222 protein-coding genes, 3 tRNA genes, 2 pseudogenes and 1 riboswitch (2 of these 228 only partly in view) are annotated in these 225,409 nt (G+C 61.3%); of the genes and pseudogenes, 143 read left to right on the top strand and 84 right to left on the bottom strand.

Translation table 11 applies throughout. The features are described from left to right. The 5 genes from pstC to phoB all read left to right on the top strand — a co-directional run. Positions 1-426, top strand: partial view of a phosphate ABC transporter permease subunit PstC gene (gene pstC, locus HJB84_RS13550; protein ID WP_207582778.1) — the 3' portion only. It extends 1,056 nt beyond the left edge of the window; the window shows 426 of its 1,482 coding nt (coding positions 1,057-1,482); its start codon lies off the left edge, out of view; the stop codon is at positions 424-426. Beyond that, positions 423-1,742: a phosphate ABC transporter permease PstA gene (gene pstA, locus HJB84_RS13545; protein WP_207582779.1), complete on the top strand. Its 1,320-nt coding sequence runs from the start codon at positions 423-425 to the stop codon at positions 1,740-1,742. The genes pstC and pstA overlap by 4 nt, the downstream gene beginning before the upstream one ends. Positions 1,743-1,757: 15 nt before the next feature. After that, positions 1,758-2,573: a phosphate ABC transporter ATP-binding protein PstB gene (gene pstB / locus HJB84_RS13540; RefSeq protein ID WP_007633576.1), complete on the top strand. Its 816-nt coding sequence runs from the start codon at positions 1,758-1,760 to the stop codon at positions 2,571-2,573. Between the two features lie 44 nt (positions 2,574-2,617). After that, entirely contained in the window at positions 2,618-3,331 is a 714-nt protein-coding gene (gene phoU, locus HJB84_RS13535) for a phosphate signaling complex protein PhoU (RefSeq protein ID WP_164006409.1), read from the top strand. 132 nt (positions 3,332-3,463) lie between these two features. Next, positions 3,464-4,147 carry a phosphate regulon transcriptional regulator PhoB gene (gene phoB / locus HJB84_RS13530; protein ID WP_007633570.1) on the top strand — a complete coding sequence of 228 codons (684 nt, stop codon included), beginning with the start codon at positions 3,464-3,466 and terminating at the stop codon, positions 4,145-4,147. A 173-nt stretch (positions 4,148-4,320) separates the two neighbouring features. Here phoB and HJB84_RS13525 read toward each other — a convergent pair whose 3' ends face one another. Then, positions 4,321-4,854, bottom strand: a complete 534-nt coding sequence (locus HJB84_RS13525) for a GcrA family cell cycle regulator (protein WP_221116139.1) — start codon at positions 4,852-4,854, stop codon at positions 4,321-4,323. A 423-nt stretch (positions 4,855-5,277) separates the two neighbouring features. Between HJB84_RS13525 and HJB84_RS13520 the strand changes: the two genes are divergently transcribed. The 3 genes from HJB84_RS13520 (at position 5,278) to HJB84_RS13510 (ending at position 8,510) form a co-directional block, all read left to right on the top strand. Next, a complete protein-coding gene (locus HJB84_RS13520; protein WP_207582781.1) occupies positions 5,278-6,477 on the top strand; it encodes an aspartate aminotransferase family protein in 1,200 nt (399 codons plus the stop codon). 37 nt (positions 6,478-6,514) lie between these two features. Beyond that, entirely contained in the window at positions 6,515-7,429 is a 915-nt protein-coding gene (gene argF, locus HJB84_RS13515) for an ornithine carbamoyltransferase (RefSeq protein WP_007633567.1), read from the top strand. Positions 7,430-7,517: 88 nt separating this feature from the next. After that, the gene (locus HJB84_RS13510; RefSeq protein WP_207582783.1) at positions 7,518-8,510 is read left to right on the top strand and encodes an Hsp33 family molecular chaperone; all 993 of its coding nucleotides are present in this window, start codon (positions 7,518-7,520) and stop codon (positions 8,508-8,510) included. 145 nt (positions 8,511-8,655) lie between these two features. Here HJB84_RS13510 and apaG read toward each other — a convergent pair whose 3' ends face one another. Both apaG and HJB84_RS13500 read right to left on the bottom strand, forming a co-directional pair. Beyond that, positions 8,656-9,048 (bottom strand): Co2+/Mg2+ efflux protein ApaG, encoded by a 393-nt coding sequence (gene apaG / locus HJB84_RS13505; RefSeq protein ID WP_007633565.1) that lies wholly within the window; start codon positions 9,046-9,048, stop codon positions 8,656-8,658. A gap of 265 nt (positions 9,049-9,313) precedes the next feature. Beyond that, on the bottom strand, positions 9,314-10,498 hold the full coding sequence (locus HJB84_RS13500; protein WP_221116138.1) for an O-succinylhomoserine sulfhydrylase: 1,185 nt from the start codon (positions 10,496-10,498) through the stop codon (positions 9,314-9,316). 43 nt (positions 10,499-10,541) lie between these two features. Next, a riboswitch (SAM riboswitch) is annotated at positions 10,542-10,620 on the bottom strand. A gap of 73 nt (positions 10,621-10,693) precedes the next feature. On the opposite strand from HJB84_RS13500, the gene HJB84_RS13495 reads away from it, so the two are divergent. Both HJB84_RS13495 and HJB84_RS13490 read left to right on the top strand, forming a co-directional pair. Further along, positions 10,694-11,788, top strand: coding sequence for a 2'-deoxycytidine 5'-triphosphate deaminase (locus HJB84_RS13495; protein ID WP_207582785.1), 1,095 nt, complete (start codon positions 10,694-10,696; stop codon positions 11,786-11,788). 58 nt (positions 11,789-11,846) lie between these two features. Further along, positions 11,847-11,920: transfer RNA gene (locus HJB84_RS13490), tRNA-Gly, on the top strand. A 28-nt stretch (positions 11,921-11,948) separates the two neighbouring features. Here the strand turns inward: HJB84_RS13490 and HJB84_RS13485 are convergent. Both HJB84_RS13485 and HJB84_RS13480 read right to left on the bottom strand, forming a co-directional pair. Further along, on the bottom strand, positions 11,949-12,227 hold the full coding sequence (locus HJB84_RS13485; RefSeq protein WP_221116137.1) for a hypothetical protein: 279 nt from the start codon (positions 12,225-12,227) through the stop codon (positions 11,949-11,951). A 58-nt stretch (positions 12,228-12,285) separates the two neighbouring features. Next, complete coding sequence (locus tag HJB84_RS13480) at positions 12,286-12,588, bottom strand: hypothetical protein (RefSeq protein ID WP_221116136.1); 303 nt, start codon at positions 12,586-12,588, stop codon at positions 12,286-12,288. On the opposite strand from HJB84_RS13480, the gene HJB84_RS13475 reads away from it, so the two are divergent. Continuing rightward, entirely contained in the window at positions 12,587-12,967 is a 381-nt protein-coding gene (locus HJB84_RS13475; RefSeq protein WP_221116135.1) for a VOC family protein, read from the top strand. The genes HJB84_RS13480 and HJB84_RS13475 overlap by 2 nt on opposite strands. A gap of 199 nt (positions 12,968-13,166) precedes the next feature. Here the strand turns inward: HJB84_RS13475 and HJB84_RS13470 are convergent, their stop codons facing one another. After that, positions 13,167-15,161 carry a methyl-accepting chemotaxis protein gene (locus tag HJB84_RS13470; RefSeq protein WP_221116134.1) on the bottom strand — a complete coding sequence of 665 codons (1,995 nt, stop codon included), beginning with the start codon at positions 15,159-15,161 and terminating at the stop codon, positions 13,167-13,169. Between the two features lie 539 nt (positions 15,162-15,700). Between HJB84_RS13470 and HJB84_RS13465 the strand changes: the two genes are divergently transcribed. Continuing rightward, positions 15,701-16,576 carry a transporter substrate-binding domain-containing protein gene (locus tag HJB84_RS13465; protein WP_221116133.1) on the top strand — a complete coding sequence of 292 codons (876 nt, stop codon included), beginning with the start codon at positions 15,701-15,703 and terminating at the stop codon, positions 16,574-16,576. A 26-nt stretch (positions 16,577-16,602) separates the two neighbouring features. Here HJB84_RS13465 and HJB84_RS13460 read toward each other — a convergent pair whose 3' ends face one another. The 5 genes from HJB84_RS13460 to HJB84_RS13440 form a co-directional block, all read right to left on the bottom strand. After that, positions 16,603-17,016 (bottom strand): tellurite resistance TerB family protein, encoded by a 414-nt coding sequence (locus HJB84_RS13460; protein ID WP_207582819.1) that lies wholly within the window; start codon positions 17,014-17,016, stop codon positions 16,603-16,605. Positions 17,017-17,097: 81 nt separating this feature from the next. Then, positions 17,098-17,805, bottom strand: a complete 708-nt coding sequence (locus HJB84_RS13455; protein ID WP_207582820.1) for a thermonuclease family protein — start codon at positions 17,803-17,805, stop codon at positions 17,098-17,100. Positions 17,806-17,816: 11 nt separating this feature from the next. Further along, a complete protein-coding gene (locus HJB84_RS13450; protein ID WP_207582821.1) occupies positions 17,817-18,506 on the bottom strand; it encodes a helix-turn-helix transcriptional regulator in 690 nt (229 codons plus the stop codon). 115 nt (positions 18,507-18,621) lie between these two features. Beyond that, positions 18,622-19,269, bottom strand: a complete 648-nt coding sequence (locus HJB84_RS13445) for a response regulator transcription factor (protein ID WP_207582822.1) — start codon at positions 19,267-19,269, stop codon at positions 18,622-18,624. A gap of 91 nt (positions 19,270-19,360) precedes the next feature. Continuing rightward, entirely contained in the window at positions 19,361-19,759 is a 399-nt protein-coding gene (locus HJB84_RS13440) for a hypothetical protein (RefSeq protein WP_207582823.1), read from the bottom strand. 118 nt (positions 19,760-19,877) lie between these two features. On the opposite strand from HJB84_RS13440, the gene HJB84_RS13435 reads away from it, so the two are divergent. After that, the gene (locus tag HJB84_RS13435) at positions 19,878-20,231 is read left to right on the top strand and encodes a DUF952 domain-containing protein (protein WP_221116132.1); all 354 of its coding nucleotides are present in this window, start codon (positions 19,878-19,880) and stop codon (positions 20,229-20,231) included. Then, the gene (locus HJB84_RS13430; RefSeq protein ID WP_207582825.1) at positions 20,228-21,316 is read left to right on the top strand and encodes a quinone-dependent dihydroorotate dehydrogenase; all 1,089 of its coding nucleotides are present in this window, start codon (positions 20,228-20,230) and stop codon (positions 21,314-21,316) included. Before HJB84_RS13435 ends, HJB84_RS13430 begins: the two co-directional genes overlap by 4 nt. On the opposite strand, the gene HJB84_RS13425 is transcribed toward HJB84_RS13430, so the two are convergent. Genes HJB84_RS13425 through HJB84_RS13415 form a run of 3 tightly spaced genes read right to left on the bottom strand, consistent with a single transcriptional unit; the run spans position 21,292 to position 23,432 of the window. Further along, a complete protein-coding gene (locus HJB84_RS13425) occupies positions 21,292-22,638 on the bottom strand; it encodes an MATE family efflux transporter (protein ID WP_221116131.1) in 1,347 nt (448 codons plus the stop codon). The genes HJB84_RS13430 and HJB84_RS13425 overlap by 25 nt on opposite strands. Positions 22,639-22,666: 28 nt before the next feature. After that, positions 22,667-23,164 carry a CAP domain-containing protein gene (locus tag HJB84_RS13420; protein ID WP_207582827.1) on the bottom strand — a complete coding sequence of 166 codons (498 nt, stop codon included), beginning with the start codon at positions 23,162-23,164 and terminating at the stop codon, positions 22,667-22,669. 1 nt (position 23,165) lies between these two features. After that, positions 23,166-23,432, bottom strand: a complete 267-nt coding sequence (locus tag HJB84_RS13415; RefSeq protein WP_221116130.1) for a DUF6460 domain-containing protein — start codon at positions 23,430-23,432, stop codon at positions 23,166-23,168. A 299-nt stretch (positions 23,433-23,731) separates the two neighbouring features. On the opposite strand from HJB84_RS13415, the gene HJB84_RS13410 reads away from it, so the two are divergent. Next, positions 23,732-24,664: a class I SAM-dependent methyltransferase gene (locus HJB84_RS13410; protein ID WP_207582828.1), complete on the top strand. Its 933-nt coding sequence runs from the start codon at positions 23,732-23,734 to the stop codon at positions 24,662-24,664. Positions 24,665-24,725: 61 nt separating this feature from the next. Here HJB84_RS13410 and HJB84_RS13405 read toward each other — a convergent pair whose 3' ends face one another. Continuing rightward, on the bottom strand, positions 24,726-24,875 hold the full coding sequence (locus tag HJB84_RS13405; RefSeq protein WP_207582829.1) for a hypothetical protein: 150 nt from the start codon (positions 24,873-24,875) through the stop codon (positions 24,726-24,728). On the opposite strand from HJB84_RS13405, the gene HJB84_RS13400 reads away from it, so the two are divergent. Together HJB84_RS13400 and HJB84_RS13395 are read left to right on the top strand one after the other, a co-directional pair. Next, on the top strand, positions 24,874-25,512 hold the full coding sequence (locus HJB84_RS13400) for a YitT family protein (RefSeq protein WP_207582830.1): 639 nt from the start codon (positions 24,874-24,876) through the stop codon (positions 25,510-25,512). The genes HJB84_RS13405 and HJB84_RS13400 overlap by 2 nt on opposite strands. 98 nt (positions 25,513-25,610) lie before the next feature. Next, positions 25,611-25,778 (top strand): hypothetical protein, encoded by a 168-nt coding sequence (locus HJB84_RS13395; RefSeq protein WP_207584407.1) that lies wholly within the window; start codon positions 25,611-25,613, stop codon positions 25,776-25,778. Positions 25,779-25,845: 67 nt separating this feature from the next. On the opposite strand, the gene HJB84_RS13390 is transcribed toward HJB84_RS13395, so the two are convergent. After that, on the bottom strand, positions 25,846-26,307 hold the full coding sequence (locus HJB84_RS13390; protein ID WP_207582831.1) for a carboxymuconolactone decarboxylase family protein: 462 nt from the start codon (positions 26,305-26,307) through the stop codon (positions 25,846-25,848). A 21-nt stretch (positions 26,308-26,328) separates the two neighbouring features. Then, entirely contained in the window at positions 26,329-26,829 is a 501-nt protein-coding gene (locus tag HJB84_RS13385) for an Rrf2 family transcriptional regulator (protein WP_207582832.1), read from the bottom strand. A 120-nt stretch (positions 26,830-26,949) separates the two neighbouring features. Here HJB84_RS13385 and HJB84_RS13380 point away from each other — a divergent pair, with 120 nt between their 5' ends. Genes HJB84_RS13380 through pdeM form a run of 3 tightly spaced genes read left to right on the top strand, consistent with a single transcriptional unit; the run spans position 26,950 to position 30,906 of the window. Continuing rightward, positions 26,950-27,582, top strand: coding sequence for a YitT family protein (locus tag HJB84_RS13380; protein WP_207582833.1), 633 nt, complete (start codon positions 26,950-26,952; stop codon positions 27,580-27,582). Positions 27,583-27,629: 47 nt separating this feature from the next. Next, entirely contained in the window at positions 27,630-30,155 is a 2,526-nt protein-coding gene (locus HJB84_RS13375; RefSeq protein ID WP_221116129.1) for a ligase-associated DNA damage response DEXH box helicase, read from the top strand. Positions 30,156-30,177: 22 nt separating this feature from the next. Beyond that, positions 30,178-30,906, top strand: coding sequence for a ligase-associated DNA damage response endonuclease PdeM (gene pdeM / locus HJB84_RS13370; RefSeq protein ID WP_207582835.1), 729 nt, complete (start codon positions 30,178-30,180; stop codon positions 30,904-30,906). A 44-nt stretch (positions 30,907-30,950) separates the two neighbouring features. Here the strand turns inward: pdeM and HJB84_RS13365 are convergent, their stop codons facing one another. From HJB84_RS13365 to HJB84_RS13325, 9 genes are all read right to left on the bottom strand, one after another. Next, positions 30,951-31,532, bottom strand: a complete 582-nt coding sequence (locus HJB84_RS13365) for a transglycosylase SLT domain-containing protein (protein WP_207582836.1) — start codon at positions 31,530-31,532, stop codon at positions 30,951-30,953. A 28-nt stretch (positions 31,533-31,560) separates the two neighbouring features. Then, on the bottom strand, positions 31,561-32,547 hold the full coding sequence (locus HJB84_RS13360; RefSeq protein ID WP_221116128.1) for an alpha/beta fold hydrolase: 987 nt from the start codon (positions 32,545-32,547) through the stop codon (positions 31,561-31,563). A 107-nt stretch (positions 32,548-32,654) separates the two neighbouring features. After that, positions 32,655-33,212, bottom strand: a complete 558-nt coding sequence (locus HJB84_RS13355) for a dihydrofolate reductase family protein (protein ID WP_207582838.1) — start codon at positions 33,210-33,212, stop codon at positions 32,655-32,657. Positions 33,213-33,406: 194 nt separating this feature from the next. Beyond that, on the bottom strand, positions 33,407-34,207 hold the full coding sequence (locus HJB84_RS13350; protein ID WP_207582839.1) for a TIGR02186 family protein: 801 nt from the start codon (positions 34,205-34,207) through the stop codon (positions 33,407-33,409). Beyond that, positions 34,207-35,130, bottom strand: a complete 924-nt coding sequence (locus tag HJB84_RS13345; protein ID WP_221116127.1) for a sulfite exporter TauE/SafE family protein — start codon at positions 35,128-35,130, stop codon at positions 34,207-34,209. Before HJB84_RS13345 ends, HJB84_RS13350 begins: the two co-directional genes overlap by 1 nt. A 335-nt stretch (positions 35,131-35,465) precedes the next feature. Continuing rightward, the gene (locus HJB84_RS13340; RefSeq protein WP_221116126.1) at positions 35,466-39,275 is read right to left on the bottom strand and encodes a peptidoglycan-binding protein; all 3,810 of its coding nucleotides are present in this window, start codon (positions 39,273-39,275) and stop codon (positions 35,466-35,468) included. A 330-nt stretch (positions 39,276-39,605) separates the two neighbouring features. After that, the gene (locus tag HJB84_RS13335; protein ID WP_207582842.1) at positions 39,606-39,971 is read right to left on the bottom strand and encodes a VOC family protein; all 366 of its coding nucleotides are present in this window, start codon (positions 39,969-39,971) and stop codon (positions 39,606-39,608) included. Between the two features lie 187 nt (positions 39,972-40,158). Beyond that, positions 40,159-40,860, bottom strand: a complete 702-nt coding sequence (locus HJB84_RS13330) for an SDR family NAD(P)-dependent oxidoreductase (RefSeq protein ID WP_207582843.1) — start codon at positions 40,858-40,860, stop codon at positions 40,159-40,161. 54 nt (positions 40,861-40,914) lie between these two features. Next, entirely contained in the window at positions 40,915-41,622 is a 708-nt protein-coding gene (locus HJB84_RS13325) for a DNA-3-methyladenine glycosylase I (protein ID WP_207582844.1), read from the bottom strand. 260 nt (positions 41,623-41,882) lie between these two features. Here HJB84_RS13325 and HJB84_RS13320 point away from each other — a divergent pair, with 260 nt between their 5' ends. The 5 genes from HJB84_RS13320 (at position 41,883) to HJB84_RS13300 (ending at position 48,374) form a co-directional block, all read left to right on the top strand. Then, positions 41,883-43,679 (top strand): acyl-CoA dehydrogenase C-terminal domain-containing protein, encoded by a 1,797-nt coding sequence (locus HJB84_RS13320; RefSeq protein WP_221116125.1) that lies wholly within the window; start codon positions 41,883-41,885, stop codon positions 43,677-43,679. 199 nt (positions 43,680-43,878) lie between these two features. Next, positions 43,879-45,087, top strand: a complete 1,209-nt coding sequence (locus tag HJB84_RS13315) for an acetyl-CoA C-acetyltransferase (RefSeq protein WP_221116147.1) — start codon at positions 43,879-43,881, stop codon at positions 45,085-45,087. Positions 45,088-45,089: 2 nt separating this feature from the next. Continuing rightward, positions 45,090-45,473, top strand: a complete 384-nt coding sequence (locus tag HJB84_RS13310; protein ID WP_207582846.1) for a cupin domain-containing protein — start codon at positions 45,090-45,092, stop codon at positions 45,471-45,473. 16 nt (positions 45,474-45,489) lie between these two features. Next, a complete protein-coding gene (locus HJB84_RS13305; RefSeq protein WP_221116124.1) occupies positions 45,490-47,703 on the top strand; it encodes a 3-hydroxyacyl-CoA dehydrogenase NAD-binding domain-containing protein in 2,214 nt (737 codons plus the stop codon). A 461-nt stretch (positions 47,704-48,164) separates the two neighbouring features. After that, positions 48,165-48,374 carry a cold-shock protein gene (locus HJB84_RS13300; protein ID WP_003545273.1) on the top strand — a complete coding sequence of 70 codons (210 nt, stop codon included), beginning with the start codon at positions 48,165-48,167 and terminating at the stop codon, positions 48,372-48,374. Between the two features lie 156 nt (positions 48,375-48,530). Here the strand turns inward: HJB84_RS13300 and HJB84_RS13295 are convergent, their stop codons facing one another. Beyond that, positions 48,531-49,031, bottom strand: a complete 501-nt coding sequence (locus HJB84_RS13295; RefSeq protein WP_207582848.1) for a MarR family winged helix-turn-helix transcriptional regulator — start codon at positions 49,029-49,031, stop codon at positions 48,531-48,533. Positions 49,032-49,089: 58 nt separating this feature from the next. Here HJB84_RS13295 and HJB84_RS13290 point away from each other — a divergent pair, with 58 nt between their 5' ends. The 3 genes from HJB84_RS13290 to HJB84_RS13280 all read left to right on the top strand — a co-directional run bounded on the left by HJB84_RS13290 (position 49,090) and on the right by HJB84_RS13280 (position 52,701). After that, positions 49,090-49,494 (top strand): GFA family protein, encoded by a 405-nt coding sequence (locus tag HJB84_RS13290; protein ID WP_221116123.1) that lies wholly within the window; start codon positions 49,090-49,092, stop codon positions 49,492-49,494. Positions 49,495-49,615: 121 nt separating this feature from the next. Next, on the top strand, positions 49,616-50,080 hold the full coding sequence (locus tag HJB84_RS13285) for a nuclear transport factor 2 family protein (protein WP_207582850.1): 465 nt from the start codon (positions 49,616-49,618) through the stop codon (positions 50,078-50,080). A 263-nt stretch (positions 50,081-50,343) separates the two neighbouring features. Continuing rightward, on the top strand, positions 50,344-52,701 hold the full coding sequence (locus HJB84_RS13280) for a methyl-accepting chemotaxis protein (RefSeq protein ID WP_221116122.1): 2,358 nt from the start codon (positions 50,344-50,346) through the stop codon (positions 52,699-52,701). A 60-nt stretch (positions 52,702-52,761) separates the two neighbouring features. Here HJB84_RS13280 and HJB84_RS13275 read toward each other — a convergent pair whose 3' ends face one another. Then, positions 52,762-53,955, bottom strand: coding sequence for an MFS transporter (locus HJB84_RS13275; RefSeq protein WP_207582852.1), 1,194 nt, complete (start codon positions 53,953-53,955; stop codon positions 52,762-52,764). A gap of 190 nt (positions 53,956-54,145) precedes the next feature. On the opposite strand from HJB84_RS13275, the gene HJB84_RS13270 reads away from it, so the two are divergent. Continuing rightward, complete coding sequence (locus HJB84_RS13270) at positions 54,146-54,703, top strand: TetR/AcrR family transcriptional regulator (protein ID WP_207582853.1); 558 nt, start codon at positions 54,146-54,148, stop codon at positions 54,701-54,703. A gap of 3 nt (positions 54,704-54,706) precedes the next feature. Here the strand turns inward: HJB84_RS13270 and HJB84_RS13265 are convergent, their stop codons facing one another. After that, positions 54,707-58,210: a hybrid sensor histidine kinase/response regulator gene (locus HJB84_RS13265; protein WP_207582854.1), complete on the bottom strand. Its 3,504-nt coding sequence runs from the start codon at positions 58,208-58,210 to the stop codon at positions 54,707-54,709. A 222-nt stretch (positions 58,211-58,432) separates the two neighbouring features. Here HJB84_RS13265 and mscL point away from each other — a divergent pair, with 222 nt between their 5' ends. The 5 genes from mscL to HJB84_RS13240 all read left to right on the top strand — a co-directional run bounded on the left by mscL (position 58,433) and on the right by HJB84_RS13240 (position 64,762). Next, positions 58,433-58,870, top strand: coding sequence for a large conductance mechanosensitive channel protein MscL (gene mscL, locus HJB84_RS13260; RefSeq protein WP_207582855.1), 438 nt, complete (start codon positions 58,433-58,435; stop codon positions 58,868-58,870). 329 nt (positions 58,871-59,199) lie between these two features. Beyond that, positions 59,200-60,366: a pyridoxal phosphate-dependent aminotransferase gene (locus HJB84_RS13255; protein ID WP_207582856.1), complete on the top strand. Its 1,167-nt coding sequence runs from the start codon at positions 59,200-59,202 to the stop codon at positions 60,364-60,366. 195 nt (positions 60,367-60,561) lie between these two features. Next, positions 60,562-61,596, top strand: coding sequence for a UDP-glucose 4-epimerase GalE (galE, locus tag HJB84_RS13250; protein ID WP_207582857.1), 1,035 nt, complete (start codon positions 60,562-60,564; stop codon positions 61,594-61,596). A gap of 21 nt (positions 61,597-61,617) precedes the next feature. After that, entirely contained in the window at positions 61,618-63,579 is a 1,962-nt protein-coding gene (locus HJB84_RS13245) for a bifunctional diguanylate cyclase/phosphodiesterase (protein ID WP_207582858.1), read from the top strand. 130 nt (positions 63,580-63,709) lie between these two features. Next, positions 63,710-64,762 (top strand): enoyl-CoA hydratase/isomerase family protein, encoded by a 1,053-nt coding sequence (locus HJB84_RS13240; RefSeq protein ID WP_207582859.1) that lies wholly within the window; start codon positions 63,710-63,712, stop codon positions 64,760-64,762. A 12-nt stretch (positions 64,763-64,774) separates the two neighbouring features. Here the strand turns inward: HJB84_RS13240 and HJB84_RS13235 are convergent, their stop codons facing one another. Together HJB84_RS13235 and HJB84_RS13230 are read right to left on the bottom strand one after the other, a co-directional pair. Then, complete coding sequence (locus HJB84_RS13235; RefSeq protein ID WP_207582860.1) at positions 64,775-66,835, bottom strand: ATP-dependent helicase; 2,061 nt, start codon at positions 66,833-66,835, stop codon at positions 64,775-64,777. A 103-nt stretch (positions 66,836-66,938) separates the two neighbouring features. Further along, positions 66,939-67,205: a hypothetical protein gene (locus HJB84_RS13230; RefSeq protein ID WP_221116121.1), complete on the bottom strand. Its 267-nt coding sequence runs from the start codon at positions 67,203-67,205 to the stop codon at positions 66,939-66,941. Positions 67,206-67,382: 177 nt separating this feature from the next. On the opposite strand from HJB84_RS13230, the gene HJB84_RS13225 reads away from it, so the two are divergent. Next, positions 67,383-67,643, top strand: coding sequence for a BON domain-containing protein (locus HJB84_RS13225; RefSeq protein ID WP_221116120.1), 261 nt, complete (start codon positions 67,383-67,385; stop codon positions 67,641-67,643). A 172-nt stretch (positions 67,644-67,815) separates the two neighbouring features. Continuing rightward, positions 67,816-68,079 carry a hypothetical protein gene (locus HJB84_RS13220; RefSeq protein ID WP_221116119.1) on the top strand — a complete coding sequence of 88 codons (264 nt, stop codon included), beginning with the start codon at positions 67,816-67,818 and terminating at the stop codon, positions 68,077-68,079. Between the two features lie 253 nt (positions 68,080-68,332). Here HJB84_RS13220 and HJB84_RS13215 read toward each other — a convergent pair whose 3' ends face one another. Next, positions 68,333-68,575, bottom strand: coding sequence for a DUF982 domain-containing protein (locus tag HJB84_RS13215; RefSeq protein WP_003545294.1), 243 nt, complete (start codon positions 68,573-68,575; stop codon positions 68,333-68,335). 306 nt (positions 68,576-68,881) lie between these two features. Here HJB84_RS13215 and HJB84_RS13210 point away from each other — a divergent pair, with 306 nt between their 5' ends. Beyond that, positions 68,882-69,298, top strand: a complete 417-nt coding sequence (locus tag HJB84_RS13210; RefSeq protein ID WP_221116118.1) for a hypothetical protein — start codon at positions 68,882-68,884, stop codon at positions 69,296-69,298. Between the two features lie 45 nt (positions 69,299-69,343). Here HJB84_RS13210 and HJB84_RS13205 read toward each other — a convergent pair. Next, positions 69,344-69,418: transfer RNA gene (locus tag HJB84_RS13205), tRNA-Thr, on the bottom strand. Positions 69,419-69,574: 156 nt separating this feature from the next. Here HJB84_RS13205 and HJB84_RS13200 point away from each other — a divergent pair. From HJB84_RS13200 to HJB84_RS13155, 10 genes are all read left to right on the top strand, one after another. Continuing rightward, positions 69,575-69,769, top strand: a complete 195-nt coding sequence (locus HJB84_RS13200; protein ID WP_207582865.1) for a hypothetical protein — start codon at positions 69,575-69,577, stop codon at positions 69,767-69,769. Between the two features lie 106 nt (positions 69,770-69,875). Further along, positions 69,876-71,168, top strand: coding sequence for a UDP-N-acetylglucosamine 1-carboxyvinyltransferase (gene murA / locus HJB84_RS13195; RefSeq protein WP_207582866.1), 1,293 nt, complete (start codon positions 69,876-69,878; stop codon positions 71,166-71,168). A gap of 94 nt (positions 71,169-71,262) precedes the next feature. Beyond that, entirely contained in the window at positions 71,263-71,694 is a 432-nt protein-coding gene (locus tag HJB84_RS13190; RefSeq protein WP_207582867.1) for a DUF2948 family protein, read from the top strand. Positions 71,695-71,752: 58 nt separating this feature from the next. Beyond that, positions 71,753-73,051, top strand: coding sequence for a histidinol dehydrogenase (gene hisD / locus HJB84_RS13185; protein ID WP_207582868.1), 1,299 nt, complete (start codon positions 71,753-71,755; stop codon positions 73,049-73,051). 4 nt (positions 73,052-73,055) lie between these two features. Further along, positions 73,056-73,529, top strand: a complete 474-nt coding sequence (locus HJB84_RS13180; RefSeq protein ID WP_221116117.1) for a UPF0262 family protein — start codon at positions 73,056-73,058, stop codon at positions 73,527-73,529. Continuing rightward, positions 73,526-74,011 carry a low molecular weight phosphatase family protein gene (locus tag HJB84_RS13175; RefSeq protein WP_221116116.1) on the top strand — a complete coding sequence of 162 codons (486 nt, stop codon included), beginning with the start codon at positions 73,526-73,528 and terminating at the stop codon, positions 74,009-74,011. Before HJB84_RS13180 ends, HJB84_RS13175 begins: the two co-directional genes overlap by 4 nt. 123 nt (positions 74,012-74,134) lie before the next feature. Continuing rightward, on the top strand, positions 74,135-74,353 hold the full coding sequence (gene infA / locus HJB84_RS13170) for a translation initiation factor IF-1 (RefSeq protein WP_003545338.1): 219 nt from the start codon (positions 74,135-74,137) through the stop codon (positions 74,351-74,353). A gap of 55 nt (positions 74,354-74,408) precedes the next feature. Continuing rightward, positions 74,409-75,029 carry a Maf-like protein gene (locus tag HJB84_RS13165; protein WP_007633452.1) on the top strand — a complete coding sequence of 207 codons (621 nt, stop codon included), beginning with the start codon at positions 74,409-74,411 and terminating at the stop codon, positions 75,027-75,029. Between the two features lie 37 nt (positions 75,030-75,066). After that, the gene (gene yacG, locus HJB84_RS13160) at positions 75,067-75,279 is read left to right on the top strand and encodes a DNA gyrase inhibitor YacG (RefSeq protein WP_049732883.1); all 213 of its coding nucleotides are present in this window, start codon (positions 75,067-75,069) and stop codon (positions 75,277-75,279) included. 239 nt (positions 75,280-75,518) lie between these two features. Continuing rightward, positions 75,519-75,594 (top strand) — tRNA-Phe (locus HJB84_RS13155). An 82-nt stretch (positions 75,595-75,676) separates the two neighbouring features. Here the strand turns inward: HJB84_RS13155 and HJB84_RS13150 are convergent. The 4 genes from HJB84_RS13150 to HJB84_RS13135 form a co-directional block, all read right to left on the bottom strand. Continuing rightward, positions 75,677-75,955, bottom strand: a complete 279-nt coding sequence (locus HJB84_RS13150) for a transposase (RefSeq protein WP_207582871.1) — start codon at positions 75,953-75,955, stop codon at positions 75,677-75,679. 7 nt (positions 75,956-75,962) lie between these two features. Continuing rightward, a complete protein-coding gene (locus HJB84_RS13145) occupies positions 75,963-77,408 on the bottom strand; it encodes an HlyD family type I secretion periplasmic adaptor subunit (RefSeq protein WP_221116115.1) in 1,446 nt (481 codons plus the stop codon). A 14-nt stretch (positions 77,409-77,422) separates the two neighbouring features. Next, positions 77,423-79,150: a type I secretion system permease/ATPase gene (locus tag HJB84_RS13140; RefSeq protein WP_207584250.1), complete on the bottom strand. Its 1,728-nt coding sequence runs from the start codon at positions 79,148-79,150 to the stop codon at positions 77,423-77,425. A 104-nt stretch (positions 79,151-79,254) separates the two neighbouring features. Further along, on the bottom strand, positions 79,255-79,830 hold the full coding sequence (locus HJB84_RS13135; protein WP_207582873.1) for a PE-PGRS family protein: 576 nt from the start codon (positions 79,828-79,830) through the stop codon (positions 79,255-79,257). 605 nt (positions 79,831-80,435) lie between these two features. Here HJB84_RS13135 and HJB84_RS13130 point away from each other — a divergent pair. The 3 genes from HJB84_RS13130 to HJB84_RS13120 all read left to right on the top strand — a co-directional run bounded on the left by HJB84_RS13130 (position 80,436) and on the right by HJB84_RS13120 (position 83,404). Further along, on the top strand, positions 80,436-81,524 hold the full coding sequence (locus tag HJB84_RS13130) for a hypothetical protein (protein ID WP_221116114.1): 1,089 nt from the start codon (positions 80,436-80,438) through the stop codon (positions 81,522-81,524). Between the two features lie 796 nt (positions 81,525-82,320). Further along, on the top strand, positions 82,321-83,028 hold the full coding sequence (locus HJB84_RS13125; RefSeq protein ID WP_221116146.1) for a response regulator transcription factor: 708 nt from the start codon (positions 82,321-82,323) through the stop codon (positions 83,026-83,028). A gap of 175 nt (positions 83,029-83,203) precedes the next feature. Next, on the top strand, positions 83,204-83,404 hold the full coding sequence (locus HJB84_RS13120; RefSeq protein ID WP_207582875.1) for a hypothetical protein: 201 nt from the start codon (positions 83,204-83,206) through the stop codon (positions 83,402-83,404). A gap of 31 nt (positions 83,405-83,435) precedes the next feature. Here HJB84_RS13120 and HJB84_RS13115 read toward each other — a convergent pair whose 3' ends face one another. The 6 genes from HJB84_RS13115 to HJB84_RS13090 all read right to left on the bottom strand — a co-directional run bounded on the left by HJB84_RS13115 (position 83,436) and on the right by HJB84_RS13090 (position 88,746). After that, positions 83,436-84,161: an SDR family oxidoreductase gene (locus tag HJB84_RS13115; protein WP_221116113.1), complete on the bottom strand. Its 726-nt coding sequence runs from the start codon at positions 84,159-84,161 to the stop codon at positions 83,436-83,438. 11 nt (positions 84,162-84,172) lie between these two features. Further along, positions 84,173-85,234, bottom strand: a complete 1,062-nt coding sequence (locus tag HJB84_RS13110; RefSeq protein ID WP_207582877.1) for an ABC transporter ATP-binding protein — start codon at positions 85,232-85,234, stop codon at positions 84,173-84,175. A 55-nt stretch (positions 85,235-85,289) separates the two neighbouring features. Then, positions 85,290-85,496 carry a DUF2160 family membrane protein gene (locus HJB84_RS13105; RefSeq protein ID WP_221116112.1) on the bottom strand — a complete coding sequence of 69 codons (207 nt, stop codon included), beginning with the start codon at positions 85,494-85,496 and terminating at the stop codon, positions 85,290-85,292. A gap of 4 nt (positions 85,497-85,500) precedes the next feature. Continuing rightward, positions 85,501-86,337 carry a carbohydrate ABC transporter permease gene (locus HJB84_RS13100; RefSeq protein WP_207582879.1) on the bottom strand — a complete coding sequence of 279 codons (837 nt, stop codon included), beginning with the start codon at positions 86,335-86,337 and terminating at the stop codon, positions 85,501-85,503. A 4-nt stretch (positions 86,338-86,341) separates the two neighbouring features. Continuing rightward, positions 86,342-87,217: a carbohydrate ABC transporter permease gene (locus HJB84_RS13095; protein ID WP_007633420.1), complete on the bottom strand. Its 876-nt coding sequence runs from the start codon at positions 87,215-87,217 to the stop codon at positions 86,342-86,344. Positions 87,218-87,312: 95 nt separating this feature from the next. Further along, the gene (locus tag HJB84_RS13090) at positions 87,313-88,746 is read right to left on the bottom strand and encodes an extracellular solute-binding protein (protein WP_207582880.1); all 1,434 of its coding nucleotides are present in this window, start codon (positions 88,744-88,746) and stop codon (positions 87,313-87,315) included. A gap of 296 nt (positions 88,747-89,042) precedes the next feature. Here HJB84_RS13090 and HJB84_RS13085 point away from each other — a divergent pair, with 296 nt between their 5' ends. From HJB84_RS13085 to HJB84_RS13030, 12 genes are all read left to right on the top strand, one after another. Next, the gene (locus HJB84_RS13085; RefSeq protein WP_221116111.1) at positions 89,043-89,927 is read left to right on the top strand and encodes a sugar phosphate isomerase/epimerase; all 885 of its coding nucleotides are present in this window, start codon (positions 89,043-89,045) and stop codon (positions 89,925-89,927) included. Between the two features lie 62 nt (positions 89,928-89,989). Next, positions 89,990-91,204 (top strand): ROK family transcriptional regulator, encoded by a 1,215-nt coding sequence (locus HJB84_RS13080; RefSeq protein WP_207582882.1) that lies wholly within the window; start codon positions 89,990-89,992, stop codon positions 91,202-91,204. A gap of 30 nt (positions 91,205-91,234) precedes the next feature. Then, on the top strand, positions 91,235-92,212 hold the full coding sequence (locus HJB84_RS13075) for a sugar kinase (protein ID WP_207582883.1): 978 nt from the start codon (positions 91,235-91,237) through the stop codon (positions 92,210-92,212). Then, positions 92,212-93,489 carry a D-tagatose-bisphosphate aldolase, class II, non-catalytic subunit gene (locus tag HJB84_RS13070; protein ID WP_221116110.1) on the top strand — a complete coding sequence of 426 codons (1,278 nt, stop codon included), beginning with the start codon at positions 92,212-92,214 and terminating at the stop codon, positions 93,487-93,489. The genes HJB84_RS13075 and HJB84_RS13070 overlap by 1 nt, the downstream gene beginning before the upstream one ends. 29 nt (positions 93,490-93,518) lie before the next feature. Further along, positions 93,519-94,244, top strand: a complete 726-nt coding sequence (locus HJB84_RS13065) for an SDR family oxidoreductase (RefSeq protein ID WP_221116109.1) — start codon at positions 93,519-93,521, stop codon at positions 94,242-94,244. Positions 94,245-94,255: 11 nt separating this feature from the next. Continuing rightward, a complete protein-coding gene (locus HJB84_RS13060; RefSeq protein WP_221116108.1) occupies positions 94,256-95,029 on the top strand; it encodes an SDR family NAD(P)-dependent oxidoreductase in 774 nt (257 codons plus the stop codon). 157 nt (positions 95,030-95,186) lie between these two features. Beyond that, positions 95,187-96,011 carry a class I fructose-bisphosphate aldolase gene (locus HJB84_RS13055; RefSeq protein ID WP_221116107.1) on the top strand — a complete coding sequence of 275 codons (825 nt, stop codon included), beginning with the start codon at positions 95,187-95,189 and terminating at the stop codon, positions 96,009-96,011. 20 nt (positions 96,012-96,031) lie between these two features. Beyond that, positions 96,032-97,186 carry a Gfo/Idh/MocA family protein gene (locus HJB84_RS13050; RefSeq protein WP_207582888.1) on the top strand — a complete coding sequence of 385 codons (1,155 nt, stop codon included), beginning with the start codon at positions 96,032-96,034 and terminating at the stop codon, positions 97,184-97,186. Then, a complete protein-coding gene (locus HJB84_RS13045) occupies positions 97,186-97,857 on the top strand; it encodes a D-lyxose/D-mannose family sugar isomerase (RefSeq protein ID WP_207582889.1) in 672 nt (223 codons plus the stop codon). Before HJB84_RS13050 ends, HJB84_RS13045 begins: the two co-directional genes overlap by 1 nt. Then, positions 97,857-98,909, top strand: coding sequence for a carbohydrate kinase family protein (locus HJB84_RS13040; RefSeq protein ID WP_221116106.1), 1,053 nt, complete (start codon positions 97,857-97,859; stop codon positions 98,907-98,909). The genes HJB84_RS13045 and HJB84_RS13040 overlap by 1 nt, the downstream gene beginning before the upstream one ends. A gap of 137 nt (positions 98,910-99,046) precedes the next feature. Next, positions 99,047-99,835, top strand: a complete 789-nt coding sequence (locus tag HJB84_RS13035; protein WP_207584252.1) for an L-iditol 2-dehydrogenase — start codon at positions 99,047-99,049, stop codon at positions 99,833-99,835. Positions 99,836-99,891: 56 nt separating this feature from the next. After that, entirely contained in the window at positions 99,892-100,902 is a 1,011-nt protein-coding gene (locus HJB84_RS13030) for a zinc-dependent alcohol dehydrogenase family protein (RefSeq protein ID WP_221116105.1), read from the top strand. On the opposite strand, the gene HJB84_RS13025 is transcribed toward HJB84_RS13030, so the two are convergent. Further along, positions 100,899-101,933, bottom strand: a complete 1,035-nt coding sequence (locus HJB84_RS13025) for a LacI family DNA-binding transcriptional regulator (protein ID WP_221116104.1) — start codon at positions 101,931-101,933, stop codon at positions 100,899-100,901. The genes HJB84_RS13030 and HJB84_RS13025 overlap by 4 nt on opposite strands. A gap of 180 nt (positions 101,934-102,113) precedes the next feature. Between HJB84_RS13025 and HJB84_RS13020 the strand changes: the two are divergent. Both HJB84_RS13020 and HJB84_RS13015 read left to right on the top strand, forming a co-directional pair. Continuing rightward, a pseudogene (locus HJB84_RS13020) lies at positions 102,114-102,227 on the top strand (lipase); the annotation flags it as partial. A 121-nt stretch (positions 102,228-102,348) separates the two neighbouring features. After that, positions 102,349-103,494 (top strand): right-handed parallel beta-helix repeat-containing protein, encoded by a 1,146-nt coding sequence (locus tag HJB84_RS13015; protein ID WP_207582893.1) that lies wholly within the window; start codon positions 102,349-102,351, stop codon positions 103,492-103,494. 96 nt (positions 103,495-103,590) lie between these two features. Here the strand turns inward: HJB84_RS13015 and HJB84_RS13010 are convergent, their stop codons facing one another. The 4 genes and pseudogenes from HJB84_RS13010 to HJB84_RS12995 form a co-directional block, all read right to left on the bottom strand. Next, a complete protein-coding gene (locus HJB84_RS13010; RefSeq protein WP_221116103.1) occupies positions 103,591-104,925 on the bottom strand; it encodes an O-antigen ligase in 1,335 nt (444 codons plus the stop codon). A 379-nt stretch (positions 104,926-105,304) separates the two neighbouring features. Next, positions 105,305-105,539: pseudogene (locus HJB84_RS13005) on the bottom strand (Ku protein); the annotation flags it as partial. Positions 105,540-105,556: 17 nt separating this feature from the next. Continuing rightward, positions 105,557-105,790 carry a DUF2188 domain-containing protein gene (locus HJB84_RS13000; protein WP_207582895.1) on the bottom strand — a complete coding sequence of 78 codons (234 nt, stop codon included), beginning with the start codon at positions 105,788-105,790 and terminating at the stop codon, positions 105,557-105,559. 72 nt (positions 105,791-105,862) lie between these two features. Next, the gene (locus HJB84_RS12995) at positions 105,863-106,123 is read right to left on the bottom strand and encodes a hypothetical protein (RefSeq protein ID WP_207582896.1); all 261 of its coding nucleotides are present in this window, start codon (positions 106,121-106,123) and stop codon (positions 105,863-105,865) included. Positions 106,124-106,269: 146 nt separating this feature from the next. Here HJB84_RS12995 and HJB84_RS12990 point away from each other — a divergent pair, with 146 nt between their 5' ends. From HJB84_RS12990 to HJB84_RS12980, 3 genes are all read left to right on the top strand, one after another. Continuing rightward, a complete protein-coding gene (locus HJB84_RS12990; protein WP_221116102.1) occupies positions 106,270-106,698 on the top strand; it encodes an OsmC family protein in 429 nt (142 codons plus the stop codon). 99 nt (positions 106,699-106,797) lie between these two features. Continuing rightward, positions 106,798-108,234 carry an FAD/NAD(P)-binding protein gene (locus HJB84_RS12985; RefSeq protein ID WP_221116101.1) on the top strand — a complete coding sequence of 479 codons (1,437 nt, stop codon included), beginning with the start codon at positions 106,798-106,800 and terminating at the stop codon, positions 108,232-108,234. A 113-nt stretch (positions 108,235-108,347) separates the two neighbouring features. After that, positions 108,348-109,253 (top strand): DMT family transporter, encoded by a 906-nt coding sequence (locus HJB84_RS12980; RefSeq protein WP_221116100.1) that lies wholly within the window; start codon positions 108,348-108,350, stop codon positions 109,251-109,253. A gap of 19 nt (positions 109,254-109,272) precedes the next feature. On the opposite strand, the gene HJB84_RS12975 is transcribed toward HJB84_RS12980, so the two are convergent. From HJB84_RS12975 to HJB84_RS12960, 4 genes are read right to left on the bottom strand one after another with little or no spacing between them, the layout of a single operon-like run. Then, positions 109,273-110,892 carry a VOC family protein gene (locus HJB84_RS12975; protein WP_221116099.1) on the bottom strand — a complete coding sequence of 540 codons (1,620 nt, stop codon included), beginning with the start codon at positions 110,890-110,892 and terminating at the stop codon, positions 109,273-109,275. Positions 110,893-110,913: 21 nt separating this feature from the next. Continuing rightward, complete coding sequence (locus tag HJB84_RS12970) at positions 110,914-112,509, bottom strand: response regulator (protein WP_221116098.1); 1,596 nt, start codon at positions 112,507-112,509, stop codon at positions 110,914-110,916. A 4-nt stretch (positions 112,510-112,513) separates the two neighbouring features. Further along, complete coding sequence (locus HJB84_RS12965; protein ID WP_007633372.1) at positions 112,514-112,939, bottom strand: response regulator; 426 nt, start codon at positions 112,937-112,939, stop codon at positions 112,514-112,516. Continuing rightward, a complete protein-coding gene (locus HJB84_RS12960) occupies positions 112,926-115,067 on the bottom strand; it encodes a PAS domain-containing sensor histidine kinase (RefSeq protein ID WP_207582902.1) in 2,142 nt (713 codons plus the stop codon). Before HJB84_RS12960 ends, HJB84_RS12965 begins: the two co-directional genes overlap by 14 nt. Before the next feature lie 194 nt (positions 115,068-115,261). Between HJB84_RS12960 and HJB84_RS12955 the strand changes: the two genes are divergently transcribed. The 3 genes from HJB84_RS12955 to HJB84_RS12945 all read left to right on the top strand — a co-directional run bounded on the left by HJB84_RS12955 (position 115,262) and on the right by HJB84_RS12945 (position 117,291). Then, positions 115,262-115,639 (top strand): response regulator, encoded by a 378-nt coding sequence (locus tag HJB84_RS12955; protein ID WP_221116097.1) that lies wholly within the window; start codon positions 115,262-115,264, stop codon positions 115,637-115,639. Between the two features lie 479 nt (positions 115,640-116,118). Continuing rightward, positions 116,119-116,823 (top strand): LuxR C-terminal-related transcriptional regulator, encoded by a 705-nt coding sequence (locus HJB84_RS12950; protein ID WP_207582904.1) that lies wholly within the window; start codon positions 116,119-116,121, stop codon positions 116,821-116,823. A 30-nt stretch (positions 116,824-116,853) separates the two neighbouring features. Then, positions 116,854-117,291: a response regulator gene (locus HJB84_RS12945; RefSeq protein WP_207582905.1), complete on the top strand. Its 438-nt coding sequence runs from the start codon at positions 116,854-116,856 to the stop codon at positions 117,289-117,291. A gap of 3 nt (positions 117,292-117,294) precedes the next feature. Here HJB84_RS12945 and HJB84_RS12940 read toward each other — a convergent pair whose 3' ends face one another. From HJB84_RS12940 to ybaL, 4 genes are all read right to left on the bottom strand, one after another. After that, on the bottom strand, positions 117,295-118,011 hold the full coding sequence (locus tag HJB84_RS12940) for an ATP-binding protein (protein ID WP_207582906.1): 717 nt from the start codon (positions 118,009-118,011) through the stop codon (positions 117,295-117,297). A gap of 180 nt (positions 118,012-118,191) precedes the next feature. Beyond that, positions 118,192-120,738: a protein translocase subunit SecD gene (secD, locus tag HJB84_RS12935; RefSeq protein WP_207582907.1), complete on the bottom strand. Its 2,547-nt coding sequence runs from the start codon at positions 120,736-120,738 to the stop codon at positions 118,192-118,194. An 84-nt stretch (positions 120,739-120,822) separates the two neighbouring features. Beyond that, the gene (locus HJB84_RS12930) at positions 120,823-121,203 is read right to left on the bottom strand and encodes a hypothetical protein (protein ID WP_207582908.1); all 381 of its coding nucleotides are present in this window, start codon (positions 121,201-121,203) and stop codon (positions 120,823-120,825) included. A gap of 52 nt (positions 121,204-121,255) precedes the next feature. Then, positions 121,256-123,073 carry a YbaL family putative K(+) efflux transporter gene (ybaL, locus tag HJB84_RS12925; RefSeq protein WP_221116096.1) on the bottom strand — a complete coding sequence of 606 codons (1,818 nt, stop codon included), beginning with the start codon at positions 123,071-123,073 and terminating at the stop codon, positions 121,256-121,258. Between the two features lie 79 nt (positions 123,074-123,152). Between ybaL and HJB84_RS12920 the strand changes: the two genes are divergently transcribed. Continuing rightward, on the top strand, positions 123,153-123,407 hold the full coding sequence (locus HJB84_RS12920) for a helix-turn-helix transcriptional regulator (protein ID WP_207582910.1): 255 nt from the start codon (positions 123,153-123,155) through the stop codon (positions 123,405-123,407). A 24-nt stretch (positions 123,408-123,431) separates the two neighbouring features. Here HJB84_RS12920 and HJB84_RS12915 read toward each other — a convergent pair whose 3' ends face one another. Then, entirely contained in the window at positions 123,432-124,853 is a 1,422-nt protein-coding gene (locus HJB84_RS12915; RefSeq protein WP_221116095.1) for a glycosyltransferase family 39 protein, read from the bottom strand. Between the two features lie 625 nt (positions 124,854-125,478). On the opposite strand from HJB84_RS12915, the gene HJB84_RS12910 reads away from it, so the two are divergent. From HJB84_RS12910 to visR, 13 genes are all read left to right on the top strand, one after another. Further along, entirely contained in the window at positions 125,479-127,107 is a 1,629-nt protein-coding gene (locus tag HJB84_RS12910; protein ID WP_221116094.1) for a globin-coupled sensor protein, read from the top strand. A gap of 63 nt (positions 127,108-127,170) precedes the next feature. Next, positions 127,171-127,467 carry an STAS domain-containing protein gene (locus tag HJB84_RS12905; RefSeq protein ID WP_207582913.1) on the top strand — a complete coding sequence of 99 codons (297 nt, stop codon included), beginning with the start codon at positions 127,171-127,173 and terminating at the stop codon, positions 127,465-127,467. Next, positions 127,464-127,829: a chemotaxis response regulator CheY1 gene (gene cheY1, locus HJB84_RS12900; protein ID WP_017958972.1), complete on the top strand. Its 366-nt coding sequence runs from the start codon at positions 127,464-127,466 to the stop codon at positions 127,827-127,829. The genes HJB84_RS12905 and cheY1 overlap by 4 nt, the downstream gene beginning before the upstream one ends. Positions 127,830-127,846: 17 nt before the next feature. After that, positions 127,847-130,156, top strand: a complete 2,310-nt coding sequence (locus HJB84_RS12895; protein ID WP_207582914.1) for a chemotaxis protein CheA — start codon at positions 127,847-127,849, stop codon at positions 130,154-130,156. Between the two features lie 4 nt (positions 130,157-130,160). After that, positions 130,161-130,628 (top strand): chemotaxis protein CheW, encoded by a 468-nt coding sequence (locus tag HJB84_RS12890; protein ID WP_207582915.1) that lies wholly within the window; start codon positions 130,161-130,163, stop codon positions 130,626-130,628. Further along, the gene (gene cheR / locus HJB84_RS12885; RefSeq protein WP_207582916.1) at positions 130,625-131,533 is read left to right on the top strand and encodes a protein-glutamate O-methyltransferase CheR; all 909 of its coding nucleotides are present in this window, start codon (positions 130,625-130,627) and stop codon (positions 131,531-131,533) included. The genes HJB84_RS12890 and cheR overlap by 4 nt, the downstream gene beginning before the upstream one ends. Further along, positions 131,530-132,573, top strand: coding sequence for a protein-glutamate O-methylesterase CheB (cheB, locus tag HJB84_RS12880; protein WP_164006523.1), 1,044 nt, complete (start codon positions 131,530-131,532; stop codon positions 132,571-132,573). Before cheR ends, cheB begins: the two co-directional genes overlap by 4 nt. Position 132,574: 1 nt before the next feature. Further along, complete coding sequence (locus HJB84_RS12875; protein ID WP_003556488.1) at positions 132,575-132,964, top strand: response regulator; 390 nt, start codon at positions 132,575-132,577, stop codon at positions 132,962-132,964. After that, entirely contained in the window at positions 132,961-133,515 is a 555-nt protein-coding gene (cheD, locus tag HJB84_RS12870) for a chemoreceptor glutamine deamidase CheD (RefSeq protein WP_207582917.1), read from the top strand. The genes HJB84_RS12875 and cheD overlap by 4 nt, the downstream gene beginning before the upstream one ends. 16 nt (positions 133,516-133,531) lie before the next feature. Further along, positions 133,532-133,921 (top strand): hypothetical protein, encoded by a 390-nt coding sequence (locus HJB84_RS12865; RefSeq protein WP_003584234.1) that lies wholly within the window; start codon positions 133,532-133,534, stop codon positions 133,919-133,921. A 211-nt stretch (positions 133,922-134,132) separates the two neighbouring features. Next, on the top strand, positions 134,133-135,824 hold the full coding sequence (gene fliF, locus HJB84_RS12860) for a flagellar basal-body MS-ring/collar protein FliF (RefSeq protein ID WP_207582918.1): 1,692 nt from the start codon (positions 134,133-134,135) through the stop codon (positions 135,822-135,824). A gap of 476 nt (positions 135,825-136,300) precedes the next feature. Next, positions 136,301-137,047 carry a transcriptional regulator VisN gene (gene visN / locus HJB84_RS12855; protein ID WP_207582919.1) on the top strand — a complete coding sequence of 249 codons (747 nt, stop codon included), beginning with the start codon at positions 136,301-136,303 and terminating at the stop codon, positions 137,045-137,047. Positions 137,048-137,055: 8 nt separating this feature from the next. After that, positions 137,056-137,802, top strand: a complete 747-nt coding sequence (visR, locus tag HJB84_RS12850) for a transcriptional regulator VisR (protein ID WP_207582920.1) — start codon at positions 137,056-137,058, stop codon at positions 137,800-137,802. 198 nt (positions 137,803-138,000) lie between these two features. Here visR and HJB84_RS12845 read toward each other — a convergent pair whose 3' ends face one another. The 6 genes from HJB84_RS12845 to motA form a co-directional block, all read right to left on the bottom strand. After that, the gene (locus tag HJB84_RS12845) at positions 138,001-138,444 is read right to left on the bottom strand and encodes a hypothetical protein (protein WP_207582921.1); all 444 of its coding nucleotides are present in this window, start codon (positions 138,442-138,444) and stop codon (positions 138,001-138,003) included. Positions 138,445-138,449: 5 nt separating this feature from the next. Further along, positions 138,450-139,529, bottom strand: a complete 1,080-nt coding sequence (gene flhB / locus HJB84_RS12840) for a flagellar biosynthesis protein FlhB (RefSeq protein WP_207582922.1) — start codon at positions 139,527-139,529, stop codon at positions 138,450-138,452. Between the two features lie 337 nt (positions 139,530-139,866). After that, entirely contained in the window at positions 139,867-140,907 is a 1,041-nt protein-coding gene (fliG, locus tag HJB84_RS12835) for a flagellar motor switch protein FliG (RefSeq protein WP_207582923.1), read from the bottom strand. Positions 140,908-140,935: 28 nt separating this feature from the next. Further along, positions 140,936-141,523, bottom strand: coding sequence for a flagellar motor switch protein FliN (fliN, locus tag HJB84_RS12830; RefSeq protein ID WP_207582924.1), 588 nt, complete (start codon positions 141,521-141,523; stop codon positions 140,936-140,938). A 65-nt stretch (positions 141,524-141,588) separates the two neighbouring features. Continuing rightward, entirely contained in the window at positions 141,589-142,539 is a 951-nt protein-coding gene (locus tag HJB84_RS12825) for a FliM/FliN family flagellar motor switch protein (protein WP_207582925.1), read from the bottom strand. Continuing rightward, positions 142,540-143,412 carry a flagellar motor stator protein MotA gene (motA, locus tag HJB84_RS12820; RefSeq protein ID WP_207582926.1) on the bottom strand — a complete coding sequence of 291 codons (873 nt, stop codon included), beginning with the start codon at positions 143,410-143,412 and terminating at the stop codon, positions 142,540-142,542. A gap of 253 nt (positions 143,413-143,665) precedes the next feature. On the opposite strand from motA, the gene flgF reads away from it, so the two are divergent. The 13 genes from flgF (at position 143,666) to fliP (ending at position 152,601) form a co-directional block, all read left to right on the top strand. Next, positions 143,666-144,400, top strand: a complete 735-nt coding sequence (gene flgF / locus HJB84_RS12815; RefSeq protein ID WP_207582927.1) for a flagellar basal-body rod protein FlgF — start codon at positions 143,666-143,668, stop codon at positions 144,398-144,400. Between the two features lie 2 nt (positions 144,401-144,402). After that, on the top strand, positions 144,403-145,800 hold the full coding sequence (gene fliI, locus HJB84_RS12810) for a flagellar protein export ATPase FliI (RefSeq protein WP_207582928.1): 1,398 nt from the start codon (positions 144,403-144,405) through the stop codon (positions 145,798-145,800). Positions 145,801-145,802: 2 nt separating this feature from the next. Further along, positions 145,803-146,345: a flagellar protein gene (locus HJB84_RS12805; RefSeq protein WP_221116093.1), complete on the top strand. Its 543-nt coding sequence runs from the start codon at positions 145,803-145,805 to the stop codon at positions 146,343-146,345. A gap of 166 nt (positions 146,346-146,511) precedes the next feature. Further along, positions 146,512-146,904, top strand: coding sequence for a flagellar basal body rod protein FlgB (gene flgB / locus HJB84_RS12800; RefSeq protein WP_207582930.1), 393 nt, complete (start codon positions 146,512-146,514; stop codon positions 146,902-146,904). A 6-nt stretch (positions 146,905-146,910) separates the two neighbouring features. Beyond that, the gene (gene flgC / locus HJB84_RS12795; RefSeq protein WP_007633309.1) at positions 146,911-147,327 is read left to right on the top strand and encodes a flagellar basal body rod protein FlgC; all 417 of its coding nucleotides are present in this window, start codon (positions 146,911-146,913) and stop codon (positions 147,325-147,327) included. A gap of 2 nt (positions 147,328-147,329) precedes the next feature. After that, positions 147,330-147,671 carry a flagellar hook-basal body complex protein FliE gene (locus HJB84_RS12790; protein ID WP_207582931.1) on the top strand — a complete coding sequence of 114 codons (342 nt, stop codon included), beginning with the start codon at positions 147,330-147,332 and terminating at the stop codon, positions 147,669-147,671. 19 nt (positions 147,672-147,690) lie between these two features. Continuing rightward, positions 147,691-148,479, top strand: coding sequence for a flagellar basal-body rod protein FlgG (gene flgG / locus HJB84_RS12785; protein ID WP_164006538.1), 789 nt, complete (start codon positions 147,691-147,693; stop codon positions 148,477-148,479). 16 nt (positions 148,480-148,495) lie between these two features. Next, complete coding sequence (flgA, locus tag HJB84_RS12780) at positions 148,496-148,978, top strand: flagellar basal body P-ring formation chaperone FlgA (protein WP_207582932.1); 483 nt, start codon at positions 148,496-148,498, stop codon at positions 148,976-148,978. Further along, positions 148,975-150,096: a flagellar basal body P-ring protein FlgI gene (locus HJB84_RS12775; RefSeq protein WP_207582933.1), complete on the top strand. Its 1,122-nt coding sequence runs from the start codon at positions 148,975-148,977 to the stop codon at positions 150,094-150,096. Before flgA ends, HJB84_RS12775 begins: the two co-directional genes overlap by 4 nt. Further along, positions 150,093-150,635, top strand: coding sequence for a MotE family protein (locus HJB84_RS12770; RefSeq protein WP_207582934.1), 543 nt, complete (start codon positions 150,093-150,095; stop codon positions 150,633-150,635). Before HJB84_RS12775 ends, HJB84_RS12770 begins: the two co-directional genes overlap by 4 nt. Continuing rightward, on the top strand, positions 150,632-151,348 hold the full coding sequence (gene flgH, locus HJB84_RS12765; RefSeq protein WP_007633287.1) for a flagellar basal body L-ring protein FlgH: 717 nt from the start codon (positions 150,632-150,634) through the stop codon (positions 151,346-151,348). Before HJB84_RS12770 ends, flgH begins: the two co-directional genes overlap by 4 nt. Positions 151,349-151,360: 12 nt before the next feature. After that, positions 151,361-151,867 carry a flagellar basal body-associated protein FliL gene (fliL, locus tag HJB84_RS12760; protein ID WP_207582935.1) on the top strand — a complete coding sequence of 169 codons (507 nt, stop codon included), beginning with the start codon at positions 151,361-151,363 and terminating at the stop codon, positions 151,865-151,867. Continuing rightward, positions 151,864-152,601 carry a flagellar type III secretion system pore protein FliP gene (gene fliP, locus HJB84_RS12755; RefSeq protein WP_207582936.1) on the top strand — a complete coding sequence of 246 codons (738 nt, stop codon included), beginning with the start codon at positions 151,864-151,866 and terminating at the stop codon, positions 152,599-152,601. The genes fliL and fliP overlap by 4 nt, the downstream gene beginning before the upstream one ends. A 79-nt stretch (positions 152,602-152,680) precedes the next feature. Here fliP and HJB84_RS12750 read toward each other — a convergent pair whose 3' ends face one another. Then, positions 152,681-154,651 (bottom strand): glycosyl transferase, encoded by a 1,971-nt coding sequence (locus tag HJB84_RS12750; RefSeq protein ID WP_221116092.1) that lies wholly within the window; start codon positions 154,649-154,651, stop codon positions 152,681-152,683. 378 nt (positions 154,652-155,029) lie between these two features. On the opposite strand from HJB84_RS12750, the gene HJB84_RS12745 reads away from it, so the two are divergent. The 26 genes from HJB84_RS12745 to folD all read left to right on the top strand — a co-directional run bounded on the left by HJB84_RS12745 (position 155,030) and on the right by folD (position 180,645). Further along, positions 155,030-155,935, top strand: coding sequence for a flagellin (locus tag HJB84_RS12745; RefSeq protein WP_221116091.1), 906 nt, complete (start codon positions 155,030-155,032; stop codon positions 155,933-155,935). 283 nt (positions 155,936-156,218) lie between these two features. Then, on the top strand, positions 156,219-157,127 hold the full coding sequence (locus HJB84_RS12740) for a flagellin (protein ID WP_207582939.1): 909 nt from the start codon (positions 156,219-156,221) through the stop codon (positions 157,125-157,127). Between the two features lie 246 nt (positions 157,128-157,373). Continuing rightward, positions 157,374-158,285: a flagellin gene (locus HJB84_RS12735; RefSeq protein ID WP_207582940.1), complete on the top strand. Its 912-nt coding sequence runs from the start codon at positions 157,374-157,376 to the stop codon at positions 158,283-158,285. A gap of 300 nt (positions 158,286-158,585) precedes the next feature. After that, complete coding sequence (locus tag HJB84_RS12730; RefSeq protein WP_221116090.1) at positions 158,586-159,548, top strand: flagellin; 963 nt, start codon at positions 158,586-158,588, stop codon at positions 159,546-159,548. Positions 159,549-159,749: 201 nt separating this feature from the next. Beyond that, positions 159,750-160,379, top strand: coding sequence for a hypothetical protein (locus HJB84_RS12725; RefSeq protein WP_221116089.1), 630 nt, complete (start codon positions 159,750-159,752; stop codon positions 160,377-160,379). Beyond that, positions 160,376-161,713, top strand: coding sequence for a MotB family protein (locus HJB84_RS12720; RefSeq protein ID WP_207582943.1), 1,338 nt, complete (start codon positions 160,376-160,378; stop codon positions 161,711-161,713). The genes HJB84_RS12725 and HJB84_RS12720 overlap by 4 nt, the downstream gene beginning before the upstream one ends. Before the next feature lie 4 nt (positions 161,714-161,717). After that, positions 161,718-163,013 (top strand): chemotaxis protein MotC, encoded by a 1,296-nt coding sequence (gene motC, locus HJB84_RS12715; RefSeq protein WP_221116088.1) that lies wholly within the window; start codon positions 161,718-161,720, stop codon positions 163,011-163,013. Further along, positions 163,010-164,458 (top strand): flagellar hook-length control protein FliK, encoded by a 1,449-nt coding sequence (locus tag HJB84_RS12710; RefSeq protein ID WP_221116087.1) that lies wholly within the window; start codon positions 163,010-163,012, stop codon positions 164,456-164,458. Before motC ends, HJB84_RS12710 begins: the two co-directional genes overlap by 4 nt. Beyond that, the gene (locus HJB84_RS12705; protein WP_207582946.1) at positions 164,406-164,963 is read left to right on the top strand and encodes a lytic transglycosylase domain-containing protein; all 558 of its coding nucleotides are present in this window, start codon (positions 164,406-164,408) and stop codon (positions 164,961-164,963) included. The genes HJB84_RS12710 and HJB84_RS12705 overlap by 53 nt, the downstream gene beginning before the upstream one ends. A 280-nt stretch (positions 164,964-165,243) precedes the next feature. Then, on the top strand, positions 165,244-165,915 hold the full coding sequence (gene rem / locus HJB84_RS12700; RefSeq protein ID WP_007633267.1) for a transcriptional activator Rem: 672 nt from the start codon (positions 165,244-165,246) through the stop codon (positions 165,913-165,915). A 126-nt stretch (positions 165,916-166,041) separates the two neighbouring features. Next, positions 166,042-167,343: a flagellar hook protein FlgE gene (locus tag HJB84_RS12695; RefSeq protein ID WP_207582947.1), complete on the top strand. Its 1,302-nt coding sequence runs from the start codon at positions 166,042-166,044 to the stop codon at positions 167,341-167,343. 19 nt (positions 167,344-167,362) lie between these two features. Then, positions 167,363-168,850, top strand: a complete 1,488-nt coding sequence (flgK, locus tag HJB84_RS12690; RefSeq protein WP_207582948.1) for a flagellar hook-associated protein FlgK — start codon at positions 167,363-167,365, stop codon at positions 168,848-168,850. A 3-nt stretch (positions 168,851-168,853) separates the two neighbouring features. Further along, the gene (locus HJB84_RS12685) at positions 168,854-169,906 is read left to right on the top strand and encodes a flagellar hook-associated family protein (RefSeq protein ID WP_207582949.1); all 1,053 of its coding nucleotides are present in this window, start codon (positions 168,854-168,856) and stop codon (positions 169,904-169,906) included. A gap of 36 nt (positions 169,907-169,942) precedes the next feature. Next, entirely contained in the window at positions 169,943-170,290 is a 348-nt protein-coding gene (flaF, locus tag HJB84_RS12680; protein ID WP_164006557.1) for a flagellar biosynthesis regulator FlaF, read from the top strand. Next, positions 170,287-170,736 (top strand): flagellar biosynthesis repressor FlbT, encoded by a 450-nt coding sequence (gene flbT, locus HJB84_RS12675; protein ID WP_007633262.1) that lies wholly within the window; start codon positions 170,287-170,289, stop codon positions 170,734-170,736. The genes flaF and flbT overlap by 4 nt, the downstream gene beginning before the upstream one ends. Further along, positions 170,727-171,179 (top strand): flagellar hook assembly protein FlgD, encoded by a 453-nt coding sequence (gene flgD, locus HJB84_RS12670; RefSeq protein WP_207582950.1) that lies wholly within the window; start codon positions 170,727-170,729, stop codon positions 171,177-171,179. The genes flbT and flgD overlap by 10 nt, the downstream gene beginning before the upstream one ends. Positions 171,180-171,268: 89 nt before the next feature. Beyond that, positions 171,269-171,535: a flagellar biosynthesis protein FliQ gene (gene fliQ / locus HJB84_RS12665; RefSeq protein ID WP_009992823.1), complete on the top strand. Its 267-nt coding sequence runs from the start codon at positions 171,269-171,271 to the stop codon at positions 171,533-171,535. A gap of 88 nt (positions 171,536-171,623) precedes the next feature. Next, the gene (gene flhA / locus HJB84_RS12660; protein WP_207582951.1) at positions 171,624-173,711 is read left to right on the top strand and encodes a flagellar biosynthesis protein FlhA; all 2,088 of its coding nucleotides are present in this window, start codon (positions 171,624-171,626) and stop codon (positions 173,709-173,711) included. Then, positions 173,708-174,460, top strand: a complete 753-nt coding sequence (gene fliR, locus HJB84_RS12655; RefSeq protein WP_221116086.1) for a flagellar biosynthetic protein FliR — start codon at positions 173,708-173,710, stop codon at positions 174,458-174,460. The genes flhA and fliR overlap by 4 nt, the downstream gene beginning before the upstream one ends. A 7-nt stretch (positions 174,461-174,467) precedes the next feature. Continuing rightward, entirely contained in the window at positions 174,468-174,881 is a 414-nt protein-coding gene (locus HJB84_RS12650; protein ID WP_207582953.1) for a hypothetical protein, read from the top strand. Positions 174,882-174,912: 31 nt separating this feature from the next. Next, a complete protein-coding gene (locus tag HJB84_RS12645) occupies positions 174,913-175,476 on the top strand; it encodes a rod-binding protein (protein ID WP_207582954.1) in 564 nt (187 codons plus the stop codon). A gap of 123 nt (positions 175,477-175,599) precedes the next feature. After that, positions 175,600-175,965: a hypothetical protein gene (locus tag HJB84_RS12640; RefSeq protein ID WP_207582955.1), complete on the top strand. Its 366-nt coding sequence runs from the start codon at positions 175,600-175,602 to the stop codon at positions 175,963-175,965. Further along, complete coding sequence (locus tag HJB84_RS12635; protein WP_221116085.1) at positions 175,965-176,504, top strand: hypothetical protein; 540 nt, start codon at positions 175,965-175,967, stop codon at positions 176,502-176,504. Before HJB84_RS12640 ends, HJB84_RS12635 begins: the two co-directional genes overlap by 1 nt. Before the next feature lie 290 nt (positions 176,505-176,794). Further along, positions 176,795-177,634, top strand: coding sequence for a WecB/TagA/CpsF family glycosyltransferase (locus HJB84_RS12630; protein WP_221116084.1), 840 nt, complete (start codon positions 176,795-176,797; stop codon positions 177,632-177,634). Between the two features lie 191 nt (positions 177,635-177,825). Beyond that, on the top strand, positions 177,826-179,625 hold the full coding sequence (locus HJB84_RS12625) for a succinoglycan biosynthesis protein exop (RefSeq protein ID WP_221116083.1): 1,800 nt from the start codon (positions 177,826-177,828) through the stop codon (positions 179,623-179,625). A 120-nt stretch (positions 179,626-179,745) separates the two neighbouring features. After that, the gene (gene folD / locus HJB84_RS12620) at positions 179,746-180,645 is read left to right on the top strand and encodes a bifunctional methylenetetrahydrofolate dehydrogenase/methenyltetrahydrofolate cyclohydrolase FolD (protein ID WP_221116082.1); all 900 of its coding nucleotides are present in this window, start codon (positions 179,746-179,748) and stop codon (positions 180,643-180,645) included. On the opposite strand, the gene HJB84_RS12615 is transcribed toward folD, so the two are convergent. Then, positions 180,646-181,674 carry a LacI family DNA-binding transcriptional regulator gene (locus HJB84_RS12615; RefSeq protein ID WP_207582960.1) on the bottom strand — a complete coding sequence of 343 codons (1,029 nt, stop codon included), beginning with the start codon at positions 181,672-181,674 and terminating at the stop codon, positions 180,646-180,648. A gap of 298 nt (positions 181,675-181,972) precedes the next feature. Between HJB84_RS12615 and HJB84_RS12610 the strand changes: the two genes are divergently transcribed. The 6 genes from HJB84_RS12610 to HJB84_RS12585 all read left to right on the top strand — a co-directional run bounded on the left by HJB84_RS12610 (position 181,973) and on the right by HJB84_RS12585 (position 189,025). Then, positions 181,973-183,334 carry an ABC transporter substrate-binding protein gene (locus tag HJB84_RS12610; RefSeq protein ID WP_207582961.1) on the top strand — a complete coding sequence of 454 codons (1,362 nt, stop codon included), beginning with the start codon at positions 181,973-181,975 and terminating at the stop codon, positions 183,332-183,334. 187 nt (positions 183,335-183,521) lie between these two features. Further along, complete coding sequence (locus HJB84_RS12605; protein ID WP_207582962.1) at positions 183,522-184,535, top strand: carbohydrate ABC transporter permease; 1,014 nt, start codon at positions 183,522-183,524, stop codon at positions 184,533-184,535. 1 nt (position 184,536) lies between these two features. Beyond that, a complete protein-coding gene (locus HJB84_RS12600; protein WP_207582963.1) occupies positions 184,537-185,700 on the top strand; it encodes a carbohydrate ABC transporter permease in 1,164 nt (387 codons plus the stop codon). 34 nt (positions 185,701-185,734) lie between these two features. Continuing rightward, positions 185,735-187,387: an alpha-glucosidase gene (locus tag HJB84_RS12595; protein ID WP_207582964.1), complete on the top strand. Its 1,653-nt coding sequence runs from the start codon at positions 185,735-185,737 to the stop codon at positions 187,385-187,387. A 19-nt stretch (positions 187,388-187,406) separates the two neighbouring features. Next, positions 187,407-188,495, top strand: a complete 1,089-nt coding sequence (locus HJB84_RS12590; protein ID WP_207582965.1) for an ABC transporter ATP-binding protein — start codon at positions 187,407-187,409, stop codon at positions 188,493-188,495. Positions 188,496-188,671: 176 nt separating this feature from the next. Next, the gene (locus HJB84_RS12585) at positions 188,672-189,025 is read left to right on the top strand and encodes a hypothetical protein (protein WP_221116081.1); all 354 of its coding nucleotides are present in this window, start codon (positions 188,672-188,674) and stop codon (positions 189,023-189,025) included. Positions 189,026-189,191: 166 nt separating this feature from the next. On the opposite strand, the gene HJB84_RS12580 is transcribed toward HJB84_RS12585, so the two are convergent. The 6 genes from HJB84_RS12580 to HJB84_RS12555 form a co-directional block, all read right to left on the bottom strand. Further along, positions 189,192-190,187, bottom strand: a complete 996-nt coding sequence (locus HJB84_RS12580; protein ID WP_221116080.1) for an amidohydrolase family protein — start codon at positions 190,185-190,187, stop codon at positions 189,192-189,194. 2 nt (positions 190,188-190,189) lie between these two features. Beyond that, positions 190,190-190,651: a lipocalin-like domain-containing protein gene (locus HJB84_RS12575; protein ID WP_221116079.1), complete on the bottom strand. Its 462-nt coding sequence runs from the start codon at positions 190,649-190,651 to the stop codon at positions 190,190-190,192. A 152-nt stretch (positions 190,652-190,803) separates the two neighbouring features. After that, positions 190,804-191,493 (bottom strand): type 1 glutamine amidotransferase domain-containing protein, encoded by a 690-nt coding sequence (locus HJB84_RS12570; RefSeq protein ID WP_221116078.1) that lies wholly within the window; start codon positions 191,491-191,493, stop codon positions 190,804-190,806. 11 nt (positions 191,494-191,504) lie between these two features. Continuing rightward, the gene (locus tag HJB84_RS12565) at positions 191,505-192,554 is read right to left on the bottom strand and encodes an NAD(P)-dependent alcohol dehydrogenase (protein ID WP_221116077.1); all 1,050 of its coding nucleotides are present in this window, start codon (positions 192,552-192,554) and stop codon (positions 191,505-191,507) included. A 116-nt stretch (positions 192,555-192,670) separates the two neighbouring features. Next, the gene (locus HJB84_RS12560) at positions 192,671-192,970 is read right to left on the bottom strand and encodes a superoxide dismutase (RefSeq protein ID WP_221116076.1); all 300 of its coding nucleotides are present in this window, start codon (positions 192,968-192,970) and stop codon (positions 192,671-192,673) included. Between the two features lie 36 nt (positions 192,971-193,006). Then, entirely contained in the window at positions 193,007-193,576 is a 570-nt protein-coding gene (locus HJB84_RS12555; protein ID WP_221116075.1) for a flavodoxin family protein, read from the bottom strand. A gap of 220 nt (positions 193,577-193,796) precedes the next feature. On the opposite strand from HJB84_RS12555, the gene HJB84_RS12550 reads away from it, so the two are divergent. Further along, on the top strand, positions 193,797-194,702 hold the full coding sequence (locus tag HJB84_RS12550) for a LysR family transcriptional regulator (protein WP_221116074.1): 906 nt from the start codon (positions 193,797-193,799) through the stop codon (positions 194,700-194,702). A gap of 478 nt (positions 194,703-195,180) precedes the next feature. Next, positions 195,181-196,083 carry an NADP-dependent oxidoreductase gene (locus tag HJB84_RS12545; protein WP_221116073.1) on the top strand — a complete coding sequence of 301 codons (903 nt, stop codon included), beginning with the start codon at positions 195,181-195,183 and terminating at the stop codon, positions 196,081-196,083. 102 nt (positions 196,084-196,185) lie between these two features. Here HJB84_RS12545 and HJB84_RS12540 read toward each other — a convergent pair whose 3' ends face one another. The 4 genes from HJB84_RS12540 to HJB84_RS12525 form a co-directional block, all read right to left on the bottom strand. After that, a complete protein-coding gene (locus tag HJB84_RS12540; protein ID WP_221116072.1) occupies positions 196,186-196,608 on the bottom strand; it encodes a helix-turn-helix domain-containing protein in 423 nt (140 codons plus the stop codon). A gap of 86 nt (positions 196,609-196,694) precedes the next feature. Then, a complete protein-coding gene (locus HJB84_RS12535) occupies positions 196,695-197,678 on the bottom strand; it encodes an aldo/keto reductase (RefSeq protein ID WP_221116071.1) in 984 nt (327 codons plus the stop codon). 91 nt (positions 197,679-197,769) lie between these two features. After that, positions 197,770-198,489: a carboxymuconolactone decarboxylase family protein gene (locus HJB84_RS12530; protein ID WP_207582974.1), complete on the bottom strand. Its 720-nt coding sequence runs from the start codon at positions 198,487-198,489 to the stop codon at positions 197,770-197,772. A gap of 104 nt (positions 198,490-198,593) precedes the next feature. Beyond that, entirely contained in the window at positions 198,594-198,968 is a 375-nt protein-coding gene (locus HJB84_RS12525) for a DUF2255 family protein (protein ID WP_207582975.1), read from the bottom strand. 117 nt (positions 198,969-199,085) lie between these two features. Here HJB84_RS12525 and HJB84_RS12520 point away from each other — a divergent pair, with 117 nt between their 5' ends. Then, on the top strand, positions 199,086-199,979 hold the full coding sequence (locus tag HJB84_RS12520; protein WP_207582976.1) for a LysR family transcriptional regulator: 894 nt from the start codon (positions 199,086-199,088) through the stop codon (positions 199,977-199,979). 22 nt (positions 199,980-200,001) lie between these two features. Here HJB84_RS12520 and edd read toward each other — a convergent pair whose 3' ends face one another. From edd to HJB84_RS12495, 5 genes are all read right to left on the bottom strand, one after another. Next, complete coding sequence (gene edd / locus HJB84_RS12515) at positions 200,002-201,825, bottom strand: phosphogluconate dehydratase (protein WP_221116070.1); 1,824 nt, start codon at positions 201,823-201,825, stop codon at positions 200,002-200,004. 77 nt (positions 201,826-201,902) lie between these two features. Continuing rightward, positions 201,903-202,601: a 6-phosphogluconolactonase gene (gene pgl / locus HJB84_RS12510; RefSeq protein WP_221116069.1), complete on the bottom strand. Its 699-nt coding sequence runs from the start codon at positions 202,599-202,601 to the stop codon at positions 201,903-201,905. 10 nt (positions 202,602-202,611) lie between these two features. Further along, the gene (zwf, locus tag HJB84_RS12505) at positions 202,612-204,087 is read right to left on the bottom strand and encodes a glucose-6-phosphate dehydrogenase (protein WP_007633233.1); all 1,476 of its coding nucleotides are present in this window, start codon (positions 204,085-204,087) and stop codon (positions 202,612-202,614) included. Between the two features lie 134 nt (positions 204,088-204,221). Next, on the bottom strand, positions 204,222-205,520 hold the full coding sequence (locus HJB84_RS12500) for an FAD-binding oxidoreductase (RefSeq protein WP_221116068.1): 1,299 nt from the start codon (positions 205,518-205,520) through the stop codon (positions 204,222-204,224). Positions 205,521-205,529: 9 nt separating this feature from the next. Beyond that, the gene (locus tag HJB84_RS12495; protein WP_207582980.1) at positions 205,530-206,966 is read right to left on the bottom strand and encodes a glutamine synthetase family protein; all 1,437 of its coding nucleotides are present in this window, start codon (positions 206,964-206,966) and stop codon (positions 205,530-205,532) included. Between the two features lie 107 nt (positions 206,967-207,073). Here HJB84_RS12495 and HJB84_RS12490 point away from each other — a divergent pair, with 107 nt between their 5' ends. The 4 genes from HJB84_RS12490 to HJB84_RS12475 all read left to right on the top strand — a co-directional run bounded on the left by HJB84_RS12490 (position 207,074) and on the right by HJB84_RS12475 (position 213,393). Continuing rightward, a complete protein-coding gene (locus HJB84_RS12490) occupies positions 207,074-208,273 on the top strand; it encodes an NAD(P)/FAD-dependent oxidoreductase (protein ID WP_221116067.1) in 1,200 nt (399 codons plus the stop codon). A gap of 144 nt (positions 208,274-208,417) precedes the next feature. Further along, the gene (locus HJB84_RS12485; protein ID WP_209887692.1) at positions 208,418-208,561 is read left to right on the top strand and encodes a hypothetical protein; all 144 of its coding nucleotides are present in this window, start codon (positions 208,418-208,420) and stop codon (positions 208,559-208,561) included. 312 nt (positions 208,562-208,873) lie between these two features. Continuing rightward, positions 208,874-211,405 carry a HAMP domain-containing methyl-accepting chemotaxis protein gene (locus tag HJB84_RS12480; RefSeq protein ID WP_207582983.1) on the top strand — a complete coding sequence of 844 codons (2,532 nt, stop codon included), beginning with the start codon at positions 208,874-208,876 and terminating at the stop codon, positions 211,403-211,405. A gap of 146 nt (positions 211,406-211,551) precedes the next feature. Continuing rightward, complete coding sequence (locus HJB84_RS12475; protein WP_207582984.1) at positions 211,552-213,393, top strand: methyl-accepting chemotaxis protein; 1,842 nt, start codon at positions 211,552-211,554, stop codon at positions 213,391-213,393. Here the strand turns inward: HJB84_RS12475 and HJB84_RS12470 are convergent. Further along, positions 213,366-213,623, bottom strand: a complete 258-nt coding sequence (locus tag HJB84_RS12470) for a hypothetical protein (RefSeq protein ID WP_207582985.1) — start codon at positions 213,621-213,623, stop codon at positions 213,366-213,368. The two genes, HJB84_RS12475 and HJB84_RS12470, sit on opposite strands and share 28 nt — an antisense overlap. An 89-nt stretch (positions 213,624-213,712) precedes the next feature. Here HJB84_RS12470 and HJB84_RS12465 point away from each other — a divergent pair, with 89 nt between their 5' ends. After that, a complete protein-coding gene (locus tag HJB84_RS12465; RefSeq protein WP_207582986.1) occupies positions 213,713-214,582 on the top strand; it encodes a LysR family transcriptional regulator in 870 nt (289 codons plus the stop codon). Positions 214,583-214,630: 48 nt separating this feature from the next. On the opposite strand, the gene HJB84_RS12460 is transcribed toward HJB84_RS12465, so the two are convergent. Both HJB84_RS12460 and aceA read right to left on the bottom strand, forming a co-directional pair. After that, positions 214,631-214,867 (bottom strand): hypothetical protein, encoded by a 237-nt coding sequence (locus tag HJB84_RS12460; RefSeq protein WP_003570242.1) that lies wholly within the window; start codon positions 214,865-214,867, stop codon positions 214,631-214,633. A gap of 21 nt (positions 214,868-214,888) precedes the next feature. Beyond that, complete coding sequence (gene aceA, locus HJB84_RS12455) at positions 214,889-216,178, bottom strand: isocitrate lyase (protein ID WP_207582987.1); 1,290 nt, start codon at positions 216,176-216,178, stop codon at positions 214,889-214,891. Positions 216,179-216,368: 190 nt separating this feature from the next. Here aceA and HJB84_RS12450 point away from each other — a divergent pair, with 190 nt between their 5' ends. From HJB84_RS12450 to HJB84_RS12430, 5 genes are all read left to right on the top strand, one after another. Further along, positions 216,369-217,778 carry a short-chain fatty acyl-CoA regulator family protein gene (locus HJB84_RS12450; RefSeq protein ID WP_221116066.1) on the top strand — a complete coding sequence of 470 codons (1,410 nt, stop codon included), beginning with the start codon at positions 216,369-216,371 and terminating at the stop codon, positions 217,776-217,778. 126 nt (positions 217,779-217,904) lie between these two features. Beyond that, a complete protein-coding gene (locus HJB84_RS12445; RefSeq protein WP_207582989.1) occupies positions 217,905-219,002 on the top strand; it encodes a polyamine ABC transporter substrate-binding protein in 1,098 nt (365 codons plus the stop codon). A 112-nt stretch (positions 219,003-219,114) separates the two neighbouring features. Continuing rightward, on the top strand, positions 219,115-220,257 hold the full coding sequence (locus HJB84_RS12440) for an ABC transporter ATP-binding protein (RefSeq protein WP_207582990.1): 1,143 nt from the start codon (positions 219,115-219,117) through the stop codon (positions 220,255-220,257). Positions 220,258-220,261: 4 nt separating this feature from the next. Then, the gene (locus HJB84_RS12435; RefSeq protein WP_207582991.1) at positions 220,262-221,173 is read left to right on the top strand and encodes an ABC transporter permease; all 912 of its coding nucleotides are present in this window, start codon (positions 220,262-220,264) and stop codon (positions 221,171-221,173) included. A 3-nt stretch (positions 221,174-221,176) separates the two neighbouring features. Beyond that, positions 221,177-221,995 carry an ABC transporter permease gene (locus HJB84_RS12430; protein WP_207582992.1) on the top strand — a complete coding sequence of 273 codons (819 nt, stop codon included), beginning with the start codon at positions 221,177-221,179 and terminating at the stop codon, positions 221,993-221,995. Positions 221,996-222,013: 18 nt separating this feature from the next. Here the strand turns inward: HJB84_RS12430 and HJB84_RS12425 are convergent, their stop codons facing one another. Further along, complete coding sequence (locus tag HJB84_RS12425; RefSeq protein ID WP_221116065.1) at positions 222,014-223,906, bottom strand: AsmA-like C-terminal region-containing protein; 1,893 nt, start codon at positions 223,904-223,906, stop codon at positions 222,014-222,016. A gap of 239 nt (positions 223,907-224,145) precedes the next feature. On the opposite strand from HJB84_RS12425, the gene HJB84_RS12420 reads away from it, so the two are divergent. Then, on the top strand, positions 224,146-225,409 hold the 5' portion of the coding sequence (locus HJB84_RS12420; RefSeq protein ID WP_221116064.1) for an acetoacetate--CoA ligase. Its footprint extends 689 nt past the window's final position; only the first 1,264 of its 1,953 coding nucleotides appear in the window; it begins with the start codon at positions 224,146-224,148; its stop codon lies beyond the right edge, outside the window.

The following is a 225,409-nucleotide window of genomic DNA, read 5'->3' as shown; positions in this document are numbered from 1 at the left end:
GGCATCATGCTGATCCCCTACGTCTCCTCGCTGTCGGACGATATCATCACCGCCGTGCCGCGGACGCTGCGTGACGGTTCGCTCGGTCTTGGCGCCACACGCTCCGAAACCATCAAGAAAGTGGTCTTGCCCGCAGCCCTTCCCGGCATCGTCGGCGCCTTGCTGATGACCGCCTCGCGCGCCATCGGTGAAACTATGATCGTCGTGCTGGCCGCCGGTGTCGCCGCCCGCATCCAGATCAACCCCTTCGAGCCGATGACGACGGTGACCGTCAAGATCGTCAATCAGCTCACCGGCGACCTCGAGTTCACCTCGCCGCAGACGCTGGTTGCCTTCGCCCTTGGCATCACGCTGTTCTGCATCACGCTTTGCCTCAATATCTACGCGCTCTACATCGTGCGCAAATACCGGGAGCAGTACGAATGACGGATATTGTTTCTCCCGCCGGGATAACCGTTTCCAAGGCGCCCACGCGCCGCGATATCGGCATCAAGCGCCGCTACGCCGCCGAACGCCGGTTCCAGGCCTATGGCATCGCCGCCATCTCCTTCGGCCTCATCTTCCTGTTCATCCTGCTGTGGACGGTGATCGGCAAAGGCTACACCGCCTTTCAGCAGACGGCGATCACCCTGCCGATCGAATTTTCCGAGAAGACGATCGACCCCAGCAATAAGCGTGCGACCGATGCTTCGGTGCTGATCGCCGCCAACTACCCGGTTCTCCTGCGCGACGCGATCGTCAAGCAGCTGAACGTCAATGCCGCAAGCCGTCCCGACGTGCGCGATGCATCCGCCATGCTCTCCAAGGGTGCGCCGGTCCAACTGCGCGACATGGTCGTCGCCGACCCGTCGATCATCGGCAAGACGGTCAATGTCACCGTGCTTGCCGACGCCAATGTCGACAGCGCCAACAAGGGCCAGATCGACCTGTCGGTCGATGAGAAGAACCGCAAGGTCAACGACAAGCAGGTTGGCTGGATGAACGAGCTGAAGGCGAGCGGCGCTCTCCACAAGCAGTTCAACACCGGCCTCTTCGTCAACGGCAATTCCAGCCGTCCGGAGGCCGCAGGCCTTGGCGTCGCCCTCATCGGCTCGCTCTACCTGATGCTGATCGTGCTGGTGCTCGCTCTGCCGATCGGCGTTGCCGCCTCGATCTATCTCGAGGAGTTTGCGCCGAAGAACAAGCTGACCGATCTGATCGAGGTCAACATCAACAACCTCGCCGCCGTGCCCTCGATCGTCTACGGTCTGCTCGGCCTTTCCGTCTTCATCAACTTCGTCGGCCTGCCGCGTTCGGCTTCGCTGGTTGGCGGCCTGGTGCTGACGTTGATGACCCTGCCGACGATCATCATTGCGACGCGCGCCGCACTGCGCGCCGTGCCGCCGTCGATCCGCGCTGCAGCCCTCGGCCTCGGCGCCTCGAAGATGCAGATGGTGTTCCACCATGTTCTGCCGCTCGCCATGCCCGGCATCCTCACCGGCACGATCATCGGCCTGGCGCATGCGCTCGGCGAAACCGCGCCGCTGCTGCTGATCGGCATGGTCGCCTTCGTCGCCAACGCGCCGACGACGCCGCTCGATCCCTCGACGGCTCTGCCCGTGCAGGTCTATATGTGGGCCAACGAGGCCGAACGTGCCTTCGTCGAGCGGACTTCGGGTGCCATCATCGTCCTGCTCCTGTTCCTGATCGTCATGAACATGGGCGCCATCCTCTTGCGTCGTCGCTTCGAGCGCCGCTGGTAAACGGAGTTACACATCATGAACATGTTGACGGAAGCTGCAGTTGAAAAAGCGCTGGATCAGAAGATGAGCAACGTCCCTTATAAGATGATCGGCAAGGATGTCTCGGTTTACTATGGCGAGAAGCGCGCGCTTTTCGATGTGAACCTGAACATCCGCGAAAACACCGTAACCGCGCTGATCGGCCCGTCCGGCTGCGGCAAGTCGACCTTCCTGCGGAGCCTAAACCGCATGAACGACACGATCGACGGCTGCCGGGTCACCGGCAAGATCACGCTTGATACCGACGATATCTATGATCCCGATATCGACGTCGTCGAACTTCGCGCCCGCGTCGGCATGGTCTTCCAGAAGCCGAACCCGTTCCCGAAGACGATCTATGAAAACGTCTCCTACGGCCCGCGCATCCATGGCCTTGCCAAGTCGAAGGCCGATCTCGACCAGATCGTCGAGACCAGCCTGCAGCGTGCCGGCCTCTGGAACGAGGTCAAGGACCGCGTGCATGAATCCGGCACCGGCCTGTCCGGCGGTCAGCAGCAGCGCCTCTGCATTGCCCGCGCCGTCGCCGTCAGCCCTGAAGTCATCCTGATGGACGAGCCCTGCTCGGCGCTCGACCCGATCGCCACCGCCAAGGTCGAGGAACTGATCCACGAACTGCGCGAGAACTACACGATCGTCATCGTCACCCACTCCATGCAGCAGGCCGCGCGCGTCTCGCAGCGCACCGCCATGTTCCACCTCGGCAATCTCGTCGAGGAGAACGACACCGACAAGATGTTCACCAATCCCGACGATCCGCGCACCCAGGACTACATCATGGGTCGCTTCGGTTGATTTTGGCGACACCAAGCCTTCCCGTTATTCGAGGATAAAGCCCCATGGCATCGACACATATTTTTTCTGCCTATGATGATGATCTGAAGTTCCTGTCCAGGCGGATTTCCGAAATGGGCGGCCTGGCCGAGCAGATGGTCAGCGAGGCCGTCCGGGCGCTCGTCAACGGCGATACCGCGCTGGCGCAGAAGGTCATCTCCGACGATGTGATCCTCGATCACGCCGAGCGAGAAATCGGCGACAAGGCGATCGTTACCATCGCCCGCCGTCAACCGATGGCCTCGGACCTGCGCGAAATCATGGGTTCGATCCGCATCGCCGCCGATCTCGAACGCGTCGGCGACCTCGGCAAGAACACCGCCAAGCGCGTCATCGCCGTGCAGAGCACCGGCGTTCCGCGCAAGCTCGCCCGCGGTCTCGAGCATCTGTCCGAGCTGGCGCTCGTCCAGCTCAAGGAAGTGCTCGACGTCTACACGACGCGCTCCGCCGACAAGGCCAATGCGATCCGTGAACGCGACAACGAGATCGACGCGATGTACACCTCGCTGTTCCGCGAGCTGCTGACCTACATGATGGAAGATCCGCGCAACATCACCAGCTGCACGCATCTGCTCTTCTGCGCCAAGAACATCGAGCGCATCGGCGACCACGCCACCAACATCGCCGAGACGATCTACTACATGGCGACCGGCGCACAGCCGGAAGGTGACCGTCCGAAAGACGACAGCGCCAACACCGTCGGCGCGGTCACGGAATAAAGCCCATACTAGCCGTTGCGTGCGCGCCCATCCGGGCGCGCAAAGAGGTCGCAGCCACCTTTCTGAATTTGCGCAGGATGCATTGCTTAAATCACCCCGGTTTAAGGAACATGCGCGAGGAGACCGACAGGCATGATCCCGAGAGTTGCAGTTGTTGAAGACGAGGAAGCCTTGAGCGTGCTTCTTCGCTACAATCTCGAAGCGGAAGGCTTCGAGGTCGATACTATCCTTCGTGGCGACGAAGCCGAAATCAGGCTTCAGGAGCGCACGCCCGACCTGCTCATCCTCGATTGGATGCTGCCCGGCGTCTCCGGCATCGAACTCTGCCGGCGCCTGCGCATGCGGCCGGAAACCGAACGTCTGCCGATCATCATGCTGACGGCGCGCGGCGAAGAGAGCGAGCGCGTCCGCGGACTGTCGACCGGGGCCGACGATTACGTCGTCAAGCCGTTCTCGACCCCGGAGCTCGTTGCCCGCGTCAAGGCGATGCTACGCCGCGCCCGTCCCGAGGTGCTGTCGACGGTGCTGAAATGCGGCGATATCGAACTCGACCGCGAAACCCATCGCGTCCATCGCAAAAGCCGCGAAGTCCGCCTCGGCCCCACCGAATTCCGCCTGCTGGAATTCCTGATGTCGTCGCCGAGCCGGGTCTTCTCCCGCTCGCAGCTTCTCGACGGCGTCTGGGGCCACGATATCTATGTCGACGAACGCACCGTCGACGTCCATGTCGGCCGCCTGCGCAAGGCGCTGAACTTCTCCAACATGCAAGACGTCATCCGCACCGTCCGCGGCGCCGGCTATTCGATGGAAGCCTGAGGGGTTTCCGATAAAGTCGAGCAAGCTCTGCCCCTCACCCTAACCCGACCGGGGTCGAGCCACTCGTCTCGACCCCGGTGCCGGCAGGCGGATGAGGGGCAGCCACACCCAACGTACTCACATAAAAAAACGGGCCTTCCAGCCCGTTTTTGCATGTCGACAATGTCACCCGTTCAGCTCGCCCGCGCTGCCGCCCGGCGGCGTTCGTTGACGGGCTGGTAGGCGAGTTTCTGGTGATAGCCGCAATAGGGTGAATTGTCGGGGGACTCGCAGCCGCAGAAGTGGAAGTCATCCTTCAGCGGATCGCCGACCGGCCACTTGCAAGTGCGTTCGGTCAGTTCCGTCAGGCCGAGGCGGCGGGAGATCGGCACGACCACGCTGCCTTTCGGCACGTATTCCATTTCCTCGACCGTTTCGATCTCGATCTCTTCCTTCAGCATCGTTGCGCCCTGCTGGCGGGTAACGGTGCGGGTGGTGATCCGAGAGGCGAAGTTCGGCGCGCGCGGCGCCGATGTATTGCGTTTCGGCGTTCGGGCCGTGGCGGCCGTGCCGCCGGCCTTGGCGCGGCCCGGAAGGCTCAGGCGGTGCACCTTGCCGATTACAGCGTTTCTGCTGACACCGCCAAGTTGCGCCGCGATCTGGCTGGCGCTCAGTCCTTCGGCCCAAAGCTTCTTGAGTTTCTCGACCCGCTCGTCTGTCCAGTTCATGCCCTGTCTCCACCTTCTGCGTTGGTGATGGCAGAATCCCTCACCGTTGCCTCGGAAGCTCCGAAACAAGAAACGCTTGATCAATTTTGGTGACTAGTTCCGCCGCATGCAGTCTAGTAATTGAACTTTAACCTAGTGTGAGCGTGACTCCGTGACAAGAGTCGCATGAATCCGGATGAATCGAATTCGGAGTTTTCCCCAACTTGCTGCCCCAGCGTGTCATTTCTGCAATAAAGCCTGTTGAAGGTCGAAAACACCGCTGTACAACCTTGCTGCATGCGCTAAGGGCGCAGTTTTGTTGACATTGCAGCGCGAAAAGGAAATAGTACCGCTGGCCGCCGCAAGGCGGCATTTTTAATTTTTCGGGCCTGGTTTTCTTAGCCGGAGTCCGTTGCTTGATAACTCTGATCGGGAGACCGCGCCATGGCTGAAGCCGCGCCGCTTTATGACACCTACTCTCGTGCCCCGCTGCGGTTCGAGCGAGGCGAGGGCGTGTGGCTGATCACCGAAAGCGGCGAACGTTATCTCGATTTCGGCGCCGGTGTTGCCGTCACCTCGGTCGGCCACGGCAATCCGCATGTGGTCGGCGCGCTGAAGGAGCAGGCCGACAAGGTCTGGCACCTCTCCAACATCTATGAGATCCCCGGCCAGGAGCGTTTGGCCAAACGGCTGACCGACGCCACCTTCGCCGACAAGGTGTTCTTCACCAATTCGGGTGCTGAAGCGCTCGAATGCGCGATCAAGACGGCGCGCCGTTATCAGTTTTCCAACGGCCATCCCGAGCGCTTCCATATCATCACCTTCGAGGGCGCCTTCCATGGGCGGACGCTCGCGACAATCGCCGCCGGTGGCCAGGAGAAATATCTCGAAGGCTTCGGCCCCAAGGCGCCGGGTTTCGATCAGGTGGCGTTCGGCGACATCGAAGCGGTCCGCGCCGCGATCACCGATGCGACGGCGGCAATCCTCATCGAGCCGGTGCAGGGCGAGGGCGGCGTGCGTCCTGCCACCCCCGAATTCATGAAGGCGCTTCGCCAGATTTGCGACGAAAACGGCCTGCTGTTGATCCTCGACGAGGTCCAGACCGGCGTTGGCCGCACCGGCAGGTTCTTTGCCCATGAATGGTCGGGCGTCACGCCCGACATCATGGCGGTTGCCAAGGGCATCGGCGGTGGGTTCCCGCTCGGCGCCTGCCTTGCTACTTCAGAGGCCGCCTCCGGCATGAAGGCCGGCACGCATGGCTCGACCTATGGCGGCAATCCGCTCGCCATGGCCGTCGGCAGCGCCGTGCTCGACATCATCCTCGCCGATGGCTTCCTCCAGCAGGTGCGCGACGTAGCACTCGTCTTCCGCCAGGGCCTCGCCTCGCTGAAGGATCGCTATCCCGATGTGATCGAGGATATCAGAGGCGAGGGGCTGTTGCTCGGCATCAAGGCTGCTATTCCCTCGGCCGAATTGCTGCAGGCGATCCGCGCCGCCCATCTGCTCGGCATACCCGCCGGCGATAACGTCATCCGCCTTCTTCCGCCCCTCGTCGTCACCGCCGAGGAAGCCCGAGAGGGCCTTGACCGCATCGAGCGCGCCGCCGAGAGCATTCGCGCCGCGAAGGTCAAGAAAACGGCTTGAAGAGATTGCCGCCTTCGGGCGCAGCACAGGTAAGAACATGGCTCCCAAACATTTCCTCGATCTTTCCGCGGTCACCTCAGCCGATCTCAGAACCATCATGAACGATGCGCTCGCCCGCAAGCAGGCCTTCAAGGCCGGCACGGGCGACAAGCCGCTCGCCGGCAAGATGCTGGCGATGATCTTCGAGAAGCCGTCGACGCGCACCCGCGTCTCCTTCGATGTCGGCATGCGCCAGCTCGGCGGCGAAACGCTGTTCCTGTCCGGCACCGAGATGCAGCTCGGCCGCGCCGAGACGATCGGCGACACCGCCAAGGTTCTGTCGCGTTATGTCGATGCGATCATGATCCGCACTACCGAGCATTCGCGCCTGGTGGAGCTTGCCGAACATGCGACCGTGCCTGTGATCAACGCGCTGACGGATGACACCCATCCCTGCCAGATCATGGCCGATATCATGACCTTCGAAGAGCATCGCGGCCCGATCAAGGGAAAGACCATCGCCTGGACCGGCGACGGCAACAATGTGCTGCATTCGCTGGTCGAAGGCGCCGCCCGCTTCGGCTATCGCATGAACATGGCGGTGCCCCTTGGCTCGGAGCCTAAGGATCACTATCTGAACTGGGCCCGCAATGAGGGCGCCGAAATCATGCTCTGCCATGATGCCGACCGTGCGGTCGAAGGCGTCGATTGCGTGGTGACCGATACCTGGGTCTCCATGAATCAGGAACATCGGGCCCGGGGTCACAATGTCTTTCAGCCTTACCAGGTCAACGCGGCCTTGATGGCCAAGGCCGGCAATGATGCATTGTTCATGCATTGCCTGCCCGCTCATCGCGGTGAGGAAGTGACGGACGACGTGATCGATGGTCCGCAATCCGTGGTCTTCGATGAAGCGGAAAACCGTCTTCATGCGCAGAAGTCGATTCTTGCTTGGTGCCTGGGCGCGATCTGAACCATAATCGGACGCCGCGTGCGAAAAACGCGTGGCCGCGCGAGCGAAGAGCACCCTGTCCTTTCGCTTGAAAACTAGGAGTGAATCCATGGCAGAAGCTGCAGCCGCCCTCGGCCAGTTCGATTTCGCCGGCGATGACCATGTCGTCCCCTTTCAGGTGGACGGGCTGGATGTGCGCGGCCGCGCCGTCCAGCTCGGCCCGATGCTCGACGCGATCCTCGAGCGCCATCATTATCCGGCCCCTGTCGCCCGGCTGCTCGCCGAAGTCGTCGTGCTGACGGTGCTGCTCGGCACCTCGCTGAAGTTTGACGGCAAGTTCACCGTGCAGACCAAGGGCGACGGCCCGGTCGATCTTCTCGTTGCCGATTTTTCGACGCCGGAAAATGTCCGTGCCTATGCCCGTTTCGACCAGGCGCTGCTCGACAAGGCCATTGAAGCTGGCGAAACCGAGCCGGAGCAATTGCTCGGCCACGGCGTGCTTGCCTTCACCATCGACCAGGGCAAGTTCGGCCAGCCCTACCAAGGTATTGTCGCGCTCGACGGCACCACGCTCGAGGACATTGCCGGCGTCTACTTCCGCCAGTCGGAGCAGATCCCGACGCGCGTGCGTCTGGCCGCGGCCGAACTCTTCGATCGCGACGATGAAGGCCAGCCACGCCATCGCTGGCGGGCAGGTGGCCTTGTCGCCCAGTTCCTGCCGGAAGCGCCGGAGCGCATGCGTCAACCGGATCTCCACGGCGGCGACGGCGACACCGGCAGCCGCCCGCATAGCGAGGACGATTCCTGGGCCGAAGCGCGTTCGCTGGTCGAGACCATCGATGCGGATGAACTCACCGATCCGCTGGTTGGCACCGAGCGGCTGCTGTTCCGCCTGTTCCACGAGCGCGGCGTGCGCGTCTACGAACCGCGCGCCGTCTTCGATCGCTGCAGCTGTTCGCGTGACAAGATCAAGGGCGTGCTGAAGGGCTTCTCTGCCGAGGAGATCGAGGCCAGCCAGGAAGATGGCGAGATCGCTGTCACCTGCGAATTCTGCTCGACCACCTATCGCTTCGAGCCGGTCGAACTTCAGCCGGCCGAATAGGCTCGGTTGGCCCCTGATATCTGCCCCTCACCCTAACCCTTGCCGGGGTCGAGCCACCGGTCTCGACCCCGGTCGGTGCCGGCAGGCGGATGAGGGGCCGGTGTCGGCAATCTATCAAGCGGGCAAAATGATTTCGGGCCGGCCTTCAGTTGAGCACGCGCAACAACCCCGGTGAATCCAGCGAGAAGGCGGGAATGTCGACATCGAAGGTGTCGCCTTCGTCCGTTTCCATCTGGTAATGGCCGAACATCAGCCCGGAGGGGGTGTCGAGTGGGCAGCCGGAGGAATATTCGTAGGTGTCGCCGGGGCTGAGCCGCGGCTGTTCGCCGACGACGCCCGGACCGGTGACCTCGTCCACCTGTCCATTCTGGTCGGTGATATTCCAATAGCGATTGACCAGGCGAACGGCGATGCCGGAATTGTTGCTGATGACAATCCGATAGCCCCAGACATAGCGATCGTCGTCCGGATCGGATTGCTCCTCCAGATAGAATGGTTCGACGACGACTTCGATATCTTTTGTGAGGGCGCGATACATGCCTTGCACCTTAGTCAAGATATGTTACCCGTATCTTATAAGAGGCCCTGCCCGTCAAGAAACGGAACGTTGATCGTCACTAAAACGGTCGTGATCGAAGTGTTTCGATCGTTAAGCCTAATTGTCGGTGTCAATTCCACTTCCGAACGCCGGCGCGACCGAGCTTGTTCCCCCGGCCTCAACCTGCTGAGGTCCGGCGAGCCGAACGCCGGTGAGGTCTGGCGAGCCGAACCCCAAGCGAGGTCCGGCCGCCAATATCCCTGGATCAGGCCGAGACCTTGGCAAGCGCCTTGGCGAAATCCTCGATCAGGTCGTCGGTATCCTCGATGCCGGCCGAAAGGCGGACCGTACCCGGGGAAATGCCGAGTTCGGCGCGCGCCTCCTCCGACAGGTTCTTGTGGGTGGTGGTTGCCGGATGGGTGATCAGGCTCTTGCTGTCGCCGAGATTGTTGGAAATCTTGATGATATCGAGCGCGTTCTGCAGCGCGAAGGCGGCTTCCTTGCCGCCCTTCAGCTCGAAGGCGACGAGGGTCGAGCCGCCGGTCATCTGCTTGGCGATGATATCGGCCTGCGGATGGTCCTTGCGGCCGGGATAGATCACCTTGGCGACCTTGCTTTGCTCGGCCAGAAAATCGGCGATCTTCGCCGCATTCTCAGTCTGCTGCTTCACGCGCAGCGGCAGCGTCTCGATGCCCTTCAGCAGCGTCCAGGCGTTGAACGGCGACATGGCCGGGCCGGTGTGGCGGAAGTAGTCGTGCAGATTCTCGTCGATCCAGTCCTTGTCGGCCAGCACCACGCCGCCGAGGCAGCGGCCCTGGCCGTCAATATGTTTGGTGGCGGAATAGACGACGATATGGGCGCCGAGCTCCAACGGCTTCTGGAAAAGCGGCGTGGCGAAGACGTTGTCGACGATAACCTTGGCGCCGATCTGGTTGGCGAGCTTGGCAACACCTGAGATATCGACCACTTCGAGCGTCGGGTTGGTCGGGCTTTCCAGGAAGAACACCTTGGTGTTCGGCCGGATTGCCTTTTCCCAATTTGCAAGATCCCGGCCGTCGACCAGCGTGCACTCGATGCCGTATTTCGGCGCCAATGTCTCGACAACCCAGCGGCAGGAACCGAACAGCGCGCGCGCCGCGACGATATGGTCGCCTGATTTGACCTGGCAGAGCACCGCCGCGGTGACGGCCGCCATGCCGGAGGCGGTGGCGCGGGCGTCTTCCGCGCCTTCGAGCATGCACATCCGCTTTTCGAACATGTCGTTGGTCGGGCTGCCGTAGCGGGCGTAGATGTAGCCTTCCGTCTCGCCCTTGAAGCGGGCTTCGGCCGCCTCCGACGTGTCATAGACGAAACCCTGCGTGAGATAGATTGCTTCGGACGTCTCGCCATATTGCGAACGCAAGGTTCCGCCGTGGACGAGTTGGGTTGCCGGGCGCCAGGTCTTGCTCATGCCATCACCTTCACATAACAAAAAAACCGGTCGCAAAAGCAGACCGGTTTTCAACCCGGTCTTTTTAGCCACTTGTTTAACGTGGCTGCAAGCCGACCGGCCAAATCACCACGGGATAATTCTGCAATACTGCTGTTAGCTGCTTGCGTCAATTCCCCGAGTTTGGTTTTGTCGGCGGCAAATGATGGATGAGGCATGATGGCTCGTGAAACGGGAATTCTGGCGGACGGCGCGATATCAGCGCTGTTTGAAACGGGTCGTCTGATCTCCGAACGGGAGCTGGACCGCGACCAGATCCAGCCGGCAAGCCTCGATTTGCGCCTGGGCGCCAAGGCTATTCGCGTGCGCGCCAGCTTCATGCCCGGCCCCTCGCATCTGGTGGCCGACAAGCTCGACCGGCTGAGCCTGCATGTGGTCGACCTTTCCGAAGGCGCGGTGCTCGAAACCGGCTGCGTCTACATCGTGCCGCTGATGGAGAGCTTAGCGCTGCCGGCCGACATGTCGGCCTCGGCCAATCCGAAGAGCTCGACCGGCCGGCTCGATATCTTCACCCGCGTCATCACCGACTATGCCCAGGAGTTCGACAAGATCCCGGCCGGTTATTCCGGACCGCTCTATCTGGAAATCAGCCCGCGCACCTTCCCGATCGTCGTACGCCGCGGCTCGCGCCTGTCGCAGATCCGCTTCCGCGTCGGCCATGCTTTGCTCAGCGAGCCGGAGCTGTTGAAGCTGCATGAAAGCGAGACGCTGGTCGCCAGCAAGCAGCCGAATGTGTCCGGCAGCGGCATCGCTCTGTCGATCGACCTCGCCGGAGACGAAGACGGCCTGATCGGCTATCGCGGCAAACACCACACCGCCGTCGTCGATGTCGACAAGAAAGCCCAGCACGACATCTACGATTTCTGGGAACCGCTCTATAGCCGCGGCCGCAACGAACTGATCCTCGATCCCGACGAGTTCTATATCCTCGTCTCGCGCGAGGCCGTGCATGTGCCGCCGGATTATGCCGCCGAAATGACCCCGTTCGACCCCTTGGTCGGCGAATTCCGCGTCCATTATGCCGGCTTCTTCGATCCGGGCTTCGGCCATGCGCCGGCCGGCGGCCGCGGCAGCCGCGCCGTGCTCGAAGTGCGCAGCCACGAAGTGCCCTTCATCCTCGAAGACGGCCAGATCGTTGGCCGCCTGGTCTACGAACACATGCAGGAAAAGCCGACCAGCCTCTACGGCTCCGGCCTCGGCTCCAACTACCAGGCCCAAGGCCTCAAACTCTCGAAGCACTTCCGCATCTGAGACTTCCCGGCTGCCGCGACTTGACAGCGGCCCCCATCTGTTGGAAATCTCAGCTATCGCGGGTGTAGCTCAATGGTAGAGCAGCAGCTTCCCAAGCTGAATACGAGGGTTCGATTCCCTTCACCCGCTCCAGCTTCCCGCACGCGAAGCCGACCAACACCTAATCCCCAAAGAACCGGATAGGCTTATATCGGCGGTGCGCGATGATCAGGCTCCGGTCGGGCTGGATGATGTAGGTTTCCTCCACCTGCTGGCCGTACTGGTCGATGAAATCATGCGGAAAGGCCGAGCCGATGGGTGATTTGGTGAGCTTGGTGCGCGGCTGGCCGTTATAGGTGATGCTGCCCGGGATCGGCTCCATGCCGGGGCCGCTATAGCTAGCGGTGCTGCAACCGGTGAGAATGAGGGTGCCGATGAGGCCGATGAGTGCGGGTTTCATGTCGATCCCTTCCGATGCCGGCGACGACGCGATCTTACTCTCTATTGGCGCCGGCGCATCACGCAAACGGCATGGCCGGTTTCAATCCTTCGAGAAGCACCGCTTGGAATGGCGTGATCGTGTCAGCGCTTCCATTGCCGAAACCGGCGCCGTCTGCTAGATCGGCAGTGTCGAAAAAGGCAGGATCGGTTGAGGTAAGCCCGATCCCTTCCGCTGGAGCGTCAAGAGCGCTCTGACGAAGCTCTGCTCCGTGGCCCATGGCACGAGAACCCGCGACGTGATCCGCACCAGATGCGGGATCCCGGCGGCGTGCGGAGACGGCAAAAGGCAGTCCCGGGATTTTTTGAACGGAGACTGTCATGCGCCTGAACCATCTCGATTTTCACGTACCCGATATCACTGCGACGGCGGATTTTTTCATCCGCCATTTCGGCCTGACGCTTAAGGATATGCGCGGCCAGAACGGCTTGGCGATCCTTGCGGACGATGCCGGTCTCGAAATCGTCCTCAGTCACGCCATTGCCAAATTCGGCACCGCCGACCAGGTTGAACTGCAGCGCCAGACCTATCATATCGGCTTCATCCTGCCCGAAAGGGCGGATGTCGATAGGGTGCATGCCGGGCTTTTTGCCGCCGGCGCGGCGCTCTCCGGCCCGCCGGCCGCCATGCGCGGCGGCTGGCTGTTTTATTGCACGGCGCCGGGGAATATCCTCGTCGAGGTCGGCTCGCGGCCGGGTTAGCGAGATCCCAAAAGACCTTCTCCCCGCTAGCGGGGCGAAGGGGAAGAGCTGCAACCTCTCCGTTCCTCGCTAGGCTCGCGCCTGGCACGTCCCCTCGCCCCGTTTACGGGGGTCCGAAGGACGGGTCGAGACCAGCGGCTCGACCCCGGTTGAGTGAGGGTGACGGGCAGGCTTCGGGCGTGAACTGGACAGCCGTGGCTCAGAACTCCGTCCAGTCGCCATCCTGGCTTTTCGGTGCGCTGTTGCCGGCGTTAAAGGCGTTGGCGATTTTTTGGCCGAGGGCGCGGGCTGGCGAGGCGGCCGGGCGGGCTGTGCCTTCGCGAGCGACGCGGATCGGGGCTGTTCTGACGGCCGGGCGCGGGGTAGCGCGTGGGGCTGCGGCGGCAATCGGCGCACTGGCGGCAAAGCCGCCGGTGCCCGTCAGCCTGAACTGGCCGAGCAGGTTGTTCAGCGCTGTCGCTTCCGTGGCGAGGCTGTGGCTGGCGGCCGTCGACTGCTCGACCATCGCCGCATTCTGCTGCGTGCCCTGATCCATGGTGTTGACGGCGGTGTTGATCTCCTGCAGCCCGATCGACTGTTCGCGCGAGGCTTCGGCGATGGCGTGGACGTGTTGGTTGATTTCCTGCACCTCCTGGACGATCGAATCGAGCGCCTTGCCGGTTTCGCCGACCAGCGAAACGCCGGTCTGCACATGCGTGCCGGAGTTGGTGATCAAGCCCTTGATTTCCTTTGCCGCCTTGGCGGAACGTTGGGCGAGTTCGCGCACCTCCTGGGCGACGACGGCAAAACCCTTGCCGGCGTCGCCGGCACGCGCAGCTTCGACGCCGGCGTTCAAGGCCAGAAGGTTAGTCTGGAAGGCGATGTCGTCGATGACGCCGATGATGTTGGAGATTTCGCCCGAGGATTTTTCGATCTGCTGCATGGCGGAGACCGCCTTGCGGACGATGTCGCCGGATTTTTCGGCCCCGAGGCGGGTGCGGGCGACGAGCTGGCTCGCCTCCTCGGCACGCTTGGCGGCGTCGCGCACCGTCGTGGTGATCTCCTCCAGCGCCGCCGCCGTCTCTTCGACGGAGGCCGACTGTTGTTCCGTCCGCCTGGAAAGCTCGTCTGCGGAAGACCGGATCTCGTTGGCGCCGGCGCCGATCGCCCGGGCGTTGGCGCCGACCGTATGCAGAGTTTCGTTGAGCTTCTCGACCGAGTTGTTGAAATCCTCGCGCAGCGCATCGAGATGCGCGACGAAGGGCTGGTCGATATGCGAGGCGAGATCGCCGGCGGCAAGACGGCGCAGGCCGTCGCCGAGCGCGGTAACTGCGCCTTCGAGTTCGGATGCTTCACGGGTTTTCTGCGCGTCGCGTTCACGCCGCTCGCCGTCACTGAGGTTACGGTCAGCTTCGGCCCGCGCCTCGATCCGCCCGCGCTCGATCGCATTGTCGCGGAAGATCGACACGGCCTTTGCCATCTGGCCGACTTCGTCGCCGCGGTCGAGCCCGCTGACCTCGCTTGTGGTATCGCCTTCGGCAAGCCGAGTCATGCGCAGGCGCAACTGCGTCATCGGGCCGGCAATGCCCATCTGGGCGACGACGACGCTGAAGCCGACGGCGAGCAGCACGGCAATGCCGATCAGAACGAGACAGAAGACGATCCGCCCGTTGACCGAGGCCGAAAGCGCGTCGCCGCCGTCCTTGAGCATCGCCATCATCGCATCATTGTTGGCGATCATCTTCGGGGTCAGCGCATTGAGCTTGGCATTGATCAGGGCAACATTCGCCAGCGCCCCGGCGCTGTCCTTGGCTTTGCTCTGTTCGATGATCTTGTTCGCCAGCGTTTCGATCTCATCGATGCCGGCCTGGATGTCATCGATCGCCGCTTTGCGGCTGGGAACCAGCGCCAGCGCATCTTTCATCCGGTCACGGGCCTGCGGCAGCTTGCTCGGTGTGGCGAGCGCTGTGGCGAATGCCGGCGTATCGGGCTTCATCTCGGCCAGCAGGGTTACCTGCAGCACCGAGGCCACCACCGAGGCGCTGGCGCGCGCGCTCTGCATCGAGGCCAGCGCTTCATGATCGATGAAGGCGCTGTAGGCGGCATCCGCACGGCGGAACTCGGCAATGACATAGATCAGCCCGGCCATCGTGATCAGCCCCAAGAGCACCACGACCGATATGATTTTCGTGCGGATTTTCAGATGCTTCAACATGGAAATGTCACCCGGTTGACCGGGCGTCGCACGCCCGGTGCTTTGAAATCAATTGTTGCAAACGGAGCGCCGCGTAAGTGCCGCGGCTCAGGGATTATGGCGGGGTTGACGCATGCATCATGCAATCGGCCGGCGGGTCCGTGTCGTCGCCACAAATAGAGGCGATATTCTTTAATTCCGCGCTAACGGCGGGGCGGCATACCCACGATTTTTAGCGCCCGAATTATCGTCTTCAATGCGTTGCCATGGCTGCCCGATCTGCGCTGATGGCTGCCCCTCACCCTAACCCTCTCCCCGTAAACGGGGCGAGGGGACATCCCACGCGAGGCGTCGGCGAGGTCGCGGCATATCCCCTTCGCCCCGCAAACGGGGGTCCGAAGGACGGGCCGAGACCCGTGGCTCGACCCCGGTCGGTGCCGGCAGGCGGATGAGGGGCGGATGCGGCACGATCCGTCGCATGCATATTCCCCGTCCCGCATGACTCTGCTACATCTCGCCGACACCGCACGCTTCGCGCTTAACCCGAGATCAAGATCACGATGATGCAATCCAAGTTGGCATCCCTGGCTGTGAAGGGTTTTCTCGTATTCGGGCTGTTTCTGCGCGTGCTGTTTTCGGGTTTTGCCGCATCCGCTCAGCAGGCTGCACCCTCGCTGCCGCTGCTTTTCGATGCCCGCGAACGTCTGGCGAGGCCCGATCTCTCCTCGCTGGTCCGCTTGCGTTTCCTGACCTCGGTCGATTTCCCGCCGTTCAATTTTACCGATCAGAACGGCAAGCTTTCCGGTTTCAACGTCGATCTCGCCCGCGAGATCTGCAGCGAGCTGGAGATTTCAGACAAGTGCCAGATCCAGGCGATCCCTTTCGCCGATCTGAAGGATGCGCTCGCCGCCTCGCAGGGCGATGCCGTCATCGCCGGTCTTGCCGTGACGCCTGAATTGCGCCGGCAATTCGTCTTCTCCCGGCCCTATCTGATGCTGCCGGCGCGCTTCGTGCGCAATCTCGCCGTACCGCTCGACGGCAAAACGGCGGCCGCGCTTTCGGCTCACCCGGTCGGTGTGGTCAAGGGCACGGTGCACGAGGCGATGCTGGCCGCCTTCTTTCCCGCGATCAAGGCGCAGACCTTCGACACCAAGGACGCCCTGCTTGCTGCGCTTAGGGAGCGCAAGGTCGATGCCGCCTTCGCCGATGCGCTGCAGCTTTCCTTCTGGGTCTCCTCGCCGGCCTCGGCCAAATGCTGCGCACTGTTCGACGGCCCCTATCTCTCCGAGCATTTCCTCGGCGAGGGCATGACGATCATGCTGCGGCAGAAGGACAGCGTGCTGACGTCAGCCATCGACCACGCGCTCGCCACGCTGTCGCGCAACGGCCGTCTGCAGGAAATCTATCTGCGCTATTTTCCCTACGGGCTCTACTGACATGCATAAAAACAAAGACTTAAGGATCAGCTCTTGCGGAAACGGGCTATCGCACTGCGCTCGATCGCCGCGCAGGTCAGCTTGTCGAGGCCGAGCCGGTCGCGCAGCAGGCTGAGCAACCGCAGTTCTTCCGCCTTGACCGAAAGATCGGCGGAAGCCACCTCGACGGCCAGCGCATAGGCGGTGTCGTAGAGCTTGACGGGCAGGGTGTCGCGCACGGTTTCGAGAACGACGTCGAGGCCCTCAGGTCCGGAAAGCAGCGAGGCGCAGTCGCGCGCCACCGAAATCAGCTTGTCGTCATCGAAATCCCGGAAAACCGGCAGAAATCCGATCAGTTGGCCGATCCTTTCCAGCTCCCTGTCGTTCATCGTGCTGTCGACGGCAGAGGCCATCACCATCACGTAGATCAGCGCATCATGGGCGGAAAGCGGCTTGTTCATCTCTGATTCCTTTTTCGATCAGCGGAGATTAGGAATTGGCAGCCGCCATTACAAGGGATCGGTCCCCGTCATGACCGCCAGTTATCTCCGGCGCGGATCGTCGCCGTAAAGCCCTTTTCCAGCCTGCCTGGCTTTCTCGGCGGCCGATGCAAGCGGCGAACCCGCCGCGACTTCAGCCCAGCCGTTTTCGGCAAGCCATGCGCCGAGATCCTGCGTGCCGAGCCGGCATGCGGTCGTCGCCATTTCCTTCCATTCGGCCGGATCGATATCGCAGGCGATGCTGCGATTGCGCAAAAGTTGGCGCAGCGCCGTCTTCGCCATCATGCCGCAGGGCCATTGCCGGCCCGCCGGCCCGCATATCCTGTCGGCCGGCGTCGGCACGACGCCGGCGAGCTGAAGCCTGCGCTCGCCGAAGGACAGCATGCCGGCATTTTCGACCGCCGGCCGCGTCAGCTCCATCGGCTTTTTCGCGGAAGGATTTGCGGCTTGCCCGGCGGCGGTCTCAGCTGGTGGTGCGATATCGGCGGGTTTGGGCGCCGTGCCGTCGGCTGGCCGAGGGGAGGGAGGAGCCGGCGGTTGCGCCGAACGGGCGATCACTTCGGCCCGGTCGTCCGACATCGCAGCCGGTTCGCCGGCTTGCGCGGCGGGATCCACCGAAGTCGCCGTCTCCTCTGCCGACACGCTCTCTTCCCCGGCCGTGCCGCCGCGCAGCCTTGTTTCGCCCGCCATCAGCAGGCCGGCCACCACCGCCATTCCCGTAAGACCTGTGAACAAGGCGGCAAGGCGCATGGAATATCTTCCTATTGACTGGCCCAGATGATGCGGGCGATCCAATCGACGTCGGAAAGCTCGAGTGTTCGGTTGGCATGTTCGGGATTGAGCGACATCAGCTCGATCGATCGCGGGCTCTGGCGCAGCAGCACCTTGGCCATCACCTCGCCCGCGCATGTGCGCACCACGACGCGGTCGTTGCGGCGCACCTGCGCACCCGGCGCGACGATCAGCACGTCGCCGTCGCGGTAGAGCGGCATCATGCTTTCGCCCTGCACCTCAAGCGCATAGACGCCGGATTTCTGTGTCGGGGCCGCCGGAAATTCCACCACATCCCAGCCATGGCCGGCCGGAAAACCGCCATCGTCGAAAAAGCCGCCGGCGCCGGCCTGGGCGAAGCCGAGCAGCGGAATCGAGCTTCCCTGCGGCGGAAAGGCGTCGTCAGGCTCTCCGGCAAGCTCTCCGGCCAACTGCTTGGAAAGACCGGCATCCGGCCGCAGGAAGACAAGGAACTGTTCCATGCTCGCCCCGGTCGCACCGAGCACCTTGGCGATCGATTCCGTCGAGGGCCAGCGCAGCCGCCCATCGGCGGAAAGCCGTTTCGACTTGTTGAAGGAGGTGGGGTCGAGCCCGGCGCGGCGCGCAAGACCGGATGGCGTCAGGTCATGCCGTTCGGCAAGCCTGTCGATCGCTCCCCAGATCTGGTCGTGTGACAGCATATGCGCCCGATTCCGTGCGGCTCGTGCCTGCCGCGCTTAAACCAGGCCGAATATTAACCGACCGTGCCGCCTGAGTAAAGGTAAATGAGGAATAAAATCCTGTTATTGAAAGTGCTTAGGCGACCATCGCCATATTGATCTTGCCGAGCTGGATGACCGCTTGGGTGCGGCTGTCGACATCGAGTTTCAGCAGGATCGCCGAGACATGCGCCTTGATCGTCGCCTCGGAGACGCCGAGTTCATAGGCGATCTGCTTGTTCAGCAGCCCTTCGGCCAGCATGGTCAGCACCCGGCTCTGCTGCGGCGTCAGCGTATGCAGGCGGTGGATCAGGTCGGCGACATCGGGATCCTGCTCCTGGCCGTCGCGATAGTTTTCCGGCGTGGCGATATCGCCGGCAAGCACCGTCTGGATGCTGCGGCGAATGCCCTCGATGCCGGAGGATTTGGAGATGAAGCCGGAAGCGCCAAGTTCCAGCGCCCGGCGGATCGTCGTCGCATCGTCGCTTGCCGAGACGATGATGATCGGCAGGCTGGCGAATTCGGAGCGCAGCGCCATCAGGCCGGAAAAGCCGCTGACCCCGGGCATGGCGAGGTCGAGCAGCATTAGGTCGGCGTCCGCATGGGCGCCTGCGGCCGTGCGCGCAGCGGCGAAATCGCCGGCCTCGACGATCGCCTGCCGGCCTTCCATGCCGATCACCGCCTGACGCAGCGCATCCCGGAAAAGCGGATGATCGTCCGCAATGATGATGGTCTGTTCGTGCATCGAAAACTCCCTCCCAAGAGCCCGATCATTGCCGGCGCGCGAACGCCATCCCTCCGCGTTCATGCCGGCTTTCTCATGGGATTATATCAGATCAGGTCTTCTGCGGAAGGGGATTGGCGTTTTCATCAGCCTGGAACTCCTTCACCATCCCCATGAAACTCTTCATCATCTTCTCCATGATGCTGATCGAGCGGTCGACTTCGGCATCGCTCGGCAGCGCGCGCTGGATGGAGCCGCCTTGCTCCAGCTTCGTCACCCGCTCGGAAAGCCGGTCGAGTTCGTCCTCATAGGCCGCCCGTTCGTCGGCCGCCATCCGGCAGACGAGGGCGCCGTCCTTGTCCTGGCAGATCGACATTGCCCCGGTCTGCCGGTCGAGCCGCACGAAATGGTCGCCGCTCTTTTCCAGCTGGAACCGGCTTGCATCGGGTTCGGCCGCCGCGGCGCCAAGCGGCAGGAGAAGAACGCTAAGCGTGAGAACCAAAATCTTCATCGTCTCATCCTCCGGAATTTGTTTCTGCCGGTCCCGTTTTTGAGTGCTGGGGCGTGGACATCGCCGCCTCTTTCCGGCAAAGCGCTGGTGATCGAGGACCAGCAATCGCGAGGCCATGATGAGCGTGACACCGACCCTTTACAAGATCGTGACGGAAACGCTCTGGCAGCAAGCCAGACAAACCGGCATTTTTCATGGCGCCGGCATCGATCTGAAGGATGGCTTCATCCATTTCTCGACCGCCGATCAGGTGAAGCAGACCGCGGCGCTGCATTTTGCCGGCCACTCCGGGCTGCTGCTGATTGCCGTCGATGGAAGGGGTTTTGGCGACAAGCTGGTGTTCGAACCCTCGCGCGGCGGCGATCTCTTCCCGCATCTCTTTGCCGACCTGCCGCTGGCCGCCGTGCTCTCAGAAGTACCGCTGCCGCTCGACGAGACCGGCGCCCATGTCTTCCCGGAGCTGCAGCCATGATCGATCCTTTCAAGCGTGTCGCCCGCAAGGGTCTCTTCCTGTTCGATCCGGAAACGGCGCACGGCATGTCGATCGCCGCGCTGAAATCCGGCCTGGTGCCCGCTTGCCAGCTCACCCCCGATCCACGCCTGCGCCAGACGGTTGCCGGCCTCGTCTTCGACAATCCGCTCGGCATGGCCGCCGGCTACGACAAGAATGCCGAGGTGCCGGAGGCGCTCTTGAAGCTTGGTTTCGGCTTTACCGAAATCGGCACGGTGACGCCGAAGCCGCAATCCGGCAATCCGCGGCCGCGCATCTTCCGCCTGGTCGAGGATGAAGCCGTCATCAACCGCCTCGGCTTCAACAATGAAGGCCATGAGGCAGCTTTCGGACGCCTTGCCGCGCTGAGCGGCAAGGGCATGGTCGGCGTCAATATCGGCGCCAACAAGGACAGCGACGACCGCATCGCCGATTACGTCGCCGGCATTCGCCGCTTCCATTCCGTCGCGCGTTATTTCACCGCCAACATCTCTTCGCCGAACACGCCGGGCCTGCGCGACTTGCAGGGCCGTGAAAGCCTCGCCGCACTGCTGTCTGCCGTGCTTGCGGCGCGCGACGAGGCAGCAGTGACATCCGGCCGCAAGGTCCCGGTCTTTCTGAAGATCGCTCCTGATCTGACCGAGGAAGGCATGGACGATATCGCGGCGGAAGCGCTCGCGCATGCGCTGGATGGTCTGATCGTCTCCAACACCACGCTGTCGCGCGACGGTCTCAAGGATCAGCGCCAGGCGAAAGAGACAGGCGGCCTCTCCGGCGTGCCGCTGTTCGAAAAATCGACGGCCGTGCTCGCCAGGATGCGCAAGCGCGTCGGCCAGGCTTTGCCGATCATCGGCGTCGGTGGTGTCTCCTCGGCCGAAACCGCGCTGGAAAAGATCAGGGCGGGCGCCGATCTCGTCCAGCTCTATTCCTGCATGGTCTACGAAGGGCCTGGTCTGGCCGGCGATATCGTCCGCGGCCTCACCAAACTCCTGGATCGCGAAAAGGCCAACTCGATCCGCGACTTGCGCGACACCAGGCTGGATTACTGGGCGGCCCGAAATGCCTGATCGGCCCGCGGCTTGACCAGTATTGCCAGGAAAAAGCCGCGGAAGAGCAGGAAGGCGTTCATTGCCAGCCAGAGGCCGTGATTGCCAAAGAGCGGGACGAAGACGGCGAGCATCAGGAGATAGCCAGCAAAGGACATCAGCATCCGGTTGCGCATCTCGGCCGACCATGTGGCGCCGATGAAGACCCCGTCCATCAGGAAGGCGAGCGCGCCCGTCAGCCCGGTCACCGCCGCCCAGGGCAGATAGGTCTCAGCCGCCTGTCGCACCTCCGGTGAGGTCGTCAGCACCGAGATCAGCCAGGAACCGGCGAGGAAGAAGAAAGCCGAAACGATCGCCGCCAACCCGAAGGACCACAAGGTCGTCAGCTTCAGCCCGCGGTCGAACGCCGGCCGGTAGCGCGCGCCGATCGCCCGGCCGGTGATCTGCTCGGCGGCATTGGCGAGCCCGTCGAGATAATAACTGGAGAGCAGAACGAAATTCATCAAAACGGCATTGGCGGCAAGCGTCACCGCGCCGAAATCGGTGCCGATCCGCGTCATGATGGTGAAGGCGCCGATCAGCACGAAGGTGCGGATCAGGATGTCGCGGTTGAGCGCGAAAAGCTCAGCCAGCCGGCGCCGGGAAAAAACCTCGGACCATGCTGGCCGCTCCGCCTTGGCAAAGCCGCTGAGCACGATGAAAAGCCCGGCGAACGCGCCGGCCGTCTCGCCGGCCATCGTACCCCAGGCGACCCCCGCCACGCCCCAATCGAGCGTCAGGCCGAGATAGATGGACAGCAGGATGTTGATGCCGTTGATGATCGCCTGCAGCAGCAGCCCGATCTTGCCCTGTCCGCGCCCGAGCACGAAGCCAAGGATGGCGTAATTCGCCAGTGCTGCCGGTGCGGCGAGGATGCGGATCGAAAAATAACTGCTGGTCGCCTCGGCGATCGCTCCGTGCGCGCCCATCAGCCTCAACCCGGCCGCGATCAGCAGCGGCGAAAGAAAAAGCAGCGCCAATCCGCAGCCGAGCGCCGAAATCATCGCCCGGGAGAAGATCGCCTGCTGCTCGTGCCCATCCCGCCGGCCATAGGCCTGCGCCGTCAGACCGGTCGTCGAGGCGCGCAGAAAGTTGAAGCTGCCCATGATCAGATCGAACAGCATCGCGCCGATCGCCAGCCCCGCAAGTGCTTCCGGGTCACCCATACGGCCGACGACGGCGGTATTCGTCAGCCCGAGCATCGGCGTCGTCATGAAGCCGAGCGTCATCGGAATGGCGATCGACAGCACCAGCCGGTGCGTCACATCGAAAGCGAACCTGTTGTCGTTGCTGCGCGTATCCATGATGGCCTTATCTCGAGGCCGAATCACCTCAGCTGGACAACACCATGGCCCAATAGGGCAGGTTCCTGGAAGATACATTATGGGCGACGGCGACGCCGAGGCCGTCATAGCGCCCGAGCATGTTTTCCAGATGATGCGGCGAGTTGATCCAGGCCGTCACCACGGCATCGACGCTCTGCTGGCCGGCGGCGATATTTTCAGCCGCCGGCAGCTGGACGCCGCTCGCCTTGACCCGCGCCCCGAAACTGTCGGTTAGCCCCATCAGATGCGCCATCTTGCCGGCACTCGCCATGCGTTTGGCCTGGAAGAGAGCAGCCGTGCTCGCCGCCGGATCGGGGCTAAGCGGCGGCAGACCGTTCTTCGCCCTCAACTGGTTGACGAGCGGCAGCACGCTCGCCGTTTCGTCCTCGCCGTTGGACGGCGTGCCGGCAAGGTGCGGGGTCGTGGTGCAGCCGGCGATGCCGGCGGCAAACGTGAGTCCGGAAAGGATGAGCAGGCTGCGCCTGGAAAGGTCGATCGATGTCATGTTACCGGCGATAGCTGAAAAGGCGAAGGATGACGAAGAGCGGGATGACGATCGTCGCCCCGACGATGAGGTAGTCGCCGACGCGCCCGAGCGCCGAGAAACCCCGATGCCAGATTTCCAGGATGAAATCCCGGAACCCATAGATGATGTTCCACGGCGTCAGGCCGAAGACTGTCATGACGAAACCGACGATCAGCGACACGACGATAAGCTTTATCAATGTGCGGGCGAAGGAATCGCCGAGGAACTTGTTCACCTGATCGGACATGCGCCATCTCCTGTTTGCCCTTGGAATAAGGTTGCGGCGTACCGCCCGCAAGCCCTTTCCGGGATTGGCCGCTTCGCCTGTGAAATAGGACTTGAGTTTTTTTGTGGCCGCAGCCAAATGCGGGCTGGCGCATCGGCCCGAAAATCGGAATCGATTTTCGGAAAGCACGATGCGCGGATTGAAAGTGTTACAGCGTCCTTTGCGCGTCTTAAAAGACGCGCGGCGCTGTAACGCATGTCGCGCAAAAGTGTGGAGCGGTTTTGCGATAACGACATGCGTAAAAGTCAACAGGTCTAATTATGCAGCCCCACCAGCTTTCCTCAGGCGATGTCATCGCCGACCGCCGTGCCGATTACGCCCGCATGCTCGACGAAGGCGGTGAGCCCGAGGCGGCGGCCGAGCTGATGGAGCAGGCGCTCGAACTCGTGCCCGGCTGGGCCGCCGGCTGGTATCGCCTCGCCACCTATCGCGAAAAGGCGGGCAAGGGGGAAGCCGCGATCGGGGCCTATCGCAGCACGCTTGCCCTCGATCCCGAAGACATTTTCGGCGCCGCACTCAAGCTCGCCCTGCTCGGCGATAGCGCCACACCCGACCGGCCGCCGAGCCGCTATGTCGAGCGCCTGTTCGACGACTATGCCGACCGTTTCGAATCGGCACTGGTCGAAAAACTCGATTACAGCGTCCCGCAGAAGCTCGCAGCCCTCGTTAACTCCACCGGCAGGCATTACCAATTGGCCGTCGATCTTGGCTGCGGCACCGGTCTGCTCGGCTCGGAAATCCATGGCCGTGTCACCCGTCTCGAAGGCTTCGACCTCTCGCAGAACATGCTGGCCAAGGCCGCCGAGAAACACGTCTATGACAGTCTCGCCCAGGCCGATCTGTCGCTCGCGCCCGATCTCTCCGGCCTGTTTACCGATGCGGCGCGACATCGCGCCGACCTGGTGACGGCAGCCGATGTGCTGATGTATCTCGGCAATCTCGAAAGCGTCTTTGCCATCGTCGAAGACCTCGCCGCCGCCGGCGCCGACATCGCCTTTTCCGTCGAGGATGCGGGGGAGGGCGACGGCTTTCATCTCGCGCCATCGCTGCGTTACGCCCATTCGGAAGCCTATGTGCGGAAGCTGCTCGCCCGTCACGGCCTCGAAATCCTCAAAATCACCAAGACGGTCATTCGCAAAGATGGCGGCAAACCAGTTGCCGGCATTCTGTTTCTTACGCGCAAGCCGGCGTGAGCGAACATTTCTTGCGATGTTTTTATAGGTCAGCATTGCTTACCTATTTCGCTTGATCGGCTCACTGAAAAACCCGATACTGCACCGCATCGGCAGCGAGCCCAGCGATAAACGCCAAGGCGCTCAAGCTCATTTCATTACGCAAAATTTCGCCGCGCCCGGTGTTCTCCGGCGTGTTCTTGAACTCGTCTGCCGTGGAGACTGGCGACATGACACAGCTCATCAATGCCCTTGGCGGCTTCTGGAATGCCAGCGCCACGCGCCATGCCCCGATCGAAGACGTGCAGGGCATATTCTCCGGCAGCCTCGTCGCCGCCCTCGGCCTCTACGTGCTCGCCAGCGCCGGGCTTCTTACCGGCAGCACGGCCGGCGTGGCCTTCCTTTTGCATTATGCCTTCGGCGTCAATTTCGGCCTTGCTTTCTTCCTGCTCAACCTGCCGTTCTTCTGGCTGTCGTGGAAGCGTCTCGGCATGGGTTTCACGATCAAGACCTTCATCGCCATCGGCCTGACTTCGGTGCTTGCCGACGTGCAGTCGCGCTTCTTCTCCATTTCCAGCATCCATCCGGCCTGGGCGGCCCTTCTCGGCGGCCTGCTGCTCGGCTTCGGCGTACTGGCGCTCTATCGCCACCGCGCCAGCCTCGGCGGCGTCGGCATTCTCGGTATCTACGTTCAGGAGCGTTTCGGCATCCGCGCCGGCCTCGTCCAGCTCGCCATCGACCTCTGCGTGCTCGCCGCCGCCTTCCTCGTCACCACGCCGCCGGTCGTCTTCTATTCCGTGCTCGGCGCCGTCGTCCTCAACCTTTTCGTCGCCATCAACCACCGTGCCGACCGCTACATCGCACTCTAACATTACAAATCGGTAAGCCATTCTAAACAAAACGTAACTTGCCTCTGCTCAGCCATGACGCGACACTTCTTCCCGCGCCGGATTTGATGAGGTGAGTTATGTCAGATTTGGAAAAGCTTGTAAGACGCCGCATGCAGGAAGAATACGCCAAGGGCGCTTCCGCAGAGGAAATCGCGAAAGTTGTCCGCGACCTCTTCAATAGCATCGACCTCTCAGGCCCATCGCCTGATGCCGTTGCCGTGCGGGCCACTCCGAATTACGAGTGACCTTATATTCAACCGACCCGAGATTTTCGGGTCGGTCGCCGGGATGGTTCCCTTAAGCAGAAATTGATCACGCTGCCTTGACTGCGGCATCGATCGGATGCTGCGAGCGGAAGCCGACGGCAAGTCGGTTCCAGATATTGATCGCGCCGATCGCCACGGTGATCTTCGTCATTTCCTCCTCGGAAAAATGCGCCTTCAGCGTCTCGTAATCGGCATCCGGTGCACCGGTTTTGGCAATGTTGGTCACGGCGTCGACCCAGCCGAGCAGCGCCCGTTCGCGGGTGTCATAAACTGGTGATTCCCGCCAGACACACATCAGGTTGATCCATTGCTCGCTGAGCCCATCATGGCGGGCTTCCTTCACATGCATGTCGACGCAATAGGCGCAGCCGTTGATCTGCGAAGCGCGCAGCTTGATCAGGTGGATGAAGCGGCGCTCGAGCCCGGAGGACTGGACGTACTGCTCGAGCGCGACGATCGCCTTGTAGGCATCGGGGGCGGCTTTTGCGAAGTTGAAACGCGGTTGCATGATCTTCTCCTTGGTTATGGCTCAGCGAGCCGTCTTGCGTTCATGGATTTCAAGGAAGGCGCAGCCTCGGGCTGCGATCGATCCGTCGTCGAGGGCCGTCAGTTCGATGCCGAGGTCGGCAATGCTGGTCTTGGCGAGTTCGGTCCGATAGACCCGTTCGGCCCGGAGCATCGCCGCGCTGATGTTGCAGGGCTTGGCGAAGAAGCGATCGGCGACCGGGTTCGGCCCGCGCTGGCGGATTTCGGCGCAGCGGAAAGCCGGCGCCTGTCCCTCGACCGCAAGCAGGATGTCGAGCAGCGAGATCTCCTCGGCCGCCTTCGCCAGCCGGTATCCGCCTTTCGGCCCCGGCACGGTATCGAGGATGCCGGCGCCTGACAGCGCCTGCAGATGTTTCAGCAGATAGCTCGTCGAGACGCCGTGGAACTCCGCCAGTGCTGCGGCCGAAAGCACGCCGCCTTCGGAGAGGCCGGCAAGCATCGCGACGCTGTGAATGGCCTGCTCGACTCCATCGCTCATCTTCATCGAAGCATCTCTCCAATTCGTGGATAAAAAATATCCATGATTATACCGGTTGTCAACAGGGCGCTGTTTGCCTTTCTCCCGGCGCCGGATAGAAACGGAGAAAGCCGACAGGGGAACATCATGGCATCCAACGCCTTCGCAGGCCTTCTGAATACCAGCGCCGATCGCCACTCGCCGTTCGACGACGCCCAGGGCATCGTCGCCGGTAGCATGCTCGCCGTGCTTGGCGTCTCGCTTCTCTCCGGCGCGGGGCTGCTCGCCGGCGGCACGGCGGGTCTTGCCTTCCTCGCGCATTATGCGACCGGGATCAGCTTCGGCCTTTGTTTCTTCGCGGTGAACCTGCCCTTCTATTATCTCGCCTTTCGCCGCTTGGGTCTTGCCTTCACCATCAAGACCTTCGCCGCCATCGCCCTGACATCGGTCCTGTCCGAATTCGTCCCGGAATTCATCGGCATCGCCCATGTCAATCCTTTCGCCGGGGCGCTCTTTGGCGGTCTTGTCATCGGCGCCGGCATGCTGGCGCTCTTTCGCCACCGCGCCAGCCTCGGCGGCATCGGCATTCTCGCCCTCTATATTCAGGATCGTTTCGGCTGGCGCGCCGGTTTCGTCCAGCTCGGCTTCGACGGCATCATCCTGGCGCTCTCCTTCTTCGTCGCCAGCCCCTTCATCATTGCCTGCTCCGTGCTCGGCGCGGTCGTGCTCAACCTCACGATTGCCATCAACCATCGCAAAGACCGCTATATCGCCATGTGAAAAGCTGCCGCTCTTCTTTTTCCTTAGGATTTCACTAGTTTCAGGGCGTGGACCAGATCGATGCCGAAGCCCGCGCTTTGTTGCCTGCCGCCTTTACCCGCTGGTTTGCGGAAAAGGGCTGGCGGCCGCGCGCCCATCAGCTGGAATTGCTCGCCCGCGCCGAGGCCGGTGAAAGCACGCTGCTGATTGCGCCCACCGGCGCCGGCAAGACGCTCGCCGGTTTTCTGCCGTCGCTTACCGATCTCACCCGCCGCGGCCGGATTCCGCCAGGCTCCGTCTTCACCGGCATCCATACGCTCTATGTCTCGCCGCTGAAGGCGCTTGCCATCGATATCGAGCGCAACCTGATGAAACCGGTCGAGGAGATGGGCCTGCCGGTTACCGTCGAAAACCGCACCGGCGACACGCCGAACGCCAAGCGCCAGCGTCAGAAGCTCAACCCGCCGGATATTCTTCTGACGACACCGGAACAGGTCGCGCTGCTTCTCGCCAACCGCGAGGCCGAGCGCTTCTTCAAGGACCTGAAATATGTCGTGCTCGACGAGTTGCATTCGCTCGTCACCTCCAAACGCGGCCATATGCTGTCGCTCGGCCTTGCCCGCCTGCGCCGCCTTGCCCCCGGCCTCCAGACCATCGGCCTGTCGGCGACCGTCGCCGAGTCGATGGATCTGCAGAAATGGCTGGTCGCCCAACAGGAGGGCAGCGGGCAGGAGGGCAGTGAGCATCATGCCGGTCTCGTCGTCGTCGAGGGTGGCGCCAAACCGGATATCTCGATCCTGTCGACCGAAGAGCGCATTCCCTGGGCCGGCCATTCCGCTCGCTATGCCATTCCCGACGTCTACAACAAGCTTGTCGAACACAAAACGACACTGCTGTTCGTCAACACCCGCAGCCAGGCGGAAATGCTGTTCCAGGCGCTCTGGACGATCAATGACGACAATCTGCCGATCGCCCTCCATCACGGCTCGCTCGATGTCGCCCAGCGCCGCAAGGTCGAGGCGGCGATGGCCGAAAACCGGCTGCGCGCCGTCGTTGCCACCTCCACCCTCGATCTCGGCATCGACTGGGGCGACGTTGATCTCGTCATCCATGTCGGCGCGCCGAAGGGCGCCTCGCGGCTTGCCCAGCGCATCGGCCGCGCCAATCACCGCATGGACGAGCCGTCGAAGGCGATCCTCGTGCCGGCCAACCGCTTCGAGGTGATGGAGTGTCAGGCGGCCCTCGACGCCAATTATATCGGTGCCCAGGACACCCCGCCGGTCGGCCGCGGCGCGCTCGACGTGCTCGCCCAGCACGTGCTCGGCATGGCCTGCGCCGAACCTTTCGACATGCTGGAACTCTACGATGAAATCATCAGCGCTTCGCCCTATGCCGATCTGACCTGGGAAACCTTCGAGCGCATCGTCGATTTCGTCGCGACCGGCGGTTATGCGCTCCGCACCTACGAGCGTTATGCCCGCATCCGCAAGACCAAGGAGGGCCGCTGGCGCGTCTCCAATCCCGCCGTCGCCCAGCAATACCGCCTCAATCTCGGCACCATCGTCGAAAGCCCGATGCTGAACATCCGCATGGTCAAGCGCGGCGAGGGCGGCAGGATCGGCCGCGGCGGCGCCACGCTTGGAAAGGTCGAGGAATATTTCCTCGAGCAATTGTCGCCGGGCGATACTTTCGTCTTCTCCGGCAAGGTGCTGCGCTTCGAGGGCATCCGCGAAAACGAATGCCTGGCATCGCAGGCCTTTTCGCTCGATCCGAAGATCCCCTCCTACAATGGCGGCAAGTTCCCGCTGTCGACCTATCTCGCCGAGCAGGTGCGCGCGATGATCGCCGACCCCCACCGCTGGCGCCAACTGCCGGATCAAGTGCGCGACTGGCTGTCGCTGCAGAAAGACAAGTCGATGCTGCCGAAGCGCGACGAGTTCCTGATCGAAACCTTCCCGCGCGGCAGCCGCGGCTATATGGTCGCCTATCCCTTTGAAGGCCGTCTCGCCCACCAGACGCTCGGCATGCTGCTCACCCGCCGGCTGGAGCGGGCCGGCGCCAAGCCGCTCGGCTTCGTCGCCACCGATTATTCGCTGGCCGTCTGGGGGCTCGAGGATATGGGGCTGATGATCGGCAATGGCAGGCTCAGCCTCTCCGACCTCTTCGACGAGGATATGCTTGGCGACGATCTCGAAGCCTGGCTCGACGAATCCTTCCTGTTGAAGCGCACCTTCCGCAATTGCGCCGTGATTGCAGGCTTGATCGAGCGCCGTCATCCTGGCAAGGAAAAGAGCGGCCGCCAGATCACCGTCTCGGCCGATCTGATCTACGACGTGCTGCGCAGCCACGAGCCGGATCACATCCTGCTGCAGGCGACGCGGCAGGATGCGGCGACGGGACTTTTGGATATTGGCCGTCTTGGCGATATGCTGAGGCGAATCAGGGGCCACATCACCCACCGCGCTCTCGACCATATTTCCCCGCTCGCCGTGCCGGTGATGCTGGAAATCGGCCGTGAAGCGGTGCCGGGCGAGGCGCATGATGCGCTGCTCGCCGAAGCGGCCGACGATCTGATCGCCGAGGCGCTCGCTTGAGACTTGTTTGGGAATATTGACCGTGATCAACCGCCTGGCGCTTGCGCGCGACATATCGGGACAGACCGCGATGCCGGGGATCGAGACATCGGTCCATGGCATTGCCGCCGTCTGCGACCCGCTCGGCGCGCTTTATCTGCCGGATGCCGGCCTGCTCGTCGTCTCCGACCTGCATCTGGAAAAAGGCGCGGCCTTCGCCCGCCGCGGCATGATGCTGCCGCCTTATGATACGTTGGCGACGCTGACCGTGCTTGCCGCCGTCATTTCTCGTTATGATCCGAAGCTCGTCGTCTCGCTCGGCGACAATTTCCACGACCGCATCGGTTCTGCGCATCTGCCGGAGAATTTCCGGGCGCTGATCGTCGCCATGGCCCGCGGCCGCGAATGGATCTGGGTCAATGGCAATCACGATCCCGACGGCGTCGTCGATCTGCCCGGCGCCTCGGTCGACGAGATGCATTATGCCGGACTGACCTTTCGCCACGAGCCGCGGAGCGGTTTGCAGAGAGGCGAAATCGCCGGCCACCTGCACCCCTCCGCGACCGTGCGCCGCCGCGAAAAATCCGTCCGCCGTCCGTGTTTCGCCACCGATGGCGCCCGCCTCCTGATGCCGGCCTTCGGCGTCATGAGCGGCGGCCTGGATCTCGCCCATCAGGCGATGAAGGGCCTGTTCGACACATCTTCGCTGATGGCGCATCTGCTGGGCCGGGATCGGATCTATTCGGTCAGATACGGGAATTTGCGGGGGTAGCGATTGCTATCTCGGATACGGGACTTACACGGCACACCCTGAAATCAATCACACTTCTGCAATTGCTGCTGATACGTCCCGGCCATCCGCGCAAATTTCTGCGCCGTCTGCTGCAATTGTCCGTTCGAGCGCCAGTCGCCGCGTTTGTATCCTGTCGGGCCGGAATAATAGGCGAGATAGAGATTATAAGCGTCGTTCAGCGGAATGCCGGTCTCCGCGCTGTTCTGGGCGTGATACCAGCCGATGAAATCGATGGCGTCGGCGAAGTTTGCCCGCCGCGCTGTCCAGTTCCCGGTCTGCGACTGATAGTGATCCCATGTCCCGTCGAGCGCCTGCGAATAACCATAGGCGGTTGAGGGCCGGGTCCAGGGAATGAAGCCGAACAGCTTGGTGCGCGGCGGCCGCGCATAGGGCTGGAAGCCGGATTCGGTATACATCGTCGCCATCAGGATCGGCACCGGCACGCCGTATTTCTTCTCCGTCCGCTCGGCTGCACGCTGCCAGCTGGAGAAGAGCCCGTCGCGCTCATCGAAGACGGCACAGATGTTCCTCGTCTGCTTCGGCGCCGTCGCGCAGCCGGCAAGCAGCGCGAGACCCACGGCGGTGAGAACGATACGAGTACGCATGATAAAACCTCTCGTTTCCGAGAGATTACTAACTCGTAAATGTTAAAAACCGGTTTTTAGTCGAATACGAACTTCTCTGGATTGCTGCCTGCGCCGGCCAGGGATGGATGCCGTCGCGCAGCCAGAGGACGCTGTCGCGCCAGAAGCCCTCGGAATGGCGTGCATGGAACAGGCCGAAATGGCCGATCGCCTCGAAGCCGAGATCGGCGGGCTGCAATAGCACTTCGCCAATCTCGGCGTTGCGGTAATAGGCAAGCGTGCGGCGGATCGCCGGCACGGTCCCGAGTTCGTCGTCCGACATGGCGACGGCAAGAATAGGTGCGGTCACCGCGGCAAAACGTTTGAGCACCTCGTCCCGCTCCGCGGCCGGGTGGCTCCACTCCATGCGCGCCCGGCGAAAGCTCCATTCATGGGCGACGCCCGCCGGCAGATCCTCGAGCCAGCCGAGCCGTTTGCCGGGAAAATAGCCGAAGAGCGCCGTCAGCATAGGCATGACGACGTGCCATTTGATCAGCAGCCGCATCCGGCGCGCTGCCGCATAATCGCGCCAATAGGCATATTGCGCGCCCATCGTCAGCATGCGGTCGATCCGGCCGGCATGTTTCGAAAGGCCCGGCAGAAAACCGCCGATGCTGTGGCCGACGACATAGAGAGGCTGGTCTGCCCGTCTGTCCATGAAGCACAGCGCCGCGTCGAAATCCTGTTCGCCCCACTCCCGCCAGCGATAATCGCAGCCGCGGAGCCTCGCCGGCCGCGAAAGCCCGATGCCGCGGTAGTCATAGGTCAGGACGTCGAAACCGTGAGCGGCGAGAAAGTGGCCGTAACGATGATAATAACGCGCAAGCACGCCAGTCGCCGGATTGATAATGACGCTGGCGCGAGCCTTCGCTTCGCCCGAGGTCCAGAGATGGCCGCCGAGCATCACGCCGTCGCTGCATCGGATCTCCACCGGTGCACCCACCGCCGGCCGTTCATCTTGTTCTTCCGCAAACGGTGGGTCTGCGCCTTTTGCCATGCTCCGTCGCCCTCTGTTCGGCGACGATGATAGAGGCGGGATTTGAGGAGGAAAAGCCGAATGCGGCCATAGATTGGACCGCCGTCGTCATCAGATAGTCTAACCCGCTACGCTTTGACGGGCTCGTAGCGCAAGATCACTGCGCCACTTTCCGTCGTTGAGGATTGGATGAGCTTTAGCGCGACCTGCTCCCCTGCAGGCTTGAAAAGCGGGTTGCCGCCGCCGAGAATGAGGGGCACGACGCAAATCCTGACTTCATCGATGAGGCCGGCTTTCAGCAGGCTGTCGGCAAGCGCGGCACTGCCGAAGATGAAGATCGTCTTGCCGTCCTCTTGTTTCAGCCTCGTCAATTCGGGGATCGGATCGCTGACGATGCGGGCATTGTTCCAGCCGGGCTCGGTCATCGTCCGCGACACGGCGATCTTAGCGATGCCGTTCATATAGGCCTTGATCTTGTCTTCGCTTTCGGCGGTCGGCCAGTAGGAGGCCATGCCCTCATAGGTCTTGCGGCCAAAGACCAGCAGATCGCCTTCTTCACCAAATTGCTCGGCCAGGCGCTGCAGCTCGGGTCCCCAGGCGAGATTGTGGAAGTCGATATCCCACGGCTTCGTGCCTTCGAAATAACCGTCGAGGGTCATCAGGTTCCAGACGACAAGCTTTCTCATTCCATCCTCCTTCTGGATTTGCCAGCCACGATCAAAACCGATTGCATATTACAACTGGTTGAAACCTAATGCAACTGATAGCAAAATGCAAGCGGTGTTCAGCGGTGAGAATGACCGCATCGGCGCGACGCGGCCGCTTGACCGCCCGCCGTTACAAGGAAGAAATTCGCGTGAATGCCGCGTCTTATCGCAGATCAGTCCTTGCGGAAGATCAGGCTGGCGCCCCAGCCGGTGATGACGGCAAGAGCCACGGACGCGAAGCCATAGAGGATCGGCTGGCCATGCGCGGCGTCGGTGATCGTCTGCTCGATGCCGGTTTTGATGACGCGCAGCGGCAGCGATTCCTGGGTGATAAGATTGCCGCTCTTGAACAGATAGGCGCGGACCGTGTGGACGCCGTTCGGAATGTTTGCCGGCAGGCGCAGGCTCGCCTTGAAGAGGTTGGAGGAAACGAAGCGCACGCCGCTCGGGTTGCGGTCGTAGAACCCGCCGCCCTGCTGCAGCCGCCGGAAGGCATCGCGGAATTCGCCGAGATTGCTGCCATCGCCGACGAAGCCGACCGGCGTCAGCGGAATGTGATCGATGCCGATCCCCTGATCGGTCAGCTCGAGCGGCGTCGTCAGGTCGTCGATCATCCGCGAACTCGACATCGAGTAGGAGTGCGGCACCGCCTCGAAGGTCATCGAGCGTGTATTGACCCAGATGCCGAAGACGCGCTCCTTCTTGCGCACCGTCGCATCCTGGCGCGGGCCTTCCAGCACCACGACCACGTCATATTGGCCGATGGCGAGCAGCAGCTGGTCGGTGTTCGAGAGCGCCCCGAAGATCGTCAGGTCGGCGCCGTGGAAATCCGAGGTGATGGCGATTTCGCTGGTCGACGTGCCGATTTCCAGCCCTTCACGCACCGCTTCGGTTGCCTGCCCAGGCAGCCATTGCGCTCCGGCAGCCGCCGGCAGCAGACAAAGAAGCGCGATGGCGGCGGCAAGCAGGCGCATCAATTGCCCGCTCCCATCACCACCGAATAGATGTCGGCCGGCGTCACCACCAGCGCGATCGCCAGACGCACGCCGACGGCGAGTACCAGCAGGCCGAGCAGGGCGCGCAGCTGCTCGCCGCGCAGCTTCTGGCCGACGCGCACGCCGTATTGCGCGCCGATGACACCTGCGACCATCAGGATGAAGGCGAGCACGATATCGACGGAAAAGTTCGTCGCCGCCTGCACGATCGTCGTATAGGCGGTCACGAAAATGATCTGGAACAACGAGGTGCCGACAACGACATTGGTCGGGATGCGCAACAGATAGATCATTGCCGGCACCATGATGAAGCCGCCGCCGACACCCATGATCGAGGTGAGGATGCCGATCGCAAAGCCGAGCGCAACGATCGGAATGACGCTGAGAAAGACCTTCGATTTCTTGAAACGCACCTTCAGCGGCAGTCTGTGCACCCAGTGCTGGTGGCCGGGCTTGCGTGGTGCCGGCGGCTCGTTGCGCGCCGCCCGCCGCATGGCATTGATGCTTTCGAGCAGCATCAGTCCGCCGACCGTGCCGAGGAAGATCACATACATCAGCGAAATGATCAGATCGAGCTGGCCGATGGCGCGCAGCAGCGAGAAGATCCAGATGCCGACCGTCGCCCCCGAGAGACCGCCGACCAAAAGCACCGTGCCGAGCTTGACGTCGAGCGTGCCGCGCCGGAAATGCGTGATCGCACCCGAGATCGACGACGCCACCACCTGGTTGGCGCCGGTTGCGACCGCAACGATTGGGGGGATATTGTAGAAGATCAGCAGCGGCGTGATCAGAAAGCCGCCACCGACGCCGAACATTCCAGACAGGAATCCGACGGCCGCCCCCATGCCGAGAATGATGAAGATGTTCACCGACAATTCTGCGATGGGCAGATAGATTGTCACAGCCGACCCCGAATGATGACCGCCCCTGCCGGGCGGTTTCTGTCACGACCCCGTTCGAATGCGCACCATACTGTGAAATCGTTGCCAGAGGCTTTCGATCGGCCCCTGTGGCGACGGAGATCGAAAGCGGACGATTCGGCAGGTGCGACGATCGATCTGTCCCGCATAATCCGGCTTTTTTCAGATTGCGTGACAGGCGGCGGAAAAAACGAAAAATGTCTGAGGCCGCCAAGCCTTTTGTAGGGCAATTACAGCAAAAGGGCCGTGCGGTTTGCGCCCGGGCTGGCGCAAACGAGACATAGGCCATTTCCGCACCCGAAAAGAGCGGAAAGGTTCTAGATGGCCTTGCTGCCCTGCTTGTTGCGTTCGAGCAGCGCCTTGACGGTTGCGTCGGTCACTTTGCCGTCCGGCTCCTGGCCGACCGACTTCTGGAAGCTTTTGATCGCGGTCACGGTCTTTGCGCCCATTTCGCCATCCGGTGAGCCGGCGTCGAAACCGTTATTGTTGAGGATCGCCTGGATATTGCGGATCGCCTTCTTCATGTCGACCGTCGCCGTCTTGAGGCCAGTGCCGGCCCATTCGTCGGGAATGTCGATAGCGTTGGTGCGGTGGTCGACCGGCTCCGGCTTCCAGAGATCGGCCTTAGTGCGGGCCCGCTCGAGCTGGTCCGGCTTCATGGCTTTGGCCACTTCGTCGCGTTTCTGCGCCGCGTCCTTGTCGCCGGCCTTGGCGGCGATCGAAAACCATTTGTAGGATTCTTCGATATCCGCCGGAACCCCGTTGCCCCTCGCGCAAAGGATCGCCAGGTTGAACTGGCTGTCGGTGATGCCGAGGTTGGCGGCCTTGGTGAACCATGAGGCGGCCGTGGCATAGTCCTGCTGGCCGAGCGCGCCGGAAGCGTAGAGCACGGCGAGATTATGCATGGCGCTGGCATTGCCCTGGTTTGCCGCCTGCTCGTAGAAGCTCTTCGCCTTCGCGATGTCGCGTTCGACGCCATTGCCCTTCTCGTACATGCTGCCGAGCCGGTACTGCGCCGGTGCAAAGCCCTTGTCGGCCGAAAGCTGGTACCAGCCTGCCGCCTGCTTCTGATCGACGGTGATGCCGTTGCGGCCGTCCGAATAACGCGCGCCGATCTCGAACAGCGCCAGCACATCGCCGCTGCGCGCCGCATCGGCAAGCGATTTCGGCTGGACGGTATCGGGAATGGTGATGGCGGCCTGCGGTGCGGATGCCGCCGCCGGCGTGTTCGCAACAAAGCCCGATGTCTCCTGCGCTGCGCCGGATGGGGCGGCAGGGGCAAATGTCGCGGCCCCTTCGCCGTCGAGCGGCGCGGCATCGGTCAGATGATCGCCGACAACCGGCGGGGTTGCTTCCGGCTCAGCCTGTTCGGCGGCGGGGGACGTCGTCTGCGCTGTTGGGGCGGCCGTTTCTGCCGTGCCGGTGTCCGGCTGGGCGGGTGTTGCTTCAGGCAAGGCTAGCTGCGGATTTTCCGTCGCGCCGGTCAGCGCCGAGACTTCGGCTGGCGCCTGCGGGGCGCTCTCGCCGCTCGTCAGCGTCCGGGCAAGCGGAAAGGCCATGATCGCCAGCAGCACGGCCCCGACGGCCAGCAGGATCGGCCGCCGGTAGCGCGAAAAGGCGCTGGTCTTGCCCGTCTTGTCAGAAGTCTTGCCGGCCTTGTCGACGCTTGCGCCCTTCTTCTCGGCCTTGACGGCTGCCTGTTTCGGATTGGCGTCCACTTCCATCGCGGCTGCCTGCGCTGCACGACGCGCGGCGGCGATATAATCGGCGCGATCGGTTTCGGCGGCAGGTTTGCCGCGTGCGGCACTCTGGCTGGCGCGGACCCGTTCAAGGATCTTCTTCACGTCGGGCGCGCCCGAGCCCGGTTCGAGCAGTTCGTTTGCCGCATCCGTCGGCACCACGTCGGTCGGATCGATCGATGGCGCGGGGTCGATCATCGGGCGTTCGGTTGCCCGGCTCTCGGCTTTCCTGCCGGGCAGCAGCCGCTTGCCGAGGCTGGCAAGCAGGCTGGCCTTTGCCGGTGCCTGTGCCCGTATTGGCGTCACGTTCTCAGTCGTCCTGGTCGCGGCTTCGATGGCGATCGCGCTCGTTCCGCTCATGGCATTGGCTTGCACCGGGGCGGCAGGTTCGGCTGCAACCTCGGCCGTGCGGATAACAGGAGAGGCCTTCGCTGTGAGGACAGCGGCCGGCGTCCTGTCCATCTCGGCCTCGGCCACCATCAGCGCGTAGGGATCGACATCGAAATCGACCTCGGCCACCGGCATCTGGGCACTCACCCGCCCGCCGCGCTCTTCCATGCCGTCGAGGCGGTCGGCGATATGCACCAGCGTCTCGTGCAGCGCCTTGAAAGTCTTGTGCGTGCGCTCCTCGCTGTCGCGGCTGATTTCCTCGAGGTGACGCAGATCCTCGGCCAGCGCCGTCAGCGCCGACATATCGGCAGCAGCCACGGCGCCCTGCGGGCCGCCATGGCGCGAATAGGCGTCGACGACGGCTTCTGCCGCCTGGCGCGCCGCCTCGATGATATATTCGTCGCTCGTCGCCATATAGTCTTCGATCGCGCCCATCCGCCGGTCGAATTCGGCTGGGATCGCGGCGCTTTCGCGTGGCGTGTTCATCAGTGCCGAAAGATTGGCGATCTGGTCTTCGAGGTTCTTCAGCGCATGTGGATCGGTCGGCGCTGCCGATGTGCTCTCTTCCAGCCGGGCGGCGATGTCGCTCAGCCGCCCTTCGAGACGCCGGAAGGCGCCGTCGTCAACCGCGGCGGCCGGTGCCGGTTGCTGGTAGGCCATCTCGTCGATGCGCCGGGCGAGACCGTCGAGCCGCTGCGCCAGCACGTCGTTGACCGCGCCGTTCTCAAGCGCGTCGATCTTGCGGGAAATGTCGGAAAGCGTGCCGGTGAGGTCGGGCTGCGCCGTCGTTTGCGTGCGCTCCAGGAGATAGGAAAGATGCTCCAGCCGTTCGTCGAGCCGTGACGTCGCTTCCGCCTTCGTCAACTCCTCGACGCGAGATGTCAGCGCTTCGAGCCGCATCGCCAGCTCGTCGGCCGGCGTTGCGCGGTTGGCCGCATCATGGCTCATCAGATCGATCTGATCGGCCAGCGCCGAAAGCCGGCCTTCCAGCCGCTGCATCAGCGCCGGATCGTTGGTGGCAGCCGCGCGCCCGCTTGCCGCGATCGCCCGGCTGATCTCGTCAAGCCGCGTGTCCATGGCGGCGAACTGCTCCGACATGACCCGGTCGTGCGGCTGGATCATGTTGCCGAACTGCTCCATCGCCGTGGCGATGGCGATGAGCTTGTCCTCAAGTGCCCGGACCGCCGGGCTTTCGCCCATGCCGCCGATATGGCGCTTGATGTCGTCGAGCCTATAGGCGAGCGAAACCAGCTCTTCCTGCAGCCCCTCGGTATCGAGCGCCGCAAGCCGGCTCTCGAAGCCGTCCCAGCGGTTTTCCATATGGCGCAGCGAATCCTCGCGCGCCAGCCCGTCCATCAGCGAGCGCAGCTCCTCGAAGTCCTCGCGCAGGCCGGTCGCCTCCGGACCGCTCGAGCGGCCGGTCAACTGAGTAATGCTCTGGGCAAGGCGGCCCATATCGGCGCGCATATCATCGGCGAAACCGCCATCGCCGGCATTCGCCTTGATCTCGCGCAGCTCGGCGCGCAGCGCGTTCATCTCGCGGGTGACGCCCTCGGAAATATCGCGCTTCAGATCATGCCTGAGATTGACGAGCGCCTGGGCGATCTCGGTCATCGTGTCGTCGCCCGCACGGAGGGCGGGTGCCGGTTGTGGTGTGGCGACGCGCGACGCGGGTTCGCGCAACTGTGGGGCTGGTTCGCGCAACTGCGGGGCCGGCTCGCGTGTGTAGGGTCGCTCGCGGCCCGCTTCAAGCGCGCGCTGGCGCTGGCGGATTTCGGCGAGCGGATCCGGCCGCGGCTCGAGCGGCGCCCTTGCGGGGCGCGGAGCATTGGAGGCCGGGTAGGGTTCGCGCTCGGCTGTTGCCGTGCGCGGCCGCTGTTCGCGCCCGCTGCCTATCAGCCCTTCGATGCGTGCCTCCAGCCCTTCGATCGTGCGGTTCAGCGCATCGAGCGAGGTCCTGTCGGACTGTCGGGAAGGATTTGATCGCGATCCGTTCATCTTCTTGCTCGCTTCGACTGCTCGACCCCTCGTCAGAGCTCGATCATTGGCTTTTCCGTCTGTGGCCAGCGTCTTCACGCCGACCGGAGCACATCATTCATAAGAGGTTAGTCAATTAGGCTTTCCTCAAGCTGGACGATGTAGCGGCATCCCTGGGAAACGCGACACTGGGAAAAGGAATGCGGATTGCTACTGCTCAATCCGCACCTTTCACGAAACGTGGTAAACAAGCCGTTAATGTCGATGAGAATTTTTTAACGTTTGTGTTCCAAACGCCGTTTTAGGCGGCAATTGCCCCTGAATTCGTCACATCGAATGGCGGTGGGGCGCTTAGGTCGGCCGCTTATATTGCAGCTCAATCTTCACGCCTTCGGGGCCATAGACGAAGATCTGGCCGAGATCGGTGTCGGGAATATCGTAATATTCATAGCGATAGCCGCTCGCCTTGATGCGCTCCAGCGCCGCGCCGAATTCGTAGAGGCTGAAGGCGACATGATTGAAGATGCCGGGCGGAAAATCGGTGCTGCGTGACGTCAGGCTGAGATGGATGACCGGGCGTTCGTCCAGATAGAGCCAGTGGCCGGGCGAGTCGAAGGGTGGCCTATAGCCTTCCTCGACGCCGAGCACGGCGTTGAGGAAGCCGATCATACGAGAGGCATCGCGGGTATCGATCGTGACATGGTCCAGGCGCTGCATCGGTGTCCTCCGAGAGCATGATGCCGAAAAGTGTGAGCGGTTTTCGGACGGCATCATGCTCTAACCATTGAATCTGGACCAGGATGATTTTAGGCCATCCGGCCTAAAATCATCCTGGTCAGCTCCGGCGACGAAACATAGTCTGTCCATCGTCGCCGCGATAGCTGCCTTCTCCGCCGATGGCAGCTCAGAAATTCTCCGTCCAGGGCCGGACTTCGACCTCCAGCGACCATGCGCTGCGGTGCTGGCGAAGCACGTCGATATAGGTCTGGGCGATCGCCTCCGGCGAAAGCGTGCCATCCGGCTTCTCCGCCCGGTCCGGCCGCATCTGCGAGCGCACCGCGCCGTCGATGACGAAATGCGCGACGTGGATGCCCATCGGCCCAAGTTCACGAGCCGCACTCTGGGCAAGGCCGCGCAGCGCAAACTTGCCCATCGCGAAGGGGGCCGATTGCGCATAACCCTTGACGCTCGCCGAAGCGCCGGTGAACAGGATGGCGCCGCGGCCGCGCGGTATCATCCGCTGCGCCGCCTGCTGCGCCACCAGAAAACCGCCGAAAGCGGTGGTCGCGATCGCCTTTTCGACATCGGCGGGATCGAGTTCGGCCAGCGGTCCGCGCAGGCGGGCGCCGGCGTTGAAGATCACCACGTCAGGTCCGCCGATCGCGCCGGCAGCCTCTTCGAACAGCGCTGCAACGCTTTGCGGCTGCGAGACGTCGGCGGTAAAGGCGCTGGCGCCGGTCTGCTCGATGAGCAGCTGGAGCTTTTCGACATTGCGGGCGGCAAGCCCGACCTTGACGCCGAGCGCCGACAATTGCCGTGCAAGCGACGCACTGATGCCGGAGCCCGCGCCGACGATGAGGGCGCTCTCATAGGGAAAGTCGGTCATGATATCCTCCTCGATGAATCGTCCGGAAGACGTAGGAACTCCGAGCGGCCTGCGCTACTGCCCGTGCGAATTTCCGTGCGTGTGCGCCGCATCGATCGAATAGGCGCTGATGCGCGACAGGAGGATGAAGGAAAGGCCAGTCTCCTCCGCCCAGTCGTTGAAGGCCTGCTGGATCAGCGGCTGGTCCTTCTTCGCCATGCCGGAGGAGGAGAGCGGCACACCGGCCGATCTCAGGCAGGCGAGCACGTCGATCGTGCTGACGAAGCTGTCACGGCCGATGCCCCGCAGGAAATATTGCCCGGTCATGCCGCCGAGCCGGCTGCCGCGTTTCCCCAACAGGTCGAGAAGGCCGATCTGGTTCTCCCGCGGCCAGTCGGCCAAGAAGACGCCGGCACTGCCGTGTTCCCGTGCCAGTTCGCGGATGAAGGCGGCATTGGCGCGAACCGACATGATCTTCGCACCGTTGCGGATGATCCGTTCGTCCGAAGTCAGGTCATGCCAATAATCGTCGGGCGCGATATTCAGCATAGCCGCCTCGAAGCCGGAAAACGCCGCCTCGAAACCCGGCCACTTCGCATCGATCACCTTCTGGACGAAGCCGCTGTAGAAGATGCGCCGGGTCATGTCTGCGAGGATGCGGTCGTCGGGCATGGTGCGCAGCCGGTTGTGATCCGGCCTATGCTTCTCCAGCAAGGCCTGCAAAGCGGCGGCTCCGCCCTTCCGCTGCTCCGCACGCTGCCTTATCGCCTCGAAACTGATCATCCCGACCATCCTCCCCTGGCATTCCCGAATTGCGGGTTGAAAGACGCTTGCGTTTATACGCCGTTCCACGATGGACAAGGAAGGGGAGACGACGTCTCGTGCCTTTCGGGCCCTTCATCGCCCGCAGACTCGTCATGACAAATTTTTTCATGAAAGGCGGCGAAGCGGCAGAATTTGACGTTTACGCAAACGTCAATATTTTGTAAGACAGTCCCCGAGGCCGTCGCGACCCGCGCAGTCGAATGGGAGGAAATCCAGAGATGCCAGTCTACAAGGCCCCGGTGACCGATACGCTCTTCGTCCTGAACGACGTGCTGGGCCTCGAACGCTACAACAATCTTCCCGGTTTTGCCGACGCGACGCCTGACATGATCGAGGCGATCCTCGGCGAGGCTGGAAAGGTTGCAGAGGAGGCTCTCTTCCCGGTGAATTATTCCGGCGATCAGGAAGGCTGCCATCGCCACGACGATGCCAGCGTCTCGACGCCGAAGGGCTTCAAGGAGGCTTACAAGGCCTATCGCGAAGGCGGCTGGATCGGCCTTGCCGTGCCCGAGGAATTCGGCGGGCAGGGGCTTCCCTATACGCTGCATACCGCCGTCGGCGAATATACCTCCGCCGCCAACATGTCGCTGATGATGTATCCGGGCCTGACGCAAGGCGCGATCGCCGCGATCCTCGTCCATGGTTCGTCCGAGCAGAAGAGCACCTATCTGCCGAAGATGGTGGACGGCTCCTGGACCGGCACCATGAACCTCACCGAGCCGCATTGCGGCACCGATCTCGGCATGCTGCGCACCAAGGCGGTGCCGCAGGCCGACGGCAGCTACAGGATCTCCGGCCAGAAGATCTTCATCTCTGCCGGTGAGCATGATCTCGCCGACAATATCGTCCACCTGGTGCTTGCCCGCATCGAAGGCGCGCCCGAGGGCACCAAGGGCATCTCGCTGTTCATCGTTCCGAAATTCCTGGTCGGCAAGGATGGCGCCCTCGGCGACCGCAATGCTGTCTCCTGCGGCGCGATCGAGCACAAGATGGGCATCCACGCCAACGCCACCTGCGTCATGAATTACGACGAGGCGACGGGTTTCCTGATCGGCGCCGAAAACCGCGGCCTCAACGCCATGTTCGTGATGATGAACGAGGCCCGACTGATGGTCGGCCTGCAGGGCATCGCCATTTCCGAGATCGCCTATCAGAACGCCGCCAACTATGCCCGCGACCGTATCCAGGGCCGCTCGCTGTCCGGTCCCAAGGCGCCGGATAAGAAGGCCGATCCGATCATCGTTCATCCCGATATTCGTCGCACCTTGATGACCATCCGCGCTTTCAACGAGGGTGGCCGGGCCTTTCTGCTGTGGACCGCGCTCAAGTCGGACATTGCTCACCGTGCCACTGACGAGAAGGAGCGCCAGACGGCTGACGATATTCTCGGCCTCGTCACCCCGATCCTCAAGGGCGTGATGACCGATAAGGGCTTCGATCATGCTGTCATGGCCCAGCAGGTTTTCGGCGGCCACGGCTATATCGAAGAACACGGTATGAGCCAGTATGTGCGCGATGCCCGCATCGCCATGATCTATGAAGGCGCCAACGGCATTCAGGCGCTCGATCTCGTCGGCCGCAAGCTCGCCTTGAACGGCGGCCGTGCCGCCATGGCGCTGTTCAAGGAGATCGGCGATTTCTGCGAAGAGAATCGGGACAATGAAAAACTGTCCTTCTTCACCAAGCATCTGAAGAAGGGCTTGAACGACGCCCAGGGCGCGACCATGTGGTTCATGCAGAACGCCATGGCCAAGCCCGACAATGCCGGCGCCGGCTCGACTGATTACATGCACCTCTTCGGCCTTGTCGTTCTCGGCTATATGTGGGCAAAGATGGCGAAAGCCGCCGAGGACGGCCTTGCATCCGGCGATGGAACCCGTGAGGATTTCCTGAGGAATAAGCTGGTGACCGCCCGCTTCTTCATGGAACGCATCATGCCGGAAACCGCGCTTCGCAAGACCCGTATCGAAGCCGGTGCAGACACGATGATGGAACTTGCCGCCGAAGCGTTTTGACGAATTCCCCCTTCTCCCCTGCGTGGAGAAGATGTCCGAAGGACAGATGAGGGGGTGAGCGACGAAGGAGCGAACGGCCGCGCGCAAGCAAGGTCGAGTTTGCCGCGAGCGCCCTCTCATCCGACCTTCGGCCACCTTCTCCCCGAGGGGAGAAGGGGAGTTGAAATTCACCGGCCTCGCCGCCGATAGGGAGCAGAACATGACCGAGGTTTTTATTTACGACCACGTCCGCACGCCGCGCGGCCGCGGCAAGAAGGACGGCGCCCTGCATGAGGTGCCTTCCGTGCGCTTGGCGGCCAAGACGCTGGAAGCGATCCGCGACCGCAACGGGCTCGATACCACGACCGTCGACGACATCATCATGGGCTGTGTCGATCCGGTCATGGATGCCGGTGCCGTCATCCCCAAGGCAGCCGCCTTCGAAGCCGGTTATTCCACCAGGGCGCCCGGCATGCAGATCTCCAGATTCTGCGCCTCCGGCCTCGATGCCGTCAATTTCGGCGCCGGCAAGATTGCCCAAGGGGCCGACGACATCGTCATCGCGGGCGGCGTCGAAAGCATGTCCCGCGTCGGCCTCGGCATGTCCGGCGGCGCCTGGTTCATGGATCCCTCGGTGAATTTCCCGGCCTATTTCATGCCGCAGGGCGTCTCCGCCGATCTGATCGCCACCAAATATGGTTTCAGCAGAACCGATGTCGACGCCTACGCCGTCGAGAGCCAGAAGCGCGCTGGACATGCCTGGCAGCAGGGTTGGTTCGACAAGTCGGTCGTGCCGGTCAAGGATCAGAACGGCCTGACGATCCTTGATAAGGACGAGCATATGCGCCCCGGCACCGACATGCAGGCGCTTGCCTCCCTCAATCCCTCCTTCCAGATGCCCGGCGAGATGGGCGGGTTCGAGGCCGTCGGAATCCAGGCGCACCCGGAAATCGAGCGCATCAACTATGTCCACCATGCCGGCAATTCCTCAGGCATCGTCGATGGCGCCGGCGTCGTCCTGCTCGGCTCCAAGGCAGGCGGTCAGAGCATGGGCATGAAGCCGCGCGCCCGCATCAAAGCCTTCGCCAATATCGGCTCCGATCCGGCCCTGATGCTGACCGGACCGGTCGATGTCACCGAGAAGCTGCTGAAACGGACCGGCATGCGCCTTGCCGACATCGATCTCTTCGAGTTGAACGAGGCCTTCGCCGCCGTGGTGCTGCGCTATATGCAAGCCTTCGACATCGACCACGACAGGATCAACGTCAATGGCGGCGCCATCGCCATGGGTCATCCGCTCGGCGCCACCGGCGCGATGATCCTCGGCACGGTGCTGGACGAGCTCGAACGCCGCGACCTCAACACCGCGCTGGTGACGCTCTGCATCGGCGCCGGCATGGGTACCGCGACGGTTATCGAAAGGGTCTGACGATGAGCTTCAACACCGGCACGATCGAAACCGAATATGCCGAGGTCACCGAGCACTGGTCGCCCCGCGTCATTGCCGATCTCAACGGCCAGAGCGTCAAGCTCGCCAAGGTCCGGGGCCAGCTCGCCTGGCATTCTCACCGCGACGAGGACGAGCTTTTTCTCATCTGGAAGGGCGCGCTGACCATCGAATATCGCGACCGCCCGCATGTGCACCTGAACGCCGGCGATTTTCATGTCGTGCCGAGGGGCGTAGAGCATAATCCGGTGGCGGAGGAGGAATGCTGGATCGTGCTTTTCGAGCCATCGCAGACCAAGCATATCGGCGATGTAGTCACCGAAAAGACGAAGACAGTCGACGCGCAGCGCAGCCATTTGCCGGCCTGATCGGGGAGGAAACCCAATGACCTACATAAATTTCACGCTCGAAACCGACGCCGACGGCATCGCTCTCGTCACCTGGGACATGCCCGGCAAATCGATGAACGTCTTCACCGCGGAGGTGATGGCCGAGCTCGACGCCATCATCGATGCCACCACCACTGACGCCGCCGTCAAGGGTGTCGTCATTACCTCGGGCAAGTCCTCCTTCTCCGGCGGCGCCGATCTGTCGATGGTCAAGTCGACGTTCACTTTCTACCAGGATGAGAAAGAAAAGAGCCCGCAAACGGCCGTGCAGAAACTCTTCGACATGGTCGGCAGCATGACCGGCCTGTTTCGCAAGCTCGAAACATCGGGCAAGCCCTGGGTCTCCGCCATCAACGGCACCTGCATGGGCGGCGCCTTCGAAATGTCGCTCGCCTGCCACGGCCGCGTCGTCTCCAATGCCAAGAGCGTCAAGATCGCGCTGCCCGAGGTCAAGGTCGGCATCTTCCCCGGCGCCGGCGGCACACAGCGTGTGCCGCGCCTGGCGAACGCCCAGGATGCGCTGCAGATGATGACGACGGGCCAGTCGCTGACCGGCTCCCGCGCCAAGGCGATGAACCTCGTGCATCAGGTGGTCGAGCCGGACCAACTGATCCCCGCCGCCAAGCAGATGATCAAGGATGGCCTGAAACCGGTCGCCCCCTGGGACGAGAAGGGTTTCAAGGCGCCCGGCGGCGGCATCTGGACGCCGGCTTCAGCCCAGCTCTGGCCGGCGGCGCCGGCGATCCTGCGTCGGGAGACATCGGGCAATTATCCGGCAGCGCTTGCCATCCTGAAATGTGTCTATGAAGGCCTTCAGGTGCCGTTCGACACCGGCCTGAAGATCGAGCAGCGTTATTTCACCGAGGTGGTGCAGACCCGCGAAGCCTTCTCGATGATCCGTTCGCTGTTCATCTCCATGCAGGAACTCGGCAAGGGTGCGCGCCGTCCGGCCGGTCACCCGAAGACCGAGCTGAAACATGTCGGCGTCGTCGGCGCCGGCTTCATGGGCGCTTCGATCGCCTATGTTACGGCCGCCGCCGGCATTCCGGTGACGCTGATCGACCGTGACTTGGAGGCTGCTGCCAAGGGAAAGGCCGTCTGCGAAGGTCTCGTCAAGGATTCCGTCGGTAAGGGGCGATTTACGCAGGACGAGGCCGCAGCCCTGCTCTCTCGCATCACGCCCTCGGCCGATTACGCCGACCTCACCAATGCCGATCTGGTCATCGAGGCGGTGTTCGAGGATCGCCAGGTGAAGAAAGCGGTGATCGAGGCTGTGGAAGCCGTGCTGCCGCAAGGAGCGATCTTAGCCTCCAATACCTCGACCCTGCCGATTACCGGGCTGGCGAAGAATTCCAAGCGCCCGGCCGATTTCATCGGCATCCATTTCTTCTCGCCGGTGGAAAAGATGATGCTGACCGAGGTCATCCTCGGTAAGGAGACCGGCGACAGGGCGCTGGCCGTCGCTCTCGACTATGTCGCGGCGATCAAGAAGACGCCGATCGTCGTCAACGACACCCGCGGCTTCTTCGTCAATCGCTGCGTGCTGCGTTACATGTCGGAAAGCTACGACATGCTGATCGAAGGCGTGCCGCCCGCGATGATCGAGAATGCCGCCAAGATGGCCGGCATGCCGGTGGGTCCGTTGGCACTCAACGACGAGGTCGCCATCGATCTCTCGCTGAAAATCCTCAAGGCCACGGCCGCCGATCTCGGCGAGAAGGCGATCGACCTCAGGCATATGGAACTGATCTCCCGCATGGTGGAAAAGGAGGGCCGCTTAGGCCGCAAGAATTCCAAGGGCTTCTACGATTATCCGCCGAAACCGGCCAAGAAATCGCTTTGGCCCGAGTTGAAGAGCCTCTACCCGCAGAAGAAAGCGGATGACGTCGACATCGCCGTTCTCAAGCAACGCTTCCTTGTCACCATCGCGCTCGAAGCCGCCCGCACCGTCGAGGAAGGCATCGTCACCGATCCGCGCGAGGCCGACGTCGGCTCGATCCTCGGCTTCGGCTTCGCGCCCTATACCGGCGGGGCGCTGAGTTATATCGACGGGATGGGCGCGAAGGCCTTCGTGGAACTGGCGGAGAAGTTAGCTGAGGCTTACGGAGACCATTTCAAGCCGACGTCATTGTTGAAAGACTTGGCCGCCAATGGTGAGACTTTTTACGGACGGTTCGATCCCTATGCAGGGGCGAAGGCAGCGGCGTAAGCCGTTTCGCGGTGTGGGTTTTGAGGGGGCAATCTTTACCGTCATACCGTGGCCGCCCCCTCTGCCCTGCCGGGCATCTCCCCCACAAGTGGGGAGATTGGCTGGGCGCGAGGATCTCCCCGAATCTTGTCCGTCACGGCTAGTCGCAGGAGAGGTCCGGTGGGCGGGCTACTTGCCGATCTCCCCACCTGTGAGGGAGATGCCCGGCAGGGCAGAGGGGGCGGCCACGGTATGACGGTAAAGACCCTTTCGCCCCAAGAGCACGAACTCGACTTTTCCGTGTTGCGGCCTTGTCACGGACACAATTTCCGATTAAACGTTCACGCATCGATCTTGCTAGATGAACTTTGAAACGACGCTCGCGTCGTTCCTGGCGAACTTCCTCCAAAATCGGTTTTCATCGCCGCTCGGCATTTGCCCGGGCGGCAATCTTCTATGAACGATTCGAAAAGGATATCGTCATGAGCACAGGTACCGTTAAGTGGTTCAACGCAACCAAGGGCTTCGGCTTCATTCAGCCGGATGACGGCGCTGCCGACGTTTTCGTCCACATCTCGGCCGTTGAACGCGCCGGCATGCGTGACCTCAAGGATGGCCAGAAGCTGTCTTACGAGCTCGTCCGCGACAACAAGTCCGGCAAAATGTCGGCAGACCGCCTCCAGGCGGCTTAAGTTTGGCGCGTCCTCTCGGACGCGTGGAGCTTTGAATATCATCTCCGGATCGTGACCACGGATGTACTGGCACGGTTCGTTGAGATGGCAGGGAAGGTCGGGTTAGCCCGGCCTTTTTTATTTGCGTCAGCCTCGGCCGTATCACCGCAAGGCCAATCAGCCTCCGGGCGCCCCGTCAGCCTCCAGCATCTCCATGACCCGCAGCATCACCGCCCGCGCCGCATCGAGCTCGGCTGACGTAAACGCAGCACCCAGCCCGTCCGCCCATCCGGCCTGCGCCACCTCGATTACCCCCAGCCGTGCGGTCCCTTCCGCCGTCAGCCGCACCAGCTTGGCCCGCTGGTGCTGCGGGTTCTCCGCATAGGCGATCAGCCCTTCACCCTCCAGCACATCGGCAAGCCGTTGCACGCCCTGGCGAGCGAGGCCGAGCGCGCGGGCGATCTGCGCCACCGACATGTCGCCGCGCCTTGCCGCGGCCAGCACCTGCCAGCGGGCGCTTGTCTGTCCTGCAGGCTTTGCCAGCTGGTCGCCCGCCGCCGTCAGATGGCCGGCCAGGCGAAGGGCGGTGATTGCGAAAGCGGAAAAGGCATTCCCTTCCATCGTCCGCTCCGGTCGATTCTGTTTGACAACATGTTGTCTATTTTGTATCTCATTCATAGTGACAACATATTGTCATATCGAGGCACTGAACGCAATATTGAAGGAGGAGCGCGCCATGAAGAAAACCTACAAGGGAAGCTGCCACTGCGGCAGAGTGCACTACGAGGTGGATATCGACCTCGAGGAGGGCACCGGCCGCTGCAATTGTTCGATCTGCGCCAAGCGGCGCTATTGGGGCGCCAACGTCAAGCCCAAGGATTTTCGTCTGACGTGCGACGAGGCGGAAACGGCTGACTACCAGTTCAACACGATGAGCGGTCACCACCGCTTCTGTCGCACCTGCGGCGTGCCCGCCTTTGGCGACGGTTATGTCGAGGCGATCGGCGGCGCCTATGTCTCGATCAACATCGCCTGCCTCGACGATATCACCCCTGAGGAACTGGCAGCACTGCCGGTCCGTTATTACGACGGCAGGCATGATGCCTGGTGGAACGAACCGGCGGTGACGAGTTATCTCTGAGGCGATTCCGGCAAGACTGCGCGGCGGTTTTGCGTCCGGAATTACGAAAACGGAAATGCATCCTTGTCGGATCGTCCTCTTGCCGTTCGTCCTCTGTCTATAACGGAAAAGGAGAACGGTTGTGAAAGACGAAGCCAATGTCAGGCACGAAGAAGAGGCGATCATCGCCATGCTGATGATGCGGGCCAAGGCGCTCAGCGAAAAGAACGCCGAGGAGGCGCTGTCCTATGAGGTCGAGGATTCCGTCGAGTTCTCGCTGGCGCCGCCGCTCGTCAGCAATGGCAAGGACGCGGCCGGCCTACAGGCCTGGTTCGATACCTGGGAAGGCCCGATCGGCGGCGAAGTGCGCGATGCCAGATTGACGGTCGGCGGGGATGTCGCCTTCTGGAGTGGTCTCCTGCGCATGACCGGGACCAAGACCGATGGGGCCGAGGTCGATCTCTGGTTCCGCCAGACCCTCGGCCTCGTCAAGCGGGATGGCCGCTGGCTGGTTGCCCATCAGCACGCCTCGGTGCCCTTCGCCATGGATGGCAGCGGCCGCGCGCTGCTCGATCTGAAACCGCAAAGTGCAGACCCTGTTGAATAATTCCGTTGCCGGTCAAGCATGTCGCACAGCCCGCGCAGCGGTTTTACGGCAAAGACATACGCAAAAAACAAAGACCTAAAGCGCGAGGAGCGAATCTGAAAGATCGCGACGCGCTTTAGAGAATAAGAACTTTGTTTTAATCAAATTTTGCAAGCATGGAGATTGGGAGGCCTTCAGTTTCTGCTGGATGACGGTTGTTTATACGTGCCGGCGAATTGGACTTAAGGCGTGCGTCAGTACAGCAGCGAAGGCGGGCGGAGAACATGCTTTTCAAGTCTACGACAAGTCGCAATCTTTTTTCTGTGGCGGCCTGTGGCGTCATCGCCGTTATTGTCGCTTCCAGCGTCATTTTCTATCGGTCCTATACCGAAATTCGCGGCGGCAGCATCGAACAGATGCGCCAGATCGCGACGGCCGAAGCGCTGAAAGTCGAAAAGAATATCGGCGGTACCGTGCATATCGTCGACGGACTTGATGTCGTGCTGACCACGATGAAGCAGATGGGCGACACCGATCGTGCCAGGGCGGACAAGGTCTTGCTCAACCTGCTGCAAGCCAACCCCCCCGTCCTTGGGACTTGGACCGGATGGGAGCCGAATGCTTTCGACGGCAAGGACAAGGATTATGTCGGCAAGGAAGGACACGACGCGACGGGCCGCTATGTGCCCTATTGGGTGCGGAGCGGGGGGCAGATTACCCATACCGCGTTGACCGATTATACCGTGGCTGGAGCGGGCGACTACTATCAGCTGCCGTTCACGCAGCGCAAAACCGTTGTCATCGAGCCGTATTCTTATGCGATCGATGGAAAAGACGTCTTGATGACCTCTGTCACCAAGCCGATTGTCATCGACGGCAAGGCGGTGGGCGTTGCAGGCCTTGACCTTTCGCTTCAGGACACCAACAAGGCGCTGTCAGCCGTTCGACCGATGGGAGCGGGCTTCCTTGGCCTGCTGACCAGTGCCGGCAAGATCGTCAGCCATCCGGATGCAGGCCTCATCGGCAAGAGCCTTTCCGAGACGGGAGCAAAGACTGCGGAGTGGGATCGTCTTATCGCCAATCCCGGTGTTGAGCGTGAGGTGACCAATGAGGACGGCAGCGTATCGCTGGCGATTGCGGTCGCGGTCAAGCTTGCCGAGAGCTCGGATTGGTATGCGATCGTTTCGGTCCCGAAGGCAACACTCTTCGGGCCTCTGTATGCGGTGGTGCGGGATGCCATTCTCGCAACAGGCTTGGCGGCCTTGCTGCTCGGCGTCGCCGGTTGGCTGATCGCACGTCGGTTCGTCGGTCGGATTTCCAGCGTCATCGGCGAGACTGCCGAGATTGCCGCAGGTAAACTCGATGTGAACCTGAAGGACAGCGACGCGAAGGACGAAATCGGCGACCTGTCGCGCTCGCTGAAGGCGCTGCTGGAGGGCAATCGCGAAAAGGCGCGGCTGGAGGCCGCGGCAGAAGAAAACCGCGCGCTGCAGGAAAAGGAGCGTGCAGAGCGCGCTCGGATCGACCAGGCCCAGGAAGCCGACGTCAAATTCGCCGTCGGTGAATTGGCGCTTGGCCTGGCGAAGCTTGCCGAAGGCGACATGACGAGCGCACTCGAGCATCCTTTCGCTGCGACGCTTGACGAGACCCGCATCAATTTCAACGAGTCGGTCGTCAAATTGCGTTCGGCGCTGGTGTCATTCTCGCAAAATGCCGAGGTCATCCAAAGCGGCACCGAGGAGATCCGTTCTGCGGCCGACGATCTTGCGCGGCGTACGGAACAGCAGGCTGCCTCCGTTGAAGAAACTGCCGCGGCGCTCGAGCAGATCACCACATCCGTCAAGGATTCCACGGCGCGTGCCGAAGAAGCAGGATCGATGGTTGTTCGCACGAAGGAAAATGCCGAACGGTCCGGCCAGATCGTGCAGCGGGCTGTCGAAGCGATGAACGACATCGAACAGTCGTCCAAGTCGATCTCGAATATCATCGGCGTCATCGACGAGATCGCCTTCCAGACAAACCTGCTTGCGCTGAATGCCGGCGTCGAGGCCGCGCGCGCCGGTGAAGCCGGCAAGGGCTTCGCCGTCGTCGCCCAGGAAGTCCGTGAGCTGGCGCAGCGCTCGGCTGGCGCAGCCAAGGAGATCAAGGTGCTGATCGGCGCTTCGGGCGGCCAGGTGCGACATGGTGTTGCCCTGGTGCGCGAGACCGGCGATGCCTTGGACGGGATTGTTCAAGAGGTGCAGCAGATCGACCGCAATGTCCACGCGATCGTTCAATCCGCACGCGAGCAGTCGACCGGCCTTCAGGAAATCAATACCGCCGTCAATCAGATGGATCAGGCGACGCAGAAGAATGCGGCCATGGTGGAGGAGTCGAATGCGGCAGCCCACACGCTCGCGACCGAAGTCTCTGCCCTGTCCGGACGGTTGGGCCAGTTTCGCCTCGATACCGGCATGGGCATGACGTCGGCAATATCGCGTTCGAATGCGCCGCGTTCGATCGCCGCTCCGAAAATCGTATCATCGCACACGTCCATCCCTGTTCCCTCTCCGGCCCGTGCGTTGAAGAAGACGCTGGCGACCGCTCTCGGTGGCGGCTCAAAGGCAACCGCTCCGGCCGACCACGGCTGGGAGGACTTCTGATCCGTTCGGTTCAGCGGAACGGAGACGGTTCCCTCGCCACGGCTGGTCGCCGTCATGCCCTCACGCGGCCGCCTTCCGACGGCCGGCGCGAAGCCCCAGTAGTCCGACGCCCATCAGCAACAGGATGGCCGTCGCATAGATATCCGTCGTCAGCGCATATCCGGCCGATTTCGCCAGGAACCCGGCAAGGATCGCCGGCAGGCTGAAGGCGAGATAGCTCTGGATATAGAAGGCAGACAAAAGCCCGGCCCGCTCATCCGCCTTGGCGAGCGGCATGATGGTGCCGATCGAACCGAGGAAATTGGTTCCGAAACCGGCGCCGGTGAAGACCGTGCCGATGAGAAGCAGCGGCACATTGGCGAGATGCACGCCGGCAACGACCGTCAAAATACCGAGCGTTTTGGCCGACACGCCGAAACCGAGATTGGCCGAGGCCGACTTGCTGCGTCTGAGATAGACGGCGCTCGCCCCGCTCGCCATCAGCGCAGTCACGACGGCCCCGCCGGTCAGCGGCGCGCCGCTACCGGTGGTGCTGGCGACCAGCGACGGGACCAGCGAGAGATAGAAGCCGGCGAGCGTCCAGTTGGCGATGTTGATCGGCGTCACCAGCGACAGTGGCCGTTTCACCTGCTGGGGAATGGCGACCCTGGGGATCAGCGAACCGAGCGCGCCCGGCCGCGTGCCGCCGGTCTCGTGCGTCAACCAGATGCCCGCTGCCAGCAGCGTGAAGGCAAGGAGCAACAGCGCATAGGTGAGATGCATCGGGAAGGGGCCGTATTGGATCAAGGCGCTGGTGCCGACCGCCCCCACCGCCATGCCGCAAAGCGGCGCGATCGAATTGACGATTTGCCCCTTTGCCCGGTCGACATCGACGAGCGCCGCGCCGATCGAGGCGCCGGCGATCCCGGTTGCAATACCCTGGACGATCCGCGCCGCGATCAGCCAGCCGGGCCCGTTGGCGACGACGAAGAGCGCCATGGCGATGATTTCGAGCACGAGGGCGAAAAAGATCACCGGCTTGCGGCCGAGATGGTCGGAGATCGAACCGGCGGTCAAAAGCGCCGCCAGCAGCGCGAATGCGTAGATCGCGAAGACCACCGTGATCAGCACAGGCGAGAGCGAGAAATTCTGCTGATAGATCCGATAGAGCGGCGTCGGCGCCGCGGAGGCGCCGAAGAAGGTGGCGAGTGTCAGCGCATGAAAACCGATCGAGGGCCTCTGCGCATTCCCGGTGGATTTGGCTGCGGCGACCATATATAAGCCCCCTTAAAGCTAAGCCGTTGCGTTAGCTCCATGTAGGGCGAATGCATGGTAAAGGCAAATTCTTTGCGTTCATGGTTCTGTCAAAGATTTTGAACCATGGTATGCCTGTCGCCCGGAAGTGTGCAGCGGTTCCGGGATAACGACATGCATAAAACAAAGAAACGAAAGTTGGATTGCAGGCATGGCGGTAAAAGAGAATCTCCGTCCGGGCGGCAGAAGCGCGCGGGTTCAGGCATCGGTTCACAAGGCGGTCCATGAGCTGTTGGCCGAGATGATCCGCGCTGAGGTGACGATCCCGCTGATCGCTGCCAAGGCGGGTGTGACGCCGTCGACCATCTATCGCCGTTGGGGTGACCTGCAGGCGCTTCTTGCCGACGTTGCCGTCGAGCGGCTGCGGCCGGATATGCAGCCGGTCGATGCCGGCAGCGGTAAGGCGGACCTCGAAGCCTGGGCCGAGCAATATGCCGAGGAAATGTCGTCCGGGCCGGGCCGCGAGATGATCCGCGACGTGCTGGCGGCGCAAACGGGCGCAAATGCCTGCAAATGCTGCGAATATACCCGCCAGCAGATCGTCGTCATCGCCGAAAGGGCGAAGGCTCGTGGTGAGGTCTTTCCGGATCTCGACCGCGTCATGGATCAGGTCGTGGCGCCGATCATGTACCGCATCCTGTTCGGAGACGTGCCGGATGCGGCGCGGGTCCGTGATCTCATCGCGCGCGTCATGGACGCTGCGGACTGACTCTTACTCCGCGGCCGCGCGCTTCAAGCCGGAAATCTGGGTAATATAGGCGCGCAGTGCTGCCGGCCGCACCGGTTTGTGCTGAACGGCGATGTCGTATTTCTCGGCCTCGCTGCGCACCTCCGGCGTGCGGTCGGCCGTAATCATCAGCGCAGGAATGTCGGCGCCGAACTGCCGGCGAAGATGCAGGATTGCGGCAATCCCGGTGCCGTCGTCGAGATGATAATCGGCGATGACGAGATCCGGCGGCCCGCCATGGCCGTCGCTCGATATCACCTCGGCGAGACTATCCAGCGCCTCCACCTCGCAGCCCCAGCCGTTGAGCAGCAGCCGCATACCTTCGAGAATCTTTGGTTCGTTATCGATGCAGAGGATCTTCAGCCCCTTGAGCGGCTGTCCCGGACGGTCGGCAGCAGTGGTTGCCGCTGTAGCCTCCGCGGGGCGCGAAATGTCGAGCGGCATGGAGATGCGGAATTCCGTGCCCTTGCCATGCGTCGAGTGCAGTTCGACCGGATGGTTGAGCACGCGGGCGATGCGGTCGACGATCGAAAGACCGAGCCCGAGGCCGGAGGCGGTTTTGGCGCCTTCGTCCAGCCGGGCGAATTCCTTGAACACCGTGCGGAATTTCGACGGCGGAATGCCGATTCCGGAATCGATTACCTGAATGATCACGTGGTTGCCGCGCCGCCGCGCTCCGACCAGCACCTTGCCCGTGTTCGTGTATTTGATGGCATTGGAAACGAGGTTCTGCACCAGCCGGCGCAGAAGATTGGGGTCGGAGCGCACCCGAAGCGATGTCGGCATGACCACCAGCTTCAGCTGTTTCTCGCGGGCAATCGGCGCGAAATCGGTCTCGATCCGCTCCAACAGGTCGGAAAGTGCCACGGCGGCAAGCCGCGGCCGCATGGCGCCGGTATCGAGCCTGGATATATCGAGCACGGCGCCAAGAATGGTTTCGACCGATTCCAGCGCGGAATCGATGTTGCGCACGATCGGGCTGTTGTCTGATTGCGCCATGCGCTCGACCAGCGCCGAGGAATAAAGCCTGGCGGCGTTCAGCGGCTGCAGAATATCGTGGCCGGCAGCGGCGAAAAAACGGGTCTTGCCGATATTCGCCTCGTCGGCGGCGGCGCGCGCCTCGGCGAGTTCGTGGTTGACGCGGGTCAACTCGGCGGTGCGTTCGGCGACGCGCTGCTCCAGCGTCTCATTCGCCTGTTTCAGCGCCTGGTCAGCGCTGACGCGCTGGGTGATGTCGGTGAAGGTCGCGACAATGCCCTTGTCGGGCATGGCGTTGGAGCGGACCTCGATGATCCGCTCGCCGCCGCTGAGCACCAGTGCGAAGGGTTTGTCCAGTGTCAGGAAATGCCGTACCGTCTGATTGAGATCGCCGGGCGCGATGTCGCCGCGCTCACTCAGCGTGGTGACAATGTCGGCGAGGGGAAAACCGACCTGGCCGGCACTTTCCGGCAGGTCCAGCAATTGCCGGAAGCGCCGGTTCCAGATCGTCAGCCGGTTGGAACTGTCGAACACCGCAATGCCTTGATCCATCTGCGAAAGGGCGGTCTGCAGCATATCCTGGTTATATTGCAGCGCCTCGCTTGCCTGGTCGAGCAGCCAGGCGGTGTCGGAAGAGGCATCCTCGATCTTCTGCAGGATCAACGACAGCACCAGCCGGGCCGAGGACGAGCCGATGGCGCTGCCGAGCAGCTGCTCGCTGAAATGGATGAGCGCCATGTCGGCCGGCTGTTCGTCCCCTAGCTTGCGGCCGGAGCTTTGTTCGTAAGTCGTCAATGAGCGCTGCATGCGCTCTTCGCCGAGATAGCGCGAGATCGCCGCTTTGAGATCGCCGACGCTGATGCGGGTCTTCCAGCCGCGCGTGGCAAATTGCGAGCGCGAATGCCGCTTGACGAAGATGCCGGCCTGGATGCGTTCTAGCGGCCGGGCATTGCGGGTGAGCGAGCCGACGACGAAGAAGGCGGTGTTGACGAGCAGGCTCATCGCCGTTGCATTGACCAGCGGATCGGCGTCGGCTGCGCTGAACAATGTCGTCCCGGGAAAGATAAAGCCGAGCACGGCGCTCGCCACATAGGAATAATCGGGACCGCCGAGCGATGGCAGGAACAGCAGGTAGATCCAGATGATGAAGCCGGAGGAAAGCCCGAGGATCGCGCCGCGCGCATTCGCCCGCCGCCAGATCAGCCCGCCGATGAGGGCAGGGGCGATTTGCGCGATCGCGGCAAAGGAAAGAAGGCCGATCGAGGCCAGGCCGGCGGTGCTGTCGGTCGAGCGGTAATAGGCGTAGCCGAACAGCAGCACGGCGAAAATCGCGCTGCGGCGGATGTTGAGCAGCGTCTTGGCGAAATTGTCGCGCTGGCTGGCGCGGCCGGCGAGTTTGCGCCTCAGGAAGATCGGCATGATGATATCGTTCGACACCATGATCGACAGCGCCACGGAATCGACGATGACCATCGCCGTTGCGGCGGAGAAGCCGCCGATGAAGGTGATCAGCGACACCACAGGCATCTCACCGGCAAGCGGCAGCGACAGCATGTAGAAATCGGCGTTGCCCGCGCCGCCGAAGGTCAGCAGTCCGCCGATCGCCACCGGCAACACGAAGAGATTGATGGCGATGAGGTAGGTGGGAAACAGGAAGCCGGCGAGTTTCAGCTGTTTCGGCGTTCGGTTTTCGACGACCGTCACGTGGAATTGCCGCGGCAGCAGGATGATCGCGAAGGCCGAGAGGAGGATCAGCGTGATCCAGCGGCTGATCGGCGTATGGTAGTTGAGCGCCGACATGACCAGCTCGTTGTCGACAGTCTTCTGCCAGAGATCGGTCGGGCCATCGAAGAGAAACCAGATGACGCAGACGCCGGCGGTCAGGAAGGCGACGAGCTTGACCACGGATTCCATCGAGACTGCGAGGATCAGGCCGTCCTGGTGTTCCGTCGCATCCGTATGCCGCGTGCCGAACATGATGGCGAAGCAGGCAAGCACCAGCGTCGCGATGAGCGGCAGGTCCAGGAAGTAGAGATTGCCGCTGCCGATGCCGTAATCGGACGGGTTGACCATGGCGCTAACGGTGCTGGAGATCGCCTTGAGCTGTAGCGCGATATAAGGAATGGTGCCGATCAGCGAGATCAGCGCGACGATCGTTGCGACCGTCGGGTTTTTGCCGTAGCGCGCGGCGACGAAATCGGCAACCGAGGTGAGCTTCTCGGCCTTGGCGAGCTCGATGATCCGGCGAAGCAGCGGCATGGCGAGCGTGAAGACCAGGATCGGGCCGATATAGATGCCGGCAAATTCCAGGCCGCGCTGCGCCGCAAGCCCGACGCTGCCGAAATAGGTCCAGGAGGTGCAGTAGATCGCCAGGCTCAGCGCATAGACCACCGGCCATCCGCCTTCGAGCCCGCCCTGGCCGCGCTTCTTGCGGTCGCCATAGCTTGCCACGGCGAAAAGCAGGAGCAGATAGCCGAAGGCAGACGCGAATATGACCCAGCCTGGAAGCATTGACCCTCCGCCGGCGGAAAACCCGCCGGGACCTCCCGCAACTTGGAGCAGCTTAAGTCATTTCAGGTGCTTTGAAAATTCCTGCCCGTCTAGGCCTTAAGTCAAAGACCGCCAGAGGTATCGCCAAATAATTGCGATTGCCGATTGATTAATTGCAGTGAAGATGTAGCTAATAAAATCCATCGTATACTCTCTGAAATGGATCGAAGGGGGACGGATCCGATGCTCAACGACTTCAAGGCCTTTATCGCCCGCGGCAATGTCATGGATCTTGCAGTCGGCGTCATCATCGGCGGCGCCTTCGGCGGCATCGTCAAATCCTTGGTCGACGACCTGATCATGCCGATTGTCGGCGCCATTTTCGGCGGCTTCGATTTCTCGAATTACTTTCTGCCACTTGCGTCGGCCGTCAACGCGCCGACGCTTGCCGCCGCCCGCGCGCAAGGGGCGGTCTTTGCCTATGGCAGCTTCCTCACCGTTCTGATCAACTTCCTCATTCTCGCCTGGATCATCTTCCTGATGGTCAGGGGCGTGAATTATCTGCGCCTGCAGGTCGAGCGCCAGGAAAAGGCCGCACCGGAAGAGCTGCCCCCGCCGCCCGCCGACGTCCAGCTGCTGACCGAAATCCGCGATCTCCTCGCCAAGCGCCCGACGGCCTGATCGTGGCTGAAGGCTGCCCCTCACCCTAGCCCAACCGGGGGTCGAGCCGCTGGTCTCGACCCGTCCTTCGGACCCCCGTAAAAAACGGGGAGAGGGGACGTGCCCTGCGAGAGCTTACCGAGGAACGGAGAGGTCGCGGCACACCCCCTTCGCTCCGTTTACCGGGAGCAGGGGCCGGCAGGCGGATGAAGGGCGAGCGTGGATCTCCTGGCGTGCTTCACCACGCCGGCGCGGCCCGACCATTCATCACGAAAATCGATATTCCATCACTGGATATCATGGGATTTGCCGACGCAAATCCACTATGAAGGCGGAAACCGGAGATATGCATGTCGATCGTGAAGAGCCTCAGCCCGCGCGCCATAGCGGCGCCCGAAAGCGGGATCGTCGAAGTCGTCAACTATGCCCGTGGCCGCGAAGGCCTGCTGCCGCTCTGGGTGGGTGAAGGCGACCTGCCGACGCCTGATTTCATCAGCAGAGCGGCGATGGCCGCGCTTGCTTCAGGCGAGACCTTCTACACATGGCAGCGCGGCATTCCGGAGCTTCGCCAGGCGCTTTCGGATTATTACTTCAGACATTTCGGAATCCGGCTTCCGGTCGAGCATTTCTATGTCACCGGTTCCGGCATGCAGGCGATCCAGATCGCCGTGCAGACGCTGACCTCGCCGGATGACGAACTGGTTTACTTCACCCCCGCCTGGCCGAATATCGCTGCCGCCCTCGAAATCTCGGGCGCGCGCTCCGTCGGCGTCGAGCTGCAGTTCGAAGGCGGCAAATGGGCGGTCGATCTGAACCGCGTCGAAGCTGCCATCACGCCGAAGACCAGGGGCATCTTCGTCAACACGCCGTCGAACCCCACGGGCTGGACGGCGACGAAGAAGGATCTTGCCGACATCCTGGCGCTCGCCCGCCGGCACGATCTCTGGATCATGGCGGATGAAATCTACGCTCTCTATTATTTTGCCGGCGGTCGGGCGCCTTCTTTCCTCGATGTGATGGAGCCGGACGACAAGATCCTCTTCGTCAATTCCTTCTCGAAGAACTGGTCGATGACCGGCTGGCGCGTCGGTTGGATCGTCGCCCCGCCCGAGATGGGCCAGGTGCTCGAAAACCTCATCCAGTATTCGACATCGGGCGTGGCGCAGTTCATGCAGAAGGGCGCCGTCGCAGCTCTGAATGAAGGCGACGATTTCGTCGCTGCCAATATCGCCAAGGCGGCTCGCTCCCGCGATATTCTCTGCGACGCGCTTGTCGCCACCAACCGCGTCGAGACGCTGAAACCGGACGGCGCGCTTTACGCCTTCCTCAAGATCGACGGCGTCGCCGACAGCCGCAGCGCCGCCATCGATATCGTCGACAAGACAGGCGTCGGCCTTGCCCCCGGCACCGCGTTCGGCGCTGGCGGCGAACTCTTCCTGCGCGCCTGTTTCCTGCGCGACCCTGCGCAGGTGGCGGTCGCGGCCGAGCGTCTCTGCGACTATATCCTCAAGCGTTGAGAAGCGGCTCGATCGGGCGATTTCGTGCCGGAATCGCCCGATCGATAAAACTTGAACAAAGCCCGAAATCGGCCTCTAACCACAAGTCCAAACATACCGGTTCAAAGGGCCTCGAACGGCCATTCGATAAGAAAATTGGAAAGAAAAACCGGGCCTGATGCCCCTGCTTATCAAACGAAAGCAGGGATGCGGGTCATGGCGGTTTTGGTGACGGGCGGCGCCGGATATATCGGCAGTCACATGGTTTGGGCGCTGCTCGATGCAGGTGAAGATGTGGTCGTGCTCGACCGCCTCTCCACGGGCTTTCGCTGGGCCGTGGCGCCGGCGGCGCGCTTCTATCTCGGCGACGTCGCTGATGCCGACATATTGAAGAAGATCTTCATCGAAAACGATATCGAGGCGATCATCCATTTCGCCGGTTCCGCCGTTGTCCCGGTCTCGGTTGCCGATCCGCTCTCCTATTATGACAACAACTCAGGCAAGACCCGGGCGCTGCTTTCGGCCTCGGTCGAGGCCGGGATCCGAAACTTCGTCTTCTCCTCGACGGCGGCCGTTTACGGTCAGCAAAAGACCGACCTTCCGGTGAAGGAGACGGCCTCCCTCAATCCGGAAAATCCTTACGGCCAATCGAAGCTGATGACCGAGTTCATGCTGCGCGATGCCGCCGCCGCCTATGATTTCAACTACGTCGCGCTGCGTTATTTCAACGTCGCCGGCGCCGATCCTGATCACCGGGCCGGCCAGTCGACCTCAGGCGCCACCCACCTCATCAAGGTTGCCTGCGAGGCGGCGCTCGGCAGGCGCGACAGCGTCAGCGTCTATGGTATCGATTATCCCACCCATGACGGCACCGGCGTGCGCGACTACATCCATGTCACCGATCTTGTCGATGCGCATCTGAAGGCGCTGCAGCATCTGCGCAGGGGCAAGGGCTCGCTCGTTGCCAATTGCGGTTATGGCAGCGGCTATTCCGTGCTCGACGTGCTGAACATGATCACGCGCCTGCACGGACATTCCTTCAAGATCCACATGGCGCCGCGGCGCGCCGGCGATTCGGCCAGCGTCGTCGCCGATGCTTCGCTCGCCCGGCAGGTGCTCGACTGGAGGCCCCGGCACGATTCGCTCGAAACCATCGTCCAGAGTTCGCTCGACTGGGAAATCTTCCTGTCGAACAGAAACGTCGACGACCTGCACAGCATCCACCGGGCACTGGCAGCCGCTTCGTTCTGAGTGGTGCTTGGAAAAGGGAAGATGAAGAACTTTCTGGCCTCACTGCAGCTGCAAAAAGACAATCCGACGCTTCTGACGGCGCAGTTCCGGGCCCTGTCGTCTCAGATCCCCATTCTCTATATCCTGCTGGTCATCAACGCCCTTGCGGTGGCGATCACCCACCTCAAATCCGCGCCGCTCTGGCTCTCGCTCTATATTCCTGTCGCCTTGAGCATCGTCTGTGTCTTCCGTCTCTGCTGGTGGGAGATCAGGGGCAAGGAAAACGTCACAGCCGAGCGGGCTTACAGGCTGATGAAGATCACCATATCGGGCGCCGGTATCCTCACGATCGCTTTCGGCAGCTGGGCGATCGCGCTTTACCAATACGGCGATGCTTCCCAACAGGGCCAGATCGCCTACTTCCTCGTCGTCACCGGCATTTCCTGCATCTTCTGCCTGATGCATCTGCCGATGGCGGCAGCGCTCACCACGGTCATCACCTTCTCGGCCATGGTGGCGACCTTCATGTTCTCGGGCAATCCGGTTTTCGTGGCGACCGCCGTCAGCGGCCTCTTCCTGATCCTGCCCTTCCTCAGGGTGATCAACAGCTATTTCCAGAATTTCGTCGGCCTAGTGCAATTGACCGAGGAATTGAAGCAGAAGCGGGCGGAAGCCGAGGAGCTGAACCTCGTCAACAGCCGCAACGCCCTGCATGACCAGCTGACGGGCCTCGCCAACCGCCGCAGCTTCTTTCTCTCGCTGGAAAAGCGGCTGCAGAAGGATCCGTCCGCGCCGCCCGTCCTCGGCATTCTCGATCTCGACGGTTTCAAGCCGGTCAACGATGTTTTCGGCCATGCCGCCGGCGATCTCGTGCTCAAGGAGACCGCCCGCCGCTTCACCGCGCTGGTCGGCGAAGAGGGTATCGTCTCCCGTCTCGGCGGCGACGAGTTCGGCATCATCTTCCCCTGTTCGATGACACGCCAGGCGATCGCCGATCTCGGCCAGGCGCTCTGCGCCGCCGTTCGCGATCCCTACGAAATCCCTGATGGCTCAGTTCGCGTTTTCGGCTCCTGCGGTATCGTCTATCCCGAGATCGGCAAATACACCGCCGAGGATCTCTACGAGAAAGCCGATTTTGCCCTCTACCAGGTCAAGAGCAAGCGCAGCAGCGGCGTCGAATTCTTCTCGGCGGAGCACGAGAAGATCCTGACGCAGCGCCACCTGATCGAGCTCGAGCTGCAGGCGAATGATTTCGCCAGCGAATTGAAACTCGAATATCAGCCGATCGTCGAACTGAAGAGCGGCCGCGTCGTCGGCTACGAGGCGCTTGCCCGCTGGGACAGCGCCCGCTTCGGCCGCATCAGTCCCGACGCCTTCATTCCCGCTGCCGAGCGCACGGCGGTCATCGGCCGGATAACACGCATCCTTTTTGCCAGGGCGCTCGAAGCGCTGGCGATCATTCCACGCCATCTCCGGCTCTCCTTCAATCTCTCTGCGCGCGATATCTGCGACCATGAGACATCGATGGCGCTGCTTGGCATGGTCACCCGCTCCGGCATCGATCCCAGGCGCATCGAATTCGAGATCACCGAGACGGCGCTGCTTTCCGATTTCGACACCGCCGACCAGGTCATCTCAATGCTGCGGGCTGCCGGCATCTCGATCGCGCTCGATGATTTCGGCACCGGTTATTCCAGCCTCAGCCATATCCACCGTCTCGGCTTCGACAAGCTGAAGATCGACAAGGCCTTCGTGATGAATTTCGATCGCGACGCCCGTTGCATGAACATCACCCGCTCGGTCGCCAATCTCTGCCAGAATCTCGGCATTGCCTCCGTCGCCGAAGGCGTCGAAAGCGAGGCGATCGCCGAGGGCTTGAAGGCGGCGGGCGTTCGTCTGGCGCAGGGCTATCATTTCTCGCGGCCGCTGCCGCTGGAACTTGCAATCGACTATGCCGCCCGGTGCGAAGCCGCAGCCTCCGCCCGCAATTCGCTCTCTGCCTGACCGGTCGATCCCCGGCCGATCTTAAATCGACTGGAGCGACGTTGCATCGTCGTCTATTCATGGTCTCGAGCCTTTCCCGGGCAGAATGCTTCAATCTGACCAGGAAAGACTTCGACAGCGGAGGTGAACCATGCAAGACGGCGAAGTCATCATTGAACAGCAGGGCACTGCCGGCATCATCCGGCTCAACCGGCCGCGGGCGCTAAATAGCCTGACGCTGCCGATGATCCGGACGATCACTGACGCTCTTGATGGTTTTGCCGGGGATGCCGACGTGGCGAGCGTCGTCATGAGCGGGGAGGGTGAACGCGGCCTCTGCGCCGGCGGTGATATCCGCGCCCTGCATGAAAGCGCCCGCGCCGGCGATGGTCTCGCGGGCGCCTTCTGGCGCGAGGAATTCCGCCTCAACCATCAGATCGCCGCCTACCCCAAACCCTATGTGGCGCTGATGGACGGCATCACCATGGGCGGCGGCGTCGGCCTGTCGTCGCACGGCCGCCACCGCATCGTCACAGAGCGCACGCGGCTTGCCATGCCCGAAACCGGCATTGGCTATGTCCCGGATGTCGGCGCCACCTGGCTGCTGCCGCGCGCCCCCGGCGAAGCCGGAACATGGCTCGGCCTGACCGGGCTCGATATCGGTGCTGCCGACGCAATCCACGCCAGCCTTGCCGACCTTCAGATTGCGTCGTCGCGGCTCGGCGCGGTGATCGATGCGCTGTCTGTCCTGCCGCGCGCCGGCTCCCCCAGCGATGTCGATGCGGTGCTGCAGGCGCTTTCGGAGCCTGCAGGTGAAAGCCGGCTCAGGCAGAACGCATCGGTGATTGATCGCGTCTTCTGTTTCGACAGCGTCGAGGAGATCCTGGCAGCACTTGCCGGGGAGGAGGGCGACTTCGCCGCCGAGACCCGCCGGGTGCTGATGACCCGCTCGCCGACCAGCCTGAAACTCGCCTTGGCGCTGCTGAGAGCCGGCCGCCGCAGCGCTTCACTTGCCGAATGCCTCGGCCGTGAACTCGGCGCCTGCCTGCAGATGCTGGATAATCCCGATTTCTTCGAAGGCATCCGCGCCGCCGTCATCGACAAGGACCGCAATCCGAAATGGTCGCCGGCAAGTATCGAGGCTGTCGGGGCTGCAACGGTCGAGCGCTTCCTGAAACCGGCCGAGCCGCCGCTTTCGCTTTGATGGATTATCTGGTTATCGCCACATGCCGCGCATGCGGGCGCCGACATCGATGCGAACCTGCCGCGCCTGCGCTTGCGCGGCAGCTCCGGACTTTGCCTGCGGCCAGCTGCAGGCCTCGAAGAACTGCAGCAGAGTTGCCGGAATGAAGCGGCTGCGGGAGGCGTAGACGTGCCGGTCGCCCTGCGAATTCTGCCCATAGGTAAAGAAGCGTTGCGGCACGACGAGGTCGAGACCATCCCGGGCGCGGGTCATTGCCACATAGAGCAGCCGGCGCTCCTCCTCGATTTCCGCAGTGGCGCCGACGGCGAGATCGCTCGGAATGCAGCCGTCGACGACATTCAGCATGAAGACTTTCGTCCATTCCTGGCCTTTGGCGGAATGGATGGTCGACAGGATGAGATAGTCCTCGTCGAGCAGCGGCACGCCTGCCTGGTCGCTGGTCGCATCCGGCGGATCGAGAGTGAGCTCGGTGAGAAAACGCTCGCGCGAGGCATAACCGCCGGCGATCTGCTCGAGTTGCAGCAGATCGGCCTGCCGGGTCGCTGCGTCCTCGTGCAGCCGTTCCAGATGCGGCGCGTACCATTGCCGCGCCAGGCCGATTTCCGCCGGCCACCCGGCCTTGCCGGATTTCAGCTCCTGCAGCGTCGACACGAAGGACGTCCAGTCCTCGCCGGAGCGCGGCGGCGCCGGCATGGCGGCAAGCGCCGATATCGGGCTCGCATCCTCGGCCATCAGGTCGAGCGCCTTCTGCGCCGTCGACGGCCCGACGCCCGGCAGGATCTGCATCAGCCGAAAGCCCGCCACCCGGTCGCGCGGGTTCTGCGCGAAACGAAGGGCGGCCAGCATGTCCTTGACATGGGCGCTGTCGAGAAACTTCAGCCCGCCGAACTTGACGAAGGGAATGTTGCGCCGGGTCAACTCGACCTCCAGCGGCCCGCTGTGATGCGAGGCGCGGAACAGCACGGCCTGCTGTTTCAGCGTCAGGCCTTCCTCGCGGTTGTCGAGCACCATGTCGGCGACATAACGCGCCTGGTCGGCCTCGTCGCGCACCGAAACCAGACGCGGCCGCTCGGATGATTGCCGCTCGGTCCACAGGTTCTTGGTGAAGCGCTCCGAGGCGAGATCGATGACGGCGTTGGCCGCCGCCAGAATCGGCTGCGTCGAGCGGTAATTGCGGTCGAGGGTGACGATATTGGCGGCCGGGCTGAAGGCGGCGGGAAAATCGAGGATGTTGCGCACCGTCGCGGCGCGGAAGGAATAGATCGACTGGGCATCGTCGCCGACGACGGTCAGCCCCTGGCCGCCGGGCTTCAGCGCCAGCAGGATCGACGCCTGCAGCCGGTTGGTGTCCTGATATTCGTCGACGAGCACATGGTCGAAGCGGCTGCCGATATCCTCGGCGATCACGCTCTCGCCGACCATTTGCGCCCAGTAGAGCAGCAGATCGTCGTAGTCGAGCACGTTCTGGCTCTGCTTCGCCTCGACATAACAGGCGAAAAGCTCACGGAGCTGTTTCTCCCAGGCCGCGCACCAGGGAAAGGCGTCGCGCAGCACCTGATCGAGCGCGGTTTCCGAATTCACCGCCCGGGAATAGATGGCAAGGCAGGTGCCCTTGGTCGGAAACCGGCTTTCGGTTTTTGAGAAACCGAGATCGTGCCGGATCAGGTTCATCAGATCGGCGCTGTCTTCGCGGTCATGGATGGTGAAGTCGGCATCGAGGCCGATCTGTTGGGCATAATCGCGCAACAGCCGCGCGCCGATGCCGTGGAAGGTGCCGGACCAGGACAGCGCATCGGCCATGACCCCGGCATTCGAGCCCAGCACGTCGCGGCAGATGCGCTCGACACGCCGCATCATCTCGGCGGCGGCCCGGCGGGAGAAAGTCATCAGCAGGATGCGGCGCGGATCGGCGCCCTTGACGATGAGATGGGCGACCCGATGCGCCAGCGTATTCGTCTTGCCGGAGCCGGCGCCGGCAATGACCAGCAGCGGCCCGGCAATATGACTGCCGTCGATGAGCGTGCCGTGCTCGACGGCCATGCGCTGCTGGGGATTGAGCTTTTCGAGATACATCCAGCCGTCCGGTCGGGCTCTCGCAGAATCACTGCGGAAAATTAGATGTTCCTTGAATGTTCGCGATTTCAGCCGCTGTCAAGCCTGCCGCTCCAACGCAACGTCAATCGGGGAAATCCGGTCCGATCACGCGCCGCACCAGCTTCAGGCTGCGGTCCGGCTGAAGAATATAGGTTTCCTCCACGCGCTGGCCGGTCCCATTGTAGAACTGGTTATAGACGGCGCTGCCGACCGGCGACTTGGTGAGCTTCGTTCGCGGCTGCCCGCCATAGGTGATGCTGCCGGGAATGGGGTCGAGCGCCGGCGTATCGGCCGACGAGCAGCCGGCAAGCAATACCCCGGCAAATAAGGCGGACAGAAGCGCTTTCATCGTCATCATCCCTCTTTCGACTGCAGCCAGATATGGAAGCCGCGGCGCCTTTCGCCAAGGGGTGCCCATGCCACCGCGCAGGTATCGCTGTCGAGCAGGCTCTTCTTTTCCCGGGGACGCAACGAATGCGTCGCTGCGGCGTTAACAGTCATCAACCAACATTAGGAAACGTTCACGGTGCTCGGCTTTCCAGCATTCACGGGGCATGGCGAGCCCGGCCGGCAGGGCCACAGCGATGCCGCGACGCGCGCCTCGGTGGAGAGCGCCCTTCATGCGGCCGCCGATATCGAAGCCGGCGAAATCACCGTCAGCCTATCGGGCTCCTATGTCATCCTGGAGGGCTTCGTGCGCCGGCGGGGCGATGTCGAGCGGGCGATCGAGATCGCCGAGGGCGTCGGCGGCCGAGGCTATGTGCGTGCTCGCTTGCTGCGACGCTAATGCATGTCGCCTAAAAGTGTGCAGCGGTTTTAGGACAACGACCTGCATCAAATAAAAGTCCGGTGAAGGAGATGCTCCGCCGATCTGCGCGCTCATCTCTTTGCGATGCATGAAGGGAACCAAAATGCTCTCTCGCGTGTTGAAAGGCCGGACCTAACCGCTGGAGACTCTCATGCAGTTGCTTCCTCGCCTGTGGGCAACGACCTTGATAGTGGGTTGTGGTGTCTTTGCCGGCTCCGCCCATGCCTCGCTGGAAACCGGCACGAATTACTCCGCTTTGCCGAAGGACCAGATCGCCCTCAACGAATATACCGGGGCCGTCGCCTGCACACCGGTAGAGCCTCACTATCTGCCCTCCTTCATCCGCGCGGCAGATGGTACCATCATCGGTGTCGGTTATGTCGAGATCGCGAATGAGAGCGGCGCGGATTGCTGAAAAAAGGCGGTCCTGCTCGGACGAGGCTCGCCTGCGTTTCCGCAGAGAGTACGAGCCTCTAACCATCATCATGATGGCTGGGCATCTTCCGTGAAGACACCTGTACCAGGCGCAACGCCTGTTGCATCAAATCCCGGAAAGCATTTGTTGCAGGGTTAAACCAAAATTAAAGCCCAAAATTAAAGCATTATCCCGTTCCGGCACGCTTGCGCGCCCAGAAGGCGAAAATCGCCCGAAATTCCTTGCCGAAGTGCTAATGCAACTTCAGCTTCGCCTCTTCGGCGGCCGCCAGAAACTCGGCTCGTGCTTCTTCCACGCTCTTGCGCCCGTCGAGCGCTGCCCGGCAGGTGCTGCGGGCCTTGATATAACGAAGCCCGCGCATACTCGGCCAGAGATCCGCCAGGCACTTCAGCGCATCGAACGGACCATTGACCGTTCGCGCATCCGCACCTTCGAAACCAACCTTGACCGGGCTGTTCCATCTTTCAGTTGCCATTGACGCTCCTCCACGATTGTCGACAGAAACGAAGCGCAGCATCTCCCAGTTCCTCCGGGGAGACTTTGCGATAGTTAATACTCTAGCGTGATTTTTGCCGTCAGCAATGGGCGAATGGATTGCAGCCGGTGAGGCGAAATTTCCGCTGGTGAGATTCGCGGAGCGATCGGGCCGGCGAGAACCAAAATTTCGTTGGTATTTGTAAGCATGACGAATAAGGAGAAGGGAATTTTTGGAAGGTGCAACCACTCCTATCGCGCCGGCGCGGCATCATCGCTACCATGCTTGTGAAGCCGAGGGCTCCACATGGGTTTAGGTCGAAATCTGATTCAGGCTGCTTTTCTCTGCGGAGCCCTGGCTATGCCGGTCCTCGCCCGCGGGGCAGAGGTGTCTGCTGAAGACGCTCTCCTGACGCGTCTCTCCATTGAAACCGTCCCAAGACTCCAGCGGGAATATTTGCGGGCTACCCTGACACCCCAGGATGAAGGCACGGCGATAGATGTTGCTGCCTATGTTTGGTCTAAGGCTTTTGATCGGTGGGATGTCGAAGGTATATTCGATGGAACTTTTTCGTGGCTTCACGCGCCAATTAAGGACGAAGTGACAGTCACCAGAGAACTGATTGAACTGTGGCAGTTTTCGCCGTTTATACCTTACTATCTCGAGGTAACCGAGATTCCCGACTGCGCAAACAAAAGCGTGCTGCTTCCCAGCTGTTACTAGCTTTGCCGAGGGGCGCAAAGGGAGGTCATGTTCTTACCGAAAAACTGGTGCTGCCGAGTGGGATTGAACCACCGACCTCACCCTTACCAAGGGTGTGCTCTACCACTGAGCTACGGCAGCAGGACCAGGACCCGTGCGAGCCGTGTGGCTCACATCGCGGGAACGGGGCGGCTATTGCCACAGCTTGGCGGCAAGCGCAAGCAGCAAATTCCAACTTTGCGTGGATTGGGATGCAAGGGCCTTTTGGATCGGTGCGAATTCGGCTAATCCTGTCACATGAATGAAAAGACCGAAACCGGCCAGCAGAGCCGCAAAGAGGCGATCGAGGCACAGGCGAAACTGCGCCGCGAGCGCGCCGCCGAAAAACTCCGGGAAAATCTTTCAAAACGCAAACAGCAGGTGCGCGCCCGCCGTTCCGGGCAAGCTGACGAAACAAGTGGACTGCCTGCCGCAAAAATGGACGAATCGTAATGTTCCGTCCGCGGCGAATTGAAGCGTCGCGAAAAATCCCTTAAACACCCCACTCCTATTCCAAGGCAGTACTTTCAGGAAAGGCGGGCGCGGCCCGTAAGCGCACATGGATCGTATCAGAATCGTCGGCGGTAATGAGCTGAATGGCATCATTCCGATTTCCGGCGCCAAGAATGCCGCACTGCCGCTGATGATCGCCTCGCTTCTGACCAGCGATACGCTGACGCTCGAAAACGTGCCGCATCTGGCCGATGTCGAATTGCTGATGCGCATCCTCGGCAATCACGGCGTCGATGTCGCCGTCAACGGCCGCCGCGAGCGCCAGGAAGATTCCTACTCGCGCACCATCCATTTCACCTGCCGCACCATCGTCGATACCACAGCCTCCTATGAGCTGGTCTCGAAGATGCGCGCCTCCTTCTGGGTCATCGGCCCGCTGCTGGCGCGCGAAGGCCATTGCCGCGTATCGCTGCCGGGCGGCTGTGCCATCGGCACGCGCCCCGTCGATCTTTTCATCGACGGCCTGACGGCGCTCGGCGCCACCATGGAGATCGAAGCCGGTTATATCAACGCCAAGGCGCCGAATGGCGGCTTGATCGGCGCGCGCTACACCTTCCCGAAGGTCTCCGTCGGCGCCACCCATGTGATGATGATGGCGGCAACGCTTGCCCGCGGCACCACGGTGATCGGCAATGCCGCCCGCGAGCCTGAGGTCGTCGATCTCGCCAACTGCCTGAACGCCATGGGCGCCAAGATCTCGGGCGCGGGGACTGCGACGATCACCATCGAAGGCGTCACCTCGCTCTCCGGCGCCCGCCACCGGGTGCTGCCGGATCGTATCGAGACCGGCACCTATGCCATGGCCGTCGCCATGGCCGGCGGTGATGTCGTGCTCGAGAATACCGATATGGCGCTGCTCGAAACCGCGCTGGAAACGCTGCGCCGCGCCGGCGCGGACATCTCTGAAACCAACAACGGCATGCGCATCAAGCGCAACGGCGCCGGCATCAGGCCGGTCGATATCGTCACCGATCCGTTCCCGGGTTTCCCGACCGATCTGCAGGCGCAGTTCATGGCGCTGATGACCCGCTCGTCCGGCATCTCGCACGTCACCGAGACCATCTTCGAAAACCGCTTCATGCATGTGCAGGAGCTTGCCCGCCTCGGCGCCAGGATCACGCTGTCTGGGCAGACGGCGAAGATCGAGGGTGTCCAACGCCTGCGCGGTGCGCCCGTCATGGCGACCGATCTGCGCGCCTCCGTTTCGCTGGTCATCGCCGGCCTTGCGGCCGAGGGCGAAACCACGGTCTCCCGCGTTTATCACCTCGACCGCGGTTTCGAGCGGCTCGAGGAGAAGCTGACCCGCTGCGGCGCCGTCGTCGAGCGCATCAGCGAGTAAGCTGCGCTCATCCCGGTTGCGTAATTGGCCGCAGCATCTTATTTCCCTTGTCTACGCATTGCCATTCCGGCGGTGCCTGCTGGGGTAAGACTGAATGACCGATCTGAAGCTTGTTGCGCTCGATGACGAGGACCTCGCGATCATCTCCGCGCATATGCAGGACAGCGTCTTCAAGGTCGGCGACATCGACTGGTCGCCGCGCGACGCGCAGTTCGCCCTGGCCGTCAATCGTTTCGTTTGGGAAGGCGCCGAACGCAAGCGCAAGGGTTTCGAGCGCCGCCGGGCCGCCCTGGTCTTCAAGCGCGTGCTGGCCGTGCGGTCGCTCGGCATCGATCGTGGCAAACGGGACGAGGTGCTGTCATTGCTGGCGCTGCGATTCGATAAGAAGGGCGACGGACCGGAAGGTACGATCGAGCTGTCGCTGTCCGGCACCGCCTCGATTGCGCTCGATGTCGAATGCATCGAGGTGCAGCTCGCCGATATCGGCGGTGCCTGGGAGGCCTCCTCCAAGCCTCGCCATCGCTGACGCCGCTGACGCTTGACGTTTGAACATCGCAGTTTCGAGTTGAGAAGGAAAATCGGCCTTGGCAATCTGGCTGGATCAGGCATCGGAAGGTTTCGAGCAGCATTTTGCCGCCTTTCTGACGACGAAGCGTGAAGTTTCCGAGGATGTGAACACCGTCGTTCGCGCCATCATCGATGATGTCAGGGCCCGCGGCGATGTGGCGCTTGCCGAATATTCGCTGAAGTTCGACGGCATCGATTTCGCCACCGTACCGATGCGTGTCACGCCGGAAGAGTTCGACGCCGCCGTTGAGGCGGTGCCGTCGGAAGTGCTGGGTGCGCTGAAGCTCGCGGCACTGCGCATCGAGAGCCATCATCGCCGGCAGCTGCCGAAGGACGATATCTACGAGGACGACCTCGGCGTCGGTCTCGGCTCGCGCTGGACGGCGATCGAAGCGGTCGGGCTCTATGTTCCGGGCGGCACCGCGAGTTATCCGAGCTCGGTGCTGATGAATGCCGTGCCGGCCAAGGTCGCCGGCGTCGATCGCATCGTGATCGCCGTTCCGGCCACCGGCGGCACGGTCAATCCGGCGGTGCTTGCCGCCGCCAAGCTTGTCGGTGTGACCGAGGTTTATCGTGTCGGCGGCGCCCAGGCGATCGCGGCTCTGGCCTATGGCACTGAGACCATTGCCCCGGTCGCCAAGATCACCGGCCCCGGCAATGCCTATGTCGCTGCCGCCAAGCGCCATGTCTTCGGCACCGTCGGGATCGATATGATTGCCGGCCCCTCCGAGGTGCTGGTGATTGCCGACAAGGACAATAATCCGGATTGGATCGCCGCCGACCTCCTGGCGCAGGCCGAGCACGATGTCAGCGCCCAGGCGATCCTGATCACCGACAATGCCGACTTCGGCAAGGCGGTGGAGCAGGCGGTCGAACGCCAGCTGATGACGCTGAACCGCGCCGAGACGGCGGCGGCAAGCTGGCGCGATTTCGGCGCGGTCATCCTCGTTGCCGATCTGAAACTGGCTATTCCCTTGGCGAACCGCATCGCTGCCGAGCATCTCGAACTCGCCGTCGCCGATCCGGACCGGCTGCTCGACGGCATCCGCAATGCCGGCGCGATCTTCATCGGCGCCCATACGCCCGAGGTGATCGGCGATTATGTCGGCGGTTCGAACCATGTGCTGCCGACGGCGCGCTCGGCGCGCTTCTCATCCGGTCTTTCGGTGCTCGATTTCGTCAAGCGCACCTCGATCCTGCGCCTCGGCCCGCAGCAGCTGCGCACCCTCGGCCCAGCGGCGATCGCCCTTGCCGTCTCCGAAGGCCTCGATGCCCATGCGCGATCGGTCGCGATCCGCCTGAACCTCGAAAGGTGAGGGCATGGCGAAGGGCGATTTCCGGCTTTGCGACGTCGTCCTTGACGATACGATCGGCCGTTCGACGCCCGATGTCGAGCATGAACGCGCCGTCGCCATCTTCGATCTGATCGAGGAGAACAGTTTTGCGCCGCTCGGCCATTCCGGCGGGCCCTACCGGCTGAAGATCTCGCTGGTCGATTCGAAACTGGTTTTCGCCGTCACCACCGAAGAGGGCGGCGACGTCGCCACCCATATCCTGTCGCTCACACCCTTCCGGCGGATCGTCAAGGATTACTTCATGATCTGCGAGAGCTATTACGAAGCGATCCGTTCATCGACGCCGAGCCGCATCGAGGCGATCGACATGGGCCGGCGCGGCATCCACAATGAAGGTTCGCAGACGCTGAAGGATAGGCTGACCGGCAAGATAGAGGTCGATTTCGACACCGCCCGGCGCCTGTTCACCCTGGTCTGTGTGCTCTACTGGCGCGGATGACGGCAATGGATCGCGCCGCCGACATCGAGGAGGGAAAGAGGCCGGGCGCCATCCTTTTCATGTGCGGGATGAATTCCATCCGCTCGCCAATGGCCGAAGCGATCGCCCGTAGTATTCTGCCTGGTAATACCTATATCAGGTCGGCCGGCGTACGCGCCGGCGAGCGCGATCCTTTCGTCGATGTCGTGCTCGATGAGATCGGGCTTTCCCTCGGGCGCCGCCTGCCGCAGACGCTGGAAGAGCTCGAGGACGATTATTTCGATCTGATCATCACGCTGTCGCCGCCGGCCCATCATGCCGCACTCGAGCTGACGCGATCGAATGCAATCGACGTCATCTACTGGCCGACCATGGATCCGACGGTTGTCAGCGGAACACGCGAGCAGATTCTGGAGAGTTATCGCGAGGTCCGCGATCACCTGGCTGGCCTCATCGAAAGCCGGCTACTCAAACGAAATGGCATTGCCGCGCAAACGGCATGAAAACAAATAAAGGAAAGGCCGTTCAACAAGGTTCACAAACCTGCGTTGATTGTGTAGTTTCCGCGCAAATTTTAAAGGCGCGCGCTGCGCTGCCTATTCAACCCACAGGAAGAAAACACTTATATGCCGAAAGAAGAAGTCCTCGAATTCCCCGGTATCGTCACCGAACTTCTGCCGAATGCGACGTTCCGCGTGAAGCTCGAAAACGAACACGAGATCATCGCCCACACCGCCGGCCGCATGCGCAAGAACCGCATCCGCGTTCTCGCCGGCGACAAGGTGCTTGTGGAAATGACGCCCTACGATCTGACCAAGGGCCGCATCACCTACCGTTTCAAGTAAATTTGACAAAGGTCTTGCAAGGGGTGTTCCCCCGCCTGCCGATGGTCGAGGTTCCATGGCGCTGAAATACAAGCTCATTCTGGCCTCGGGCTCGCCCCGTCGCGTCGACCTGCTCAACCAGGCCGGCATCGAGCCTGCACGCCTGATGCCGATGGATATCGACGAGGCGCCGAAGAAGTCGGAGCATCCGCGTTCGCTCGCCCGCAGGCTTTCGGCCGAGAAGGCCGAGGCAGCGCTCGCCGCCATTAAGGGCGATATCACCTGGAAGGGCAGCTATATCCTCGCCGCCGATACGGTGGTCGCCGTCGGCCGGCGCATTCTCGGCAAGGCCGAATTTGCCGACGAGGCGTTGAGTTCGCTGCATCTGCTGTCGGGACGCAACCATCTCGTCTACACCGGCGTTTGTCTGGTGACGCCGGATCGCAAGATCCGCCAGAAGATCGTCGAGACCAAGGTGCGCTTCAAGCGCCTCTCCGGTTTCGAGATCGAGAACTACCTGGCCTCCGGCCAGTGGCGCGGTAAGGCAGGCGCCTACGGCATCCAGGGCCTTGCCGGCACCTTCGTGCAGAAGATGGTGGGCTCCTACACCAATGTCGTCGGCCTGCCGCTTTATGAAACCATTGTGCTTCTGACCGGCGAAGGCTTCGATGTGCATAGCCGGTGGCCCGAGGGTTGAAGCCCGCGGCCAATTCCTGAATTAGGACGGACCGATTATGCCTGAAGACAAAAAAGCCGCCGCCAAGGTCGAACCGCTGCGCAAGGCGCGCCCTTGCCCCGAATGCGGCAAGCCCTCTCACCGCGAACATTACCCCTTCTGCTCCAACCGCTGCCGCGAGGTCGATCTCTCTCGCTGGCTGACCGGCGCCTATGCGATTCCCGTTGCCGACGACGAGACCAAGGCCGAATATCCGGATGAGGAAAACTGAAGCATGTCATCAGGGAGTGTGCAGCGGTTCCGGGAGTACGACATGCATAAAACAACGAGCTAAAGCGCCCGCGAAGCTCTTATTTTTCCTCATGAATCCGCAAAATCGGCAAGACCGTCAAAAAAGAGTCATTTGACCGCTTGCCATGGCCGAGCAAGATGCTATAACCCCGCTCGCTTCCGGGGCGCACCAAGGCCCCGCGGTTCTTTTTCTGAAAAAGGTCCATCGGAAGCTGGTTAGCCCAGGTAGCTCAGTTGGTAGAGCAGCGGATTGAAAATCCGCGTGTCACTGGTTCGATTCCGGTCCTGGGCACCACACCATTTCCCTAAACTAATCATATGCATAGTATCGGATAGCCTGAGCCAGAAGGCGGCCAACAAACCCCTCTGCTGAGAGTTTAGTTTCGCCCTTTCGATGTCTTCGCCAGCATCTCGCTCAGCGTTGCCGCCGAGAGCATGGATTCGGCCAAAAGCTTCTTGAGCTTCTGGTTTTCTTCCTCCAGGGCTCTCACCCTTCTGACATGAAGACCGACATTTCCGAACTGCAGGGATTGCCACCGATAGAAGGTCGGCTCGCTGATGCCGTACCTGTGGCAAACATCTGCCACCGTCACCCCGGCTTGGTGCTCCTTCAGAATGCCCGTAATCTGGTCGTCGTCGAATTTTCTCTTGCCCATCACCGCTTTAGTCCTCACGAAATGCTCTGTTGAAACTGTCGAGAAGAGGTCTGAGTGCATAGAGTGCCACGCTGCTTTTGCCGGTCTCGATCAGTGTCTGTGCGGGCATGCCGGCGACCATTTCGACATCCTTCATTTTCGCCAACCGCTCGTCCGTTACGCGGATTGTCGCGGCATAGTAGGGTTGGCCGCTTGCCGTATCGGTGAGACGGTCTGCCGATACATACTCGACCCGACCTTTCAGGAGTGGAACGCGCCGCTGATTGTATGGAAGGAGGTGAACCTGTGCCTCGAGCCCCGCACGGACGACATTGATATCTTCCGGCCTGACGTGGACAGACACGACAAGGCGATCGGAGCGCGGCAGAAGATCGACGAGCGGTTCGCCCGCGCCGACTACCCCACCGGCTGTGTGGATGCGCAGGTTCATGATTGTTCCATCTTCGGGCGCACGGATATCGGTCCTTGAAAGCTGGTCGTCGATCGCCCGCAAGCGCTCGCGCAATTGCATGATCTGGCTTTCCGTAGCACGCATGCCCTGGGCGACTTCGCTCAACCGGTCGCTCTCAAGCTTTGCGAGATCGGCCTGTGACTCGCTGATCACCTGGTAGGCGCGAGAGATCTGTGCCTCTACTTGACCCTGCTGGCCGTCAAGGTCTGCTTTTTCCCGCTGGAGGTTGAGAAGCCTGCTCCTTGTTTCCAGTCCCTTGGCGTTGAGGGCCGTAACCTGATCCAGTTCTTGGCTCGAGATTGCGGCTCTGTCGGCCAATGCTGCCTTTTGCGCGCCAAGTCCGACGATTTCCTGCCGCACCTGCGCGATTTTTTCATTGGCGATCTGAATTTCCGCCTGCATGACCCGGCGACGGGCTTCGAAGATTTTCTGTTGACCGATCAGAATCGCGCTGACCGAAGGATATTTGTCGATTGCTGCCCTGAGATCCTCAGGATAGGCGACATGGTCGTCGCCGGTCTGCTCCGCAAGCAGGCGGGCGCGGCTTCCTTCGGCGTCCCAAAGTTGCCCTTGGATGCTGTCGCGCTCCGAGCGAGACTTCGTGTCGTCGAGTTCTATCACGATTTGCCCGGCCATGACCGCATCGCCGTTTCTGACGAGGATCCGTCGCACAATTCCGCCTTCCAGATGCTGAATGGTCTTGCGGCTGGACTCCGGTTCGATAACGCCCGATGCGATCGCAGCGCTTTTCAGCGGCGCCAGAACCGACCAGATTCCCAATCCGACGATGAAAACCAGGATCAACAGGTTACCCGTCCAAACAACGCCTCTCAGCCCCGGCATGGGCGAAGACGGGGCCGGTCCGCGCTGTTTCTGTTCGATCACCGGCGAATAGACCGTCTGTTGCCTGGCTGTCGCTGTCGATCGTTGAGCGAACCGCTGGTCCGTCCTTGGCGAATTTGAAACTCTCGCCGGCGTTGCGTCCAGTTGAACAAGGGTCATGGCGGCGTCCCTCCCTACGTTCCTGTTCGAGACGGTGGTTGAAGATAGGTTTCATAAATCCGCTCACTGTCGCCGATGGCAGCCACAGTCCCGTTACGCATGATGGCAATCTTGTTGGTGACTGGCAGGATCCCCATCCGGTGCGTTATGATAACGACGGTCATCCCCCTGGATTTCATGCGCTCGATTGCAGTGAACAGCATCCGTTCGCCGTCATAATCCAGGCTCGAGTTCGGATCGTCGAGAACGATCAGAGATGGATTTCCATAAGCCGCGCGTGCCAGTCCCAGCTGTTGACGCTGAGCTCGAAGGAGCAGGTTCCCACCCTCACCGATATCGGTCTCGTAGCCCTGGGGCAGCCGCATGATCGCGTCGTGCAATCCAACCAGCTTCGCGGCATCGATTGCTTTGCCGGGATCTCCTCCGTCCAGCCGGCCGATCACATCCTTGATCGCTCCTCCGAAAAGTTCGATGTCTTGCGGCAGGTATCCGACGTGGCGGGTCCCCCCGCAAAGGCGCAGAGCCGTGATATCGACCCCGCCGAGAAGAGCACAGCCGCTCGTTGCTTGCACAACGCCTGCCATGACGCGACCGAGAGTCGATTTCCCCGATCCCGACGGACCGATGAGCGCTATGCAGTCGCCGGGCGCGAGGCGCAACGTGACGCCTGTCAATATCGGCCGATCGGCGAATGGCTGGATGTAGCTGACGTCATCGAGAACGAGGCCGTTACGTTCCGGTACCGGCACCATTCGGGCATCCTGGTTCGATGCAACGGCGATCAGCATTCTGTTCAAGCGATTGAAAGCATTGCGTGCAAAGGTAAAGGAGCGCCATGCACCTATTGCGCCCTCGATCGGTGCAAGCCCGCGCCCGAGCAGCAAGCTCGCAACGAAGATGATTCCGGGACTGCCGTTGTTTACGAGCACCAGCCATGTAGCAGATCCCATCATGAGGATCTGCGCGAGTGTGCGGATCGATTTGGAGAATCCAAGAATGATCTCCGTGCGATGCATCGCGATGTCCTGCGTTCTTCTCGCCATTTCCGCCTCGCGATAGACCATCATCGCTGCGCCATCCTGCATGCCCATTGCCCGGATCACCTCGATGTTTTTGAGGGCGGTCGCAAATCGGAAATAGCTCCTCGAAAGGGCAAGGTTGGCGTGGGCAAGCGGCTCTCGCGTCGCCAGTTCCGTCAGGAACGCGAACAGCAGAAGTGCAAATGCGCATAGAAGACCGATGGTCCCAAGCAGCGGGTGAACAAGAAACAGCAGGAGCAGGAATACCGGCGCCCAGGGAACGTCAAAAAAAAGGGCGCTAGCCGGTGAATCGAGGAATTGGCGTAGTGCGGCCAGGTCCCTGTAACACTCCGTGGCGGCTCCCGCATCGGCGAGAGCGGCATATTCGAATGATGCGGTCAGCACCATGGGCCGGAGCCTGTGGTCCAGCCAGCTACCGATGCGCGAAAGAGCTGCCCTGCGCACGATGTCCAGCATGGACCCGACCAACACTGCTATGGCGATGATCATCGTCAGCATCAGCAGCGTGTCGGCACTTCGGCTCGACAGGACCCTGTCATAGATCTGCAGGAGATAGATGGAAGGCGTCAGAAGAAAGAGGTTATAGCCGCAGCTATAGAGGAAGACCAACCCGAAGGCTCCGGCACAAGCCCGGAGCGCCGCAACGAGGTGTGTCTGCGGCCGCGATGGCTTTATCGATGGCTTTATCGAAATCGTTGTCATCGTCAGATCTCGCTGCACTGGATACTGACAAGAAGAGGCTGCGGGCTGGTTCAGTAAGCCTGAGGGTCGCCAGTCGAAACGAGCGACCCTCAAGGGAGATGAGTTCATGAGCCAAGATGGCTGACATCGATATGGCCGAAGGCGTTTATGAAATGATCGAGATCATTGTGCACCGTCGTCGTTTCTGGATTGGTGTGAACCAATGCTGACGAGATGTCGCCGCCCAGAGCGTAGTTCCCGTTGCCGCCGTTACCGCCGACGCCTGCGAGAATGGTGGCATGCTGATCGGCCACGAGCTGCGTATATTGTGTCGCGGTCGTAGCCGCAGCCACCGCAGCCGTGTCGTGGCCGCTTGAGTTTCCTTGACTGCCGTTGGAGTCGGAATCTCCCCCCGCGCCGCCGGCGCCGCTGTTTGAGATTGCCGCCAGGAAGCCGTTCTGGGCCTGGGTAAAGCCACCGGGTCCGCCATTGCCGGCGTCCCAATCTGCCGTCTGCCAAACGTGATCGCCGTTGTGCAGATGGGTAGATGCCCCGTCGACCGTTTGCACGGGGTCTACATATGCAACCGGGTTGTAGTCAATATTCCCATTATTGTGGCCATCACCGCCGTTGCCGGCATTCGCGTCACCTGCATCTGGGTGATTAAGGTGAATCGTGTCAGATATTTGTGGGATAGGCATTTCAGTCACTCCTTCTACTTTGGTTCGTCCGTTTTAATTCTACGGCGTTCCCCCTACGGCGTGGGTATTAGTATGTCACCGCCAGACAATACAGCCGCAGGCGAATATTGCCCGCGATTCAATCTGCGTACTATCTAGATATTCGGCGACATTCCTTCGGGCGTATGCTTGGAGGTGGCGGAGCGTTATTTTGGATTGGTATTTGGTGATCTTGCGCCGGATGGGATGAGCATGATCATGTCTGCGGCCTCGTCGAAGCGACGTCGTTTTTCCCAAACGGCCGCCGAAGCGAACCGGCCGTATTCCGAGGTCCTGACCAGGCTGCGCTTGGCGGAGGAGATTCTGTTTGGGGCGAGAAAAATCAACCCGCCACGAAAACGGAGGCCAATGCAGGACTCTAGCCCGAAGGCGGGTTGAGTGCTGTCAAACCTGCACAACGGGGCGTTACGGCCATGATAGCCAAATGGCTATAGACCTAGCCGACGGGATGTAGACGAATTGCAGGCTCTGCTTTTCTTAACTTCAGAGGCACAATGGCTGAATAATTCAGGCTACATGCGCGACACGCTTGGCGGACGTGCGGTTGACCGCGGATGGAGACGGCAATGACGGAAATTCGTCCCTTCTTGGAAGATTCGCCCAAAGCGGGCACCGATCAAAACCTCGCCTCCAGTCTGGCCGCGGGGCATCTGGCGCTGGTGCCGACCTGGCTTCCATTGGATGTTGCTTCCGGTTCGAGCTCCAATTCAGCCGGCAGCGGCGGTGACGGGATAAGCGAAGGCGTGATCAGCAGCAACGCATTGGCCGTCTTCATGCCGTCCAATGCCGCTATTGCGGGACCTCATTCGAGCGCCGACGCTTTCCAGGGCAACGATGCGCTCATCAATCAGCATCCCACCGAAATGGCCGGGATAGGCGGGAATGGCGGAAGCGGCAATGTTGCCGTGGGCAGCGGCGATGGCGCCAATCATGCCGGCACTGGGGGAGATGGCGTCTTCTACGGTGGACTCGTAAGCACCGAAGTCGCGCTGTTTGCCCCCGTGAATACCGCTGTGGCTGCGGGCCCTGGCGCGGAGGCGCACGCCGAGCAATCGAACAATGCTTTGTTTCTGCAGGGCGCAACCCAGATCGGCGGCATGGGCGGCTCGGGCGGAGACCATAACGTCGCGAGCCATGGCTCGTCGATGAGCCCGGGAACGGCGCTGACATTGACCGGCGACTTTTATGCGGGCCACGGCGGCGATGGATATTTCGTCGGCAGCATGGTCGACATAAGTATAGCCATCTTCTCGCCGATCAACATCGCCATCGGCGCCGCAGGCGGCTCGGCGGAGGCTCATCAGACAAACAATGTCATTTTCGATCAGGGCACTGTGCAGATCGCCGGCATCGGCGGCAACGGCGGTGGCTTCAACCTGTCGTCGGACACGATCTTCACCGGCAACCATGCGGGTGGCGGTGGCGGCGACGGATCGTCAACCGGCAGCATGGTCGACGTCAATGTCGGCTATTTCCATCCCATCAACATTGCCGTTCCCGCCGGTGGGACGGCGGACGCCCAACAGATCGATCATGTTCTCTATGATCAGCATGCGCTTCAATTGGCCGGCATCGCAGGCCACGGCGGAGACGGTAACCTCACCGACGCCCATTCCGCTCTGGTAGACGACATTCTGAGCTTCATGCATGGCTAGAGCGCCGCGATCTTTCAGTTTCGCTCCTCGCGCTTGAGGTCGTTGGTTTTACGCATGTCGTTATCGCAAAACTTTTTGCGCGACATGCTCGCTAGCGGATAGCTCCCCACCTGCATCCGACATGACCCCCGAACGGCCGGCTCACTGGGATGCCGAACAATCCACCATGATCGCATCCGCATTGTCGCCGATTCGGCCGTCAGAGGCCGTGACCTCTGTCCGGCATCTGGCTGGTGCCGGCGCGATGCTGCCTAAGTGAAAACAATGCCCAACTGGGTAATAATGCATCGATAGAGCCGAATCATCTAGTAATCATAATGGGTAGTCGGTGATCTTGTCCGTCTGTTGCTTTTCGCGTTTGCTGTTTTGCTGTCGGGTCTGCGACAATTTTGAATTGAGATATGGTAACAAAGCCAAGATGATCGGAATCTAGTTATATCAAGTAGATATTTTCTGAATTAATCTTCATTATATACGTTGCCTTTTCAGTGCCTTTGAAAGCTCTGTTGACCTGCTTGCCTTACGTGAACTCGGAGAAGACCGGTAAGTCTGAAGCGACAAGTCGAATCTGCATGTCATCATGAACAAGCTCTTCAATGTGCTCTGCAGGGCCCAGTCATCTCTCGCTGAAACCTTAGCTATAAGAATTATCATGAGAGATCTGACTATCGATATCGACAATAGACTCTCTTTTTATCATGACATGTAGTGAGAACAGGCATAGTATGAATGCCTGTTGGTTGCAAATATTCTGGGGAGCACGCAAGTGTCCGACAGTGCTGGAATTAAGCGCCGTATGGGGCGCAATGCACCAACTGTGATCATCGTTGGGCATTCTACACTGGCGCGCACGACCGTAGTGAAGCTTCTTGAGCGTGAACTCGCCGGCTGGAACTTTATCGATTTGATCTCGACCGAGAGTCTCGATCGAGCACTTGGAGCCGAGGTGCGTTTGATTGCATTGGATCTGGCCGGAAGAGGTGTTGAGAGCTCCAGCCTGCGTGATGACCTCGCGGCGATTACGGCACGTTTTCCTGAGGCTCCTATCACGTTGCTCTCAGGTACGGATGACGCCATCATAGCGCGTCAAGCGCTCAAGGTGGGCATCCGCGGCTTTTTCTCGACTTCACTTCCCGTTGACATTGCCCTTGCCGGTCTTGGTCTCGTTCTGGCAGGAGGAACCTTTTTCCCGCAGCTTTTGGGAGCGGTCACAAACGGCTCAAACGAACATAGTCCGGCCAGAAACGAGGCTGAAAAAAGATTGGATGATAGGACGCAGTACTTGGCGATTGCCGATTTCACTCCTCGCGAAGCGGATGTCCTCGCAGAGTTGCAATGTGGATGCTCAAATAAGGTAATTGCAGGAAAACTCAATTTGTCGGGGCATACGGTAAAGATGCATGTGCAACACATCATGCGCAAGCTGCAGGCGCAGAACCGCACTGAAGTGGTTGCCCGTTTGGTTCAAAGAGCCGCCGACGGGCGTGACGCCTTGCCGAATTAGGCAGTGTCGCCAGTACCGGGAGCTGTCTCAACGAAAGCGTCTACACCAGGGAAACACCACCGCCCGCGCGGCGGCCGTGGTGTATGCGAGCGTTCGTTTCACCCGGTCTTATATCGTGAATCCCTAATGGGAACTGCGAGTCCGGCCATCCGTTATCCATTGAGCAACGGAGGACATGAATATGCGCAAGAAGAAAGCCATCGTCGAGGCGGCGCTCGAGTCCGAGTATGAGCGCCAGCCGCTCGGGATTATGAATACGGAGCAAGCCCTGGAGCTTGAGGATTCCGACGGTCTTGTTTTCAGTCATCCGGATAAAGAGGCCGGCGTGACAGATCATTTTGTTGATCAGGACCAGTTGCGCCGATTGGTGCAGTAGATCCCTGAAAAGACGCGCGGCGCCGTCGACGTCACGCAATCATGAAGCCGCCGTCCACCGGCATCGATATCCCGTTCACCATCGCAGCCTGATCTGAGAGCAGGAAAAGAACGACGTCGGCAATATCGCTCGGCTCGGCGAAGCGGCCGACGGGAATTCGCTGCTTCATCCCGGCGGCCTTGTCGGGATCGCTCCATGCCTTCACCGCCATTGGCGTCAGCGTCACCGTTGGGTGGACGCCGTTCGCGCGTATGCCGTGCGGCCCAAGTTCCTTTGCCATGACACGCGTCAAGCCGTCCAATCCACCCTTCGACGCACAATATGCAGCGTGGTCGGGGATGCCGATAAACGACGCGATCGATGAGACATTGACGATGGCGCCCTTGCGGCCCTCCTTAATCAGCGAACGAGCATATTCCTGCGCCACGATCATCGGAGCACGCGTGTTGACCGCAACAAGACGGTCGAATGCTTCGACTGTCGTATCCAGGAAAGGCTGCAGTTCGGTTGTGCCGGCGCAGTTGACGAGGAAATCTGCCGGAAGGGCCGCGATCGCCGCCTCCCTGGTCGCATCGGCGTCCGCGAGATCGACCTGTATGGCGCGGCAGCCGGGTTCCTCTCGCAGCAGGTCGACGTCGCTCGCACTGCGGGTCAGAGCGACGACCTCAGCACCACGCTCGATGAGCATCCTCGCAATTTCGCGTCCGATGCCTTTTCCGGCACCGGTAACGATGACGGTTTTTCCTTTGAAGTCCATGGTGGTCTCCCTCACAGTCTCTGGCCCGTTTCCCGATCGAAGATATGTGCACGTCGGGGATCGATGTGGAAGTACATCGTCCGTCCGGGATCTACCTCGATGCGCTCGCGGATCAACGCGTCGATGGGCACGCCTCCGACGCGGCCGAAGATCAATGTCTCCGAACCCGTGGGCTCGAACACCGATACCTCTACCGGAACGCCGTCGTCGCCGATGGTGATATGCTCCGGTCGGATGCCGTAGGTCACGGCCCTTCCTTCATCCACCTTGGTGTTTTCCATGGGAAGGGCGACACCTTGGTCGGTGACGACAAACTTCCTGCCGTCGCGGGTGGCGACGCGGCCCTGAAGAAGATTCATCGATGGGCTGCCGATGAAGCCGGCGACGAAGAGGTTGACCGGGAAGTCGTAAAGATCGAGCGGCTTGCCGATCTGCTCGACCCTGCCGTCGCGCATCACGACGATCTTGTTGGCCATCGTCATCGCCTCGATCTGATCGTGGGTGACGTAGACGGTGGTGGTCTTCAGCCGCTGGTGAAGCTCCTTGATCTCGACGCGCATGGTGACGCGAAGTTTGGCGTCGAGGTTCGACAACGGCTCGTCGAACAGGAAGACCTTCGGATCGCGGACGATGGCACGGCCCATCGCCACGCGTTGACGCTGCCCACCCGACAATTGCTTCGGATAGCGGTCGAGATAACGCGTCAGGTCGAGGATCTCGGCCGCCCTGCCGACCTTCTCGTCGATCTCCGCCTTGGGGCGCTTGGCCATCTTCAGCGGAAAGCCCATGTTCTCGGCGACGGTCTTATGGGGGTAGAGCGCGTAGCTCTGGAAGACCATCGCGATGTCGCGCTCCTTCGGAGGAGCGTTGGTGACGACACGGCCGCCGATCCGGATGTCACCGCTGCTGACGGTCTCGAGACCGGCGATCATCCGCAGCAGGGTAGACTTGCCGCATCCGGAGGGCCCGACCAGCACGACGAATTCGCCGTCCTCGATGTCGACGCTGACGCCGTGCATGACCTGAAGCGCGCCATACTTTTTGGTGACGTCGCTAACCTGTACGTTTGCCAATGTCGTTCCTCCCTAAAGCAGCGCGGCTTGTGTCTCTGTGGTGTTACTCATCGGCTCATCCCTTCCAGACGACGTAGACGCCGAGGACTGCCGCGATTGCCGCCGCGAACCATACCGAAAGCCCGAACGGCTCGATGAACCGCATCCAGAACAGCGAGAGCGCGACCCAGAGCACCACCGAGATGAAGAGCCGGTCGAACCAGTTCGTTTCGATCGGCAGAAATCCCGGCTTGCGTTCGTTATTTCCTGATTGAGACGTCATTGCTTCATCCTTTCACTGCGCCGAAGGTCAGGCCGGCAACGATGTGACGTTGCACCACCGAAAAGACGATGAGCGCCGGAACCAGTGTCAGCATTGAGATCGCGGCCATGATGCCCCAGGCCGTCCCCGTGGTCGTCACGTATTCCGACAGGCCGGTGGTCAGTGTCCGCGCATTGAAGTTGGTGAGCGTCGCAGCGAGTAGGTATTCGTTCCACGCAAATACCCAGGTCAGGATCAGCGTCACTGCAAGTCCGGGCCGCGCCAAAGGAAAGACGATGTCGTAGAGGACGGTCCATGGGCTGGCGCCATCCATATAGGCCGCCTCGTCCAACTCCTTCGGAATTCCCTCTACGGTCGGGCGTAGCGTCCAGATGGCGAAGGGAAGGTTGAAGGAGCAGTAGACCAGGATCATGCCCAGCCGGGAATCGGCGAGCGAGAAGTCGCCGATCCTGTAGACCTGCGTCAACAGCAGGAAAAGTGGCAGGAGGAAGACCGCCGGAGGCGCCATGCGGTTGGTGATCGTCCAGAAGAAGATGCTCTCCTTGCCGGCGAGGTCGAAGCGTGTCAGCGCGTAGCAGGCAAAAAAGCCGAGCGTCGTGACGAGCAGCGCGTTGCCTGACGAAATGATCATCGAGTTCAGCATGTATCCGCGCAAGGTCGGATTTGTGAGCACGTCCTGGTAGTTCTTCCAGAAGAAGCTGCGGAGAATAACATCGGGCGTCGAGAACAGATCGAAGGGCTGTTTCACCGATATGACGAACAGCCAGTAGATCGGGAAAAGGGTCGCTAGGCTTATCAAAGTCCAAAGTACGACCGGAAGCCAGGGGTTCTGGGTCTTCATCGCGTCAACCTCTCTTCACGCGGGGCGCAATCAAGCCGACGTAGAGCAGCCAGCAGACGACGATCGTCAGGTATAGGACGATGACGGAGATCGCCGAACCGTAGCCGTAATTCGTCTTGGGGAAGACTTCCTTGAAGATATGGACACCGATGTAGCGTGTCGATGAACCCGGGCCGCCTCCGGTCAGCATCAGCACTTCGTCGACGGTGCGTAGCGCGTCCATCAGCCTAATGAACACCGTGGCGAGCAGGGCCGGGCGGATCAAGGGGAGCGTTATGTGCCAGAAGATCTGGCTCTTGCCCGCGCCGTCAATCTGCGCCTGCTCGAACGGGTCTGACGGAAGCGAGACCAGTGCGGCGATCAGCGAGAGGGTGACGAGCGGCGTCCAGTGCCAGATGTCCATGATCACCGTGACGGTGAAGGCCGCGGCAGCACTCTGGCCGATGTTCAGATCGTAGCCGAACCAACTCCTGAGAAGATAGGGAATGATGCCGATGGACGGTGTGGTCATCAGCTTCCAGACGGAACCGACGATGATCGGCGCCATGATCAGCGGCAGGGTGTGGATCGTGCGAAACACCGCTTTCCCAGGAAAGTCCTTCAGCAGCGCCTGGGCGAGGATGTAGCCAAGGACCAACTCCGACACGACCGCGAAGAAGACGAATGTGAGGGTGATGCCGAGCGAGGCCAGGAATTGGGGATCGAAGACGAGCCGCCGATAGTTGTCAGCCCAGTTGAAGACCATGCCCGGGTTGGCTGCGAACGGGTTCCATGCATGGAACGAGACCCAGAGGACGTAGATGAACGGAAAGATCCCGAACAGCCCCAGGATCACGATGGTCGGTGACAGCAACAGCCACCCGAGCTTCTGTGAATGCATCGCCTATCCCCCATGAACGTTGTGTCGACGTCCGCCCCATCCCGGAGCGAAAGATGACGGGTCGTAGGACACGACCCGTCAGTTGGGGAGGATGTTTATTTGCGATAGCCGAGCGATGTCAGTTCCTCTTCGGCCTTGGCCGCCATCTGGTCGAGGCCTTCATCGGGAGCGATCTTGCCGGTCAGGATGTCGTAGAAGATCGGAGCGGTCGCTTCACGCACCTGCGCATGGAAGGGGTAGGGAGGAGCGCCGGCGAAGAGTTTGCCCTCGTCCTTCAGCATCGTGTAGAAGCCGCCGAGCTTGATATCCATCTCCTTCACCTTCGGATCGTCGAACGTCGCCTTGTTGGTGATGCGTGGTGCGGCGATGGCCCAGTCGGGCTGCACTTCGTTCTGGCCGATGAATTCGAGGAACAGCAGCGATGCTTCCTTGTTCTTCGACGTGATCGGCACGCCGAAGGCGCCGCCATCGTAGTAGCCGATGTAGCCCTTTCCGGCTTTCGCATCGTCCAACACGCCTGGCTCGAGCGGCGGCAGAGCGAATCCGACCTGTCCCACAACCTTCGACTGCGCGGGATCGCTTGCAATCCACGCAGCATTCTCACCGTAGATGAGCCCCTGGGCGACACGGCCGGCGGCGAAGGTCGTTGCGGTTTCCGTCCAGGTCGACTGCGTCGATTCAGGCGGAGCGATGTCGCGCAGGTGCAGCCAATACTTCAACGCGGCCTTCGCCTTGTCGCCGTTCATCGTGCCGCCGTGTTCGACCGTCGCCGCATAGTTGTTCTTGGCGTCGATGCCCCAATTGTAGACGCCGAACGTCGGTACGATGGACTCGAAGAATTCATACCACGACGCCGGATGGCCCGTATGGGCTTGAGCGGTCGTGCCCCAGAGCTCCATGCCATTGTCCTTGCCGTACTTCGTGAAGAATTCGGCGATCTGAGTGTATTCCTCGTGTGTGGTCGCCGGCTTCAGGTCCTTGCCGGTTTCCTTCTTGAAGGCCTCCTTGATCTTCGGATCGTCGAAAAGGTCCTTGCGATAGAGATATGTCTTCAGAAAAGCTTCCATCGGAGTGCCGAAGAGATCGCCACTCGCATCCTTGAAGTAGTCGGAGAAGCTGGTGAAATTCGAGTCGTCGTAGGTCGGCGCCTTCAGATCCGGCTGATCCTTCAGCGTCTTGGTGATGTCGACGAGGAAATTCCTGGCCAGATAGGAGTAGATGATGTCCTGCTCGATATAGACCATGTCATAGATGCCGGTCTTGGCTTCCATGTCCTTGATGGCCTTGTCGTACATCTGATCCCAGGACGTCGTCTCGATTTCGACCTTGATGCCGGTCTTCTTTTCGAATTCCGGAGCGAGCACGTTCTTGATGTAGTTCGATGGCGGGGTGCTTTCGGTGACGCCGTGCAGTGTCACACCCTTGAATTTTGCGCCGGCGTCGGACCAGAAGTCAGCCCAGGCCGGCGAAGCGGTCGTCGCGAGGCCGAGCGTCAGCGCAAGCGCGCTAGCCTTCAAAGCATAGTGCATTTCCAATCCTCCCAGATAGCAGCGAGATCATTTCGCCGGTGCTTTGTGTAGGCCAAAAAAACTGACAGCGCAACATTTGTTGTCTAACCATGCAAATAGATGGTCTATCCCATTGATTTTCGCAGGAACAAATTTCCCCAGCGAATGTGAGGCGATGGCAATGGGCATAAAATGCTGCATTGCAAAGTAATTTTGCGAGGCAATAAAAGGAGCGTGTCGAAATTTATTTGTTGTCTTGCCAAACTAAATGGCATAGCACTGGGCGAAATCACTGGCATATCGTGGAGGAAAAACCTATGCGTCGATTGGGTATCCATTCATTTGTATGGACAGGCGGCCAAACGCAGGAAGGCCTGGAAATGGCCCTCAACAAGACGGCGGAACACGGATATCGCACCATCGAATTTGCCTATCTGCGCCCCGAGAAATTCAATCTCGATCGACTGGCAAAGCTTGCACAATCTCTCGATCTGGAGATTGGCGTGACCATGGGCCTGCCGCTCGACAAAGACGTATCGAGCGAGGATGCTTCTGCGGTGTCCGCCGGCAAGCAGACGCTGGCCGACGCCGTTCGTGCGGTCCGCGATATCGGCGGCAACAAGCTCGGCGGGATTCTTTATTCCGCGCACACCAAGTACAATCGCCAGCCGACGAAGAAGGGCTGGGACAACAGCGTCGCCGCGATCGCCGCGACCGGCGAAGTCGCCAGGCAGGCGAACGTCGACCTGGTGCTGGAGGTAGTCAACCGGTTCGAGACGAACCTGCTGAATACCACGGCGCAAGGGCTCAAGTTCATCTCCGAGACAGGATCGCAGCATGTCCGTCTCCATCTCGACACGTTCCACATGAACATCGAAGAAGCCAATCCGGCCGCCGCGATCCGTCTTGCCGGCGATAAGATCGGTTACTTCCACATCGGCGAAAGCAATCGCGGCTATCTCGGAGACGGCGTCATCAACTTCGATCTGATCTTCGACGCGCTGCTCGACATCGGTTACAACGGCGACGTCGTGTTCGAGAGCTTCTCGACGACGGTTGTCGATGAAGGCCTGTCGCTCGCCTGCGCGATCTGGCGCGATACCTGGGAGGATAATGATTTGCTTGCGGCGCACGCGAAGCGCTACATCGAGCTGAAATATGACGAGGCCAAGCGTCGTCGCGCCACAAGCGCGCGGCCCTGAATATCCTTCTGACAGCCTGTTCCAGTCGTGTAAGGGTTGGGCGACTTGGAGGGAACTGAAATATGAACGACACCGTCTCCATCGGAAGTTCGCCGCGCAGGATCCGGCAGAACAATATCGTCGCCGCCTTGCAGACGATTTACGCCCACCGAAGCCTCAGCCGGGCCGACCTCGCCCGCAAGCTCGGCATGAACCGCTCATCCTCGGGAGAGATCGTCGCCGAACTGACGGAGGGCGGATTCGTTCAGGAGTCGGAGGAGAGCGGCAAGCAGCGCCTGGAGCATTCCCGTGCCGGTCGTCCCGGTATCATGCTCGAACTGGTTCCGGATGCTGCATTCTTCGTCGGGATCGAGATCGGCGTCGAACATATATCGGCTGTGGTTGTCGACCTCTCCGCCGAGGTTCGGGCATGTCGGAAAATGGCGTTCGACACACCGTCTTCGACGGTGGAGGAGGCCGTGGCGCAGGGTATCGAACTGATTATCGGCGCAATGGCTAAGAGGATGATCGACAGGTGCAAAGGCTTGGGCCTATCGACGCCGTCCCACGTCCGTCCGGATGGGTTTGTCACGCTGGCGCCGATCATCGGCTGGCGAGACGTGCCGTTGAAAGAGATTGCCCGGTCAGCCTTCCCAGCCGCCGTGCCGATCGCGGTCGAAAACGATGCCAATGCGTTTGCGATCGGCGACAGCTATCGTCACGGCGTCGCAGGGGTGACCCTGTTTCTGCTGATGGAAACGGGCGTCGGCGGCGGCATCATGATCGATGGCAAGCTGTTTCGTGGCGGCCACGGTCTGGCGGGAGAAATCGGCCACACCCTGGTGCCGGGAAGCGGCGGTCAGAAGCTTGAACAACTGATCGGTCGCGAGGTGCTCATCAAGCAGTATCGCGAGGCTATTGGACGCGACGACGCGGATCTGCAGGATTTCCTTGGCGGCGTTCGTGATCGCGTCCCGGCCGCGGTCAATATCGCCGAAACCTGGTCGCGCCATCTCGCATATGCATTGCTGCAGGCCTGTCGTCTGCTCGACCCGGACAGGATCGTACTCGGCGGCTCCGTTGCATCCCTCTACCCGATGGTGGCTGCCCGCGTAGCGGTCCATATGTCGGAAGGCCAGAACATCGCTTTCCCCACGCCGGAGATCGTCGTGGACGATGATGCGGAGTTTCGTTCGGCCTTCGGGGCGGCATGCATGTTGCACCGGCGCTTTCTGTCGCTGGAAAGCGAGGAGTTCGGCAGCGAGGACGGTGTGCCGGTCCCATCGGCGATGAGTTAACGACAACAGGGATCGAAAGCAGGATTGCAAATGGCTTCAATACTGGCTCCGGACGCGCTTGGTCCCACGGTTTGCGTGGGGGAGATCCTCGTGGAGATCGTCGCCACGACGGTTGGAGACGGGTTCCTCGAAGCCCAGCCGCTCGTCGGTCCGTTTGCGAGCGGAGCGCCGGCGATCTTCATTTCGCAGTGCGGCCGCCTCGGCGGTAAGGCGGCAATGGTGGGCGCCGTCGGCGATGACGATTTCGGCTGCGTCAATACCGATCGCCTCAAACGCGACGGCGTCGATGTTTCGGCGATCTCGATTGATCCGGACTATCCGACGGGAAGCGCCTTCGTTCGTTACCGGAAGGATGGCTCCAGAGATTTCGTCTACAACATCGCCACCTCGGCCGCCGCGCGCTTCGGCTGGTCTGAATTGGTCGGCAATCTCATTGACCGGAGCGGACATCTTCACGTGATGGGCTCCGCCCTGTCGGTTCCGAGTGCGCGCGCGGTGATCGACAAGGCGGTCGACATCGTCAAGGCGCGCGGGGGAACGCTGTCGGTGGATCCGAACCTTCGCAAAGAGCTGAAGCTGGACGAGGACACCGAGCGCCGGTTTTCCAAGCTTGTCGCCGCCGCCGATCTGCTTCTGCCTTCCGGAGAGGAGCTCGAGCGTGCCGCAGGTGTCGAAGGCGAGGCAGAAGCGATCGGGCGCCTGTTCGAGATTGGCGTCAAGGAGATCGTGCTGAAGCGCGGAGCCGACGGCGCGACCTACTTCGGCAGCCAGGGAGACCGCGTCGATGCTCCGGCCTTTGTCGTTCGGGAGGTCGACCCTACGGGCGCCGGCGACTGCTTCGGCGGTGCCTATCTCACCTGCCGGCGGCTCGGAATGTCTCCGCAGCAGGCTCTGACCTATGCCTCGGCCGCCGGCGCCCGCAACGTCATGGTGCTGGGTCCGATGGAAGGCGCCGGCAGCCGCTCAGAACTCGATGCGTTTATCGCTTCAACGGAAAGGCGGCGGTAATGCAGGTGCATCTCAACGAACTGGCCAGGCAGAGGATCGAAGGCCACCCGAGAGGCGTGACCTCCGTGTGCTCCGCCCATCCGATCGTGCTTCGAGCTGCGCTCCGACACGGGCGGCAACAGGAGAGCACCGTGCTGATCGAAGCGACCTGCAACCAGGTCAATCATCTCGGCGGCTATACCGGGATGACGCCAAGCGACTTCGCGTCCCTCGTCATGACGATCGCGGCGGAGGAGGGTTGCCCCGAAAAACTGATCGTTCTCGGTGGCGATCACCTCGGCCCCAATCCCTGGCGCGACCGCCCGGCGGAAGAGGCCATGGCCGAGGCGGAGAAGATGGTTGCCGCCTATGTCGACGCCGGATTCCGCAAGATTCACCTGGACGCCTCGATGGGCTGCAAGGGCGAGCCGACGGCGCTCGACGACGAAACCACCGCCCATCGCGCCGCCCGGCTTGCCGCGGTCGCCGAGGCTTCGGCCAGGAAGACCGGAGGCGCAATGCCGGCTTACGTCATCGGCACCGAAGTGCCGCCGCCCGGCGGGGCCGACCATACCTTGACGACGATCGAGCCGACGGCTGCCGCGGCGGCGCTGAAGACGATCGACGTCCACCGCCGGATATTTGCGGAGGCTGGACTCGGGCAAGCGTTTGAACGGGCGATCGGGCTGGTCGTTCAGCCGGGCGTCGAGTTCGGCAATCAGAATGTTATCTTCTACGACCGCAGCAAGATAGACGGCTTGAAATCGGTGCTCATCGACGAGCCGCAATTTGTGTTCGAGGCCCACTCGACGGATTATCAGCGGACCAGGCCGTTGACCGCGCTGGTGAAGGACGGGTTCCCCATTCTGAAGGTCGGTCCCGAGTTGACCTTCGTCCTGCGTGAAGCGCTCTACGCGCTCGACGCGATCGCTTCGGACCTCTTGCCCGACTACGGCCAGCGTCCGCTCTATGCGGCGATGGAAGCGCTGATGCTCGATCAGCCGGGCAATTGGAGCCGCCATTACCAAGGGACAAAAGCCGAGATGCGTTGGTTGCGACATTACTCGCTGTCCGACCGCATCCGCTATTATTGGGCGTCGGCTGAAGGGCAAGATGCCGTCCGGCGCCTGTGCAGGGCCCTTCGAGGGCAATCCGTCCCGCTGCCATTGTTTTGGCAGTATATGCCGGCCGCGCAGGATTTTGCAGACGCGCCGCTCGATCCGGATGAGGTTCTGATCTGGAGAGTGATGAACAGTCTCGCCGACTATCACGCCGCCTGCGGCGTCGGGAAGAATTAGCAATCAGGATCAAGCAGGAGGAGAAATCGATGCAGGAATTGAAGGGGAAGATCGCGGCGGTCACGGGCGCAGCGTCCGGCATAGGATTGGCCTCGACGGAGGCAATGCTCGCCGCGGGCGCCACCGTCGTGCTGGTGGACCGGGATGAGAAGGCACTTGAGACGGTTTGCGATCGGCTTGGCGAGCGCGCTATTCCGCTCGTGATCAATCTACTGAATCCGAACGAGTGTGCGGGACTGCTCGAGGGAGTCCTGTCGAAGGCCGGCAAACTCGATATTCTGCATGCCAATGCGGGCACCTATATCGGCGGCGACCTTGTGGAAACCGACCTCGATACGATCGATCGGATGCTCAATCTTAACGTGAATGTCGTCATCAAGAACGTTCACAATGTCATTCCTCACATGATCGAACGGGGCACTGGCGACATTGTCGTCACCAGCTCCGTCGCTGGACATTCGGCGATCCCATGGGAACCGGTATATTCGTCATCGAAGTGGGCGATGACCTGCTTCGTCCAGACGATGCGACGCCAGCTTCTGAAAAACGGCATTCGCGTGGGATCGGTGTCTCCCGGGCCGGTGATCAGCGCTTTGCTCGCGGATTGGCCGGAGGAAAACCTTCGCAAGGCCAAGGAGGCTGGAGCTTTGATCGAGCCCAAGGAGGTCGCCGACGCGATCATCTTCATGCTGACCCGGCCGCGCAACGTCACCATCCGCGATATCGTGGTACTTCCAAGCGCATTCGACATCTGAAGGAGCCTGATATGAGCTACCAGGAGAAATTTCGCCTCGACGGTGAACGTGCGGTGGTCACGGGGGGAGGGCGTGCGATCGGGCTGTGCTGCACCGAGGCGCTGGCGGAGGCAGGCGCCGCTGTCGTCGTCATCGAACGCAGCGAGGCCGACGCCCAGCAAGCGCTTGCGCTACGCGATAAGGGGTACGATATCGAAGTCCGGGTGGGCGACGTCACCGACGCCGGCCGAATGGACGCAATAGCCAATGAGCTTGCCGGCGGAGCCCGGCCGGCGACGATCCTCGTCAACAATGCCGGGATCGGTCAGAACGGCATCGCGGCGGAGGATCTCACCGATGCCGATTGGCTGCGCATGATGGACGTCAATCTCAACGGCGTCTTCTGGTGCTCGCGCGCCTTCGGTCGTCACATGATCTCGATGAAGCGGGGCGCCATCGTCAACCTCGGCTCGATGTCGGGGCACATCTGCAACCGGCCGCAGCCGCAGACGGCCTACAACGTCTCCAAGGCGGCAGTCCATCACCTCACGCGCTCGTTGGCCGCCGAATGGGCGCAGCATGGCATCAGGGTAAACGCCGTCGCGCCCACCTACATCGAGACACCGATGGTGGTGGCCGTCGAAGCCAATCGCGAGCGGATTCCAATCTGGCTCGCCGACACGCCGATGGGCAGGATGGGAACGCCGGAGGAGGTCGCAAGCGCGGTCCTCTTCCTCGCCTCAGGCGCTGCCAGCCTGATGACCGGCGCCATCGTCAACGTCGATGCTGGGTTCACCTGCTGGTAGCGCTTTCGGGACGAGGCGCGAGCAGCGCCTCGTCCGAATTGGAAAACTGCCTGGCGCGATAATCAGCGGGTATGGAAACGTTACCACATCTTGTTGACTCGCATTCCTGCCCGATTTATTTGAATGTGGAAACGTTGCCATATCAGGGAGGAGCTTGATGAAGTCCGCACGGTTGAACCGACTTTTCGGCGTGTCCGGAAATTGTTTTGACGTCGCTATCGATCACGGCATGTTCAATGAACGAACATTCCTTGCCGGCATCGAGAATATGAAGACAGCCATCGAGGTGATCGCGCAGGCGGCGCCGGATGCCATTCAGCTTCCGCCGGGGACCGCACCCATTCTGCAGGCCATTCCCGGCAAGCATCGCCCGGCGCTGGTGCTGCGCACCGACATCGCAAATATCTATGGCAATCCCCTGCCATCTCAATTGTTTTCCGAAATGATCGACAGGCCGGTGGAACAGGGCGTTGCCTTGGATGCTGCCTGTGTCGTCGTCAATCTTTTGATGCTGCCGGACCAGCCGGAAGTCTATCGTGCCTGTGTGCGCAATGTGAACAGCTTTAAGCGCCAATGTGAGATCTACGGCATGCCGCTGATGGTCGAGCCGCTCGTCATGCAGGACAATTCCAAGGGCGCCTATATGGTCGATGGTGCGATCGACAAGATCCTGCCGCTTGTGCGCCAGGCGGCCGAACTCGGCGCTGATATCATCAAGGCCGACCCATGCGACAATGTCGAGGAATATCACCGTGTGGTCGAGATCGCCCAGGGCCTGCCGGTGCTGGTGCGCGGCGGCGGCCGCGTTACGGATCAGGAAATCCTGACCCGCACCAAGCAGTTGATGGAGCAGGGCGCCCGTGGCATCGTCTATGGCCGCAACGTCATTCAACACAAGAATCCCGGCGGCATGACGCAGGCCTTGATGGCGATCGTCCATGACAAGGCTTCCGTCGAGCAAGCCTCGCTGCATCTTGGCTGACGCGTCTGGGAGGACATGTCATGACGAAAATATTCCGCTTCGGCGTCATCGGCTGCGGTCTGATGGGGCGCGAGTTCGCGAGTGCCGCGGCGCGCTGGCTGCATCTGGCCGATGTGAAGGCGCGACCGGAAATTGTCGCCGTCTGCGATACCAATGCGACGCTGCTCGACTGGTTCAGGGATCATGTGCCGACCGTTCGCCAGGTCACCGCCGACTATAAGGAGCTTCTGGCCAATCCCGAGGTCGATGCAGTCTATTGTGCTCTGCCGCATGTGCTGCACCAGCAATTCTATGTCGACGTGCTGAAGGCCGGAAAGCATCTTCTCGGCGAAAAGCCCTTCGGCATGGACGCGGCTCAGAACCGGGAGATCATGGCGGTTCTCGCCGAGCACCCCGAACTCCTGGTCCGCTGTTCGTCGGAAATGCCGTTCTTTCCCGGCGCACAGAAGGTCATCGCCCTCGCAAAGAGCGGCGAGATGGGGGACATAATCGAAGTCGAGGCAGGTTTCCTGCACTCTTCGGATATCGACCGGCAAAAGCCGATCAACTGGAAGCGCATGGCCGAGATCAACGGCGACTATGGCTGCATGGGTGATCTCGGCATGCATGTGCTGCACGTGCCGCTGCGTCTCGGCTGGCGACCGACGACCCTGCATGCGCAATTGGTCAAAAAGGTCACCGAACGTCCGGACGGCAAGGGCGGCATGCTGCCCTGCACCACCTGGGACAATGCGACGATCAGCAGCCGCGTGAGCGCCGGGAATCAGGATTTCCCGATGGTGCTGAAAACCTGGCGCATCGCGCCCGGCGAATCCAACACCTGGTACATCCGCGTTCTCGGCATGAAGAAAAGCGCATTCTTCAGCACCAAGTCGCCGCGTCAGTGGCAGTGGATGGATTACAACGGCGGCGCGCAGGCTTGGAGCACCGAGGATCTCGGATACGGCTCGCTGTTTCCAGCCATAACCGGCAAGATCTTCGAATTCGGTTTTGCCGACGCCATCCAGCAGATGTGGGCGGCCTTCCTCGACGAGCTTGCCGGAGGCAATGCGAACGGGTTCGGCTGTGCGACGCCGGCGGAGGCGCAGGCGCATCATGCGGTCCTGACGGCAGCTCTGAAATCCGGCCGTGAGGACGTCGTCGTGCCGGTCGAGTATGAGGGGGCGTCCCTCTGATGCAGCGCTCCGAGATCAATGCCGCGTTGCAGCGAGCAATCGCGACCCTTAAACGTTGGCACTGGTCCTTGCCGGCATGGGGCTATTGGACAGCGGCGGATTTTGCCCTTCATCCCGAGGCATCGGCCTATTTGCGCGCCCATCAACTCGGGTGGGATGTCACCGATTTCGGCTCGAACCGATTTGCCGAATGCGGCCTCGTGCTGTTTTGCCTGCGCAATGGCATCGTTGATGTCGAGGGTGAACGGACCTATGCCGAAAAGCTGCTCTTCGTCGAGGAAGGGCAGCTCACGCCGACACACCGTCATGCAGCCAAGATGGAAGACATCATCAATCGCGCCGGCGGCGATCTCGTCATCGAATTCGCCGCCACCGATACCGATGGCCATCTGCTGAAGGATGATGTGACGGTTCCGGTCGACGGGCTGCCGCGCCGGCTCGCTGCATGGGAGCCGCTGGTTCTTCGACCTGGCCAGAGCGTGACCATCCGCACCGGGCTTTACCACCGCTTTTACGGCAGGAAAGGCGGCGGACCTGTCCTTGTCGGCGAGGTCAGCCAGGTCAACGACGACAACAGCGATAATTTCTTTTTGGAGCCGATCGGGCGCTTTGCCGCGATCGAGGAAGACGAGCCGCCGCTCAGGCCCTTGTGGAACGAAGGGGTCTGCTGATGCGAACCGGGGAGGAGGTTCACCAGCGCGACAGTCGCAAGCAGGGCGGCATCGTTTGCGCCGGAAATTTCATTGTCGATCGCGTCCACACCCTGTCCTATTGGCCAGAACAGGGCAATCTTGCGCATATCCTGCACCAGGATCTGGGCGTTGGGGGCGGGGCTGCCAATGTCGTCACCGATCTTGCCTCGCTTGGATTTCCCGGAAGACTGGCGGCGGCGGGATGCATCGGCGCCGATCCGGACGGAGAGATCGTCAAATCCAGGCTTGCAGTGGCCGGCGTCGATGTCGATGGTCTCACAGCGCTTGCCGACCGGGTGACGGCGCATACGCATGTGATGAATGTGCCCGGTCAGAACCGGACCTTCTTTTATCATGGCGGCGCCAACGATGCCGTCACGGACAAGCGCATCTCACCCGCGACCTTCGCCGAAGCCGGCTATCGGCTGTTCTACCTCGGTTATCTCATGCTGTTGCCGGGTCTCGACCGAATAGGGGCCGACGGTCTTTCGGGCGCCTCGCGCCTGCTCGAAGCCGCACGCCGCGCTGGGCTTACGACTTGCGTCGATTTCGTCTCGAGTGAAGACCCGGAATTTGCAGCCAACGTCGGCGTCGCTCTGCCCTTCTGCGACTTCCTGATCATCAACGAGATGGAGGCGGGTCGGGCAACCGGCACTATCGTTCGCGATGCGAACGGAGATTTGATCGAGGCGGGGCTTTTGAAGGCGGGCGAGCGCCTGCTTGCCGCGGGCGTCACGAAGGGAGCGATCATCCACGCGCCGGAAATCTGTCTCTGGTTCGCGCCCGGCGCCTCCCCGATCATGACGCGTTCACGACCCGTCGATCCCCATGACATCGTCAGTACTGTCGGCGCGGGAGACGCCTTCTGTGCCGCCGTGCTCTACGGCCTGCATGAGAACTGGCCTGTCGAGCATATCTGCGCCGTCGCCCATGCTGCTGCTGCGCGTTGCCTGACGGGTGCGACGGCCACCGACGGTATCCCCGACATGTCTGTTCTGCTGCGGGAGGCGAAGGAGCCTAACCCGGCCTAGCCGATAGGCGTCGCCTCGGCAGAGGGCGGCTCCGACGAGCGTCCAGTCAAAAAGGGAGGAGCAAACATGAAGCGATGCATAATGGCCGCCGTGCATGGCGACTTTGCCGGTTTAGCGACGATCGGGGAGGCAGCGCGATGACATATACAGAAAACGCGCGGCTCTCCGGCAAGGTGGCATTGGTCACCGGAGGCGCCAGCGGTATTGGCAAAGCGGTATGCGAACGCTTCGCCGCTGACGGCGCCAAGGTTGTCGTCGCGGATCTCGACGGTGGACGCTGCGCGCGGGTGGCCGAGACGATCGGCGCTGATGCCTGGGGTTTAGCACTTGATGTGACCAGCCAGGACAGCATCGAAGAAGCCCTGCGCTTTTCCATCGCCGCCGCCGGCAAGATCGACATCCTAGTCAACGCCGCAGGCATTTACGATGTCGAGTCTATTCTGGAAATAACCCGGGAGCGAACCGCGAAGGTGTTTCAGGTCAATATCGAAGGCCTGATTTTCATGACACAGGCCGTTGCCCGGCACATGGTGGAGAGAGGAGAAGGTGGGCGCATCATCAACTTCTCGTCTCAGGCTGGACGTCGGGGCGAAGGACCGGCGGTGGCTTACTGCGCTTCCAAGGCGGCCGTCATCAGCATCACGCAAAGCTGCGCTCTGGAGCTGATCCGTTACGGGATCAACGTCAACGCCATCGCTCCCGGCGTCGTCGATACGCCGATGTGGGACGTCGTCGATGCAAAACTCGGCAGCCGGGAAGGTTTGAAACCCGGCGAGGTGAAGGCTCGCGTGGCCGCCGCCGTCCCCGCCGGACGATTTGGCGCCGCTGCGGAACAGGCTGCCATGGCAGCCTTCCTGGCCGGGCCTGATGCAGCATATATCGTGGCGCAATGCTACAATGTCGACGGCGGCAATGTCATGAGCTGAGCGCTTGGCCTAATCAGCAGGAATAGGCAATCGAACTTGAGGTCTGGAGGAGTGGAATGAGGGCTGTACGCTTGGAGTCGATCGGGTCTTTGACCATGCGCAGCGTTGAGAAACCGGTTGCCGGACCTGGCGAGCTGCTGGTCCGGGTCGCGGCGGCAGGCATATGCGGTTCCGACCGACACATGTACAAGGGCGAATACCCGACTTCTATCCCCGTCACCATGGGCCACGAATTTTGCGGCATAGTCGAAGAGATTGGCAATGAAGTCGCCCGGTTTACTGGCGGCGAGTTGGTGACGGTCGACCCGAATATCGCCTGCGGCACCTGTCCGGCTTGTGCGCAAGCGCGGCCGAACCTGTGCGAGAGCTTGACCGCCATCGGAGTGACACGGGATGGCGGCTTTGCGGAATACGTGGCGGTGCCGCACGCGCAGGCATTCCTGTTGCCGGCCGACCTCGATCCCGTTCACGGCGCCTTCTGTGAACCGCTGGCCTGCTGTATCCATGCCATCGACAAGGCAAGGATCCGTCCCGGCGACGGCGTCGCTATCCTCGGCGGGGGAGTGATCGGCCTCTTGATGGTGCAACTGGCTCGTCTGGCTGGGGCAGGCAAGGTCATTTTGATCACGCGCCAGCAATCGAGACGCCAAACCGCTCTGCGCCTGGGGGCCACCCACGCCTTCGACCCGACCTCTTCGGACACAATCGCTTGTGTTCGGGAGATCACCAAAGTCGGCGCAGACGTGGTCATCGAGTGCGCCGGCGTGAGCGAAACTCTGCAAAGCGGCCTGAGGATGGCGCGGCGCGGTGGTACCTTTGTGCTTTTCGGGGTGACGCCGACAGGTGTCGAGGTGCCGGTTCTGCCCTTCGATCTTCTGATCAATGAAGTCGACATAAGGCCGGCCTACCTCAACCCCTTCACCCATTCGCGCGCCGCGGCACTGGTGGCAAGCGGGGCATTGGAACTGGACGCATTGGTCACCAAAACCATAGGTCTCGAGGAGGTCGCCGACGCGGTGGGCAACGCGCCATTGCCAGGCGAGATCAAGGTCATCGTCCGGCCCTAAAGCGGGTTTTTTCCGCTGCGGACGGGGCCGGTGGAATCGCGCGCGATCAGCGTGACCGGCACTTTGACGATCGAACCCTGTCGAGATCCGTGCCCCGTTTGCTGGTCCCCGATCAGCGCTTCCAGCAGCCGTGCTGCCTGCTGCCCGACATTGCGGATCGGCTGCGCGACCGTTGTCAGCCGTGGAAAGACGTAGGCTGCCTCTGGCAGGTCGTCGAAACCGACGACCGAATAATCGTTCGGAACGGAAAATCCGCGATCCTGGATCGCATGAATTGCGGCAATCGCGGAAACGTCGGTGGTGCCGATGATCGCGGTGACCTCCGGTCGAGACGCCAGCAATTCTCGCGCCAGCCGGTAGGTCTCGGCAAAGCTGTGCTCTTCCGCCATTGCCACGGCGGCAGGCGTGATGCCGTCTTTCGCCATTTCCGCCTTGATGCCTTGAAGGCGCAGCTGGATAGGCTGGCTGTGTGCCGGCGCCCCGACGATGGCGATCGCCCGGTGGCCGAGGCCGATGAGATGGCGCGCCATCAGCCGACCGCCGTCCTCATGATCGGCCATCACCGCGTCGTCGGCGATGCCCTTCAGCTCGCGGTCAATGGCGATGATCGGAATGTGGGCGTCCCGCAGTGCCCCGAAATGCTCGATGCTGCCGAAAGCGCTTGCGACGATGACCCCATCGACGCGCTGGGCGAGCAGCATGGAGATATAGCGTGCCTCGTGATTGATATTTTCCGCCGTGCTGCAGATCAGCGTCTGATAGCCGTGCTGAAACAACTCCTGTTCGATGGCATGGGCGAGGATGCCGAAGAACGGCACGTCAATCGACGGCAGCATCAGTCCGATCATCCGGCTTGGTGCACCGCGCAGCATACGGGCACCCTTGCTGGGGGTGTAGTTCAGTGTTCGGATTGCCGCCTCGACGCGGTCCCTGAGCTCGGGCGAGGCGTAACCGCTGTTGTTGAGCACACGCGAGACCGACGAGACTGACGTTCCTGCGAGTTTAGCGATATGTCTGATGCTGGTCGTCACGTGCTCGCATTTCTCTTTCTCGACAGCGCAAACGTCTTTTCAGATGCTGTAGCACTTTGAATGCCGCACAACTTATCCTTAAATCGACTCCGATTTAAGGAATTCGTACGCCACAACGAAGCCATTCGAATTTTTGGCTATTCGGCATTGATCGACAGCGGCCGGTTTAGCGGACAGGTGATGAACGACACAGTCATCCTTTTTCACGGCATTGCCCGAACGAAGAAAAGCATGGAGAAGCTCGCCGTCTTCCTGTCCGGAAACGGTTATCGCGTCGTGAATGTCGTTTCTCCGGGATGGGCGCTTCGTAAGCTGACACAGGATATGATCGGGAGTAGATGATTTCCGAATATTCAAACATCCGCCACACCTCCTCTGCTTAAATCCCGCTGCACCGCTATCGAAGGGAAATGCCATGCCCGCCATCCTGCGAAAGAAAATTCACGGCGCCGCGACAAGGGGACAGGTCATCGACGGGGCTGACGATATCGGCGTCGCCTATCAGGTGTTTTCCGATACGGTGGTGGAGGACGTGATCGTCAAGAATTCGCCTCGCGGCTTCAAATTTCACAACGGCCAAAATCTCACCGTCAGGCGATGCGAAACGGAGAATGTCAGGGGCGACGGCATCTATCTCACGAAGACGGCGCATGTGTTGCTGGAGAACAACCGCATGGGCGAGGCGCCGGGCGAGGGCGCAGATTGTTGCCAGTTTGCCTATCAAAACAGCGACGACAATATCAGCTCCGATGTCACGATCCGCGGCAACCTCTTCCTTCAGTCGCCGACGAGCACATCCAACAAGGGTGCACTGGTCTGCGACAAAACAAGACGATACCTTGTCGAATACAACTTCATCGGCGGCAAGAATTTTTCCTTTTCGTCGATCGGCGACGAAGCCGTCGTCCGCAGCAACATCATGCGCGACGGCAGGATGAATGACTATTCCTTCGGCTACGGCATCGGCGACAAGGCCGACCACGCCGGCCACCACGTCTATGACAACTGGATCGAGAACACCAATCGCGGCGTCAGCCTGAGCGGTTTTTCGGATCAGGAACAGGCATTTCGCAAAGACATTGATATCCACGACAACGTCATCAGCCAATGCGACATCGCATTCTTCGCCAACCGTCCGTGGTCCGGGAGCTTCCGGCGCAACATATTCCTGCGCTGCGAGCAGGATATCGTTTTGAAGGGAAAGGGCAAAGCGACCGCGGGTGATATCGATGGCAATTATTTCAATGACGGCAGCTTCCTGAACGTCACCCCGCCGCCGCTTGCCTTCAAGCCCGACGGAAAAGCGTCCGTTTCGTCTGGCCAATGGTCATCCGAGCCCGATGAGATCCGCATCCAGTGGCGGGACAAGGGGATCGATATTCCAGGCGCCAACCGGCCTTCCGTCACCGTTGCGCCTGGCATGGAATTGTCCTGCGTGCTGCTGGCCCGCAAGGCGCAGAATTGGATGCTGGCGATCGCCGAGACGGCCTATGACGACTTCACGCCGCGCGCATGGCAGGAGCATAGGCTGCCTTGGCAGAAGCGCTATCTCTCGATCTAGATCGACCTATCGCTGGCAGCGCTGGAACTGGGGCGCGTGCCAACGCCATACAAGCCATCCGGGAGGCGCGCCAGACGTCGAGCCCTTCCCTCAGGCTCAGGGCTGGTGTAGATTCCGGTTTGTCCGCAACCTGGGACGCAGTTCGGAGAGCGCCATGACCATGTGGGGCCAGAGAATGAACGGTGCCAGCATCATGCCTGCCTCGGTCATGGCTCCAAGCATGATGAGGATGATGATGGCAATCTCCTTTCGCCTGGCGCCGGATTCGGCCGGATCGGCGTCGACGATGGTCATCTTCCTGAACAGGCGGGTCAGCAAAAACAAACTCCATGCGGCAATGCCTGGAATGCCGATATTCAGCGCTAACTCAAGATAGGTGTTGTGGGTCGAGCGGGCATCGAAGGTAACCTTGACATATTGCTCCATGACCTCGGGCTGACGAAACATCGCAAAGCCATAACCGGTTAGGGGCTTATCCCATATCAATGGCAATAGCTGTTCCCAGATGTTGGTGCGGCCTGAGAAAGTAATGTCTTTGCCGAATGCTTCTGCAACTGCTGAGGCCACCCCGAGATAAATGAAGCTGGCGCCGAAGCCGACGATCACGAACAACAGGAAAACGACGAAGGAACGAAAAAGACGGTTCGGGTAGATGTGAATAATGCGAACGCCGTACAGCATCATGCTGCCGAACATCGTCAAGACGACTGCTGTCGAGGACTTCGTTGCCACAATCAAGGCAAGAAGGCAAAGCATCGCAGCCCAGCGTATCAGGGTGCTGTAACGAAGCCGGCCGAGCTTTTCCGTCGATAACAGGCAGACAAAGCTGACCGAGCAAAACTGTCCCAACGTGTTCTTATGATAAAAAGCACCTTTGACCATGCCCGCATAGCTGCCACGCATGATGGCGAATTGTGGGAAAGCGACTGTGTAGAGAACGTTGATAAATGCCGCCGCTATCGCAAAACGCCCGAGTATCCGGAACGCTTCGACATTGCCGTAGCGCGCACGGTACAGAAGAGGTGGGATTGCGAGAACGATGACCGCGGCCAATCCTTTTAAGGACGCGGCCTTGTCGATGGAGAAGACTATTGATGTCAGGCACGAAATGCCAACAACGACGATGAACGGTGAAATCCTTGAAAAGACCCGCAGGAACTGCTTTTGCTCCAACAGAAAATACAAGCCCGACAAAGGAATAAGGCTGTAGAGCAAGAGCTTCATCGGAAGTGGATCGACAAATGCGCCGTCTTCGAAGTTTGCGGGCAGGCCGTACCACATGCTTGTGGCCCGCCAAAGAGCAGCATAAAATGCTATTGTAAGAACAAGTTTTGCCAGCACATCGCGTCTGACGCGCCACCGGGGCACAGACTGCCGGTGGTAGCCCGCCGGATAGTGGTGTCTTGCTAAAGCTGCATCTTCTATCGTCATCAAAGGCTCACATAGATCAATCTGGAAAACTCCGGCTGTTCGCCACGATCAAGGCATGCCGGTATTCGATTGAACGGAGCCAGGAACTGATTTTCTGCATTCCTCGGCTTCCGCTCGCGAAGAACGAATTCGTTTGGGCGTTTCGATAACGTCGTCCTAGTTTCGCAAACTGCCCGTTCCGGCGGGCGATACAGCCAGGGCAAACCTGCCCAGTGGCCCAAGCCTGTTGAAGCGGCACGTCTCACTTCGCTATGCGGCGCGACTTTAAGCGAACTCATTCCGCGAATCCAGCCGATAAAATCACGTCATGATGTCGCGTCGTTTGACTGTCCATTCAGTAGCCAAAGAGAAATTGTCTCGCGACGGGTTTAAGGCACGCGTCGTCCTCGATGACGATGTAATCGCCATTCTCCAGCGGATAGCCCTTGACCTGTTCGTCGCGCTCGACCGCCGGTCTCGCCGTCGACGAATTGCCGCTCCACCCGATGGCCGGTCCTGCGGTTGATGATGTTGAAGGAGACGCGGTCGGAGGAGGAAATGGCGGTGTAAAGCCCGACGGCACAGGCAAGGTCACCCACTTTCAGATGACCTTTCCAGCCTGCCCGCGCGGCCATTCCATCCTCGCTGCAAATCAGAGCCGACTGTTGCTCTTATCGGTTTCGATTTCCTGAAATGCCCAGCCGCCGCCATCGGCCGCGGGATAGGCGAGCAGCGCGTCGCCATCGCCGATCTTCTGGCGTGACGCAGCGTCTTTGGCATGGACTATCGCCTCATCGGCCGTTGCATAGGTTTCCGAAAGCGTGTCTCCGAGCTTATAGGCCCAGCCATTGTCGTGCGGCACGACCTGATAGGTGATATCGGCCATTTCGGATCTCCTCTCTTTTCGTTTTCACGCAATTCCGAATGCAAACCACTGCACACTTTGCTGGAATTGCGCCTAGTTCCGATTTGGTTTGCGCCGCTCGTCGAGGGCGATGATCTTCTCCAGCGAAGCGATATCCTCGCTGGTGACGACAGGAACCGGATCGGCAGCGATCGCTTCAAGCACTTCCTTCGAGACGGCGCCGTTGCGGATCGCCCATTCCAGCGTTTCGCGCGTTTCCCGCTCGGCTTTCAGCTGCGCATAGAGCGCAACGATCAGCCGATCGCGCGCGTCCATGCGCCCGCTTTGACGGTCCACGCTACGGACATCAGGCATCGCAATTCACCTTTGTCGCTGATTTCGTTCAGGTGTAATCAACTGATAGGGAATGCAAAGGTTCCGAAACCGCCGGGCGGCCCTTGCCCGTTGCGGCGCCGGGCGGAAATTGCCATCTGCAGACAGTTCGTCAAAAGGATTTCATTATGGTCGATCTCAAGGCCCGTCCCCGCCCGACCGGTGCCACCGCCGTTCTCGGCCGCACGGGTTTTCCGCATGTCACCTCCGCCACCGGGGGTGAGATCGATATCGTCACCTCGCCGTCGCAGCCGGGCTTCAATCCGCTCGATCTGCTCTATGCCTCGCTCTCGGCCTGCCTCGTGCTCAGCGCCCGCATGGCCGCCAGCCAGATGGGTGTTCTCGACAAGATCGGCGAGATCACTGCCGAGGTCACCGGCGAGAAGGCGACGGAAGGTCTTTCGCGTGTTGCCAGGTTCAATATCGCCTTCTCGATCAAGGGCGACATCGACGAGGAAACCCGGCAGAAGATCGTCCATGCAGCCGAGGATGAAATCTGCACGGTGAGCAACACGATCCGCGGCAACCCCGATTTTTCGATGACGATATCGGCATAGATTGAATCTACACAATATTTATAGACAATTGCCGGGGAGGATTGCGCGACCCATGCCCGGCTTCTATGCTTGGGCATCGAAAGCGATGATCCGGCCACCATGCAGTCTAAGCCTTTCCCGAAGTCCGAACGGCCCGTCGTCGCTATCATCGGTGGCGGCGTCTCCGGCGCCGGCGTCGCCTATCACCTCGCCCGGGCGAACTACGGCGAGCCTCCCGTCATCCTGGTCTTCGAGCCGCGCGCCGAACTCGGCCGCGGCCTTGCCTACGACACGGCCGATCCCGCCCACCGCATCAATGTCCCGGCCGCCAAGATGAGCCTGCAGCCCGACGACCAGGGCGAATTCCAGGCCTGGATCGAAGCCCGCGACGCCGTCGCCGGCGACCCTCAGGCCAGACAGCCCGATGGCTCGCTCTTCCCGCGGCGCCGGCTGTTCGGAGATTATGTCGCCTCCCTGCTGAAGCCGCTCGTGAAAGACGGTCGCGTGCGGCATTGCCAGGCGGCGGTGACCGGTGTCGAGCGCCGTGCCGGCCGCTGGACCATCCGCGATGATAAGGGCGGCGTGACCGAGGCCGATATCGTCGCGATCGCCACCAGCCATCCGCCGCCCGCAGCCCCCGGCCGGCTGGCGAGCCGGCTTGCGGCCCATCCCCGTTTCGTCGCCGATACCACGAAGCCGGGCGCGCTCGAGGTGATCCGCCCGCATGACCGGGTACTGGTCATCGGCAACGGCCTGACGGCCGCCGATGTCATCGCCTCGCTTGCTGAGCGCGGACATGACGGTCCGGTGTCCGCGATCTCGCGCCGCGGTCTGCGTTCGCGCGGGCACGCGCCGGTGCCGCAGCCGCTCTTTGGCGACTTCGTCGTGGATGCGGCACATTCTTCCGGCTCGCTGCTGGCAAGGATCCGCGCCGCCATAAAAGCGGCGAAGGCTGAGGGCATTAGTTGGCACGGCGTGATCGATCAGGTGCGGGCGCAGGGACACGATCTCTGGCAGGCGCTGCCGGACACTGAGCGACGCCGTCTCGTCCGCCATCTGCGTCCCTATTGGGATGTGCACCGTTTCCGCATCGCGCCGCAGGTCGAGGCTGTGCTCGACGCCGCGATTGCCGCGGGCCGCCTCGACATCCTGGCCGGTTCGGTCGCGGATGCACGCATCGAAGGCCAACTCATTCTGTGCGCCCTGCAGCCGCGTCATCAGCGCCTGCCGCTGGAGCGGTGCTATGACGCCGTCATCGTCACCACCGGCCCGGCCCATGGCGGCATCCTTGACACCCAGCCTTGGCTTGCAGCCCTTGCGACAAGCGGCCACCTGTCGCTCGATCCGACCGGCCTCGGCCTTGCCTGCACCGAGCGTTCTGAGGCAATCGGCCCGTCGGGAACGGCCGATCCTTCGCTGCTGATCTCCGGCCCGCTGGCGCGGGGTACATTCGGCGAGTTGATGGGCCTGCCGCAGGTGACCGAGCATGCCTTCTTCGTCGCGTCCGAGATCGCCGTCAAGCTGCGGGCAACCTCTAAAAATATCCATCCGCTCTGATTTTCGATCGATCTGTCGCTCCTCGGCTGTCGCCGACGACCGACTTCTGATAGTTCCTCGCGGTATTGTCCCGCCGCCGGGCATCCGGGTGGCTTAGAAGAAGCATCAAGATCATGTCGCAGGCTGCCTCCACCCTTTCCGAAGCCTCGCCTTCCAATCGCCTCGCCCTCGCCGCCCTCATTCTGGGCGGGGCAGCGATCGGCGGCTCGCCGATCTTCGTCCGGCTGTCCGAAGTCGGACCGATGGCCACGGCCTTCTGGCGCGTAGCGCTGGCGCTGATCGCGATCTTCATCGTTTCGCTCATGAAAAAGGATGCAGGCCCGAAGCCGCAGAGCCTTTCCGATTACGGCATGCTGATCCTTCCGGGCGCCATGCTGTCGCTCGACCTCGCCGCCTGGCACCTTTCGCTCACCATGACCTCGGTTGCCAATGCGACGCTGCTGGCCAACCTCGCACCGGTCTTCGTCACGGTGATCGCCTTCGTCTTTTTCGGGGCGAGGATCAGCGGCGTTTTCCTGTTCGGGCTTGCCCTGGCGCTGGCAGGCGTCGTCGTTCTGAAGGGCGGACCGGCAGCCATCGGCAATGGCGATCTCAGCGGCGATGGCATCGCGATGATCGCTGCCTTCTTCTACGCCTGCTACATCCTGGCGATCGGCAGGCTGCGGAGCCGGTTCGATACGATCAGAATCATGCTGTGGAGCACGGCGTCCGCTGCCATTTTCATCTTCCCGATCGGCTTCTTTTACGAAGGTCAGATGCTGCCCGCGACCGTCTATGGCTGGTCGATCCTCTTCGGTCTTGCCTTTATCAGCCACGCCGGCGGACAGGTGGCGATCACCTACGCGCTGGCCTATCTGCCGCTGGCCTTTTCCTCTTTGACGCTGCTGTTGCAGCCGGTCGTCGCGGCAATCCTTGCCTGGGCACTGTTGAACGAGGCAATCGGGACGATGCAGGCGCTCGGCGCTGCCGTCGTGCTCGCCGGCATCATGGTTGCCCGCGCTTCTCGCGTTCAGGTTTAGCCGTTTTCGGAAACGACGCTCAGCGATTCTCCTGCAGCAGCCATTTCTGGATGATCGGCACGTCGGCATCGCCGAGATCGTGGCCGCCGGGAATGACGTCGGAATCGACGGTGGCGCCCGAACTCTTCAGCCGCGCTTCCAACTCGCTGGCATATTTGCCGTAGGCATCGGTCTTGCCGCTGATGACGAGCAGGTCGGTGCCTTTGAGATCGGCATGCGGATAGTCGCTGAGAACCGGCATGGAGCGCAGCAGCACTGCCTTGTGAACCAGGTTCGGGTGCAGGTAGAGCAGCGAATTCAATAGGTTGGCGCCATTGGAATAGCCGACATAGACGACTTTCTGAGGATCGAGCCCGTAGGATTTGACGGCACCCTCGATAAAGGCAGCGAAGGCCTCCGCCTCGGTCTTGATGTCGTTCTGATCGAAGGAGAAGGGGGTAAGGCGCTTGTACCAGCGCGGAAAGCCTTCCTCCGTCGCGCGGCCGCGCACGCCAAGCAGCGTCGCACGCGGTGCCGCCTTGTTCAACAGTGGCATCAGCGTCGTCTCATTGCCGCCGGAGCCGTGCAGCAGCACGAAGACGCTGCCGTCGGGGTCCGGCGGCGTATAGAAGCGATGGACGAATGGCAATTCGCGGTAATTGATGCGCGGTTGGCCGGGCATGGCAAATTGCGGCAGCATGACCTTCAGGTCGTGGAGATTGGTGATCGCTTCGGGCGGCGCGAACAGCTTCGACCCAAGGGCGGCCTGCTGTTCGTCAACGGTCATGCCCGGCTTGTCGGTCGCCAGTTCTATCAGCGTGCCGCCGGGCTCGCGGGCATAAAGCGAGCGGAAATACTTGCGGTCGTGCATGCTGGTCGGCGAGGCGTCGGTCGCCTCGAGTGCCTTGCGGACGGAAAGCACCGTCTCCTCGTCCGCGGCGCGGAAGGCGACGTGATCGACCGTGCCGGTGCCCGGCGCGCCGGACCAGAAGCCACGCGCATCGCGCACGTCGATGACGTCGCCGGATTGCGAAATCAGCCTGTCGATCGTGCCGCGGCTCGCCTGGAAGCGGTAACCGAAATGGCTTTCGAGAAAGCTGCGGCTTTCGGCAGGCTTCTCGGTCAGCATGGTTACCCCGCGCACGCGCTGGACGGCATGTTCGACCGGGATCGATGCGCCGTCCCAGGCAGCCGGCGACACCAGGGTCTTTGCGCCCGCGAGCTTGAGGATGATGTTGTCCGGATCCTTCAGCCGCAGCACAGGCTCGCCGAATTCAGCGGCCGGCCCTTCCGAGCGCAGGCCGAAACTCATGGCTCGCGTCAGCCAGTAGCCGATGCTGGCGGGGTCGATCGACAGTGATATTTCACTGATCTGGCCGAAGCCCGCCCGGCCTGGCGCGCCATCTTCCCAGGCGAGGAAGGTGAGGAGCGAACCCGGCGTTCCTGCCGCGTCGCCGTAGAAGAGATGAAGTTGTGTCGCGTCCTCGTAGCCGGCCGTCTGCTTGACGAGCCGCATGCCGAGAAAACCGACGTAAAAGTCCACGTTCGCCTGCACCTTTCGGGTGACGGCCGTCACGTGATGTATACCTGATACCATCGGAAGCAGTCCTGATTGAAGCGGTGTCGTCAGGAGCGCGAGTATGAGAGCTGCGAAGGTCATACCGTTGCCAATGACCACCGCTTAGTTTTGTTCCGCACAAAGCGCAAGCGAATCGCCGCGCTGCAGCAACTCCAAATGTTCGACATCTTCGAGTGCCTCTTCGAGTTGCTGCAGGGTCGGCGGCTTGACCATATAGGCGCGCGCGCCGAGATTTCTGGCCCGCTGTCGGTCGCTCTCATCGCCTGACGTGCTGAGAATGCAGACGGGAATCTGGTTGAGGCGGATATCGGCGGAAAGCGCACGCAGCACCTCGAAGCCATCCATGATCGGCATGTTGATGTCGAGCAGCATCAGGTCGATTTGCGGCACATCGGCGCTACCGGCGCGTTCTTCGAGCAGCCGCATCGCCTCGCGTCCGTTGGTGGCGACATGCAGGTGGAAATCCACCTTCTCCCGCCGCATCAGCTTGATCTTCAGAAGCTGGATGTCGGCCGGGCTGTCCTCCACTAGCAGCACTTCGGCGAGCCGGCCTGCACCTTCGCCTGGCTGCTCCGCCGGCTTGCTGTTGTGCGGGATGGCCGAAACAGCAGGCGGCGCGGGCCTCGTCTCGGAGAGCGGCACGTCGAGAATGAAGGTGGCGCCCGGCCCATTTTCCGCCTCGCACCAGATCGAGCCGCCGTGCAGCTGTGCGATGCGGCGGCAGATGGCAAGGCCGAGCCCGGTGCCCTCGATGCCGCGGCCGACGAGGCGCTTGAATGGCTGGAAGATCAGTTCGCGATGCTGAGGATCGATGCCCGGCCCGTTGTCACGCACGGTGAGGCGACAGAAATCGCCATGCGCTTCGCCCGAGATCGTGACCTCCGGAACCTTCTGCTCGCAGTAGCGGATGGCGTTCGACACGAGATTCTGCAGCAGCTGGGTCAGCAGCGTCGCATCGCCCATAACCTCCGGCAGCGCCCCGCGGATGATGACGGCGCCGCGGCTTTCGGTCTGCTGGCGCAGATTGTTCTCCACCTGATCGAGCACATCAGAGAGTGAGACCGGCGTCAGCACTGGCCCGCCGGAGGCCTCGAGTCTGGTGAAACCCGACACCTTGACGATCAGATCTTCCATATGGTCGGCGGCGCTGAGCACGTAATCGAGCAGTTCCCGGTCTTCAGCCGGAAGCGCTGCAGAACCGTGCAGGATGCGGCTGAAGGATTTGATCGTCCGGAGCGGCTCCTTCAGATCATGGGCCATGGCGCGCGTGAAGATCTCGAGCGATTGCCGCTTCTGCTCCAGCCGTGCTTCCAGCATGCCGTGCATGATGGCGTTCTGGATGCAGCGATGCAGTGTTTCCGGCGACAGCGAATCCTTCGTCAGATAGTCGCGCGCGCCGCTCTTCATCACCTCGACGGCAACGGTTTCGTTGCCCTGGCCGGTCAGCATGATGACGTTGGCGGCGGGATCGTTCTCCAGGATATCGGCAAGAACGCCGAGCCCATTGCGCCCCGGCAGCGAATAGTCGAGCAGGATGCAGTTCGGCCGTTTCCGGCCGTTCAGCGCAAGGCCCTCCTCACCCGTTTCCGCTTCCAGGACGGAATAGGCGGTACTGGAGACGCGGCCCAATATGCGGCGATACGCCTCGCGATCGTCGATATTGTCGTCGATGATGAGAATGCTGCAGTTTTCCGCCAATCTGTCAGTCCTCGAGCGGCAGGATGGCGATTTCGAACCAGTATTCCTTCAGCCGCTGGATCGCCCCGAAGAGCCCGTCGAGATCGACCGGCTTCTGCACATAGGTATTGGCGCCGAGCGCATAGCAACCTTCGATATCGCGTTCGTCGTCGGAGGTGGTGAGGATCACCACCGGGATCTTGCGCCAGCCGGCGTTCGACTTGATCGCCTCCAGCGTCTTGCGGCCGTCAAGCCCCGGCATGTTGAGATCAAGCAGGATCAGCCCCGGTTTCGGCACCATCGCGCCGAGCATGTCGAGCGCTTCCTGGCCGGAGGCCGCCCAGCGGATCGAGTTGCGCAGGTTGGTGCGTTTGAAGGCGCGCATCGTCGCTTCGAAATCGTCTTCGCTGTCCTCGACGATCAGGATGGGTTGCGTGTCACGCTGCTGCATTCTGCCCCTCGCGCTTTTTTCCTAGAGTAAAATAGAATGTCGTGCCGGCGCCGACCTCGGATTCCAACCAGATATCGCCGTTGTGCCGCGCGATGATCTTGCGGACGAAGGTGAGGCCTGCTCCGGTGCCGTCGTCGGAATCCTGCGACTTTTCCAGCCGTTTGAAAATGCGAAAAATGTCCTCATGGAATTCCTGGGGTATGCCCTTGCCGTTATCCCTGACGAAAAAAACGTTGCGGGCAACGGTACCGTCCTCGCCTACGAACCGATCGAGATAGCCGATCGAAACGAGCGGTGCCGACTTGTCATTGTATTTGATCGCATTGGTGATGAGATTGCGGAACACCTCGGTCAACCGCGGCGCGTCGCAGACCACATCAGGCAACTGGCCGTCGATAATGACCTTGGCATGCCGCTCCTCCAGCAGGAGTTCCATCGTCGCAACGACATCCTTGACGATCAGACCGATATCGGTGCGTTTGACCGCCAGCTGCTGCCGTCCGAGCCGGGAGAAATAAAGCAGGTCGTTGACGAGTTTTTCCATGCGCTGGCTGAGGCGCACCAGCCGGTTCAGTCGGCGCACGCCATCGTCGTCGAGCTTGTCCTCATAGTCTTCGAGGAGAAAACGCGAGTGGTTGTGCAGGCCGCGCAGCGGTTCCTTGAGATCATGCGAGGCAATATAGGCGAATTCGTCGAGGTCGTGGTTGCTGCGCTCGAGTTCGGCCGTATAGGCCTCGAGCTGGGCAAGTGTCGTTTTCATCCGCTCTTCCTGCCGGGAGCGCTCGCTGATGTCACGCACGATGCCGACGAAGATCTTCGTATCGCCGGTGGCGACGGCGCTGATGGAAACGTCGATCGGAAAGACGATGCCGCTGTTGCGCCGTCCAGAGACCATGCGCGTCTTGCCGATGATACGCTCCTCGCCGGTCCGCCGGTAATGGGCGAGATAGCCGTCATGCTCGGAATGGTAGGGTTCGGGCATCAGCATCTTGATATTCCGGCCGATCGTCTCCTGCGGGGAGTAACCAAACATGCTTTCAGCCGCCGGGTTGAAGCTCCTGATCGCTCCACTCTCGTCGATGACGATGACGGCATCGGGCGTGCCGCGAACCAGCGCGCCGAAACGGACCCGCTCGGTTTCGAGGTTGTGATTGTTGCGCATGAAATAAAAGATGAGGATCGCGATCAGCCACAGCGTCGCGGCCGTGATCGTGCGGTTGGCGATCTCCTGCCAGAATGCTGCCTCGTCGTGCTTGACGGCGAAAAAGCCGAGCATCAGCAGCACGGTGCAGGCAAAGGCGAAGAAAAGCGGCGCGTTCCGGTTACCGAACCAGAGCGCCGTCAGCACCAGCGGCACATAGAGAATGCCGTTCGCGACACCGAGCGGCGTATAAAGATCGACGAGAAGGCCGGTGAAGCAAACCGCAGCTGGGATCCAGAGCGGGATCTGCGCTCGGTTTGCCGGCAGCAACCACCAGGAACGGGCGAGAAGCCCCGAGCCGAAGATCACGATGCCGACCGCCGTATGCACCGCCATCGCCGCGTAAGGCCCCCAGCGGTAACCCTGTTCGGCATCGGTGATATAGCTGGCCAGGGCGATCATGCCGAGGGTGATGACGACGTAGCTCGTCAGTTCCTGCACCACCTGGCTTTTCCTCACCGCGTGGAGAGAGAGCAGCAGCGAAAGATTGGCGATCAGGAAGACCAACGCCGTGTTCGGCCCCATGCCGCCGCCGATCTGCGCGATGAAATCGGGCGGGATGACGAAGCGGGCGATCAGCAGGTCGACATTGTGGAAGGTCCGGCCGAGCGTCGCGATTTCGACGAGCCGGGCCGCGGCGATTGCCGCCGCAAACCCTGCCATGATCGTTGCCGCGATCCGAAAACGACGGACAGCCAGCGTCGAGGCGGCAAGTCCCACGCCGGAAAGCACGAAGCAGAGCGCGGTGTTGAAGGCCATCGATGGAAAGCCGGGAACGAGCGAAATGATCACCGTGATCTGCAGCAGCCAACCGGCAACGGCGCTCATTCCGAGCAGGACCATCAGGCCGCCAACCGCAATCGCGAAGCCACGGTAGCGCCACCGCCTCCGTTGGTCCTGCAGGTCCACGTTGGACTTATCCTGCACTCGTCGTGTCCTCCTCGGTTCGCGCGGCCATTTTTTCCGAAATCGAGGAATACTCAATAGGCAGGGGAGGGCGGTGCTGCGCTTTTTGCGAAATGATTTTTCGATAAGATGGATCGAATTTTCGTGAAACCGCGATATCGTGACGTTGAAGGACAGCGAAGTTCATTCGAACAATATCCAAATCATGGTGCTGAATGCCTACCATAATTTACGTCGATGACAGCAGGGATGATCTCTTCTATCTCGACTATATCCGCAGGAAGCAGCAGATAGAGGTTGATCTATTCTGTTTTTCGACCGCCGAGACGGCGCTGGCGGCGCTGGAACAGCGTGCGGCGGAAGGCTGGGCCCTGCCGGAGCTGCTGGTCGCCGATCTCTACATGCCGCTCGACAGCGGCATTGCCTTGGTGAGCACGCTGCGTCGGGACGATCGTTTCAAAGCGATGCGGCTTGCCGTCTGCAGCGGCTCGGATGCTGCCGAGGATCGTGCGCGCTCACTTAAGGCCGGCGCCGATGCCTATCTGGAAAAGCCGCTTGACCTCGCCAGGATTCTTCTCAATCTTGAGATGTAGGAAACGGCGAGCGCCCGGTAACCCATACTCCATTCTTTGTCCAAGCCATATGACGAACCGCAATTGACAAGGTCGAGGACGCATCACAAGATGCAACCGACGCGAAGGAAATGGTACGCAAAATAAGCGTTGAGAGAACCGATCAACCCGCGTTCGCCGCCACGAACATCAGCCAACCCCTTAGCTGAATGGGCCTGTCGGCTCTCTCGCGCTTACGTCTGGCACTGCCTTCTCGCATTCATGGATGTTGAATGCAGGAAGAATACGATACCCAGGTAAGAACTACTGCCCTCAGTAAAATCTGCCCGTGCATCACTTGTCGTTGAGATAATTGATGATTTCCGCCTTAGATATCGAAAGTCCCCGTTTTCGATATTCGTCATCAACCGTCTCGCAATTTTTGTAGCTCTTCGCGTTAAAGACGTATATCCCAAGATTTCGGGATTGGAGGTATTGGCGGGAGGAGAGGAAGAGTGGGAATGAATAATGCCCCGGCAATTCCCTTTCACGCCGGACCGGAACTGAGCCGGGCGATCAATCGCACCGATTTTTTCCGGCTGCTGAAGTCGGCGGCGCAGCACTACAACTTCGATCATTTCGCGCTGGCCCGCATCTCCGAGGCTTCGGCCCCTTTCGCTGAACGCGATGTCGTCATCACCAATGTCGCCGAGCGGCGTGTCGGCCTTTTCATCACGACGTTGAAGGAAGCGCTGGGGACCGTCCGGGCAAAGTCCGCCCAGTTTCTGGCAACCCCGGTTCATGGCAGAAGCGCACAGCCGGAAGACTATCGCTCCGATCTCGTTTTCAACGAGTTCCGGAGTGGCGTCTTTTTGTTCATCCCGCTGTTTACGCCGGAAGGGCGGCGCTATTGCCTCGTGCTCAGCGGCGAGCGCCAGGAGCCGGATCAGAGCGAAGTCGCCGACATGCTTCTCGACGCCATGCGCATTTTCGACAAGCTTTATGAGGAAATCTTGACGCAGGAAATGTCCGGACGGCTGACCCAGCGCGAGCAGGAAATTGTCAAATGGACGAGCGAAGGCAAGACGTCGGCTGAGATCGCCATCATTCTCGGTCTTTCCGAACACACGGTCAATTCGCACATCACCGCGGCCGCACGCAAACTTGACGCTGTCAACCGCGTTCACATGGTGGCGATCGCCTTGAGGAATGGTTTGGTTTCGTGACGGTGGTTTCGGGATTGAGGAAATGAGACGATGATCACCGAAACGGGCCGAAGGAACGCCGTAAAAGTTCTCTTTGTCGACGACGAATTCATCGAATTCCGTGCGCTCAAGAAGAAGATCGCCGATCTCTCCGAGCCGGCCGTCGAGGTTGAATATTCGCCATCGATCGGTGACGCGCTGGAAAAGATCCGCTTGGAGCGTTTCGATCTGATCCTGCTCGACAACCGCCTCCTGCCGAACGCCGATTTCCGCGAAACGGTACCGGAATTGCGCGGCATCGGTTACACCGGCCCGATCGGCGTCGTCTCGACCGATATATCGGGCGGCTATTTCCAGGAATTCCCGAATTACGGCGTCGATTTCCGCATCGGCAAGGATGAAATCGATGCCCAGACGCTGCAGCACATCATCCGCGAATATGTGACCTACGACGTCCCGGATTTTTGGAAGGACGACTACAGTATCTAACGATCAAGCGATGGGAAGGCGGATGACGAAGCGGCTGCCGCTTGCATCCGAATGTTCAAGGCTGATATCGCCGCCAAGCGCTGTTAGAAATTCCCGCGCCGTCGTCAATCCGAGACCGGCGCCCTGGACCGCTCCCTCCTTGGGCAATTTCCAGAACGGCTCGAATATCCGCTCCCGATAAGCCGGATCGATGCCCATCCCATTGTCGGAAATCCGGATCAACCAATCGGTCCCCTCTCGCTCCGCCGCAATGCCCACATGCGGGGGCGCTTCGCTGCGATAGATGAGGGCATTGGTCAGCAGATGCCTCAGCGCCAGGCCGAGCAGGGCAGGGTCGGTGCGGATGGAGGGCAGGCCTTGGCTCTCAAGCGTCGCGTCGTGGGTCGCCGTCTCGTCGGTCAGTTCGCCCCAGACATTTTCGGCCAGCGCCTGCAGATCGACCTCTTCAGGCGTCACCTGAGGTGTTCCGCCGGCAAGGCTCATCAATGCCTTGGTGAGGCGCTGCGCGACTTGCGCCTTTTCCATGATCATCCTGAGGCTCTGAAGCTGTTCGCCGTCCAGCGTCTCCTCGAGATCGTCGAGCAGCAGCTCGGCATACATGGCGATATGACGGAGCGGCGATTGCAGGTCGTGCGAGGCGGTTGCGAGAAAACGCTTGATACGCTCCTCGCTATCGCCGGCAACGTTGGTTTCCTGCGGTCTCGTCGGGTTGGATGACATTGGCGCTTCCCCGATCTTTTGGCGGAGAATTCCGAAACCGGAATCCGGATCTAACTTATTGAAGTTGAGCATGATGCCGAAAACGCTCACATTTTTCGCCATCGCGCTTTGGTCGACAATAGAAAGAGGGCGCCGGTTCTGCAACCGGCGCCCTCTTCAAGATGCGTTTACACGCGGATTTTAGCTCGCTGACTTGCGCGGGCGACCCTGTTCCGGCGGGATGATTTCGACTGCGCCGTCGGTTGCCGGTGCCTTCGCATGGCGGCGGCGCCAGTCGCCGAGGAAGAGCAGGATCGGTGCCGCGATGAAGATCGAAGAGGCGCCGGCCACGAGAATGCCGAAGACCATCGGGATCGCGAAGCTTGATACGGCGCTGCCGCCCCAGATCGCCATCGGCACCAGCGCGAGGAAGGCCGTCGCATTGGTGTAGAGGCTTCGCGCCAGGGTCTCGTTGATCGACTTGTCGATGATCTCGCGCAACGGCATCGACTTATAGAGCCGCATGTTTTCGCGCATGCGGTCGTAGACGACAACCTTGTCGTTCACTGAGTATCCGACGAGCGTCAGGATGGCGGCGATGGCTGTCAGGTTGAAGTCGAGGCCGGTGATCGCGAAGAAGCCGATCGCCTTGGTGACGTCGAGCACCAGCGTGACGATGGCGCCGACGGCAAACGGCCATTCGAACCGCACCCAGATGTAGATGAGCATCGCGAAGCTGGCGATCACCACCGACAGGATGCCGGCCCAGGCAAGCTCGCCGCTGACCTTCGGACCGATGACGTCTGTGCCTTCGACGGTGGCGCCCGGATCAATCTTGGCGACTTCGGCCTTCAGTTTGGTCACCGCTGCCGTCTGCGCCTCTTCGCCGCCTTCCTGCCGTTGGGCACGCACAAGAATGCTGTTTTTGTCGCCGAAGGACTGCAATGTGATTTCGCCGAGCCCGAGAGTGTTCAGGCCATCGCGAAATGTGCCGAGATCGGCCGGGCCGCTGGTCTTGACGGACATCTGGATGCCGCCGCGGAAATCGACGCCGTAGTTCAGACCCGGATGGATGAACAGCAGGACCGAAGCGATCGAAAGCAGCGCCGAAACGGTGACCCCGAAGAAGCGCGCCTTCATGAACTGAATGTGCTTGTCATAGGGGCTGAACGGGATCAGCGGCCGGATGTTCAGCACCTTGAGCTTGCTGCGGCGGGTGATCTCGATCATCGCGACGCGCACGAAGGCGACCGAGGTGAACATCGAGATGATCAGGCCGAGCGCCATGGTCACGGCGAAGCCGCGAACCGGCCCGGAGCCGAAATAAAACAGGATGGCCGCAGCGATCAGGGCCGTCATGTTGCCGTCGATGATGGTCGAATAGGCACGGCGGAAGCCGGTATCGATGGCGGCGAAGGCACTCTTGCCCTTGCGTGTTTCCTCTCGGATGCGCTCATTGATCAGAACGTTGGCGTCGACCGCAAGACCGATGCCGAGCACGACACCGGCAATGCCTGGCAGCGTCAGCGTCGCACCCACCAGCGTCAGGGCCGAGAAGGTCAGGATCGTGTGGATCAGGAGCGCGATATTCGCCAGAACGCCCCAAGTGCCATAGAGAACGAAGATGAACAGTGCGACGAGCGCAAAGCCGACGAGGCCGGAATAAATACCCATCTTGATGGCGTCGGCGCCGAGGTCGGCGCCGACGGTGCGTTCCTCGATGACCGTCAGCTTGGCGGGCAGGGCGCCGGCGCGCAGCATGGCGGCAAGCGTCGTTGCGCTGTCGGCCGAGAAGCTGCCAGAGATCTGGCCGGAACCGCCGGTGATCGGCTCGCGGATAACAGGCGCGCTTAGCACCTTGTCGTCGAGGACGATGGCGAACGGATTGCCGACGTTCTGACGGGTGATTTCGGCAAAGCGGGTGGCGCCGGCGCTGTCGAAGCGGAAGCTGACGACCGGCTCATGCGTGTTCGGATCGAAGCTGACGCGGGCGTCCGAAAGCCGGTCGCCGGAGATTTCGACGCGGTCGAGGACCGGATAGGACCTGCCTTCCTCGTCCTTCAGCATGGTCACGCCAGGTCCCGCCTCGTTGTTCGGCGCCAGCATGTGGAACGACATCTTGGCGGTGGAGCCGAGAAGCTCGCGCAGGCGCGACGGATCCTGGGCGCCCGGAAGCTGGACGAGCACGCGGTTGGCGCCGACGCGCTGGATGGTCGGCTCGGAGACGCCGACCTGGTCGACGCGCTGACGGATGACTTCAAGGCTCTGCTGGACGGCATTATCGACATTGGTCGAGATGCCGGCCGGCGAGAAGCCGATGGTGATCGTGGCGCCGTTCGCGGTGACATCAAGATCCGTCTGGCCGGCGCTGATGCCGGTGCTGATCGGATTGGCGAGCGTCTTGAGGTCGGTGACGGCGGCATCGCTCTGCGCGGCATCGGCGAGCGTCACGACGATCTGGTTCTGGCTGCGGACGACGGCCTTCGGCTGGATGCCCTTTTCGCGCAGCACGCGGCGTGCGTCCTGAAGCAGCGATTGCAGCCGCTCCTTGGTCAGGTCCGCTTCGTCGACTTCCAGAACGAGATGCGAGCCGCCGCGAAGGTCGAGGCCGAGTGACACCTGTTCATGCGGCAGCCATGCTGGCACGCGCTGAAGGACGGATTGCGGCAGGACGTTCGGCAGGGCGATCAATAGGCCGAGAAAGATGATCACGGTATAGGTGAACACCAGCCATGGTGAAGTACGCATGTTGTATTCCTTAGATAATCGGGGGGCCGGCGCTCGGGCGCTGGCGGCATGTCGTCAGATGTCGGAAGCGCCTCGGCGCAAACGTCAGGCAGCAGCCGGCGGTGCGCGCGGCTGATGGGTCCTGGAGACCACGGCATGAAGCAGAGCTTCGGATGCCGGAAAAGCGGCCGATATGTTCCATCCGGCGAAATCGACAACCGGGGCAGCGACAAGGGCGGGCGATCCGGCATCATGAGCTGCCTGCTTCGGCGCAAGCTTGCGCTCGGTGGCGAGCAACCCGCGCACGGCATCGCGCGCAGTTAGCTGCGGCGGTTGCGGATCACGGCCGGAGGAGGAAAGCGTATTGACGGCAGCGGCCGGCGAGATGACCAGATTGCCGCCGAAAAGCAGGCCGAGATAGGCAAGGATGGCTACGAGGAGAGAAGCGGCGACACGGTTGGTCAGACGGTGCTGGTCCAGCTCCATCTTCTCCGTCCCGGCGATGTCACTCCCGTATCGGCTCAAAAGCGCGCCAATCTCATTCTCTTTGCGGCGGAGCGTCATCCGCCGGGATAATTGTATCAGGCCCACGCTCGTCTTCATAGGGCACACTCTCATGATGCACTTGGGCGAGCCGGTCAACCATACCCAGCGCGATTTCACGCTCGCCCATGATGACGGTGTCGGCGCCATAGTGCTTCAATTCATCGACCTCGGCGTCGGAATGGGCGCGGGCGACGATGAGGATCGACGGATTGACGCTGCGCGCCTGCTCGGCGATGCGGCAGGCCTCGAAGGCGTTCGGGATGGCGATGGCAAGGCTGCGGGCGGCGGAAAGATTGGCGAGGTCGAGCGTTTCCCGCATCACCGCATTGCCCATCAGGGTTTCGATACCCTGAGCTTTCAGCTCGCCGATGCGCTTGTCGGAATCCTCGATGACGAGGAAAGGTGTGGCTGACGATTTGAGATTCTGCCCGACGATGCTGCCAACCCGCCCGTAGCCGACGAGAATGGCGTGGCCGCTGAGAGCGGTCGGGTACACCTCGTCGTCTTCGGGCAAAATCTCCTCCTGGGCGGCGATCGCATCTGCCGCGAGAGGGGCCGCCACCACCTCTTCCCGCTTTGCCCCGTCCAGCAGCGGCCGCACGCGGTCGCAGAGGAAGAACAGCAGCGGATTGAGGATGATCGAGATGATGGCGCCGGCAAGGATCAGATCGCGGCCTTCCTCCGGCAGCAGCCCGAGTTCGACGCCGAGGGCGGCGAGGATGAAGGAGAATTCGCCGATCTGGCCGAGGCTGGCCGAAATCGTCAGCGCCGTGCTAAGCGGCTTCTTGAAGGCGAGCACGATCAGCAGGGCGGCGACGGATTTGCCGATGACGATGATGAAGATGGTGGCGAGGATCGGCAGCGGCTTGTCGATCAGGATGTTCGGATCGAACAGCATGCCGACCGAGACGAAGAAGAGTACGGCAAAGGCGTCGCGCAGCGGCAGGCTTTCCTGTGCGGCGCGATGGCTGAGTTCGCTTTCTGCAAGCACCATGCCGGCAAAGAAGGCGCCGAGCGCCAGCGACACGCCGAAGAGCTTTGCCGCTCCGAAAGCGACGCCGAGCGCAATCGCCAGTACGCCGAGCCGGAACAGCTCGCGCGACCCGGTATGGGCGATGCGGTGCATCGTCCATGGAATGAGCTTGCGGCCGAAGGCCAGCATCAGCGCCACGAACAGCGCCACCTTCACCAGCGTCATGGCGATCATGCCGCCGATGCCGAGATCGAGGCCCAACAGGCGGTTCAGCCCGGCCGAGAGCGGCTCGACAGGCGCGTGACCCTCACCGACGATGCTGGCTGCGGCCGGGATAAGCACCAGCGCCAGCACCATGGCGAGATCCTCGACGATCAGCCAGCCGACGGCGATCCTGCCGCGCTCCGTTTCGACCAGGCGCCGCTCCTGCAGCGCTTTCAACAGCACCACGGTTGAAGCGACCGAAAGCGCCAGGCCAAAGACCAGGCTGCCGCCGGTCGGCCAGCCCATGAAGGCGCCGAGCCCCCAGCCGAGCAGCGTCGCGAAGGCGATCTGCGCGATCGCGCCTGGCACGGCGATGCCGCGCACCGACAGCAGGTCTTTCAGCGAAAAGTGCAGGCCGACGCCGAACATCAGCAGGATGACGCCGATCTCGGCAAGTTCCGGCGCCAGGCTCTGATCCGCCACATAACCCGGCGTGTGTGGTCCGACCAGCACGCCAGCTATGAGATAACCGACGAGCGGCGGCATCCGCAGCCGATGGGCAAGCGCGCCGAAGATGAAAGCCAGCACGAGGCCGCCGACGATTGTCGAAATCAATGGCGTATCGTGCGGCATCGCTGTCTCCCGATCTGGAAATCCCGTTCGTAATATGACATATATGGTTTATATCGACCAATATGGGTAAGTTGAAATTATGGGTCAAGGCGCAAGGGAAACAATTCTCACTCCCGCACTCTGCCGCGCGGCGCGCGGATTGCTCGATTGGACCCAGACCGATCTTGCCGACAGGGCCGCCGTCTCGCGCAGCACCATCCGCGATTATGAGGGTCGCCTCCACGACATCCACCGCGCGACGGAGGCGCAGCTGCGCCTCGCCTTCGAGGAAGGCGGCGTCAAATTCGTCGAGATCGATGGGGCGGGTACCGGCCTCTGCCTGTCCACGGCATAATTCCTCAAATCGGAATCGATCGACTCAGGGCGCCAGGCAGGTGGCGGAGACCCTGTAGACGGAGAGCGACTTACCCCTGTAATAGCCCTCCGTCGGCTGCCAGTTCTTCAGAACCTCGGGCGTCTCCGCGGCGCAGGTCAGGGACCCATCCGTGAGGAAAAGCACTTTGCCGGTGATGTCGGCAGGTAGAGCGAATTCCTGTTCGTAATAGCTCTCCGGAAAGCCGGCCGGCGCCCGCGCATAGATCCGGTAGGATGCATCGCGCAGCGTATAGAAAAGATCGGCGACCATGTCGCGATTGTCGGTGACGATGATGTCGGTGCCGGCCTGAGCTGCGAGTGCGGCGGCCTCGCGGCTGACCTCGGCGCGGCCGAGATAGCGCTTCATCAGTTCGTCGCCGTTCGGCAGCAGCAACTGCTGCGGAAAGATCGTCGCCAGCGGAAACAGCAGGCTGGCGATGCCGTTGATGGTGAGCGACAGTCTCAGGCCCCTCGGCCACATCCGATAAAGCAGCCAGACGGCAAGGATGGTCCCGGCGATATAGGCGGTCACCGCCCAGTTCGCATAGGCCTTGGCGACCGTTGCCTGTAGCGTGATCAGCACCACCACCGGCATCGACAGCCAGACCAGCATCTTTTCCCGATCGTCGCTCCTGCCCTTGATCATGCGATAGACTGCCCAGAGCATCGCAAAGAAGATGATCGGCCCGACGACGCCGAATTGGGCGGAGAAGAATTCAAACCCGCGACGGAGATTGATGCCGAGTTCGCTCCAGTGGGCGATGTCCTGCGTATGCCGCACCGTCGTATTATTGTGCTGCAGGTTCCACCAAAGGTTCGGCAAGGCAACCACCGTCGCGATCGCGACCGCAATGATGAAATCCCGGATGGCGATGCGCGCCGCCGGAATGAAGAGGAGAGCAAGCGCGCCGCCCGGAACGACGAACAGCACGGCGTATTTCGTCATGAAGGCGAGGCCGACGCCGAGGCCCATGACGAGCGCGAGCCCCACCGAGCGACGCTGCGTCAAGCCGAAATAGGCAAACAAGCTGATCGCGATGAAGAACAGCAGGATCACGTCGGTCGAGAAGAATACCGAGGAAAGTGCGACGCCCGGGAGGGTAATGTAGGTGGCGCCTGTCCACCCTTCGATCTCCGGGCCGACGAAACGCTTTGCAACTTTCATCAGAACCAGTGCCGCCGCCATGTGGATCAGTGGTCCGGAGAGCCTGATCCAGTAGATGGCGTTGGAGCCGGAAAGCTCGGTCATCGCCCGGATCACCCAAGCGATCATCGGCGGTTTGGAATAATAGCCGAGATCGAGATTCTGCGCCCAGAACCAGTACTGCGCCTCGTCGACGAACAGGTCCGTCTGATCGAAATGCAGCGTAACGACGCGCCAGAGCGTGAAGCCAAGAACGATGAGGAGACCAGATCTGGGGGACATAAGCGAGTGTTCCGCTGACATGAAAGGCGCCAGTGCGATACACCAAAGGTGCCGGACTGCCAACGGGGATGGATGGGTTTTAGAACACCCGAAGCGCGCGGATATCGCGGTTTGCGGCGAGAAAATCGAGGCGGGCGACGGCGGCGAGCAGCGTCATTGCAATCAAGCAGGAACCCAATCCGAGAACAATCATTGCTCTGTCCTTGTCGACGTCATGTCTTGGTTATCGACCGGCGTATATCACGGAGCTTGCGTGTGCCTTGTAGCAGCCGTGCAACTCCTCAGCAGTATTTGCTGTGAACGGCCTTGAATTGCTTCAAAAGCCGGTGCTGCCAAAGGCTTATTAACCTTCAAGCAAGGAATTAACCATAAACATTGGTTTACACGTCGGAATGGGAAGATTCACTCGTTCCCACCAGGCATGACGCCGTCCCGCCGTACCGGGTTGATCCGGTATCCATCTCTTCAGACAGCTCCGAAACATAGCTGATCAGGGGGCTTCGATCCGCCGGTTGTAACCGGTTGGTGAGGACCGTCTCCAGACCTGCGTTTCGACGGATGCTGCAAAAGTTTTTGGCCGGGCTTTCGCTCGGAATGTGGTCGGGGACAGGCGTTGAGGCAGGATATGCCATCAGATCAGGCTCGTGGAGCGCAAGCAGGCAGCTTGCGCGACCGCCTGCGCTTTGTCGGTCTCGATGCCGACCAGTGCGAGCTGGTGCGCCGCAATCGACCGGCCCTCGAAGCGCATTTGAAGGCAGGTCTCAGAGATCTCTTCCACAGGTTCCAGTCATTCCCCGACGCCGCGCGTAATTTCGAGAGCGAGCGCCAGGTCGAGCGCCTGCATGATCTGCAGTCCTCGCACTGGGATGTGCTGACCGATGCGCGGTTCGACAGTCTCTATGCCGAGCGCGTCAAGGTTCTCTCCGATACCGAAAGCAAGATCGGCCTCGATCCGCGCTGGCACGTGGCTGGCCATGGCGTCATGCTGGAGCATGTCGTTTCCGGTCTCGCCGAGCAGATCGCCGGCCGATCGTTGCTGCCGTCCGCCAAGCGTCGCACCCGCGAAATCTCCGATCTGATGACAGCGATCATCCGCATCGTCATGGTCGATGTGGAAATCGCCGTCTCGCTCCGCTTCAACGCGCAGCGCGCCGCTGAACAGCGCGCGCTTGCCGATCAGCGCGCCGATAACGAGGCCGAGATCGTCAGGATCTTCGGCGATGTCATCGAAGGCCTGTCGGCACGCGACTTGACGCGGCGCGCGCCCGTCGATGGAGCCCATGCCGCGATCGCCGCCGCGTTGAACGGCGCATTGGATGGCCTCCACGCCGAGTTCACCGCCATCACCGAGCGCACGCTCAAGGCCGAGGCGGCGACAGGCTCGCTTGCCGGCCTGTCCAGGCAGTTCGCCGGCACGGCTTCGGACCAGGCCGACCGGCTGCAGCTTTCTGCCGCTGCCCTTGCCGGTATCGCCGGCAGTGTCCGCGACGGTGCTGCCGACAGCCGCACTGCCGAACAGGCCGCCGCCTCGACGCGCGCCGCCGTCGAACAAAGCGGCGAGGTCGTCGGCCGCGCGATCAGCGCCATGGCCGATATCGAGCAGTCAGCCGAAAAGATCGGCCAGATCATCGGCGCGATCGACGAGATCGCCTTTCAGACCAATCTTCTGGCGCTGAACGCCGGCATCGAGGCCGCTCGCGCCGGCGATTCCGGCCGCGGTTTTGCCGTCGTCGCCCAGGAGGTCCGCGCGCTGGCCCAGCGCTCGGCCGAAGCCGCCCGCGAGATCAAGACGCTGGTGACGACGACCAAGGCCCAGGTCGACGCAGGCGTGCAGATGGTCGGCCGCACACAGGATTCGATCGGCAGCATCGTGCGTCAGGTCACCGACATCAATGCCGCCATCGCGGGCATCGCCACCCGAACCGGCGAACATGCCGCAAGCCTCGACATCGTGACTTCAGACATCAAGGGCCTGGGTAGCGAGGTGGCGGACAGCGCCGGCCTTGCGGAGCGCTCCGCCGAAGGCGCCGACCACCTTCATACCGTCATTCTCGAACTCGGTCAGACGATTCGCGAATTCCGCATCGCCCGGGAAAACGCCAATGCCGGACGCCCGGCGCCGGTTCGTGTGACGTCGCCGCGCGCCATCGAAGCCGCCGCCCGTCCGGCTGTGGCCGAAGACGAATACGAAAATGATGATTTTAGCCTTCCGCGGCCGTTCGCAAGCGTCGGAGGTGGGCGGAATGTTTACTAACCTATCGGATGATTGCCTCAGCTCGTCTTCTCGGGCCGGGGACAAGGGGACAAGGAAAAGCTGATGGCAGCAAAGAAGAGTGGCAAGACGCTGGATTTGACAGCGGTGCTCGACCTCAACGAGGCTTCCGCCTTGCGCGACAAACTTCTCTCCCTCAGGGGTAGCGGCCTGTCAATAGACGCTTCCGGCGTCGAACGGATCGGTGCTCTTTGTGCCCAGGTTCTGATGTCCGCCGAGAAGACCTGGGTGCAGGACAAGCAGCCATTCACCTTCTCCAAGGTGTCCGACGCATTTCAGAAAACCATGCAGCTGGCGGGCGTCAATATTGATCACCTGCTTGCCAAGGAGATTCGGCAATGAAGAAAAAAGTTCTTACCGTGGATGATTCCCGCACCATCCGAAACATGCTTCTCGTGACGCTGAACAATGCCGGCTTCGAGACGATTCAGGCGGAAGACGGCATCGAGGGTCTCGAGATTCTCGAAGAGTCCAATCCTGACGTCATCGTGACCGACATCAACATGCCGCGCCTCGATGGTTTCGGCTTCATCGAAGGTGTCCGCCGCAACGAAAAATATCGGGCGATCCCGATCCTGGTCCTGACCACCGAAAGCGACGCGGAAAAGAAGAACCGCGCCCGCCAGGCCGGTGCCACGGGCTGGATCGTCAAGCCTTTCGATCCGGCCAAACTGATCGATGCCATTGAGCGTGTAACCGCTTAAACCCAGGATTTGCACCGATGGATATGAACGAAATCAAAGAGATCTTTTTCCAGGAGTGCGAGGAACAGCTCGCCGAGCTGGAATCCGGTCTTCTGAAATTGAATGATGGCGATCGCGATCCGGAAACCGTCAATGCGGTGTTTCGTGCCGTGCATTCGATCAAGGGTGGCGCCGGCGCCTTCGGCCTTGATGATCTGGTCGCCTTCGCCCATGTTTTCGAGACCACTCTCGATTGCGTTCGATCCAACAAGCTCGAGCCGACCCAGGACGTCCTGAAGGTGATGCTGAAGTCGGCCGACGTGCTCGCCGACCTGACGAATGCTGCGCGTGACGGCGGCAGCGTCGATGAAAGCCGCAGCCGAAGCCTGGTCAAGGAGCTCGAGGCGCTGGCCAACGGTGAGTTGCCATCTCCCTCGGCATTGGCCGAGGCGCCGGCCCCGAAGGGCGCAGCAAAGCCCGTGGCCAAGGCCGTTCCGGCCGCTGCGGCGCCGACAGTCAAGCCCACCGACGACAGCGGCTTCCAGCCGGTCCCCTTTTCCTTCGACGATTTTGGCGGCGAGGGCGGTGCGGACTCCGGCATGCCGGCCTATGAAGTCATCTTCAAGCCGCGCTACGAACTCTATTCCAAGGGCAATGATGCAACGTTGCTGCTGCGCGACCTCTCGCGCCTCGGCGAAATGACCATCTATTGCAATACCGACGACCTGCCGGGCCTGGAGGAACTCGATCCGGAAGGCGCTTATTTCTTCTGGAACGTCACGATCAAGACGGACAAGGGCGAGGACGCCATTCGTACCGTCTTCGAATTTGCCGAGTGGGATTGCGAACTGACGGTGAAGCCGGTCGAGGAAGCAAGGGCCGACGCGACCAGCAACGACGAACTGCCGATGGTGCCGGTCCCCTTCGATCTGTCGATCCTGGATGAGAGCGGCGCAACGGAAGAAGTTTCCGCCGCCAACGCAAGGGCCGAGGAGACGGCCGCCGCCGTTGCCGCCGCCGAGACCGCCTCCAACGTCACGCAGATGGCTTCAGCCGCCGCCCGTGTCGAGAAGAAGGAATCGGCCGCCGCCGCAGCAGCCGCTGCAAGTGCTGCCGCCCAGAACAACGCCGCCGCCGGCGCCGGCCAGACGATCCGCGTCGATCTCGACCGTGTCGACCGCCTCATCAACCTCGTCGGCGAACTGGTCATCAACCAGGCGATGCTGTCGCAGAGCGTCATCGAGAACGACACGACCGGTACCTCCTCGATCAACATGGGTCTCGAGGAGTTGCAGCAGCTCACCCGCGAGATCCAGGACTCGGTCATGGCGATTCGCGCCCAGCCGGTGAAGCCGGTGTTCCAGCGCATGTCGCGTATCGTCCGCGAAATCGCCGACATGACCGGCAAATCGATCCGCCTCATCACCGAAGGTGAAAATACCGAAGTCGACAAGACGGTCATCGACAAGCTGGCCGAGCCGCTGACCCACATGATCCGCAATGCCGTCGACCACGGCATCGAAACGCCTGAAAAGCGTGCAGCCGCCGGCAAGAACACCGAAGGCACGGTCCGCCTGACCGCCAAGCATCGTTCAGGACGCATCCTGATCGAGCTTGCCGATGACGGCGCCGGCATCAACCGCGAGAAGGTCCGCCAGAAGGCGATCGACAACGACCTCATCCCGGCCGATTCCAACCTGTCGGACGAAGAAATCGACAACCTGATCTTCCTGCCGGGCTTCTCGACGGCCGACAAGATCTCGGACATCTCCGGCCGTGGCGTCGGCATGGACGTCGTCAAGCGTTCGATCCAGGCGCTCGGCGGCCGTATCAACATCACCTCCAAGCCGGGCCACGGCTCGGTCTTCACCATGAGCCTGCCGCTGACGCTCGCCGTCCTCGACGGCATGGTGGTCACCGTCGCCGGCCAGACCTTGGTGGTGCCGCTGACTGCGATCGTCGAAACCCTGCAGCCGGAAGCGGCCGCGATCCACTCCTTCGGTGCAAACCACCGGCTGATCTCGATCCGCAACAGCTTCTGCCCACTGGTCGATGTCGGTCGCATCCTGAACTTCCGCGCCACCCAGGCCAACCCGGTCGAGGGCGTGGCGCTTCTGGTGGAATCCGAAGGCGGCGGCCAGCGCGCCCTGATGGTCGACGCCATCCAGGGTCAGCGCCAGGTGGTCATCAAGAGCCTGGAAGCGAACTATACCCATGTGCCGGGCATTGCCGCCGCGACCATTCTCGGTGACGGGCGCGTCGCTCTCATCCTCGATGTCGACGCGGTCGTCGGCGCCTCGCGCGGCCAGTCGCTCAAAGCGGAAATGTCGTTAGCAGCGGTAGGGTAAGGCAATGTCGTACGCCGTAAAAAATCTGAACGAGGGGGATCGCGAGCTGATCGCGTTCCGCATCGGGGATCAGGAATTTTGCGTGAACATCATGTCGGTTCGTGAGATCCGGGGCTGGACCCCGGCGACCGCGATGCCGCACTCGCCTGCCTATATGCTCGGTGTCATCAACCTGCGCGGCGCGGTGCTGCCGATCATCGACCTTGCTGCCCGGCTTGGCATGAAGCCGGCCGATCCGACTGCCCGTCATGTCATCATCGTCGCCCAGGTCCGGCGCAAGGTCGTCGGCCTGCTGGTCGATGCCGTCTCCGATATCCTGACGGTGACCGACGAGACCGTCCAGCCGACGCCCGAGATCTCCTCCGAGCTCGAGCGTCAATTTGCCCGCGGCATTCTTGCCATCGACAAGCGCATGATCTGCCTGATCGAACTCGAATCCCTCTTTCCCGAGACCGAAAGCGAAGCCGCATGAACGCAATGGGCGCAAAAGATCAGAGGCAGGGATCCGACGAGGTGCTGGCGAGCGGTGAATATCCGCTGACACGCCGCGACCTCACGGAGATTGCCGCGATGATCTATTCGGATGCCGGCATCTTCCTCAACGAGACGAAGGCGTCGCTCGTCTATTCGCGCCTGTCGAAACATATCCGTAATCTCGGTCTGTCCGGCTTCCGGGAATATTGCGACCTCGTCGCTTCGCCGGCGGGAGCTGCGCCGCGCCGCGAGATGCTCTCGCATCTGACGACCAATTTTACCCGCTTCTTCCGCGAAAACCATCATTTCGACCACCTGCGCGACCATGTCCTGCCGGAACTTCTGCAAAGGGCGAGATCGGGCGGCAGGGTGCGCATCTGGTCGGCCGCTTCCTCCGACGGGCAGGAACCCTATTCGATCGCGCTCACGGTGCTCTCGCTGATGCCGAATGTCGCCGATTACGACTTCAAGATCCTGGCAACCGACATCGACCCGAAGATCCTGGCGATCGCCCGGGCCGGCGCCTATGACGAAAGCGCGCTCGAAACCGTTTCGCCCGCCATGCGCAAGCAATGGTTCAGCGAAGTCGAGATCCAGGGCCGCAGGAAGTTCCAGGTCGACGACCGGGTCAAGCGGCTGATCACCTACAACGAGCTGAACCTGATGGCGCAATGGCCGTTCAAGGGCAAGTTCGACGTCATCTTCTGCCGCAACGTCGTCATCTATTTCGACGAGCCGACGCAGATGAAGATCTGGCAGCGTTTCGCCGGCCTGCTGCCGGAGGGCGGGCATCTCTATATCGGCCATTCCGAGCGTGTGTCGGGCGAGGCAAAACACGTCTTCGACAATATCGGCATCACGACCTATCGCTATACGGCCAAAGGTCTCGGGAGGAAGGCATGAGCGCGCCGGCAAGGGTTCTCGTTGTTGACGACTCCCCGACGATGCGGGGTCTGATCACCGCCGTCTTGAGTTCGGACCCCGAGGTCAACGTCATCGGCCAGGCCGGCGACGCGCTGGAAGCGCGCGAGGCGATCAAGCGGCTGAACCCCGACGTGGTGACGCTCGACATCGAGATGCCGAACATGAACGGTCTCGATTTCCTCGAAAAGATCATGACGCTGCGTCCGATGCCTGTCATCATGGTCTCGACAATGACCCACCGCGGCGCCGAGGCGACGCTTGCGGCACTTGAGATCGGTGCGTTCGACTGCGTCGGCAAGCCGGGGCCGGGCGAACTCCGGCCCTTCGGCGACCTCGCCGAGAAGGTCAAGGCTGCCGCGCGCACGCAGCGCCAGTTCTCCCATCCGGTTGCCCCCGCAGCACCCCCGCCCTCCGTCGCCGATTTCCGCGTCGGCCGCAAGATCGTCGCGATCGGCTCGTCGACCGGCGGCGTCGAGGCGCTGATCGCCGTGCTGCAGAAGTTTCCGGCCAATTGCCCGCCGACGGTCATCACCCAGCATATGCCGCCGACCTTTACCAAGAGCTTCGCCGAACGCCTGAACCGCCTCTGTGCGCCGGTGGTGCAGGAAGCAACCGACGGTGCCCGGCTCGAAATCGGCAAGATCTATCTGGCGCCCGGCGGCGAGCGCCATCTCCAGGTCAGCAGTGCCTCGGCGCCGTGCTGCCGTCTCGTTGACCGCGCGCCGGTCAACGGTCACCGGCCATCGGTCGACGTGCTGTTCGATTCGGTTGCGGAGTTGGCGGGCCGCAACGCCGTCGGCGTGATTTTGACCGGAATGGGCCGCGATGGTGCCGCCGGATTGTTGAAAATGCGTCACGCCGGCGCCAGAACACTTGGCCAGAACGAAAAAACCTGTGTCGTTTACGGAATGCCAAGGGTTGCCCATGAACTTGGCGCCGTTGAGCAGCAGTTGCCCCTGTCTGCCATCGGGGAAGAAATATTGAAAATGACAGCCGCCCGAAAGGAAGGGACCGAATAAAATGTCGATCGCGGAGAAAATCAAAGTTCTGATCGTCGACGATCAGGTAACGAGCCGGTTGCTGCTCAGTGACGCGCTGACCCAGCTCGGTTTCAAGCAGATCACGTCCGCAGGCGACGGCGAGCAGGGCATGAAAATCATGGCCGAGCAGCCGCACCACCTGGTGATCTCGGACTTCAACATGCCGAAGATGGATGGCATCGGCTTCCTTCAGGCCGTGCGCACCAATCCGAACACCAAGAAGGCAGCCTTCATCATCCTCACCGCCCAGGGCGACCGAGCACTGGTGCAGAAGGCAGCCCAGCTCGGGGCCAACAACGTGCTCGCCAAGCCGTTCACGATCGAGAAGATGAAAGCGGCCATCGAAGCTGTGTTTGGAGCCCTGAAATGATCACTGAGGGGGCAGCCCGCCGCGTGCACATCATTCAGGGCGAGTACAAGGTTCTGAACGATCCGAATGCGGTCCTCTCGACCATTCTCGGTTCCTGCGTGGCTGCGTGCCTCCGAGACCCTATCGCCGGCATCGGCGGCATGAACCACTTCTTGCTGCCCGGTTCGGCGACGTCGCCGACCTCAGGCGGCGATGCCACCCGTTACGGCGTGCATCTGATGGAACTGCTGATCAACGGTCTCCTGAAACAGGGCGCCCGGCGCGACAGGCTGGAGGCCAAGATCTTCGGCGGCGCCAAGACGATCTCGACATTCTCCAATGTCGGTGAGCAGAACGCGGCCTTCGCCATGCAGTTCCTGAAGGATGAAGGCATTCCGGTGGTCGGTTCCTCCACAGGCGGAGACCACGGACGCAAGCTTGAATTTTGGCCCGTCTCCGGTCGTGCCCGGCAATACCCCCTGACCGGCGCCGAAACGCAGAGAACCGTCGCTCTCGAGCAGCGCCCTGCCGCTCCGCCGAAGCCCGTCGAAACCAGTATCGAATTTTTTTGATGTCGAGGATTTTCATATGACATTTAACCCGGTGATGGAGCCGCCTGCGCCTGTCGAGGCGTTGAGCGACATCCTGATGCGCATCGTTTCCGAACTGCACGATGTCGCCTATCTCATCGAGCGCATCGAGCCGCAGCTTCTCGATCTCGGCGGCGCCGAAATTCTGAATTCACCGGATGCCATGAAGGTCATGCAGGGCATCGACCTCGCCGTGCAGAAATCGCGTGGCCTTGCCGAGTTCATCGACACCATCACCGGCGAAATCCCGCACGGCTGGGCAGTCGACGTCGCCACCGCGCTCAGCCTCGTCAAGCTGGCAGAAATGCAGAAGGCATTGGGCGGCGCCACACGCCACGGCCATTCCCAGCCATTGAGCAAGGCAGCCGGCGACTTCGACTTCTTCTAAGGCGCATCGCTTCAAGCCGGATTCATGCGGCGCTCCAAGTCTTGATTTATGCATGTCGTTTCCCAAAACCGCTGCGAAGTTTTGGGGCGCATTCATTCGGCCTTTTTTGCTCCCGCCGGCGCTTCACGAAACGCTCGCACAAGTTTCGCCGATTATTCGTCAGATGAGGCAATAAGCCTGCTTTGTCTTTGACGAATCGTGCGAGAACAGAATGAATCTGTTAAATCAATTAGTTCAGATCTTTAAGAACTTCAGTTCCCTTGGCCGAACACGCCTGATGATTCTCGGAGGCGTCGGCGCCGTCTCTATCGCAATCGTCCTTGCGGCCGCTCTTTTCGTCAACAAGCCGGCACAGGAAACGCTGTATGTCGGTCTGGATGCGCCGGATCTCAACCAGATCAGCATGGCGCTTGCCGAAGCCAACGTCGATTTCCAGGTCGGTACGGACGGCACCAGTATCAGCGTCCCCGCAGGGATGACGGGCAAAGCCCGGCTGTTGCTTGCCGAGCGCGGCCTGCCGAACAGCGCCAATGCCGGTTACGAACTCTTCGACAATGTCGGCTCCCTCGGCCTGACCTCCTTCATGCAGGAGGTGACGCGGGTTCGAGCGCTGGAAGGCGAAATCGCCCGCACCATCCAGTCGATCTCCGGGATCACCGCCGCGCGCGTGCATATCGTCATGCCGGAGGTTGGAAACTTCCGAAAGGCGGAGCAGAAGCCGACCGCCTCCGTCATGATTCGTGCCAGCGCCACCACCGGGCGCAGTGCCGCGACCTCGATCCGCCACCTCGTCGCCTCGGCCGTGCCGGGGCTTGACGTCGATGACGTGACGATCCTCGATTCCGCCGGTCAACTGCTCGCTTCCGGCGACGAAGCGAGCAACAGCTCGCTGAACCGCTCGCTCACCATCGTCCAGAACGTCCAGCAGGAAGTCGAATCCAACATCGACAAGGCGCTGGCACCCTTCCTCGGCATGGACAACTTCCGTTCCAGCGTGACCGCCGATCTCAACACGGACGCCCAGCAGATCCAGGAAACGACCTACGATCCCGAGTCCAAGGTCGAACGCTCGGTCCGCTCGACCAAGGAAGCCCAGCAGTCGCAGCAGAAACAGTCGGACAGCGCGACGACGGTCGAGCAGAATATTCCGCAGGCGGCTCCCGAGGCCGGCGGCTCCGCCGGGCCCGAATCGCAGGACAAGTCCGACAAGCGCGAAGAGCAGACCAACTACGAAATCAACAGCCGGACGACGGCGACGACCCGCAACAGCTACAAGGTCGAGAAGCTGTCGATTGCGGTGGTGGTCAACAAGGGCCGCATCGCCAAGATGGTCGGCGAGCCCGCCGACCAGGCCAAGATCGATGCCTATCTTGCCGAAATGCAGAAGATCGTCGCTTCGGCGTCCGGCATCGACGCCAAGCGTGGCGACGTCGTCACCGTTACGGCGATGGATTTCCTCGAGAACCAGCTGCTCGAAGACGCCACCGGTGGTGTGCGCGTCATGGATATGCTGAGCCGCAACCTCGCCGGCATTATCAACTCTCTCGCCTTCGTCGCGGTCGCCTTCGTGGTGGTCTGGATGGGCCTGCGGCCTCTAGTGCGCAGCGTCAGCGGCAATGGCAGCTCGTCGGTCCTCGGCGACGCCACGCCGGAGGCGGCCGGCCTCGAGCTTCCGGACTTCGCGCCTTCCGCAGGCGCGCCCGGAGGAGCCCTCATGGACGGCTTCGGCTCCGACTTCGGCTTCGACAGCACCGAGGATCTGCTCAGCCTCGGCGACGACGACGGAAACTTCAATCGTCGCGTCAAGGAAGGCCCGGAGCGCAAGCTCTCCCGCATGGTCGAGATCAACGAGGAACGCGCCGCGAAAATCCTCCGGAAATGGGCGATCGACGAGGCAGCGTAAGAAAAAAGGCCGGGCAACCGGCCTTTTTCATGTCGGTACCACGCTTGATTTCCTGTAACGGGATCGTTGTCAGTTCCCGCAAACAAATGACGAACCGCTCTGGAAGCAGTGACGGTAAATGTCGGGCATTCGGCATGAAGACCAGGAACAGATCCGACCGCACCAGCGCATGATGCCGAAAAGTGTCGCTGTCGAGAAATTTAATAAGGCGAACTCGCGTAAAACGCGAATGAAGTTGCGATACCCCCAGAATCACCTTAGCCTCCCCTATATCTTGAGGGGTGGAATTGATCATCGAATCAGCGCATGGGCGACAGCGAAAGTAAATCCCTAGAAGTCGGAGATGGTGATTTGCATCGGCTGGCTTACCCTTGGGTGATTCGAAATGGGATTCGAGCGGAACTTGAATTGAATCCCTTACAGAAAAATTGCTGTTGCACCGAGTTCGATCGTTTCTCAGCCGCAGGACATTGCCAATGGATATGAACGTAATTCAGGCGAGCAAAGGCGAGAGGCAGATGGCGAATTTCGCGAGCGCGGTGATGCCGGATCTGTTGCCGCGCGATCAACTCCTCCAGCGCCTGCACGGCGTCGCCAACACTGGCAGGTTGCAGTCCGGTCTGCGGGCGCTGACCGAGTATGTGGGTGCTTCGCACTACCTTCTGGCGCGCTGCGATCTCCTTCAGGAAAGCGGTCTCGATTTCATTGTTTCGTCGGATTGGCCCTTTGACCTGGTCAGGGATATCGCCAATGATCTGGTTCGCGGCTATGCCCGTTCGACGGAGCTGGAAAAATGCATGCAGGTCTTCCAGCCGAATTTTGCTCTTATGCCTGATACTGCCGACGTGCCCGACGGCGCCAGCCGTCAATATTGTTCTCTCACCTTCAATGTCGGCCGGTCGCGGCTGGCCCTGATGTTCCTGTTCGGCGAGGGGTTCATCCTTTCGCCTGAGCGCCTGCGAGATGTGGGCCTGCTTGCAGGTTATGTCGCGAGTTTCCTCCGCTGCGGTGGTACGAGGGTCGACCGCGATTTCGAATTGACGGACCGCGAGCTGGAATGCCTCTTCTGGATCGCCGAGGGCAAGACCAGCGACGAGATCGCCATGATCCTCGGAATCTCCCGCAATACCATCAACAACTACATCACCAGCGTGATGCGCAAGACGGCGACCAAGACCCGGTCCGAGGCGATTGCCTTCGCCGTCCGCAATAATCTCGTATAGGGGGATCTATGGGGCATCCATCAGCCAGGACGATGAGCAGCGCCGAACAGCTGCGCATGGTGCGTGTGAACAGGATTTCCAGCCGGTCCGATCTTTTCCCGCGGCTGATTGCGATGCAGAAGCTCGCCGATGCTCAAGGGTTTGCGATCTTCCGCGTCAGCGGCTCGGGTCTTCCGGCAAAGCAGCGCCTTGTCTGCGAACTCGAGAACTGGGGGTCTTCCAATGCCGGCTTCGGCAAGGCCTTCACAGATGCCTATGGCGATATCCTTCTCGACCATATCGAGAAGTCTTTGTTGCCGCTCTCATGGGCCGGCGGTTACGACCATGCGGCACCTGGTCCTGCGGACTTCGCCCCGTTCATGACGCGGCTGCAGGACGGTATTGTGCCTTTTTCCGGCCTTGCCTTTCCAGTGCGGCTCGGCACGGTCGGCAACGGTTTCATCCTTTTCACCGGCGATGAGATTGATCCCTCGAGCGATACGATCGTCGAGCTGCACGGTCGCTGCTGCCATATTATGATGGATCTGCTCTCGCTCGACGAACGCCGCACGGCCACCGCCGAGGCGCTCAGCGAACGCGAGATCGCCTGTCTCCAGCTTGCCGGCGACGGCCGCATCAGCGAAGAGATCGCCGACAAGCTCGGCCTGTCCGTGCACACCGTGAACGCCTATCTCGGCTCGGCGACCATCAAACTCGATTCCGTCAATCGCATCCAGGCGATCGCCAAGGCGATCCGGCTCGGCTACATCAGCTGAGGCCCTGCGGGCCGGGCTCTTTCATTTTAAGATTGCGTTTGATGCGTGTCGCCCGGAACTGTGCAGTGGTTCCGGGCCTACGACACGCATCGTCGCATGAATCAAGTTTGATGCGACGCGCTTGAGTCAAAACCGTTTCCGATTGTGGGGCGATGCGCTGTCGAAGGACGGATGAAAGCGCGATTGTCCTGAGAGATGTCAGCCCGCCAGCGACCGGGGCGACTGATTGACGTTGTAGCGCGCTTCCCGGAGGCTCTTTTCGAGGAAGACGGTGTTTTCGTCGGGATCGGCCGAGGGATCCTGGAAAGCGATATGATTGATCTCGATGCCGGCGTGATCTTCGGCGAGAGTCAGCTGTGCATAAACGGTGACGCCGCGCGGCTTGATTTCCAGATCGAGAACGACTTCGGGCTTGCCGCCCCATTCCAGCGTATAGTTGCCGCCCAGGCCGAAATTCACCGTGCCCGGATGAAAGAAAAGCTCTGCCGCCGAAGCGACGAGATCGGAAAGGTTGCCGTAATACTCGAAGCGCAGCAGTGAAATAAGGTCAGAAGCATCCAGAAGGCGCAGTTCCGTGGCGACCGGGCTGATCGCAACTGCGAGGATCTTTTCACGCTGGGTAGAGTGAGGGCATTTTTTCATTCGGCTTATCTTACCCGTTTGTTCTTGGCATCTGCGGCGTAGACCCGGTGGATCAGCTCCGCAACGGCCTTATAGAAGACTGACGGTATGACACTATCGATCGAGACTTGCGCAAACATGGAGCGCGCAAGTGGCGGATCCTCGAACACCGGGATGCCGTTTTTTTCGGCAATCTCCCTGATCTTGAGCGCAATAAGGTCCTGGCCCTTGGCCAGCACCACCGGCGCGTCGTTTTCTTCGCGGGCATAGCGTAGCGCCACCGCATAGTGCGTCGGGTTGGCGATGACGAGCGTCGCCCGGTCCACATTGGCGATCATACGCCGGCGTGCGCGGTCGCGCATCAACGAGCGCTGCCGCCCCTTGACGAAGGGGTCTCCCTGCGCCTGCTTGTTTTCTTCCTTGATTTCGTGCCGCGTCATCTTCAGCTCGGTGAACCAGTGATGGCGCGTCCAAAAGACATCGACGATCGCCACGATCGCGGTGGCGATCAGCACGACGATGATGATCTTGCGCATCGCCGTCGAGATCCGCACCAGGATCGTCTGCGGATCGGAGAACATCGCGTCGATCGAGCTAAAATATTCGCTTCTGAGCACAAAAAACAGGATCACCCCGACGACGACGACCTTGAACAGCGATTTTCCGAACTCGACGAGGCCCGGCAGGCTGAAGAGCCGTTCCCAGCCTTTGGCGGGAGAGATGCGCGAGGCCTGCGGCCGGATGCGTTCGAGCACCGGCGTCGGCAGGTTCTGGAAGACGGAGGAGGCGATGCCGAACACCATGAACAGGATGAAGGCCGGCGCCAGCAGCGCCGCACATGCCCAGCCGAGCTTGACGAACAGCGAAAGGACGTCGGGACCCGTCTCGATCTTCCACTGGTCGGGTTGCTCAAAGATGTCGCGCAGGGTTTCAGTCATGCGGCCGACACTGTCGGGGAGGAAGAACACCAGATAGATATAGGTGGCAAGGATGGTCGCAAAGATCGACAGCTCGCGCGAAAACGGCACGTTGCCTTTCTCAGCCGCGTCGGTTTGCTTTTTCGCGGTCGGGGCTTCTGTTTTGCTGTCCTTGTCATCGTCTGCCAAGTCGCGGCCCTCCGTCGAAGAAATAGGCAGCAGCTACTGCATGTCGCCCAAAAGTGTGCAGCGGTTCTGGAATGACGACATGCATCAAAACAAAGAGCTAAAGCGCGCCGCGGAAACCGGGTTCCCTGCGACGCGCTTTAGAGCGCGGCCTGTATTGGAAGGGTAGTCGCCTGTCGCATGGCGATCAACAGCCGCTTTGCAGGCGGCTGGATTTGTCAACAGTCTCGGAGTGCTATGTATGTCGCTCGGAAGCGGGCAGCGGTATCCGGGATACCGATACGCATAAAACCTGGAACGAAAACGGGTCGCACGAACGAAGGTCAATGCGCGCCCCGCTTTAGGCGGCTGCCGAAGCGTCGCCTTCCTTCTCCTTGAGCTCGATCTGGCCTGAGTTGGCCAGGCGAATCGCTTCCTGCGCCACGGCGCGCCGGGCAATGGCAATCTCGCGCGGATTGACGCCGCCCATGCCGCTCTGCAGATCCGATTCGATCATGCGGCGCTGGCGAGGGCTGATGGCGGAGAGAACCGATTCGCGGATCTCTGGCGGCGAACCGCGCAATGCGACGGTGAGCACATCCGTCGAGATGTCGTTGAGCAGCATGACGCGGCTGCGCTGCGGCATGTACATGAGGTCCTCGAACAGGAAGATTTTCGGACGGACCTTGTTGACGGATTCGCGGCTGATCGATTCCAGCGAGGTGAGCAGCGTGTCGACCTGCGGCTTGTCGAGTTCGTTCATGAGATCGGCGACCTTCGTCGAGCCGGCGGCATTGCGCTCTGCCTCTACCTCGGCAAGCAGCGTCATCACCTGGTTCTCGATGATCTGCGCGGCCTTCGGGCTGACGGCCTTCATGTTGACCGTTCGGTTCATGATGTCAGCACGGCGGTTGTCTGGGAGCTGCAGCAGCACCTTGGCGCCGAAGTTGGAAGGCATCATCGAAAGAATATAGGCGACGGTCTGCGGATGTTCGCGCAGCAGGAACTGTGCCACGAAGGTCGGCTCCGCCTCGCTGAGACGATCCCAGATCGAGGTTTCGTAGGCCTGGAATGCCGTGCGGCGGCCGAGCAGGCTGTCGACCTCGTCGGGCGTCAGGCCTTCTTCCAGAATGGCCTCGATAGCCTTGGCATTGTCCATCAGTCCGGCGCCCTCGGTGAAGAGGTCTTCGAATTCGCCGACGAGCATCAAGAGTTCGTCCGGCGGGATGGCGCGCAGCGACTGAGCGGATGAGATAATGGTCTGCAGTTCGGCCTGGGTGAAATATTTCAACAGCCGGCCGGCGACTCCCTTTCCCATAGCGAGAAGAACAGCCGCCGCCTTTTCAGCCTGGGTCAACGGTTTCCCGGCTAGCGCGCCGCCGAAATCGTCAAAGTCCATCATGGTCTAACCTCTCCGTCCCACACAGGGATCAGGCTTTTTTCGTACTCAAAACTTCTATCAGTTTCACACCGAATCGCGTGTCGTCATTATCAAGCACCGTAATCTCGCCGCGCGCAATCCTGCGGCCATTCACCATGATCTCGACCGGTTCGCCGATCTTCTTGTCGAGGGCGATCGTCGCCCCTTCATTGAGGTTCATCAGGCCGGAGACCTGCATGCGGCTGGTGCCGAGCATGATCTGGACGTCGATCGGGATGTCCATGATCAGGTCGAAGTTCGAATTCAGCGCGCTGCCGAGCGGAGCCGGCGATGCGTCGAAAGAGGGGCTGTCGCCGAAATCCATGCCGGCAGCCGGGCTGGCATTGCCGGCGCCGAAATCGCCGCCGAAATCGTCGCCGCCAAACGGGGTGTCCGACATCTCGCCGCCGAAGGCCGCCAGATCGGTTCCTGCTGCGAAGGCGTCGTTCTGCAGGTCGTCGCCAAACTGCGGCAGGTCGCCATCGGCATCCTGCTTCAGCACGCCGCGCAGATCGTCGATCGCTTGGTCGAGATCCGCTTCGCTGCCCGGAAGATCCAGGGAGAGGTCGCTGTTCTGCTGTGTTTTCTTCGTAGCCATGAAATCACTATTCCAGTTGAAACTTGCCTCAAACTGCCTTTGCAGCCCAAAAGCCAGAGAACCGATTAATTCATTAAATGACGGATGAGTTCGTCATCCGAGTTCATCGTATCCCGGACGCGGACCATGTAGTTTTCGCCTGAACGCCCGAACTCGCACACATACAATTCCTTGCTGTTGGCGCTGACCTCGACGCGCACGTCACCGCTGTCGCGGAACGGAATGACGTCGCCGACCATCAGCTTCGATATCGTGCGCAGCGTCAGGTCCTGCAGCCTGATCTTGGCCTCGAGTGTGACATGCGAGCGGCGGACCTGGTCGCCCAGCTGTTCGGTCCACTCCGCCGACTTGCCGGTCGCCTGGCGCTTCGGCTTCGGCGGCGTCACCTTGGTCTTGAGCAGCGCGGTCTGCGGAACCATCAACGAAAATTCCGAAACGATGCCGGCAAGCGTGATCGACATATTGATGGCGGCGGCGAATTCGTCCGGGCGGTCCTCCGGCGGCCGGGCGCGCATCTCGAGCGCGTGCGGGGCCGAAAGGCTCGGTTCGAAACCGCCGGGCGCGTTGACGGCCGAGCGCAGCACCTTGGCGATCTTGTCAAAAACCATCACCGCCAGGTCGATTTCGATGACCGACAGCAGCCGGTCGGCCGGCTCCTCGATCGTATCGGCGGTGGCGCCGAGCAGGTGCTCCATCAGCGTGATGACGAAACCGTTGCCGCAGGCAAGCGTGATGTTCTGCGACCAGTTGCGCAGTGTCACGTCGACGAGGGTGACGTTCGCGTTCAGGTCGTCGATCAGGTGGTTCTTATAGCCGATCTCGCAGCCGAGATAGTTGACCGTCACGTCGAGGCCGGTCTCGCTCTTGATGACGTCGGGAAAGAATTCGCTGTAGACTTCCCCGAAGGAACTGCAGATCTTGGCGACCCTGCCTCTATCGCCAAGCCCGCCTGTCAGCTTGGCGAGAAGGGCAGGATCCATTGCCGGTTTGTCATGCGAAGCATTGCTCATAGTCATTTAAGCCGCCTTGTTTTCGCCGCCTGGGTTCATCATTTCCTGTTCGACCGCGTCGATGGACGGACGCTCGTAAGCCGAGATCGTCTTGCGGCCGTATTCGAGAGCGACCTGCGGCACCGAGCCGTTCATGTAAGCAAGCAGCGTCTGCTTGACGATGACGTAGAGTCGGTGCTGCTTGTTGCGCACGATCTTGATCTGGGAGACCAGCGGCGAGCAGACGCAATAGGACAAGATAATGCCGAGGAAGGTGCCGACGAGCGCCGAGCCGATCAGGTGCCCGAGCACCTCAGGTGAATCGTTGATGTGAGCCATCGCCTTGATGACGCCGAGAACCGCGGCGACGATACCGATCGCCGGGAAGGAATCGCCCATGATCTGGATCGCGTGGTAAGGCTTCATCTTGTCATGCATGATGGTGTTGAGTTCTTCGTCCATCAGCGCCTCGATCTCGTGGCTGCGGGCATTGCCGATGATGATCAGACGCACGTAGTCGCAGATGAACGCCGTCAGTTCCTTGTTCTTCAGAACTGTCGGAGCCTGTTGGAAGATCGTCGATTCGACCGGATTGTCGATATGGGCTTCGATTTCGTTTCGCGACTTGGTGCGCAGGTCGCGCATCAGCGAATAGAGCACGCCGAGCGTGTCGAGATAATTGCGTTCTTTCGGCACAGCGTGCTTGAAGGCTTCGCCGAGCGCTTTGCCGGAATCCTTCACCACTTTCATTGGGTTCGCCATGATGAAGCTGCCGAGGCCGGCGCCGCCGATGATGAGGAATTCGAAGGGCTGGAACAGCGCGTTCACTTCGCCGCCCATCGCCATGAAGCTGCCGACGATGCAGCCGCAGACAACAATAAATCCGATAATAATATTCATCGTCAGCCCAATCTGAACGTTGCTTTTCTCTGAGACGGATAGGATTTCTGCCTTGCGTGAGGCTGATGAAAGGGCTGGTCGCGGGGCATTTCCGCGTGCCAGCTTCGCGCAAGCATCTGCCGTCAGGCTAAAGGAGACGAATGGGTGTCCGCACCCGTTTCTGAGATGCCGCCTCAGCGAAATCCCGGCCGAATCACAAAGACGACGCCCGGCTTTTCGTTCCGTTCATCGCCAATGCTTGGAGCTTACCGACATGCAATCCGGTCTTTATGTTTCACTGTCGTCGCAGATGGCGCTCGAAAAGCGCCTGACCACCATCGCAGACAACATGGCGAACGTGAACACGACCGGCTTTCGCGCCACCGAGGTGAAGTTCGACGAGATGGTGGCGAACTCCAAGAACAAGCTCAACACCAAGGTCGCCTTCGTTTCCCAGGGCAACGACTATCTGAACGAGGGAAATGGCGAATTGCAGCACACCGGCAACATGCTCGATTTCGCCGTCAAAGGTGATGCCTGGTTCTCGCTCGATACGCCGGCAGGCCGCGTCCTGACGAGGGACGGCCGCTTCACGCTCAAGGATACCGGCGAACTCGTGTCGATCCGCGGATATCCCGTTCTCGACGCCGGCGGCGCGCCCATCCAGCTCAACTCGAAGGGCGGCGAGCCGGCCGTCGGCACCGACGGCATCATCTACCAGGGCGACCGCCAGGTCGCCTCGCTCGGGCTGTTCGAGGCCGATGTCAGCAAGGGATACCTACGCTACGAAAACAGCGGCATCATGACCACTGACCAGCCGCGCGCCGTCGTCGACCGCTTCAATGTCGGCGTCGAGCAGGGTTATCTCGAAAACTCCAACGTCAACGCCATGCGCGAGATCACCCAGTTGATCGAAGTCAACCGCGCCTTCGAAAGCGTCTCGTCGCTGATGCGCGACAGCGAGGATTCCTTCAAGGAAGCCGTGCAGACGCTCGGGGGTAGCCGCTAAGCATGAGCACCACACTACTGTCCGAGGACGGTCTTTCCCCAAAATTGGCGCATCTGGCAGATCTCGTCGACCGATACGCATCGCCGGAGTTCGCGGTTGCCCATGGCGGTCGCGTGCAGACCATCGCCGCAGGCCACTACACGGTTCGCGGTCTCTCCCGCCATGTTCGCCTCGGTGAGTTTGTCGCCCATAAATCGGCGACCGGCGTCCATCTGGGTGAGGTCGTTCGCGTCGAGCCGGACCTGATTTATGTCTGCCCGATCGAACCAGGCGAGCCGATCGGCATCAACGATACGGTCATCCGCAAGGGCGCGTTTCGTATCTCACCGTCTGACAGCTGGTGCGGGCGCACCGTCAACTCGCTCTGCGAACCGATCGACGGGCTGGGTCCGATCACCGAGGGCCTCGATCGCCGCTCGATCGCCAATACCGCGCCGCCCTCGATGACCCGCAAGCGTGTCCAGACCGGCTTCAAGACCGGCGTACGCGCGATCGACATCTTCTCGCCGCTCTGCCTCGGGCAGCGCCTCGGCATCTTCGCCGGTTCCGGTGTCGGCAAGTCGACGCTTTTGTCCATGCTCGCCCGCGCCGACGCCTTCGACAAGGTCGTCATTGCGCTTGTCGGCGAACGCGGCCGCGAGGTGCGTGAATTCATCGAGGATACGCTCGGCAGCAATATGAAGAAGGCTATCGCCGTCGTTGCAACCAGCGATGAGAGCCCGATGCTGCGCAAGATGGCGCCGCTGACGGCCGTCACCATCGCCGAACATTTCCGCGACAAGGGCGAGAATGTTCTCTTCATCGTCGACAGCGTCACGCGTTTCGCCCATGCGATCCGCGAGGTGGCGACTGCCTCCGGCGAGCCGCCGATCGCACGCGGTTACCCGGCTTCCGTGTTCACCGAGCTGCCGCGCCTGCTGGAGCGCGCTGGTCCCGGCCCCGAGGGCGCCGGCACCATCACGGCGATCATCTCGATTCTCGTCGACGGCGACAACCACAACGACCCGATCGCTGATTCGACGCGCGGCATCCTCGACGGTCATATCGTCCTGCAACGCAGCCTCGCCGAAGAAGGGCGTTACCCACCGATCGATCCGCTAGCCTCGATTTCGCGTCTTGCCCGCAAGGCCTGGACGCCGGACCAGGAAAAGCTGGTCTCGCGGCTGAAGGTGCTGATCCATCGCTTCGAGGAAACACGCGACCTGCGCCTAATCGGCGGTTACCGCCAGGGTGCCGATCCCGATCTCGATATGGCGGTCAAGCAGGTACCGATCATTTACGACGTCCTGAAACAGTCGCCGGGCGACCGCGACTCGGCCGATGCCTTCGCCGATCTCGCCGGCGCGCTCAAAGCTGCAGCCGGTATGGGCAATCAGGGCGCACCCATTCAGAGGAGATAGACGTGGCTGAATTCGACGACGAACGCATCGCTTCTCTGAAGCAGCGCCGGAAGACCGTCATCCTGGATCGGCTTCTGACTTTCACCGGCCTGGCGCTTGCCGGCGCTTCCGCCTTCTTTCCGTGGTATGTATTTTTCAACGAAGATAAGTTCGGCATCAACGTCGCCGCCAGCGACAATTCGCGCGAATTGCCGGATTGGCCGGCCCGCAACGTCTTCAGCGTCTCGCCGCTTGCCATGATCAACAAGAACGAGCCGGACAAAAAGGCCCCGCCGATCGATCCGCTGACGACGGCAACGGTTTCCGACCTCGGCAAGGAACGCAATGGCCGCCCCATACCCGAGGATCAGCCTTTCCCTGGCAAGTCTTCCTTCCGCCTGCTGCACGTTTCCAACGGCCGGGCGCTGATCGAGGATCCCTCGGGTATGTATGTGGTGCGCATCGGTTCGATCCTGCCCGACGAGAGCCGCCTAGCGACACTCGAGCAGCGCGACGGCAAATGGGTGATCGTTACCTCCAAGGGCGATACCTACCAGAATAATTGAACCTGTCGGCCAACGCCGAAGGCAACAGGGGCTCCGCCGCGAACCGGCCGGAGCCCCTGTTTTTTTGAGCGCAGCGCTGCCCGAAAAGCGCCTTGAAACCTGAATTCCCGTAAGTCCCACGCAAGATTACCGCACTAGGTTCGGGACAGTAAAAACGGAGAGTCTCATGCAACCGATCCAACTTTTCGACTTGGCTTCGCGACAGGCGGAATGGCTGACGATCCGTCAGCAGGTTGTTGCCGGCAACATCGCGAATGCCAACACCCCGAAGTTCCACGCCAAGGACGTCACGCCCTTCGACGCCGTGCTGGACAAGTCCGACATCACCATGACGCGCACCAATCCGGCCCATCTCAGCGGCAATGATTTCAGCGCCAGCGGCGATATCGACGTCAAGGACGCCGCACTCGACCAGGAAATCGGCGTCCAGGAATCAGGCAATACCGTCGGTGTGGCCGAAGAGCTCTCCAAGTCGGGCGATATCAAGCGCCAGTACGATCTGAACACCTCGCTGGTCAGTTCTTTCAACCGCATGATGTTGATGACCGTCAGGAAGTAAAAATTCATGGATCCGCTTTCAGCAGCAATGAAAATCGCCGGTTCCGGGCTCGAGGCGCAGTCGACGCGCCTGCGCATCGTTTCGGAAAACATCGCTAACGCTCGCTCGACCGGCGACACGCCTGGAGCCGACCCCTATCGCCGTAAGACGATCACCTTCGGCCAGCAGATGGATCGCGCCAGCGGCGTCGAGACGGTCGATGTCAAGAAGGTCGGCGTCGACGAAGGCGACTTCAGCACCGAATTCGACCCCAGCAATCCGGCCGCGGATCAGAAGGGCGTCGTCAAACTGCCGAACGTCAACATCCTCGTCGAGATGGCCGACATGCGCGAAGCCAACCGCTCGTATGACGCCAATCTGCAGACCATCAAGCAGACCCGCGATCTCATCTCCTCCACGATCGACCTCCTGAAGAGCCAATAATAATGATCAGCAGCGTCCAGAATGTCAGCAACCTTTCGATGACCCGAGCGCTTGGCGCCGTCGACACCGAAAATTCCGCCTCGTCGTCTGCCGCCACCATGCCGGGCACCGCAGGTGCGGCCAACGGCATGAGCTTTGCCTCCGTCATGGGCAACATGGCAACCGACGCGGTCACCAGCCTGAAGGGTGCGGAAAGCATGTCCTTTGCCGGCATCAAGGGCACGGCGACGACGCGTGAAGTCGTCGATTCCATGCTCCAGGCCGAGCAGACGCTGCAGACCGCGATCGCCATCCGTGACAAGGTCGTCTCGGCCTTTCTCGAAGTCACCAAGATGCAGATGTAACTGAATTGAGGACGAACACATGAGAGCGCTCGCCATCGCAGCAACGGGCATGGATGCCCAGCAGACCAATCTGGAAGTCATCGCGAACAATATCGCCAACATCAATACGACGGGTTTCAAGCGCGCTCGCGCCGAATTCTCCGATCTTCTCTACCAGACCGAACGCGCCAAGGGTGTCGCCAACCGCGCCAACCAGGCCGTCGTCCCGGAAGGCGCCAATATCGGCCTCGGCGTCCAGACCTCGGCGGTGCGCAACCTGCATCTCCAGGGCGAACTGACCCAGACCGGCAACGACCTCGACGTGGCGCTGATCGGCAAGGGCTTCTTTCAGATCCAATCGACCGACGGTACGACGCTCTACAGCCGTGCCGGCGCCTTCAACAAGAACGAGCAGGGCCAGCTCGTCACCATCGACGGCTACGAGGTCCTTCCCGGCATCACCATTCCGACGGGCTCGACCGAGCTGACGATCAGCCGCTCGGGCCAGGTTTCGGCCAAGCTGCCCGGCGCGACGACCGCGACCACGCTTGGCCAGCTGACGCTTGCCGATTTCGTCAATGAGGCCGGCCTCCAGCCGATCGGCGACAATCTCTTCCAGGAAACGGCTGCCTCCGGCGAAGCCGTCGTCGGCAATCCCGACGAGGAAGGTTTCGCCTACATGAAGCAAGGCTATCTGGAATCCTCGAACGTCGACCCGGTGAAGGAAATTACCGAGCTGATCTCGGCCCAGCGCGCTTACGAAATGAATTCCAAGGTGATCACCACCGCTGACGAAATGGCCACCGTCGTCAGCAAGAACCTGAAGTAGAGGGAAGGGCCGAAACATGATGTTTTGCCGGGCAGGACACATCTCAGGATGGGTGGCGGCAGCCACGATCGCAGTCGCGGGCATTTTCTTGCCCGCGGACGCGGGTGCCGGCATGGGTTATGCCGTCGTCCCGACGACGATCATCTACCCCGGCGACACACTGTCGGCCAGCCAGCTTCAGGAGGTCGAGGTCACCAACCCCAACCTCGCCGGCGATTTTGCCAAATCCATTTCCCAGGTCGAAGGCATGGTCTCCAAGCGCACGTTGCTGCCGGGCCGCACGATTTCGGTTTCGGGTCTGCGCGAAGCCTATACGGTGACCCGCGGCTCGTCGATCCGCCTGGTCTTTTCGCTTGGCGCGATGACGATCTCGGCTGCCGGCTCGCCGCTCGAAGACGGCTCGACCGGGCAGGTCGTGCGCGCACGCAATATGGATTCCGGGGTTATCGTCAGCGGCACGGTGCTTGCGGACGGCACGGTCCATGTGAGGGCAAAATGAAATTGTTCTTCCGTTTCTTGACCCTTGTCGCGGTCTTCGCCATGAGCCTGGCCGACGTCGCGCCCGCCTGGGCGCTGACCTCCCGCATCAAGGATATCGCTTCGCTTCAGGCCGGCCGTGACAACCAGCTGATCGGTTATGGCCTGATCGTCGGTCTGCAGGGAACCGGCGACGGCTTCCGTGCCTCGCCTTTCACCGAGCAGTCGATGCGGGCGATGCTGCAGAATCTCGGCATCTCGACTCAGGGCGGCCAGTCCAACGCCAAGAACACGGCGGCCGTCATGGTCACCGCCAACCTGCCGCCCTTCGCTAGCCCCGGCAGCCGCATCGACGTGACGGTGAGTTCGCTCGGCGATGCGACGTCGCTGCGCGGCGGCACGCTCGTCATGACCTCGCTTTCCGGCGCCGACGGCCAGATCTATGCCGTCGCGCAGGGCGCCGCCATCGTTTCCGGATTTCAGGCGCAGGGCCAGGCCGCAACGGTGACCGAAGGCGTGACGACCGCCGGCCGCGTGCCCGGCGGCGCGATCATCGAACGCGAACTTCCGTCGCGCTTCAAGGACTCGGTCAATCTCGTCCTGCAGCTGCGCAACCCCGACTTCTCGACGGCAATCCGCATCGCCGACATCGTCAACGGTTATGCCTCGGCACGCTTCGGCGGCCCGGTCGCCGAAGCCAAGGATTCGCAGGAAGTGGTGATCCAGAAGCCGCGCACGGCCGATCTCACCCGGCTGATGGCCGACCTCGAAAATCTCATCGTCGAAACCGATACGCCGGCCAAGGTGGTCATCAACGAGCGCACCGGAACGATCGTCATCGGCTCGGACGTCCGCGTTTCGCCGGTTGCAGTCAGCTACGGCACACTGACGGTTCAGGTTACCGAGACGCCGCAGATCATCCAGCCCGAACCTTTCTCGCAGGGCCGGACCGCCGTCCAGCCGCAGACCGATATCGCGGCTGAGCAGACCGGCGGGCGCGTCGCCATCATCGACGGTCCCGACCTCAGGACCCTCGTCGCCGGTCTCAACAATATCGGCGTGAAGCCGGATGGCATCATCGCCATTCTCCAGGGCATCAAGTCGGCAGGCGCCCTGCAGGCGGAGCTTGTGCTGCAATGATAAAGTTCATCAACCCTGACATGACGGTCCTGCAATTGCTGCGCCGGCTGGCACTGCCCGCAGCAGGCCTCGTCCTTCTGTCGATCCCGGGCGCCTTCGCGCAGGAGCATGCGCCGGCGGGAGACATCATCTCCCAGGACGAGGTCAAGCAGTTCTGCACCAACATCGCCGACCCCGCCCGCGACCAGCGTTACCTCCTGCAGAAGCAGGAGCTGGAAAAGCTTCGCGCCGACATCGACGCCCGCATGGCGGAAATGGATAAACGCAAGGCCGAATACCAGGACTGGCTGAAGCGGCGCGACGATTTCCTGAAGCAGGCTGAAGCCGGCCTCACTGAGATCTATAAGAAGATGAAGCCGGATGTGGCCGCACTCCAGCTGCAGGATATGAAGATCGAGGTGGCCTCCGCCGTGATCATGCGGCTCGGACCGCGTCAGTCGAGCCTCATCCTCAACGAGATGGACGCGAAGAAGGCCGCGGCCATCGCCAGCGTCATCGCCAGTGCGTCCGATCCCAATACGTCGAAGGATCCTTCATGAATATGCGTCTCCCGGCCGCGATTGCCGCCCTCGCACTCCTTGCGGGTTGCCAGTCTCCGACGGCAGTCAGCGAGATCGGCCGTGCGCCCGCCATGAGCCCGATCGGCAGCGGCCTTGCCTACGGCCAGACGCCGCAGATGGCGCTTTATCCGAAGCAGCCGCGCGCTGTGGCGCAGGGTTATTCGCTGTGGAGCGATTCACAGGCGGCGCTCTTCAAGGATGCACGCGCGCTCAACGTCGGCGACATCCTGACCGTCGACATTCAGATCAACGACAAGGGTTCTTTCGACAACGAGACCAACCGCAGCCGCAAGAATTCGAGCGGCATGAACTGGGACGTCAACGCCCAGATCTTCGGCTGGACGCCTGAGTCCAAGACCGACCTGACCTATGGCTCCGACACCAGCACCGACGGCAAGGGCAAGATCGAGCGCACCGACAAGCTGACGTTGCTGGTCGCCGCCGTCGTCACCGGCATTCTCGAAAACGGCAACCTCGTCATATCGGGCTCGCAGGAAGTCCGATTGAACCAGGAACTGCGTATCCTGAACGTCGCCGGTATCGTTCGTCCGCAGGACGTCAATGCCGAAAACCAGATCTCCTACGACAAGATCGCCGAAGCCCGCATCTCCTACGGTGGCCGCGGCCGCCTGATGGAAGTGCAGCAGCCTCCGCGCGGCCAGCAGGCCGTCGATCTTTTCTCGCCGCTTTGAGGCTGAACGACGATGGCAGAGCCAGACGCAAGCGCAGATCAATCAAAGAAGAAATCCGGCACGCTGATGACGATCATCGGCGTCGCCGTCCTGACGCTGCTCGGCGCCGGTGGCGGCTGGGCGGTCGGCACGATCGTCGCGCCCAACATCAAGGGCGCCAAGGAGGCCGAGCAGGCCAAGGACGCCGAAGCGAAGAAAAAGGGTGAGGAAGGCCTGGCCCACATCTCCACCGAGGCCAACAACGTCGTCCAGCTCGAGCCGATCACGTCGAATCTCGCTTACCCCTCCGAAAACTGGGTCCGACTTGAGGTCGCGCTGCTCTTCAACGGGCCGCCGGATGTCAAGGTTTCCGAGGATATTCATCAGGATATCCTCGCATATATCAGGACCGTTTCCCTGCAGCAGATCGAGGGGCCGCGGGGCTTTCAATATCTCAAGGATGACATACAGGAACGTGTTGACCTTCGCTCGCAAGGGCGCGTATCGAAGGTCATGTTCAGGACATTTGTCATCGAATGATTCGTCTCATAGTTTTCCTTGCCGCCATGATAGCGGTACCGGAACTGGCGGTGGCACAGCAGCTGCCGACTAACCTGTTGAACGTGCCGGTCGATGGCTCCGTCGCCGCCTGGATCATCCGCACCTTCGGCCTGCTGACTATTCTTTCGGTCGCGCCGGGCATCCTGATCATGGTGACGAGCTTCCCGCGCTTCATCATCGCCTTCTCGATCCTGCGCTCAGGCATGGGCCTCTCCTCCACGCCCTCCAACATGATCCTTCTGTCGCTGTCGCTGTTCATGACCTTCTACGTCATGTCGCCGACCTTCGATCAGGCCTGGCAGAACGGCGTGCAGCCGCTGCTTGCCAATCAGATCAACGAAACCGAGGCGGTCCAGCGGATCGCCGAACCGTTCCGCACCTTCATGTCGGCCAATACCCGCGACAAGGATCTGGCGCTCTTCGTCGATCTGGCGCGTGAACGCGGACAAAATATCCAGACGACCGATCCGATCGACTACCGTGTGCTGATCCCGGCCTTCATGATTTCCGAGATTCGCCGCGGCTTCGAGATCGGCTTCCTCGTCGTCCTGCCGTTCCTCGTCATCGACCTGATCGTCGCTACCATCACCATGGCGATGGGCATGATGATGCTGCCGCCGACCTCGATCTCGCTGCCGTTCAAAATTCTCTTCTTCGTGCTGATCGACGGCTGGAACCTGCTTGTCGGCAGCCTGGTGCGCTCATTCAACTGACAGGCTGCGGCCTCTTCCTTTTCCAAACGTGAAAACCCGCCGGATTGCCCCGGCGGGTTCTTTCGTGGCGTTAAAAGCCTCACTCCGCGGCGAACGGCGCGGTGCGCGGCGGCAGCGCCGCAATGTTCATGTGGTCGGGTGCGAGACCCTGCTTGGCGCGCGCGGCCATGATTTCGTAGGCCTGCTCCAGATGGTCGCAGAACCGTTCGGCATCGAAGAGCGGCGCAATATAGCGCTTCTCCTTGAGGTGTGCCTTGTATCTGGCGATCCGCCCGGGATTCTCGGCCAGTTCCACGGCCATATCCTCGTAGTCCTGCAGGTCGCTTGCGACGAGGTCGGGTAGGCCGATGGCCCGCAGCAGGCTCTCGCTGACGCGTGAGGCGAAGTTGGTGCCCTTGACGGTTAGGACCGGCAGGCCGCCCCAGAGCTGCTCCGAGGTGGTCGTGTGGCCGTTGACGGGGAAGGTGTCGATGCCGAGGTCGGCCGCCTGCTGACGGTCGATGTGCTGTTCGTAGGGAGCGCGAGGGCAGAAGATGATCCGCTTGGGCGAAATGGCTGCCGCCTGGAACTGCTTCAAGAGATTTGCCTGGTTGCGCGGCGAATTCGCCATCAGCCAGAGCACGCTGTTCGGCGCGCGCTTGAGAATGCGGCACCAGCTGTCGATTACCTCAGGCGTAATCTTGCGGTTGCCGTTGAAGGAGGCGAAGATGAAGGCATCTTCCGGCAGGCCGAGCTGCTCACGGGTGACGGCGCGCGGCTTCGGACGATGCATCGGATCGTTCGGCTGGTAGCTTTCCGGCAGTCGGCAGAATTTTTCGTGATAGAAAGGCTTGGCCACCTCGGGCAACACCGAATGGTCGCCGATGACATAGTCCAGGTCGATATTGACGGTGCTGCCGGGAAAACCGAGCCAGCCGACATGTACCGGCGCCAGCGGCAGGTTGAAAGCAGTCGCGCGGCTGCCTGATGTATGACCCTTCAGGTCGACCATGATGTCGATATTATGCGCGCGCACCGTTTCCAGCATCGCCCGGTCGGAGAAGCCGTGAACGGTGACGATCCTGCCCCAACGGCTGCGATCGGTGTCGTTGTGCTTTAGGTATTCCGGGCCTGTATGGCAGAAGAGCGTCACCTCGAACCGATCCTTGTCGTGCAGTTCGAGGATGCGCTGCAGCAGCTTCATCGTCGCGTGGCGATCCCAGAAGTCCGACGACATGTAGCCGATGCGGATCTTGTCCGACCAGACGTGTGGCTGGTTACGGCGGAAGGTCACCCGTTCCTGGTTGAGAGGTGTGGTGCCGATCGTCGCATAGCGGTTGAAGTCTTCGTTGCCGCACCAGTGCAGGTGATAGAACGGGTTGTCCTTGCGTAGGATCTCGGTATCGCCCTTTGCAAGGGCCGCGTCGATCACCGCCTGATGCTTGGCTGCCTCTTCGAATTCGTTGAATTCGCGGGCGAAAACAAGGTGGAGAAAGCGGAAGGCGTGATTGCCTGGAAAACGCTTGAAGAGGTTGCGCGCCAGCTTCTGGTTGGTTGCGTCGTTGAGATCGTCGCTGAGCAGCAGGGCCGCCAGGCGCATGTGATCGGGATTCATGCTTTCCGACAGCACGGTCTTGAACGGACGGATGATATCGCGCTGCTGGCGTTTCAGATAGATCGCGGTGATGATGAAGGCGAGTTCCGCATCTTCCTGCGCCTTGGCGAGATTTCGCATGGCGATCAGCAGCGCGTCGTCCTCGTTGCCGGTCTCATAGTGCAGCTTGGCAGCTTGCTTCTGATATTCGTAGGCGTTCGGTCCTTCGCAGTTGCCGGCCAGACCATAGGCTTTCGCGGCATCGGCCTTGAAGCCGAGCTGCACGAGGTTCTTGGCCAGCAGCGCATAGGTCTTGGCGTCCTGCTGGATATCCATCAGCTGGTTGAGCGTTGCCAGGGACTGTGTGTAGCGGCCCAGCTGGTAATCCTTGGATGCCGCAGAGAACGAAACTTTGCTGTTCAAAACCCAACTCCGTGAAGGAAATGTTCTGGCATGGCTGTCGATCGCCCGGCGCATGCACGGTTTGTCCTCCCCGAAAAGGGTGGATCGGTCTGATGGTGCTATCCCGGCGCCTGTCACATTGCCATGCGAACCTTGCTTGAAACCGGTGCGCCTCATGAAACGCTTCGTTCCCTGAGAGAAAACGGTTTCTTTCTCGGTACGTTAGCATGCGAAGCAATAGATTCAGCCCGCATTAACTATACGAGGTAAGGAGCCGGCACGGACCCTCTGTTTTTAAGAAGTTGGCAAGCATTGGCTGCGAGATTGCCCTGGACATGACGGGTTTGGGCCAAACAAAAAAAGGCGCCGAGTAGCATGAAGCTGGTCCGTCATCGCCGGTACTACAGTCCGGTATGTCCTCCTTTTTGTATCTAGTTTCCAGGGGACAGATTTATGACAAGCATTAACACGAACACTTCCGCACAGGCCGCTCTGCAGACGCTGCGCAACGTCAACCAGGGTCTCCAGTCAACCCAGGCTCACGTTTCGTCCGGTTATCGCGTCGGCAAGGCATCCGACAACGCGGCTTACTGGTCGATCGCAACGACCATGCGCTCGGACAACAAGGCGCTTTCTGCGGTTTCCGACGCTCTCGGCATGGGTGCTGCGAAGGTCGACACCGCTTACACCGCCATGGACAGCGCCATCGACGTCGTCGGCGACATCAAGGCCAAGCTGGTTGCCGCCACTGAAAACGGCGTCGACAAGGCGAAGGTCCAGGAAGAAATCGGCCAGCTGCAGCAGCAGCTGATGAGCGTCGCTCAGTCGGCTTCCTTCAACGGCGAAAACTGGGTGGCCGGCGCTTCCGGCACCAAGAGCGTCGTTTCCTCCTTCGTTCGCGACGGCTCCAACGCCGTTTCGGTCACCACGACCGACTACGTTCTCGACAGTGGCTCTGCGGGCAACGTTCTGTTCGGCATGAGCGGCGGTTCGGTCGAAACCTCCACGGGTATCCTCGGTACGTCGAATGGCGCGACCGGTTCTATCTACGCGATGGACATCACCAGCTTCACCGCCGGCCAGATCCAATCGGCTCTGAGCAACGTTGAATCGGCTCTGAAGTCCATGACCAGCGCCGGTGCTGCTCTCGGCTCGCTTTCCAAGCGTATCGACAACCAGGACACCTTCGTCAGCGCCCTCAGCGACTCGATCGACTCCGGTATCGGCCGTCTCGTCGACGCCAACATGGAAGAAGAATCCTCCAAGCTCAGCGCCTTGCAGACCCAGCAGCAGCTGGCGATCCAGTCGCTGTCGATCGCGAATTCCTCTTCGCAGAACATCCTGTCGCTGTTCCGCTAAGACCGGTCGGCACAAGGTTTCCAAGTTTCGCGGCCGGGTCATCCCCGGCCGCGAAATGTTTTAACATAAGGTTAATGAAAACTCTTCTAAGTCTCAGATATTTTTAAGTAATTTCCAGTTTGGATTTAGCTTTCCTTAACCATCTTGGTGTTTTCTAGGCCCATCGAAACGGCGAGTTAACCTTAACAAAAAATGGTTAGCAGGCATGATGCTGATCGCTGTGGGCCGGCCGAAAATCCGGAATGTCCCTTCTTAAAATCTGCCAACAAGGGGCAATTAAACTATGACGAGCATCAACACCAATAACGCTGCAATGGCAGCCCTCCAGACTCTCCGCGGCATCAACCAGGGTCTCCAGACAACCCAGGCTCACGTTTCGTCCGGCTATCGCGTCGGCAAGGCTTCCGACAACGCTGCTTACTGGTCGATCGCAACGACCATGCGTTCGGACAACAAAGCTCTCTCGGCTGTTTCCGACGCTCTCGGCCTCGGCGCCGCTAAGGTCGACACCGCTTATTCCGCCATGGACAGCGCCATCGACGTCGTCGGCGACATCAAGGCCAAGCTGGTTGCCGCCACTGAAAACGGCGTCGACAAGGCCAAGGTCCAGGAAGAAATCAGCCAGCTGCAGCAGCAGCTGATGAGCGTCGCTCAGTCGGCTTCTTTCTCGGGTGAAAACTGGGTGGCCGGCGCTTCCGGCACCAAGAACGTCGTTGCCTCCTTCGTCCGTGACGGCTCCAACGCCGTGTCGGTCGTGATGACCGACTACGTCCTCGACGATAGCAGCGTGGGCAACGTTCTGTTCGGCATGAGCGGCGGCGCGGTTGAAACCTCTACGGGTATTCTCGGCACGTCGAATGGCGCGACCGGCTCTGTCTACGCGATGGACATCACCAACTTCACCCTCGGCGAGATCCAGTCGGCTCTGACGAACGTTGAATCGGCTCTGAAGTCCATGACCAGCGCCGGCGCTGCTCTCGGCTCGGTCTCCAAGCGCATCGAACTGCAGGAAAACTTCGTGTCCGCACTCAGCGACTCGATCGACTCCGGTGTCGGCCGCCTCGTCGACGCCGACATGGAAGAAGAATCCTCCAAGCTCAGCGCTCTGCAGACCCAGCAGCAGCTGGCCGTGCAATCGCTGTCGATCGCGAACTCCTCTTCGCAGACGATCCTCACGCTGTTCCGCGGCTAATAACCGCAGAAAACATCGGCCCGCCGGTCTCCGGCGAGCCCCCAGCAACGAGCCGCGCTTCTATGGAGCGCGGTTTTTTTAATGTCCGTTAACGATCGATTAACCATAATGCTGTTTTCTCAGGTCAACGAGACGGTGGGTTAACCAAATCTAAGAATCGGTTAACAGGCATGAGGCTGGTCCCCGTTCCCGGTAGCGTTCCGGAATGTCCCTTTTTTCCATCTGCCGACAAGGGGCAATCATTTCATGACCAGCATTTTGACCAACGTCGCGGCCATGGCCGCGCTTCAGACACTCCGCGGAATCAATGACGGCCTTGAGGCTACGCAGAATCGCGTATCATCGGGCTACCGCGTCGAAAAGGCAGCCGACAACGCGGCTTACTGGTCGATCGCAACGACGATGCGTTCGGACAACAAGGCACTCTCCGCCGTCTCCGACGCCCTCGGCCTCGGCGCCGCCAAGGTCGACACCGCTTACTCTGCCATGGACAGCGCCATCGACATCATCAGCGAAATCAAGGCGAAGATCGTCGCCGCGACCGAAAAGGGCGTCGACAAGACCAAGGTCCAGGAAGAAATCGGCCAGCTGCAACAGCAGCTCCTGAGCATCGCGCAGTCGGCTTCCTTCTCCGGTGAAAACTGGGTTGCTGGTGCTGACGGCACCAAGAGCGTCGTTTCTACTTTCGTGCGCGATGGCAGCGGCAATGTCTCAGTCAAGACGACCGATTACATCCTGGACACGAGCTCCATGGGCAACGTTCTCTTCGGCATGACCTCGACTGGCACGATCGACACGAGCTCCGGCATTATCGGCACATCATACGGCACTATCGGCTCGATCTACTCGATGGACATCAGCACCTTCGGTTCGCCTGAGATTTCCATGGCCCTGACCTCGATCGAGGCTGGCCTGGATGCCATGACCAAGGCTGCCTCGCAGCTCGGCTCTATTTCCACGCGCATCGAATTGCAGGAAAACTTCGTTGGAGCACTCAGTGATTCGATTGACTCGGGCGTCGGCCGCCTCGTTGACGCCAATATGGAAGAGGAATCGAGCAAGCTGACGGCCTTGCAAACGCAGCAGCAACTGGCTATCCAGTCGCTGTCGATCGCCAACTCCAGCGCGCAGAACATCCTCACGCTGTTCCGCAGCTAAGCCAGGCGCTGAAGCTGGACCGAATCTTGCGCCATCGTTCGGCAGCAAGCAGAAAGCCTCCCGGACCGCGCCCGAAACGGCGCGGTTTTTTCTTTTATATCAATAGCTTGCCTGCCGCCGTGATCGGCGCGGCGAGTTCAGCGCCGCGCTCTTGCCGAACAGGTTGATATCGAGTTAACCTCGCTTTGAGTTGATTTGCTTTTGCGACACGCCGGTAGAAACGCTGCCGGAGGCATGACGCCACTTTAGTCGCCGCCGGCAATCCGGCCTGCCCTTTTACCTTACTCCGAGAGCCTGTCGATGACCGTTAAGATTACCAGCGCGGCCGCGGTGAATGCGCTTGCGGTGCTGCGCAGCATCAACAAAGAAGCCGGCCAGACCCAGCAGCAAGTGTCCTCGGGATATCGTATCGAGACGGCCGCCGACGATGCGTCCTACTGGTCGGTTGCGACCGTCATGCGCTCGGACAGCACCAATCTCGGGACGATCGGGGATGCGCTCGGTCTCGGCGCGGCCAAGGTGGACGCGACCTACACGGCGATGAATTCGGCGATCGATCTCATGGGCCAGATTCGTGCCAAGCTTGTGTCGGCGAAAGAGCCGGGCACCGACAAGGACAAGATCAACGCCGAGATCAGCGAATACAAACAGCAACTGCAGACGGTCGTTGAATCGACCTCGTTTGCGGGCGAGAACTGGCTGCTGAACGGCAATACCACGGCGCCCCCGACATGGTCGGTCATCTCAAGCTTCGTGCGCGCTCCGACCGGCGAATATCAGGCCCGGACCATCGATTTCCCGTCGTCGCAGACCATCCTCATCGACGAGAACAATGCGAGCGGTGGCCTGTTCACCAAGGCGGTCGACGCCAATGCGATCAACAACAACGGCGCGACGGCGCGCAACTACTATCTGCTGAACGCCAACTCGGCCACGCCGACGACAGGGACGGAAATTGCGATCGGCCAGAATACGACCGATGCGCAACTCACCGATATGCTTGATGTGACCGACTCGCTGCTCTCCTCGCTGACGACGACGGCTGCTTCGATCGGCGTGATGAAGACGCGTATCGACGATCAGAGAGATTACACTGCCGATCTCGCCGATTCGATCGACAAGAGCGTCGGTGCGCTCGTCGATACCGACATGGACGAGGCTTCGATCCGGCAGAAGGCGATCGAAACCCAGAAGCAGATGGCTGTCGAAGCAATCTCGATCCTCAACACGGCTTCGAGCAAGATTCTGATTCTGCTGGAATAAAGGTGAGCGCGATCGCGGATGGCGGCGCCATTCATCCTCGCGCAAGTTTGACTTCCTAGTTTCCGGCACGAAGGCATCGTCCGAATCCGTGCCGGCGCAAGGTGAAGCCCTTGCCCGTTTCGAAGCGACATGCCGGCGCGCAAGGTCGTTTTGAGCGGGGGTGGATATGCTGCATGCCTCCCGAATGCTGGATGGTTTTTTATGAGCATTACGCTTTCCCGGTATTTGAAGGACTTCGGTGAACCGGAACCGTCAGCGCCGATCATCGACATCGACGATTTCGGCGGCGACGGTTTTCCCGAAATGCCAAGCGAACCGCCAATCGACGTCGAGGCGGAGCGCCGCGAAGCCTATGCGCAAGGTCATGCCGCAGCCACCGCTGATTTGACCGAGAAATTCCAAGCCGAGGCGCGGGCGCTGGCCGAGGTCCATGCGCGTGAGTTCGAGGAGCTGAAGCTTCGCTACGAAGTCGAGGCGGCGGCGGTCATTGGCTCCCGCATTCGCGATATCGCCGAAGAGGTCGCACAGCTGGTCAGCGCCGGCGCCGCCGTCGCCTTAGCACCTGTGATGACCGAAGCGCTGGCCGCCAAGGCTGCCGAAAGCCTCGCCGTCCTGCTGCGTGACGCGATCCTCGAGGGTGCCGCCGGCCCGATTGTCGTGCGCGGGCCGACCCGGCTTTTCGAACTCCTAACGGCCGAACTCGGCGAACATGCCGGGGCGGTTCGACACGTTGAGACTGACGATATCGATCTTGCCGTCGAAATCGGTGAATCCGTCATCGTCACCCGTATGTCCGCCTGGGCGGCCAGCTTGAAGAAAGTTCTCGAATGAGCGAAGGCGAAAACCACCACCACGGCAAGAACGAGATCATCATCGTCAAGAGACATGGCGGCGGTGATCACGATGGCGCCCATGGCGGTGCGTGGAAAATTGCCTATGCCGACTTCATGACGGCGATGATGGCGTTCTTCCTGGTCATGTGGCTGGTCAATGCCGCCAATGAGGAGACCAAGGCCTCGGTCGCGACCTATTTCAATCCGATCAAGCTCTCCGACGAAAAGCCGACCGAAAAGGGACTGAAGAAGCCCGTCGACAACGCCGAAGGCGAGGAGAAGCAGGAAAAGTCGAAACAGAAGGAAGAAAACCCGAACGACGGCAAATCGGCGGCGGATGGTGACGATCAGACATCGACATCAGGTGACCAGACCAATTATTCCGAGGCCGATTTCTTCGAAAATCCTTATTCGGTTCTCGCCGAAATCGCGCAGGAAGTCGGCCAGCAGGCCAATGTCAGCGCCAAGGGCGATGGCGGTGCCGCCGATTCCGGCCCGGCCACCGGCGCCGATGGCGGCGAGGCCTATCGTGATCCCTTCGATCCAGATTTTTGGACGAAGCAGGTCGAGGTCACGACAGCCGGCAAGTCCACCCCTCCGGGCAAGAACGACGAGCAGGCGGCCGAGAGCGGGACAACCGAGATCGCCAAGGTCGAGGATATGAAGCCGATGCCGCTGACCACCGATCAGAAGGCCACCGGTCAGGAACCCAAGGAAACCAAGACCGCGGCCGAGACCAAGGACGGCAAGGCGCCGGGTGACAAAAAGTCCGGCGACAAGAAGGCTGGCGATAAGAAGGCCGAAGCGCAAAAGGACGCCGATCATCGGAAGGATGCCGACAAGAGCGCGGCAGAGACCGAGCAGCAGCAGAAGGAAGCCGAGCAGCTGCAGGAGCAGATCGCCCAGCAGATCGGCGGCGTTGCCGGCAAGCTTGCCGAAGGCCTGACCGTGACGGCATCCGAAGGCGGATTGCTGGTCAGCATCTCCGACCAGAACGACGATTCGATGTTCAATATCGGTTCTGCGGTTCCACGCCAGGAGATGGTGCTCGCCATGGAAAAGATTGGCGCAATCCTGAAGGAGAGGGGTGGCGCGGTCGCCATCCGCGGCCACACGGACGGGCGCCCGTACAAGGGCGGGCAGAATGAGAACTGGCGGCTTTCGATGGACCGCGCCCAGAGCGCCTATTACATGCTCGTGCGCGGCGGGTTCGACGAGAAGCGCATCTCCCAGGTCTCGGGCTTCGCCGACCGTCGGCTGAAGCTGCCGTCCGACCCGTTCAACGCGACCAACCGCCGGATTGAGATTCTGGTGCAGGCGGATCAAGGATAACAGGATGGCGCGTCGGCAGTATCGCTATGTCGGATTTGTGGCCCTCGGCCTGGCGTTGCTTTCGTCGGCCGCAGGCAGGGCGCAGGATCCGGACGATCTCGAGCCGTACAAGATGATGCGGTCGCTGCAGTTCGTGCAGGATTCCGTGGTCTCCGGCGATCATTCGGCCGGTGAGATGCAGCGCTTCATGCTGGGCACGATCGACGAGCGGCTGCGCAGCGTCGATACGTCGGTCTTCGATGACGACCGCAATGTCGACGCAGCGCTGATCTACGCGATGAGCGGCGGCAATCCGCAGACGCTGGAATATCTGATCGCCCACGACGTCAACGGCTATTTCGACAACCGTGTTACCGATGTGCTCAGAAAATATCTGAGCGGCAAGGGGCTGCTCGTCGCCAAGACGCTGGAGGAGACCGCCAGGGAATACCGCGACAAGAAGATCGGCCCTTACCTTGCATTGATCGGCGGCAACGTGCTGATCGCGACGAAGCCGGCAGACGCACTCGATCTCTACGACCAGGCGCGCCTTGCGGCGCCGGGCACGATCGTCGAGGAAGCGGCGCTGCGCCGCTCGGTCGCCATCTGCGTCGACAAGGGGATGCTCGACCGGGGAATGGCCTATTCGCAGCGTTATATCAGGCGCTTCCTGCATTCGCCCTATGCCAGCCAGTTCGCCGATCTTTTCGTCACGCTCGTCGTCGGCCACGATCACGACGTGAAGCCGCAGGATGTCATCGACATCCTGTCCTTCATGGACGCGCCGCGCCAACGCGAGGTCTATCTGCGCATCGCCCGCGCTGCCGCGATCGCGGGTAAGCCGGAGCTGGCCCACATGGCGGTCGAGCGTGTGCAGTCGCTTGGCGGCGGCACCGACAATGCCTTCGGTCCGCTGGCGAATTTCTATGGCGGCATGGCCGGCCTTCCCACCGAGGATATCGACCGGGCGGCGAAGAATGTCAGCGACATCGCTGGCAACACGCTTTCACCGCGCGATCAGGCGCTGCAGGAGGCGGCGCGATCGATTGCCGAGCAGATCCTGCGCGCTCCCGATCCGGCAAGCCTGACACAAGCCTCGAACCCTAACACTTCTAATCAAGAAATCACTTCTGAAAAGGCTGCGGCTATAGCGACGCAACCGGGAGCGCCAGGCGCGCTTCCCGAGCCTGTTCCGGGAGGTGTGGCATCGACTGGCCAGAGCCAGGGTACCGACCCCTCATTCAACGCATTTGTGACGACCAATCGGTCCAAGCTCGACGAGATCGACGGTCTTCTGGCGCAGGAAGGCAACGAACAATGATGGATATGAGCGTCTCCGGCGGAGCCGCCGGTGCGGAGTCCGCCGCGATTACGAAATCTGCGCGACCGGCCGGTAAAGACGATACGGCCGGCCAAAAGAATGGCTTCTCCGACGCACTTGCCAAGGCAAGTGGTGGTACCGCCAATGACGACGCCGACGATGCGCAGCCGGATCAGGGTGCGGTTGCTGATGGCAGCGCCGAGAAAGTGGCGCGGACGATCCGCGGCCGCAACGGCGCAAAACCGTTGATCGATCTCGGCGACGCCGCGCTGAAGGCACAGGCTGAGGTGCAGCCGGAAACGATCGCCAATGCCGAAAAGGTCGCGGCAAAGCCTGGAAAGGCCGCGGTCAAAATGCCGGCGGATCTTGCCTTCGGCAAGCTCGACCCAAAGGACCGCTCGGCAGACGAGGTCGTTCAGGCGGCTAAAGGCGGCAAACACGCCAGGGCCGACGCATTGGAAACCGACACCGACAACGACGGCGACGTTGATGACGGCGGCATTTCCGATGTCCTCGGCCTGCTGAAGCAGGAACCGACCGACGGCGCGGTCGCTTTATCGGCGGCAGCAGGCGCGCATCACACTTCCGCCAAAGCCGATGAAGTCAAACCTGACGGCAAGAAACTCGATGGTATCGACGCCAAGGCAGGCGGCCATGCGTCGGACGCCCTGGCGGTCGTCAGCGGCAACGTCGACAGCGGCAAGGCGGATGACGTCAAGGTTCCCGGATCGGAGAATGCCGAATCCGCCGACGGCAGGACGTTCAGGATCAGCCGCGCCGATGGCCGTGGTGTCTCTATGGATGTTCACCTCGGCACGGATCAGGCCGGGTCTCGGGATGGCTCGAAGAAGGCCGATGTCGAAAACGTTTCGGTCCTCGAATCGCGCCGCTATATCGGCCTGATGCAGAATTCGAATTCAGCCTCCGTCACCGCCGCTCTCTCCGGCGATTCCGAATGGGCGCGCGCCATGGAGCCGAGCTCGGCACTCTCCAACGCGGCGGAATGGACGAGCACCGGCAAGGTGGTCAATACGCTGAAGATCCAGATGAACCCGCTCGATCTCGGCTTGGTGACGGCGACTATGCGCCTGTCCGGCGACGCCCTGAACATCGACCTCAAGGTCGAAACCGGCGCGGCGTACCGTCAGATGAAGGAAGATCACGGCAAGATTCTCGAAGCTCTGCGCAGCCAGGGCTACGCCGTCGACAACGTCACCATCAGCATGGCGCCGGTCGAGCGCAGCGACGCCGGCAACCAGGCCGGCAGCCAAAGCCAGGCCTCTCAGCAGCAGTCGCTCCCCCAGCAGGGGCAGGGCGGCGAGGCGCGCGAGCGCCACAATCAGACGGCACAGCGGACGGATGGGGGCTTCAATGGCGCAGGCGAGACCGGTATTGAAGACGTTTCTGCTGGCCGCAGCAGCGGCATTGGCGGCGTTTACCTCTGAGGCGATCGCTTCCACCGGCGCCTGCGAGCGTGAGATCCAGTCGGCAGCTGCCAAATACGGCATCCCGGAAGGCATCCTCTATTCGGTCGGCCTGACGGAGACTGGCCGCAAGGGCTCGCTTTATCCCTACGCCATGAACGTCGAAGGCAGGGCGGTCTTTCCGCCCTCGGAGCAGGACGCGATGAGACAGTTCGATGTCGCCCGCAGCAGCGGCGCCAAGCTTATCGACATCGGCTGCATGCAGATCAACCACTACTATCATGGCGAAAACTTCGGCTCGGCCGAAGATATGTTCGACCCGCATCGCAATGTGGAGTATGCGGCAAAATTCCTCCGCAACCTGCATGACCGTCACGAGACATGGACGATGGCGGTAGCCAGATACCATGCGGGTCCTAACAATGACCCCGCGCAGAAGCAATATGTCTGCCGCGTCATCGCCAATCTGGTCGCCACGGGCTACGGCAAGTGGACTCCCAATGCGAGTAACTTTTGTCGAAATTGATTCAACCAAAGATGGAGTAGGCATATTGTGACGAAACTGTGTCACAATATGGCGGGAATCCGGCGTGAATCACCTGCGCAAGTCATAATTAAGAGACCGTTAACTTTTCCACGAAATTTTGGTGTGCATAAACAATAGTACCCACTAGATATAGATCAAATCGCCACAAGGATCTTAATCAATTATTAGTTTCTGCCATTAACTTTAACGAGTTGTCGCCGATTCCTGCGATTCGTACCCATAGATCATCGAAGTGCCACACTGATTCGGAGGCGGACGAATGATCGTCGTGGTTGATGAGCGTGAGCTCGTAAAAGATGGATACACATCTCTGTTTGGCCGTGAGGGCATTCCCTCCACCGGCTTTGATCCGACGGAATTTGGCGAGTGGGTACAGACCGCTGCCGACTCCGATATAGCGGCAGTCGAGGCCTTCCTGATCGGTCAGGGTCAGCGTAACTACGAATTGCCCCGGGCGATCCGGGACCGGTCAATGGCGCCGGTGATTGCAGTCAGCGACCAGCACTCGTTGGAAAACACCCTTGCACTGTTCGATTGCGGCGTCGACGACGTAGTGCGCAAACCGGTGCATCCCCGCGAAATTCTCGCAAGGGCGGCCGCGATCCGGCGCCGGCTGAAGGCGATCTCCAACTACACCGAGATCGGCGGGATCCGTGTTTTCTCGGATGGCCGCGACCCCGAGATCAACGGCGAAGTCTTCGCGCTTCCCCGGCGCGAGCGCCGCATCCTCGAATATTTGATCGCCAATCGCGGTCGCAGGGTCACCAAGACCCAGATCTTCAACGCCATCTACGGAATCTTCGATGAAGAGGTCGAGGAGAACGTCGTCGAAAGCCACATCTCGAAGCTGCGCAAGAAGCTGCGCAAGAAGCTCGGCGTCGATCCGGTCGATTCCAAGCGCTTCCTTGGCTACTGCATCGATTGGGCCTGATTTTTCCGGCCGGGCGGCGGCGCCCGGCTGAACCTCGATATTGGCCTCGCAGCTCGCCCTGACAGACAGCTTCACGCAAGGCCCGACAAATACTCTCGAGCTTAACAGGTAAAACGAGGTTTTCAGATGAGCATTTTCGGCAGCATGAAGACGGCAGTATCGGGGATGAACGCACAGGCGAACCGCCTCAGCACCGTTGCCGATAACATCGCCAACGTGAACACCACCGGTTACAAGGCCGTGTCGACGAGCTTCTCGTCGCTGGTCCTGCCTTCCTCGGGCGGCAATTACAATTCCGGCGGCGTCCAGACCTCGGTCCGCCAGGCCGTCTCCGACCAGGGCGACATTTCCTACACCACCTCGGGCACCGACCTCGCGATTTCGGGCGACGGCTTCTTCATCGTCCAGGGCGCTGACGGCACGCCGGTTCTGACCCGCGCCGGCGACTTCACCAAGGACGACGAAGGCAACCTCGTCAATGCCGCCGGCTTTCAGCTGATGGGCTATTCCTACGACTCCGGCGCCCCCGCCGTCGTCGTCAACGGCTTCGACGGTCTCGTTCCGGTCAACGTCAACCAGGATGGCCTGACCGCCATCGCTTCGACCTCAGGCATCTTCAAGGGCAACCTCGATTCCAATGCGAAGATCGCTCCGGTCGCTCCCGCGACGGCTCCGAGCGCCAACCTTGCCACAACGACGGCCGACACCAAGAAGGTCTCGATGGTCGCCTACGACCGTCTCGGCAACAAGGTGATGTACGACTTCTACTTCACGAAGAGCTCGGTCGTGACGCCGCCACCGGCATCTCCCGCTACTGCAGCCACTTGGGAAGTGGCGATGTTCCGCAACGCCAATGCGGCGGTCGGCGGCACGACCTCCTTCCCCTATAGCGCCGGTGGTTCTGTCGGCACGGGAACGCTCACCTTCGACGCCAACGGCAAGATGACCTCAACCGGCGCCGTCACGATCGCCGATACGGTGACCGGCCAGTCGATCGCCATGGACCTCTCCGGCTTCACCCAGCTCGGCGCCGACTTCTCCGGCACCGGTACGCCGAACGGCCAGGCGGCGACCCCGGTCAAAGACGTCACGATCGATGGCGACGGCATTGTCTACGCTAAGTATGAAGACGGCAGCACGAAGCCCCTCTACCGTATTCCCCTTGCCAATGTCGCAAGCCCGGACAAATTGACCCTGATGAGCGGCAACGTCTACAGCGCCAACGGCCAGTCGGGTGTCACCGTCACCGGTTTCCCGCAGACCAACGGTCTCGGCACGATCAAATCGGGCGCTCTCGAAGGTTCGAATGTCGACCTCGCCGGCGAGCTGACCGAGATGATCGAATCGCAACGCAGCTATACCGCCAATTCCAAGGTCTTCCAGACGGGTTCCGACATCATGGACGTCCTCGTCAACCTCAAGAGATAAGCAGGGTAACGGGTAAGCCATGTCGCTCACATCCGCACTTAATACCGCGCAGAACATATTCAACAATACCGGCACGCAGAGCAGTGTCGTATCGAACAATATCTCGAATGCGGGCAACAAAGATTACGTGCGCCGACAGGCGATGCTCACCACGTCCTTGAACGGCGCGCAGGTCGTCAAGATCGACCGGGCACAGGAAGATGCCCTGCTGCGCCAATATCTGAAGACATCCTCGCAGGACAGCGCCCAGCAGGCATTGCTGGGCGGTCTCGAGGACCTGAAGTCGATCATGGGTGGCAACGACTACGAAACGTCGCCATCCACCTATCTCGGTGTTTTCCAGCAGAAGCTTCAGGCCTTCCGCACGACGCCGGGCAGCACCGTCGCCGCTCAGGGCGCCATCACTGCCGCCCAGGATGTCGCCAACTCGCTGAACAATGCCTCGCAATCCGTTCAGGACGTCCGCGCCACCGCCGACAAGCAGATCGCCACCGACGTCGATAAGCTGAATACGCTCCTCAGTGACTTCGAGAAAGCCAACAATGCGGTGAAGACCGCCACGGCCTCGGGTGCGGATGCCTCAGGCGCTCTCGATGAACGCGAGAAGGCTCTCAAGCAGATTTCGCAGATCGTCGGTGTCAATACGACGACGCGCGACAATAACGACATGGTGCTGAGCACATCTGACGGGACGATCCTCTTCGAGACGATCCCGCGCAAGGTGACGTTCAAGTCTCAGGATGTCTACAACGCTACCATCGCCGGCAATTCGGTTTATATCGACGGTGTCGCACTTGCGCGCGGCAGCGGATCGACGGCAACGGGGCAGGGCAGCCTCCAGTCGCTCCTCCAGGTCCGTGACGAGATCGCCCCTAATTTCCAGAAGCAGCTCGATGAAGTCGCCCGCGGTCTGGTCTCGCTCTTCAAGGAGCAGAACACGGCAGCCGGCCCGGCCTATGTGCCCGGCCTCTTCACCTGGAGCGGCGGCACGGTCGATACCGGCGCCACCGCGGTCGCGGGCATGGCGGCGACCATCACCGTCAGCAGCCGCGTCATCACCGCGCAGGGCGGCGATCCGATGCGCCTGCGCGATGGCGGCGTCAACGCCACAGGCCTTGTCCTCAATCCCACCGGCGTCAGCGGTTATACGACGGAACTCGATCGCCTCTATACGGCACTGGGCTCCGACATCGATTTCGACCCGGCAGCGGGACCAGCGGTCGGTTTCGACGCCACAACGGGCATCGATTCGAACGTCAGCATCATGGAATTCGCCACCAATTCCCTCGGCTGGCTCGAACAATACCGCAGCAACGCCACGACGGCGGCGGAAAACACCTCGGCGGCGCTGTCACGCTCCGATGAGGCCTATTCCAATGAGACCGGCGTCAACCTCGACGAGGAACTGACGCTGCTCCTCGACATAGAGCAGTCCTACAAGGCGGCGACCAAGATCCTCAACGCCGTCGACGAAATGCTGAAGTCATTGCTGGATATTGCGAGTTAAGCCATGAAGAGCTCATTTATTTCAAGTTCGGCCATTCAGAATGCGATGCGGTTGACGATCCGTCAGGCGCAGAACCAGATGACCAAGGCGACGATGGAAGCAACGACGGGAGTCTATGCGGATATCGGCATCTCGCTCGGCGGCAATGCCGCGAGAAGCGTCGATTTCAGCCGCGAAGTCGACAGGATCGACTCGATCAAAGCAAGCAATTCCCTGGTCACCGCCCGGATGGAATCCTCGCAGCTCGGCCTTTCCAAAATGAAGGACGTCGGCGACGGCCTCGTTTCGAAGCTGACAGCGCTCCAGGGCAGCCATGATCCCGGCAGCATCACCGTCGCCATCCAGTCGGCAACCAGCGCATTGTCCACCATGATGGACACGGCCAATACCATGGTGAACGGTGAATATTTGTTCTCGGGCATCAACACCGATGTGCAGCCGCTGACCGACAAGACGACCGCGACGAGTGCCGCCATCGTTACGGCACTGAACAGCTATGCAGCCGCTCTCGCCCCGCCGAAGGCGGTCAGCGACCTCACCGGCACCGAGATGAGCACCTTCATCACGACGACGGTGGAGCCGATGTTCAGCGAAACTGCCTGGACCGACCCGACGACCGGCTGGTCGCAGGCATCCAGCCAGAACATGACGAGCCGCATCAGCAATTCCGAAGTGATCGAATCCTCGACCAACGCCAATTCCGAAGGCATGCGCTACATGGCGCTCGCCTCGGTGATGACCTCGGCGCTGCTCGGCCAGAACCTCAGCAGCGATGCGATGAGCACGGTGTCCAAGCAGGCGATCACCTACACGACGAAGGCGACCAGCGGCCTCGTGACGCAGGCAAGCCAGCTCGGCCTTTCCCAGGAGCGCGTCAAGAAGTCCAACGACGCTCTCGACGCCCAGTCGAATATCATCAAGAACAAGCTGGTCGATCTTCAGGGCGTTGATCCCTACGAAGCCTCGACCCTGGTCAAGACTTTGGAAACACAGCTTGAAACGGCTTACACGATCGTCTCGAAGATCCAGCAGTTGAGTCTCGTAAACTACCTTTGATGAGCAAAGGCGCGCAGTATAAAGAAGGATGCATGAATGTATCAGTTCTCATATGCCGAAGTCATGCAGGACTCGGTGGCCGACGCGAAAGAGCGGGAATGGCAGGTTCTTGACCGGTCCATAGACCTGCTGTCGTTGGCGCGCGAAAAGGAAAAATACGGCCGGGAAGCCATCGAAGCCCTGTTTTATACGCGCAGGGTGTGGATCAGCTTCATCGAGGATCTGAAACATCCCGACAATCAGCTGGAGATCCAGCTCAGGGCCAACCTCATCTCGATCGCGATCTGGATATTGAAGGAATGCGACAGGATACGAAAGCGTCTGTCGAATAACTACCAGGGCATCATCGACGTTACCACCATCATCAGGGATGGACTTAAATGAAAAGTACACTTCGCATTTCTCTGAAAGCCGGAGAAAGAATCTTCATCAACGGCGCCGTCCTGCGCGTCGACCGCAAGGTCGCGCTGGAATTCCTGAATGACGTGACGTTCCTTCTCGAAAACCACGTCCTCCAGCCGGAAGCGGCCACCACGCCCCTGCGTCAGCTCTATTTCATCGCGCAGATGATCCTCATCAATCCCGAGGGCAAGGACCACTCGACGGCGATGTTCCGCAAGTCGATCACCATGCTGCTCAGCTGCTTCAAAAACGAGGAAATCCTCGCGGAACTGAAGCGCATCGATGCGCTCGTCTCGACCGGCCGCGCTTTTGATGCGTTGAAGGCGATCCGCGGCCTCTATGCGATCGAAGACAATATCCTCAACAACCACGAAATGCCGCCGACGATGGTCGAGCAGATTCGCAGGGAGATTGCACCATGGCGGTAGATGCAACATCAAGCGTGACCAACACGAGCACGACGAGCACGACGAATTCGGCCCAGCAAAAAGCGACGCTGAACTACGACAATTTCCTTCAGCTGCTGATCGCGCAGATGAAGAATCAGGATCCGACCGACCCGGTCGATGCCAGCGAGCAGATGTCGCAGCTGGCAAGCTTCTCGCAGGTCGAGCAGACGATCCAGACCAACACCAAGCTGGACACGCTGCTGTCCAGCTCCAGCCTTACCCAGGCCAGCAGCTACGTCGGCAAATACATGGAAAGCGCCGACGGCACCGTCAAAGGCATCATCGATTCCGTCAAAGTTTATTCCGACGGCGTGATTGCGACGACCAAGGATGGGGGTAAGATACTCGTGCAGGCGGGAATCACTGTTGCCAGCCAGGCGCCGGCCACGACGACCACGACCAGCGACAACACTGATACCTGATACCGCGGCGAAGACGCGTCGGGTGATACCAACCAACAGCGGCCCGGCAATGGCGGGGCTGCTTCGAGGCGATATGAGGTTGCCTTCAGATGAATGAAGCTGATGCATTGGATCTGTTCCAGGCCGCGATCTGGACCGTGCTGATTGCCGCCGGTCCCGCGGTCATCGCCGCGATGGTGGTGGGTCTCGTCATCGCCCTAATCCAGGCACTGACACAGGTGCAGGAAGCGACGCTGACCTTCGTGCCGAAAATCGTCGCGGTGCTGATCACCGTCGGCGTCACAGCACCCTTCGTCGGCTCGCAGATCTCGATTTTCACCAATCTGGTCTTCTCGCGCATCCAGTCCGGCTTTTGAGCCACCTTCGCGCAAGCTTCGCCATTTAACTCTCGATCCGAATTGGGTGGACCGAGTCCGCCTCCTCTCATGAAGAGACGGAACTGTTATGGCGCAACCACCTGCACTCCCCCTTCCGAAAGTCGCCCCGAGCCTGCGCGATGTCGGTTTTGCCCTCGGCATCATCGGCATCATCTGCATTCTCTTCCTGCCGATTCCGCCATTCCTGATCGATATGGGACTTGCCTTCTCGATCGCCTTCTCGGTGCTGATCCTGATGGTCGCGTTGTGGATTCAGAAACCGCTCGATTTCTCGTCTTTCCCGACCATTCTGTTGATCGCAACGATGACCCGGCTGGCGCTGAACATCGCGACGACGCGCGTCATCCTGTCCCACGGCAATGAAGGCCACGATGCGGCGGGCGGCGTCATCGCCGGTTTCGCAAGCCTGGTGATGTCCGGCGATTTCGTCATCGGTCTGATCGTCTTCCTGATCCTCATCACCATCAACTTCATCGTCATCACCAAGGGTGCCACGCGCATCGCCGAAGTCGGCGCGCGTTTCACGCTCGATGCCATTCCCGGCAAGCAGATGTCGATCGACGCCGATCTTTCGGCCGGCATCATCGACGAGAAGGAAGCCCAGCGCCGGCGCAGAGAACTCGAAGAGGAAAGCTCCTTCTTCGGTGCGATGGACGGTGCCTCGAAATTCGTGCGTGGCGATGCCGTCGCCGGCCTCATCATCACCGCCATTAACGTCTTCGGCGGCATCATCATCGGCTATTTCCGCCACGGCATGCCCATCGGCGAAGCGGCCGACGTCTTCGTCAAGCTCTCCGTCGGCGACGGCCTCGTCTCGCAGATGCCGGCCCTGATCGTCTCGCTCGCCGCCGGCCTTCTCGTTTCTCGCGGCGGCACCACCGGCTCCACCGACCAGGCGGTCGTCAATCAGCTCAGCGGTTACCCCCGTGCGCTTTCCGTCTCGGCCGTGCTGATGTTCATCCTGGCGCTGATGCCGGGCCTGCCGTTTGTCCCTTTCACGATCCTCGGCGGTCTTCTCGCCTTCGGCGCCTGGTTCATACCGCGTAAGGTCGAGGCTGAAAACAAGCTTCGCCGCGAGCAGGAGGAAAATAAGGTCGTCCAAAGCAAGGAACTGGAAAAGGATTCGGTCAAGGCGGTACTGCGCACCTCGGAGATCGAGCTCGCACTCGGTAAGATGGTCTCGACGCGCCTGCTCGGCGCCCACCAGGAACTCGCCTTCCGCGTTGGCAAGATGCGCAAGAAGTTCGCCACGCAATACGGTTTCGTCGTGCCCGAAATCAAGGTCACCGACGATATCGCCATCGCCGAGAAATCCTACCAGATCCGCATTCACGGCACGACGGTCGCCTCCAACCTGCTGCGCGTCGGCGAAGTCCTCGTCGTCACCGGTGCCGGCCGCCGGCCAAGCATCCCCGGCGATGAAATCCGCGAACCCGCCTTCGGCATGCCTGCCGTCTCGATCCTCGAAAACTTCACCGACGATCTGAAACGCGAGGGCTTCCAGCCTATCGACAACGTCTCTGTCGTGCTGACCCATATGAGCGAGGTCATCCGCAACAACCTGCCGCAGCTTCTGTCCTACAAGGACGTCAAGGTGCTGATCGACCGGCTCGATCCCGAATACAAGAAGCTCGCCGACGAGATCTGCTCGTCACACATGTCCTATTCGGGCCTGCAGGCGGTGCTCAAGCTTCTGCTTGCCGAACGCGTGTCGATCCGCAACCTGCACCTCATTCTCGAAGCGGTGGCCGAGCTCGCTCCGCATGTCAGAAAGACCGAGCAGATCGTCGAGCATGTCCGCATTCGCATGGCCCAGCAGCTTTGCGGCGACCTCGCCGACAACGGCGTGCTGCGCGTCCTCAGGTTGGGTAGCAAATGGGATCTCGCTTTCCATCAGGCATTGAAGCGCGACGCCAAGGGCGAAGTGATCGAATTCGACATCGATCCGCGCAGCCTCGAGGAGTTCAGCGAGCAAGCCACCAAAGTTATCCGTGAGTTCATGGATCGCGGCCTGCCATTCGTACTTGTCACGTCGCCGGAAACACGCTCCTATGTGCGCATGATCATCGAACGGCTGTTTGCCACGCTGCCGGTCCTGTCGCATGTCGAACTGGCCAAGGGCATCGAGATAAAGATTTTGGGCTCCATTTCATGATAACAGACCCGCAAGGGACCGTTCTCGCACTGTTTCTGGTTTTCTGCCGAATCGGTGGGTGTGTGCTGGCTCTTCCGGGTTTTTCCTCGGCGCGCGTGCCCGACCAACTGCGCGTCTTCATCGCAGGCGCGCTCTCGATCGCCGTCATGCCGCTGCTCTGGGACACTGTCTATCCGGCCGTTCACACCGGTTCCGGAACATATATCGGCCTGATCGTCAGCGAATCGCTGATCGGCGTGATGTACGGCATGCTGGCGAGGATCTACACGCTCGGCATGCAGTTCGCCGCCTCGATCCTCGCCATGATGGTCGGCTACTCCCAGCCGGGCTCCGCCGACATCCTCGAAGATACGCCGGAGACCAGCCTTTCCGCTTTCGTCACCTTTGCCGGCATCATGATCCTGTTCATCATGGATTTTCATCACATCGTCTTCCGCGCACTGATCGATTCCTACACGACCATGCCGTTCGGCGGTCTGATGCAGATGCGCGCGACGCTGATCTCCTTTACCGACACGCTGGAGCAGACCACCTACATCATGCTGCGGCTGTCGAGCCCGTTCTTGATCTACGGCCTGATCTTCAATGTCTCGATCGGCTTCATCAACAAGCTGGCGCCGCAGATACCGGTTTACTTCATCTCGACGCCCTATCTGCTGATGGGCGGGCTCTTCCTGATCTATTTCTCGATTGCGGCGATGGTCAGCCAGTTCGGCCAGTCCTTCGGCTCGATCTATATCGGGCGATGAGGCTGCCATGATCGAAAAGAACCGCTCCCAGAAGCTCAAGCGATTGCTCTCGGTGCAGCGGCATATCGAAAGGATGGCCGAGAACGATCTGGCCGAAACCAGCCGCCAGCGCGTCGAGGTCAATGCGGCGATGGACGACGTCATCCTCGCGCTCGGCTCGATGGACCCGGTCCACCACGCCTTCTCGCAGAATTACGCCGATCGATTTGGCAGGCTCAGCATCAAGGACCAGCAGCTGACCGGCATGCAGCAGGTCCACGAGATGCGGCTGGCGCGCGAACGCGCCAAGGGGGATCGTTTCGAAGAAGGCATGAAAGAGGCCCTTGAGGCCGAGCGCCGCGAGGCCGATGACAATGCCGTCTACGATGTCATCGATCAGCAATTCGCAACGCCAGCCTCCAGCAAGCTTCGAAATCCATAGTCGTTACGATCTTAATTTAGAGGATTGTAACGTGGCTATTTCGCCCCCCAGTGATCTGGTCCTGGATGTTGTCAAAGCTGCCGACCCCATGGAGGTTCAGGCAGCCCAGGAAAAATTGAAGGCAAATCGTGCGGCCTTTGCTGCAACGAGCCTCGCCGAGAACGGCAAGGGCTTCGCCAATACGGTCGATATTCTCGACCATATCGGCCAGAAGAGCGGCGTCAACAATATCCAGAACCGCACCAAGGCTGAGGAAGTGCCGGAAAGCTATCGGAAATTCGAGGCCATGGTTCTGCAGAATTTCGTCAAGAACATGCTGCCGAGCGAAAGCGACGACGTCTACGGTAAGGGTGCGACCGGCGATATCTGGAAAGGCATGATGGCCGAGCAGCTCGGCAACGTCATGGCCAAGGGTGACGGCATCGGCATCGCCAAGCAGATGTACAGCGAGCAGCTGCGCCGGCAGGAAGGCAAGATCGTCAATGCTTCGACCGATAAGGATGACCGCAACATTGCGCTCAGCATGATCGACGACTTCCAGCGCAAGACATTTGGCACGCCGACCGCCGAAGCCAAGACCGATAAAACAGGATGAATTTAGGCCCATTGACCTAAAATGTGAATCCTGTTCTCAATCAGATAGTTAGAGCGTTATATCGTCCGAAAACCGCGCACACTTTTCGGCGTAATCTCTAAACGACGCATAACCGGGGGTACCATGGAAATAGTTTCGAACGAATATAGGATCAAATCCGTTCTCGGACGCCTCGAAATGATCATCGACAATGAGAACACCCGGATCGGCAACGACCCGCAGTTTGATCTCAAGGTCTCCAATGCGCATAAGAGCCGCTGCCTTTACGAGTTGTCGATGCTGTTCCGCGACACCGATCCGGCCGAGCTCGCCGCTGCCCATCTCGATCAGTTGCACGGCTTGAAGAAGAAGCTGGTTCTCAATGCCCGTCGTGTCGAGGCGCACCTCGAAGCGGTTCGCGCCGTCGCCGACCTCCTGAAGAACGCCGTTCAGGACGCCGATGCCGACGGCACCTATTCCCAGGAACAATTCGCCGTGCGTGGAAACTGATGATCAAGCTCGTCCTCACCGGTGTCTGGGTTTGCGCCATTACCTTGGCATCGGTCTATTTCTCGGTGTACCTGGCGACCGCGCCGGCGCCCGCGGCAACGGACTCCAAGCAGAGCGCGCTCGAACTGGTGAAGGGTGAAACGATCACGGTGCCGATCATCGGTAACGGCGCGGTGACCGGCTACTTTATTGGCCGCGTTTCCTTCATGATGAACAAGGAGATGCTGAAGGGCGTGACGCTGCCGCTGGCCGAGATGACGACGGACGAGCTTTTCAGCCTGCTCGTCGGCAACAAGACGGTCGATATCGCCCACATCAAATCCTTCGATCCGAAGGCCTTCCGCGAAGAGATCAAGAAGGGCATGAACGAGCGCCTCGGCGGCGAGTATGTCGCCGACGTGATGCTGGAGCAGCTCGACTATCTCTCCAAGGAAGATGTCAAGCAAAGCTCCGCCGGGCAGCCGAAGAAGATGGGCGCACCTATCAAGATCGTCGAGACCGCACCGGCCGGCGAAGCGCCGGCGGCAGCCGCCCACTAAGCGTTATATTGTCGTCGACGAAAAACAGCGCCGCAAGGCGCCGTTTTTCGTTGGCGCACGTGGTTAATAAACCACTTATACGCGCATAAAAATTCAAGGAATTTTCCTAAGGGTTGTTTGAAGCCGTCCTGTTATATCAGGTGTCACAGCTTGGCGTATGCTGCCTCCCAAAATCGGGGCAGCGCCGTCCGGGCTGGACGCGGCCGGTCCTTTCGAGACCTCCGGTGCGGAATTATGGGCTTGTTTTCCGGGATGTCGGGCGCATGCAGCACCCTCGGCAGGAGGTAGGAATGAATCTGATTGCAAACTTCGCGGTGCTCGCATCGCGGCGGACGATCTTCGATCTGCCGGTCTGCGATCTCGGTTGGGACGACGCCCTCGTTTTCATCAACGAGCTGGCCTCCATTCCCGTCGGCCAGACCGTGGTTTGCTTCGTCAACGCCCACAACATGCTGACCGCGCTTCACGACGACGAATATTACCGGATCATGTCGCACAATCTGGTGCTGCCGGACGGCATCGGCCTCAACATTGCATCGCAGATCGCCCATGGTGCGCCGTTTCCCGCCAATCTGAACGGCACCGATTTCGTCCCGGCCTTCCTCACCTTTATGGAGGCCCCGCGCCGCATCGGCCTCATCGGCGGCACACGTTCGGTCGTCGAGGCGGCGGCGGAAAATTTCCGCCGGCATACACCCTGGCATGAATTCGTCGTTGTTTCCGACGGTTACTTCGACACGGTCGATTCCGCTGTCGTTACCGACGAGCTTGAGCGCCAGAAGCTCGATATTTTGATTGTCGGCATGGGAACGCCGCTGCAGGAGAAATGGGTCCACGACAATATCCGTGCCGATCATGCGCGCCTGGTGCTGACGGTCGGCGCTCTGTTCGACTTCGTCTCCGGCGCCGTCCCGCGCGCGCCGAAGACGGTGCGGATGATGCGAATGGAATGGGCTTATCGCCTGCTGCAGGAGCCGACGCGCCTTTGGCGCCGCTACATCGTCGGCATCCCGATCTTTCTTTTCCATGTCCTTCGCTACCGCTTCCGCCGGCGCGAAAGGATACTCAGCCATCCGGAAGAGGTCGTGACCACGCTGCAGCCGCGGTCAGACCACAAGAAAGCGAGCTGACGCTACAGCGCCGCGTGTCTTTTAAGGCGCGCAAATTTTATCCTTAGATCGATTCCGATTTAAGGAATGATGCATAATTCTTACACGCTGCGGTTAACCATTTCTTTGCCATGATTATTTAGACTGGTTTAATCATCTGCATCCGCGCGGATGAGCGAATTCGGCCATCATGTGCATGAGATGTGGCGCAAATGTACGATATCAGGGCCAGAAGCAGTTTTCACGATCGCGCAGCCGCCCGGCCGGCGGCGCCCGCACTGGCGCGCGCCCATGACGGTCGCTATGGATCGCCCCGGGGAGCGCCCCCGTCGAACCGGCCCGATATCGCGCCGCCCGAGGCCGAACTGCTGCGCGCCATCGGCCGCGCGCTGGAAGAACAGCGCGCAAAAGCGGCGGCCCCGGCGCCGCTGGTTGATCGCATCGAGACCATCCTCGGCAATCGCCTGCGAGCCGCCAACGACGTCGGCCATGCGCTTCCTCAAGAACAGGCGCGCCGTGAAGAACCGGCTGCTCCGGCCAGCGAGCCGATGATCTCGCTCGAACCGCTGACCGCGATCATTAAGAAACCGGCCGAGCCTCGCCCGGTAGTGCCACGGCGGCGCGTCGGCGGCATTGGTGTTGCAATGATGCTGGCCGCGGCGACGACGATCGGCGCGGGCCTGCCGGCACTGATGCCGGCTTCGCCAACCCTCTACCGCGCCGAAGCGACGCTTGCGGTGAAGACCGATGCCGCAAGCCGGGCCGCCTTCACAGAGGTCGCGGCGAAAGGGCTGATGTCGGCGCGGGTGGTTGCTTCGACGGTCGCCGCCCTGAAACTCGATCACGATCCCGAATTTGCCGGCCCCAGAGCCAATGCGTTTGGCGTTGCGCTCGATCTCCTCTCTGCGACCGGGGCTGCTGCCGATCCGACCTCGCGCGCCGAGGCGACGTTGAAGCATGCGGTCGAGATACTGCCCGATGCCGCCGCCGGGACGATCCTCGTGAGGGTGACGACCGGCGACAGCGGCAAATCCATGCGCATTGCCGCAAGGCTTGCCGAAGCGGTTTCCCCGCCGGACGGATCCGGCGGCAACGCCGCAACCGACGCCGCCTTGCGCAAGGCCTATGACGAGGCGAAAGCGGAACTGACAGCTTTCACGGCTAAGAGCGGCGAGGGCAACGTCAAGGTGGCGGTCGATCTTCGCCGTCAGATCGACGGGCTCGATGCCGATCTGAAAGAGGCCGACCAGACTATCCTGGACGCCAAGGCGCAGGCCGACCGGCTCAAGGCCGCAAAACTTGCCGGGGTGCTCGACGGTTCGTTCCCCTCCGATATGCTCTCGCCGGCGCTGCAGGACTGGCGCGACAAATATGCGGTCGCCAAGACAGCGCTTGCGCAGCTTTCGGCCGAGCTCGGCCCGCGCCATCCGCGCCTCTTGCAGCAGCAGGCCGAAACCGATGGTCTGAAGGAGAATATGGGCAAGGAACTGACCCGTCTTGCCCAGACCGCCAACGTCGCTGCCAAGGCCGCCGTCGATGCGCGCAAGGCCTTGAACGACCGCCGCAACACGCTGATCGCTCAAAGCCGGGATACCGGTGTCGATCTTTCCCGGCTGACCGAGCTCAGCGACAAGGCGGCGGCCGCGCGTTCTCGCCTGGATGATTCGGCTTCCGCGTCGGCGGGGACGGTCACCGACGGTCATATCACTCTCATGAAGCCGGCGCTGGCAACGGCGGTATCGGCGCCCGATGGCCTGACCGGCGGCTCGCTGGCCGGCGCTGCCGCGGGTCTCGTCGCCGGTCTTGCTGCGGCTTTCCTATTGCGCCTCCGCAAACCCATTGCGGCATCCGAAGAGGAAATGTCGGCATCCTCACCGCTGTCTTCCGCGCCGCCGGCACTGCAAGCGGTCCCGACCACGGTCGACGAGATGGAGGTGCTGCGCTCGGAGATCTCCGGCCTGCGCGACCGGCTTCGTGTTCATACGTTCGAAGCGCGGCAGCCGCTGCGCTGAACGAACACTTCCTTGCATTTTTGATATTGCATTGCTGCTTTCCGACAGGATAGGGCGTTAGCGGGCATTTAACGCTCGCCGACTATCCATAGATTGACGCTAAACAGGGCGGAGAGACGCGTGGCGACAGTAATCGACGGCAAGAACGTAGCTGCATCGGTCATTCAGACGGTCAAGAGCGCGACGGCAGCGCTGGAAAAGAGCAGCGGCGTCACCGCCGGCCTCGCGGTCGTCATCGTCGGCGACGATCCGGCAAGCCACGCCTATGTCGGCTCGAAGGGCCGCATGGCCAAGGAATGCGGCTTCAAATCAGTCCAGCACACGCTGCCGGCCGAAACCACCCAGGAGGAGCTGGCAGCCCTCGTCGCCACCCTCAACGCCGATCCGACGATCCACGGCATCCTGGTGCAATTGCCCCTGCCGAAACCGCTCGACAGTGAGTCGATCATTCAGGCGATCCTGCCGGAAAAGGATGTCGATGGCCTCAGTATCGCCAATGCCGGCAAGCTCGCCATCGGCGACCTGAAGACCGGACTGGTTTCCTGCACGCCGGCCGGCGCCATGGTCTTCGTCCGCCGCACCCACGGCGAGGACCTCTCCGGCCTCAGCGCCGTCGTCATCGGCCGCTCCAACCTGTTCGGCAAGCCGATGGCGCAATTGCTGCTCAACGCCAATGCGACGGTGACGATCGCGCATTCGAGAACCAAGAACCTCGCCGAGGTCTGCCGCAATGCCGACATCCTGGTGGCCGCCGTCGGCCGGCCGGAGATGGTCAGGGCCGATTGGGTCAAGCCGGGTGCGACGGTCATCGACGTCGGCATCAACCGCGTGGCAGCCCCCGAAAGAGGCGAGGGCAAGACCAGGCTCGTCGGCGACGTCGCCTTCGAGGAGGTCTCTGCGGTCGCCAGCACCATCACCCCGGTTCCGGGCGGCGTCGGGCCGATGACCATCGCCATGCTGATGGCCAATACCGTCATCGCCGCCCATCGCGCTGCAGGACAGACCCCGCCGCAGTTCTGATTATGGCTGCTGCGGGGCAGGGCCGGTTGAGGCTCTGACGATCAGTTCCGTCTTCCAGAGCTCCTGATCGGGAAAGGGGCCTGCCTGCTTCACCGTGCCGATCAGCCGCTGCGCGATGCGAACGCCGGCGGCCCTGAGCGAGGAGCGCGTCGTCGTCAGCGGCACGGAGAAGTTTTCCGGCTTCAACAGCGGCAGCACGTCGTCATGGGCGATCAGCGAGATATCCTCGCCGAGCCGCAATCCCGCCTGGTTGACCGCGCGGATGGCGCCGAGCGCCAGCACCGTGCTGGAGCAGAGGATGGCCGTTGGCCGCTCCGGCAGCTGCAGGAAGTGTTCCATCGCCAGCAGACCTTGCTCGTCCGTCATCAGCGCATGGCTGACGCAATCCTCGTCGAGCGTCAGCCCGCGCTCGGCAAGCGCTGATATGATGCCGTTCTTCCTGCGGATGGCGAAATCGAGATGTATTGGCCCGTTCATTAGCGCAAAGCGCGTATGGCCGAGCTGCAGCAAGAGCCGCGTCGCATCGTAGAAGGCGCCCTCATTGTCGATGTCGAGATAGGGATAGTCGGGCTCCGAGCCGAAGGATCGGCCGTGCACGACATAGGGCATGGAGAGCGATTTCAGCATGGCGAGCCGCGGGTCGTGGCCGCGCATATAGGCGACGAACAGCGCATCGACATTGCCGCTGATCGCAAGGCGCCTGAGCGCCGCAACCTCGTCGTCCGGGTCGGCCGGCATGATGACGAAGTGGAAGTCGTGGCGCACGGCCTCTTCGCCGAGCCCGGCCAGGAATTCACCGAAATGCACGTCGGACTGGTGGCCGGGCGCCGTCGGCATGACGAGGCCGATCGAGCCGGCCTTGCCGGTCGCAAGCCTCTGCGCCGCCTTGTTCGGCCGGTATCCGGTTTCCTTGACAGCTTGAAGCACGCGCTCCCGGGTCGCCTCGTTGACCTCGGGATAGCCGTTGAGCGCTCGGCTCACCGTCGTCTGCGACAGCCCCAGCAATTCCGATAGCTGTTTGAGATTCACCTGCTATGCTTCCTCCCGGCCCGCCCGTCGGCCGTCTTCAAAAGGCCTGCCGCCTCCCAGTGGCATCCAAAGCGCTTTCAATTATGTAGCATTTGGTGCGATTGACTCAAGAAAAATCGCTCCATATTTCCCGATAACCGCCGTTGCGCCACCGTACAGGCGCGTTCACGGCGGGGTTCTCGTGAAATGACTTGACTCCATTCCACCGAAAGTGGAATGAGTTAGGTGTCAAAGCGCTTTGAAATTTCCTTTTAAAGGGAATTCGGCGCGGTTGGGATTGTGATGGGAGGTTGATCACATGAAAAAGTCATTTTTGATGGGCGTTGCCGTGGCAGCGCTTTTTGCCGGTGCTGCGTCCGCGGCCGATCTGAAATTTGCCCCGGGACAGGATTCCAAGTTCAACTGGAAGAGCTATGACGAATTCAAAGCCGCTCATGCCGATCTGAAGGGGCAGCCCCTGACGATCTTCGGGCCGTGGCGCGGCGAGGACGAGGCGTTCTTCATGAGCGTTCTTGCCTATTTCACCGAAGCGACCGGCATCGAAGCCAAATACTCCTCTTCCGAAAACTACGAACAGCAGATCGTCATCGACACGCAGGCAGGCTCACCACCGAACATCGCCGTTCTGCCGCAGCCCGGCCTCCTCGCCGACCTCGCCAGCAAGGGCTACCTGACGCCGCTCGGCGACGAAAACTCCAAGTGGATCAAGGACAATTACGGCGCCGGCGACAGCTGGGTCGGTTACGGCACCTATAAGGGCAAGGACGGCAAGGAAGCCTTCTACGCCTTCCCTTATAAGGCCGACGTGAAGTCGCTGGTCTGGTACGTTCCGGAGAACTTCGAGGAAGCCGGCTACAAGATCCCGACGACCATGGAAGAGCTGCATGCCCTGACCGACCAGATCGTCAAGGATGGCGGCGTTCCCTGGTGCATCGGTCTTGGCTCAGGCGGCGCCACTGGCTGGCCGGCCACAGACTGGGTCGAGGACATCATGCTGCGCACCCAGCCGCCGGAAGCCTATGACAAGTGGACGACCAACGAGCTGAAGTTCACCGATCCGGCCGTTATTGCCGCGATCGACGAGTTCGGCAAGTTTGCCAAGAACGAGAAATACGTCGATGGCGGCGTCGCGGCTGTGGCCTCGACCGATTTCCGCGATAGCCCGAAGGGCCTCTTCGCGGTTCCGCCGAAATGCTACATGCACCATCAGGCCTCGTTCATCCCATCCTTCTTCCCCGAGGGCACGAAGCTCGGCCAGGATGCCGACTTCTTCTACATGCCGACCTTTGCTTCCCACCCAGAACTCGGCAAGCCGGTTCTCGGCGCCGGCACGCTCGTTTCGATCACCAAGGATTCGAAGGCGGCTCGTGCTTTCATCGACTTCCTGAAGACCCCGATCGCGCATGAGGTCTGGATGGCGCAGTCGAGCTTCTTGACGCCGTACAAGGGTGTCGGCACCGAGGCCTATGCCAACCCGCAAATGAAGAAGGAAGGCGAGATCCTGACCTCCGCCACCACCTTCCGTTTCGACGGTTCCGACCTGATGCCGGGCAAGATCGGCGCCGGCGCCTTCTGGACGGGCATGGTCGATTTCGTCGGCGGCAAGTCGGCTCAAGATGCTGCTGGCGAAATCCAGAGCGCCTGGGACGGCATCAAGTAATCCTCAAAAATTATGCCGCCGGCTTGCCGGCGGCATCGCTTGCATGACTGGCCGGGTTCGCAAAGACCCTGGCCATCGCAGGATTTATTGTGATTGGGCAATACAAACAGATTGACGATGACCGGCGTTGACCCGTCAGAACAACAACCGGTCGCAATAAGATCAGGGGAAGCAGGGGAGGGACGAAATGCTGTCGCAGATAGTGTCCGCTTTGGCCGTCGTGGTCGTCGCCGTTTTCGCGTGCTCGGCCTATTTCTATTTTTCGAACAAGATCCTGGATCTCGCTCTGCCGGTGAAGGATGGCGACATCCGCGCCGCATCGCGCAATCTCAACCGCCGTGCGCTCGTGCGCCCGTGGTTGTTCGTCGGCCCGGCGCTATTCCTGCTCATTGTCTATCTCGTCTATCCGGTCGTTGCGACCTTCATCCTCTCCTTCTACGACCGCGCCGGCGAGCAATTCGTCGGCGTCGCGAACTACAAATGGGCACTCGGCGACCGCGAATTCCGCCAGTCGATCTTCAACAACATCCTCTGGCTTGCCGTTGTACCGGCCGCCTGTACCTTCTTCGGCCTCGTCATCGCCGTGATGACCGATCGCATCTGGTGGGGCAATATCGCCAAAAGCATCGTCTTCATGCCGATGGCGATCTCCTTCGTCGGCGCCTCGGTCATCTGGAAGTTCATCTATGAATATCGCGGCGGCAACGACGTCCAGATCGGCCTCTTGAACGCCATCGTCCAGACGTTCGGCGGCACACCTGAGGTGTGGATCTCAGTTCCCTTCTGGAACAATTTCTTCCTGATGGTCATCCTGATCTGGATCCAGACCGGTTTTGCCATGGTCATTCTGTCGGCCGCCCTTCGCGGCATTCCCGAAGAGACCATCGAGGCCGCCGTCATCGACGGCGCCAATGGCTGGCAGATCTTCTGGCGCATCATGGTACCGCAAGTCTGGGGCTCGATCGCGGTGGTCTGGACGACGATCACCATCCTCGTCCTCAAGGTCTTTGATATCGTGCTGACCATGACCAACGGCCAGTGGCAGTCGATGGTGCTGGCGAATCTGATGTTCAACTGGCTGTTCCGCGGCGGCGGCGATTCCGGCCGAAGCGCCGTCATCGCCATCATCATCATGCTCGCCGTCACGCCGATCATGGTCTGGAACGTGCGACGCGCCAATCGCGAACTGAAGGGCCACTGAGATGACCGCTGTCGGAAGCTACTTCAAGATCGGCCCCGCCCGTCTCTTCGTTCACGCCGCCGTTCTGCTGATCGTCATCGTCTGGCTGATCCCGACGCTCGGAATCTTCGTCAGCGCGCTGCGCGACAAGGACCAGATCGTCGTCTCCGGCTGGTGGACATCCTTCGTCGGCTCGACGCAGACGGTCGCTGTCCGCCTCGGCACAGCCGATCAGCAGCAGCAGGAAGGTGCGGCTTACGTCATTTCAGGCAATGTGCTGGAAGGCCAGACCGGCCGCTCGGTGAAGGCCTTCGGCAACCGCGTGCAGCAGCCCGCCGCCTTCAAGGCCGGCGAGACTGCCGATCTCGGCGACGGCGAAACCCTGCAGATCAACGGCGACGGCAGCTACCGTTATATGAAGAACGCCGCCTTTTCGCCCGACGAACGCCCGCGGCGCATCTATGCATCCGTCTCTGCGCCGCCGGAATTCACGATGCAGAACTACAAGACGGTTCTGACCGGCGAGGGCATCGGCCAATCCTTCATCAACTCGCTGACCGTGACGATCCCGGCGACGATCATCCCGATCCTGATTGCCGCGTTCGCCGCCTATGCGCTCAGCTGGATGGAGTTTCCTGGCCGCGGGCTGCTGATTGCGCTCGTCGTCGGCCTCATCGTCGTGCCGCTGCAGATGTCGCTGATCCCGCTGCTGCGCCTCTATAACGAGATCGGCACCATGCTCGGCCAGCCGTCCAAAACCTATCCCGGCATCTGGATGGCCCATACCGCCTTCGGCATGCCGCTCGCCATCTACCTCCTGCGGGCCTATATCGCCGGCCTGCCGAAGGAGATCATCGAATCCGCCCGCGTCGACGGCGCCAGCGACTTCGAGATCTTCGTCCGCATCGTATTGCCTCTGTCCTTCCCGGCGCTCGCCTCCTTCGCCATCTTCCAGTTCCTGTGGGTATGGAACGACCTGCTCGTTGCCATGGTCTTCCTCGGCACCGACAAGGACCACCTCGTGCTGACCGGCAGCCTCAACGCGCTGCTTGGCTCACGCGGCGGCAACTGGGAGATTTTGACGGCGTCGGCCTTCGTCACCATCATCGTGCCGCTGCTCGTCTTCTTCGGGCTGCAGCGTTATCTGGTGCGTGGCCTGCTGGCGGGTTCGGTCAAGGGAGGCTGACCATTTTCGACCGTGACTTCAAACAGGATATTCCATGAACGTGGCTCCCCAATCGATCTCGACTCCCGACAAGGACTGGTGGCGCGGCGCGGTGATCTATCAGATCTACCCGCGCTCCTACCAGGATTCGAACGGTGACGGCATCGGCGACCTGAAGGGCATCACCGCCCGCCTGCCGCATGTGGCAAGCCTCGGTGTCGATGCCATCTGGATCTCGCCCTTCTTCACCTCGCCGATGCGCGATTTCGGTTATGACGTTTCCGACTACGAGAATGTCGATTCGATCTTCGGCACGCTGGTGGATTTCGACACGATGATCGCCGAGGCCCATCGCCTCGGCATCCGCGTGATGATCGACCTCGTCATCTCCCACAGCTCGGATCAGCATCCCTGGTTCGTACAGAGCCGTTCCAGCAAGACCAACGCCAAGGCTGACTGGTATGTCTGGGCCGACGCCAAGCCGGATGGGACGCCGCCGAACAACTGGCTGTCGATCTTCGGCGGCTCGGCATGGGCGTGGGATCCGACGCGCATGCAGTATTACCTTCACAACTTCCTGACCTCGCAGCCGGACATGAACCTGCATAATCCTGAGGTGCAGGACCGTCTGCTTGATGTCGTCCGCTTCTGGCTCAACCGCGGTGTCGACGGCTTCCGCCTCGATACCATCAACTTTTATTTCCACGATACGCAACTGCGCGACAATCCCGCACTTGCTCCAGAACGCCGCAACGCCTCGACGGCGCCGGCAGTCAATCCCTATAATTTCCAGGAGCATATCTACGACAAGAACCGGCCGGAGAACCTTGCCTTCCTGAAGCGCTTCCGCGCCGTCCTCGAGGAGTTCCCAGCAATCGCCGCAGTGGGTGAGGTCGGCGACAGTCAGCGTGGCCTTGAAATTGTCGGCGAATACACTTCCGGCAACGACAAGATGCATATGTGTTATGCCTTCGAGTTCCTGGCGCCCGATCCGCTGACGGCGGAGCGCGTCGAAGAGGTGATGCAGGATTTCGAAGCTGCAGCACCCGATGGCTGGGCCTGCTGGGCCTTCTCCAATCACGACGTCATGCGCCATGTCAGCCGCTGGGGCGGGCTGGTCGCCGATCACGACGCCTTCGCCAAGCTCTATGCCTCGTTGCTGATGACGCTGCGCGGCTCCGTCTGCCTCTATCAGGGTGAGGAACTGGCGCTGACCGAGGCCGATCTCGCCTATCAGGATCTGCAGGATCCCTATGGCATCCAGTTCTGGCCGGAATTCAAGGGCCGCGACGGCTGCCGCACGCCGATGGTCTGGGACAGCCAGGTCGCCCAGGGCGGATTTTCGACGGTCAAGCCCTGGCTGCCGGTGCCGGTCGAGCATATTCTGCGTGCCGTCAGCGTTCAGCAGGGCGACGAGGCTTCGGTGCTGGAGCACTATCGCCGCTTCATCGCCTTCCGCAAATTGCATCCGGCCTTTGCCAAGGGCGAGATCGAATTCGAAGAGCCGCAGGGCGACAGCCTGGTCTTCACCCGTGAATACGGCAACGAGAAGCTGCTCTGCATCTTCAACATGAGCCCGGCCGAGGCCTGCGTCGCCTTGCCGGCGGGAGAATGGCAGGCATTGACGGGGCACGGCTTTACCAGCAACAACTATGGCGACAAGATCGATATTCCGGCCTGGGGGGCGTATTTCGCCCGTCTTGCCTAAGGACCAAGGGGAGAGAGACATGACTGGACTGACGCTGAAGGATATCCGCAAATCCTACGGTTCCGTGGACGTTCTCCACGGCATCGATCTCGATATCAAGCAGGGCGAATTCATCGTCTTCGTCGGTCCGTCCGGCTGCGGCAAGTCCACGCTTCTGCGTATGATCGCCGGTCTCGAGGCGATCACCGGCGGCGAGATGTATATCGACGGCCATCTCGTCAATGACGTGCCGCCTTCCAAGCGCGGCATCGCCATGGTCTTCCAGTCCTATGCGCTCTACCCGCACATGACCGTCTTCGACAACATGGCTTTCGGCATGAAGATCGCCGGCGAGAGCAAGCAGGAGATCGACCGCCGCGTCCGGGCGGCAGCCGAGAGCCTGCAACTGACCAACTATCTTGATCGCCTGCCAAAGGCGCTTTCCGGCGGCCAGCGCCAGCGCGTGGCGATCGGCCGCGCCATCTGCCGCGATCCGAAGGTCTTCCTGTTCGACGAGCCGCTCTCCAACCTCGATGCCGCGCTGCGCGTCGCGACCCGCATCGAGATCGCCCGCCTGAACGAACAGATGGCCGATACGACGATGATCTACGTGACCCACGACCAGGTCGAAGCGATGACGCTCGCCGATCGCATCGTCGTTCTCTCGGCCGGCAATATCGAGCAGGTCGGCGCGCCGCTGGATCTCTATGAGCGTCCGGCCAACCTCTTCGTCGCGAAATTCATCGGCTCGCCGGCGATGAACATCATCCCGGCGACGGTCGCCGGAACCGGAATCCAGACGACGGTGACGCTGACCGGCGGCATGTCGGTGACCCTCGATGTTGCGACCGACGCATCCGAAAAGGGCAAGCAGGCAAGCTTCGGCGTTCGTCCGGAGGATCTGAGGGTCGCCGACGGCGCCGACTATCTTTTCGAGGGCGAGGTGTCGATCGTCGAAGCACTCGGCGAAGTGACGCTGCTCTATATCGAAGGCCTGGTCCCGGGCGAGCCGATCGTCGTCAAGCTGCCCGGCATCTACGATGTGAAGAAGGGTCAGAGGATGCGGTTTGCCGCCGACAGGCAGAAGTTGCATCTGTTTAACGCAACCGGCCATACCTACCGGAAATGAGGCGGCCATTTTTGGGGTAATGGCCCTAAGAATTGTGTGTGACGGGCCGAATTCTCACTTTCTGTTAAAGATCGGCTGCTACCTTTTTCCCATCGATTTACGAGGGGGATAAGCAAGTGGCCGCTTCCAATCCGTCACAGCCAAAATCTCATTTCCTGAGCAAGGAAGAATCCTTCATGTATGACCGCGAGCAGCGGTTCAAAATGGAGGACACCATGAATGCCGCGCGCATCGAATATACGGAAAAGGGCGTCATGCACGCGGCTTCGCGCCGTTGCGATATCGTCCGGATTTCGATGAGCAGCGCGACGCTGGCGATCCTCACTCAGTTCAACCTGCCGAAGCAGTTCTATCTGGACATTCCGGATGCCCGCATCACCAAGGTCGGGTGCCTGCTGATGAAGGTCAACGCCAACAATACCATCGACGTCCGCTTCCTCCGTCTGCTGACGCAAAAGGAGCTGAACAAGATCTTCGTCTACAGCACCCATCCGGCGCATCGCGACTACGTGCTCGATATCCGCGCCTGACGGTATAGGACCTGATATCGAAAACCCGCGGGGTGCTTCGCGCGCGCCGCGGGTTTTTGTTTGTCTGGTAACCAAGCTTAGAGCGCCGATCGGTTTTCTTATGACATCATCCTCTAACTCTTTAATCTAGAACAGGATTCAGATTCTAGGCCGACCCGGCCTAAAATCATCCTGTTCTAAGATTCCCGCTGCCACCTCCGGTCAAGCGCTCCCAATTCCGATAAGCAAATTTCGATTTGCTGACATCGTCGATCTCCAGAGCGTCTACGAAACGCCGCGCATCGCCTCCGGGGCGGTATTGATAGGGGTAGTCTGTCGAGAACAGGATACGGTCAATCTCGACGGCATTGACCGCCTGCTGCAGATAGGCCGGGCTGAACATGCCGCTGGCGGTCAGAAAGAGATTGTTGCGGACATAATCGATGAATGGCCGCTGCAGCCCGGACACCCGATCAAGCATGGCCAACCGCTCAAGGTAGAAAAGCACCAGTTCGCCCCAGTGGCCAAGGATCACCTGAAGGTTCGGATAGCGGTCGAAGACGCCCCCGAGTATCAGGCGTACGAACTGGATACCCGCCTCGAAATGCCATCCGAGGGCGAATGTGGAAAAGGCAAGATCGATCGGCGCGCCAAAGCCAGAATAGTAGGCGTCACGAACGCTTGTCTGGGGGATCTGGGGGTGAATGAGGAGCGGGACTCCGAGCTCCGCCGCGCAGGCGAATGTCGGCTCGAAGAGCGCGTCGTCCAGATTCCTGTCGCCGACCCGGCCGAACAGGACGGCACCCTTGCAGCCGAGTTCCGTGACTGCGCGACGCAATTCGTTCGCCGCCCCGTCGGCCTGCGCGAAGGAAAGAGCCGCCATGGCCTGAAAACGCGAAGGGTTTGCCGAAACGGCACTGGCCAGAAGATCGTTGGCGCGGCGCGCCAGATCAATGCCGTGGTGACCAAGGTTGTTGAGGCCCGGTGTCGTCAAGGAGAGAACCTGAACATCGACGCCCGTTTCATCCATCAGAGCCAGCCGTTTCTCGCCAAGATCGGCAAGCCGCTCGCCGATGACGCCCGGATTGAGCCCCAGCGTGCCGTCATCGGCGTCGGGAATGGTGCCCCATGCCTGTTTGATTTCATCAGGAAGGAAATGCTCTTCGATCGCGATGATCTTCATCCTTAAAATCCTCCAGCTTGTGGCTTCAGGCCGTCATTGTCGCTGCGGCGCCAGACGACTCGCCATTCTTCATCAGCACGTGTGGACGTGAGGATGAGCAGATCGTCTGCAAGGCTATAGGACCGCGGCAAATCCTGGTCTACTAAGGCTTGAACCAATGCACCTTCAACATGATAGATGAAGGTGCTGTTGGCGGAATCGAGTGTGATTGTTCCATAGCTCGCCTCGTAACCACCGCTGCTATAGGGGTTATCGACGTCGAACGACTCCATGTTGCGGACCTGGATCGCCATATGCCCGTCGGGCGTAAGGACGAGGAGACCGGCCACTTTCAGCGCACCCATCGCGCCGTTGGCATCCGGCTGCTCAATCGCCGCGAGGTGCCACGGCCCGGCGAGCCGTGCCATAACCTCAGAATCAATACCGGCTTGTTGAGAGCTGTTTGTACCAGCAATTGTTTCCATCGACAGTTCTCCGGGATTTTGGACGCAACCGGTTCCCGGAGCGCTGTTGCCGACTTGACGACGGGGCGCTCTGTTTTCGCGAGGCGCCCCTTCTGTGTTTTGCTGCTGTACGCCGAACCGTGTTGCGGGCTGCAGGCGCGCGACCGTTGTTGTCAGGCTTTTTGCGTGAGTTGGTCGAGGATGGCTTTTCCGACGCCATGCGCGGAAGCCGGGTTCTGGCCAGTGACGAGCCGCCCATCGACCACGACGTTTTCCGACCAGTTCGGCGCCGGTTGGTGCAGCGCACCCCGCTCCTTGAGCGTGGTGGCGAGCAGATAGGGCACGACCTTGGTGTATTTAACTTCTGCCTCTTCCTCGTCGGTGAAGGCGGCAAGCTTCTTGCCGGCGACGAGATAGCTGCCGTCAGACAAAGTGGCGTTCACCAGGGCTGCGGGGCCATGGCAGACCGCGGAAACGATGCCGCCTGCCTCCCAGATCTCGCGAATGACCTTCTGTACCGCCGCATTGTCGGCGAAGTCCCACATCGTACCGTGGCCGCCGGCGAAGAAAACCGCCGAGTAGCGCGAGGGGTCGAGATCCGCAAGGATCTTGGATTGGGCGAGTTCGGCGCGGAATTCCTTGTCCTTCCAGAATTTATCGTTGACCGGATCGGAAAGGTCGAAGAAATCGATCGGCGGATGGCCGCCACGGATCGAGGCGATCTCGACTGGAATGCCGGCCGCTTCGAACACTTCGAGCGGATGGGTGAGTTCGACCATCGCGAAACCGGTCGGCTCGCCGCTGTCGCCGCGGATCGGGTGACTGGTGACCACGCAAAGGATGGGCTTGATGTTGTCTGCCATGTTCATGCTCCTCAGGGTTTGAGCGAGGCCATGTCGATGACGAAGCGATACTTCACGTCGCTCTTCAACATGCGCTCATAGGCTTCGTTGATCTGTTGGATGGGAATGATTTCTACGTCGGAGACGATGCCGTGGGCCCCGCAGAAATCGAGCATCTGCTGGGTTTCGGCCACGCCGCCGATGAACGATCCGGAGATTGCCCGGCGACCGCGCACGATCCCGCCGGCATTCACCGGCGTGCCGAGCGGCCCCATGTAGCCGACAAGCACAAGAACACCCTCCAGTGCCAGCGTCGGCATGTAGGGGTTGACGTCATGATCGTAGGGGACGGTGTCGATGATGACGTCGAAGCGCGCGGCGACAGCCTTCATCTGCTCCGGATCGCCCGAGAGCACGACGTGGTCGGCGCCGAGGCGGAAAGCATCCTCCTCCTTGCCGGCCGAGCGCGTGAACAGCGTGACGTCGGCGCCGAGCGCCTTGGCGAGCTTCAGCGCCATGTGGCCGAGACCGCCGAGGCCGATCACGGCGACCTTGCTGTCCTTGCCGACATTCCAGCGGTGCAGCGGCGACCAGGTGGTGACGCCCGCGCACAAGAGCGGCGCGGCACCGGCCGGATCGAGCCCGTCGGGCATTGATAGCACGAACTTGTCGCGCACGACGACGGAATTGGAATAGCCGCCATAGGTGACGCTGCCGTCCTGCCGGTCGGCGCTATTGTAGGTGTAGGTCGAGCCCTCGACGCAATCCTGTTCCCAGCCCTTCAGGCACGGCTTGCAGTGCTGGCAGGAGTCGACCATGCAGCCGACGCCGACCATGTCGCCGGCCTTGAAGCGGGAAACGTCGGTCCCGACCTCGCGCACGCGGCCGATGATTTCGTGACCCGGGACGATCGGATAGGTGGTGAAGCCGCCATGGTTGCGGGCAAGGTGCAGGTCCGTGTGGCAGACACCGCAGAAGAGGATGTCGATGACAACGTCGTCCGGGCGCGGTGGGCGCCGTTCGAACGCGAACTGTTCGAGCGGGCCGGTGGCCGATCGAGCAGCGAAGCCCATTGCTGTCATGGTTTGTACCCTTATTCCAGCGCCTGGCGCCTTTGGTTTGGCCTGCTGGACCCGACCGCGCCTCTCAAGCGCAGCCGGGAGCCGGTTTGGCGAACCCCAGCCTCAGGCGTTTAGCCTCAAGCGTTTCCAGGGGCGAACAGCGTTTCCCAATTCAGGAAGGGACCGAGCGGAATAACGTCCCAGTCAATGAGCCCGGCCTTGGCGAGGGGAAATTCGGCGAGCGCCTTCTTGGCGGCCTCGATGGACTCGGCCTCGGCGATGATGGCGACGCCAGGGCGGTCCTGTCGGAAATAGATGTCGCGGATGATGCCGCCCTTGTACATCTGCCAGGCGTGGCGGGCTTCATCCTGCATATGCGGCTGGTACTGTTCGATCGTGGCGCCGGGCTGCGGGACGTCGAGGCAAAGCAGTTTCATGGGTCTAGCTCCTTGGTGGGGATTGTAAGGCTGAGTTTACGCGAGCTGAAACCGGCCTGTGGTCTCCGCCACACGACGGCCCAGGTAAGTGGCCGTCATGAGGTCACTCTGGATAGGCGTGATCTCGGCTGCCTGATCGTTGTTCGACTGGGTCATGACGCCGAGCCAGCTTCCATGACGGTTGAGATCATCAACGCTGCCGGTGCTGCTGGCGTTACCAGGCATAATGTCGAGACCAACCCAGATCATCCCGTGCTGGGCCGCAAACAACGCCATTGAGACGAGTGAGTTGAGCTTGTCACCGTGCTGTGCGCCCGAATTGGTGAAGCCGGCAGCGATCTTGTTGCGCCACTTCTGTTCAAACCACGCCGTTTTCGTGGAATTCTCGCAGAACTGCTTGAACCTTGCGCTGATCATGCCGCTGTAGGTCGGCGACCCGAAGATGATCGCGTCGCTCTTTTCTAGCGCCGTCCAATCTACCGGACCTTCGGCGACGGCGACGATGTTCACTTCAGCCCCCTGGACTTCCCGAACGCCTTCGGCGACGGCTTCCGCTACACGCGCGGTATGGCCATAACCGCTGTCATATACGATCGATATCAGCATTCTCACGCCCTTCCATTTGACCGAGATTCGCGTACGACGGGAGGGTGATGCTGATCCAATGTCAGCAGTGACCACCTGGATCGGGACCGCCTCGAAAATATCGTTTGCTTGGCGGCGGTTGTATCGTAGAATGTGTAAGACCATTAGAAATCATTTTTCTCCTCTTTGGTTCCTGTGATTCTACAATAAATGGATTTGCTATTCTGGAGGCCTGCTCGGCGTGCGTGACAGATTCGATGGCGTGCAGATTTTCGTTGAGGCGGTCGAAGCGGGCGGCTTTGCAAAAGCGGCCGATCGGCTGAAGCTGACGCGCTCCGCGGTCGGCAAGGCGATTGCGCGTCTGGAGGAGCGCCTTTCAGTCCGGCTGTTTCACAGGACGACCCGCACGCAAAGCCTGACGGAAGATGGCCAGCAATATTACGAGCGTTGCATTCGTGCCATCGACGAACTGCGCGCCGGTGAGTCTCTCCTGGAATCTGGCCGGCGCGAGGTCGCCGGCAGGCTCCGCGTCTCGCTTCCTGTTCTGTTCGGCCGCTACTGCGCGGCGCCGATTTTACGCGGCTATGCTCGCCAGCACCCGAAGCTTGAACTTGAACTCAGCTTCAACGACCGCCAGATCGATCTGATCGCCGACGGCTTCGATCTTGCCGTCCGCAACGGTAACCTTGGCAACGGAACCTCGCTGCATGCCCGACGACTGGTCAGCCAGCGCAAGGTGCTATGTGCCTCGCCCGCCTATCTTGCCGCACGCGGGGAACCTCGCTCCATCGCGGACATCTCGGACCATGACCTGCTTGTTTACTGGCGGGGTGATCATGGCCTCGCATGGCAGCTTCCTGACGCGACCGGGGCTCTCATCGATATCTCCGTCACGTCAAGGCTGCGTTTCGACGACCTTGAAGTCATCGCCGATGCCGCGTTCGATGGCATGGGGCTTGCTTGGCTTCCCCATTGGCTGGTCCGGGACCGCATGCGCGCAGGGGAACTTGTCGAATTGTGGGGAGACCGCCCAAGCGCTGCGATGGAGTGCTATGCGGTCTGGCCAAGCACCCAGTATCTGCCGCTGCGGTCACGACTGGCGATAGACGCACTTGCTACAGAACTGCCGAAGCGTTTCGATCCCTGATATTGTCGGCCTTGATCACATTGGCTCTTGCTTCGCTGTCGTTCGTAGCAGCCCACCCTGACGCCCTCTTCTCAATCATGACGCGGTTGTCGCCGCAACGGCCTCTCCGGAGTTGGTACAACGCCGCTGATTTGACGCCGAGTTCGTGCCCACGCAGCGCGAAGTGGTTACTGCGCCGTCACCTGGTTGGGAAATACTGCCTCCTTCACAGCTTCTGTGGTCTCGTCTAACTACCTCGAACGGCAGCCAGCCGAAGAGGAATGGTCATGGCGACGCGACGATGATCAAGGTGAGGTTTTCATGGTCCGAATGAACCGGCTCGCGAGCGACCGCAACAACGATGCTATGCCGGCGCAGCTCATATCTGCCGACAGGATATCTCGACAAAATGGACAAGACGGTTGGTCATCGTGCCGATCCCTTTGGCTGTCGATATCTTCCTCCCAACCCTTTTAACAATATGACAAGGAGCACTCGTATGAGGGCTGTACGTTTTCATGAGTATGGTTGTCCGGATGTTTTGACGGTCGATGAGGTCGAAATTCCCGAACCGCAGGCGGGTCAAGTGCGCATCGCCGTCAAGGCGGCCGGCGTCAATCCGATCGATTGGAAGCTCCGGGCAGGCTATATGCGCGAGCACATGCCGCTCACGCTGCCGGCCGGGACTGGTTTGGAAGCGGCAGGCGTCGTCGATGCCATCGGTGAAGGCGTAACCGGTGTGTCGGTCGGCGATGCCGTGTTCGGCAAGGGCCATGACACGATGGCCGAGTTCGCGATCCTGCACGAATGGACGCACAAGCCGGACGACCTCTCGTTCGACGAGGCGGCGGGGTACCCGATTGCGGTCGAGACGGCGTCTCGGATCATCGACGAGGTCGGCGTGAAGCCCGGCGAGACGCTGCTGGTCAGCGGCGCCGCGGGCGGAGTAGGATCTGCCGCGATCCAGTTGGCCACCAGCGCCGGCATCCGCACGATCGGCACGGCGAGCGAGCCGAAACATGCATATCTGCAATCGTTGGGCGCCGTGCCGACCACCTATGGTCCCGGCCTGCGCGAGCGGGTGGCAGCACTTGCACCTGATGGCGTGCAGGGTGCGCTCGACATCGCGGCCTCCGGTGCCATCCCGGATCTGGTGGCGATCACCGGTGATCCTTCCAGGGTCATATCGATCGCCGACTTCACGGCCGCGGAACATGGCGTCAGAAACTCGTTCGATCCAAGGGACGCAGTGCCCGCCCTGGAACGTGCCGTAGCACTGTTTGAGGCGGGACACTTCCGCTTGCCGGTTGAACGGACATTTCCGCTCGACCAAGTCGGCGCCGCGCAGGAGCTAAGCGCCAAGGGCCACGTCACGGGACGTCTTATCATCACGGTCGCTTGACTGTAATCGCGAGGCGCTGCGCGCCTCGCTTTACCATCTTTGGCTGGCACGACTATCCTGCGTTCATGCCGGCAAATTGACGCTCTTGCCACACAACCGCTATTAGGGCGAAGTGTCGTATCGATCTCGCGCCATACCGATCACTTCCTGGCTCCGCTCCACCCAACGCACCAGCATCGTGAGCGGCTCGAAGATGGTGCGGCCGAGCTCCGTGAGCTCATATTCAACACTCGGGGGATTGGTTGGGAAGACTGTGCGCAGAACCAGCCCATCCCGCTCGAGCGTCCGCAGGGTCTGCGACAACATCCGCTTCGAGATATCGGGAACCGCGCGGTTCACGTCGCTGAACCGGCGGGCACGTTCGGCCAGTGCAATCAGCACCAGCATCGTCCATTTGTCTCCCACGCGATCAAGAATATCCCTGACCGCGCAGGTGGGTGGCTCGTGGGTCGTTCCAGAACGCTCCGCAAACATCCGCGCGAGTTGCAGATGATGCGGAGTAAGCGCCGTGTCAGCGTGTGCCATGTCACTTTCTCTTCGTCGGCTTGTTGGCGATACATGTAGCAAACCTGCAATGCCTATAACAGAAACCGGCATGCGTGGCACGTGGATCAGAGGCCGACCCGGCTGAGATGTTCCTCGGGATAGCGTGCCCCTTCGATATGAATGTCTGCGGACCGGATCTCGCCGAGGTCCTCGGCCGTCAGTTGCACCTCGAGTGCGCCGACATTTTCCTCGAAGCGCTCCAGCTTTCGCGTGCCGAAGAGTGGGACGATCCAGGGCTTCTGTGCCAGCAGCCAGGCCAGCGCCACCTGCGCCGGAGTTGCGCCGTGCCTGTCGCCGATGGCCCTGATGAGATCGACCAGCCGCTGGTTGGCTTTGCGGGCCTCCGTCGAGAAGCGCGGAATAGAGTTGCGCATGTCCGATGTGTCTAGCGCGGTGTCAGCGGCGATCTTGCCGGTAAGGAAGCCCTTGCCGAGCGGGCTGAATGGCACGAGGCCGATGCCGAGTTCTTCGAGCGCCGGCAGGATTTCCGCCTCTGGTTCGCGGGTCCAGAGTGAATATTCGCTTTGCAGCGCCGCCACCGGCTGGACCGCATGGGCACGACGGATCGACGACGGCCCGGCTTCCGACAGGCCGAACCAGTGGACCTTGCCCTCTCGGATCAAATCCTTCACCACGCCTGCCACGTCCTCCATCGGCACCTCCGGATCGACGCGGTGCTGGTAGAGAAGATCGATGTGGTCAGTGCGCAGGCGCTTGAGGCTGCCTTCCACAGCCCGGCGAATATGGTCGGGCTTGCTATTGACACCACCGTGATGAACGCCGGTATCGGGATCGACATCCCAGCCGAACTTGGTCGCGATCTTGACTTTGCCGCGAACGGGCTGGAGCGCCTCGCCGACCATCTCCTCGTTGGTGAATGGGCCATAGACCTCCGCCGTGTCGAAGAAGTCCATGCCGCGTTCGACGGCGGCCCTGATCAGAGCGATCATTTCCGCCCTGTCCGGCAGTTCCCGGGCTTTGCCGTATCCCATTGCGCCGAGCGACAGCGCCGAGACTTCCAGCCCTTGGCCTAGCTTACGTTTCTGCATAAAAATATCCTCCAGCTGCATGATTCAAGTTCAATGGAGTGCGGATGCAAGTCGGTCCGCGGCGGGACTTCATGCTGGGCCTCCTCTCGGTCTACTTGTCCCGACTTGCAAACACGTCTTTGACGACGGGCATCGCCGAGAAAACGCAGGGCCAGCCGGTATAAAAGGCAAGATGCGTCAAGGTTTCCGATGCCTGCGCCCTGGTCAGCCCGTTATCCATCGCGCGATTGAGATGGTAGGTGATTTGCGCCACCTGACCGGATGCTACCAGCGCGCTTACTGTGACGAGGCTTCGGTCGCGCGGTGCGAGCCCAGGGCGAAGCCAGAGATCCCTGAACAGAAGTTCGCCGGTGAAGTCCACCACGCCTTGGGATACGTCGCCGAAATTGGTTTGGACGGCCTCGGCGCGTTTGGCTTCCGACGCTTGGTCGAGGGGAAGGAGGGCAACAGGCTCCCGTGGCAACTGGCCTTCTCCGATGCCGCGCTCGGCGAAGATGCCCTTCATGATTTCCACGGCGAAGAATGCGTTCGACCATCCACTGTAGAACGCGAGATGCGTTATGATCTCTGAGATCTCGGTCGGTGTGATGCCGTTGTCCAAAGCCAGGTTGAAGTAATGGGTCATGCCGATCGTCTGGGCGCGCGCAATCAATGCCGAGACCGTTACTAGGCTGCGGTCTCTCGAAGACAGGTCCGGGCGTTTCCAGAGGTCGCCGACGATGGCATTCCGGGTATAGTTCGCCAAGGCTGGTGAAACGGCGCGGACGTCGTCGTCGGTCAGTGCGCTGCGAATAGGCGTTGAGGGTGACATTGTTCTTCCGATCGATGTTTTAAGATGGGTTCATGGCCAGGACTTGCGTCTCTCTTTCACGGATTGACGACCGTCGCTGTCGAAAATCGCCGGCGAGATCAGCCCTACTGTTCGAGCGGCGTGATCCGGATAGTGGCTGATCTGGCACGTTCGCCAATCATGGCGCCGAGATACGAGCTCGTCGCGTATTTGCTCCGGTACGCATCATCGATCGCCGCGTTGATCGCACCCTCGACGGGCGCGAATGCCACGTTTCTGGTCATTCCGGCGGCAATGATACGTCCGGCCCTCCGCTTGACCGCGGCCTGATGCCATCGCGACCGCTGGCCATGATAGGCGCGCACGTAGAGCTCTCCTTCTACTACGACGGACCAGATCCAGGTTGGAGTGCCATAGGTAGCGCCATCCTCGCGGAAGGGAGAGATGTGCAGGTCGTCGCTGTCCGCGATCTGCGCAAGTTCGGGTTCTGACCAAGCCATCGGTCCGCCTCTGCCTATGCGGCTGCATCCATGCGGCCATCGAAAGGCATTATAGTATCTGCCATTTCTTTCGATTAGACGCTAAAATAAGATTGAACTTATCTCAGAGATCAATAAATGCGTCGCGAAGAACTGGGCGACCTGATGGCCTTCCTCGCTGTTGCCGAAGAGAAGAGCTTCACCAGAGCGGCGGCCCGGCTCGGGACGTCTCAGTCTTCGCTCAGCCTCATCATCAAGCGCCTTGAGGAGCGGTTGGGGGTCAGGCTATTGACCCGCACGACAAGAAGTCTTGCACCAACCGATGCGGGCGAACAGCTGCTGTCGACCCTGGCCCCGGCGTTAGGTACGATCGAAGCCCGATTGGCTGCGCTCAGTGAGTTTCGGGACAAGCCGGCGGGGAGTTTCCGAATCACCGCGGGTCAGCACGCGATCGACACCATCCTATGGCCGAAGCTTTCGGCGTTTCTTCGTCACTATCCCGACATCAAGGTCGAACTGGTCGCAGAGTCGGCGCTGACGGACATCGTCGCCGAGCGGTTCGACGCCGGTGTCCGGCTCGGCGACCAGGTTGAGAAGGACATGATCGCCGTCCGCATCGGCCCGCTGGCACGCATGATCGTGGTGGCTGCGCCCTCCTGCTTCAAAGATCAGCCGCCGCCGAGTTCGCCGCAGGACTTGACGGCACACCGCTGCATCAACATACGCCTGCCGAGTTACGGCGGATTCTACCCGTGGGAGTTCGAACGCGACGGCCATGAGGTGCGGGTCCGGGTGGATGGACAGGTCGCCTTCAATGGCGTTCCACAGATCGTGAAAGCCGCTCTTGACGGATATGGCCTCACCTACGTCCACGAGGATGTCGTCCGAGAGGACCTTGAGAATGGCCGGCTCGTGCAGGTGCTGGACGACTGGTCGCCGCCGTTTCCCGGGTATCACTTGTACTATCCTTCACGCCGGCATTCCTCTCCAGCATTTACCTTGCTGGTGGAGGCGTTGCGGCATCACGACTAGGTATCCCGCCAAATAGCTGTAGCTAGTGGTGGAAGAGCACGCTGGCGCCCTGATCCGAAGGTCCGACGGCGCGACGGAACGGCGCGAAGAGTTCGCGGCCCATGCCGAATTCATTGTCGGAGAGATCGACGGTCACCGGCTCGCGCTCGGCCATATCGGCTGCATCGACGAGCAGCTCGAGCGTGCCCTTGATCGCGTCCAGGCGGATGATGTCGCCGTCGCGGATGCGGGCGATCGGGCCGCCGTCGACCGCCTCGGGCGTCACGTGGATCGCGGCCGGCACCTTGCCTGAGGCGCCGGACATGCGCCCGTCGGTCAACAGCGCCACGCGGAAGCCGCGGTCCTGCAGCACGCCGAGCGGCGGCGTCAGCTTATGCAGTTCCGGCATGCCGTTCGCCTTCGGCCCCTGGAAGCGCACGACGGCGATGAAATCGCGGTTGAGCTTGCCTTCCTTGAAAGCGTCCTGCAGCTCCTGCTGGCTGTGGAAGATGATCGCCGGCGCCTCGATGATGTGGCGTTCCGGTTTGACGGCGGAGATCTTGATCACCGCCTTGCCGAGATTGCCGCGCAGCATCTTCAGCCCGCCATTCGCCTGGAACGGCGTTTCGATGCTGGAGAGAACCTTGGGATCGACGCTCTTCTCAGGCGACGGTTCGCGCCGGACGGCGCCGTTTTCACCGAGCCGGGCGTCGACCGTATAGGCTTGGAGACCCTGGCCGAAGACGGTGCGCACGTCGTCATGCACCAGTCCGTGCTTCAGGAGTTGCTTGATGAGGAAGCCCATGCCGCCGGCCGCCTGGAAATGGTTCACGTCAGCAAGTCCGTTCGGGTAGACGCGGGCCAGCAGCGGGACGATTTCCGAAAGCTCGGCAATATCCTGCCAGGTCAGCTGGATGCCGGCCGCCCGCGCCATGGCGACGAGGTGCAGCGTGTGATTGGTAGAGCCGCCGGTGGCATGCAGGCCGACGACGCCGTTGACGACCGAGCGCTCATCGATCATCTCGCCCGCCGGCGTGAATTCGTTGCCGAGCGCGGTGATCGCCAGCGCCCGCTTGGCCGCCTCGCGCGTCAGCGCTTCGCGCAGCGGCGTGCCCGGATTGATGAAGGAGGAGCCGGGCATGTGGAAGCCCATGATCTCCATCAGCATCTGATTGGAATTGGCGGTGCCATAGAAGGTGCAGGTGCCGGGGCCGTGATAGGACTTCGATTCGGCTTCCAGCAGCTCGGCGCGACCGACCTTGCCCTCGGCGAAGAGCTGGCGCACGCGCGACTTCTCGTCGTTCGGCAGGCCTGTCGTCATCGGACCGGCGGGAACGAAGATCGACGGCAGGTGTCCGAAGGACAGGGCCGCCATCACGAGGCCCGGCACGATCTTGTCGCAGACGCCGAGGAAGAGGGCGGCGTCGAACATGTTGTGCGACAGGCCGATGCCCGCCGACATGGCGATCAGATCGCGCGAGAACAGCGAAAGCTCCATGCCCGGCTGTCCCTGGGTGACGCCGTCGCACATCGCCGGCACGCCGCCTGCCACCTGCGCCACGCCGCCGGCCTGGGCGGCCGCCTCGCGGATGATCGCCGGATAGGTCTCGAACGGCTGGTGAGCCGAGAGCATGTCGTTATAGGCGGTGATGATGCCGAGATTGGGGATGCGGTCGCCGGCGAGCGCATCCTTATCGGCGGGGGAACAGACCGCAAAACCGTGCGCAAGGTTGGCGCAGCCGAGCACCGAGCGCTGCACACCCTGGGACGCGGCGGCGCGCAGCCGTTCTAGATAGCGTTCGCGGGTTGGTTTCGAGCGTTCGACGATGCGATCGGTGATCGCAGAAATGCGTGCATGAGCGGACATGGAAGATCCCTGCCTTGTTCGTTGTCTTAATCTGTTCGGCGGCTCTGGCCTGAATCTCGATCCGGATCGACGGCCGATCAGGGAGCCCAGTAGATCTCGACCGGGGAAGTGGCCCGGCGCAGAACGGCGCGGATCGGCATTTCTGCCTCTTCACCCTTGCCCTCTGCCTTGGCGAGAACGTCTTTTTTGCCTTCGCCCTCAATATGAAGAACCAGGAGTGCGGCATCCTGAAGACTGGAGAAGGTGAACGTCAGGCGTGGCTCGCCGGCCCCTTCCGCTTCCATGGTGATGATGCCGCGCGGCGTCGATGCATCGAGCGCCTTGGCAAGATTGCTGCCGCCGGGAAAAAACGAGGCGGTGTGGCCGTCGCCACCCATGCCGAGGATGACGATGTCGAAGGGGGAACTGATTGCCCTGGTCTTCTCGGTCGCAAGCCTTGCGGCCTCCTCCGCGGAGGCCGTGTCCTGATAGAGAGGCAGGAAACGCGCCGCCTTGGCTTTGTTCTGTAGGAGATTGGCATCGACCAGCAGATGGTTCGAGCGCGCATTGTCGGCCGGCACGAAACGCTCGTCGACAAGTGTGATCGTCACCTTGTCCCAGGCGATATCGCGCGTCGACAGTGCCTGGAAGAACAGCTTCGGGGTCGAGCCGCCGGAAACGGCGATGGACGCCGTTGCGCGGGCGGCGATCGCCGCCGAAAGCGTATCGGCGACCTTGTCGGCGAGACTGCCGGCGAGATCTGCGGGGCTGGCGAAGGAATGCAGGGTCGATGCCATCGGTTTCGTCCTAGATATCGTCATGCCAGGTGCGGCCGTCGCGCTCGATCAGCGCGATGGCCTGGCTCGGACCCCAGGTGCCGGCCGTATAGCCCTGCACCTGCTGGCCGGTGGTTTCCCAACCCTTGAGGATCGGATCCACCCATTTCCATGCGGCTTCGACTTCGTCGCGGCGCATGAACAATGTCTGGTTGGAGCGGATCACATCCATCAGCAGACGCTCGTATGCGTCGGGATTGCGCACGTTGAACGCCTGGGCGAAGCTCATGTCGAGCGAGACGTTGCGCAGGCGCATGCCGCCCGGGCCCGGATCCTTGATCATCAGCGACTGCTTGACGCCTTCATCCGGCTGCAGCCGGATAATCAGCTGGTTGGCAACGATGCGTCCGGCCGCCTGGTCGAAGATCGCATGCGGGATCGGCTTGAAGGTGATGACGATCTCGGACATGCGTCCGGTCAGGCGCTTGCCGGTTCTGATGTAGAAGGGAACGCCCGCCCAGCGCCAATTGTTGATCTCCGCCTTGATGGCGACGAAGGTCTCGGTGTTCGAGACGCCGCCTTCGAGCTCTTCGAGATAGCCCTTGACCGGGCCGCTGCCCGATGCGCCGGCGCGATACTGGCCGCGGACCGTCGCCTGCTCGACATTGGAGGCATTGAGCGGCTTCAGCGCGCGCAGCACCTTCAGCTTTTCGTCGCGAACGGCTTCCGAATCCATCGACGATGGCACTTCCATCGCCGTCAGGCAGAGCAGCTGCAGGATGTGGTTCTGCACCATGTCGCGCAATGCGCCTGCCGTATCGTAATAGCCGGCGCGGCCCTCAAGGCCGACTGCTTCAGCCACGGTGATCTGGATGTGATCGATATAGTTGGCATTCCACAGCGGCTCGTACAGCGCGTTGGCGAAACGCAGCGCCATCAGGTTCTGCACGGTCTCCTTGCCGAGATAGTGGTCGATGCGGAAGATCTGTTCTTCCTTGAAGGCACGGCCGATCGTGTCGTTGAGCTGCAGCGCCGAGGCGAGATCGCGGCCGATCGGCTTCTCGACGACGATGCGGGTCGACTTGGTGATCAGTTTGTGGTCGTGGATCTTCTGCGAAATGTCGCCGAAGATACCGGGCGCGACCGCGAGGTAAAAGGCGCGCACTCGATCCTTGCCCTCGTCGAGCAGCTTCTTCAGCTGATCCCAGCCGGTATCCGTGCGGGCGTCGACCGAGACGTAGTAGAGGCGGGCACAGAATTTCTCCACCTCCGCTTCGTCGTATTCACCCTTCTTCAGGTGCTCGTTCAGCGCGTCTTTGGCGAATTTGCGGTATTCCTCGTGCGTCAACGGGCTGCGCGAGGCGCCGATCACGCGGGTCGGTTCCGTAAACTGGCCTTCGATCTGGCGATGATACAGCGCGGGCAGAAGCTTGCGTTCGGCTAGGTCGCCGCTGCCGCCGAAGACGACATAATCAAAAGGCTCAACGGGAATGATCTGGCTGCTCATGAGCTTGTCTCTCAATCAGGCTGGTTGGCGGCTCTTTTAATCTAATCGATTTAAAAAAGCCAGTGTGCGGTGCAATGAATCTCTCAGGCGCCGGTTTTAGAGCGAATTTCCGGAAGAGGAAATCCGCAATCGGACTAAAATTTGTCGCGAAGCGCAAACCACGACAAGGCGAGGAAAAGCAACGGCGCCCGCATGCCGGCGCCGCCGGGAAAGGCAGGAATATCGAGCGATGTGAAGAGGTCGAGATCACCGGATTTTCCAAGCACCGTTTCCGCGTAGAGCTTGCCACAGTAGTTTGACAGCATGACGCCATGGCCGGAATAACCGCCGATCGAGATGACGCCGGGCATGACCTCGCGCACGAATGGCTGGCGCGGCATGGTGATGCCGACGCTGCCGCCCCAGGCATGGGTGATCTCGATATCCTTCAGGGCGGGATAGATCTCGGCGATCTGTCGGCGGATGTGCTCGGAAATGTCCGTCGGATTGTCCGACGTATAGGCTTCGCGTCCGCCAAACAGCAGCCGGCCGTCGCCGAATTTGCGGAAGTAGCGCACGACGAAGCGCGAATCGGCCACGGCCTCGCCGCCCGGCAGGACATCGGGATGCCCGTCGAGCGGGGCTGTGGCGCCGATGAAAGAGCGGATTGGCATAACATGTCTTGCGGTCACCGGTTCGAGGCCGTCGATATGGCCATCGCAGGCAATCAGCGCCCGATCGGCGGTGATCGTTCCCCTTTCGGTTTCGATCGTCACCTTGCCGCCACCCTGGCGGATCGCCTTTGCCGCGGTCATCTCGAAGATCGCAGCACCGGCATTGGCGGCGACCCGGGCCAGCCCCACCAGCAGCTTCAGCGGATGGATGTGGCCAGTGCCGACATCGCGCACGCCGCAATGAAACCGCTTCGAACCGAGCCGCTCGTGCGTTTCCTTCTCATCCATGAAACTGATGTGCGGATAGTCGTAACGCAGCGCGGCGATCTGGGCATTTTCGTAATAGGCGCGTTTGTAGCTCGCCTTGTGCGCGACGTTGAGCTGGCCGGGCACATAGTCGATCTCGATCTGGTGCTCGCGGGCGAAATCGATGAGATGGCGCTTGGCCGCCTCGGCAAGATTAAACAGCGCCTTCGAGCGTTCGTAGCCGATCTTCTCCTCGAGTTCTTCCGGCCACCATCGCTGGCCGGTGCCAAGTTGGCCGCCATTGCGCCCGGACGCCCCGTCACCGAAGCGGCAGGCTTCGATCAGCACCACCGAGACGCCTGCCTTGGCAAGATTATAGGCGGCCTGCAGGCCGGTATAGCCGCCGCCGATGATGGCGACGTCTACTGTTCTCGAGCCGTCGAGGGCGGCATAAGTGGGCCGCTCCCCGATGGTTGCCTGATACCAGGATAGTCCCGGCGAGATCGGGCTCTGCCACATCTCCTGCGATGCCATGACGGTCCCTCACACGTTGAGCAGAAGGAATTCCCGCTCCCAGGGGCTGATCACCTGCATGAAGGTCTCGAACTCGCCGCGCTTGACGCCGGTATAGAGGCCGATGAACTGCTTGCCGAAAATCTCCTCGAAGGCGGGCTCGTCCTCGAGCAGCGCCACGGCTTCCAGCAGGCCACGCGGCAGGTCGATCGAGCCTTCATTGGCCGAATCCTCCGTCGGCGCCGTCGGCTCAATCTGCTTCATGATGCCGAGCAGGCCGGCGGCGAGCGAGGCGGCAAGCGCCAGATAGGGATTGGCGTCCGAGCTCGGGAGCCGGTTTTCGACGCGCCGCGCCTGCGGATCGGAAACCGGAACGCGGAAGGCCGTCGTCCGGTTGTCGTAACCCCAGGCATTGTTGACCGGGCAGGACATATCAGGCTGCAGGCGCCGATAGGAATTCACGTAGGGCGCAAGCATCGCCATCGTGCTCGGCACGAATTTCTGCATGCCGCCGATGAAATGGAAGAATTCCTTCGAAGCCGATCCGTCCGCATTGGAGAATACGTTTTTACCCGTCTCGATATTGACCACCGATTGATGGATATGCATCGCCGAACCCGGCTGGGCCTGCATCGGCTTGGCCATGAAGGTCGCATAGATGTCGTGCTTCAGCGCCGCCTCACGGATCGTGCGCTTAAACAGGAACACCTGGTCGGCAAGTTCGATCGGATTGCCGTGGCGCAGGTTGATCTCGAGCTGCGCCGGTCCCTCTTCGTGGATCAGCGTATCGATCTCGAGCCCCTGCTTCTCCGAGAAATGGTAGATGTCGTCGATCAACTCGTCGAATTCGTTGATCCCGGCGATCGAATAGCCCTGGCCGCCGAGGATCGAGCGGCCGGACCTGCCCTTCGGCGGGTGCAGCGGATAGTCGGGGTCGACATTCTTGGCGACCAGGTAGAATTCGATCTCGGGCGCCACGATCGGCTTCCAGCCGCGGTCGTGATAGAGGCTCAGGATCCGTTTCAGCACGTTGCGCGGCGTATAGGGCACTTCGCCGCCGTCGGAATCGACGATGTCGCAGATCACCTGCGCCGTCGGGTCGGTCTCCCAGGGCACGACCGAAAGCGTCGAAAGGTCGGGCATCAGCTTCAGGTCGCTGTCGCGCGGCTCGTAGCGGAAGCTCTCCGTCTCCTCCGGGTACTCGCCCGAAATCGTATGCCGGTAGATCGCCGAAGGCAGCGCCAGCGAGGTGTTCGAGGTGAATTTCGAGCTCGGCATCATCTTGCCGCGCGGAACGCCGGCAAGGTCCGGCGTGATGCATTCGATGTCTTCGATGCCCCTGTCCCTCAGCCACCGCGCTGCTTCCTTCCAGTTCGCAACGCCGCGCAGGGATCCGGGGTCCGGAGGAGTTTTCTTCGAGGCGGGTACGTTTCTGGCAGGCTTCAGCGTCGTCTTTTTTGGGGACATGACACACCGGTCTGGTTGATCGTGGCGCCATCATAACCGGACTTTGCCAATTGGCGAGAGGTTGAGAACGTTGACTTTCGCCCTTTGATGGAAAAGAAGACGCTGTCTTGATCGAGGAAACGGATTTGCAGCGCAAAAGCGACGTCATCGTCATCGGCGCCGGGGCGGCGGGCATGATGGCGGCCATTCGGGCCGGAAAACGCGGCCGCTCGGTCGCGATCCTCGACCATGCAAGGGCGCCAGGCGAGAAGATCCGCATATCGGGCGGCGGCCGCTGCAATTTCACCAATATCCATGCCGGGCCGAAGAATTTCCTCTCCGCCAACCCGCATTTCTGCAAGTCGGCGCTCGCCCGTTTCACGCCTGCCGATTTCATCGCCATGGTCGACCGGCACGGCATTGCCTGGCACGAAAAGACCCTGGGCCAGCTCTTCTGCGACGATAGCGCCAAAGACGTCATCCGCATGCTGCTCGCTGAGATGCGCGGCGCCGGCGTGCAGCTGCTTCTCGGCACCGAGATATCAGGCGTCGAAAAGGTGCAGGCGGGTTTTCGCGTCAAGACCGGTGACGATAGCTTTGAAGCATCGTCGCTGATCGTCGCCACCGGCGGCAAGTCGATCCCGAAGATGGGCGCGACCGGCTTTGCCTATCGCCTCGCCGAGCAGTTCGGTCTTCCGGTGCTTGAAACCCGCCCCGGCCTCGTGCCGCTGACGCTCGATCCCGGCCTGCTCGATGCCATCGCCCCGCTCGCCGGCATTTCCGCCCCGGCCGAAATCTGCCATGGCAGGACCGCCTTCCGCGAAGCGCTGCTGTTCACCCATCGGGGCCTCAGCGGACCCGCCATCCTGCAGATCTCCTCCTACTGGCGCGAAGGCGACGAGGTCGTCGTTTCGATCGAGCCGGATATCGACATTGCAACACATCTGAAGACGGCAAAGCAGCGTAATGGCCGCCAGTCGCCGCAGACGGCGCTTGCCGAGATCTTGCCGAAACGGCTGGCGCAATTTCTCGTCGAGCGTGAGAAAATCGCCGGCAATATGGCCGACCTTCCCGACAAGGCGCTGCTGCGCCTTGCTGCTGGAGCCCAGAACTTTGCGGTCAAGCCGTCCGGCTCGGAAGGCTATCGCACCGCCGAAGTGACGCTCGGCGGTATCGATACGGCAGCGCTTGATTCCCGCAGCATGGAGGCCAAGGCCGTACCCGGGCTTTACTTCATCGGCGAATGCGTCGACGTCACCGGCTGGCTCGGCGGCTACAATTTCCAATGGGCCTGGGCCTCCGGATTTGCCGCCGGCGAATATGCATAAATGTAGGTAATACCGATTCAAGACTTCTTAAGAGAGGTGCGCCATCCTGTCTCAATTGGCGATCTGCAAAGCTCTTCCTAAATAAGCTTTACCAGCAAGCCGTTTTGTTGGATTGTTGTGTCAGACAGAAGTGAGGTTTCCAGCATGACCAGAAACACACGACGCGCCCGCGCCATCGCAATTGCCCAGGCGAAGCCGAACGCCCGGATGGTCACCCTGCGTTATCTGATGCTGGCAGCCGGCGCTACCGCCGCCAGTCTCGCGCTGCTCTCCTCGCACTTCATCTGATCCTGTCTTCAGGCCTGCAACGAACGTCGTGGCACGGGTGTTGCCGCCCCACGGCGCCGCGGCTTACAAAATTTCAACTATTTCACCGCCTTGGCTTAATCCGCCGCAACCGCTTATCCGAAAATTAATATCTAATCTGACACAATTGCCCGCGATTATTTGGGCATTTCCAAGTTGTTTGGACATGAACCGGCAATGACTGCCGCCTGGCTTTCCGGGTTCCCGATGTAACTAAGAACAGCTCGATGTGTACTCGGCTGGCGCCAAATGGCCGCCTGCGGGAGGAGTGGTGCATGAAAGGCCCGGAACGCCATGTTAATTGACAAGATTCTTTCCCGCTTCAGGATCAAGACGAAGGTTCTGATCTTCGTTCTGCCTTTCGTCGTCACCATTTCGGCGGTGGGCCTGACGGGCCTTTACGCTTCGGGGCTGCTTCAGGGCCGCATGGAAATATCCAACAGCGTGCTGCAGTCGCTGAGCGGCTTCAAGGATCTCTACGGTTCGATGGACGATTTCCTGCGCGTCACCAGCCAGCAGGCGCGCGACAAGCTGCTTACCGATCTGACTACCCAGCAGGGCGTGCTCGAACAGACGCTGAATCAGGTTGGTGAAGAAGCCGCCGGCCGCGACAGTCTTGCCGAAGCAGCCCGCCGCACCAAGGACATTTCTGGCGTCGTCGGCAAACTCTGGGGTCTGCATGAGCAGGAGCAGGCGCTGCATGAGCAGATCGACGCGGCGCAGAAGAGCCTGATCAGCACCCGCTTCACGGTCTCCTACCAGGCTGAGGAATTGCAGACCGCGCTTCAGAACGACGAGGGTGCCGCCACCATCACCCTTCGCACCGCCGACCGGCTGCTGAAGGGCGGCGATTTCCTCGGCACCGTCGCCAGCGGCTACAGCAAGCCGCAGACGCCGGAGGACAAGATCGCCTTCATCAACGAACAGATGCCTGCGATCGTCAAATCCCAGCGGCTGATCGCCATCTCGGTTCCGACCAACCAGAAGAACGTCATCGACGCCCTGGCCGCGACCATCGACAGTATCAAGGCAATCACTGCGATGCCCGCTCCGACCGACGAGAACATCGCCGAACTCGGCCGTCTCGTGTCGCGCTTCCGCCAGACCTCGACCTATACGCAGCTGACCGCGACGCAGAAGATGCGCGAAGCGACACAGCGTTTCGCCGAGCTCGAGGGCCGCATCGGCCAGACCAACTCCGTCCTTCAGGATACAAGGCGTCTCGAAAATTCCGTCTATTCGCTGCAGATCGTGCTTTCCGATTTCCTCGCCAACTCCAGCAAGGAAAATCTCGTGCGTCTGCAGCAGCAGGCCGGCACGCTCGGCAAGGACATGCAGGTGCTGATCACCAGCGCCAAGGGCATGGGCTTTGCCGAAGGCATATCCGGCGCAATCCAGCCTGCACTCGACGCCATCTCCGGCGGCGGCTCGAAGATCGTCGATACGATCGGCGAGCGCGTCACCGCCTATGCCGCTGCCCGCCAGGAGCTCGACCAGATCTGGACGAAGCTGACCGATTTCGCCGAGCTGCAGAAGCAGACGGCCGGTACCGAGCGCACCCAGGCAAACGGCATCTCCGTCATCACTACCGGTTTCGGTATCCTCCTGTCGATCCTCGGCGGCATCGCCCTGGTTCTGACGCTGCAGCGCCCGATCAGCCAGATCACCGCCGCCATGCGCCGCATCGCCGAAGGGGCGCTGGAGACCAGCATTTCCGGCGAGCAGCGTCACGATGAAATCGGCGACATGGCCCGCGCGCTCGGCATCTTCAAGGAAAATGCCATTTCGAAGATCCGCATCGAAGAGCAGAGCGACGAGGAACGCGCCGCCGCCGAACATGAGCGCCAGCGCAACGACGCCGACAAGCGCGAGATGGATCGCCAGATCGAATTCGCCGTCAACGCGCTCGCTGCCGGCCTCGAACGCATGTCGCAGGGCGATATATCGACGACGATCGAGACGCCCTTCATCGGCCGTCTCGAACAGCTGCGCCAGGATTTCAACGGTTCGATGATGCGCCTGCAGGCGACGATGAGCCAGATCCGCGACAATGTCGAACTGATCCAGGGCAACGGCAACCAGATGGCCCAGTCGGCCGAGGATCTCTCCAAGCGCACCGAACAGCAGGCTGCCTCGCTCGAAGAGACCGCAGCCGCCGTCGACGAGATCACCGTTACAGTCCGCTCCTCTGCCGAACGCGCCAAGGATGCCGACCAGATCGTTCGCCAGGCCAAACGCAGCGCCGACGATTCCGCCGTCGTCGTCAGCAATGCGATCGATGCGATGGGCCGCATCGAGGATGCCTCGCGCCAGATCGAGCAGATCATCGGCGTCATCGACGAGATCGCCTTCCAGACCAATCTGCTGGCGCTGAATGCCGGCATTGAGGCGGCCCGCGCCGGTGAAGCCGGCAAGGGCTTTGCAGTCGTCGCGATGGAAGTCCGCGAATTGGCCCAGCGTTCCGCCGCCGCGGCGCAGGAGATCAAGGGTCTGATCAACAAGTCGACCAACGAGGTCAGTTCCGGCTCGCAATTCGTGCAGGAGACCGGCACGGTGCTCGCTAAGATCAGCGCCCAGATCGTCACGATCAGCCAGCATGTCGAGATGATCGCCCGCGCCAGCCACGACCAGTCCAATGCACTGCAGAGCGTCAACGCGACGGTCAATCAGATGGACCAGATGACGCAGCAGAACGCCGCCATGGTGGAAGAGACGACAGCTGCCAGCCGTGAACTGGCCGACGAGGCGGGTTCGCTGCGGCGTCTCATCCAGCAGTTCAAGATCGATGGCGAGGCGGGCGAGGCGCAGGTCTACCGCGCCGCCTGATCGTTGATCTCATCATCACGAGAACGGCCCTGGCTTCCGGGGCCGTTTCGCGTTTCGTATAGTGGCATGCTGTGGCCCTGATTTACAGAAAATTTTCCTTAACGCTTTTCGTCTACTTTAGCCCCGGTCTTCTGCCGGGGGTTTTGATGCTGCGCCTTTTCTCTACGTCGATCGTCCGCCAGATCGTCGCGATCACACTGTTTCTGCTGGCGATCAGCACCGCCGCCATTGTCGGCGTGACCTATTACAATCTGAGCCGTTATGTCATGGACGGCGCCGTCGCCGATGCCAGGGATGCCACCCGCGCCATGGCCGTGCTCTACGGCGCGGCCGATCAGGGCGCCAGGGTCGAGCTGAAGGATGACCGGCTCTCGACAGTCACGGAAGACGCCATTCCGGCCCTCGCCGATCACTCGCTGGTCGACCGGACCGCGCAGTCGATCGCCGGCGTTGCCACGATCTTCCAGAAGCAGGGTGGCGACTACGTCCGCATCTCCACCAACGTCAAGAAGGAAAACGGCGACCGCGCCGTCGGCACCAAGCTCGTTGCCGAGCATCCCGCTCAGCCCGTGCTCGCCAGGGGCGAGGCCTATTACGGCCAGGCGGAGCTATTTGGCCGCAAATTCATGACCGGCTATTTCCCGATCAAGAACACGTCGAACGCCAATGTCGGCATTCTCTTCATCGGCATTCCGATGGAGGTCTATTACCAGCGTATGTATGAGCTGCAGATGCTGGTTCTCGGCGTCGGCGCCATTGTCATGCTCATTGTCGGTGTTCTCGCCTTCTATGCCATCCGCCTGTCGGTGAAGCCTTTGCAGGCGCTGACCGCGAGCGTTCACGCAATCTCCTCCGGCGATCTCGATGGAGCGATCCCTTGTGTCGGCAAGAAGAACGAGTTCGGCGACATCGGCCGGGCCCTGGCGCTTTTCCGCGATAGCGCCCGCGCCAGGCGCGACCTGGAAACGCAGGCTGCCGAACAGCGTGCCTTGAGCGATGCCGAACGCGCCAGGAACGACGCCGACAAGCGCTCGCTCGACGGCCAGATCGACTTTGCCGTCAACCAGCTTGCCGCCGGCCTCGGACGCCTGTCGCAGGGCGATGTCTCGCAAACGATCGGCACGCCCTTCGTCGGCCGGTTGGAGCAGTTGCGCGTCGATTTCAACGCCTCCCTCCTGCGGCTGCAGGACACACTGTCCGGTATCCGCGACAGCGCCTCGACCATCCAGCGTAACAGTGGCGCCGTCTCGGCCTCCGCCGGCGAGCTTTCGAAACGCACCGAAGCGCAGGCGGCAAACCTCGAGGAGACCGCCGCGGCTGTCGAGGAGATCACCGTCACGGTTCGCTCGTCCGCCGAGCGTGCCCGCGAAGCCAATAATGTCGTCGCCGCGACCAAGAAGACGGCCGACAATTCCGGCGCCGTCGTCGGCGATGCCGTCGCCGCCATGGACCGCATCGAAGAGGCCTCCCAGCGCATCGAGCAAATCATCGAGGTGATCGACGATATCGCCTTCCAGACCAACCTGCTGGCGCTCAATGCCGGCATCGAGGCGGCCCGGGCCGGTGAGGCAGGCAAGGGTTTTGCCGTCGTCGCCCAGGAGGTCCGCGAACTTGCCCAGCGTTCGGCCGACGCGGCGCGCGAGATCAAGTCGCTGATCGAAACATCCAGCCGGGAAGTGACGGTCGGCTCCGAACTAGTCCAGAAGACCGGCAGCGTCCTTGCCTCGATCAGCCAGGAGATCATCGCGATCAGCGGCCATGTCGAGACCATCGCCACTGCAAGCCGCGATCAGTCGGCCGCCTTGCAGGAGGTCAACGGTTCCGTCAACGCCATGGACCAGATGACCCAGAAGAACGCCTCGATGGTGGCCGAGACCACCCAGGCAAGCCGCCTGCTTGCCGGCGAGGCCGATACGCTGATGGCGCTGATCGACCGCTTCCGCATCATCGCAGAGCCCGCTCACCTGGGGACAAGGAAAGTCGCCTGAGAAACGTGGCGGCAGCCGCCGCCGGATTGCGCCGCAGCTTTCCGCCGCCGCCCTACTTTTGATACGACGCGCTTTGGGCTGATGTCGAGCGAGGTCAACCAGGCGCCGAAGCGAATGAGGCTGTTGTCTCCGAACTCGGCGTAGAATTGATCCTCGTCCGCCCTGCCGCCGCCTGGCCTGCGGATGTGCCGATATCCCTGGATGCCTGCGATGGTGATCAAGTCGATCATGGCGATGTCCTTTCTGTAGAAGACATCTCCTGATTTAGGCATCGAATATCTCTTCATAAACAGGGAAAATCCCGCTATGTTTTTCATCGATGAAAAACGCGAGTTGGGATTCCTATCAGCTTTTCCTGCAGGTCGCCCGGCTCGGCGGCCTGACGGGGGCAAGCACGGCAAGCGGGCTCAGCCCTGCGACCGTCGGCCGGCGCATGCTCGATCTCGAGCAGGAGGTCGGCCGCGCTTTATTTTCGCGCAGCCAGACCGGCTACCGCCTGACCCAGGATGGCCAGGCGCTGCTCGATCACCTTCAGGAGATGGAGGCCGCCGCCCGCAAGGTGGAAGCCTGGCGGCAATCCGGCGAGGGAGGCACGACCGTGAGGATCGCCGCCGGCACCTGGGTCGCCTGGCTGCTGACGGAGAATTTCGCCGCCATCCGCATACCGGGTGATGGCTTTGCGATTTCGCTCACCATCGGTGAGGCGCGGGCGAGCCTTGCCTATCGCGAGAGCGATATCGGCATTCGCGCCTTCGAGCCGGAGGAGGCCAATCTTGCCGCCCGCCGGCTCGGCGAGGTGGCCTATGCCATCTATATCAGACGCAACGCCGCCGAGATCGATGAACGCTGGATTGCCGTTGCCGAGGAGGAGGCGATATCGGCCTACCTGCGCTGGCCGCACGCCAATGCCACAGCCGGGATCGTCGCCACCGTCAACCGGCCGCGTTCGCTGCCGGATCTGGTGCGCGCCGGCGCCGGCAAGGCCGTGCTTCCCTGTTTCGTCGGCGATCTCGACCCTGAATTGCAGCGCCAGGGCGGCGAGTTACCGGAACTGCGCCACGCCCAATGGATCGTCATGAACGCCGAGGATCGCCATCGCCCGGAGATCCGCACAGTCGCCGACCGCATGACCAAGCTGATCAGAAGTTATGCCGATCTCTTCGCCGGAAAACGTCCGAGCCGCGGCTGACGTACTTTGAAGCGCCCGCGCCCTTTCCAGGATGCGCGGGCGTTCTCCTCAATGACGGTTGGTGACAACGACGGGAATGAGCAGATCGCCCCAGTTGCCGTCGCCGCCATGATGGCGGGCCGAGCGCACCAGCTCGACCGAGACGCCGGCCTCGACGGCTTTCATGACCGATTGGTTCAGCCGATGCAGGTCGTTGGCGAGCATGCGGATCGTCGTCTGCTGGTCCTCGCTCATGCTGGTCGCCTGTTCCTCGGCCCGTTCCCGGACGCGTGAAATGGATGCCATGATCTTCTCCTCCTCGTTGGGTTATTCCGCAGCCGGTTTGAATTGCGCGTGTTCGGTCGAGCCGTGCATCGCCGTGGTCGACGACCGGCCGCCGGTGATGGCGAGCGACACGGCGTCGAAATAGCCGGTGCCGACCTCGCGCTGATGTTTGGTGGCGGTATAACCGTTGACCTCGGCGGCGAATTCCGCCTGCTGCAGCTCGGAATAGGCCGACATCTGCCGCTGCCTGTAGCCGCGCGCCAGCTCGTACATGCCGAAGTTCAGCTGGTGGAAGCCGGCGAGCGTAATGAACTGGAACTTGTAGCCCATCGCCCCGAGTTCGCGCTGGAACTTTGCGATCGTCGCGTCGTCGAGGTTCTTCTTCCAGTTGAAGGACGGCGAGCAATTATAGGCGAGCAGCTTGCCGGGATGGACCTTGTGCAGGCTTTCGGCAAATCGCCGTGCCTGATCGAGGTCCGGCTTCGAGGTCTCGCACCAGATGAGATCGCAATGCGGCGCATAGGCCACAGCCCGGGCGATGCAGGGCTCGATGCCGTTTCTGACCTGATAAAAGCCTTCGACGGTGCGCCCGGCATCATAGTCGACGAAGGGCTGGTCGCGCTCGTCGATATCGGAGGTCAAAAGCTTTGCCGCTTCCGCATCGGTGCGGGCGATGACGAGCGTCGCCACGCCCATGACGTCGGCGGCAAGCCTGGCGGCGTCAAGATTGCGGATATGGGCGGCGGTCGGGATCAGCACCTTGCCGCCGAGATGGCCGCATTTCTTCTCCGAGGCGAGCTGGTCCTCGAAGTGAACGCCGGCAGCACCCGCCTCGATATAGGCCTTCATGATTTCGAAAGCGTTGAGTGGTCCGCCGAAGCCGGCTTCCGCATCGGCAACGATCGGCGCGAACCAGGTCTCGACCGAAAGCCCCTGGGCTTCTGCGGTCTCGATCTGATCGGCGCGCTGCAGCGTGCGGTTGATGCGTTTGGCAAGCTCCGGCCCGGCATTGGCCGGATAGAGCGACTGATCCGGATACATCGCCGATGCCGTGTTGGCGTCGGCCGCCACCTGCCAGCCGGAGAGATAGATCGCCTTCAGCCCGGCACGCACCATCTGCATGGCCTGATTGCCGGAAAGCGCGCCAAGCGCATTGACGAAATCCTCCTGGTGCAGGAGCCGCCACAACCGGTCCGCCCCCAATTCGGCTAGCGTATGGCGGAGCGCCACCGAACCTCTGAGCCGCTGCACGTCATCGGCCGAATAGGGCCTTTCGATGCCGTCGAAGCGGCCTGCCGATGAATTTGGAACAAGCTTGTAAAAATCCGTCATGCTGCTCTCCTCACTAAAAACCCGACAAAAGGGTGCTGATGACAAGATTGACAACGGAACGCAATATAGCCAGAAAAACCTTTGATTTCCTGGACGGAAAGAGGTTAAGATGACGAGGATTGACAGAGCGGCGCTGTGAATTTGTAAAAGATTGTAAATAAAGCGCCCCTCCCTTGTCAAAGGGTGTGCCATGGCGGAACGGAAGATATTCGCAGGCCCGAAAGTCAGGCGCATCCGCAATGCGCTGGCGCTGACCCAGACCGCCATGGCCGAAGCCCTTGAAATATCGCCGTCCTATCTGAACCTGATCGAGCGCAACCAGCGGCCGCTGACGGTGCAGCTCCTTCTCAAGCTTGCAAGCGTCTATAGGGTCGACCTGGAGGAGTTGCGCGGGCAGACCGGCGGCAGTCTCGGCCAGCTCAAGGAAGTCTTTGCCGATCCGCTGCTTTCGGGCGAATTGCCCGGCGACCAGGAATTGGTCGAGGTGGCCGAGGCTGCACCCAATGCCGCAAGCGGCATGATCAAGCTTTACCGCGCCTATCGCGAGCAGGCGGCAAGGCTGTCGGACCTGACGGCGCTGATGGCCGCCGAAGGCCATGCGCCTGTCGCTGCCGGCCGGTTGCCGCTCGACGAGGTGCGCGAGACGCTGGAGCGCAGGTCTGCCTATTTCGGGCGGATCGAGACGGCGGCGGAAGCCTTTGCCGCGACGCTCCCCGGTGGCCTCGATCTTGCCGCCGGCCTCAAGGATTGGCTGCGCGCCGAGCGCGGCATCGCGGTGCGTGTCCTGCCCGTCCACGTCATGCCGGATCTGCGCCGCCGTTTCGATCGCCACTCGATGCGGCTTTTCATCTCGGAACGCCTGTCACCGGCCGACCGCGCGCACGAGATCGCCGTTGAGGCCGCCACCCTCGCTTTGCTGCCGGCCATCGATGCCGAACTCGACGATCTCTCTCTCTCCTCGGCCGAGGCCCGCCGCATCGCCCGTTTCGAGCTTGCCCGCATTGCGGCCTTAGCACTCGCAATGCCCTACGAAGCCTTTCTGTCTGCGGCGAAGGCAACGCGCTGCGATATCGATATTCTCAGGGCGCGCTTCGGCGTCTCCTTCGGCCATGCCGCCGCCCGCCTGACGATGCTGCAGCGGCCCGGCGCGGCCGCCACCCCCTTCTTCCTGATCGAGATCGATGCCGCGGGCCACAGGCTGCGGCGGGCGGGCGCCCAGGGCTTTCCGCAGGCCCGTTTCGGCGGCGGCTGTCCGAAGCTCAACATCCACGCTGCCTTCCTGCAGCCGGGCCAGATTCTGGCCGAAACGGTGGTCATGCCTGACGGCGCATCCTTCCTGACGGTCGCCCGCACCCTGGAGGGGCCGAGCGTCGAATTCGGCGAAAGGCTGCGGCGCACGGCGATCCTGATCGGCTGCGACGCCGCCCTTGGCGAGGCTCTGGTTTATGGCCAGGCGACGGCGCTCGATGCGGTTGAGATCGGTCCGGCCTGTCGCCTTTGCGAGCGGCGCGGCTGCCTTTCCCGCGCCGAACCGCCGGTGACGCGGCCGCTCGGGCTCGACGAGATGGTGGCGGGGCTCAGCGCCTTCGATTTCCAGTGATTGTGAAATCATTGAGCGCACAGGATTTTGCGCTTGTGAGCTGTGAAATTCCTTCTTAGTCTGCAGCCAAAACCAGAGGGAAAAGACGTCCGGGGGTGCGGGCGCTTTGAACAAACAGGAGAAGTCATGAGGTCAATCATTCCAAGCGTGACGGCCGCCGCCGTTGCCGCGCTCCTTGCCGCCGCGCCGGCCCTTGCGCAGGAGCGTGTGGTCAACGTCTACAACTGGTCGGACTATATCGACAGTTCCATCCTTGAGGATTTCACCAAGGAAACCGGCATCAAGGTCGTCTACGACACCTTCGATTCCAACGAGACGCTGGAAACCAAGCTGCTGGCCGGCGGTTCGGGTTACGACGTCGTCGTTCCCACGGTCTCCTTCATGCAGCGCCAGATCGCCGCCGGCGTCTACCAGAAGCTCGACAAGTCGAAGCTGCCGAACCTGGTCAACATGTGGGACGTCATCATGAAGGGTGTCGCGTCCTTCGATCCCGGCAACGAATACAGCGTCGACTACATGTGGGGCACGACCGGCATCGGCTACAATGTCGACAAGGTCAAGGCTGCCCTCGGCACCGACGAAAAGCCCAATTGGGATGCGTTGTTCGACCCGGCGAAGGCGGCCAAACTGAAGGATTGCGGCATCTATATGCTGGATTCCCCGACGGATGTCGTGCCCTCCGTGCTCGCCTATCTCGGACGCAATCCCAATAGCACCGATCCCGCGGATCTGAAGAAGGCGCAGGAGGTTCTCGTTGCGGTTCGTCCCTTCGTGCGCAAGTTCCATTCCTCGGAATATATCAGCGCCCTGGCGAACGGCGATATCTGCATAGCACTCGGTTATTCCGGCGACATGTTCCAGGCCCGCGACCGCGCTAAGGAAGCCAATGCCGGCGTCAAGGTGGATTATTCGGTCCCGTCGCAGGGCGCGCAGATCTTCTTTGACGTCTTCGGCATTCCGAAGGATGCGCCGCACGTCGCCGAAGCCCATGAATTCATCAACTACATGATGAAGCCGGAGGTGATCGCCAAGGCCTCGAACTTCGTCTTCTACGCCAACGGTAACAAGGCGTCGCAGCAGTTCCTCGACAAGGAGGTCCTCGACGATACGGCGATCTACCCGACGCCGGAGGTGATGGCGAAGCTCTTCACCGTTCCGCCGCTCGATCCGAAGACACAGCGACTCGTGACGCGGCTATGGACCACCGTGGTCACCGGCCAATGATCTGATCGCGGCCCGGACGGAAACGTCCGGGCCTTTTTTGACGATCCCGGCTGGGCGAATCCGGGAACAAAAGCCGAGAACAAAAGCAAAGAATGTATTTCCGGGGAACAATATGAAGTCTTTAGGCAATATTCGCCGCTCTTTCGCACCTTGGACCGATCCGTCCGCCAAGCCCTTCATTTCCATCAAGAATGTCACCAAGCGTTTCGGCGATTTCACCGCCGTCGATAACCTGTCGCTTGATATCTATCACCGCGAGTTCTTTGCACTGCTCGGCGCCTCCGGCTGCGGCAAGTCGACGCTTCTGCGCATGCTTGCCGGTTTCGAGCAACCGACCTCGGGCGAAATCGTGCTCGACGGCACTGACATGGCAGGCACGCCGCCCTATCGCCGCCCGGTCAACATGATGTTCCAGTCCTATGCGCTTTTCCCGCACATGACGGTCGAGAAGAACATCGCCTTCGGCCTCAGGCAGGACGGCATGGCGAAGGACGAGATATCAGAGCGCGTCTCGCAGATGCTGAAGCTCGTCAAGCTCGAGCAGTTCGCCTCCCGCAAGCCGAACCAGCTTTCCGGCGGCCAGCGCCAGCGCGTGGCGCTGGCCCGTTCGCTTGCCAAGCGCCCGAAGGTGCTGCTGCTCGACGAACCGCTCGGCGCGCTCGATAAGAAGCTGCGCGAGGAAACCCAGTTCGAACTGATGGACCTGCAGCAGAGCCTCGGCCTCACCTTCGTCGTCGTCACCCACGACCAGGAAGAGGCGATGACCATGGCCGATCGTATCGCCGTCATGAGCCACGGCAAGGTCGTGCAGGTGGCGACGCCGGCGGAGATCTACGAGGCGCCGAATTGCCGTTTCGTCGCGGATTTCATTGGCGACGTGAACATCTTCGACGGAAAAGTTGCCTCATCGGGCAACGGCACCGTCGAGATTGCCGTCGATAGCGGCTTCAGCGTGCGTGTCGCCGCTTCCGAAACACCCTCGGCGGGCAGCGCCGCCGGCTTCGCCATCCGGCCGGAAAAAATGCGGGTCGGGCGGACGCCTCCCATCAACGCTTCGGTCAACGCCGCCAGAGGCGAACTCTGGGATATCGCGTATCTCGGCGACATGACCGTCTTCCATGTGAAATTGCAGAGCGGCAACATCGTCAAGGCCTCATCCCTCAATGCGCAGCGCTCCGTCGACGACCCCTTCACCTACGATCAGGACGTCTGGGTCTCCTTCGACGAGAATGCCGGCGTCCTGCTGAAGGATTGACATCATGGGCAAGCTCACGTCCGGCCTCTACAATCGCCTGGTCATCGTCATCCCTTATGCTTGGCTGCTGCTCTTCTTTCTGGCGCCCTTCTTCATCGTCTTCCGTATTTCGGTATCGGCGACGGCGATCGCCATGCCGCCCTATGAGCCCGTCTTCTCTTTCACCGAGGGCTGGGCCGGCCTCTGGAGCAAAATCGGCGATCTCTCCTTCGACAATTACAGCTACCTCACCGACGACCCGCTCTATTTCAACGCCTATGTCTCGAGCGTGGTGATCGCCGGGATTTCTACCTTCCTGACGCTGCTGATCGCCTATCCGATCGCCTACGGCATGGCGCAGGCGCCCCGCGGCCTGCGCCCGACCCTGGTGATGCTGGTCATCCTGCCCTTCTGGACGAGCTTCCTGATCCGCGTCTACGCCTGGATAGCCATCCTGAAGCCGGAAGGCCTGCTCAACCAGCTCTTGCAGTCGCTGCACATAATCGACACGCCGCTGATCATCCTCAACACCAACACCGCCGTCTATATCGGCATCGTCTATTCCTATCTGCCCTTCATGGTGCTGCCGCTCTATTCAGCTTTGGAAAAGATGGACGATACGCTGATCGAGGCTGCCCAGGATCTTGGGTGCACGCCGATCCGGGCTTTCTGGCGCGTCACCTTCCCCCTGTCGCTTCCCGGCGTGGTGGCGGGCTGCATGCTGGTCTTCATCCCGGCCGTCGGCGAATTCGTCATTCCCGACCTGCTCGGCGGATCGCAGACGCTGATGATCGGCAAGACGCTATGGAGCGAGTTCAACTCGAACCGCGACTGGCCGGTCTCCTCGGCGGTGGCGACCATCCTTCTGCTGATCCTGGTGATCCCGATCGTCTTCTTCCAGAATGTCCAGGCCAAGGCCGAAGAGCGGGGGAAATAAGCCATGCTGAAATGGACCCGGTTCAACATCGCCTCCGTCACACTCGGTTTCGCCTTCCTCTATCTGCCGATCGTGCTTCTCGTCGTTTTCTCCTTCAACGAGTCGAAGCTCGTGACCGTCTGGGGCGGCTTCTCGACGAAATGGTATGCATCGCTGCTGACCAACGAGGCGCTGCTCGACGCCGCCTGGGTGACGCTTCGCGTCGCCCTGCTGTCGGCGACCTTCGCGACCATCCTCGGCACGATGGCGGCGCTGACGCTGGTGCGCTATACGCGCTTTCGCGGCCGCATGCTGTTTTCGGGCATGATCTACGCGCCGCTTGTCATGCCCGACGTCATCACCGGCCTGTCGCTGCTGCTGCTCTTCGTCGCGATCGGCTTCGACCGCGGCTTCTGGACGATCACGCTGGCGCATACGACGCTCACCATGTGCTTCGTCGCCGTCGTCGTGCAGTCGCGCCTCTTGAGTTTCGATCATTCGATCGAGGAAGCGGCGCAGGATCTCGGCGCGCCGCCGGTGCGCACCTTTTTCGAGATCACCTTGCCGATCATCGCGCCGGCGGTGCTCTCCGGCTGGATCCTTGCCTTCACCCTGTCGCTCGACGATCTGGTGATCGCAAGTTTCACCTCGGGGCCGGGCGCCACCACGCTGCCGATGCGAATCTACAGCCAGGTCCGCCTCGGCGTGACGCCGGAGATCAACGCTGTGTGCACGATCCTGATCGCCATCGTCGCGGTCGGCGTCATCTGCGCCTCGATCGTCACCAAGCGCCGGGAAATCCAGCGCCAGCGGGACGAGCGTGCGGCGGCTGCCGGCGCCTGATGATTCGAAGAAAACGGATTATTGCGCGTGCGGTGTGGCGCCGAGAAGCGGAACCGGCGAGATCACCGGGTTCGGCCATGAGCCGCCGATGAAAAACGGCAGAAGCGGCAGCTCCGCCGCCTTGGCCGGGTCGGTTGACTCGAGCGATCCGGAAAGCGCCAGCCCATTCGACTGATAGGTGATGACGCCGGAAAGCGTCAGCGTCTCGGCCGTGCCGGCGATACGAACGTCGTGCATCTCGGCGGAGCCGTTGGCGAAATCGGCCTGAAGGTTCAGCTGGTTGAAAGCGAAGGCGCCGCCTGCTGCCGCGCTCAGCGGGAAGAACGGTTTTTCGGCTGCCTGCGTCCTAAGCGCTGCGGTATCGATGCCGGGGATCGTGCCTTCCCTTGTCCAGAAGCGCAGCCTGCCGGTGACGTCGGCAAGGCCGGTGGTCCAGATCGCTTTCGGCGACTGCAGGTCGAGATCGAGCGATCCAGTCGCCAGCGGCAGCGGCCCCTTCAGCTGCAGGCGCTCGGCAAGGGCTGCGAAGTCGGCATCGCGGATCGACAGCTGCAGCTTGCCGCCACCGTCGAAGTCGCGCTGGGTCGCTTCGAGATGCGCGGTCATCTCGCCGCCTTCGAACCGGCTGTCGCCGATATCGAATTTCGCTTCGCCGCCGGCAACGATCATGCTGGCGCCGACATCGGAAAGCTCGAAGAGACCCATCTGCGCACGCCGCGCCGAAAGCCTGACGTCGACATCGAGCAGCCGCAGCGGCCCGCTTATGCCGGCGGAGATTTCCTCCGCCTCGCCAGCGGCGAGCCTGAGCGCGAAGGCATCGAGGAACGGCTTGAGGTTCATCTCGTCGAAGGCGAGCGTGCCGCCGATCTTCGGTCGTTTGCCGGGTTGGGTGAAAAGGTCCATCACCCCGGTGGCACTCGCTTCGTTGAGCGACAGGCTGAGATTGTTGAAGCGCAGCCCGTTGCCCGACGACATGATGTCGGATTCCAGCGAGGCGCTCTTCAGCGTTGCGATGCCGGGGATCGATTTGCCCGACCAGGTCAGAAGCGCGGGCATATCGGGAATGCTGGCGGTGATATTGCCGGAAAGCGCCGAAAGGCTGGCGATGCTGCCAATCCCCTGGAAGTGCGCCGTCAGCAGGTTTGATGTGAGCGACGTCCGTGTCTCGGCATTCCTGCCGGCAAAGGCGAGCAGCGGCTGGCGCGAAGCGAAATCGACCTTCAGGTCCTCGCCATTGATGCGGGCGATGACGACCGCGGAGATCGCGCCGGATAGCCTCGGCCAGGCGATATCTGCGGTGACGCTGTCGAAATGATAGGCCTTGGCGGTCTTGATGTCGGTGACCGTGAGCGTGCCGTCTTCGACCGTTACCGCGCCGATCTCGGCATCGAGATCCGGATCGAGCACCTCAGCGCCGTTTTCGGTGCGCACGCCGCTGATTGCGCGGGCGAGCAGGCCGGCATAACTCCAGTCGATCAGCCCATTCTCGTCGCGCGTCAACGCCAGGTTGGGGCGCAACAGGTGGAATTCGTGAAAGCTCGTCCGACCTCTCAGCGCATCGATGAGGCTGAAATCGGCCGACAGGCTGTCAATGCTGCCGAGCAGCTTGTCGCCGCTTTTGCGCGGCTGGCGGATGGTGATCTGGTTGAGGGTGATGCGCGGCGTCGGCCAGAATTCCAGAACCGGACTACCTTTGATCTCGGCATGATAACCCGTCCATTTCGACAGCGCGTCCTCGATGCCCGAGCGCACGAAACCGGTCGAAATGAGATAGGGTGCGGCGACCCTCAACGCCACGAACAGCGCAAGCGCGATCAGCAGGAAGACTGTCGACAAACGGGCGAAGGCCGGAAGCCAGCGCGAAACGGGTCCGATCTTCCTGCGCCACCTGCGATGTCTTGACGTGCTCATGATCTCCGCCGGCAATTCAGCCGGTCATCCCGTTATGCGCTGATTTCGCGGATATAGGAAATATCAGGCATATGCAAATGCCCTACAGCGCCGCGCGTCTTTTCAGACGTGCAAAGGACGCTGTTGCACTTTGAGGCGACACATCGTTCTTCTGCATGCATAGGCTGGGATCGCGTTGGTTCCGCACTTTATAATGCAATGCAGCATGATATAAGACGGCATTGGGGAGGAGGAATTGAATGCAGGATAATAGACCACTTTGGGTGCCCTCGGAGGATGCCGTTGCAAGAAGCCCGATCCATGCCTTCATGGAGCGCTGCAACGCCGATTTCGGGCTTTCGCTTTCCGGCTTTGAGGATCTGCATGCCTGGTCGGTGGCCGAGCGGGAGAATTTCTGGTCGACCGTCTGGGATTTCTGCGGCGTCAAGGGCGAACGCGGCGCAGAGGTGCTGGCCAATGGCGACCGCATGCTGGAGGCCCGCTTCTTTCCCAATGCGACGCTGAACTTCGCCGAGAACCTGCTGGCCGGCCGCGGCGAGGGCGACGCCATCGTCTTCCGCGGCGAAGACAAGGCCGAGGACCGCTGGTCGTGGGATCGGCTGCGCGCGCTGGTCTCGAAGCTGCAGCAGGCCTTTGCAGCACTTGGTATCGATAAAGGCGATCGCATCGCCGCGATGATGCCGAACATGCCGGAGACCGTCGCCGCCATGCTTGCCGCCGCCTCGATCGGCGCCATCTGGTCGTCGTGCTCTCCTGATTTCGGCGAGCAGGGTGTGCTCGACCGCTTCGGCCAGATCGGCCCCAGGCTGTTCATCGCCTGCGATGCCTATTGGTATTCCGGCAAGCTGCAGGACGTCGGCGCCAAGGTCGCCACGGTCGCCAAAAGCTTGGGCGTGCCCACGGTCGTCGTCCACTATGCCGGTGATGCCGAGGCGGTGACCCTCAAAACGCCCGGTGCCTCGACGCTGGAAGCCTTTGTCGCGCCCTATGAGGCAAGGGAGGTCGAGTTCACGCCGCTTGCCTTTTCCCATCCGCTCTACATCCTGTTTTCCTCAGGCACCACAGGCGTGCCGAAATGCATCGTGCATTCGGCCGGCGGCACGCTGTTGCAGCACCTCAAGGAGCAGCGGCTGCACTGCGGCCTGGAGGCCGGCGAGAAGCTTTTCTACTTCACCACCTGCGGCTGGATGATGTGGAACTGGCTGGTCAGCGGCCTTGCCAGCGGCGCCACGCTCTGCCTGTTCGACGGCTCGCCGTTTTCGCCCGATGGCAACGTGCTGTTCGACTATGCCGAGGCCGAAAAATTCGTCATCTTCGGCACCTCGGCGAAATATATCGATGCGGTGCGCAAAAGCGGGCTGACGCCGCGCAAAAGCCACGACCTCTCCAGCCTGCGGCTGATGACCTCCACCGGTTCGCCGCTGTCGCCTGAGGGATTCACCTTCGTCTACGAGGGCATCAAGGAGGATGTGCAGCTTGCCTCGATCTCCGGCGGCACCGATA

This window comes from Rhizobium sp. NZLR1b, assembly GCF_019685155.1.
GTDB lineage: Bacteria > Pseudomonadota > Alphaproteobacteria > Rhizobiales > Rhizobiaceae > Rhizobium.
Note: the sequence above shows the minus strand (reverse complement) of the source record. Positions and strands in the feature narration are given on the sequence as shown.

Coding starts and splice junctions, on each gene's coding strand:
- pstA (WP_207582779.1), top strand. CDS start 423: ATGACGGATATTGTTTCTCCCGCCGGGATAACCGTTTCCAAGGCGCCC.
- pstB (WP_007633576.1), top strand. CDS start 1,758: ATGAACATGTTGACGGAAGCTGCAGTTGAAAAAGCGCTGGATCAGAAG.
- phoU (WP_164006409.1), top strand. CDS start 2,618: ATGGCATCGACACATATTTTTTCTGCCTATGATGATGATCTGAAGTTC.
- phoB (WP_007633570.1), top strand. CDS start 3,464: ATGATCCCGAGAGTTGCAGTTGTTGAAGACGAGGAAGCCTTGAGCGTG.
- HJB84_RS13525 (WP_221116139.1), bottom strand. CDS start 4,854: ATGAACTGGACAGACGAGCGGGTCGAGAAACTCAAGAAGCTTTGGGCC.
- HJB84_RS13520 (WP_207582781.1), top strand. CDS start 5,278: ATGGCTGAAGCCGCGCCGCTTTATGACACCTACTCTCGTGCCCCGCTG.
- argF (WP_007633567.1), top strand. CDS start 6,515: ATGGCTCCCAAACATTTCCTCGATCTTTCCGCGGTCACCTCAGCCGAT.
- HJB84_RS13510 (WP_207582783.1), top strand. CDS start 7,518: ATGGCAGAAGCTGCAGCCGCCCTCGGCCAGTTCGATTTCGCCGGCGAT.
- apaG (WP_007633565.1), bottom strand. CDS start 9,048: ATGTATCGCGCCCTCACAAAAGATATCGAAGTCGTCGTCGAACCATTC.
- HJB84_RS13500 (WP_221116138.1), bottom strand. CDS start 10,498: ATGAGCAAGACCTGGCGCCCGGCAACCCAACTCGTCCACGGCGGAACC.
- HJB84_RS13495 (WP_207582785.1), top strand. CDS start 10,694: ATGATGGCTCGTGAAACGGGAATTCTGGCGGACGGCGCGATATCAGCG.
- HJB84_RS13485 (WP_221116137.1), bottom strand. CDS start 12,227: ATGAAACCCGCACTCATCGGCCTCATCGGCACCCTCATTCTCACCGGT.
- HJB84_RS13475 (WP_221116135.1), top strand. CDS start 12,587: ATGCGCCTGAACCATCTCGATTTTCACGTACCCGATATCACTGCGACG.
- HJB84_RS13480 (WP_221116136.1), bottom strand. CDS start 12,588: ATGACAGTCTCCGTTCAAAAAATCCCGGGACTGCCTTTTGCCGTCTCC.
- HJB84_RS13470 (WP_221116134.1), bottom strand. CDS start 15,161: ATGTTGAAGCATCTGAAAATCCGCACGAAAATCATATCGGTCGTGGTG.
- HJB84_RS13465 (WP_221116133.1), top strand. CDS start 15,701: ATGATGCAATCCAAGTTGGCATCCCTGGCTGTGAAGGGTTTTCTCGTA.
- HJB84_RS13460 (WP_207582819.1), bottom strand. CDS start 17,016: ATGAACAAGCCGCTTTCCGCCCATGATGCGCTGATCTACGTGATGGTG.
- HJB84_RS13455 (WP_207582820.1), bottom strand. CDS start 17,805: ATGCGCCTTGCCGCCTTGTTCACAGGTCTTACGGGAATGGCGGTGGTG.
- HJB84_RS13450 (WP_207582821.1), bottom strand. CDS start 18,506: ATGCTGTCACACGACCAGATCTGGGGAGCGATCGACAGGCTTGCCGAA.
- HJB84_RS13445 (WP_207582822.1), bottom strand. CDS start 19,269: ATGCACGAACAGACCATCATCATTGCGGACGATCATCCGCTTTTCCGG.
- HJB84_RS13440 (WP_207582823.1), bottom strand. CDS start 19,759: ATGAAGATTTTGGTTCTCACGCTTAGCGTTCTTCTCCTGCCGCTTGGC.
- HJB84_RS13435 (WP_221116132.1), top strand. CDS start 19,878: ATGAGCGTGACACCGACCCTTTACAAGATCGTGACGGAAACGCTCTGG.
- HJB84_RS13430 (WP_207582825.1), top strand. CDS start 20,228: ATGATCGATCCTTTCAAGCGTGTCGCCCGCAAGGGTCTCTTCCTGTTC.
- HJB84_RS13425 (WP_221116131.1), bottom strand. CDS start 22,638: ATGGATACGCGCAGCAACGACAACAGGTTCGCTTTCGATGTGACGCAC.
- HJB84_RS13420 (WP_207582827.1), bottom strand. CDS start 23,164: ATGACATCGATCGACCTTTCCAGGCGCAGCCTGCTCATCCTTTCCGGA.
- HJB84_RS13415 (WP_221116130.1), bottom strand. CDS start 23,432: ATGTCCGATCAGGTGAACAAGTTCCTCGGCGATTCCTTCGCCCGCACA.
- HJB84_RS13410 (WP_207582828.1), top strand. CDS start 23,732: ATGCAGCCCCACCAGCTTTCCTCAGGCGATGTCATCGCCGACCGCCGT.
- HJB84_RS13400 (WP_207582830.1), top strand. CDS start 24,874: ATGACACAGCTCATCAATGCCCTTGGCGGCTTCTGGAATGCCAGCGCC.
- HJB84_RS13405 (WP_207582829.1), bottom strand. CDS start 24,875: ATGTCGCCAGTCTCCACGGCAGACGAGTTCAAGAACACGCCGGAGAAC.
- HJB84_RS13395 (WP_207584407.1), top strand. CDS start 25,611: ATGTCAGATTTGGAAAAGCTTGTAAGACGCCGCATGCAGGAAGAATAC.
- HJB84_RS13390 (WP_207582831.1), bottom strand. CDS start 26,307: ATGCAACCGCGTTTCAACTTCGCAAAAGCCGCCCCCGATGCCTACAAG.
- HJB84_RS13385 (WP_207582832.1), bottom strand. CDS start 26,829: ATGAAGATGAGCGATGGAGTCGAGCAGGCCATTCACAGCGTCGCGATG.
- HJB84_RS13380 (WP_207582833.1), top strand. CDS start 26,950: ATGGCATCCAACGCCTTCGCAGGCCTTCTGAATACCAGCGCCGATCGC.
- HJB84_RS13365 (WP_207582836.1), bottom strand. CDS start 31,532: ATGCGTACTCGTATCGTTCTCACCGCCGTGGGTCTCGCGCTGCTTGCC.
- HJB84_RS13360 (WP_221116128.1), bottom strand. CDS start 32,547: ATGGCAAAAGGCGCAGACCCACCGTTTGCGGAAGAACAAGATGAACGG.
- HJB84_RS13355 (WP_207582838.1), bottom strand. CDS start 33,212: ATGAGAAAGCTTGTCGTCTGGAACCTGATGACCCTCGACGGTTATTTC.
- HJB84_RS13350 (WP_207582839.1), bottom strand. CDS start 34,207: ATGCGCCTGCTTGCCGCCGCCATCGCGCTTCTTTGTCTGCTGCCGGCG.
- HJB84_RS13340 (WP_221116126.1), bottom strand. CDS start 39,275: ATGAACGGATCGCGATCAAATCCTTCCCGACAGTCCGACAGGACCTCG.
- HJB84_RS13335 (WP_207582842.1), bottom strand. CDS start 39,971: ATGCAGCGCCTGGACCATGTCACGATCGATACCCGCGATGCCTCTCGT.
- HJB84_RS13330 (WP_207582843.1), bottom strand. CDS start 40,860: ATGACCGACTTTCCCTATGAGAGCGCCCTCATCGTCGGCGCGGGCTCC.
- HJB84_RS13325 (WP_207582844.1), bottom strand. CDS start 41,622: ATGATCAGTTTCGAGGCGATAAGGCAGCGTGCGGAGCAGCGGAAGGGC.
- HJB84_RS13320 (WP_221116125.1), top strand. CDS start 41,883: ATGCCAGTCTACAAGGCCCCGGTGACCGATACGCTCTTCGTCCTGAAC.
- HJB84_RS13315 (WP_221116147.1), top strand. CDS start 43,879: ATGACCGAGGTTTTTATTTACGACCACGTCCGCACGCCGCGCGGCCGC.
- HJB84_RS13310 (WP_207582846.1), top strand. CDS start 45,090: ATGAGCTTCAACACCGGCACGATCGAAACCGAATATGCCGAGGTCACC.
- HJB84_RS13305 (WP_221116124.1), top strand. CDS start 45,490: ATGACCTACATAAATTTCACGCTCGAAACCGACGCCGACGGCATCGCT.
- HJB84_RS13300 (WP_003545273.1), top strand. CDS start 48,165: ATGAGCACAGGTACCGTTAAGTGGTTCAACGCAACCAAGGGCTTCGGC.
- HJB84_RS13295 (WP_207582848.1), bottom strand. CDS start 49,031: ATGAATGAGATACAAAATAGACAACATGTTGTCAAACAGAATCGACCG.
- HJB84_RS13290 (WP_221116123.1), top strand. CDS start 49,090: ATGAAGAAAACCTACAAGGGAAGCTGCCACTGCGGCAGAGTGCACTAC.
- HJB84_RS13280 (WP_221116122.1), top strand. CDS start 50,344: ATGCTTTTCAAGTCTACGACAAGTCGCAATCTTTTTTCTGTGGCGGCC.
- HJB84_RS13275 (WP_207582852.1), bottom strand. CDS start 53,955: ATGGTCGCCGCAGCCAAATCCACCGGGAATGCGCAGAGGCCCTCGATC.
- HJB84_RS13270 (WP_207582853.1), top strand. CDS start 54,146: ATGGCGGTAAAAGAGAATCTCCGTCCGGGCGGCAGAAGCGCGCGGGTT.
- HJB84_RS13265 (WP_207582854.1), bottom strand. CDS start 58,210: ATGCTTCCAGGCTGGGTCATATTCGCGTCTGCCTTCGGCTATCTGCTC.
- mscL (WP_207582855.1), top strand. CDS start 58,433: ATGCTCAACGACTTCAAGGCCTTTATCGCCCGCGGCAATGTCATGGAT.
- HJB84_RS13255 (WP_207582856.1), top strand. CDS start 59,200: ATGTCGATCGTGAAGAGCCTCAGCCCGCGCGCCATAGCGGCGCCCGAA.
- galE (WP_207582857.1), top strand. CDS start 60,562: ATGGCGGTTTTGGTGACGGGCGGCGCCGGATATATCGGCAGTCACATG.
- HJB84_RS13245 (WP_207582858.1), top strand. CDS start 61,618: ATGAAGAACTTTCTGGCCTCACTGCAGCTGCAAAAAGACAATCCGACG.
- HJB84_RS13240 (WP_207582859.1), top strand. CDS start 63,710: ATGCAAGACGGCGAAGTCATCATTGAACAGCAGGGCACTGCCGGCATC.
- HJB84_RS13235 (WP_207582860.1), bottom strand. CDS start 66,835: ATGTATCTCGAAAAGCTCAATCCCCAGCAGCGCATGGCCGTCGAGCAC.
- HJB84_RS13230 (WP_221116121.1), bottom strand. CDS start 67,205: ATGAAAGCGCTTCTGTCCGCCTTATTTGCCGGGGTATTGCTTGCCGGC.
- HJB84_RS13220 (WP_221116119.1), top strand. CDS start 67,816: ATGCAGTTGCTTCCTCGCCTGTGGGCAACGACCTTGATAGTGGGTTGT.
- HJB84_RS13215 (WP_003545294.1), bottom strand. CDS start 68,575: ATGGCAACTGAAAGATGGAACAGCCCGGTCAAGGTTGGTTTCGAAGGT.
- HJB84_RS13210 (WP_221116118.1), top strand. CDS start 68,882: ATGGGTTTAGGTCGAAATCTGATTCAGGCTGCTTTTCTCTGCGGAGCC.
- HJB84_RS13200 (WP_207582865.1), top strand. CDS start 69,575: ATGAATGAAAAGACCGAAACCGGCCAGCAGAGCCGCAAAGAGGCGATC.
- murA (WP_207582866.1), top strand. CDS start 69,876: ATGGATCGTATCAGAATCGTCGGCGGTAATGAGCTGAATGGCATCATT.
- HJB84_RS13190 (WP_207582867.1), top strand. CDS start 71,263: ATGACCGATCTGAAGCTTGTTGCGCTCGATGACGAGGACCTCGCGATC.
- HJB84_RS13180 (WP_221116117.1), top strand. CDS start 73,056: ATGGCGAAGGGCGATTTCCGGCTTTGCGACGTCGTCCTTGACGATACG.
- HJB84_RS13175 (WP_221116116.1), top strand. CDS start 73,526: ATGACGGCAATGGATCGCGCCGCCGACATCGAGGAGGGAAAGAGGCCG.
- infA (WP_003545338.1), top strand. CDS start 74,135: ATGCCGAAAGAAGAAGTCCTCGAATTCCCCGGTATCGTCACCGAACTT.
- HJB84_RS13165 (WP_007633452.1), top strand. CDS start 74,409: ATGGCGCTGAAATACAAGCTCATTCTGGCCTCGGGCTCGCCCCGTCGC.
- yacG (WP_049732883.1), top strand. CDS start 75,067: ATGCCTGAAGACAAAAAAGCCGCCGCCAAGGTCGAACCGCTGCGCAAG.
- HJB84_RS13150 (WP_207582871.1), bottom strand. CDS start 75,955: ATGGGCAAGAGAAAATTCGACGACGACCAGATTACGGGCATTCTGAAG.
- HJB84_RS13145 (WP_221116115.1), bottom strand. CDS start 77,408: ATGACCCTTGTTCAACTGGACGCAACGCCGGCGAGAGTTTCAAATTCG.
- HJB84_RS13140 (WP_207584250.1), bottom strand. CDS start 79,150: ATGACAACGATTTCGATAAAGCCATCGATAAAGCCATCGCGGCCGCAG.
- HJB84_RS13135 (WP_207582873.1), bottom strand. CDS start 79,830: ATGCCTATCCCACAAATATCTGACACGATTCACCTTAATCACCCAGAT.
- HJB84_RS13130 (WP_221116114.1), top strand. CDS start 80,436: ATGACGGAAATTCGTCCCTTCTTGGAAGATTCGCCCAAAGCGGGCACC.
- HJB84_RS13125 (WP_221116146.1), top strand. CDS start 82,321: ATGGGGCGCAATGCACCAACTGTGATCATCGTTGGGCATTCTACACTG.
- HJB84_RS13120 (WP_207582875.1), top strand. CDS start 83,204: ATGAATATGCGCAAGAAGAAAGCCATCGTCGAGGCGGCGCTCGAGTCC.
- HJB84_RS13115 (WP_221116113.1), bottom strand. CDS start 84,161: ATGGACTTCAAAGGAAAAACCGTCATCGTTACCGGTGCCGGAAAAGGC.
- HJB84_RS13105 (WP_221116112.1), bottom strand. CDS start 85,496: ATGACGTCTCAATCAGGAAATAACGAACGCAAGCCGGGATTTCTGCCG.
- HJB84_RS13100 (WP_207582879.1), bottom strand. CDS start 86,337: ATGAAGACCCAGAACCCCTGGCTTCCGGTCGTACTTTGGACTTTGATA.
- HJB84_RS13095 (WP_007633420.1), bottom strand. CDS start 87,217: ATGCATTCACAGAAGCTCGGGTGGCTGTTGCTGTCACCGACCATCGTG.
- HJB84_RS13090 (WP_207582880.1), bottom strand. CDS start 88,746: ATGCACTATGCTTTGAAGGCTAGCGCGCTTGCGCTGACGCTCGGCCTC.
- HJB84_RS13085 (WP_221116111.1), top strand. CDS start 89,043: ATGCGTCGATTGGGTATCCATTCATTTGTATGGACAGGCGGCCAAACG.
- HJB84_RS13080 (WP_207582882.1), top strand. CDS start 89,990: ATGAACGACACCGTCTCCATCGGAAGTTCGCCGCGCAGGATCCGGCAG.
- HJB84_RS13075 (WP_207582883.1), top strand. CDS start 91,235: ATGGCTTCAATACTGGCTCCGGACGCGCTTGGTCCCACGGTTTGCGTG.
- HJB84_RS13070 (WP_221116110.1), top strand. CDS start 92,212: ATGCAGGTGCATCTCAACGAACTGGCCAGGCAGAGGATCGAAGGCCAC.
- HJB84_RS13065 (WP_221116109.1), top strand. CDS start 93,519: ATGCAGGAATTGAAGGGGAAGATCGCGGCGGTCACGGGCGCAGCGTCC.
- HJB84_RS13060 (WP_221116108.1), top strand. CDS start 94,256: ATGAGCTACCAGGAGAAATTTCGCCTCGACGGTGAACGTGCGGTGGTC.
- HJB84_RS13055 (WP_221116107.1), top strand. CDS start 95,187: ATGAAGTCCGCACGGTTGAACCGACTTTTCGGCGTGTCCGGAAATTGT.
- HJB84_RS13050 (WP_207582888.1), top strand. CDS start 96,032: ATGACGAAAATATTCCGCTTCGGCGTCATCGGCTGCGGTCTGATGGGG.
- HJB84_RS13045 (WP_207582889.1), top strand. CDS start 97,186: ATGCAGCGCTCCGAGATCAATGCCGCGTTGCAGCGAGCAATCGCGACC.
- HJB84_RS13040 (WP_221116106.1), top strand. CDS start 97,857: ATGCGAACCGGGGAGGAGGTTCACCAGCGCGACAGTCGCAAGCAGGGC.
- HJB84_RS13035 (WP_207584252.1), top strand. CDS start 99,047: ATGACATATACAGAAAACGCGCGGCTCTCCGGCAAGGTGGCATTGGTC.
- HJB84_RS13030 (WP_221116105.1), top strand. CDS start 99,892: ATGAGGGCTGTACGCTTGGAGTCGATCGGGTCTTTGACCATGCGCAGC.
- HJB84_RS13015 (WP_207582893.1), top strand. CDS start 102,349: ATGCCCGCCATCCTGCGAAAGAAAATTCACGGCGCCGCGACAAGGGGA.
- HJB84_RS13010 (WP_221116103.1), bottom strand. CDS start 104,925: ATGACGATAGAAGATGCAGCTTTAGCAAGACACCACTATCCGGCGGGC.
- HJB84_RS13000 (WP_207582895.1), bottom strand. CDS start 105,790: ATGGCCGATATCACCTATCAGGTCGTGCCGCACGACAATGGCTGGGCC.
- HJB84_RS12995 (WP_207582896.1), bottom strand. CDS start 106,123: ATGCCTGATGTCCGTAGCGTGGACCGTCAAAGCGGGCGCATGGACGCG.
- HJB84_RS12990 (WP_221116102.1), top strand. CDS start 106,270: ATGGTCGATCTCAAGGCCCGTCCCCGCCCGACCGGTGCCACCGCCGTT.
- HJB84_RS12985 (WP_221116101.1), top strand. CDS start 106,798: ATGCAGTCTAAGCCTTTCCCGAAGTCCGAACGGCCCGTCGTCGCTATC.
- HJB84_RS12980 (WP_221116100.1), top strand. CDS start 108,348: ATGTCGCAGGCTGCCTCCACCCTTTCCGAAGCCTCGCCTTCCAATCGC.
- HJB84_RS12975 (WP_221116099.1), bottom strand. CDS start 110,892: ATGACCTTCGCAGCTCTCATACTCGCGCTCCTGACGACACCGCTTCAA.
- HJB84_RS12965 (WP_007633372.1), bottom strand. CDS start 112,939: ATGCAGCAGCGTGACACGCAACCCATCCTGATCGTCGAGGACAGCGAA.
- HJB84_RS12955 (WP_221116097.1), top strand. CDS start 115,262: ATGCCTACCATAATTTACGTCGATGACAGCAGGGATGATCTCTTCTAT.
- HJB84_RS12950 (WP_207582904.1), top strand. CDS start 116,119: ATGAATAATGCCCCGGCAATTCCCTTTCACGCCGGACCGGAACTGAGC.
- HJB84_RS12945 (WP_207582905.1), top strand. CDS start 116,854: ATGATCACCGAAACGGGCCGAAGGAACGCCGTAAAAGTTCTCTTTGTC.
- HJB84_RS12940 (WP_207582906.1), bottom strand. CDS start 118,011: ATGTCATCCAACCCGACGAGACCGCAGGAAACCAACGTTGCCGGCGAT.
- secD (WP_207582907.1), bottom strand. CDS start 120,738: ATGCGTACTTCACCATGGCTGGTGTTCACCTATACCGTGATCATCTTT.
- HJB84_RS12930 (WP_207582908.1), bottom strand. CDS start 121,203: ATGGAGCTGGACCAGCACCGTCTGACCAACCGTGTCGCCGCTTCTCTC.
- ybaL (WP_221116096.1), bottom strand. CDS start 123,073: ATGCCGCACGATACGCCATTGATTTCGACAATCGTCGGCGGCCTCGTG.
- HJB84_RS12920 (WP_207582910.1), top strand. CDS start 123,153: ATGGGTCAAGGCGCAAGGGAAACAATTCTCACTCCCGCACTCTGCCGC.
- HJB84_RS12915 (WP_221116095.1), bottom strand. CDS start 124,853: ATGTCCCCCAGATCTGGTCTCCTCATCGTTCTTGGCTTCACGCTCTGG.
- HJB84_RS12910 (WP_221116094.1), top strand. CDS start 125,479: ATGCCATCAGATCAGGCTCGTGGAGCGCAAGCAGGCAGCTTGCGCGAC.
- HJB84_RS12905 (WP_207582913.1), top strand. CDS start 127,171: ATGGCAGCAAAGAAGAGTGGCAAGACGCTGGATTTGACAGCGGTGCTC.
- cheY1 (WP_017958972.1), top strand. CDS start 127,464: ATGAAGAAAAAAGTTCTTACCGTGGATGATTCCCGCACCATCCGAAAC.
- HJB84_RS12895 (WP_207582914.1), top strand. CDS start 127,847: ATGGATATGAACGAAATCAAAGAGATCTTTTTCCAGGAGTGCGAGGAA.
- HJB84_RS12890 (WP_207582915.1), top strand. CDS start 130,161: ATGTCGTACGCCGTAAAAAATCTGAACGAGGGGGATCGCGAGCTGATC.
- cheR (WP_207582916.1), top strand. CDS start 130,625: ATGAACGCAATGGGCGCAAAAGATCAGAGGCAGGGATCCGACGAGGTG.
- cheB (WP_164006523.1), top strand. CDS start 131,530: ATGAGCGCGCCGGCAAGGGTTCTCGTTGTTGACGACTCCCCGACGATG.
- HJB84_RS12875 (WP_003556488.1), top strand. CDS start 132,575: ATGTCGATCGCGGAGAAAATCAAAGTTCTGATCGTCGACGATCAGGTA.
- cheD (WP_207582917.1), top strand. CDS start 132,961: ATGATCACTGAGGGGGCAGCCCGCCGCGTGCACATCATTCAGGGCGAG.
- HJB84_RS12865 (WP_003584234.1), top strand. CDS start 133,532: ATGACATTTAACCCGGTGATGGAGCCGCCTGCGCCTGTCGAGGCGTTG.
- fliF (WP_207582918.1), top strand. CDS start 134,133: ATGAATCTGTTAAATCAATTAGTTCAGATCTTTAAGAACTTCAGTTCC.
- visN (WP_207582919.1), top strand. CDS start 136,301: ATGGATATGAACGTAATTCAGGCGAGCAAAGGCGAGAGGCAGATGGCG.
- visR (WP_207582920.1), top strand. CDS start 137,056: ATGGGGCATCCATCAGCCAGGACGATGAGCAGCGCCGAACAGCTGCGC.
- HJB84_RS12845 (WP_207582921.1), bottom strand. CDS start 138,444: ATGAAAAAATGCCCTCACTCTACCCAGCGTGAAAAGATCCTCGCAGTT.
- fliG (WP_207582923.1), bottom strand. CDS start 140,907: ATGATGGACTTTGACGATTTCGGCGGCGCGCTAGCCGGGAAACCGTTG.
- fliN (WP_207582924.1), bottom strand. CDS start 141,523: ATGGCTACGAAGAAAACACAGCAGAACAGCGACCTCTCCCTGGATCTT.
- HJB84_RS12825 (WP_207582925.1), bottom strand. CDS start 142,539: ATGACTATGAGCAATGCTTCGCATGACAAACCGGCAATGGATCCTGCC.
- motA (WP_207582926.1), bottom strand. CDS start 143,412: ATGAATATTATTATCGGATTTATTGTTGTCTGCGGCTGCATCGTCGGC.
- flgF (WP_207582927.1), top strand. CDS start 143,666: ATGCAATCCGGTCTTTATGTTTCACTGTCGTCGCAGATGGCGCTCGAA.
- fliI (WP_207582928.1), top strand. CDS start 144,403: ATGAGCACCACACTACTGTCCGAGGACGGTCTTTCCCCAAAATTGGCG.
- flgB (WP_207582930.1), top strand. CDS start 146,512: ATGCAACCGATCCAACTTTTCGACTTGGCTTCGCGACAGGCGGAATGG.
- flgC (WP_007633309.1), top strand. CDS start 146,911: ATGGATCCGCTTTCAGCAGCAATGAAAATCGCCGGTTCCGGGCTCGAG.
- HJB84_RS12790 (WP_207582931.1), top strand. CDS start 147,330: ATGATCAGCAGCGTCCAGAATGTCAGCAACCTTTCGATGACCCGAGCG.
- flgG (WP_164006538.1), top strand. CDS start 147,691: ATGAGAGCGCTCGCCATCGCAGCAACGGGCATGGATGCCCAGCAGACC.
- flgA (WP_207582932.1), top strand. CDS start 148,496: ATGATGTTTTGCCGGGCAGGACACATCTCAGGATGGGTGGCGGCAGCC.
- HJB84_RS12775 (WP_207582933.1), top strand. CDS start 148,975: ATGAAATTGTTCTTCCGTTTCTTGACCCTTGTCGCGGTCTTCGCCATG.
- HJB84_RS12770 (WP_207582934.1), top strand. CDS start 150,093: ATGATAAAGTTCATCAACCCTGACATGACGGTCCTGCAATTGCTGCGC.
- flgH (WP_007633287.1), top strand. CDS start 150,632: ATGAATATGCGTCTCCCGGCCGCGATTGCCGCCCTCGCACTCCTTGCG.
- fliL (WP_207582935.1), top strand. CDS start 151,361: ATGGCAGAGCCAGACGCAAGCGCAGATCAATCAAAGAAGAAATCCGGC.
- fliP (WP_207582936.1), top strand. CDS start 151,864: ATGATTCGTCTCATAGTTTTCCTTGCCGCCATGATAGCGGTACCGGAA.
- HJB84_RS12750 (WP_221116092.1), bottom strand. CDS start 154,651: ATGCGCCGGGCGATCGACAGCCATGCCAGAACATTTCCTTCACGGAGT.
- HJB84_RS12745 (WP_221116091.1), top strand. CDS start 155,030: ATGACAAGCATTAACACGAACACTTCCGCACAGGCCGCTCTGCAGACG.
- HJB84_RS12740 (WP_207582939.1), top strand. CDS start 156,219: ATGACGAGCATCAACACCAATAACGCTGCAATGGCAGCCCTCCAGACT.
- HJB84_RS12735 (WP_207582940.1), top strand. CDS start 157,374: ATGACCAGCATTTTGACCAACGTCGCGGCCATGGCCGCGCTTCAGACA.
- HJB84_RS12730 (WP_221116090.1), top strand. CDS start 158,586: ATGACCGTTAAGATTACCAGCGCGGCCGCGGTGAATGCGCTTGCGGTG.
- HJB84_RS12725 (WP_221116089.1), top strand. CDS start 159,750: ATGAGCATTACGCTTTCCCGGTATTTGAAGGACTTCGGTGAACCGGAA.
- HJB84_RS12720 (WP_207582943.1), top strand. CDS start 160,376: ATGAGCGAAGGCGAAAACCACCACCACGGCAAGAACGAGATCATCATC.
- motC (WP_221116088.1), top strand. CDS start 161,718: ATGGCGCGTCGGCAGTATCGCTATGTCGGATTTGTGGCCCTCGGCCTG.
- HJB84_RS12710 (WP_221116087.1), top strand. CDS start 163,010: ATGATGGATATGAGCGTCTCCGGCGGAGCCGCCGGTGCGGAGTCCGCC.
- rem (WP_007633267.1), top strand. CDS start 165,244: ATGATCGTCGTGGTTGATGAGCGTGAGCTCGTAAAAGATGGATACACA.
- HJB84_RS12695 (WP_207582947.1), top strand. CDS start 166,042: ATGAGCATTTTCGGCAGCATGAAGACGGCAGTATCGGGGATGAACGCA.
- flgK (WP_207582948.1), top strand. CDS start 167,363: ATGTCGCTCACATCCGCACTTAATACCGCGCAGAACATATTCAACAAT.
- HJB84_RS12685 (WP_207582949.1), top strand. CDS start 168,854: ATGAAGAGCTCATTTATTTCAAGTTCGGCCATTCAGAATGCGATGCGG.
- flaF (WP_164006557.1), top strand. CDS start 169,943: ATGTATCAGTTCTCATATGCCGAAGTCATGCAGGACTCGGTGGCCGAC.
- flbT (WP_007633262.1), top strand. CDS start 170,287: ATGAAAAGTACACTTCGCATTTCTCTGAAAGCCGGAGAAAGAATCTTC.
- flgD (WP_207582950.1), top strand. CDS start 170,727: ATGGCGGTAGATGCAACATCAAGCGTGACCAACACGAGCACGACGAGC.
- fliQ (WP_009992823.1), top strand. CDS start 171,269: ATGAATGAAGCTGATGCATTGGATCTGTTCCAGGCCGCGATCTGGACC.
- flhA (WP_207582951.1), top strand. CDS start 171,624: ATGGCGCAACCACCTGCACTCCCCCTTCCGAAAGTCGCCCCGAGCCTG.
- fliR (WP_221116086.1), top strand. CDS start 173,708: ATGATAACAGACCCGCAAGGGACCGTTCTCGCACTGTTTCTGGTTTTC.
- HJB84_RS12650 (WP_207582953.1), top strand. CDS start 174,468: ATGATCGAAAAGAACCGCTCCCAGAAGCTCAAGCGATTGCTCTCGGTG.
- HJB84_RS12640 (WP_207582955.1), top strand. CDS start 175,600: ATGGAAATAGTTTCGAACGAATATAGGATCAAATCCGTTCTCGGACGC.
- HJB84_RS12635 (WP_221116085.1), top strand. CDS start 175,965: ATGATCAAGCTCGTCCTCACCGGTGTCTGGGTTTGCGCCATTACCTTG.
- HJB84_RS12630 (WP_221116084.1), top strand. CDS start 176,795: ATGAATCTGATTGCAAACTTCGCGGTGCTCGCATCGCGGCGGACGATC.
- HJB84_RS12625 (WP_221116083.1), top strand. CDS start 177,826: ATGTACGATATCAGGGCCAGAAGCAGTTTTCACGATCGCGCAGCCGCC.
- HJB84_RS12610 (WP_207582961.1), top strand. CDS start 181,973: ATGAAAAAGTCATTTTTGATGGGCGTTGCCGTGGCAGCGCTTTTTGCC.
- HJB84_RS12605 (WP_207582962.1), top strand. CDS start 183,522: ATGCTGTCGCAGATAGTGTCCGCTTTGGCCGTCGTGGTCGTCGCCGTT.
- HJB84_RS12600 (WP_207582963.1), top strand. CDS start 184,537: ATGACCGCTGTCGGAAGCTACTTCAAGATCGGCCCCGCCCGTCTCTTC.
- HJB84_RS12595 (WP_207582964.1), top strand. CDS start 185,735: ATGAACGTGGCTCCCCAATCGATCTCGACTCCCGACAAGGACTGGTGG.
- HJB84_RS12590 (WP_207582965.1), top strand. CDS start 187,407: ATGACTGGACTGACGCTGAAGGATATCCGCAAATCCTACGGTTCCGTG.
- HJB84_RS12585 (WP_221116081.1), top strand. CDS start 188,672: ATGTATGACCGCGAGCAGCGGTTCAAAATGGAGGACACCATGAATGCC.
- HJB84_RS12580 (WP_221116080.1), bottom strand. CDS start 190,187: ATGAAGATCATCGCGATCGAAGAGCATTTCCTTCCTGATGAAATCAAA.
- HJB84_RS12575 (WP_221116079.1), bottom strand. CDS start 190,651: ATGGAAACAATTGCTGGTACAAACAGCTCTCAACAAGCCGGTATTGAT.
- HJB84_RS12570 (WP_221116078.1), bottom strand. CDS start 191,493: ATGGCAGACAACATCAAGCCCATCCTTTGCGTGGTCACCAGTCACCCG.
- HJB84_RS12565 (WP_221116077.1), bottom strand. CDS start 192,554: ATGACAGCAATGGGCTTCGCTGCTCGATCGGCCACCGGCCCGCTCGAA.
- HJB84_RS12560 (WP_221116076.1), bottom strand. CDS start 192,970: ATGAAACTGCTTTGCCTCGACGTCCCGCAGCCCGGCGCCACGATCGAA.
- HJB84_RS12555 (WP_221116075.1), bottom strand. CDS start 193,576: ATGCTGATATCGATCGTATATGACAGCGGTTATGGCCATACCGCGCGT.
- HJB84_RS12545 (WP_221116073.1), top strand. CDS start 195,181: ATGAGGGCTGTACGTTTTCATGAGTATGGTTGTCCGGATGTTTTGACG.
- HJB84_RS12540 (WP_221116072.1), bottom strand. CDS start 196,608: ATGGCACACGCTGACACGGCGCTTACTCCGCATCATCTGCAACTCGCG.
- HJB84_RS12535 (WP_221116071.1), bottom strand. CDS start 197,678: ATGCAGAAACGTAAGCTAGGCCAAGGGCTGGAAGTCTCGGCGCTGTCG.
- HJB84_RS12530 (WP_207582974.1), bottom strand. CDS start 198,489: ATGTCACCCTCAACGCCTATTCGCAGCGCACTGACCGACGACGACGTC.
- HJB84_RS12525 (WP_207582975.1), bottom strand. CDS start 198,968: ATGGCTTGGTCAGAACCCGAACTTGCGCAGATCGCGGACAGCGACGAC.
- HJB84_RS12520 (WP_207582976.1), top strand. CDS start 199,086: ATGCGTCGCGAAGAACTGGGCGACCTGATGGCCTTCCTCGCTGTTGCC.
- edd (WP_221116070.1), bottom strand. CDS start 201,825: ATGTCCGCTCATGCACGCATTTCTGCGATCACCGATCGCATCGTCGAA.
- pgl (WP_221116069.1), bottom strand. CDS start 202,601: ATGGCATCGACCCTGCATTCCTTCGCCAGCCCCGCAGATCTCGCCGGC.
- zwf (WP_007633233.1), bottom strand. CDS start 204,087: ATGAGCAGCCAGATCATTCCCGTTGAGCCTTTTGATTATGTCGTCTTC.
- HJB84_RS12500 (WP_221116068.1), bottom strand. CDS start 205,520: ATGGCATCGCAGGAGATGTGGCAGAGCCCGATCTCGCCGGGACTATCC.
- HJB84_RS12495 (WP_207582980.1), bottom strand. CDS start 206,966: ATGTCCCCAAAAAAGACGACGCTGAAGCCTGCCAGAAACGTACCCGCC.
- HJB84_RS12485 (WP_209887692.1), top strand. CDS start 208,418: ATGACCAGAAACACACGACGCGCCCGCGCCATCGCAATTGCCCAGGCG.
- HJB84_RS12480 (WP_207582983.1), top strand. CDS start 208,874: ATGTTAATTGACAAGATTCTTTCCCGCTTCAGGATCAAGACGAAGGTT.
- HJB84_RS12475 (WP_207582984.1), top strand. CDS start 211,552: ATGCTGCGCCTTTTCTCTACGTCGATCGTCCGCCAGATCGTCGCGATC.
- HJB84_RS12470 (WP_207582985.1), bottom strand. CDS start 213,623: ATGATCGACTTGATCACCATCGCAGGCATCCAGGGATATCGGCACATC.
- HJB84_RS12465 (WP_207582986.1), top strand. CDS start 213,713: ATGAAAAACGCGAGTTGGGATTCCTATCAGCTTTTCCTGCAGGTCGCC.
- HJB84_RS12460 (WP_003570242.1), bottom strand. CDS start 214,867: ATGGCATCCATTTCACGCGTCCGGGAACGGGCCGAGGAACAGGCGACC.
- aceA (WP_207582987.1), bottom strand. CDS start 216,178: ATGACGGATTTTTACAAGCTTGTTCCAAATTCATCGGCAGGCCGCTTC.
- HJB84_RS12450 (WP_221116066.1), top strand. CDS start 216,369: ATGGCGGAACGGAAGATATTCGCAGGCCCGAAAGTCAGGCGCATCCGC.
- HJB84_RS12445 (WP_207582989.1), top strand. CDS start 217,905: ATGAGGTCAATCATTCCAAGCGTGACGGCCGCCGCCGTTGCCGCGCTC.
- HJB84_RS12440 (WP_207582990.1), top strand. CDS start 219,115: ATGAAGTCTTTAGGCAATATTCGCCGCTCTTTCGCACCTTGGACCGAT.
- HJB84_RS12435 (WP_207582991.1), top strand. CDS start 220,262: ATGGGCAAGCTCACGTCCGGCCTCTACAATCGCCTGGTCATCGTCATC.
- HJB84_RS12430 (WP_207582992.1), top strand. CDS start 221,177: ATGCTGAAATGGACCCGGTTCAACATCGCCTCCGTCACACTCGGTTTC.
- HJB84_RS12425 (WP_221116065.1), bottom strand. CDS start 223,906: ATGAGCACGTCAAGACATCGCAGGTGGCGCAGGAAGATCGGACCCGTT.